The sequence below is a fragment of the Rossellomorea sp. NPDC071047 genome, assembly GCF_050270195.1.
GTDB lineage: Bacteria > Bacillota > Bacilli > Bacillales > Bacillaceae_B > Rossellomorea.
In genome coordinates, this window is record NZ_JBNNJT010000002.1 from 314,420 (window position 1) to 541,202 (window position 226,783).

Sequence of the window (226,783 nt, forward strand, 5' to 3'; positions counted from 1 at the left end):
CTAAGGATGGAGAGAGGCTGGAGGCGTTGATCGGGCATTTCATTGGCAGGAGGGAGAGAGGACTTATCTTGACGCCGATGGATTATGTGGCGATGGAGCGGATCAGCTTGAGCGAGCTGTCGACGGAGGAACTGATTGTTTTCATGGATGAGGAGTTTGACAGACAGCAGAGCATCAATCCGAAGCTGACGATCAACAGTCCGAGGTATTTGGAGAAGGCCCTTGAGGGGTACATTTCTCCTCGGGAATCCATGCAGCATATCGATGACCTGTTGGATGGGCTTGAGGAGATTGTGACGGAAACATGACGTTCGGGGAATTCAAGGAGCTTATAAAGATGATCCAGGGAGCTTATCCTCAGCGGCTGCTCACTCATGATCGGGCGAAGCTGTGGTTTCAGCACCTGGAGAGCTGTGATTATTACGTGGTGAAGAAGCGGATTGAAGCCCATATTAAAGGGAGTCCGCACATGCCGATGATCTCTGAGCTGTATGAACCGCCGGTGGAGGAAACGACAATACTAAAAACCATGGAAGTGTGGGAAAAAGAAGGAGCGATACGAATTGAGGATGAACGACGAAACGAGTGGACACGACCTGTACCACCATGGGCACGATGAACAGCTGCTTCGCGAGCTACATGAAGCTGAAAGCATGATCATTGGAGCGATTCTTATGGAACCAGGTGTCTTGGATGAATTGACCCTAGAGGAGAAGCATTTCAGTCTGGTGAAGAACCGGCTGATTTTTAAAGCGATGAAGGGGCTTCAGAAGAAGAGGCTCGAGATCAATCTGGTCATGGTGGTGGAGGAGCTCGGGGATGACATTGAGAATGTCGGAGGGGTCCAGTTTCTCCTGGCCCTTGCCAACTACTGCCCGACGACGGTGAACATCGAGCAGTATGAACAGATCGTCCTGAAGTATTACGAACTGAGCCTCATCAAGAACTCGGCCCATCACTTCCTGAATGCCTACACCCCGGAATCCGCACAGGGTCTCTACAAAGCACTCATTGATATGCATTCCAACACGAATACGGACGAAGAAACGAAGGACGAGATCATCATGGATCTCTATGAATCTCTTTACATGGAGAGGGACGGACTTCCCGGTGTTTCGACGGGATTCGAGAGCTTGAATGCGCTGACGGGAGGGTGGAAGGAAGGGGAGCTCATCATCCTGGCGGCGAGACCTTCCATGGGGAAGACGGCTTTTGCCATCCAGCTTGCGTGGGAATGCACCAGGGAGCAGGGGGTGAGCATGGTGTTCTCATTAGAGATGAGTTCGAGGCAGATCATGCAGCGCCTTCTTTCAAGCATCACGGATATCAACATGATGAAATGGCAGAATCCCTATAAGTATCTGACGAAGGATGAGATGCCGAGGATGCACGGGGCGATGAACGCCGTGTACAAAGCGAAGCTCGAACTCTCGCAGAATGGGATGATTACGTTGCCTGAGATCAGACAGCGGATCATGAATCTGAAACGGGAGTACCCGACGGAGCCGTTTCTCGTGGTGATTGATTACCTGCAGCTGATCAATGTGAAGGAGCGGTTTGATCGGCATGATCTTGCCATTGGGCATATTACGAAGCAGCTAAAGGGGATGGCGAAGGAGTTTGGGATTCCGATTATTCTGTTGTCCCAGTTATCGAGGGGAGTCGAGTCCAGGGATGATAAGCGTCCGAGGCTGTCGGATCTGCGTGACTCGGGGAATATTGAGCAGGATGCGGATGTGGTGCTGTTCCTGTACCGGGATGATTACTACTATCCGGATTCGAAGAACGGGCAGGAAGTCGAAGTGAAGATTGCTAAGAACCGGAATGGGCCGGTGGGGACGGTGAAGCTGGAGTTTGTGAGGGAGTTTGGGCGGTTTCGGGGTGGATGGACGCAAGGGGAGCAGGGGGACGGTTCTAATGCTTCGGTATGAGTGAGTTGGGGACAGCTCCGTTGGCTCTAGGGTAGGAGATGATAAATGGGGAGGGATTGGGATGTTGGTGACGGAGTATGCGAAGAACGTGTCAGAGTTTCAGATTGATAGTTTGAAGGTGTATGGGGTGGTGATGGGACTGTTGGATGGCGAACGGGTGAGGCGTGAGGATGGGTATACGTTTATTAGTTATAGGGAGATGTGGGAGGGGTGTCAGGAAGCTGGGGTTTTGTCGGGGTATGAAGTGCCGTTTGCGGTGATGATGGATATGATGGGTGTGGTGGAGGATGGGGGATTGATTGGGAGGGAGAGGGTTAGTGGGGGGAGTTGGGTGAGGGTTGATCGGTGTTTCTGATAGATGAAAAAAGGAAGCATGAGACAGGAAAGAGTGGAGACGGTCCGCACTCTACTTTTCTCTATTTTACAAAGAAAAAATCATGTCTGACTTAAGGGGGCTGTCCCTAAAGTAAGCAGTTGCTACTTTGGGGACAGCCCCTTTTCCATTAATAGTCCTCATTCTTTTTTTACTCAAAGTATGTGTCCATCACTCGTTTGGAAATGGTCTTATTGATATAGGGATCGTGTTTCTGGTGAGACCATGGAACGACGGTTGCGAAGGCGATTTCAGGCTGGTCAAACGGTGCGTATCCGATCAGAGAGGTGTTGTAGGTCGGTTGTGCCTTCTTCATATCCGGACCTTTGTAAAACGCCTCTGCCGTTCCTGACTTACCGGCTGCATTGTAGGAGGCATCTTTGAAGAGGTTTGCCGTACCCTCTCTCCCGTGAAAGACCCTATAGAAGCCTTTTTGTACTTGACGGATTTCGTCTCGTGAGGCGTCTATGCGGTTCAGCACCTCTGGCTCCTTCTTATACACGACACTCCCTAATGAAGGTGACTGGTTGGAAGGTTCGCGCACCCCTTTTAACAGGTGAGGCTGAATCCGCTCCCCGCCGTTTGCGATGGTTGAAACGTACTGAGCCAGCTGCATGGGGGTGTACGTGTCGTATTGCCCGATGGCAAAGTCGAGAAGCAGTCCCGGGTGTTCCGCTGTTCCCTGATAACCCGGTGATTCACCGGGCAGGTCGATCCCTGTCGGCACGCCCAGTCCCATTTGGGCAAAATGCTCCCTGAATGTCCGGAAGGCGTCTCCCTTCACTTGAATGGGTGCTTCCGGAACATACCTGCTCCCTGCAATCCGGAGTGCCACTTTCCACATATAGGAGTTAGAGGATTTCTCAAGTGCAAATAGATCAGAAATCGGGCGTGTACGCTGCCCCCATTCATTGAACCAGGAAGCCTTCTTCGGTGTTCCTTTAATATAAAGGGGTTCATCCACAATCCTTTCCCCCGGCTTGATTTGATTGGTCATATAACCGGTTAAGAGGGTGGCACCTTTCACAACGGATCCGGATTCATAGGAAGTCGTGTAGGTCCCCAAGGAATAATCCTGGAATTCGACTTCCCCATTCGGAAGGATTTCCTTCACTTTCTGGCCGACCATGGCTTCGATTTCCCCTGTGTACGGATCCATCATGACCACGAATGCCCGATCCAGATAAGGAGAACCCTTCGTACCGATATGTTTTGAAAGCTCTTCCTGTATGATCTTCTCGATCTCTTTTTGCAATTCGACATCAATGCTTAACACAAGGTCTTTCCCGCTGTGTCCCTTTTGGATGACCTTTGTCCCAATGACTTGCCCGTCTTTTATGATGTTTTTGACTTTCTTTTTTTGTCCATTTAAGAGGTCTTCATACTTTAATTCCAAGTAGCTGGTACCCACGCGGTCATTTCTGTCATAACCCTCCGCCAGATATTTTTGGAGGAGATCTTTAGGAATCCCTTCCCTGGTTGAAGACACATCTCCAAGCACAGAGCGGAGAGTGTGGTCAAGTGGATAAGACCTTGTCCAATCCGTTGTGACGTTCACACCCGGCAGTTCGTCGAGGTGGGCACTCACTTGTGCATATTCGGTGATGGAGACCCCCTTGTTTTTAACGATTTGAGGGGAGAGGGCATACCCTTTGGAAATGTTTTGATAGATGGCCAGCATCTCATATTCTTCTCTCGTAAAAGAGGCCCATTCCCTTTCGCTGATTCGATTCAGCTTTAATTGATAAATCTTCTGGTCGGCTTCTTTGGTAGAAAGACCCTTCTCGTTTTGGATGCGGTCCACTTCGGAAGCGGACACTTTCTTGTCGGCTTCCGAGGGATTCATCCAGATCCAGAAATCCTTTTTATCTCTTTCTGTAAGTGACTCGATGTTCACTTCGATCATATCGGCCAACTTCTTTGAAACCTTCCGTAATTCTTCTTGACTCGTATCTGATGTCCGGGTATAGGTGATGGCCCGCTGTGGCTTATTGCCGACAATCAACTTCCCGTTTCGGTCATATATTTCCCCTCGTGGCACGGGTGAATTCACTGTCAGACTTTCCTTTTTCTCTACTACTTTTTCATAAGACTGTCCATTCACAATCTGGACCATGCCCAGTTTTACAATCAACATGCTGAATAAGAAAAAAACCGTCACAAATAGAATCTTCATCCGCTTAGGATAGACTTTCCTGTTCATGCGTCGTTTTTTGAATCTCTTTCTCATTTTTATCACCATTGTATTTCTGACTTATTACAATTAAAACAAAGGAATAACAAGAACCCAAGGGATATGCTGAAACGTTCATGAAATTGTTTCATCTATTACAATCCCGTTTCTGGAGTGGGTAGAGTGAGGACTGAAACCACTCTACTTTTTTCTTTTGATAGAAAGCCACGAGGACAGGAACCACGGTTTTTTTATAATAAAAAGGTCGAAGTACCAAAACTTTCTGAATTTTGATAAAATAGAAGATACCTAGAACAGAAGGCGAATGGTGCCCGGATGAGTATAGTGAAAGATTTCCTGCTGCAATTTACATTAATGGTTATTCCGATCTTCAGTTACTTTACGTTTATTCTGGAGAAGGTGAAAGAGGACCGGTCGATCAAGATGTTCATGACCATTTTATGGGGAGTGTCCATCCTATTGTGCATGTCCTTTCCCGTGGAATACGCTGGGGGGGCACGCCTCGATATCCGGTTTATCCCTCTGCTATTCGGGACGTTATACCTCGGAGTTCGGTCTGGCGTGTTTCTGTCAGCCTTAATCATTCTATATCGCCTGTCTTTCGGGATCAGCATGGGGGTCGTGACGACAATCGTTGTGCTCATCATTATGCTCCCTGTCATTTTTTACGTTCAGCGATTATTTTTACGTGTGAATAGGGATCGAAGGATCATCATTGCAACGGGATTATCGTTCCTGTACTGTGTCTGCGGCATGTTGGTATTTGCGGGCATGAATGGATTCTCCATCCCTGTGTTGAAAGTTCAGGGTATTCATCTGCTTTTTACGATTGCCGTCACGTGGTTCTGTACTGTGCTGATCGAGAAAATTCGTGAGATCCATCAGCTCAGGCTGGAGGTCCAGGACTCGGAAAGGTTCAAGGCGATCAGTGAACTCACCGGTGTGTTTGCCCATGAAATCCGCAACCCTTTGCAGGTGAGCAGGGGATTTCTTCAACTCCTCGATGAACCCGATCTCCCTTTTCGCCAAAAAGAATACATCAAGTTGTCGATTGAAGAATTAGATAGGGCCAATGAAATCATCCACGACTTTCTCGCTTTAGGCAAACCCTCCAACAGTACATATGGAACCATCAATGTCAGTGAACAGCTAAAACGTACAGCATCGCTGATTCAAACCTTTAATGTGAACCAGCAGGTTGAATTTCAAACCGACATCCAGGATCACTGCTGGATGAGAGCAGATCCCCAGAAGCTGAACCAATCCCTGCTCAATATTTTGAAAAATGCAGTGGAGTCCATGCCGAATGGCGGTACCGTGTCGCTTTCGTGCCATCAGACCGCCGATGGACACATCAGGCTTACGGTCAAGGACCAGGGAATCGGTATGAATCCAAAACAGGTCCAGCGCCTGGGATCTCCTTATTATTCTCTGAAGGAAAAAGGGACAGGCCTTGGGATGATGGTCAGCTATCAAATCATCCATTCCTTTAAGGGGAAGATCAGTGTGGAAAGTGAGGAAGGGGTGGGGACGGAATTTGTTATCGAGTTTCCGGGTGTTCGGGCATAAAAACGGTGTTGACCTTTTGTTGGTCCACGCCGTTTTCTTTTTTGAAAGCAAAGTGGCGGTTCTGTTGCTTCGGTTTTAGGGAGCCGGGGGGACAGGTTCCTTGGTAACGGAGGGTTCTAATATTGTGGAGTATATGAAACGTCAATTAACATCTTCAGTTATTTTTCTATCGTTATAAAACTCTTTCATAGATTTTTTTAAATTGTTTTCCTGGTAAGGAGTTTTTTCTAATGCTTTATCAAATAGTGAGATAATCGATGATTTGTTATCTTGATAGTTTTCTGTACTCATGTAGATTCTCTCTTCTTCAAAAATTTCTATAACAATTGCACTTTTTCTTTTTTGATCTAATTTACTCCAATGCTTTACTGATAAATCATGATTAGAAATCTCTGCATCGGGTTGCCCACCTATACAGCCGAGTAGTAAAAAAGGGAGCGTACAACATAGTAAAATAGCAAGTGATCTTTTCAAGTGATCCCTCCAAATTTCATGTATGTATTTATGGTAACTGTGTTTATTGTAATGTGAAAAGCGAAGTTAGCCAAGGGGACAGGCCCTTTGGCTAAGGATAAGATGATGAAAAGAGGAGGGATTGGGATGTTGGTGACGGAGTATGCGAAGAACGTGTCGGAGTTTCAGATTGATAGTTTGAAGGTGTATGGGGTGTTGGCGGGGCTGTTGGGTGTCGAGCGGGAGAGGCGTGAGGATGGGTATGCGTTTATTAGTTATCGGGAGATGTGGGAGGGGTGTCAGGAGGCTGGGGTTTTGTCGGGGTATGAAGTGCCGTTTGCGGTGATGATGGATATGCTGGGTGTGGTGGAAGATGGGGGATTGATTGGGAGGGAGAGGGTTAGTGGGGGGAGTTGGGTGGGGAGTGTGGGGTGATGGGTGTTTCTGGTAGATGAGTAAAGGAAGCGTGAGAACCGTCACTGTGCTTCACATTGGATAGGTTTTTGCCGATACGAAAGGAGTTGCGGCAGGGATAAAAAAGAGCTTCATCCCATTATTTTGGAAGTGAAGCTCTTTTTATTTGTGGGCTAACATACGCTGATTTTTTTTTTTTTTTCGAGGTACCTGCCCCCCTGGATTATTCAAAAATATATATTCTAGACTTAACCGAAAGTTCAGCCGACTGTATAATGTAAACGAGTATTTAGTAAGAAGTAAAGCTCTATTCAACCCATAGATCTCTTTACCCGATCAAACCGTTCCTCTTCTTTAACCTGGCATTCTTCTTTTGGTTCTGCTATCGGACTCTTTTTAGGAGGCGCCGATTGCATGTTTTGATACCCTTCCAACATTAACTTAAAAGCCAAGACAGTCAATGTTAGTAAGAAAATCGGGGAGATCGCAATCCACCAATAGGTCGTAAATAAAAAGCGGAAATTATTACCGATAATCCCCGACCACTCATTGGAAAGGGAGACATAGACCAGATTTCTAAATAGGTCTTCTTTCATGGCTCCCCCTCCGAAGAAGATGCCAAGAATTCCTAAGTGAGCGAGAAGAATCAGCACCTGAATCATCTCCCGCAAAAAAATGATTACGAGCTGGGGTTTCAAAAAAGGTAAAATATGTTTCATGAGAACATGCCTGCGGTTCCCGCCGAGGATTCGCACACTTTCCATAAACTCTTTTCGAAGAATCTGATTGACCTCTTTGGAAATCGTCAGTGAGGTGATGGGAACGGCAGCTAATGTTAACACTATGACTTCAATGATCACCCTTGCTCCAAAACCATAGGTGAACTCACTGTCGACCCCGTTAAACTGACCGTCGGCAAACAGAACCCAATATAGCATTAAATAGGCGATGAGGGTGACCGGATAGTAGTAGAATGCTTCAAGAAACGGGCGGCTCCATTGATTCAGCTTAGGGGCATAAAGCTCAGAAATCGTTCCCCATACAAAAGACAACATGAAGCGCAACCCTGCTATCAGTAATGCGACGCCAAGGGTATATTTTGCTCCGATGAGGAGGATATGAAACATGCTTTGTGCCAGGTTGTTGGTCCCGAAAGGAGGATATTCCCAGGGGGAATAGGGTGGGCTCTTCACCCCATCTTCTGTAAAGCGAAGCTCTGCTACCGGGATATAATTATCGAAGAACCACCCATACATTAAGCTTCCCATGAGCGTGAGAAAGACAAATAGAAAGCCGGTCATAAATGACTTATTTCTCAAAACACGGATCATTCTATTCCCCTCCTACATACTTCGTTTTTAGCTTCTTAACCACTTCCTCCAGCAGAAAAAGCGGGATAAACATCAAGATGACGCTTATGGTGGCAATCTCATAGGCCGGATGATTGATAACGAACCAGGTGAGTCCGTATGTATTAAAGAGGATCTCGAGCATAATCAGATTGGAAAACATAAACGAAATAATCATCTTGGAATGATTAATCAAACTCACTAAGCTATTACGGAAAACATGCCTCATTAATACATGAAAACCCGTCAATCCCTTCCCTGTAGCGAGCTCCACATACGGCTTCATCAATTCATCTTCGAATATGAGTATCAACGTTCGGTAAAGGAAAATCGTCGGAAGGATACTATAGGTGAGAAGTGGAAGGGCGTAGGGTCGTTCTGATCCACCTACCACCTCGAAAACCAATATCCCGGTTTTTTTAAATAAGTACACGAAGAAGAGCTGCGCCAGGACAATGACAAAGACATCGGGGACCGATTCCAGAAGGGTAGAGCTTCTGATCAATAGCAGCCTCTTCTTCAAAGAAAGCTGAAACGTAATCAGAATCCAAAGAATTGCGAACCCTAGGGATAGGAGAAAGCCCAGAAACAATATCGTCAACGTATAAAAGTAAAAACCGAAGAAATCTGGAAAAACATCATACTTCGTTTCATGGGTGAACGACTCGGTCTGGAAGGTCATCGTGTCAGGGTGTGTGAGCGTATATACTAGATGTGTGAAGTTTTGCCAGAAAGATGAGAAGCTGAGATTGATTTTTCCCTGAAAGAGACTGATGAAAGCTCCGAGGCATAGAATACATATAATAATAGATAGTATACGTGCTAACGTTCTCATCCTCGATCACCCATCCTTTTACTAGCCACCGTGACTGCTTTCATCCACGGTATTGTTTGATTCAGTGCCAATGTTTTTATGTATTTCTATCCTATATCGGTTTAAAAAATCAGCAACTACTTTACATAGTAGGAAAATAACCACGGACTGTATTAGAACTACTACCCATAATATTACTTCTGGATAGTACCTTCCTTTTTCAATATTTTACAAATGAGATCTGGAAAGTATCCCCTTACACACGTCTTCCGTTGAAACCCCCATATTAACTCTAGTGATTTTTATCCTGTTTCCAGTAATCATGTATTCACCCCCCCTTTTATTTCCATTTTATTGTAACATAAGAAGAATAAAGATATAGTGCAAAAGTCCAAAAATGAGGGTAGAGTGGGGACGGTTCCCACTCTACTTTTCTTCTTATACAAGGGAAAAAAACTCCCCAATAAGAAGCTCCACTAAACGCCCCAGTTCACCAGAAAAGTAGAATAAGGATCATCCCCGGTTTATACGTCCCAGGGAAGGGACAAGCGGGTCATCTTCTCGCTTCCCCTGTCCGTGCGGAAGTTAGCGGCCGCTTAGCCTCAGCCCTGATTCTCATAGCTGAGTCCGATGCATTCAGGCCGGATGCCGAATGTTATGCAGAGAAATTAAAAGCAGCAGGGGTGAACGTTCAAGAGGCGATATTCAGGGGCTGTTCTCATGCGTTTACCCATCTGGGACCAAAAGAAAGAGCAGAAGAGGCCTGGCCATTGACCGAAGGCAAAATCAAAGCTGTGGCTGAAGCCCCTCCAAATTGAACCATGACCCAAACACATTCAAGTTTTTTCTTAGAGGCAGTTAGGGTATAAGATGAGTGTTGAAGATACAGACTTGATGTATTGGAAAAAGCACGCCAAACCGTGTCTAGTTCCATGATCCAGAGAGGGGTACAGAAAAGCTCGATATGGAACTGGCACAAGGACAGGCGGATGATGAATGGTTTTTTAAAAAAATACATACCCCAAACAAGATTTCCGAACAGGAGGAACAATAACCATTGAAAAATAAAACGGTACTGATCATTGGAGGCGGACTCGGCGGGGTGTCGGCTGCCATTACACTCGCACAGGCGGGATACGATGTCTCCTTATATGAAAAAAATAATCATATTGGAGGGAAGCTGAACCGGCTGGAACAAGACGGCTTTGGGTTTGATCTTGGCCCGTCCATTTTGACGATGCCGCAGATCTTTGAAAAATTGTTTGCGGCGAGTGGGAAATCGATGAAGGACTATGTGCAGATTGAAAGACTGGATCATCAGTGGCGTTCCTTCTTCCCCGATGGAAATGTCATCGACTTGTATGAAGATATGAACGACATGCGGGAGAAGAATGCCTCTCTCAGTGAAAAGGACATTCGTGAATATCAACGTCTGCTGGAGCATTCGAAGACTCATTACGATATGACGGATAAAACCTTATTTAAAGGTGCGGATACGGCAAAAGGAATCGTCAAGCAGGCGGGACTGTTCAGTGTCTTGAAGAACATTGACCTCATGTCCACAGTGCATAAATCCCTCGATAAGCGGATTAGTCATGAGCAGTTTCGCGATATGCTCTCTTATTTTATCAAATATGTGGGTTCGTCCCCTTACGATGCGCCGGCCGTGATGAATATGATGATCTATATGCAGCATGACCAGGGAGCATGGTACGTTCCCGGCGGTTTGCACAAGCTCGCGGACGCCCTTGTGAAGCTGGCGGAAGAAGTGGGGGTGACCTTCCATCTTGGACAGCGGATCGTCAAGCTTGAAAAGAAGGATGGCGACATCACAGGAGCCGTATTGGAAGACGGGACACGGGTGACAGCCGATCATTATGTCTCCAATATGGAAGTCATCCCGGTATACGAGCGATTACTGGAGGAAGACAGCGATTATATTGAAAAATTAAAAACGAAATTCGAACCGGCGAGTTCCGGTCTCGTCATGCATCTCGGTGTGAAGAAGAGTTATCCGCAGCTGCGTCATCATAATTTCTTTTTCGCAGAGAATATGAAGGAGCAAATGGAATCGATCTTCCACCGTCACGAACTGCCGGAGGATCCGGTCATTTATCTTGTCAATGTGAATAAGACCGATCCGACTCAGGCACCTCCAGGGCATGAAAATATCAAGGTGCTGCCTCATATTCCGTTTATCCGGGATGAGAATCCGTATACGCAAGAGGACTATGAACAATTCGCTGAGCGGGTCCTGATCAAGTTGGAGAAGATGGGTCTTGATGGCTTGCGTGAGAACATTGTCACGAGGGATATGTGGACACCGGAAGATATCAGGCGTACGTATGGCTCCGACCGCGGTGCGATTTATGGGACCGTATCAGACAGTAAGAAGAATAAAGGGTTGAAGCATCCGAAGCAGAGTGAACGCTACGACAACCTCTACTTTGTCGGGGGGACGGTGAACCCCGGCGGCGGAATGCCGATGGTTACCTTAAGCGGCCAGCTTGTGGGCGAGAAAATTATGGAGAGGGATTCTGGATAAAAAAGGGGGGATGTCATGATCGTCTCACTGCCTGACCATTGGATCATACTCATTGATGTGATTGCCTGGACGTTCTTTCATCTCGCCATCTCGGCCATTTGCTTGAAACTGCCTTTGACCTGGTTTCTGAGAGACCATTTCTGGTTTCGGACGTTCCCTTTTGAACAATCTGGAGCATTGTGGCAGCGTTTATTCCGGGTGAAAGCGTGGAAGGGTTTGATTCTGGACGGCACGATTTTCTTCAAAAAGGGATACAGCAAAAAGGGGCTGCATGGGACGAAGTCGAGGGACTTGATCATATTTGCGGCGGAAACGAAACGCGCGGAATTAACACATTGGCTCTCCATTTTCCCTGCTCCGCTGTTCTTCATATGGAATCCAGTATGGGCAGGATGGGTGATGGTCCTGTATGCCGTTGTCTTCAACCTGCCAATTATCGTGGTTCAACGGTACAATCGCGGGCGTATATCGGCTATTACGTCTGGCCATGGGAAGAAATGAAGAAGACTATTGTAAGTGCAGCTACATAAAGATTAAACGGGGATTGTCACGTTGGTGAGTTCTAGAGGAAGGGGGCAGGTTAAATGACAGCTTCAGAAGCGATCAATCTCATCCTGGGTTTTTGGGGGATTATCATTGGCATGATCATGTTTTGGTCCTTGCCGGTTCCAAGATTCACTTCGAGAAATACGGCGGGGTTGCCGTTTCTGTCCATCATTATCCCTGCCAGGAATGAAGAAGGCAGGATTTCCCCGTTATTGAAGTCATTACAGGAACAGCGATTCAAGGGATTTGAAGTCTTGTTGGTGGATGACGATTCTTCGGACCGGACCGTTGAGGTCGCAGAAAGCTACGGTGTCACGGTCCTGCAGAATAAAGGGGCAGGAAAATCGTCTGCCTGCTGGCGCGGTGCCAAGGAGGCGAAAGGGAGCTGGCTGCTGTTCCTGGATGCCGATACCCGATTCACCGGTGTGGATGGATTACGTAATCTTTTGCATTTCTACGAGAGGAAAGGAGCCAGGGGTATCCTCGCCTTGCAGCCCTATCACACAGTGGAGCGTGTGTATGAGCATCTTTCCATTGTCTTTAACATCATCGTCGTGGTGGGCATGAATCTATTTACCGTCTGGGGATCACGGTTCAAGGCAGCCGGCTCGTTCGGTCCATGTATTCTATGTAATCGAGACGATTACTTTTTATCTGGAGGGCATGAAAAAATCGAGGGTGCCATCATGGATGATCTGGCACTGGGAGAGGCCTTTCTTGATCAGAACCTTCCCGTTCGCTGCCTGGGCGGCAGAGGGATCATTTCGTTTCGCATGTATCCGGAAGGCATGGGGAGCCTTATCGAAGGCTGGTGCAAAAGTTTTGCCGTCGGTTCCAAGTCCACTCATCCCGTCGTTATGTTGATGGTCATTCTCTGGATTACGGGAAGTTTAACGAGCGCGTCTTCATTGATCTCTTCTATGATAGAGGGAAGTACTGTTGCTATGATCGTCTATGGGGTATTGTATATCCTCTATGCCGTTCAAACAGCATGGTTTGCCCGCAGGGTTGGGAATTTTAGGTGGGGGTATTTCCCTTTTTATCCGCTGCTTTTTTTATTCTTTGCAGTGATTTTCCTTTATTCTTTCATCCGGGTGAATATTTTTCATTCTGTGAAGTGGAAGGGGCGGAAGATAAAGGTGTGAAGGGCTAATAAAGGGGTCAGACCCCCGTCGTGCTAGAGCTTTAGCATGGTGGGGGTCTGACCCTTTTTTCTTCATTCAGAGAGCCTATATTTTCTTTAGTATCTAGTAATCTGCTGGAGCAATCTTTGGACGTAATAAATATTACATTGGAAAATTAGTAAAAAAAGAAATTTAAAGAAAATGAAATGATCCAAATTTCATTTTCTTTCGTTAGATTTAAAAGTAAAATCATGTGGTTTTTGAAACATTTTTCATCTCAAATGTCAGTCTGTTTACAACCATTTTAAACAGAAAAAAGCTCCGTTTATCTTCCTCCACACGTGGAATTTATAGGAGTGTAAGACGATAAAAACAAAAGGAGAGATGAAACATGTTAAAGAAAATCACAAGCACAGGATTGGCAATCGGACTAGCGTTTGGTGCAGGGGGCGCAGCATTTGCTTCAAGTGGAGAAGAAGTAAATGCAGATTTAACCACTACACTCAATGCACAGCTTGAAGACGGTGAATTGATGTCAAGCCAGGAATTTGAAGCAATGGCCACACAACATGATTGGCATGCGGAAGATCTCCAAATGTGGGCAGAATCCCAAGGCATGACAGAAGCGGAAATGCAGGAATGGGCAGAGCATTCTGGATGGAGTGAAGAAGATCGTGCTCAATTAAACCTGGATGTGAATGCGGATATAGAACTGGATAACCTTCTCGATTCCTCCGACGACGAGTATGATGAAGAGGAAGATGGAGTATTGGGTGATTTATTGAACGACTTATTGTAAATCTAAAGAATGCGAATTGACCGGAATGTAGATAATGAAAAGGCCGTCGAGAAAATATCGACGGCCTTTCTTGTGTCCAAGGCATGTCCGTAATAGGAAGAAGTAAGTATTACGATTCATGGAAGCGTGGGTGCGGTTCTGCTGCTTCGTCTTGACGAAAGGGAAGCAAGAGAACCGTCCCCGTGCTTCCCACAGAGCTGCAGGAAATTACCTATTCATAAACTTCTTCATCTCTGATTTCTTTGGATCAATCGTAAACCTGTAAATCGGTAATTCCTGGCCAACTTCAGAAGGGACATAGTTAAAGCTTACATAACTGTCGACTGATTCTGGCTCAAGTGATAAAGATAATAGATTTGTCTGAGGCTGTGCCGTCAAGAATACATAGCTGCCTTTCGGGAAAGTCACTTTCTCTTTTGATACCTTTGTTTCCACGTCAACAAGCTGTCTGTCTTCGTATTCTCCAATATTGTCCTTTTTCGTGACGGTAAAGGACTCGGCAGGCAGTTTTACATCCTTAGGCAACGTAAAGCCTTTTAATCCCTGGTTTTTGAGTTTTTCAGCTATTTCCTCCTGACCGGGCATAAGCACATAGGCAGTCGGTCTTTCTCTTACTAATGTTGGTTCTGCATCAGTCGCGCTGAAATAGTTGACCGGAATGTCCTGCACCGTACCTGAGGCGATGTCTACCATTTCAAGGGTTTGATCGGCAAGCTCTTTGTTTTCACTATCGATGATGATAGGATCATTGTCATTTGGAAGCAAACCTTTTTTTACTAGATTCAGTCTTTCGGATGCTACCAGGTGTTTGATTTGTCTTGCATGGTCGGCAGTTTGCGTAAGTATTTTCTCATGTGTAGCAATTTGTGCATTCACTCGTCGGGCAAAGTCTTCCCGGCCAATCCCGATCCCGCGGCTTTCTACCAGAAAGGAGAAAGATGGAGCAAGCCCAAATGAATTGCGTCCTATCCTTGGTTCGGTTGAGCCTTCGACGATTTCGATTTCACCCTGATCATCTAAACCGGCCGTATAATAGGTTTCTCCTGAAATTCCTTTAGATTCCAAGTCTGCTAGAACAGGTTCTTGAAATAGGCGATTCGACATGGTTCGAATTCTTTCAGGAATGTTCAAATTGCGTCCGGATTGGATGAGGATATCATGAAATTTTAAAGCTCCTTCCTCGCCTACTTGACGAAAGGCACTGCTGTACACTGAATACTCGTGGGCATCAATGACGACTTCTGGTGAGTACTTGTTGAATTCTTTATGAACCGCCTGTACCTCAGGTGTTTCGAGTTTAATATGATCGCGGTTTCCATCCAGCCCATTGGCAAGCTGTCTAATAAAGGCGTAGGAGCCGTCTGGATTAATTCTTGGAATGACGATCACATTGATGTCATCGAGGACTTCCTCCCCTAGTTCACCCGTCAGACGATTCGCTATAGCAAGGATGGCTTCACCGCTGGCAGGCTCGTTGCCATGAATCTGGCTTTGGACCCAAACAATCGGCTTTTTTGATAGAAGACCTGTATCGATTCGTTTATCTTTGGTGAAATAAAGGGCTGGGATGTCTCGTCCTTCCTGGGATGTTCCGATAGATTTGACGGTCAGATAAGGACTTTTGCCTTCAAGCTGTTGTATGTAGGAGAGCATTTCTTCCTGAGAAGTAAAAGCTTCGCCTTCTCTAGAAAAGGCAGGTGTGTTATCCGTTATTGGCAGTTCTGGATAGAGGTGCCTTACCTGATCAGGCTGACTGTATGTCTTCCCATAGTAAGGGGTTTCCGCCTGTACAGAAGGCGCAACTAAAAAAGTGGCGGCTATTAGAACCGGTAAAGAACGTTTCGTTAACAATCTTTTCATAGTGGTTTTCCTCCTTTTCTTCTCAATTAAATGATAGAGTAGAACGACAAAATAAGTCAAAAAATTCTGAATAGTAGTTTAGGAGTGGTTCATTTCTTTTTCTATCAAAGAGTCTGTAAGCTAGGTTGTACGATCTACTTTTCTTCGGTTTACGAAACATTTTCAATAGGATTGTAGAAGAATTTTCCTAAAATGTTAGAGATATGTTCTGGAAAAAACAGTTCTTTTGTTGGGGATGGGGAGAGCCATGGGGACAGGTCCCTTAGTTCAGGATTGAATGAAGAAAAAGGGGAGGAATTGGGATGTTGGTGACCGAGTATGCGAAGGTGAACAGTGCGGAGTTTCAGAGTGAGGGTTTGAAGGTATATGGGGGTTGCGACCGATCTAGGCGTAAGGAGGGAGAAACGTTATTTTCGGGGAAAAGAAGCAGGGCTTTTAACGGGGTATGAAGTGCCGTTTGCGGTGATAGTTGGTGTGGTGGATAGATTGTTAGGGAGTTGGATGAAACGGCGGGAACAGTTCCGGTGAAAAGGAAGCACGGGCACCTTCCCCGTGCTTCTATTAACAGTTAAGAGATTCCTGCCTTCATTAACATTCCGTCCAGTGGGCGTCCCATGATGTTTTCTAACCATTTGGATGTTTCCAGAAGTTTTTTGAGATCGGTGTTCGTTTCAATATTCATGCCATGAAACATATTGACCATATCTTCCGTACACACGTTGCCGACAGCTTTAGGTGCGAATGGGCAGCCTCCCATTCCGGCAATAGAAGAATCAAATCGTCGAACGCCGGCTTGATAGCCTGCAAGGGTATTAGCTAATCCGAGTCCCCGCGTATTATGAAAGTGAAGGCCTAAAGATAGATCTTTATCGAATCGATCTTTACATGCCTGAACGACAGTCTGTACCTGGTTTGGGTTTGCCATGCCTGTTGTATCTGCGAGGGTAAGCTCTGTACAACCGGCTCTTAAGAATTCTTCTGCTACAAATAGTACTTTGTCGAGAGACACTTTCCCTTCGAAAGGACAACCAAATACTGTCCCTAAGACACCGGCTGCTCTTTTATTAGAGTGAATACCTTCTTTGATGACGTCAGTTAATTCAGATACTGCCTGATTAACCGTTCGTTTCGCATTTCTCAGATTGAATGTGTCGCTTGTCGTGGTGACGACGTGTAAATAATCGATATCCGTTTGAAGAGCACGATTGAGTCCTGATCGACTCAGGACGAGGCCGCCATATCGAACACCCTTATCCTTGGGGAGCTGGAGAAGAACTTCTTCCGCGTCAGCCATTTGAGGAACGACTTTTGGATTCACAAATGAAACGGCTTCAATGTATGTTATTCCGGCTTCAATCAATCGATTAATCAGTTCTACTTTATCTTTTGTCGTAACCAGTTTACACTCATTTTGCAAACCATCCCGTGGACCGACCTCACAAATCTCAATCATTTCTCTTCCTCCTATTAATCAACTATTTTTAATATCTTCCAAATGCTTTAACACATGATCACGACCTTGATAAATATGCTCATGCATAGCGATTTTCGCCCGCTCTGGTTCCTTGTTCCTGATGGCTTGCAGAATCGTTTTGTGGACTTCCAATGATTGTTTAAGCTGGTAGTCGTTATACCAATAAAATGATCTGTACACAATGGGGACCACGACGACTTTCGATAAATGGAAATGGATATGAGCATTATTCGCTGCTTGGATGATCACTTCGTGGAATCGTTGATTGACGGCCACAATTTCTTTAATGCTATCCATATCTGACTGCACATGATCATCGATGACTTGTTCATAAACAATGTTCGCTGCTTCCATCTGCTCAATGTCTGCCTCGGTCCTGTAGATGGCTGCTTGACTTGCTGCATACCCCTCCAGAATGGTACGTAGATCGTAAATTTGCCGGATATCTTCCGTTGTGAAATTCCTTACTCCGACTCCCCGTTTCAACGGTACGACCAGACCATCTGCTTCCAGATGCTTAATGGCCTCCCGGATGGGGGTTCTACTCAAGTTCAGTTTCTTAGCGAGGAATTCTTCCCCTAATCTCATGCCAGGTTCGAATTTCCCGTCGATAATAGCCCCTTTGATGTACTCGTATGCATCCATAACAACACCTCACGTCAATTGTATACAAACTATAAACAAAATACAATATTTTTCCTTTGTAAGCGATTTATTTAAGGTTTTTTAAATATATTATTGACTTATTGTATACAAGAGTTTAAATTTGTATACAAGATTAAGAAAATTCAAACAGGAGGGATGGAATTGACAGAACATACGCTACCCTTAGAGGGTTTACGAGTCATAGAGCTTGGAACATTGCTGGCAGGACCTTTCAGTGGACGGCTGCTTGCTGACTTTGGCGCTGAAGTCATCAAAGTGGAACCACCAGGGAAAGCCGATCCGATGAGGAATTGGGGGAAATCGAAAGATGGAATCGGTCTCTGGTGGCCGATCCAGTCCAGGAATAAAAAATCGGTGACCCTGAATCTGCGAGAAGAAAAGGGTCAGAATCTGCTGAAGGAGCTTGTTAAACAGGCAGACATCGTCATTGAGAATTTCAGGCCGGGAACGATGGAAAAATGGAATCTTTCATATGAAATCTTATCTGAAATCAATCCTAAATTGATCATGGTCAGAACGTCCGGATTCGGACAGACCGGCCCTTACAAGGACCGGGCAGGGTTCGGAAGTGTCGGGGAAGCAATGGGAGGTTTGCGGAATGTAACAGGTTTCAAAGACCGACCGCCATCTAGAATCGGGGTCTCTGTCGGGGATACGCTTACGGCTCTGTTTGCCACCATCGGATGTCTCGTGGCGGTCCATGAAAGAACGAAATCAGGAAAGGGCCAGGTGGTCGATACGGCTCTCTATGAATCTGTCTTTTCCATAATGGAAAGCTTGATTCCTGATTACTTGCTGGCAGGTTATATCCGGGAGAGGATGGGGAATATTTTGCCGGGTGTTGCTCCGTCTAATATTTATTTCACCTTGGATAAGACCTATATCGTCATTGGAGCCAATGCCGATGGAGTGTTTAAACGTTTATGCGAGGCGATGGGTCAACCTGAATTGAGTGAGGATCCGAGGTTTGCAACGCATCATGCCCGAGGGGAGAACATGAAGCTCCTGGATTCATTCATCGAGGAATGGACCAAGTCCTTCAATGCAAAGGATGCCCTTCAGATCTTGGAAGAGAAAGGGGTGCCATCCGGCTTGATCTACACAGCCAAGGAAATATTGGAGGACCCTCACTATAAAGAAAGAGAAATGATCATCAATGTGGAGCACCCGGAGCTTGGTAAATTTCCGATGCCGGGCGTTGTGCCGAAATTGAGCCGTACTCCAGGGAAAGTGAAGGAAGCGGGTGCAGAACGGATGGGTAAGCATAATGAAGAGATTTATATTCAGTTATTAGGCCTAGAGGAAGAACAATTAAGAGAGTTAGAGAATGAGAATATTGTATAGGAGGGAGAAGGGTGGCAAAAACGTTATATGAAAAGATTTGGGAAAAGCATGTCGTTCGGGAAGAGCGGGGGTTGCCTTACCTTTTGTACATCGACTTCCATTTAGTGAATGAAGTGACTTCTCCCCAAGCCTTCGAAGGATTGAGGCTGAAGAACCGGTCTGTACGGAGACCGGATTTAACACTTGCAACGATGGACCATGCGATACCGACGAAGAATCGCTCCGCCCCTTTTCAAGACGAAATGGCGAAAAAACAGGTAGATGCTTTAGCTAATAATTGCAAGCAATTTGGGATTGAGCTTTTCGATTTACAAAGCAAATTCCAAGGGATTGTTCATATCATCGCTCCGGAGCTTGGGTTGACCCAGCCTGGTCAAACGATTGTATGTGGTGATAGTCATACGTCCACTCACGGAGCCTTTGGGGCGTTGGCATTTGGGATTGGAACAAGTGAGGTCGAACATGTACTGGCTACTCAGACGTTAAAGCAGTATAAATCAAAAACTCTCGAAATAAATGTAAGCGGTTCCCTGCCGGATGGAGCGACGGCCAAAGACCTTATTCTCACCATTATAGGGAAATTCGGTCACGATTTCGCCACTGGGTATGTGATTGAATACCGCGGAGAGGCGATCCGGAGTCTATCGATGGAAGAACGAATGACGGTTTGCAATATGTCCATTGAAATGGGAGGGAGAGCAGGACTCATCCAACCGGATCAAACAACATTTGATTATCTAAAAGGAAAGAAATATACCCCAATGGATGGTGAGTGGGAGGAAGCTCTTACAGAATGGAAGGATCTTTATACAGATCCCGATGCTGTTTTTGATTTATCAATCGAAGTGAACGCTTCTGAGGTCGTCCCCCAGGTGACATGGGGGACCACTCCCGGTCAGGTTATCGGAATCAATAGTCTCATTCCTACGCTGGACCAGCTGCCTGAAGAGCAGCGGAAATCTTCAGAGAGGGCCATGAAGTATATGGGGGTGACACCAGGGACACCTGTGAATAGGATTCCAATTGATAAAGTGTTTATCGGTTCGTGTACGAATAGTCGGATAGAAGACCTCCGAAGAGCTGCCCGCATTGTTAAGGGATATAAGGTAGCTGATTCTGTGACAGCTTTGGTCGTTCCAGGATCTCAACAGGTGAAACTCCAGGCTGAAATGGAGGGGCTTGATTCCATCTTTATTCAGGCCGGATTTCAATGGCGTGAATCAGGCTGCAGCATGTGTCTTGGAATGAACGACGATATTGTTCTGCCAGGTGAACGATGCGCCTCTACGTCTAACCGGAATTTTGAAGGAAGGCAGGGGAGGAATGCCAGGACTCATTTAGTGAGCCCGGAAATGGCCGCCGCTGCTGCCATCATGGGACACTTTACTGATGTGAGAAAGTGGGAACCACGGTCTAAAGAGGAGGTGAAGCCATGATGAAAGCCTTCACTGAATTGACAGGAAAGGTTGCCCCTTTGGATGCAATCAATGTGGATACAGATGCCATCATTCCAAAGCAGTTCCTCAAACGAATAGAGCGAACAGGATTTGGAGAATTTCTTTTTTATGATTGGCGGTTTGAAAACGGTAAAGAAGTTAAGGGGTTTGTTCTGAATCAGGAGATGTATCGGGATGCCCCAATTTTATTAACACGTAAGAATTTTGGCTGTGGATCTTCAAGGGAACATGCTCCTTGGGCCCTTGCCGATTTTGGCATACAAGTGATCATTGCTCCTTCCTTTGCAGACATCTTCTATAATAATGCGTTTAAAAATGGGTTATTGCCGATTGTATTGAATGAAAGGGAGGTCGATGATCTCTTTCGAAACGCGGAGAAAAGCCCCGGTTACAAGATGACCGTTGACTTGGTTAATCAAACCATTTCAGATGACATCGGCTTTGATGCTCATTTCCCTGTTGAATCATATCGCAAGGAATTACTTCGAAAGGGACTGGATGAGATCGATTCTACTTTGGCACATCGAGACATCATTGACTCCTTTGAAAGAAATCACATCATCCATTATCGACTGAAATCTTAGTATGGCAAAGTTGAAAAAGTGATAGGAGGAAAATCATGAAACAGAACCAAATCAAGGAACCGATCCGGAAGGTATGGATCTGGATCGGTTTAATATTGCTTGTTCTTGCGATTGTCCCTTGGTATTTTCCATCTAGTGCAGTTGAACCCTTTATTCTTGGATTTCCGTTATGGGCATTTATTTCTACTGTTTTTTCAATCGCACTATGCGGTTACCTGAGCTGGTTGTGTGTAAGTCAATGGAACATTGTTGAGGATGAAGAAGAGCAGATAAAAAGGGGAGAGTAGAATATGAATCTAACTTTTGCAGGGGTGGATGGTATTGTCATCCTGTCGGCATTTGCCATTATCATGCTGGCCATTGGGTATTTCTCTGGAAGAGGAGATAAAGACTTACATCAAAGTTTGTCCGGGTATTACTTAGCTGGGAGAAATTTAGGGTTTATTGCTTTATTCTTCACCCTATATGCCACTCAGTATAGCGGGAATACGATTGTAGGCTATGCTCCGTCTGCCTACCGAACAGGATTTTCCTGGCTTCAGTCCATTTCATTCATGACCATCATCATCGGTATTTACCTCTTATTCGCACCTAGGCTATATGTCATCGCTAAACGAAAGAACTTCGTCACACCGACAGATTGGATTCAGCACCGCTTTAATTCGAAGGCAGTAACTCTTCTCAGCATATTTCTAATGCTTTGGGGATTGGGTAACTATTTATTGGAGCAACTGGTAGCCATCGGGCAGGCTGTATCAGGAATGACAGGGGGAACGGTTCCTTATCAGATTGCGGTACTTGTATTTATATTCGTCATGCTTGCGTATGAGTGGATGGGAGGCATGAAAGCAGTTGCTTTCACGGATGTCATGCAAGGGTTGATCCTGATGGTGGGGATCATTGTGTTCCTGATTGGGGGATTATATCTAGTTGGAGGGAACTTTGGAGATGTGACTCGCTACATCAATGAGATGGAACCTGTCAAAACCGCGGTTCCTCCTATGGATGTGTCTATAAACTGGTTCAGTATGCTGATACTTGTCGGGTTAGGTGCCAGTATTTATCCCCATGCGGTTCAGAGGATTTATTCTGCTCAGAGTGAGAAGACGTTGAAGAAGTCCTTTTCACGTATGGCCTGGATGCCTCCTATCACGACCGGGTTAGTATTCGTCATCGGTATCATTGGAATCATGCTTTATCCAGGGCTTGATACAGGAGGTTCCGAACAGATCGTGGGACTTATGGCTAACGACATTGCGGCGATTAATCCGTTCTTCTATTGGGTGATGATCATTTTCTTCGGCGGGATTGTCGCAGCCATTGTTTCTACTGCCGATTCCGTATTACTAAGCTTCTCTTCCATGCTTTCAAATGATGTGTATGGAAAGTTCATCAATCCGGGTGCAACAGAGCATAAAAAAGTGATGGTTGGTAAAGTCGGAGGCATCATCGCTGTATTCCTTCTGCTATGGATCGCTTGGAATCCGCCAGGGACGTTATATGAAATCTTTGTCTTGAAATTTGAATTATTGGTTCAAGTATTTCCAGCGTTTGTCCTCGGACTTTACTGGAAACGTTTGGAGAAACGATCTGTATTCTGGGGGATGTTGATCGGAGCCATTCTTGCTGGACTTTTAACATTCACTGGACATAAAACAGTGTATGGTATCCATGGGGGCGTCATTGGACTATCTTTGAACTTCCTGATTTGTGTGGCGGGATCTCTTCTCGTTCCCGTTTCTAAAAAACGTATGGTTGTTGAGGATGAGCCCCTGTCATTAAATGTGAAAGCCTAAATGACCTATGAATACATCTCAGCAACAAATGAATAGGACCGTCTTACAGGAACCTTGGAAGATGCTTGCCTGTCTACTCCTTGCCCAATTATTGGTGGCTTTCATTGGGAGAAGTGTGGGGCCGTTGGGTGTCTTGATAGGAGAAGATTTAGAGTTAAGTAAATCTCAAATTGGCATGCTGCCTGCCGCCCTCTTTTTGGGACAGGCAATTGCTTCCATTCCAGTCGGATTTGTCGTCGATCAAACCGGATCGAAAACCTTACTACTACTTATTTCGTTATGCGTAGGCAGCAGCTTCATCCTCATGACATTTTCCCATCAATTTGGGTTTGTCCTCTTCCTTGTCGTCATCGGTGGACTGGGGTACGGGGCGATGCATCCTGTCACGAACAGGGGGATCATCCACTGGTTCCAACGGACTCAACGTGGATTTGCCATGGGGATTAAGCAAACTGGCATCACCACAGGCTCAGCTCTCGCAGGACTGGTCCTCCTCCCTTTGGCGGCCATGTACGGGTGGAGGCAAGTGGTCGCGGCTGCATGTCTTTTATTGATCATGGGCGGAGTCGTCTCCTATACTTTTTATCATGATTCGATTAAGGAAACCAATCAAGATAAGAAGAACCTAGCTTCTTTTTATGGATCCATGAAGCATATGGTGAGAAATAAACCATTGATGCTCGTCAGCATAAGTGCGATGGGATTGAGTGGCTCCCAGCTATGCTTGGTTACCTATATTGTCATCTATTGCTATGAATACTTAGACATTTCCCTCTTTTTGTCAGGTGTACTTCTAGTCATTTCAGAAATATGCGGATCGATAGGCAGAATCGTTTGGGGAATCATCAGTGACCGGTTATTTAAAGGGAAACGTGTCATCATCCTGATGATAATTTCGGGAATAGCCGGGGTAACAAGCATGATCCTGGCATTCTTGCCGCCATCTACTACATTTGGGGTGATGATACCGATCACGATGGTGTTTGGGTTTGCGATATCCGGTTTCAATGCGATCTGGATGAATGTGGCCAGTGAGGTTGTGGACACTACATTCTCCGGACTCTCCAGTGGGTTTAGTATCACTCTTGGCTCATTAGGCGTGATCACATTACCACCGCTCTTTGGTTTTATAGTCGATTTCTTCGGAAGTTTTACAGCTGGATGGATCATGATTGTAGGCGTAATGATTCTTGTGTTTATGCTATTACTCTTATTATTGTTAGAAATCAAAACAAGAGCGGCATATTAGTAGTAATAGTTGCATATGAAAGGAGAAGAGAATAGTGGAATTCAATCCTTCGGAGTTAGAGGAAAAACAAGTCTATAAATTACTAAGTGGCTCGGTCGTCCCGAGGCCTATTGCATGGGTATCTACCATATCAGAATCGAGTGAATTAAATCTCGCACCATTCAGCTTTTTTTCAGTGGCGTCCAGAAACCCGCCAATGCTCTCGATTTCCATCGGACCTGGTGTTGGTGAGAGAGAAGGAACTGAAAAAGATACGTTAGTCAATATCCGAGGACAAAAAGAGTTCGTCATCAATGTCGTACCTGCATTTCTTGGAAACGAAATGCAAAAAAGCGCAGAAAACCTTCCGAGCAGCGTCAACGAGTTTGCAGCAGCAGGCGTTACACCCATTGACAGCGTCATCGTCCAACCAAAACGAGTAAAAGAAGCGCCGATCCAAATGGAATGCAAGCTCGAACAAATCCTTGAACTTGGAAGTGATCACTTAGTTATTGGTAGAATGTTGCGCTATCATATAGATGAAGATTACTATTTAGGAAACTACAAAATCAATTTAGATCGACTTCAACCACTTGGAAGGCTTGCGGGGAATTATAGTGAGATGAGTTCGTTTTTTCATCTGCCAAGGTGAGGGGTTTGGGGATGGGTATCTATGTAAATGATCGGAATTTGACCCTCCATACGTATAATGAGGAAAAAACATTTGAACCGGTATTATGCCCTTCTTCAGCAGTGGGTTGAGCGGATGGGTGAAGAGTTGTGAAATAAGAAACGGTACCTGGCCAACTAGAAGGTCAGGTACCGTTTTGTAGTTTAATGGAAAGTCTAAAAAAGAAAAAGCGAAGATATGAAATGTGGATCATGTTGGGAGGGAATAGAAGAGTAGGTAAAAGGCAATCGTCATTCTATTTTTTATCGAGAAATGACGATTAACCTTCAGCTCGATTCTCAAGGGTGAAAACCCGTTTGTCAATATCTGTTAATCTTGTGTTCAGATAATCAAAGTCCGTTTCAGAACGTTGGTTGCCTACTTTTAACAAAGCAATGACATCTTCTGTTTGTGATGTTTCAATTCTATTGACCGTTTCCTTTATCTCTTTTAAATCACTTCCGAATTCCTTCAGGTTACGGTCGAATTCCTTCATATTCTGTTGAATATCGGATAACATGTTCACGATTTGCTTGTCCATTTATCTCACCTCCTTCCTACCATTATAGTTGAAATGAATCAATGATACTACCCTGAAATTATGTGGACTGGCAGCACGAGGGGACATAGACGGAAGCAGGAGAACCGTCCCCGCGCTTCCGCCCACGCTTCCAAACAAATGATATTCATCACTATTTCCACCTATTCCCGCATGCCACGATTTAAGCAGATTTTAGTTTATGAGAGTAGGTGCATGTATGAAGAATGGTTTAAAGGTTGGGTTTATGGTGGGGGCGATTTCCGGCGTGGCAGCGATCGTTGTGTATTACTTGCTATGCTTTGTGTTAGACGTTACATTTGAAAAGATAACACCCGGATCGATCCTCTTTATGACGATTGTCGTGAATTTGATCGGGGCTTTGATTTATACGAAATTAAAGGAACAAACGATGAGTCCTCGATGGATATATGCCTTCATCACGATTGGGGTGGCACTGGCCCTTTCCCTATTTGATTGGGCTTTTCCTGCAGAGCCTGGCATAGCAGGTGTAGCCAATACGTTACATGGATTTGTGGCTACTCTTTCCATAGCATGGCTTCCGGGCTGGATGGACAGGACGGTCAGAAGAACAAAATCTTGAGATTTGTAGAGGGAGGGTGATTACGGATGCCGACAATCGCAAAGTTTCCTTGGTCAAGGCTGCTCATCATTCCTTCTTTCTATATGCTGCTCCTGCCTTTTGGAGATAAGTGGTATGGGTATGTTCTTTTTCTATTGCTTGCCCTTGCCTTTTGGAGAAGCACCTCACACGTAAAATATCGTGAACTAGGCATAGTAATGCAGCATATGTGTGTGATGCTATTAATACTCTTGTTTAACCCGTGGAATATCTGGTTCGGTCTATACCCTGCTATTGTGACTGGGTTCCTTCCTTCGTTTACACGGATCACGGTCTATACTGGATCGATGGTCGCCTTTTATATCGCTTCCGTATGGGTTCATGTTGAATTTGAATTTGGAACACAGGATTTGTCCTGGATCCCAATCCTCATCCTTCTCATCGGTTTACCGTATTTCCTCCGTAACCAACAGATATCGAATCAAATGAAAACAGAGCTTCTGGGGGCAAATGAAGAAATTGCCCGACTGATCAAAATAGAGGAAAGAGAACGGATTGCCAGGGATCTTCACGATACGCTCGGTCATACATTGTCCCTTTTAACGTTGAAAGGTGAACTGGTGGAACAGCTTGTACGGCGAAATCCTGATGAAGCGATCCAGGAGGTACGCGAGCTTCAACACATTTCCAGAAATACGTTGATACAAGTCCGGAAATTGGTCAGTGATATGCAGTCTGTCAAACTAACAGAAGAAGTGGTTCAGGCATCGCAATTCCTTCAATCAGCAGGTATAGAGGTACATCTGAATTCGCTGGATTTGGAGAAAATACCCCTCGTGAATGGTAAGATACTCGGTTTGTGCCTTCGGGAATGTGTGACCAATATTGTGAAGCACAGTCAAGCTGCAAACTGCTGGATGACCATTTATGAAAATAGTGGTTCGTTCATCCTGGAGATTGAAGATGATGGAGTAGGCGTGGAGGGTGTGAATAGAACCCATGAGGGAAGCGGTTTGATGGGTATGAAAGAGCGCCTCCGTATGATTGAAGGCACGTTGCATTGGAGATCCAATGCCGGCCGGGGGATGAACATAACCATCACTGTGCCGAAAATCGAAAAACCATTTAGTGAATAGAGGTGTAACCATGAGAATCATAATTGCAGAAGATCAAGGTATGGTGAGAGGCGCTATCGGAAAGCTATTATCCTTAGAACCTGATATAGAACTGGTGGCTGAAGCTGAAAATGGGGAAGAAGCCTTGCAACTCATAAGAGAGAAGTCACCCGACATTGCCATCGTAGATATTGAAATGCCCATCGTGAGCGGTCTTGAAGCAGCGGAAACATTGAAAGAAGAAGGGCACCCTTGTCGCATTGTGATTGTGACCACCTTTGCACGAAGTGGTTACTTGCAACGAGCAATCCAGGCAGGGGTGTACGGCTACCTCCTGAAAGATTCCCCCGTTTCCCAATTGGCTGTGAATTTACGAACCATCCAAACTGGTCAAAAAGTATTCAGTCCCCAACTCTCCCATTCTATGTTCGAAGAAATGAATCCGCTTACGAAAAGGGAACAAGACATCCTACGCCATCTCGAGGAAGGATATTCCGTAGGCGAAATGAGTAAACTCTTATATCTTTCTCCTCCCACCATACGAAATTATATCTCTGAAATCATCCAAAAAGTCGAGGCGAAAAATCGTCTGGATGCCGTGATGATTGCGAGGATGAAGGGGTGGATTGGTTCTGGGTCGGGGAATAGGTAGCTTAATTAAAAATGACACCTTGTATATTGTTGCCTGGCTCCCCACAGCAGGGTAAAGCTTTATCGGGGACAGGCAACGTTTTTCATTCTTCCTGGGATGCTTTCTCATATTCCCGCCTCTCCATATCTTTCTGTCTTTTTACCCCACCCATTCTATGGTAAATTTAGTAGAATAGTAGTTTCACTTTTCAAACAATAGAATCCTATTCTGCATCAACCATGGAGGCACTATGTTTTTCTCACTTCGCAACCGATTATTTATGATTTTCACCTTGCTACTGACCTTTCCTTTTCTCGTGCTGTCGATTCTGATTCCCAACTGGTTTACGTCCATCATGGAGGAACGTACGACGAGTTCGACGATTGAAATGATGGAGCAGTATTCGCTGTATATTGATTCGATCACGTCACAGGCAGAGGATTTAGGAAAGCAGGTACTGGTGAACCCTACGACTCAGGAATGGATCAAGTCAGAGGAGGATGAAAGGGAGGCAACAGATGCTGAACGTCTTTTGATGAAGAACCAGTTAAAGGCGGAATTATCTTCGATGATGATCAACAATTCCAAGTCGATGTCCGTATCGGTTTACCTCAATGATGGGACTGGGACCGCCGGTAATCTTCCTCCTCTGGAGAAAACCATTTGGTTCGATGATTTCTATAAAGACGACCAGCGCTGGCTTCGGTCTCATAATGATCTAATAGCGGATCAGGTGAACAGTTACCTTCTGCCTCTCTTTGATATCAATACACTGGATTTATCCGGGGTGATCAAGGTGAACTTTCCATCTTCCCTTCTTGAGAATGCCTTAAGCAAGATAAAGCTGGGTGAGAACGGGAGAGTCTATCTCCTGGACAGCCTCGGAAGAAATGTTCTGACGGGCAGCATCGATACACCGGAGAATGTAGTAAAGGAAAGCTTAAAGACCATTAAGACGGAGCCTGAAAGCTCAGGATTGATAGAGGTCCCTTTCGAGAAAGAAGAGTATATGATTTTCTATCAGAAGGCAAAGGTAGGGGAATGGGTGCTTGTAAGTGAAATTACCAAGTCCGAACTGTTCTCTCAGATTAATGAGCTTCAGAGGAATCTCCTTTTGACGAGTGGATGGATATTCTTATTGACGATCATGGCGTCTTATCTCTTTTCTTCTACTATTGTAAAGCCTTTGGGGAAGTTGACCGGTGCCATGAAGCTTGTTGAAAAGGGAGAATTTAAGAAAGCGAAGCAATTGATTCCTTCCATTAAGACAGCAAATGATGAGATCGGCTATGTGGTGGATGTGTTCGGCCAGACGACCAACCGCCTCGACACCCTGATTGAAACGGAATATGAAGCCAATATCCGCAGACGGGATGCGGAATACAAGGCGCTGCTCCTGCAAATCAATCCCCATTTCTTCAATAATACACTGGAAACCATCGGCGGTCTCGCAGCTCAAGGGAAGAACAAAGAGGTGATCGATGTCACAATCCATTTAGGGAGGATCATGGGATATTCCCTCAATACAGAATCGGACATGGTGACCCTCGGGGAAGAAATGACCTATATACGGAGGTTTATGGAAATTCTGAAGCTGCGATATGAAGAGGCTCTCTCTATTTCCATTGAGGAAGATCCTGAAGCTTCTACGCTTCCAATCATTAAGTTTGTCATTCAGCCACTTGTGGAGAATTCTGTGAAATATAGCTTCATAGAGAAGACGGAGGCCGTTCTTCGAATTTCGACGAGGAAAGTGGATGACTGGGTGGAGATTGTGATTGAGGATAATGGAATCGGGATCCCTCAGTCTATTGTGGAAGAGTTGGAGCGTGACATGGGGCGTCATGAATCCAGCCAAGTACTCGAAAGCAAAGGGCGAAGCATCGGACTAAAAAATGTCCTGGGGCGTTTAAATCTGTATTACGGAGAAAATTTCACCTATCATATTTCATCAAAAGAGTATCAAGGTACAACCATTGTCTTACGCATAAAAAGTGGAGAGGGGGATCTTCATGCTGAAGGTGATTCTGGTCGATGATGAAATTCAAATCCGAAGAGGGTTGAAGTGGAAAGTGGACTGGGAAGAAGAAGGCTTTGTTATTGCCGGCGAAGCCTCCAATGGCAAGGAAGCGTTACAGGTCATTGAAGAGGTGATGCCTGATGTTGTCCTGACAGATGTCAGGATGCCGGTCTTGGATGGGATGCAGCTTGTGAAAGCGTTATCGGCTAAGCACCCGGAAATCAAGGTGATCGTCCTGTCGGGATACGCAGATTTCGAGTATGTACGTTCCTCTTTGGTCGAAGGAGTGAAGGATTATCTTCTTAAACCCGTCGATCCCGAGGAATTGACGGCTGCCCTCAGGAAAAGTAAGGGCGAGATTGAAACGGAGAAGCAGAGAAGGATGGAAACGGTCAGAATGAATCAATTCCACGCCGAGGAAATGAGGGAGCAGTACCTGCTTCATTTGGTGAAGGATGAATGGGCCGGGATGAATATTTCCGGGGAGAGACTGAGTCAGCTGAAGCTTGATGTGCTGGTAGGTGAGGACACGGCCGTCCAGTTCATCACCGTAGAGATTCGAAGTAGTGACCCCGAACAGGTGAGGGATTTGTTTCTGCCCTTCAAGATGTTGTGCCGGGAATTATCCTATGAGCATGAAGGAATCATGTCCTTCTACGACACGAGCTATCAGAATATGATTCATTTCTTATGTCTACAAAACTCGGGAGGGAATTCAATCCATACTTTTGTTCAGGAACTGCAACGGAATGTCAGCAGCTACCTGAATGTTGAAACGGTCATTGGGGTGGGGAAAGTAGTCATGGGTTTATCTCAATTAAAGAACGGATACATATCCTCCCTTCTCTCCTGGAGTCAAAGTTCCGCTGATGCCACGTCCCAATTCATTGACGGGACAACGAGTAAACAGACGGTGGAATTCGCTGACGATGTGGAATGGAAGTTGTCAAACAGTATGGAGCAGGGAGATTATGAGACATTCAAGAAACATCTACTGACTACCCTTGCTGAATGCGACCGGCAATCGGTGATGTCTTATTCCTTTGCAGCTAGCCGGGTGCTCTTTATGCTTGGATCCATGGCAAGGAAATATGATCTGTATACCGATGATTTAGAGAAGAAGATGTGGAATTGTCAATTGGGTATATGGGAACTGACTTCCCGGTACCGGGTTAAAGGAGAGCTGCTGGACCTGGCAAGAATGATTGCAGATAAGGTGAGTGAATCCCGCCAATCCTCTAATGGAATTGCCATCGTGGAAAATGTGAGGCGGTATATGGACAAGCATTACACCAATGAAATTTCACTCTCCTCCCTTGCTGATCAATTCCATATCAACTCGGCCTATTTATCGGAGATGTTCAAAGAACTGGTAGGACAGAATTTCAGTGATTATCTCGTCAACCTCCGAATGGACAAAGCCCGTACCCTGTTGATGGATGAACAGTTAAAGATCATCGAGATTGCCCATCTTGTCGGCTATTCCAATTCCGGGTATTTCAGCACTGTATTCAAGAAGCGATTTGGGTTAAAGCCACTTGATTACAGGAAATCCATGACAGTGGATAAGGGGGAGGCACGATGAAGTATAAGTTAACTGCCATCTATGTACTGGCGGCGCTACTCATGTTGACAGCAGGGATCTACAGCATCTTCGCTTTTACCTCATTCCAGGAAACTAGCAGAGATAAGGACAGAGAAATGCTGGATGAACAAGCCCAGATCCAACTGACATTCTGGAGAAACAAAGGGACGGACCTTGAGAATCAGGCGTATGAAGAGCTGGTGGCTGACTTTAATAAAGAGCATCCTACGATCGAAGTGAAGATGATTCCTATACCATATGGGGATTATGAGTTGAAGCTAAGAACCGAAATGGCAGCGGGTGACCCACCTGATATTTTGACGATCGATACGCCGACTCTTGCCCTTTATGCAAGTGCGGATGGTCTTCTGTCATTGGATGATTATATGAGACAAGATGGTCATATTGAGGATCTCGCAACCCCTACGTTGAAGGGGATCACATACGAGGATGAAATCTATTTATCACCGATTGCAGAATCAAGTGTGGCTCTCTTTTATAACATCCATTTGTTTGAAAAAGCAGGGGTTCCCCTCCCTTCCAAAAATCCACATGACCCGCTGACTTGGGATGAGGTTCTCGAGGCTGCTAAGAAAATCTCTGCTTTAGCACCTGACATCACGGGAATAGACCCTGCCCAGGGATTTCCGGACGGTGAGTCGCCATCCTACTTCAAGATGCCTATCCTTTGGCAATTTGGCGGAGATGTATTGGATCAGGACAATAAGACAGCGAGTGGATACTTAAACTCTCCTGCTTCCCTGAGAGCCCTGCAGTTTTATCAGGATCTCTATCAGAAACACCGGGTAGCCAAGGTCGAACTCCCCGAGGAAGCATTGGAGACCGATAAGCTCGGAATGACGGTCCTCGGTTCCTGGATGGTGGAGAGTCTCAGTATGATGAACCCTGATTTCCGGCTGGGTGAGGATTTCGGGATTACCGCCCTGCCGAAAGGGAGCGAACAGGCGGTTCCAAACGGAGGCTGGTCCCTCGGGATTTCGTCTGAAACGGACTATCCCGATGAGGCATGGGAGTTTATCCAGTATGTCACCAGCTTTGAAGGAGCAAAGAAATATGTGGAGATCACCGGGGATGTTCCGGCGCGTTATTCTGTTGCAGAAGCCTTTCCCGAGTTCAATGAGTATCCGAAGAATATTTTCGTGGAACAGGCACAGAAGTACTCAAGGAATCGACCGATCACCCCAGCCTATCCTGTCGTGAGCGAGGCAGTCAAAACGTTATTTGAAGACGTGGGTATCGGGGGAAAAGATGTCAAAACGTCGGCAGATGAAGCGGTAAGAACGATTAATGAAGAACTGAATGATTTGGAATAAAACCTTTGGCAGCTGCCAGAGGTTTTTTTATGTGCAGTAAACTTCCAAAAAATTTAAACTGTTTCATCCGAAAATAGTAAACGTTTTCATTCTGGGATTCTAGTAAAGTGAACTCAACAGACATCCTCACCTAAATGGGCAGGGTCATTGTTTCTGAACAAAGTGATTTATATAAAGGGGGTCAAAAGATTGCAAGAACTTGCCAAGGCAGATACACCAGTCATAACGGAAACAAAGAAAAATTCGAAACTCAAAACCAAGCTCCATTATATGAAGAAAAACTATATTCTCTATTTGTTTCTTGCACCTGCCATCATTCTTACGATCATTTTCAAGTATGTTCCCATGTATGGGGCATCCATTGCATTTAAGGATTTCAGTCCCATCAGGGGGATCAATGGAAGTGAATGGGTGGGGTTCAAGCACTTTACGGACTTTTTATCGTCTCCGAATTTCATGGATATCCTGGTCAATACTCTGAAATTAAGTTCCTTCGAGCTTCTGATCGGGTTTCCGATCCCTATCATACTTGCACTGATGCTGAATCAGCTTAGAAAAGCAGGGGTGAAGAAGAATATTCAACTCATCCTTTATGCACCACACTTTATCTCAGTCGTCGTCATCTCCGGGATGATCTTTCTCTTCCTATCACCTACGGGACCGATTAATGCGATGCTGTCGGTTTTTACGGATAAGCCGATTTCATTCATGTCTGATCCCGATGCCTTCAGAAGCATCTATATCTGGTCAGGAGTTTGGCAGGGCGCGGGGTGGGCATCGATCATTTATGTGGCGGCACTCGCCAATGTGGATCCCCAGCTTCACGATGCAGCAACCGTAGATGGGGCGTCCCTGCTGCAACGCATCCGGCATATCGATCTTCCGACGCTGAAGCCTGTCATGGCGGTCCTGTTCATCCTGGCTGCAGGAGGCATCATGGCGATTGGATTTGAGAAAGCCTATCTGTTACAGACGTCTATGAACCTTCCAACCTCGGAAATCATTTCTACCTATGTATACAAGCGAGGGCTGCAGGCAGGTGACTATTCATTCGCCACGGCAGTGGGATTGTTCAATGCCGTCATCAATGTCATCTTATTGGTTTTCGTAAACCGTGTGGTCAAGAAATTAAACGAAGGCGAAGGTCTTTTATAGAAAGGGGGAAACGAGATGTACCAATACACCAGGAGTGATAAACTCATTCTTTTCATTAACAAAATCCTGCTTGGGGGAATCGTTATAATCGTTCTGTTCCCTTTGATATACGTTCTACTATCGTCGGTTCTTGAGCCGAATGTTCTGGTGAAAAAAGGATTCCTCATCAGCGGTTCGGATTGGACTCTCGAGGGATATAAACGGATCTTCGAGGACGGTACGATCGTCAAAGGATTCATTAACTCGATTCTATATTCTGTCGGATTCACGCTCATCACCGTGAGTGTCTGCATCTTTGCCGGCTATTCCCTCTCGGCTGAAGGGCTTGTCGGACGAAAGTTCATCATGGTGTTCTTTCTCATCACGATGTTCTTCAACGGAGGGTTGATTCCGACGTATATGGTGGTGAAGGACCTAGGGATGCTGAACACGATTTGGGCGATCATCCTTCCCAATGCCATCAATGTTTGGTTCATTATCCTTGCAAGAACGTACTTCAAATCGATTCCGAATGAGTTGAAGGAAGCAGCAAGGATCGACGGGGCATCGGAGTTCAAAATCTTCTTGAACATCGTGTTTCCGTTGTCAAAGCCGATCATCTTTGTCATCGCACTCTATGCGTTCATCGCACAATGGAATTCATATTTCGATGCGATGATCTACCTTGAAGACCGGGATTTGTACCCGTTACAGCTCGTCCTGCGATCGATCCTCATCCAGAATGAGGTACAGCCGGGAATGATCGCGGATCAGCAGGCGGCTGCGGAACTCCAAAGAATTTCAGAGATGATCAAGTATTCATCCATCGTATTAGCAAGCTTGCCGCTGATCATTATGTATCCATTCTTCCAGAAATACTTTGAAAAAGGTGTTATGGTGGGATCTTTAAAATAATTTATATTTTTTAACAATGGGGGTTTAACAATGGGGAAAAAGACGAAGACAATGTCGGCATTTCTGATGTCAGGTATGCTGCTTGCAGCCGGGTGCAGCAACAACAGTGAAAGTGCTTCTTCTGAGAATTATGAACTGGAAAATGTGAAGTTTCCGTTAGAGGAACAGGTGACGCTTAAGATGATGACATCCAGCTCACCACTTGCTCCGGATGATCCAAATGAAAAGCTGATCTTCAAAAGGCTCCAGGAAGAAACGGGAGTGAAGATCGACTGGACCAATTATACAGCGGGTGAAACCTTCAATGAAAAGCGGAATCTGGCTGTCGCGAGCGGCGAGCTTCCAGACGCGATCATGAATGCGGGATACAGTGACTATGAGCTATTGAAGCTTGCGAAGGATGGAGCGATCGTTCCTGTAGAGGATCTGATTGATGAACATATGCCTAATCTGAAAAAGGTGTTGGAAGATGCGCCTGAATATCGCTCGATGATGACGGCACCGGATGGACATATTTATTCCTTCCCTTGGATTGAAGAGCTTGGTTCAGGGAAGGAAAGCATCCACTCCGTCGATGACTTCCCATGGATCAACGTCGAATGGCTGAATAAACTCGGGCTTAAGATGCCGAAAACAACCGATGAACTTAAAGAAGTCCTGAAAGCATTCAAGACGCAGGATCCGAACGGGAACGGTGAGGCAGATGAAATCCCGATGTCCTTCATCATCAACCATGGAGGGGAAGATGTGTCCTTCTTGTTCGGTTCATTCGGACTCGGTGAGAACTGGGATCACACGGTCGTCACAAATGACGGTGAAGTGAAGCTGACCGCAGCCGACGAAGGGTATAAGGATGCCATCAATTATTTGAATGACTTATATAAAGAAGATTTGATTGACGTAGAAGCTTTTGAACAGGATTGGAACACCTACCTGTCGAAAGGGAAAGAAGGACGTTACGGCATGTACTTCACATGGGATAAAGCCAATATTACGGGTATGAACGATCAATACGACCTCATGCCGGCCCTTGAAGGCCCTGATGGAACGAAGAATGTGACGAGAACGAACGGTATGGGATTTGACCGGAACAAAATGGTCATCACGAGTGCGAACGAGAACCTTGAACTGACGGCGAAGTGGATCGATCAATTCTATAACCCGCTTCAATCGGTTCAAAATAACTGGGGAACATATGGGGATGACAAACAGCAAAACATCTTCGAAATGGATAGTGCCAGCAATTCATTAAAGCACCTTCCATTAGAAGGAACGGCTCCTGTTGAGCTAAGGGAAAAGACATCCGTCGGCGGTCCACTGGCAATCTTGGACGAATACTACGGAACCGTGACGACGAAACCGGATGATGCTGCCTGGAGACTGGGGCTCATGAAGGATGTCATGGTACCGGATATGAAGGCGGAAAACATCTATCCAAAAGTATTCTTCTCTCTTGAGGAGTTAGATAAGCTTTCGAAGATCGAGACCGATTTGCTTGCTTATGTGAAGCGTAAAAAGGCGGAATGGATCACCAATGGGAAAGCCGATGAAGAATGGGCGGATTACTTGAAAGAACTCGATCGCCTCGGGTTACAGGAGTGGCTGAAAATAAAGCAGGATGGATATGACCGTAACCAATCATAATTACATTCAGGCTGTACCTTGCTCAGGCAATCGTGCAGCCTTTAAGAATGCAAAGGAGAATTCTTATGACAAATCATTTTCAAGAAAAAATGAGCCTTTATTCAGAAACCTATCGTCCGCAATTTCATTTTTCCCCGAAGGAAAAGTGGCTGAATGACCCGAATGGGATGATCTATTTCGAAGGGGAATATCATCTCTTCTTTCAATATCATCCACAAGGGACCACGTGGGGACCGATGCACTGGGGGCATGCGGTTAGCCGTGATTTGATCCATTGGGAGGAGCTGCCGATCGCTCTTTATCCTGACGAACACGGTGCTATTTTCTCTGGAAGCGCCGTGGTGGATTGGAAGAATACATCGGGTTTCTTTGACAAGGGGAAAGGCGGGCTGGTCGCCATTTATACAAGTGCGGACACCTATCCCGACTCCAATCGTCCAAGGCAAAGACAAAGCCTTGCCTATAGCCAAGATCATGGCAGGACGTGGGAGAAATACGAGGGAAATCCTGTCCTGGCAGATGAAAGCATTACCGATTACCGGGATCCCAAAGTATTTTGGCATGCGGAATCTGAACGTTGGGTCATGGTGCTTGCGACAGGTCAAACGATTACCATATATACGTCCCCTAACTTGATCGACTGGGAGTTTGCCAGTGAATTCGGTCAGGACGAAGGCTCCCATTCCGGAGTATGGGAATGCCCGGATCTGTTTCCACTCATGGTCGACGGAAATCCCGACCATGTGAAATGGGTGATGCTGGTAAGCATCGGTGACAATCCCGATTTCGAGGAAGGTTCAAGGACCCAGTACTTTGTTGGGGACTTTGACGGCAAGACGTTTATCAACCATCATAATGCAGACACCATCCTCTGGCTTGATCACGGAAGGGACAATTATGCCGGAGTGAGCTGGTCCGATATCCCTGAAAAGGATGGAAGACGAATCTATCTTGGATGGATGAACAACTGGAGATATGCAAACCAGGTTCCGACTGAAACGTGGAGAGGAGCCATGACGCTACCTCGAGAATTGACATTGATTTCTACTGCAGATGGTGTTCAGCTTTTACAGAAACCTGTATCCGAGTTGAATAGAATCAGAAAAGAATCAAAGGTCACTAAAGCGATAGAGTTAACGGAAGAGGCATACTTAATGGATGTGAATCATGAATTAGTGGAAGTGAATCTGGCTGTAACGTTGAAAGAGGCAGAGGGGTTCAGTCTGACTATCCATCATTCATCTGATGAGAAAACGAGTATTCGGTACAATCGAATCACCCACATGTTATCGATCGACAGGACTCAGTCAGGAGAACACGAGTTTTCGGATTCATTTCCGGGAATTTCCGAATGTCCTGTGTCATTAATGGACGATACGCTCAGCCTTCAGTTATTCCTGGACTCGTCTTCCTTAGAAGTATTCGCACAGGGGGGACGGGGAGCTTTAACCAACCTGATCTTCCCACAGGGAACGAATCACACCCTTTCCCTCACTGCCATTGGAAGGGGTGCCAAGGTTGAAGAGCTCTCGGTTACCGAGCTTTCCTCTATCTGGGGAAAGGAAGGATGAGAGCATGAATGACCCTTCGATTTTATGCATCGGTGAACTGCTCATCGATTTCTTTTGTACCGATATCAATACAGACCTGGCTCAAGGACAACGTTTTTCCAAGCAAGCAGGAGGCGCTCCTGCCAATGTGTGTGCCACCATTACCACACTTGGGGGGCGAGCCAGATTCCTGAGCAAAGTAGGAAATGACCCGTTCGGCCATTTCCTGAAACAGACCATGAAAGATCTTACCATCAATGATTCTTCCATCCTTCTTGATGAACATCATCCTACAACTCTGGCATTTGTATCATTGAAAGAAGATGGGGAAAGAGATTTCGTGTTTAATCGAGGGGCGGATGCCCATCTGAACAAGGAAGACCTGCATCAAAGCAGCTGGAGGGAATCTTCAATCATTCACTTCGGATCGGCTACCGCCCTACTGGATGATCCCTTTAAATCCGCGTACGTATCCTTCATCCAAACGGTCAAAGAAGCAGGGAAATTCGTCTCCTTTGACCCGAACTTCCGAAGCGATTTATGGAAAGGGAGAGAGAGAGACTTCATTGAGGTGGCAGAGCAGTGCATCAGTCAAGCAGACTTCGTCAAAGTAAGCGAAGAGGAATGTAAGATCATTTCTGGATTCGCGCATCTATCAGATGGAGTCGAACGTTTTCATAGACTGGGAGCCCATACGATAGCCGTCACCCTTGGGAAGGATGGAACATTGGTTTCAAATGGAGAAGAATCGTGTATCGTCCCAAGCATTCCCGTTAATTCCATTGATTCAACGGGTGCAGGCGATGCATTCGTTGGGGCGACACTGCATCAACTCAATCACTATCAAGACCCGAAAGCCCCCCTGAAGGATTTCAAAGAACTAAAGAACGTCATTTCAACCAGCAATCGCGTGGGGGCCACTGTTTGTACAAAAATAGGGGCGATCAGCGCGATTAGGGAATTAGAGGGAAATTAGAGGGACGGACCTCTAAATGGTGATAGTTATACATTAGCGTACTGATTGGTGTCTGATGACCAGCGTGGTAAAGCTTTAGCATGTTGGGTGTCAGGCACCGTTTTTTGTTGTTTTGTCTTGACTTAACAGGAAACATGAGAACCGTCCCTGTGCATCTCACTTTTTATTCGGTGTCGAACCTTAAAAAAAATTAATGTTCGGGATTTTTACGGAATTCTCGAATCCTGTATGGTAAGTTATTATTTGGTAATACAGAAGCTCTATTCTAGGAAGAAAGTATATTATCGATTTTTTTACTAATGACAACGATCCTTTATAGTACCAAATACATTACAGCAGCCATCGCAGGTGCCGATGGTGGTACATGGGGTGAGAAAGATTTTGTGCAATATTTATCCTATACACCAAGTATTTTTAATGTTTTCATTTTCTTTACAATGTTAATAGGTATTATTTATTTTGCATGGGGATTTTTGATAGTAAAAAAGAGATGAATTAACCTAGATGTGAAGAGCAGGTTATTTTTGCTCTTCTTTTTATTATCATCTTTAATGATAACTGAATAGTGCCTGCTCCCGATCACGGTAATTATTTGAAAGGATGATGATGATGAAACAAAAAGAGAAACTGTACTTCGTCGGATACTTTCTCGTATTCCCGCTCATATTCATCACTAGCTTCTTGTTATGGGTATTTGTAATAAAAGGAAATGAGCTATGGACTGTGATGACAGATGCGTTATCGATTATAGGAATCTATTATATCCTTACGAGTATTATCTTTGGTTTTGTTATGAGGAAATAATGAAGATAAAAAGGTCTTTGGCATGACATATGCAATGATCAATAGTTTCTCAAGCTAAATAAATTGTAAAAATTGGCGGTGAGCGTATGTTGGAAAATATGTATCTATTAAGTTTTATAGTTTTAACAATTATATATATCTATATTTTTTATTCTAAAAAAATTAAATTTAGAATGATACATGCTCTCCTATATCTAATTGTACTTGTAGTGTTTTTTCGGATATACATGAATTGATATAATATAAAAGTTTGACCAGTCAATTGGGTAGAGTAGGCACGGTTCCGCTCTACCCATATTTTTTGAAACAAGGGAGGAGATCTCTCCTCTCTTGTAAAACTTTAGCGAAATGGGGTCAGCCCCCGTTATCAAGAACCTCAAAATAAAAGAAGGAAATAAGGAATCTTTGAAGAATAGTACAAGCGGATACTGGTTTCTTACTGGAGGTTGATCCCATTCATTCTTTTCCGGCTATCATGTCCGCGTTGATTTGACGGATGTTATGTATTCCCTATTGCAATGGGGTGATCCTCGGGTATTTTACATCTTAGGGTAAATGTTGCTGACAGTGTCCTCCGTTTTTTTGCCGTGAAACGAAATACTGTTCTATGATGTGATTCGAATCAACATACTCTAATGTTCGGGAGGAAATGAAATGTCCAACAATACGTTGACTTCAAAGGTGGAGAATGATCGGGTACTTGTGCTTGAACGGGATTTTGATGCGCCGCGTGAGCTAGTGTTTACTATGTTTAAAGACTCTGAACATCTCAAACAGTGGTGGGGACCAAGGGGCTGGGAGCTTCCCGTTTGTAACGTGGATTTCCGGCCGGGAGGTGTGTGGCACTTCTGCATGAAGTGCACGGATCAGAATCAAGGAGAATTCTTCGGTATGGAATCTTGGGGAAAAGGGGTCTACAAGGAGATCATCGAGCCGGAGAAGATCATCTACGTCGATTCCTTCTCAGATCCTGAGGGCAATACAAATGAAGACATGCCATCGACGACTAATACATTGGAATTCATCGATTTGGGTGGGAGGACGAAGCTGATCAACCGTGCTGAATATGATTCGGCAGAGTCTCTCAAGACCGTTATGGACATGGGTGTGATAGAAGGCATCACCGAAACGTGGGACCGCCTGGAGGAAGCCCTTCAGAAGGTGAAATAATGAACTTAGGGACGGACCTCCTCTTTAGAGAGGTCCGTCCCTCTTTCAATTCCATCGGAGCGATTTCTTAAACTCACGAAACGCCTGCTGAGAGTACTCATCCCCAAACGTTCGAATGACTCCTTCTATGTTTTCTTTTTCCTGAATTAAGACGGGATGTATTTCCGTTGTATTGGCCACTTCATAGACGGCATGAAGAAAATCGACCATTTCCTTTATTAAAAACCCATTTCGCAATTTCACTAATTCCTGGATGACGACAGGTATGTACTGAAAAGCTTCCTCTGAAGTCATGCTAGTAGTGATCTCCTCAAAGAAATGGCCGAAATACCATTCATCCTGATCAAGTTTCTCCTGCCAGTTATGGAATACTTCATGTAGTGGTTTCACGGAATTCATCCCTTTCTTAGGGACGGACCTCCTCTTTGGAGAGGTCCGTCCCTCTTTCACTTATTCAAAAACTCTTTAGCAAGTACATGATCAGGGTTTAATGCCAGCATCCTTCTCGCCGTATCAGAGGCTTCCTCTTCACTGACGACTTTATGGGGGATTTGATGCAAGAATAATAGGTTGGATAAGTACTTGATATCTTGTCGGTCTGTTAATTCCACACATCGCCTTGCATGATAAAGGGCAGCGTAATAAGCACCGTCCAGGTAATTTAGTGGAACCACCATCAATCGAAACGCCGTCTCATGTAACTCAACGATTTCCTCTTCGACTAGTAAACTCATAATGAAGGCGTAATTCGTTATACTTGAATCCTTGAAGGCCGTTTCCATCAGTTTTTCATCGAGTTCTGAATAGGAAAGGTCATTCGCCATTTCTTTTGCTTCTTCAAAATGGCCTTTTATGATGAATTCATTTAGTTTGTTTGTCATGTTCATTACCCACCAATTGCTACTTTTTTAAAAAATGAGCCTTATATTTCAAGGCCATTAACTAGTTCATTGTACACGACTTCCTTAACCCCAACCTTAAAGCAACCTTAAATTAACCATAAATCTCAAAAATCGCTGACAATTTCATGGTAAAATAGGATGAAAATTTGATTTTACAAGACTGGGAGTAAGGGTATGGCAGAGTTGATTTATATAGCAGAAGATGATGTGGAAATTAACCAACTGATCAGCCTTCATTTGCGGAATGAAGGTTATCGGGTGGAGCAGAGTTATGATGGAGATGAAGTGATCCGTAAATGCAGGGAGAAGCGGCCGAGCCTTCTTATCCTGGACTTGATGATGCCGAAAGTGGACGGGTTTCAGGTGATCAAGGAAATTCGGAAAAACTGTAAGGTCCCGATCATGCTGCTGACAGCGAGGGCGGATGATGCAGATAAAGTGTTGGGATTCGGGCTGGGGGCAGATGACTATGTCGTAAAGCCCTTCAGTATGGTTGAGCTCGTATCGAGAGTGAATGCCCAGATTCGAAGGTATACAGATTATAGTGTGGTGGATGAGGAACCTGTCATTCGCAACGGATCCTTGGAGTATGATCCGATCAATCAGACGGTGACGAAGGATGGAGAGCGGCTCTTACTGACCCCGAAGGAGACGAAGCTGCTATCGATTTTCATGAAGAATGTGAACCGGTTGTATACGAAGGCCCAGTTGTATGAGCTTGTATGGAATACGGACTACATTGGGGACAGCAATACGATCATGGTCCATATCAGTCGGATCAGGGAACAAATTGAATCGGATCCTAAATCCCCGACGTACATCACGACGGTGAAAGGACTCGGCTATCGGATGGAGAATCATGAAGACTAATCCGATCCTCCTCAAAAAGCCCATCTCCATCACCAAGCAGTTTTTTATCAACTATGCTTTATTGTTCATCATTTTACTCGGAGTAGGGACGTTCACCCTGGTGGCAAACTTTGTGTATGTCGAGACCGTGTATGAGGATTTGGATCAGGACTTTCTGAAAGGGACGTATGAAGATGCGAAGAAATTGGGGATGAAAGCGGCATTCCAGAAGAATGAGCTGCCGGATCATGCCTATCTTGAAATCGTCAGTCCCGATTATACGGTGACTGATCAATTCAATAGTCCACACAAGATCGGGTATAACTATGGATTGAATGAATTTCTGAAGGAAACCGACACGTATGATACGGATTTATATATCCCGGAAAAGGGGGGAGAGTATCTATTACTCTATTTCCCCGCAGATGACTATTTCCAATTGGATGATGTGTTCTTCTTCACCATCATCTTTTTCATGGTGTGCTTGATCGTCATTCTGTATTGGTATGTGAAGAGAACATCCGTCCAGCTCATTCAGCCGATTCAGAAGCTTCTGAAGGGAATCGATTCGATTTCATCAGGAAACTATGGAGAGAAAATCGAGTTCGAGGCGAATCAGGAATTGAACCAGTTGAAGAATAACATTAACCAAATGGCCGAGACGATCGGCACAGAAATCGCATTGAAGGAAAGGTCCGAGAACTTGAGGAAACAGCTGATCCTGGATATTTCCCACGATTTGAAAACTCCATTAACGAATATACAGGGTTACGCTGAGACGTTGACCAGTTTGACGAATCTGAGTCGAATGGATCAGAAGAAATATACCGACATCATCGTGTCCAACAGCAAGAGAGCAAACCGGCTCATCCATGACCTGTTCGACCTGTCCCATCTGGATATAGACTGCGATTCGGTTTCCCTTAAGGAAAAGGATATGGCCGAATGGCTTCGTACCATGCTTTCTTCCTTTGTTGAAGAGTTCGAGGAAAAAGGGATGGAGTATCACCTGGATATAACTGAGGATACTCTGATGGTGAAGTTCGATCCTTCCAAGCTTGAGAGGGCGATTACGAATATTCTTCAGAATGGGATGGCGTACAGTGATGGATATCTGTCCATTTCACTCAAGCAGGAACAGAATGAGGCCGTGATGATCATAGAAGACAGGGGAATAGGGATCCCTGCCGTCTACCATGAAAAGATATTCGAGCCGTTTGTGCGGATGGACGAATCCCGGAATGGTGAAACCGGGGGAACCGGACTGGGGCTCTCGATTGCCAAGAAAATCATCGAGCAAAGTGGTGGGACCATTGAGTTGGATGCGGCTTATGATGACGGTTGCCGGTTTGTGGTGAGGTTTTGCGGATCATGAGGAAGGTTCTGCTGCTTCGTCCTGATCTAATAGGAAGCATGAGAACCGTCCCCACGCTTCCCCTTGACAAGGAATGATAATTTTATTATCGTAATAAAAAACCAAATACAATTCTCACATTCGTATAACTCCAATAATATGGTTTGGAGGTCTCTACCAGGAACCAATAAATCCTGATTACGAAGAAGATACATTTATGTGTATTTTCTTCGTAATCAGGATTTTTTTATTTGAAAAATTGAGGAGGTACAACAATGAATCATTCTACAATGCCTAAAATTGAACTGCACTGCCATTTGGATGGGAGTGTCCGACCTGAGACGATCATTGATATCGCAAAGAGAGAGGGAATCCATATCCCTTCCTTTGATATAGAAGAGATGAAAGAAGAGCTCATTGCCCCATTAGACTGCGAATCCTTGGATGAATACTTGGAGAAATTTTCGATCCCTAATGCCGTTATGCAGTCAAAGGAAAATCTAAAGAGAATCACCTTTGAGCTTTATGAGGATGCAGCCAAGGAAAACGTAAAATATATGGAGGTTCGGTTCGCTCCACTACTTCATACAGAGAAGGGATTATCGGTAGAAGAAATCATTGGTAGTGTGATCGAGGGAATGAAAGAAGCAGAAGAACAATTTGATATTAAAGGGAATATCATTTTGTCCTGTATGAGAACGATGTCGGCGGAACGTGCCTTTGAGGTCGTCGAACAGGGGAAGAGCTTCCTTGGAAAGGGAGTCGTCGCGATTGATTTATGTGCTTCCGAAGAGGAAGGATTCTGCGGGAAATTCATTGAACCCATCGCACTTGCCCGGGAATATGGCTACAGAGTCACGATCCACGCCGGTGAAACGGGAATCGGAAGAAATGTGCTCGAGGCGGTTGAATGGTTAGGGGCGGAAAGAATCGGACATGGTGTTTATATTACAGACTGTCCGGAAGCATATCAGATTGTAAAGGAAAAACAGATCGTTCTTGAAATCTGCCCAACGAGTAACGTTCAAACGAAAGCCGTAAACCAATTCCGTGATCACCCCCTATACGATTTTCATAGGGACGGAATCAAAATCACCATCAATACAGACAACAGAACGGTATCCGACACTACGATGACAAAGGAATGCGAGCTGGTCTGGGGTGAATTTGCGATGAGTGATGAGGATTATCGAGAGATCTATATGAACAGTGTGGAAGCTGCTTTTGCGAGTGATGAGGTGAAGGAAGGGTTGAAGAAGTATTTGTAATGAGCCATGGGGAGCCATAGGGACAGGTTCCTTGTCCCCGTTTTGTATGAGAGCCACGGTACCTGTCCCCGTGGTTCGCTTCGTAAGAATAAAGAAGGATCAAAGAACAATCTAACGTTCTTTGATCTTTTTTTTGAAAAAAACGTTCTATTACGCACGTCCATAGTGTATGATACATAGTATAAACTATATAGTGTACGACACACAGTATAATTCAATCAATGAGGTGAACATATGGATAAGTCACTGCTGACATCCTTGACGACGGAACTGCGGAGGGGGACATTGACCCTGGCGGTATTAAGTCAATTGCGGACACCGCAGTATGGATATTCACTTGTCCAATTACTGGAGAAAAGCGGAATTTCAATGGAGCAGAGTACACTCTATCCGCTGTTGCGCCGTCTGGAGAAGCAAGAACTGGTCACAAGCAGCTGGGACCGGTCGGAAAGCAGGCCGAGGAGATATTATGTGCTGAGCGAATACGGCACTGAGATCTTGGGACAGTTACAGACCGAATGGGAAAAGATGTCTGGGGAATTGGCCATTTTATTAAAAGGGGATGAGGAAGGATGAAGCTTGTTGAACTCTATATTCAAGAAGTGATGAGAAGGCTGCCGGAGAAGAATCGGGAAGATATTGCCCTTGAATTGAAATCCACGATTGAAGACATGCTGCCGGAGGAGTATACAGAGGATGATGTGAGAGAGGTGCTTACGTCACTGGGGAATCCGGCCGTGCTTGCTTCGAATTATCAAGACAGGCCGATGCACCTGATCGGACCAAGATATTATGATCTGTATATGACGCTCTTGAAGATCATTCTCCCGATTTCTGCAGCGATCACGTTCATCGTGTTAGCCGTATCATCTGTATTGAGCTACTCTGGGGAATCAAGTCCGATTGAGATATTCCTGTCCATCGCAGGAAATGGGATTGTCGAAGTCATCGGAACAGGAATGCAGGTCTTCTTTTGGCTGACCCTCACATTCGCCGTCATCGAGCGGACCGTTTCATCGGACAGTCAGCTTCCAATCACCATGAGAGGAACAGAGTGGACGCCGGATGACTTGAAAGACATCCCGTATGTCCCGAAAGAAAAACGAATTTCCAAGCTGGAGATTTTCGGAGGTCTGATTTGGACGGTCATCTGGTCAACCTGTTACTTTAAAGCGTCAAGTATCGTCGGCTTGTATGAAAAAGGTGACAACGAAAGAACGTTCACTCCCTTCTTTGATGGGGAAGTGCTCATCGGGTATTGGCCGTTGGTCGTGTTCCTGATTGGCTTGGAACTTTTCCTGCTTCTTAGAAAATGGAAAGCGGGGGTCTGGACCAGGAAGCTTGCTATCGTGAATGCAGTATTTCAGTTCATTCCTGTTCTGGCCTTTATGTTTATGTTCAGGAACATGGAGGTGCTGAATGCAGATTTCATAGTTAGGATACAGGAACTGTTCGACGGCTCTTTCAATTTTCAATGGCTTTACCTGACCGTATCGGTTGGATTATTGGTTACTGCAGTGATTAATAGCTATGATGGGTTTAAGAAGGCTTTAAAAATGAATGGGACGGATAGGGTTCTGTGAATGGAGAAAGGTTCTGATCTGGAGATCGGAGCCTTTTTTTCTTGGGTGATAAGGTATATGAGAGTGCTTTTAAAAAGAAGATAGTGAATGAAAATATGTAGTTCGTATTGCAGGGAGAAATGATGAATTAGCAACCCAGAATATCGAGATGTGTTAGAAATTGTAAAAAATAAATAGGTAATTTATGTTAAAATATCTTTAGAAACGTGGTGCTTTCCATTAACGGCAGGAGATTGAATAAGCAGAATAACGATAAAACAAAATGATTACATTCGTTGTCGTAAATACCGATATCAGAAGTACAAAAAAATGAGGGGAGAGGAAATTTTATGGGAAGTAATCATGGTTATATTACCTTTAATTCTAATAGGTTTTATTTATTTTATCCCAAGCTACATTGCTAGTAAAAAAAATAAGCATAACAAAATTCTCATTTATATTATTAATTTCTTTTTAGGGTGGAGTTTGTTTGGTTGGTTCGCCGCTTTATTTTTGGCACTTAAAAAAGATCATCGCGATCAATTGGCAATGAATAAAGGGCTTAGTAAATAAGGTGAAGCAAGGGGACGGTTCTGCTGCTTCGTCTTTACGAAAAGGAAGCACGAGAACCTTCCCAGTGCTTCTAGGTGCTTCGCCAAGCAAAGAGCAGTTTTTTTATATAGGAGTGTTTTTGTGTTCTGGGTAAAATTTAGTTTGATGGCGATAATAGTTTTCTGCCTTATCTCAATGGTTAAGTTTCTTTTAAGAAAGATTTTTAAAATAGAGAAAGTGAAAAGGAAATTCTTTTCCAATAATCATATCAATGAGTCCCATCGTAAAGTCGACAAGTGGGTGAGGATTCTTACTGCAATCACTTTAATGGTTTTAGCCATTATGATGATGAACAATGAAGACTTAACCTACTTATACATATTAGGGTTTACCACCTTATCTGCATTGGACTATGCTGTAAAGGCATTCTTTGAATGGAAATCCAGCGAATATCCAAAGCAAGCTATTTTGACGTTAGCTGAAATGTTCTTGGTGTTAATGAAGCAAGGGGACGGTTCTGCTGCTTCATTTACCAATATTATGTCATTTAGATGTCGGTATTAAAAAAATCTTTTTCATAAAGGGGGAGGAAAATGGGACTCTTCTTCTTAAAAATAATTCTCATCATTTCGATTTACCTTTTGTTGATGTACACATTCCACCAGGGGTTAAGCAGATGGCTCGGTGTGAGCAAACGGAAAATATTTGCCCATGATATCATCAATGAAAAACATGAAAAAGCGGATAGAATACACAGGAGAATCATGGTGGTCGTCTTGTTCTCGTGTGTAATCATAGATGTTATTTTTGATTTTGAGCACTGGTATCAAAATCCTTACTCTTATATTTTACTCCTTCTCATCAGCGGTTCATTCTTGAAAGCCTATATGGAATGGAAATATGTTAAGGATAAAAGTGAATTTACATATACAGTATTGGAAACCAGTTTGAATGTTGTACTATTAATCTTGTTATTGTCCGTAGGAATTGGTTTTTTAAACAACTCATTCTAAGAGCAAGGGGACGGTTCTGCTGCTACGTCTTTACGAAAAGGAAGCACGAGAACCGTCCCGGTGCTTCAATGATCGGGCAGGGTTGTTGAAGAGAGAGAATACTGCAAATAATGGGTAACTTCAGGAGAATGCAGATTTTTAGCCATATGAAAAAGCCTAATTCCTCAACTCAAGTAAAGAAATCAGGCTTTTTTCAATAATCCATTACCCTACCTTGCTTAAATGTGGGCTGACCGTCTCGATATTAAGGGGAAAATAGCTTCCATTGCCCCTCAGAAATAACCTCAACGTTCCCATCGGTCACTTTGATGGCGGTCTGATCGTCAATCGCGTACCCGGGCACTGAGACGCCGGAGGCCCACTTTTCTGCATTGACCAAGGTATTGTCGGGTAACATCTCGTGATCCAGGTGAGGAAACAACGCAAAATCCACCAGACCCAGCGCTTTATCTTCCCCAGTGGGAGGGCGCCAGCCTACGAATTCTTCGCCGATTTTCGGTGCCATCACCATGCTTCCAGCGCTCATTCCCACATAGACGGCATCCAGTGATGGTAAAAGGTCTGCAAGCCCCGATTGCCGCATCCAGTGGTACAGGTAGAGGGCGTCGCCTCCAGACACAAGAAGGACGTCCGTCTCCCGGACAAGGGGCACCCAGCGGTCTTCGTCGATGCTTGGCAGCGCTGTGAGCTCCAGAACGCCGACAGACTTCCAGCCCAGGTCGACCATGGGATTCTCGGAATTCCCGCTGATGAACTGCCAGGCTTTGTCGCCGGGACCGACCCAGGGGTGTCCGTACATCGCGGTGGGGATGCACAGCGCGTTGGAGTCGGCGATCGGCTTGTCGAGCATGTCCACCAGCGCGTTGTGGATCTTCGGGTTATTGACGCCCGCGGACGTTAGCAGAAGTTTCATTCCCGACGTTTTTGAATCCTCTAAATGATTTTGCGACATAAGTTTTTCCTCCTTATGGTCCGAACTTTTTCGTGTAATCCTTTAAGATTATTACGTATTTTTATCCTGATAGGTCGTGCATAGAAGTCACTTCTTCGATGATTAATTATCTCCTATTCATTTTATCATGTTCCCTTCAAATGTTTTTGTGTATTTACGATAAATAGCAATCTGCCTGATCTTTAATTTAAGTACTGTTCAATAAAAATGATCGATTATTCACGAAGGGCAGATTTGATTAAGAAGAAACACTGGGAAAATTTCATAAAAATTAGATACGCGATTATAGGGGGAGTATAAATGGATATAGAAATTCATAGTGATTTTGCTAATGCAAATATTGAAGAAATTAAGGATGTTTATGCTTCTGTTGGGTGGATGAAACATACAAACGAGATAATCAGGCAAGTCTTTGAAGCAAGTAATGTCGTAGCTTTAGTTAAGGTCAATGGAAGAATTATCGGGATTGGTAGAGGGATGACAGATGGCGTTTTTAATGCCGCTATTTATGATGTAGTGGTTCATCGAGATTTTCAAAGGCAAGGAATTGCCAGAAAAATTATGGAGTTTTTACTTGATAAGCTAAGTAATGTTTCTTGTGTCCATTTAATATCAACAACTGGTAATGAAGAATTTTATCGGAAGTTCAGATTAAAAAAGCTGAAAACTGGTATGGCAAGGTATTTAAATCCCAGTCTAAGTGATGAGTATTTAGAGTAAAAGCTCATGCTCCCTTAAATATATACAGACATACTCAAATAGGTGGAAAATATGAATAATAGGATAAATATACTTACTGAAATGAAAGTCGAATTAGAAAAGCCTTTTCCATATAAGGACATCAAAAAGATTCAAGATGACTTTCAAAGAGAATTTATAAGTCTATCAGATAATGAAAATAGTTTGACAGGTGATTTTAACAGTTACTGCATGAATATTGCTGGGACCCTAAGTTATGTTCTAGCAGGTAATACAAAGGAGATTCCCAAAGGTCAAATTGATCTTTTAAGAAAGTCGTTCTTTGATTTATTTACGCAATATCAGTTTTTGGAGCAAAACATACATGTCTATAAAGACTTTTATGCTGAATATAGTAAACATGAAGAAGCAAGGCAGATATTATTAATACTAGTTAAGTAATTCAGATTTTCTTCTTCTATTATCGGGGGCTTATCCAGAACAGGGTAAGCTCTTTTATTATGAATATTTCTCTTGAGTATGCTGATTGATTTTGAAATAATTGGTATTAAGTTAAAGGTCAATTGAAGAAGAAAATGAGGTGTAATAATAATGAAAAGCCTAATATTAAGTCTATCAATCCTTGTGTTCATAATGAGTGGTTGTTCGAATAGTGAACAAGTTATTGAAATTGAGAATAAAGAAAAAGCGAGTTCGCTATTTATTCAAAAAGTAGAAAACGATACTTCTTCTGAAGAATTGACAAAGGTAGTGAGTGATAAGCAACAAATAGAACAGGTTTTGACTATGGCAGAAGGTCTTGAAGTCAAAAAAATTAGCTTCGAAGAAACAATGAAAAAGATGAAAGCAACTAACACGTATATGTTTGTTTTTTCAGAAGGGAAGGAAATTCAATCAGGTGAAAAAGCACCGTTTGCTTTTTATGCCTTGGAAAATGGAACCTTCATTTTCCCGTACAATGATTTTAATTCTCCACAAAAACCTCTTATTACAGTTGAGAGACAAAAGGGATTATTGGATGAAATGAAGCAGTTGTTTGAGATTACATTTTAGATCAAACCAGTGCTATTTGCCGAATACGCAGCCGTTACTAGATTGTTCAAGTAAAGAAGGAGTTTTCGATATTAAAAAACTCAAAAGTTATGAAATAGGGGGAATTATGAAAAGGTTAGTTATTATGACAGTAGGTAAAACCCATAGTGGAAAAACTACATTTGCAAAAGCTTTAGAAAGCGAGTTAAATAATTCTTTTATAATGGACCAAGATAATAACGCTGAATTTTTAAATACATATTATAAGAATCTATTACCAAAACAAGGACCTAACATTCTAAAGCATTCTGTATCAAAGGTGATTGTTGATTATGCTAAAGAACACACGGATTTTCATATTATTGCTAGTAGTGCTAATCGTACTAGAAAAGGGAGAAAATATTTGCTGGAAGAAATATATGATAAAAATGCGTTTGTGAGTATCTTGGTTCATTTTGATATCCCTAATGAAGTTCTTTATGAAAGAGTAATTAAAAGTAAACGAAGTACTAATATACTTAGGGGAGCTTATTCTAACTTTGAGGAAGTACTTTTAAGTCAACAGAGTGGATCTATGAATAAAGATGTTGTGGACCCAGAAGAAGGGGAAGCAGATTATTTATTTGTGATTAGAGATAATAAGGAAGTTGAATCTGTTATTAAAGAAATCGTTCATATAGCTAAATGTTTATGATTCATTTCCATCCTAGTATTAAAATAACGGGGGCAATAGCTGAAGATCGGGCAAGAGTTATCTCTTTCTTTATAGAGGGAGGTTAACGGAACAAAGAAGTAAATGTTAAGGGGGAAAGAAAATGAGGAACTTTATATTTTTGAATGCAAATAGGTTACCATTCATAATTATTTCTATTTTGCTAATTGGTGAGGTTATAGCTGTAGTAAAGGAACAATCTATTTGGAATATTGTATATGTAATTATGCTAAGTATTTCGTGGTTGAGCTTTTTGCTACTTGTTTTAGTAAAACCTAAAAAAGTCGAAGAGTAATAATTGTTATTCAACTATAGGGGGCTTTAATGGAATAAGTTCCCCAAAAAATAGAAAAGCTCAGAGCAGTTATGAATTGCCCCACTTAAGGTAGACAGGTAATAAAACCTGTTTATCTTAGGAGCATTTCATAAACTCTGAGCTTTTTCCGTACTATTTACTATGAGAATTCAACTGTTATCTAACTTGTTACTATAAGATTTCCCCACAATAACTGAACCACTTACTGAACCACTTAACCCTCTTCTATAACGTCAATCACGCTAACCCCTCATGCTTCCGGTCCAATCGATGACTCAAGTAAGTCAACAGACTCGCACAAATCGCAACCACTCCACCGACAAGTGAGACATTCATCAATGGTCCTTGATGGTAGACAAGGCCACCGAGTGCCGATCCCATGGCGATACCGACATTGCTTGCAACGGGCATCAAGGAAGCGGCGAGTCCGGTTGCTTTAGGCTGATACACGCCGGCAAGGTCGATCAAGTAAAGCTGGGTTGAGGTGGTGAGCAGGATCGCCATCAAGGACATCAGGCCAATGTTGATTAGTCCGATGATAAAATGGCCGGTCGTAAAGTACAATCCGATCAGGACAAATGCCTGGATAAGGAAAACGAATCGGAGGCGTCCGATCGCATTATGACTGGCAATCTTTCCGGCCAGTATGTTGCTGAAGATCGAGATGAAACCGTAGGCGAACAGGATCAGGCTGATGGAGCTGCCTGGTGCACCCATCATGTCGAGAATCGGGACAAGATACGTGAAGACCGCATAGGTTGCGCCGAATCCGAGAGCCGGGATGAAGAAAGCCATCAAGATCCGCGGGTGGGTCAATAAAGAGAACTGATCACGCATGGAACTGCGGTATTGACTGAGCTTACTCGGCAAGTTCATGAATGATGCCAAAAAGGCAACCCCGCCAAGAATCGTCGTCAACATGAACGTGGCATGCCAGTTGTACCACTCCGCGATGACGGTACCGATGGGAACTCCGATCACGTTTGCCAGAGTGAACCCGCCGAAAACGAATGAAATGGCCACTCCGCGTTTTGTTACTGGAATCGCTTCGCTCGCGATGGTCATGGCGAGGGAAATCGAAACACCTGTGACGATGGCCGTCAGCATTCGGAGTATAAGGAGCATGATGTAACTTGTCGAGATCACGCACAACGCATTCAGAATGATGAATGCCCCTATTAAACACAACAGCCATTTGCGCTTTGGAAAATGGCTTGTTGCAGACATGACGATCGGGGTGGCGATGGCAAAGGTAATCGCAAACGCTGACACAAGCGTACCTGCCTTTGCGTTCGTTATATGAAGGCTCGAGGAAATCTCCGTTAAGATCCCGACAATGACAAATTCGCTTGTCCCGAGAACAAAAGTTAGTAAACTAAGTGTGAAGATAAGAAACCAATGTTGTTTGGATAATACAGTCTCTTGCATAAGTACCTCTTTTCTATGATGAATATACATAAGTATTTGTTTGGGCGAACAATTTAATCATCATACCATAAATTTTTTCAATAAAGCATCCCTCAAATAATAGTGTTGCCTGAACCACCAGGCCGGTAAAGCTTTATCGTACGGGGGGTCAGATTTTTTCAGATTGTTGAAAATATTTAAGGGGAAAATGGAATCTGCGTGTTAAAATATAGGAGGTTATACAGTCTGTTGTACATTCTCAACGAGGGTCGGTACCTTTTCTTGGTACATATTTCATCAAACAATAAGGAGGACACACACATGAAAAAAGTGTTGGTATTTGTGACGGATGGTTTTGCCGATTGGGAAGCAAGTTTCGTGACGCCACAGATCAATAAACCAGATACGGGGTACACCGTTCAGACCATTGCGATTGACAAGGATCCTAAGATTTCAATGGGGGGATTAACCGTTCTTCCGGATTATAGTTTACAAGACGCTCCTTTGGAATTCGAGATGCTCATTATCCCTGGAGGCACAGGGTGGAGAAAGGAAAAAAATCATCAGGCTAAGAAGCTTGTGGATGTTTGTTTTGAAAAGGACATTCCGGTAGCGGCGATTTGTGATGCGACGACTTTTCTAGGAATGCACGGGTATCTTGATCACCTGAAACATACAGGGAATTCACTGCCTTATTTAAAAGAGGGGGCACCTCATTATCGAGGCGATGAACACTATATCGAAGAACAGTCCTTTAGTGATGGCTGTCTGATCACAGCGAATGGAACAGGAGCACTGGAATTCACCAGAGATATCTTACGGAAACTGGGGATATTAGAAGAGGAACAATTAAGAGAATGGTATGGTTTATTTAAGAATGGGTCTGTAAATAAGGTCGTGGACTGAAATAACCCATCCTCATGATTAAAATAAGAGGTGTCCAATGTCATGAGCTGGAAATTGAAGAGCTTTAATGAACTGTCAACCCCTGAACTATACGGGATATTACAAGCAAGGACCCAGGTCTTTGTTGTGGAACAGGAATGTCCCTACATGGAAGTCGATGGGAAAGATCTGCGTGCCTACCATCTTTATAAAGAAGAAAACGGAGAGGTGGTTGCCTATGCCCGGCTCTTACCTGCAGGTGTTTCATACAAACAACCGTCCATCGGGAGGGTCCTCGTGAAGGAAGAATATCGTGGCAAAGGGTTCGCAAGCGAATTAGTGAAAAGAGGATTGTCTCTCATTCATGATGAGTGGGGGGAAAGAACGGTGAAGATTCAGGCTCAGGAATATTTGAGGGGGTTCTACGGGTCATTTGGATTCAGGGCGGTAACGGAAACCTATCTGGATGATGGGATCCCTCATATCGATATGATTTTGCAGGATCCTTCAGGTTTATAACAATGAAGTTGCCCGACAAACAGATCCGTTTGTCGGGCATTTTTTTCTCAACGTGCCTGATTCTGAACCGGGCACGTGATTTTATATTAGTCATTATGTCTTAAGGTCGTTCCAGCACAGCGGCGAGCATCCCATGCACAACCTCATGATCACGCACATCATGTAAACGATATTCCTCACCCGGCAGTGAATACCACTCTTCGGCGCCGACATACGTGATTTTAAGTGTCAGCACACCGTCATCATCGCAGGTGGTGATAAGTTCAAGCTCCCCACTGATCACACCGACTTCAGAGGTCATGACACCGTGGGTAGCGGTAAAAATAGTCGATTTCTTTTCCATGTAAATGCCTCCTTTTTCTGGTGGAATGATAGAGCTGCCCGTATGAAGTTGATCATACGGGCAGTCATCCTATCTGAATTAGTAAACGCAGCTGTTCAGCATGCCTTGAAGCGCGGTCTTCTCTGAAGATTGCAGGCTTAAACCCCATTTGTACTTCGTGCTGATCCACCACTTCGAGTACCCACAGTCTGCACCGGAACGCGGCGGCTGCCATGTAGATGGATCTTGGTCACCTTTGGAGCGGTTGGAGCTTGCGCTTACAGCGATCAGTTGCGGGCCGCTAAGGTCGTTGGCGAAGTCTTCGCGCTTTTGTGTCGACCAACTGCTGGCACCGGAACGCCACGCTTCAGCAAGGGGGACAACGTGATCGATGTCAAGGTCGGACGGATCGTAGAACGTGACGCCGTCGTAGTAGCTGTACCATTTACCTGACGTCACAGGACAGCTGCCGCTGTAATAGTCGGCATCACGCTGGAGCACAAGCTGGCGGGTGTCACAGCCACTGCCTTGACCGATCCAGTGCGGAAATTTGTCCCGGGAGTAGCCGGTCATGGAGCCTTCGGATTTCACAGTCAGTGAGTTCAGTTGTGATTGGGCCGTGGACTTGGACGGTGTTCCGGGTGGGAATGCAAAGGCTGACGGCAGGAATAAAGCGAACGAGAGAAGTAGTGCAACAACAAACAACAGCGATTTCTTTAGCATGGGAATGCCTCCTGTATGTATTTTTTTATATCAACATCTCATTCTGAGAGAATGGGATATTAATAGTAAGCCCGCAACCTAAACGACGTAGTACATAGAGAAAAGATCGATTTCATGTTGATGTGATTTTCATAGAAGATTGGCGCTGGGTTCGCCTCTACCTGAAATGATAGTGGATGGAATAACCTTCTAACAAGTTAAAATTTTGTAAATCATGGCACTTTACAAAGGTTGAATCCTTCTTCCTATTCCTTCTGGAGCATGTGATCATTGCGGTTCTGATAAGAGTGAGTCGTTACACCTATAAGGAGGGCGATCATCCTTTCTTTATGTACTTGAAAAGCAGGAGATAAAAAGGGTGGAATTATTGGAGTTGGTTTGAAATAATTGGTATTGAGTAGAATAGGATACTTGCAGAAGAGTACCGAAATTATTATAGAAGAATAGTTTAGAACTTAGAAATGCATATATTGGAGGTTCTTATGAAGTCACTTAATGAAAAATGTAACCAAATAACACAATACATAAATGAATTGCTTCATGATCAACAGGGAGTCGGAGTAAGCGTTGCCATAGTGAAAGACGCAGAGACGGTCTATTCTAAAGGTTTTGGAAACGCGCGGATCGGATCAGCAGAAAGACCGATTGATGGCGATACATGGATGAGCATTCAAAGTGTATCCAAGAACTTTATGGCGCTTTCCATTATGCAGCTTGTGGAGAAGAATGTGATTGCACTGGACGATGCGGTTGTTACCTATTTGCCGTACTTCAGAACGAAGAATAAGGAACAGAGTGACGCGATCACGATCCGGCATGTGATGTCCCATACGGCAGGTTTTCCTTCCGAAGTGGGGATCGCCAACATGATCGCTCCGAATGTAAAGGAAATATTCTCCGATACACCGACAGAATTCCAGGAAGCATTGGATCATTATCAGCTGACAGAAGAAGAGATTACTAGTATAAACACTCGCGAAGATATCACGAAATGGTTCAAAAAAGTAGAATTGGAATACCCACCAGGAGAGGGGTGGAACTATTGCACAGATGCGTATGTGATCCTTGCCGATCTGTTTGAAAAAGTGACAGGCAGCAAATGGGAAGCATCCCTTACCGGTGACATCCTCACACCCCTTGGTATGGAACGGACAACGAGTGACTCACACGTGGTGGAAAAGAATCAGAACAGTGCGAGGTATTATGTAGGCGAGGATAAAATGGAAACGCCTTTTCCCATCAACCCAATCTCGGCGCCAATCGGATATCTGTATTCAACCGCCAATGATTTAGCCAACTATTTAACAATCCATTTGAACAAAGACTCGGATGTCTTACGTTCAGACTTAATAGAAGAAATGCAAAAGCCCCTCCATCTTGTAAGCGAAGAATGGCGGGCGCCTGGATGTGATGTCAGAAGCTATGGACTTGCCTGGTTTACGGACACTTATCGGGGGTACAAAATCGTCGAACACGGGGGAGGTCAGATGGGGGTAAGATCCCTGATGACCATAGCACCTGAGCTTAATCTGGGAGTGGTTGTGTTATTGAATTTTGACGGAACCATTCATCATGATATTTGTGATAGGGTTATGGATGTATTTATTGATTCGTGAGGGACAGTGGGGACAGGTCCCTTGTCCCATAAGGAAACATGGGAACAGTTCTGATGCTTCTTCTTAAATGAAAAGGAGCAAGAGAACCGTCCCTGTGCACCACTGTGCACCAAAGGAAAGCGAGTCCTACTCCCAATCCTTAGCCATAATAATAAATTGGTACATATGGCCCCTTATTTCATTTTGAAATTCTCCTCTTTTCCTGAATCCTTCTTTCTCATACGTTCGGATGGCCCGTTCATTAAAATCCGCGACTGCTAATTCCAAGTGAGAGAACTTCAGCCGTTCCCGTCCTTGATCGATGATGGCTTTCACAAAGGTTGAACCGTATCCCTTTCCTGTCATGGAAGGCTTCATTTGCACCCCGAGTACCAGGATGTTTTTCCCGTCTTCTTCTACATCATAAAACTCACAATTTCCGATCAGATTCTCGTTCTCGTCAACGACTGAAAAGGTTCTTTCCAGATGAACACTCTCTTTCAATCCCTCGATTTTTTCTTTTTGACTATGATTATCGTAAAATGAATAGATTCCCTCATACGTCCACGTAATGAATTCATTGATATCTTCCTGGGTCCTTCTTCTAATGGTCAGTTCCACGATTGTCATCTCCCTTAGGATTCTTTGTCCTGTTTCTCGATCCATTTCTTCACTTTTTTCTCCATCTCTTTTTGCAAACCCCCTATGTTTCCGCTATCTCGCAGAGCGGATTTAACGTATTTCTCCGGGAACATTTTTTCTAAGGAGGACTGATACATGCTGCCGTCTTTAGGTTCTATGTATTCGATCACAGAATAGGACTCATCCCTTTGGCTTAACCGGATCACGGCAGGTAATGAATGCCCGGACTGGGGTTCTATCCCGGACGCTTTATTAAATCCCCCATAATACGACCACATATAAACACTCAGGACCCCATCCGTTTCGCTCGTTCCATAGACTTTATGGACTTCGAACTGCTTTTCTGTACCGTAGTAGGAGGTAGCGTAGTTCTGGATAATATATTGAGAAATCGTGTCATCGATTTGTTGGGTTACCTGTTTATCCCCATCGATCAGATTCAGTTCTTTCCCGTTACACCCGGTAAATATGACAGCTGCCATTAGTAAAAGGAATACTCGTACCTTTTTCAAAATGTCCATTACTCCTTGTATACATGTATTTTTGAAGTTTCTAAGAAATGGAGAATTTTATTCCATTTTACCATATGGTTCCTTTTATTTTCCTTTTTTTACAATTAAATCTATGGTATCTTCCAGTAGAGTACCTGGATAAGGGGGAGAGGGCGAATGAGCATCGTATCACTTAAAGAGATGCCGAAAGAGAACCTGGTTGAATTCTTCAATCGGCATTGGGGGAGTCCAAAGATGGTCATTTCCAGTGGGATCTATGACTGTGCTGCTTTAGACGGCTTTGCCTACCTGAATGAAGAAACTGTCATCACAGGCTTGATTACCTATGTGGTCAAAGAGGGAGAATGCGAGATTATTTCGCTTGATAGTTTGGAAGAAAAGAAGGGAATCGGCACCGCCCTGATGAAAGAAGTAGAAAAGGTGTCCGCCGAAAACCGGTGGAAGCGCATCACACTGATTACGACCAATGACAATCTGCCGGCACTGAAATTTTATCAAAAGAGGGGTTTCATGATTTCAACTATTCACCGGTTCGCTGTGGAGAAGGCGAGGAAGGTAAAGCCTGAAATCCCCTTGATCGGGAATGACGGGATTCCCATAAGGGATGAAATTGAACTGGAGAAGGATGTGACTTTGACGGATGGAAAATCGTAATTGGCCAAAATGGGCTGTGGAACTAGTCGAGATTGAACCTCCAAACCCGGACTGGACCGAGGCGGGAAAAGCTGAAGTGAAGGAGCTCTTACACTCTTTAAGTCCCTTCGGTGTAAAGGAAGTAGAGCATGTTGGAAGTACCTCGATCCGCGACCTTCCTGCCAAACCAATCATTGACGTGATGGCTTTGATCCCATCCTTTGACGATTTAGACGAGATTGCCGATAAGCTTGCGGAGGATCAATGGCATTATGTACCGGCAGAGCTGGACAACCGGCCGTGGAGAAGGTTCTTTATAAAAGAGGAAAACGAAAAACGTGTCGCACATCTACACCTCATGCTGACAGGTGAACCAAGGTGGGAACAGCAGCGGTCATTCCGTGATCGTTTAAACGTAAATCCTTCATTAAGAGAAGAATATGCAGAGCTGAAAAAGCATCTGGCCAATCAATTCACCGACGACCGGGAAGCTTATTCGGAAGGGAAAGCAGCATTTATTCAAAGAGTATTGAAAATGGGGGAGAGAAAATGAAGAAGCGACTGCTACTCATGATGATCGTAGTCACTGCATTCCTATTAATGGCCTGCAGTGGTGAAGCGAAGCAAACGGAAAGTACGAAACAGGAGGAGACTGGACAGGAAACCAATAAGGAAGATAGCGGGGAAGACGCATCAGAAGAAGCTGATACGGATGAACCGGTTGATTCGGTGGATTTGGAAGACGCAACGTCCCACGATCAATCGAGCAGCACAGAAGATCCCCTGTCTGCATACCCTTCAGAGAAAATCGAATACGCCCGTGTCTGGTTACAAGTGATCGGGAATAACGGCGTAGGGGAACTGAACGTCCGACATATTCCAGCCGGTGAGCAGCTGAATCCTTATGATGATAACAGCGTGGATTATCCAGAAGACGTCATTGTGTTAAGCGGGAAAATCATGGCAGATGGAATCGTCACCTATAGCGGCAATGGGGACGGCACGATCAATGTGTATGAGGTACCTTCCCATTGGCCGAGTAGTGAGCAGATAGAGGAAACTATGGAAGAGTATACGAAGGGGATCGTGGAGAATACAGAGCAGGTCTCAATTGGTGCGGGTGAGGATGATGAGGTTATAGGGCTGATTGGTAAAGTGAATATAGAGAGTTAAATTCACTCATGTGATTGTGAGGGATTGGGGAGTGAGTTAAATGAGAAAAGTGACAATCTTTTTGTTGGCAGGCTTATTCATATTTATGTTAGGAGTATATTTATCCACTTTATTAACCACTCATTGGGTTGTAGTTGGCACGTCACTTGCAATCATTGGAGGTTTCATGATGGGTGGCAGCTCATACTTCTTGCCGAAGATTAAAAAATAAGGGTAGAGTGGGGACGGTTCCCAGTCTACCCTTTTCAATTTTCTACAGCAATGATCCTAAAGTTGTAGGTTTAGAAATGTCCCCGGTTTACCGGTGGTGGCATAGGGGTGAATTTGGTAGAAGTTGGAGGTGTTTAGTTAAAGGGCCATTTTTAATAATTCGATAACAGGAACTATACTACTTGCTCTATCCATTCTTCAACAAACTTTAAAATTGGGTGTATGCTATTTTCTTCAAAAGGCGAATTAATGTTAGCTTGATCAATTAATTCTTTGAATGGTAGCTTGCCTCCATTACGACACATTTCCAGATAACCCTTCCATGCTTCCTTTGGGTTTTCTTTATGCATTTTCCAAAGTTGTACAGAACAAAGGTGTGCCAGATCATAGTCCATAAAATAGAATGGTGTGGTAAACAAATGACTGATTTGATAAAAACTCGTTCCGCTTTCTAGAAATTCATTGCCATCGTAATCACGTTCTGGAAGGTATTTATGTTCCAAATCTCTCCATTTAGATTTTCGTTCTTTAATAGAAAGTGATGGTTCTTCATATATACAATGCTCAAACTCATCTACAGCACTTGCTAAAGGCATATACATAAAAGCCGTTATTAAATGAGAATACTGATACTGTTTTGTATTCTCGCCAAAGAAAAGTTCCATCCATGGCCATGCAAGCCGTTCCATTCCAAAAGAAAATATTTCAGCTGAGTCATAGGGAATAATATATTCTGGAATATTCCAATGCCTGGACATATAAAATTGAAAGGCATGACCAGCTTCATGAGTGAATACACGAATATCATCGGCTATATCGTGAAAGTTGATGAACATGAAAGGCAGCTTACTTGAACCAATGTATGTAGCAAAGTTTCCGCCAATCTTATCAGGGCGTTGGTTGATATCAAACAAATCGTTACGCAAAATTTCTTCAAAAAAAGCTTTTGTCTCTGGTGACAGTTCTGTGAATAACGTTTTGAAAATGTCTAATCTATTTTGATGTGTACCTATTGGAGACGGAGAATTATCCGGAAAAAGGTATCCTTCATCGTAGTATTTAAGTTTCTGCACACTAATCCTACAGGTCTGAGAATTTCGTAGTCTAGATACGAAGGGAACTCCGAATTTTTCTACTTGAGACCTATATTTCTTTAAGTCGTTAGGCGTATGGCAGGTTCGGTTCATTCTTTGATAACCTAGTTCAACAAAGGACGGGTATCCTAACTTATTTGCTATTGTATTTCGTACACGAACAAGTTCGTCAAAAATTTCATCAAATCGTCTTTCATTTTTCTGGTAAAACTGAAATTTAGCCTCATGAGCATTCTTTCGCGTTTTTCGATCTGAGGAGTTAAGGTATGGAGTAAGTTCTAAGAGGTTAATTTTCTGTCCTAAGAAATTTGTTTCTGCTTTTCCAATGAGAGTTTGGTATTCCATTATGAGTTGGTTTTCTTTCTCCAATTCTAATTCTATCTTTGGGGAGAATGACCCTTGTTTTAATTCGGCGAGACGAAATACCTGTTTACCCCACCTATCTTCAAGATAATCTCTAAATGTGGCTCCGAGAATGGATTTGTAGTAATCTCCAACTAGTTTAAGATATCGAGATTCCATAACTGTAAAACCATGATATTCTTTCATAAGGCACTCATTATCCATAGCACGAAAATGTTGAAGTCTTGCATCATTAAATGCAGTTTCAAAGATAAAACGATGGTCATTAAGTTTTTGAAACAATTCACCCTGTTGTGCAGGGGATTTTGAATGCTCAAACTGCTGTAACAAGGCATTAAATGTGCTTTCATATTTGCCCATATTAATGGATACATCTTTTTCATGTATTCTTTTCATATATCCAACCCCCTATCTTGTGATTACTTTTCATTTTATATATATTACTTTAAAAAGTAAATAAAATTATATCAAAGAGTAATTTGTTTTCGACGTTACCATTCTTATAAGTTAGTTCTCAAATATCATTAGTAAAGCAATTGAATCACCTTTGTTAAAAAGTTTATTAACATCACCTTATCAAAATTTGGAAATAGTTCTTGTGTAAGTTTTTCGATTTTGAAATAATTGGTATGATGGGCATTAACTAATGATCAGCTACTTGATCAGGCTAGTGTCCTTCTTCAACTATTGGGCAGTTCTATTTAATAAGGAATTGTATAAAAAAAGTATTTGAAATAATTCACACCAATCAGTGATATGATTTGTTATATACCAATAATAGGAAGGTGAATGGAAGTGATTTTTTTAAGCCATCAACATAAAGATAAAGCTATTGTTGGGCCAATTGCACATGGATTAAAAGAAGTTTTTGGTGAAGAAAATATATTCTTTGATGACTGGTCAATACAACCGGGTCAAGGCATCATTGACGAAATGAATAAAGGATTAGAAAGATGTAAAGTTTTTTTCTTTTTTATTTCATCAAACAGTTTGGATAGTGACATGGTAAAGATGGAATGGCAAAATGCAATTATGAGAGAGAGTAAACACAATGTATTATTTGTCCCTATACGAATGACCAACATAGAGGTCCCAGCTTTATTAACTCAAAAATTATATCTAGATATGTATCATAACGGGATTGATATTACTTTGAAGCAAATGGTTGATTTGGTCAGAAACGGTAAGTTAACACCTGATGAATATAAACCTTACGAGAATATTGTTGCATATTCATATGTAGAGTCCGATTATGAGCAAAAAAGACGAAAAATTAACTTTTATATCTTTGCCCAGACATTTTACGAGCCAATTAGTCGATTTTTAGTTTGCGCAGATATTAGTCAGGAAGATGGCACGCTAAACATAACGGGTGGTGGAATGGTTGCTACAAATTATTACCCTAATGCAATTCCTAGCCATCCTAGTGGCAACTCCTTAAATGGATTTTACCTTGGCAGAGATAGTGGAATAACGCCCGGATTCCCTCTTCAACTTATCTTCACAGTTAAAAGTGATTTTAATACTCCTCACACGATTGATCTTATGAGAGAAGTGAAAGATAAGGAATTTAGAAGTATCCCAGTAACCCAGATAAATTCATTAAATGAACTTCCAAAATAAAATAGAAAAAGATATTAAAGTGCAGCTTTACTGAAAAATGGCGGTAAATAGCAAGCATTACATTTCAAATAAAGGTGGTTGTAATATGACTATGCCAAGACACTCACTGTCGGCGGGGGCGGTGGTTCTTAATGATGAAGGGAAAATCTTGCTTATTAAAGGTCCACGAAGAGGCTGGGAGTTTCCTGGCGGTGTAATAGAATTAGGTTAAACCATTGAGGATGGGATCATAAGAGAAGTGAAAGAAGAATCAGGAATTGACATTGAAATCATTAGATTTTGTGGTATTTATCAAAATATACAGGCCAATGTTTGTGCTACTTGTTGGCTTGCAAAAGCGACAGGTGGTAAACCGCAGACAAGTAGTGAAAATTTAGATGTTGGATTTTTTACTTTGGAAGAAGTATTAAATATGGTTACTTGGTCAAATTTCAGAGAAAGAATTGTTAAGATACTAAATGAAGAAGAACAGCCCTTTTATGTTCCATTTTAATAATTTTATTCAAAAAAGGGGGCATATGCTGAAATAGCAGCCACCCTTGTTCAAGTATAGAGGCTGGTTAATGGAACAAGAGGTGTGTTTCCTTAAGAAATCTTGATAACGGAGGGTTAGTATGGGCTTAGGTATTATTTACAGAAAGGCAAAACAAAGCGATAGAGAAGATTTATATGTGATGGCTAAAGAATTAGCAACGAGCTTTGATGTTAATAAACCTGACTTTTTAAATGTCTTTAAATTACTCCTAGGTGATGAAAATGTTGATTTGATTGTAGCTGATAAAGGAAATAAGCTAATTGGATATGTATTTATTTTTCACCATCCTGCTTTCTATGCGAATGGAATAATCTCCCTGGGTTGAGGAACTTTTTGTGTTAGAAGAATATAGAGGTAAGAAAATCGGGAAGCATTTAATGGCGGAGGCAGAGAATCTATCAAAAGAACGGGGTTCCAAGTTAGTAGCTCTTGCTACTAGAAGGGCAGATAGGTTTTATGAATCTATTGGATATGATGAATCTGCAAAGTATTTTAAAAAACATTTTAGTTAGTCTCAATAACTCCTGCTCTTTTGAATATTAAGGGACTTTTGCTGAAAAAGGAGACGTTCTTTGTTCAAGTAAAGGGCAGTTTAATTGAAGTCGACATTTTAAAAGATGGAGGAGTGTAATGATAAGAAAGCTTCCAATGGTGATTGCAATTGCTGGGGTTTCAGGCGGTGGGAAAACAACAATAGCTTCTTGCTTAAAAGAGAAGCTACCAAATAGTAAAACATTATATTTTGATAACTATGATTTTGATGGTCCCGACGACATTATTGAGTGGATTGAGAATGGTTGTAATCCGAATGATTGGGATTTATCACCACTTATTAGAGATATTAAAAAGTTACATACCGAACATCTGGATTACATTATACTAGATTTTCCATTTGCATATCTACATAGTAAAACAAGCAAACTCATTGATTTTGCAGTGTTTATTGAAACGCCATTAGATATTGCATTGGCTCGTAGAATAACAAGAGATTTTAAAGAGGGTTCTGCAAAGGATATATTACAGGAGTTAGATAACTACATTACTAGAGGAAGGCAGGGGTATCTTGCTATGTTAGATACCACAAAACCTAATTCTGATTTAGTTGTAGATGGTACACTTTCTATATCCGAGGTTGCAGCTATTATTGCTCAACGAATAGCTGTGTAAATTTTAGTGTGGGTCAACAACAGTACAGCAAGTTATATTCCATTAACAGTGAACAAGCAGCCGTCCTATATTCAAGTATACCAGCTAATATAAGTCAATATTTTTTAAGTAATCATACTAAATCAAAGATGGTATAATAAAATTGTGCATGACAAAGAAACTTCAAGATCTAAAATTGAAGTTTTTGTAAGTTGTGTAATTATTTGTATTGGTTTATGGATTATACATTTGCTTATGTTTTAATATGGCATAAATCCAATGCAATAGCTTGTTGGCGCAAGCTATGATGGCTACTTTGTGAGGCTTGCCCTCACTTCTTTTTTTATCATAATACTCTCGGATTTTCATGTTGCGATTATTGGTTAGTCCGCACTGTACAGCCGTATAGAGGGTCTGACGGAGTTTCGTAGAACCTCTTTTAGTAATCCGGTTAATCGAAGCCGTAAACTTACCAGATTGATATACCCTTGGATCAAGTCCTGCATAGGCAACTAGTTTCTTGGGATGACTAAACTGCGTGACATCGCCTATTTCTGAAATGAGATTCGCTGCTATTTTAGTACCTATTCCTGGGATTGATGTTAGAATTTCATATTCCTCAAACTCCGTCGCTAACTTATCAATCTCTTGTTCTAGTGCGTTTAGAAAGTCACGTTGTTGAAGAAGCATTTGAATATACATCTTTAATGTAATCAAGTGGCTGTCATACAACGTTTTCTTAAATGGATTTCGTTCTGCTGCTAGTTTTAACTTCAAAGCTTTTTCATAAAACCAACCATACGATCTTTTTCCTCCTAGACCACACATCTCCTTAGCTAATTCATCCGATGGAACCTTTAATACCTCATGAGAAGTAGGATAGAGGAGTAAAGTTTTTAAGGAAAGAGGTGCGTATAAATTGCTATAAACCCCTTTATATTCAGGGAATATCTGATCCAATATTGTTTGGAACTGTAGTTTCAGCTGTACATAGTTACGTGTTAAAGAATCGTGTTGCCTACATAGATTCCTCAAATTCATTGTTTGAACACTTTTCCTTTGATAGGCAACTAAGTCCTCTTTGTAGTACATCTCGCACAAATGTTTCGCATCGGCTGGATCGGACTTCACTTTTCGAAGACTACTTTTTTTCGTTTCGTAAGAAACAACGGGATTCACTAAGTAGTACACAATCCTTCTTTCCTCAAGATACTGTAAAATGGGTTCATGATAGTGCCCAGTGGACTCAAATACAATGACAGGATTTGAGTCAGCGTGTAGTTCCAGCTCTTTATAAAACATAAAAAAATCACGTAATCCTCTGGTATCATGCTTGAATTTAAAGGTCTTCCCGAAGGGGTGTTTTCTTGCCAGGAAAGCTTGAACTTGGCTTTCTCCTTTTGCGACATCCAGGCCAATCACTGGATCCATACGTTATCACATCTCCTTTTTGTAGATTTGTCGGTAGCCCCTGTCTATCTTGTAGTGTCATAGCTTCGCTTGTTATGCGGGGTCTATGCCCCAACCAGCCTCAAACATGTTTCTACAAGTAGGGGGTGGACAGTATAACGGCCGGGATCAAGTCCCACGGGCAGGTACGTCCTACCCCGACTACCTAAAGAATAACCTATAAAAAATAGGTCAACCAGAAAAATAATAAATCTGGTTGACCTTATAATACGAACGGGCAGGTTAGTTGAATATCATTCCATAAAATTAAGATTAGTTATATTACCATTTAAGAAAAGAATTTAATTGATAATTCAAATGAAAAAATAAAGGGAGTGTGATTAATTATTATCTGGTTATATATTTTAATTCCAATTGCTATTATTAGTTGTGTAGCAGTTTATTTGGAGAAAAAGTCAGGAATGGCTCCACCGGAAAAGACTCAGCAGGATATGAAAATAGAAGAAGCTAATAAGCAAACACATATAAATTCTTATGGTAGAGCAGATGATTAAGTATACTTTTGTTAAATTTATTAGCGTTAGGTTTCAAAGGGACTAATCCTACTAACGGGTAATGTCTCTTTTTTTCTCTATTCAATACAGGTATTGAAAATAAAAGGAACATAGGAGGCATGGGATATGAAGATCAATAGAATAGATCATGTGAGTATAAACGTAAATGATCTTTCAGAGGCTAAGGCGTTTTTTCTTGATCTAGGACTTGAAGTGCAAGCGGAATGGGAATTGGATGGAGAGCAGTTGGACAGAATAGTGGGGCTTAAAGGTGTGAAAACGTCATGTGTAGGATTGGGGATGCCAGATGGTCAGGCATGGATAGAGCTGGTCAAATTTCATACACCGTCTGATGAAAATGGAATTCAGCAACCTTTTGCCAATACGCTGGGTATCCGACATATTTGCTTTGCTGTTGAAGATATTGAAACGATTGTGGCCAATTTGAAAAAGAAGGGCACGGAAATCTTTAGTGAGATACAGCAGTACGAAGAAAGTTATAAGTTATGCTACGTTCGTGGTCCGGAGGGGATTATTTTAGAGTTGGCGGAGAAAATCAGTTAAATATTGAATGGGACTATCAATGATTTAGTTCTCCATCTTGAAAGATTTTTTCTTAAACTATCGGGTGCTTTAAACAAACAAGACGTTAAAAAGATGAAAACATCACGATACATAAAGTCTTAAAATCATGGCCCTTCCTCTATGTGCTGTATTCAGCATGCAGGGGGAAGACCCTTTTTCTTATATCTGTTTATTCTATGAAATATTGGGGATTCTTCTTAATAGTAACGAAAAAGGAGTGGACCTATGGAGTTAGATGGCAGAAAGTTAAAAGACAGGGCTATGGCCGCAATGAGTAAGTTCAAACACAATATGAAGGGGAAGTACTATTCTATCGCTGATATTCCCACAGCTTCCGTTCAGGAGCTGGGGGACTTCATTCAGATACACCCCGACACACATGAAATCAAGAAGCATCTTCTCGGCAATACCTATACCTTTTTTAGATTAAACGTGAACAACTACAGGTTCTACTTAGAGACCACCAATGGCCGCATTTTACAACTGGATGGTTCTTTAAATGGAAATGAATTGGTAACTTATCGATCCTATCGGGATTCTGATGATATAGATTCACCCGTTAAATTGAGTTAAAAATGGGCTTTCTTATAGAAGAGAGCCTGTTTTTTTTTATTGGCGGTCGGGCAACCTTTGAGTGGCTTCTGCCGTAATAAGGGCCTACAAAGTACAATTAGAGTTCTCAATACATAGATGAATATCGGTGCCTGACCCTCAGTACGAAAAATCGGGAGTCGTACTGATTCTTGCTCACGGTTTTTCAAAATGGGCCTGCTGCCATAAGGGATCCCTTTTGACCAATATTATTTATTTCGTGCTAAAATATCATTAGTGAAGAAAAGACATATATTAATTATTACGGAAGGAATGATGACGATGACGAAATTATCTTATAGTGGGCTAAAATATGGAGAAAATGATGTGGAAATAGCTTTATTGGTGGATGTACAAAATGATTGGATAGAGATCACACATACCAAAGAAGTGTCTCATGTTATGAATAAATCAACAGGTGAATATATAATAGTTAATCGAAACACTTTGAAATTCGAGGTTGTTTCCTAATACGACCTTATGAGAAACATTCCTTTTTTTGAACCGAGAATATAACGGTTCTTTTTTTATTGTCTTTAGCCTTCAAATTAACACCATAATAGCGTCAGTTTTAACACTATTACGATTGTCAGGTTGAAAAAAATGAAACGAACCAAGGAGTCAATCGTATAATTTGTATTGGCAAAAATAGTTTTAATCCAATACATTGGGGGACGGTTTAATGAGAAAAGATCCTCTTAAATTAACTCTAATAATCATCTCCACTACCATTCTTTTATATCATACTTTTCATTTGTTTTATCTTTGGTCAGAGATTCCGAATACAATCGCTATCCATTTTAGTAAAGGAGAACCCGATCATTGGGGTTCAAAATACTTCCTGTTCATCATGCCGATTGTAAGTATTTTAACCTGGTTCCTTATTGGATTATTAGTCAAAAAACCGGAGAAGTTGAACTATGTGAATTTAACAGAGGGGAAAAAGAAAATACAATATGTAAAGGCTGAAAAAGTCATGGTACTCATACAATACATGGGTGCTGTAACTTTCCTATTTGCTAATGAAGCATTTTTGAGAAACGCAGTTGGAATGGAGTCACGTTTGCCTTTTTCAATTGCACTCACTCTATTGTGTATTTGTTTTATCGCCCCTATTTATCATTTATTCTGGGCGGCAACGTTGAAAAATGAGAATGAAAAGAAAGGAACATAAAATGCATTTGAAAAAAGGATTGATTAGAGGAGTCACCCCATTTAGTTTCTTTATCATCATTTCACTGCTGTGGAATCAATTTCAAGGGTCATCAGCTATTTCAAACACATTCTTCTTTTATGGTCTGATTGCTTTTTTCTTGGGATTGGCAAGCGTCATATATGAAATTGAAAAATGGCGTTTCTTAAAACAAATTATGGTTCATTACTTGGCCATGCTGATGACTGTTTTTCCAACTTTACTTCTGAGCGGTTTTTATCCGCTTGATTCTTTCAGAGATGCAGTGAACGTATTTTTCCTTTTTAATAAGGTTGGAGTAATCTTGTTTTTGACTTCATATATTATTTTCACATGGCGTAAAAGGGCTTATATGAAAGCCCGGCACCAATAGTGCCTGACTGAATCTGTTGCTTTCAAAGGCATAGAAGCATAAGAACCGTCCCCGTGCTTCCCGTGCTTCCAAAATAATTAATGATAAGGGAATATTATGAATCCAATCTCACATGTTAAAAAGAGAAAATTAACACCAGACTTAGCACGAGGTTTTATGTTGTTGTTTATTGCATTGGCTCATGCGAATCAATTTATCTTTTTAAGTGACCTGGGAGTTACGTTAATCGATCAGTTCACTGTATTTTTCAGGCAGGTTTTCATTGATGGACGTGCCTTCCCTTTGTTTGCCATCCTTTTTGGATATGGGCTCAATCAAGTGTATAAAGGGCAAGAGAGAAAAGGGACCAATTGGAAAGATACGAAAAAAATTTTCAGGCGTAGAGGATTTTGGATGTTAGTGATAGGCTTTTTCCACGCCACTCTATTCTTTGCAGATATTATTGGGGTGTATGGATTTATCGCTCTCCTTTTTGCGAGTTTTTTCCTTCGATTATCCAATAGAAAAAGTATCATATTAACGATCTTTTTTCTTGTATTAGTGGGTCTATTTGCTCCGTCCATGCCAAGGGGCTTCGATGCATTAAATATGGAAGTCACGAATTCAGCCACGATTGAAGATCCCTTTGAGGCATTGATTACCCGAATGTTTGAATGGATGTTCTACACGCCTGTTCTGAGTTATCAAGTGATCCCAGGGGTGCTGATGGGTATTTTAGTTGCTCGTTTTCAGGTAATCGATCAACCTAAAAGACATAAAAAGGCACTACTCACGGTTGCCATATCGGGACTTTTCCTATCGACGGCCGGCGGTATCCCCATGGCGATGATGTCGTCATTGTTTTGGACGAGTTACAGTGATGGATTGGAAGTAATGGCAAAGTCACTTCATACTATCACTGGTTATGCGGGGGGAGTGGGATGGACCGCACTGATTGGACTCTTAGTCATTAAGGTCGAAGGGAAAAGCGGGCGCTTTACAAAGGCTATTGCGGCACTTGGACAACGTTCACTGAGTTTTTATCTATTTCAGTCCGTTATGTTTGTTTTGATCTTGGCCCCTTATGCTGGAGGTCTCGGTGGACACATCAATCAATTATGGAGTGATGTGGTTGCCGTATTGGTTTGGATTTTTACCGTAATGATTGCTCATTATATGGATCAAAGGTCAATAAGAGGACCTTTTGAGACTTTTTTAAGGAAAAAATCAGCCATTAAACAAACCATAAATATAGACAGTTAAATAAGTTGAAGGATGCGAAGAACCTCCGCCTAAGAAATGGGAGGAGGTTCTTTGCTACTTATCTACACAATGGATGTTGTTATGAATGATAAATTTTTTCACCTGATTGAACAGGCTTAGAGGAAATGTCCATCTAGGTCTTTTTGTATCCAAGAACCTATCACCCCAACCCCTTGATTTTTGTCGAATGTTCGTGGTCAATGGAAAGGATTTCCGGTTAAGATGTCGAAGAATTAAAGAAGATTCTTTTTCTTAAAGGAGACCTGATATGGTAGAGACTGTCCATCATTTAATTTTGCATGTGGTATTCATCCTATTTACGGTTCTTGCTTTTCAAATGGTTACGAATGGATCGGACAGCAATACAGAAGGGTTTCCCTTTAAGTTCTTTCTCATGAATTTTGCAATGTTACTGTTTACAATGATCTTCCCCGTTGTATACTCCAGCGGTTATGTGTACGATTTCAAAGTGATTCCATTCATCCTTGCCTTTCTCTATGGTGGTAAGAGAATGGGGTTCAGCACGTTCACCGCCATGCTGTTGATTGGTTTATTTACCAACCATGTAATGACTTTTTTGCTCGTGAATTATGCGATCTATGGTGTGTTGCTGATCCCTTTATCGAAATGGTATAAAAGGTTGACTTGGAAGAACAAGATGCTCCTCATTTCCGTCTTTTATTTCTTCATCCCGGTTACCAGGTCCCTTTATTTACTTCAGAACAATGAAGTAGAGCAGCTCACGCTTGTGGCAAGCTCTACCTTGATCATATGGATTACGCTCATCCTGACCTTGTATCTGATTGAAAACCGACTCGAACAAAACAGGATTAAAAAAGAGCTTATGAAGGCTGAAAAGTTTACTATCGTCAGCCAATTGGCTGCCTCCGTTGCCCATGAAATCCGAAACCCCATGACGACCGTAAGAGGATTCATGCAGCTTCTGCAGAGAGAAACGTTAACGACTGAACAGAAAAGTTTCATCGACATATCCATACAAGAATTAGATCACGCCCAAGACGTCATTAATCAATACCTCTCCCTTGCCAAGCCGCAGACGGAGGAATACGAGGTGTTCAGTCTGACTGACACCATGAATGAATCCGTTGACGTGATGTCGACGTATGCTGTGATGAGCAGCATAGAAATAAAGAAAAACATTGAAGCCGGACTGATGATCAAAGGAATAAAGATCGAAGTGAAGCAAGTGCTGCTCAACCTACTGAAAAATGCCATCGAGGCGGTAAAAGAAGATGGAGAAATCACGGCGAAAGCCACTTTACAAAACGACGGCCGGATTATGATCGTCATCCAAGATAATGGAGTCGGCATGCCACCTGACCAACTCAAAGTATTGGGCAGACCTTATTACTCGACCAAGGAAAAAGGGACGGGACTTGGTTTGACGGTTTGCTATCAACTTGTCAAACAGATGAAGGGGGAAGTACAGGTGGAAAGCGAGCGGGGAGTGGGGACGACGTTTCGGATATTCTTGCCTGGGAATGGATAGGGTGAGCTATGGGGACAGGTCCCATGGCACTACATAATCAAATATGGGTGTCTGCCCCCAGCACGGTAAAGCTTTAACGCCGGGGGCAGGCACCGTTTTTTTTTTTACGCGTTTAATAGGATCTTAAGAAAAATTTAAGAATTCTCCCATACTTCTTTTAAGAAATTTCATTTACACTATCACACTTGAAGGTTTTTTTATGTGTAATTAAACAATACTTAAAATCGATGATGAAATCCCTTTGGATATCTTCTCTCCAAAGGGTATGCTTATGAAAAAATAATAGAAAATAAATGAAAGCCCTAAATGATTCCATTAGCTGCCACGTAGATTACCAAAAACAACAAGCAATTTTAGGGGCAGCTAGTAAGAAAACGATGGAGATTTAGCGACTATCACTTTAGTAGGAGTGAAATAATGAAACCTTTATCAATATTAGTAGCGGATGATGAGGAGGAAATTGCTGATCTGATTGCTATCCATTTAGAAAAAGAAGGGTACCACGTGACGAAAGTATCAGATGGAGAAGAGGCTGTTCGTGTGGTCGAGAGTCAGGCCATTGATCTTCTGATTTTGGATATCATGATGCCGAAGCTGGATGGATATGAAGTCACCCGCCGCATTCGGGATCAGCATAATATGCCCATCATCTTTTTGAGTGCCAAGACATCCGATTTCGATAAAGTTCAGGGCCTGGTCATTGGGGCAGATGATTATATGACGAAACCATTCACACCGATCGAATTGGTTGCTCGCGTAAATGCTCAGCTGAGACGTTTCTTGAAGCTAAATCAACCTAAGGCGGCTACGGAAAGGAAAGATTCCGTGGAAAGTGGTGGATTGGTTATTTCCCCTGATCAACGTAAAGTGACTCTCTATGGAGAGAACATCGAACTAACGCCTAAAGAGTTTGATATTTTGTACTTACTGGCCAGTCACCCGGGAAAAGTATTTGGTGTGGAAAATATTTTTCAGCAGGTGTGGGGGGATGCCTACTTTGAAGGTGGAAATACCGTAATGGTCCATATTCGTACATTACGAAAAAAGCTTGAAGAGGATAAACGGAAGAATAAATTTATCAAAACCGTTTGGGGAGTGGGGTATACATTCAATGGGTAACATACTGCGAGGCTTCCGCTCAAAAATGATCTTACTGCTCGGACTAAGCATGTTGTTGTCTGCTGCAATTACATACCTATTCTTTAAAGGACTCCAATTGTATTATTATTCAAATGTGAATTATGGAGATTCATTAGGTTATTTTCGGATTATCATTCGTAATATTGGAGACTTCAACGTCTTTTTACTAGTATTCATCCTGCTTTCGATCTTCTTCTTCTTTTTACTTACAAAACCCTATTCTGCCTATTTTAATGAGATTTCAAAAGGAATTCATTCTCTCGCCCAGGGTGACTTCAAGCATCGGGTTCAAATCGAGTCGAATGATGAGTTCAGTGATCTTGCCGAAAGCATCAATCTCGCCAGTGAAAAATTGGAACAAGCCATTGAAAGGGGAGACTTCTCGGAAAGCAGTAAAGAGCAGTTAGTCGTCAATTTAGCTCATGATCTTCGTACACCCCTCACCTCGGTTTTAGGATATTTAGATTTGATTCTTAAGGATGAGAATTTGACGAAAGAACAAGTCAGACACTTTTTAACGATTGCCTTTACGAAATCTCAGCGTTTAGAAAGACTGATTGATGAATTATTCGAAATCACGAGAATGAACTATGGCATAATGCCCATTAAAAAAAATCATATAAATGTAAGTGATCTCCTTAATCAATTAAAGGAGGAATTGTACCCTGTCTTCGAGAAGAATGATTTGATCGCTAGAGTGAATGTGACTCCGCAATTACCTGTATTGGGTGATGGAGAGCTCTTGGCACGCGTGTTTGAAAATCTTCTTACCAATTCGAATCGCTATGGGAACGATGGCCAGTTTGTGGATATTAATGGCTTTATTGATTCCGGGAAAGTGGTGATTCAGATTGTGAATTATGGAGATCCCATTCCCCAGAATGAGCTGCCCCATCTCTTTGATATGTTTTATACCGGTGACAAAGCACGTACTCATCATGGAGGCGGCACCGGGATTGGCCTCTTCATTGCCAAGAATATCGTGGAGCAGCATGATGGTACCATTACGGCCGAAAGTAGTATCATACGCACCATTTTTGAAGTGCGCTTGCCGCAGGATGGTGAAAAACCGAATGAATGATTTAAGAAAAATTTAAAATTTACCCCACTCTTTATTTAAAAAGTTTTCCCTACACTTATAAGCAACTAGAAGTAAGGAGGAAACGCATAAATGAAGAAGTGGGGATTTTTATTATTATCCTGCCTGGGGTTAACTTCCGTCTATATGGGACCTTTGTCTGAACCGGAAGTGAATATTCAAAGCCATGTTCAATCTGAAAATGGTATCGCAGAGGGTGCAGATATCCAAGAAATCGAAATGACAGAGGATCAAATCTATAAAGGTGACCTGCTTTTGGTCAACAGTGAATATCCTGTTCACCAGGAAAGCATTCGATCGGATATCGTCAATTTATCGGCAAACAATGAGCTGGCACAAGGGTACGTATTGTTAGGCGGTGACATTTCATTATCAGAGGATATTGCCCATACATTCTCAGAGATGGTTACTGCTGCTAAAAAAGATGGTCTTAATCATTTCGCCATTACAAGCGGCTTTCGGGACTTTGATGAGCAAAGTGTGCTTTATCAAGATATGGGTTCTGACTATGCCTTGCCAGCAGGATATAGTGAACATAATCTGGGTTTATCCCTTGATGTAGGATCTACTCAAATGAAGATGGCGAATGCACCAGAAGGAAAGTGGATAGAAAAAAACGCTTGGAAATACGGATTCATCTTACGTTATCCAGAGAATAAAAAGGACATAACAGGAATTGAATATGAACCGTGGCACATCCGCTATGTTGGTTTCCCTCATAGTGCCATTATGAAATCAAAGAATTTCGTATTAGAAGAATATCTAGAATACCTGAAAGAAGAAAAAACGATTTCTGCCAGTGTAAATGGGGAAAAATTTGAGATTTCTTATTATCCTGTTACAAAACGTACGACCATTCATGTGCCTGCTGATCTTCGTTATGAGATTTCAGGTAATAACATCGATGGTGTGATTGTGACAGTGTTTCCTGATGCGGAATGAGACGAACGAAATGAATGAAAGGCATGATGGTACATGGCTAAAAAAATAGCACTCGTTTTGACGATTCTTCTTTTCCTTTCATTTTCATGGTGCCAATCTTTGGGTTAATGCGTGCTTTGGGAACAGTTTGCCTAGGTACATGAAGCATATGTTCTAAAAAAATTGAATTAGTAGTAACTTAATGAATATGCAGGATACATTCACAAAGAATAGAGGGATAACCTATGAATATTATTCGTGCGAGTGAATCAGAAAGTAATAGAAGAAATGAGATGAGTACAATCTTTGTAGACGGATTCTATCAATGGCTGAATTATTTTTCAAAAGATAAGGCTAAACTTTACAAGACATTTGCCCATATGTTTAATGAAGAGGTCTTTTATACGGCAGTAGTTGACGATCGTATTGCGGCTATAGCCGCTTGCACTACAAACAATATACCTTCTGTAAGACTGAAATATAGTGAATTTAGAAAGCACCTCGGCTTATTCATGGGGAGTATTGCTTATGTCATTCTCAAAAAAGAATTTGAGAAAAAGCAATATCCTTTTCAACTTTCTGAAAAGATGGGTGCAATCGAGTTTGTGGCAACGTCGGTAAAGTATAGAGGACAAGGTGTGGCAACTGAACTGCTAAAATCGATCATACATTCAACTTCATACGACGAATATGTCTTAGAAGTAGCAGATACCAACATAAGTGCTATCAAGCTTTATGAAAAACTGGGTTTTGCAGAGTTCATGCGTATTCCTCAAAAGCACAGTGAAAAAAGTGGTGTCAATGATCTTGTCTATATGAAGCATGTGAAGGTGAAAGATGTGGGGGACTAAAGAGCCTATGGAATGACTGATTTTTGGAAAAACAGGTTAGTACATTTAGCTCCAATACTCTAGAAGAAAAGAGATGGCATAACAGGTTCTGCTTAACATCATACTAGTAGCAAAACCTTTAAACGGAGGATCATGTCGTGGAGAAAAAAATGTTAAGCGTACTCATTTCCTTATGCCTGATTTGCTTCCCATTCTTATTCAGGAGTTCTAGGATGAAGCAGAACTTAATCGTTTTCTTTTCAAAGGGCGTTGTGTCCACTCTAGTTGATACATATGTTGTGTCGGAGAAACGTGTTGCCTATCCAATTCGCCCTTTTCCAGGAGTGTTTAAGACCAATATTGTTTTTGATATGTTGTTTTTTCCATTGTTGATGGTTAGACAAACTTATAATGACGGGTTATGGAAGGGAAGCACGGGGGGAAGCACGGGGACGGTTCTTATGCTTCCAAAGCAAGACCGTCCCTGTCCTTAATAGTGGCGCCTGACCCCAAACACGGTAAAAGTTTAACGTACCGGGGGCAGGCAACGTTTTGGATTATATATAAATATCCGGTCTCCCAAAGATGGGGACCGGATATTATTGAATGGTGCTTGTCTCAGGGAGGGAGAATCAATGCATCATCATTTCATCAGCGATTTCCTCGCCACTTAAGTCAGAAGGGTAGTAGGTTGGCCAGTTAATGACTTCCTCCAGCAACGCTTCCCGGTCATCTCCCCAATACAAGTGATAGTGATGTGAATCGGTTGGGGCAATGCTGTGATCACTAAACTGGATATAGTTTGGCATCTTTCCTTCCGCCTCGTCAGCAAGCTTGAAGATATAACGCACTCCACGGTTTCCCTTCTCATAGGTTAGAATTTCATACCTGTCATACGTATAGCTTCCAGACGATTTTTTTCCATCTTCATAGAAGGTGAACGTATCCCCATCAATCTTGATACGCTCGACGCCTGTTTTGTATCCGATTGTATAGTACTGTTTATACTCTTCGGCCGTCTTATCTCCGTCTTCTGCTTTGTGAGCAAATACTTCATCGAGGGTACCATCCAGTAAATAAGGGTAAACGGACTGCCAGTCACCTTCCCAGTCAGAAAGCTTACGATCTTTCACTTGATCATCTTCAAAGTACCCATCATAAATCTTCTGCGCTTCTTCATCTAATTCATGGCTATGTTCATGGTCGTGCTCTTCCGGTTCTATATCAGGTGCTCCTTCCAATGCTGTATGCAACTGTGTCAGGTTATTTCTCATCAGTGAAAAATAGTCTTCATCATTTTCAATATCTTCATCTGTCAGTACAGACAGGTTATGAAGTCTGAGTGTTTCTGCACCTATTTCATCCCTTACGACTCCAGCTATTTTCGTCGTAATGTTCTGTTCAAAAAAGACATGCTTTAATCCATATTCTTTAGCTGTCTCTACAATGGTCTGTAGTTCCTTCTGAGACGGTTCCTGTGTCGGGCTCAATCCGGAAACAGCAATCTGATGTACACCATACGCTTCTTCCCAATAGCCATAGGCGGCATGAGAGACGATAAAGTGATTGCCTGATGTTGCTTCCAGTTCTGTCTCAAACTCCTGATCAAGAGCTTCAAGGTCAGCCTTGAGAGTTTCATAGTTTTCATTAAACAGTGCCTCTTCTTCAGGCTTCAATTCTACTAATACATTCTTGATGTTCTCTGCTAATTCAATGGAGCGGATTGGATCCAGCCAAACGTGAGGATCGTGATCACCGTGGTCATGATCCTCTTCATGATCGTGGTCATGAGATCCTTCATTAAGCTCAATCCCTTCAGCTGCTTCAACAACTGTCACATCTTCAGCCTCTACAGCCTTAGCGATTTTTTCAGCATACGCCTCAAGCCCTGCGCCATTCATAATAAATGCATCTGCTTCAGCAATGGCCATGACATCTTTAGAAGTGGGCTCGTATGTATGTGAGTCCGATCCCGGTGGTAAAAGTGATTCAATCTCAGCTTCCTCGCCAGCAATCCGTTCTGCAAAAAACTGCAGGGGATATACAGTAGTGAAAATTTTCACCGGATCAGTTGAAGACGCTGCCTGTTCCTTACTACTTTTCTCCTTTTCTTCTCCACATGCAGCAAGGGAGAGGACCATTAATAAACAAAATAAAGCCATCCATTTTTTTCTCATATATATCCTCCTTATGATTTCTTGAAATAATATATCGTAATTATTACGATTTGTAAATAGTAATTATTACGATTTATAGATGGCAGTAGATGGTGCCAAAGGGACAGGTACCTTGGCTGCGCAGTGAACTAATGAAAGAGTAGAAAATAGGATGTTGATTATGGAATGTGTGAAGGGGATGAGTTGGAATGTCAGATTGAGAGTTTGCAAGTGTAAGGGTGGTGGATTGGGGAGGTGTATCGAATGGATTTTTACGAAAGATATGTCTAAGTCTTTTTCCTTTTGGTAATCCTAGCTAGTGATGACCCCAACCATAATGTAGCTCTGATTTGTTTTCAAATTAATCTACGGTTTTATGATGTAGGGGTTATTTTTGTTTAGGGTAGTGATGCCTGACCCCAACACGGTAAAGGTTTAACGTACCGGGGGTCAGACACCGTTTTTCTATTCGCTCGGTGCCAACAATTCATTGTAAGAAGAATCCTCCAATGTATCTTTGCTTTCCGTTAGTACCCATTCTTTTGGAGTCAACTCAGGATGAGAAGTTAAATACCCCTGCATGATTTCAAATCCGATTTTATAATTCGACCAGAGGGGAATGCCTTTCGACGGGTTTCCGGCAAAAAGATTTTGGTACTCCTGATAATCGTACGAATCCAGCTTACCACTCAACTCAGTGAAGACCTTCTCCTTCTGTGCGGCCGTCAGGGGTTCGGTCCAAGGCGATACTTTATCAGGATAAACAATCCTGGCAAAGGAATCTGCCTTACCTTCCATGATGATGGAGTCGAGTAAAGTGGGCCTTCCATTTTGGTGTTCCATATCCACAGAGTGAAAATATTCATGGGCAACCGTATTTTTAACCGCGCTCTTTGCATAGGATGGGTCGGTTAGTAGTATCATAAACTCATCTGTAAACGTGACACCTGATGATCCTTCCATCTTCTCTATCGGAAAAGTGAAGTCAGGATTGATCGGCATCAGGAACACCGCTTTATCCTTACCAGGCAATAGCTCAGCAGATTTCATAAATGCCTCTTCTACCAAGGTTTGAACTTCTTCCTGCTTCTGTAACAATTCTACAGTGTTTTTCTCCAATTGCTCGATATCCGTATCTCCAGTAAAATAGGCGAAATAATCGCTTCCGATGTCGATCCCTTTTTCCTCGGCCATCGCCTGGAAAGGCTGAACGACTTTTTCACGGTACAAATCTTCTTTTTCGTATTTCTTCTTACCCTTCGCTTCTGATGCGTAATCTAGTATTTTGTCATAAAGCAGAATAACCGTTAAGGTCTGCCCGTTATGCTTCACCTGAAATTCTTTTGCTTCCGGAATATCCTCTGAACAAGCCGTTAAAGCACCAACGAAAAGAATGGCAAATGCCAACAACCAAAATTTTTTCAATCACTTCACCCTTTATTTGGAATTTTCTTTATTTTACCATAATGAGAAGAGAAAGAATGATTAGATATACAAAAAAAGGAAAAATATAGAGTGGATTTTCTGCTTCCAAAAGGGACAGGTCCCTTGTCCTAGATGTAAACGAAGGATTGGCTCTTAATTAAAAGTCCAACTATTACAGTGTTCTTTATCTTTGTAAAACCTAATTATAAAATAATTTAAAAAACTTTCTAAAAACCATTGTAAAACGCTTTCAATTTTCTTATAATTGAAAACAATCAACAACTAAACCGATTTAGTAAATCGATTTACTCATTTGGATAATACAAATACAAAAAAAAAGAGTACAACCAAAATTTTTTCCTTTGTTACTAAACCGATTTAGTAATAAATGGTATGGAGAAGGATTTATGAAAAGAATAACGATTTCAGATGTGGCACAGCATGCCGAAGTATCAAAAAGCACTGTCTCTCAATATATGAATAAACGATTCGACTACATGGCGCCGAAAACGAAGGAGCGCATCCGGATGGCGATCGAGGAATTGGGCTATCAGCCGAATATCGTGGCCAGAAGTTTGAAGCAGAAGTCGACGTCCACCATTGGTGTGATCGTGGCGAATATTTTACACACCTTTTCAACACAGACGATCAGGGCAGTGGAGGACATTTGCAATGAGCAGGGGTTCCATATCATTGTTTGTAATGCAGATGACAATCCTGAAAAGGAACGTGAATACATCGAGATGCTGAGAGCGAAGCAAGTAGACGGACTCATCATCTTTCCGACAGGCGGGAACATTGAGTTGTATCAAAGGATGGTCAAGGAAAAGTATCCTCTCGTATTTGTCGACCGAATCGTTGAGGGTCTCGAAACGTCATCGATCATGCTTGATAATGAAAGCGCTATTAAAATGGCCGTCGATCATTTTGCTGAGAAGGGATACGATCGGATCGGCATTATGACCACTTCCTTGCATCGACATGTGACTCCCCGTGTGGAACGGATCAATGGATTCAGAAAAGCGCTACGAGAGAAGGGAATTCCTGTTCGCGAAGAATATATCAAGTCAATGGAAATTGAATTCATACAGGATGGTCTCCATGACATGCTTTCAGCCGATGAACCGCCTAGGGCATTGATTGCCGGGAACGACCTGACGTTGATTGAGATCTTAAGGTATATCAAGACAAATCATATCCGGGTGCCGGAGGAGTTGGCACTGATCGGGATAGACGATGTATCATTTGCAAGTTTGTTTACGCCGGAACTGACAACGATTGCTCAACCGACGTTCGAAATGGGAAAACAGGCTGCTGAATTATTATTGAACAAAATAAAAGATCCGGACTTTATCGAAGAAAAGCATATTTATCGATTCCGACCGGAGATGATGATTCGGCAATCTTGCTGAAAATGTGAAAGAAAGAGGGGGATGGCACCATGAAAGATGTAATCACCATTGGAGATGCCATGATTACGATGAATCCGACATCAAAAGGACCCATGAGATTCGTTCATTCATTTGAACGGAATGTAGGGGGAGCGGAATTGAATGTCGCCATCGGATGTGCGCGGCTGGGGTTGGATACCGGCTGGATCAGCCGATTGGGGAATGATGAATTCGGCCGTTATATCCAGCATTTTGTGAGGGGAGAAGGAATCGATACTTCCCAGGTGAAGCTGGTAGACGGGTATCCGACTTCCGTCAATTTCAAAGAGGTGCTGGAGGATGGGGCGGGCCGGACGTTTTATTACCGGTTGAATTCTCCTACACTGACCCTTACGCCTGATAGTTTGGAAGAATCCTATATTGCCAATGCGAGAATCTTACATATTACAGGAGTATTTCCAGCGATAGATGAAAAAAATGTTGCGATCATCAAGCATGCAGTCACAATCGCGAAACGGAATGACGTACTCGTTTCCTTCGATCCAAATATCCGATTGAAATTGTGGAGTAGAGAGAGAGCGAAGGAAGTGCTATCAGACATCCTTCCATTCGTGGATATCCTGCTGACGGGAATGGATGAGGCCGAGCTCCTCTTTGATACAAAGGATGAAAAGGAAATCATCGAAAAGTCGAAACTGCTCGGGATCTCCTATATCGCGTTGAAAAAAGGTGAGGAAGGTTCGGTGGGCTGCCACAATGATGAAATCATTCAATCAGCTCCTGTCACAGCCAGGAAAGTGGTCGACACAGTGGGTGCGGGAGACGGCTTCGATGCTGGCTTTTTATATGGAGTCCTGCAGCAATGGCCATTAAAGAAGATATTGATGTTTGCAAACACAATCGGTTCCATGGTGGTCAGTGTATCCGGGGATAATGAGGGGCTTCCTTATCTTGAAGATGTACTGGTACAGCTGGGGGAAAAAGAATTTATCGAACGTTGATTAACTTGTTTCCTAAAGCGGAGAGAAGAAAGGGGAGCTCACTTGATGATGAAGAGGATGATTGAAACGATTCTGCACGAGAATGCACTTGTGCTGGCGGGGATCGACAAGAAAGAAACCGATGAGCTGCTCAATAAGATCAAGGAAGCAACGCGCATCTTTCTATATGGTGAAGGACGTTCCGGGTTGATCGGTAAGGCATTTGCGATGAGGCTGATGCACTGTGGATACAACGTATATGTCATTGGCGAGACGATCACGCCGAGCATCGGCAAAGGTGATCTCTTGATGGGAATCAGTGCATCGGGCACTTCGCCTTCGCTTTTACATCATTTCTCGAAAGCGGAAGAAGTGGGTGCGGCTACCTTTGTAGTAACCGCTTCTAATGAACATGGACTGCTTGTGGGTGGAACACTTGTGATTCCGGCAGCGACGAAACGCCGGCGCAAGGACGAACCTGAAACGGTTCAGCCGCTTGGAAGCCAATTCGACCAAAGCGCACACCTTCTGCTAGATGCCATCATTCTTGCCCTTCTCGAAGGAAGAACCGAAAACGACGAACTGTTTAAAAGACATGCGAATATAGAGTAGCAATCCAAATTCAGTATGGTGGTGAGAACATTGGAAGTGAACGTATCACATAAGGAGTTACGGAAATTGGCTGCCGCTAAACTTGTCGGAGCAGGACTGGATTCACACCATGCGGGGGTTGTGGCAGATGTCTTGGTTCATGCCGACCTACGGGGAGTCAGTTCCCACGGAGTACTGAGAACCGAACACTACGTCAGAAGGCTGCATGAAGGGGGACTGAATAAGAACCCATCATTCTCGTTTGAACAGACCGGACCTTGCTCAGGAATTTTCAATGGGGATGACGGCCTGGGTCATGTAGTGGCAAAGAACGCGATGGAAGAAGCGATCAAACTTGCGAAGAACAATGGGATTGGAATGATCACCGTCACAAACAGCAGCCATTGCGGAGCATTATCCTATTTTGTCCAACAGGCAGCTGAAGAAGGACTGATCGGTGTCGCGATGACACATACCGATAAGATCGTCGTCCCGTTTGGAGGAGCAGAGCCCTTCCTGGGGACGAATCCGATCGCGTATGGATTTCCTGCAAAGAAACACAAGCCCATCATTTTGGATATGGCGACGAGCAATGTCGCCCTTGGGAAAATCCTTTACGCCAAGGAAGCAGGGAAGGACATCCCTGAAGGATGGGGAGTGGATGAACAAGGGGGTGTCACGACGGACCCCAATAAAGTAAGCGCATTAACTCCATTTGCAGGTCCAAAAGGATATGGACTCGGCATGGTGGTGGATATCTTTTCAGGATTATTAGCCGGTGCAACCTTTGGTCCCCATATTTCGAAAATGTATGGCGACTACAACCAGAATCGGAAACTGGGGCACTATGTCTGCGCGATCAATCCTACCTTTTTTACCAATAAAGAGGAATTCCTCGGCTCGATGGACAGGATGATCGATGAACTTCATGCAGTGAAGCCCGCTGAAGGTTTCGATCAGGTATTCGTACCAGGGGAGCCGGAACAGATAAAGGAAGAGAATCATCTGAGAGAAGGGGTCCCAATTACCGAAACAGTTTATCTGTATCTGCGATCGGGAAGGTGACGATTTACCTTGAAAGGGGTGATGAGGAGAGGGGTATTTTCTTCAAGAAGATCAAACTCTTTAACGCATGTTCAAGGCGGAAATGAAAAAACAAGGGGGAAATGAAAATGAAAAAATTCAAATGGGTTGCAATGATCACAGCCATCATGCTTCTTCTGTCAGCTTGTGGATCGGAATCATCTTCAGGCAGCGGAGGAGAAAAAATAAAATGGAAATTCGGACATCTGGCGGATGAGAATCATATTTGGCATAAAACAGCTTTGGAGTTCGCTGATTTAGTCAAAGAAAAGACGGATGGTCAAATTGAAATCACGATCTATCCAAGTAATCAGTTGGGTGGGGAAACCGATACGATCAACAGTATCAAAGCGGGAACGGCCGACCTGGTCATTTCTGGTGAAACGATGGCAAACTGGTCTCCGAAAGCTGCATTGATGGCTGTGCCATACGCATTCAGGGATGCAGACCACCTTCAAAAAGTAGTAGAGGGAGACATCGGTAAGGAGATTGAAGAAGAGATTAAAGATAAAGTCGGTCTGACGCCTCTTTATTATCATACACGTGCACCGCGTAATTTAACGTCAAAAGAACCGATCAGTTCACCTGACGATTTGAAAGGATTCAGCATGCGCGTTCCGAACGTCCCTTTATTCCTTGATGCATGGAAAGCGGCAGGAGCGAAACCTCAGGTCATGGACTTCAATGAAGTATTCACCGGCTTACAGCAAAATGTGATCGATGGTCAGGAAAATCCTGTTGACCTTATCCACAGCGGCGGATTATATGAAGTGCAAGACTATGTGAATGAAACAGAGCATGTGTATTCATGGATTTATATCCTTGTAGGAAACAAGCAATTTGAAAAGTTGAGCGATGAAAACAAGAAAGCGGTTCAAGAAGCGGCCAAGGAAGCTCAAGCATTCGGAAAAGACCTTTTTGATAAAGAAATCACAGAATATGAGAAGAAGTTGAAAGATGAAGGCATGAAATTCAATGAAGTCGATCAGGATGCTTTCCGGGAGGCGATGAAGCCGGCGATCAAAGAGAGTTTGACTGACGAGCAGTATAAATTATATGAAGACATCCTGGCAGAGAAATAAACCATGTAAGGCATATGTGAAGCATATGCCTTCTTTATAGAAAGGAGTGGGGGAGAATGAAGGGGACAAACATCCTTACACGGACACTGGAAGCGGCGACGATCTTATCGTTTCTCGGTGTCATCGTAGTGGTGCTGATACAAATCCTTTCCCGGTATTTGCCATACACAGCCGTCTGGACAGAAGAACTCACGAGATTTCTGTTTATCTATGCAATTTCCTTCGGAGCACCGCTTGCACTGAAGAATAAAGAATTCATCAGTGTGGATATCTTAACGGGGTTATTGCCTAAAAAAATTCAAGAGATATACGAAGCGTTCATTTATTTAGTCGTTGTCGTTCTTTCCTTTGTCATAGCCTATCATGGATATACGTTCATTTCTGTCGGAAAAGGGCAGACATCAGCGACAATGGCCGTGGATATGTCCGTTATCCATGCGAGTATTACGATATCCTTTGTGTTCATCGCCATCTATGCGATCATGCATGTCATGAACGCATTCATAAGTCCGAAAGAAAGGAGTGAAAGCTGATGTTAGCAGCCATTTTATTTATTTCATTTTTAATTCTTATCTTTATCAGTGTGCCCATTGCATTCAGCTTAGGAATCTCTTCCATTATTTATCTACTTATCGCCGATATCCCTCTTTCCATCGTCCCTCAAAAAATGTTTGCAGGGCTGAATTCCTTCGTACTATTGTGCATACCTGGATTCATTTTGGCAGGAAACTTGATGAATGCAGGCGGGATCACAGAGCGCATCATCGGCTTTACAAATAATTTCGTCGGTCATATCAGAGGGGGACTTGGCCTTGCGAATGTAGGTTCTTCCATGGGGTTTGCCGGTATTTCGGGTACCGCCCTAGCAGATACAGCGAGTATAGGGGCCGTGATGATCCCAGCGATGAAAAAAGAGGGGTACGATGCGGACTTCTCGGCAGCCGTCACCTCTTCATCATCGACTGTTGGTCCTATCATTCCGCCGTCATTGCCGATGATCATTGTTGGAACTCTCGCGAGCGTATCGATCGGGGATCTGTTCTTGGCTGGTGCCGTTCCTGGTGTCCTGCTGGGATTAAGTTTGATGCTCGTCACGTATATCATTTCAGTGAAACGCAAATATCCGAAGGGTGAACGACAGCCGATCGGCGTGATCGCTAAATCTTTTACAGGTGCGTTCTGGGCATTATTAATGACCTTTGTTATTTTATTTGGGATTCTGGGAGGCTACTTTACGCCAACAGAAGCTTCCATCGTAGCCGTCGTGTATGCGTTAGTGGTCGGGATGTTCGTCTATAAGGAACTGAAATTGAAAGATCTTCCTAAGATCCTACTGGATTCCATGGTCAGCACAGCCTCCATCATGTTCCTGGTCGGCTTTGCCAATTTGTTCGGATGGATTTTGGTGAGTGAGCAGATTCCGATTCTCGTAGCAGATGGAATCCTCGGTATATCGGACAACCCAATTGTGGTCATTCTCTTAATCAACTTGTTGCTGTTGTTTGTAGGAACATTCATGGAAACCATTGCAGCACTGGTCATATTATTTCCGGTCTTGTTACCGGTGGCATCGAGTGTAGGAATGGATCCGGTTCATTTCGGCGTAATGATGGTGCTGAACCTGGTCATCGGATTATCCACCCCGCCAGTCGGCGTGTGCTTATTCGTTGCCTCGAGTATCGGGAAGGTATCCATAGGGAAAACGTCAAAGGCATTGCTGCCCTTCTTGGGAGCGAGTCTAGTCGTGCTCTTACTGGTAGCCTTTATTCCTGAAATCACTCTATTCCTGCCTGGTTTATTCAAATAGATTACTAGAAAGAAAAGGGGTTGCTTATCCATGAAAGCCGTTCAAGTCACCGGACCACATCAGTTGAGCATTGTGGAAAGAGAGAAGCCTGTCATCACCCATGAACAGGACGTTTTGATCAAAGTGAAAATGGTAGGCATCTGCGGATCGGACATTCATATTTATCACGGGACCAATCCCCTTGCCACCTTACCGAGAGTCATCGGACATGAAGTCACAGGGGTCGTGGAGGCTGTCGGGGATGATGTAGACACGCTTTCTGTAGGGGATAAGATAGTCATTGAACCGATTGAGTCCTGCGGTCAATGTTATGCGTGCCGCTCAGGCCGGGGAAATGTGTGCAGTAACCTCGAAGTTTACGGGGTCCACCGTGACGGAGGCATGCAGGAATACATGGTCATTCCGCAAAAGCTGGTTCATAAAGTGAAAGAAGAACTGGATTATAAAGAATCGGTCCTGGTCGAACCGTTTACGATCGGGGCACAGGCGAATTGGCGAGGTGATGTCAGGGATGGGGACACAGTCTTCATCATGGGTGCCGGACCGATCGGGCTATGCTGTCTTAAAGTCGCGAAAGCAAAAGGCGCCACAGTGATCATCAGTGATTTAAATGAAAGCCGCCTCGCTTTTGCCAAAGAGTGGGGGGCGGATCATACGATCGATGCCTCCCGAGTACATGTCATAGAAGAAGTCATGGAGCTGACAAAACAGGAGGGAGCAAACGTAGTCATTGATGCCGTCTGTATCCCGCAAACCTTTGAACAATCCATCGAAGTAGCATCTGCAGCAGGACGGGTGGTGGTCCTCGGGTTCGATGAAAGGCCATCCCACATCACGCAGCTGCCGATCACGAAAAAGGAAGTGACGATCACAGGGTCCAGACTGCAGACGAATCAATTCCCTGTAGTCATCGAGATGTTCAATGACCGGACAATCGATACGAGGGGAATGGTGACGCAGGAATTCCCGCTGGAACGAATCGAAGAAGCGATCCGCTTAATCGAGACATCACCAGAAGACGTACGGAAGGTGGTCATTTCATTCGGGTGATGCGAAAAGACTCTAAAGTAGGAAGGAAAGATGCGCTATGATCAAAAAAATCGACATACTGAATCGAATGATGGAATCCGGAGTAGTGGCTGTGGTGCGTGCAGAAAATAAGAGAGACGCTGAACGGATATCGGATGCCTGCATCCAGGGCGGGATCAAAGCCATCGAAGTCACCTTCACCGTCCCGGGGGCTGAAGAGGTGATCCGCTCCTTGAAAAGCACATTCGGAACAGAAGAACTCATCCTGGGGGCTGGAAGTGTCCTGGATAGCGAGACAGCGAGAATCGCCCTATTGGCGGGTGCAGAGTATATTGTCAGTCCCTGCTTTGATAGAGATACGGCTAAGCTATGCAATCGATACGGGATTCCATACATGCCGGGCTGCATGACGATTACAGAAATGAAGACCGCTATGGAGTATGGTGCCGATGTCGTGAAGTTGTTCCCGGGGAATACGTTCGCACCTTCCATCATTTCATCCATAAGAGGGCCGATTCCTCAAATCTCTGTGATGCCTACAGGAGGGGTCAACCTCCAAAATGCGGCAGAGTGGATCAAAAGTGGGGCGGTTGCCATAGGAATCGGAAGTGACCTGACCAAGCCTGCGTCCCTTGGAAACTATGATGAAGTGACAAAACTGGCAACACAATATTGCGAGATAGTGAGAGAAGCAAGAGCTGCAAAAATGTATACATAAGAAGAGGAGGTTCAATCGATGAAGATGACATTCAGATGGTATGGAGAAGGAAATGATAGTATCTCCCTCCAGCAAATCAAACAGATTCCTGGTGTGGAAGGGTTCGTCTGGGCTCTCCATGATGTCCCTGCCGGGGAAGAGTGGCCATTGGACAAAATAGAGGAAGTCAAGAACCAGGCTGAACAATTCGGATTGAACATTGATGTCGTGGAAAGTGTAAATGTTCATGAAGATATAAAGCTTGGTTTGCCTTCCCGCGACAAATACATTGAAAACTATAAACGAACAATCGAGAAATTGGCCACTGCCGGTGTAAAAGTGATTTGCTATAATTTCATGCCGGTATTTGACTGGACAAGAACCGAGTTATTTAAGGAAATGGAAGATGGTTCAACGGCCCTATTCTTCGAAAAAGCAAAAGTGGAAGATATGGATCCATTCGAATTGGTCGATAAGATCTCCAGCAACTCCGCTTTCACCATGCCTGGATGGGAGCCGGAAAGATTGTCGAAACTGAAGGAATTATTCGAAGCCTATAAACAGGTCACAGAAGAAGACTTATTTCATCATCTCGAATATTTTCTAAAAGAAATCATACCGGTTGCCGAGAAAAACAATATCAAAATGGGAATCCACCCAGATGATCCGCCTTTCTCCATCTTTGGATTGCCGAGGATTATAACAAATAAGCAGAATATCAAGAGAGTTCTTTCCCTTGTGGACAGTCCTTCCAATGGAGTGACTCTATGCAGTGGATCCCTCGGTGCGAACCCTGATAATAATGTAGCGGAAATGGTCAGAGAATTCTCCGATCGAATTCCATTTGCTCATATCCGTAATGTAAAGGTATATGAAAATGGAGATTTCATAGAGACTTCCCACAGATCGAAGGATGGGTCTGTCGATATCCTTGAAATCATGACAGCCTACCATGAAAAAGGCTTTACAGGATATGCAAGACCCGACCATGGCAGACATATTTGGGGAGAAGAGTGCAGACCTGGATATGGCCTTTATGATCGAGGGCTTGGCATCATGTACCTATGGGGAATATGGGATTCCCTAGAGCGTGCTGGGAGGAATGCATAATGCTGCCTCAACATGAAAGCTTGAAAGGAAAAGTGGCTGTAGTTACGGGAGGCAGCGGGGTACTCTGCCGTTCGATGGCTCTAGAACTCGCCAGGCAGGGAGTGAAGGTCGCGATCCTTAATCGGACAGCAGAGAAAGGAGAAGCAGTGGCAAAGGAAATCAGAGAGTCAGGCGGTGAAGCCATTGCCATCTCTTGTAATGTACTTGATGCTGAAAGTGTGAAGAAAGCGGAAAAGGTTATCATCGAAAAATTAGGCATTTGTGATATCTTAATCAATGGAGCAGGCGGCAATGACCCTCGTGGTACCACTTCTAACGAAACATTAAAGGTGGAAGACTTGGACACAGAAGGGATCAAAACGTTCTTTGACCTTTCTCCAGAAGGATTTGGATTTGTATTTGACCTTAATATCCTCGGTACACTGATTCCGACCCAGGTATTCGCGAAACATATGGTGAATCGGAAAGGTGCGGTCATTATTAACATGTCCTCCATGAGCTCACCGTCTCCCATGACGAAAGTACCCGCCTATAGCGCAGCGAAAGCAGCGATCGATAACTTTACCAAATGGCTCGCGGTTCACATGGCGGACTCTGGCATTCGCATCAACGCCATCGCTCCCGGCTTCTTTTTGACTGAGCAAAACAAGGCATTATTAACCCATGAAGACGGCAGTTTAACAGAGAGATCAACTAAGATCATCTCTCAAACCCCGATGCGCAGATTCGGTAAACCCGAGGACTTACTGGGTACGTTATTATGGCTTGTAGACGAGGATACGGCTGGGTTTGTAACAGGTATTACGGTTCCCGTTGATGGTGGATTTATGTCTTATTCGGGGGTTTAGTGGTGTAGAAATCCATTCGTTATAAAAATGTTTATGAACATAAAAAGCAAGAGTGAACCGGAGTTTAATTCAATTCCGTTCACTCTTGTTTTTGGTTTAATAGAGGGATTTTGGTAAGGGTCATATTTTATCTGAATATTAAAAGTTATCTAAAAATAATATTGAACTGGGATACAGTATGTCATATAATGGAAATGCAAAGGAGAGATAACATGAAAAAAATATCAAATACTCTTATAAGAGAAAACGCTTTCGCTGAATTAAGAAGAATGATTCTCTCTCAAGAAATTAAGCCGGGTGAAAAGCTGAATGAAAAGGAGGTAGCAGAACAATTAGGTGTTAGTAGAACCCCTGTCAGAGAAGCATTTCATAAATTAGAATTGGAAGGTTTAGTGGAAATCTTCCCACGACGTTATTGCTTGGTTAAGGGTGTGACTCACGGTTGTATTCGTGAAATTCACCTTATTAGGTCCCAGTTAGAGCCTATTGCTGCTTACCACGCTGTTGACCATTTGTCGGATGAGGATATTGATCAGTTAAGTAGTTTAATAGAACAAACAAAAAAACTAATGGTTGAAGGCAATGCTCAAAAAATCATGGAACTGAATGATCAATTTCACCGGACCATAAATGAAGCATCGAACCTTTCTAGAATCGTATCAATTTTGAATAACATGCAAGATTACATTGTATCTTTCAGATATTCTTTCATTTCAAGACCGGAACTGGCACAAAGGTCAATAGATGAACACGAAGAAATACTGTTTGCATTGAGAAAGAGAGATAAGGAAATGGTGAAAAAGTTAGTAACGCAACATTTAGAGGGCATCTCGGAATACGAAGATGTGATCCTGGAAGATCTAAAGCCAGTCCCTAATTAATCAAGTGTAATCCACGAAAAAGGAGTGTGTTTCTATGATAAGAAAAAAATTGAAGTTAAGATGGATGGTTTCAATTCTGTTCACAATGGCTATTTTGTTGTCGGCATGTAGCAATGAAGCTGGAAAGGCGGGAGAAGATAAACCAATCACTTTAAGCTTTGCTTATGAATTACCAGAGGACCACCCTTGGGGACATGGTGCTACGAAATTCAAAGAGATTGTAGAGGAAAAAACGAATGGGGAAGTGAAAGTAGAGGTTCATGGAAATGGGTCTCTTGCAGCATCCGGTAGAGAGATACAAGAAGGTGTGAAAATAGGAACAATCGATATAGGTATTTCATCTACACCACTATCTCAAATGAATCCATATCTGGATCTGTTCTCATTGCCATACATTTTCAGTAGTCGAGAACAAGCATGGGAAGTATTAGATGGACCTGTTGGAGATGAGGTAGGGAAAAAGTTAAGCAAACACAATTTAACCTTCTTAGCTTATTGGGAAGATGGGTTTAGGCAGATAACCAATAATGTCCGACCAATATCAGAAATTGACGATTTCAAAGGATTGAAGATTAGGGTACCTGAAAGTGATGTCAGACTTGAAACATTTAAAGCGTTGGGGTCGAGTCCTTTACCGATGGCTTGGTCTGAAGTATTTACAGCTTTACAACAAGGATCCATCGATGGTCAAGAAAATCCTTTATCCGTTGTGAACAGCTCCTCTTTCTATGACGTTCAGAAATATTTAACGATTTCTAATCATGTTTATTCTCCGGCGACACTATTTATCAATTCTTCTAAATGGGATTCACTAACAAAAGATCAACAGGACATCATACTTGAAGCTGCTGGTGAAGGTAGAGATTTGAATCGTAAAATGAACCAAGAACAAGACGAGGAAATGGTAAAAGGGTTAGAAGAGAAAGGGATGGAAGTAACAGTGATTGAAGACGTCAAACCATTCCAGAAAGCTACCAAACCAGTATGGGACAAAGTATCAAAAGAGATTGGTGGAAATTCACAAGAACTAATAGATGATATTACTAAGACACAGTAAAGGGTTGGTGTTACATGAAGAAAGTACGCCACTATATACATCTTTCTGTTAAAAGCATAAACATTCTGGTCATGTTATTTATGTTTTTAATCTTGCTAATACAGGTCTTAACGAGAAAGTTTTTTAATTATCCTTTATCCTGGCCGGAAGAATTATCATTGATCACAATGATTTGGATTACTTTTTTTGGAGCGTATCAATGTACAATTGAGGGAAATCACTTGAAAATGGATTTCCTGGAAAGTAAAATCCCTGAAAAAATCAAGCCTTATCTTTTGATCATTTCTAAAGGATTCGTCATCTGGTTTCTATTCATTACTTGTTACTGGGGATGGACCTTTATTCAAAAGGCTGGAAATATAAAAATGCCGGTATCCGGTCTTCCTATGGGGCTACCTTATAGTATTATTTGGATAAGTTTTCTTCTCATGTTATGTGAGTTTGTGATTCAAATACTCTTCCATATTAAAGAAATTTCAAACCCATCAAGCGGTAAAGAGGAGGGTGAAGAATGCTCCCACTCTTAATGTTACTGTTAATTCTCCTTTTTCTTGCTATAGGGGTTCCTATTGCATTCACTCTTGGATTAACTGCTGTAATCTTCATTATGTATTACTCGGACATCACGTTAGAACTGATTATTCAACAACTTTATTTAGGTACAAATAGCTTCCCACTTTTGGCCATTCCCTTATTTATGTTGGCTGGAGCCTTAATGAATCACGGTGGAATATCGGTGAGGTTAATTAATTTTGCTCTCGCCATTATTGGAATGGTAAGAGGCGGTTTAGGAATGGTCAATGTTGTGGCGTCGGTCTTCTTCGGTGCAATAACGGGAACTGCAGCTGGAGCGAGTGCCGCAGTAGGACAAATCATGATCCCTGCAATGAAAGAAAAGGGATATTCACCAAGTTTCGCCGCAGCGGTAACCTCTGCAGGATCATCACTTGGCATTATTATTCCTCCTAGTGTACCAATGATTCTGTACGGCTCTATCTCTGGATTATCCGTTGCTAGCTTGTTTTTAACAGGCGTACCTATTGGCATTGCGATTGCAATAGGTTACATGATTGTCGTCTATATTATTTCAACCAAGAAGAAGTATGATTTTAAAGAAAATCCTTTTTCCTGGAGCCTGGTGTTTAAAACCTTTATCAGTGCCCTACCTGCATTACTCGTCCCAGTGGCCATAATGGGTGGTATCTTAACGGGATTCGCAACCCCCACTGAGTCGGCTGCTATCGCTGTACTATGTGGAATCATTGCAGGATTAATTTATAAACAATTAACATGGTCAAGCTTTATTAAAGCTTTAAATGAAAGTGTCGTCAATACCGCACTGGTGATGCTGATTGTAGCGACAGCCAAGATACTCGGATATTCGTTTTCATCTCTTGGAATCGGGAGAATGATGCTCGAACCGATTATGGGCTTCACAGATAACACAATCATGTTGATGCTAATTGCCAGTCTCATTTTATTCATTGGTGGATTCATATTTGATGGAACTGTCATGGTCCTTGTCATTGTGCCCCTGTTCTTACCTTTGGTTCAAGCAACATCCATTGATCCTATGCAATTTGCTATGGTGGTCATCATCGTTTGGGCAATCGGACAGCAAACACCGCCCGTTGCCAGCGGTCTTTATATAACAACCGCCATTGCAAAGGTCAGTATGCTTCAGGTAAGTAGGTACAATGTCTGGTTTATACTCGTTCTATTTATCGCTTTAATCGGAATGATTTTCTTCCCCGATGTAATGTTATATATTCCAAGATTAATGATTTAATCATTTCTAATAAAAAGGAGAATGCTAAATGAATTTTACAAATGTCGTTCAAGTGATTGATACCCACACATACGGAGAACCTACAAGGGTCATTAATGGGGGATTATTAAAGCTAAAAGGGAATACAGTGGCAGAGCAAAGGGATTATATGGTTGAGCACTACCAATGGTTCAGAAACTCACTGATTCAAGAGCCAAGGGGTCACCGTGATATGTTCGGGGCAGTATTACTGCCTCCATTACAAGAAGGAGTGGACTTTGGCGTTATTTACATGGATAACGCGAACTTCTTGAATATGTGTGGTCATGCAACAATCGGAGTGGCAACGGCGATTGTGGAAACAGGACTAGTGGAAGTGAAAGGTGATGAGACAGAGCTTGTCCTTGAAACCCCTGCCGGTCTGGTTTATCCGCGTGTGAAGGTCGAGAACAGTCGAGTCACTTCCGTAACATTTAAAAATGTTCCAGGCTTCCTTGAAAAGCAGGATGTTGTCATTAACGCAGGAGAACTTGGTGAGATCAAAGTAGATATCAGTTTCGGTGGCAACTATTTTGCCTGGGTAGATATTGACCAATTAGGTGAGACAATTCATGTGTCCAATGGATCGAAATTAAAAGCAATGGCAAAAATCATTAAGGAAGAAGTAAATAAAGTAGTAAAGGTCCAACATCCAACGAAACCATATATCAACCATATCGATATCGTAACGTTCTTTGGAAAACCTACCATTCCAGAAGCAACCTATAAAAATGTTCACGTCTTTAGTGAAAATCAAGCTGATCGTTCACCAGGTGGAACTGGGACAACAGCAATGGTTTCAAGAATGATTGGAAGAGGAGAACTGGAAGTGGGGCAGGAAATCGTCTGTGAAGGGTTTGTTGGCGGAAAATTTTACGGAAAAGCGATTGAAAAAGTAGCTCTTGGAGAAAAAGAAGCTTATTTAACGGAAGTGAAGGGATCAGCCTTCATAACAGGGTTTAATAATATCTTAATTGATTCTAATGATCCGTTTAAGCATGGCTTTATGGTGGATTGAGTTCAATAAAGGTTTGTGAATGATCCGGTGTACGTTTGCTCTTTAAACCATCGGGGGTTGGTCTTCAATTTAAGCATATTTGGATGTAATGATCTTTCAATAGAAAGCCGGTAATCACATCGATTACCGGCTTTGTTTTCGCATCATTGATAATTAATAATCGCAGGACTAGGCTCCATCTTCAACACATCTTCCGGCTCCAAGACCGGCACATCCTTATCATAAAAGATCTTGAATGCCCCATACTGATTCGGTTCATTCCGTATGTATTTCCCGTACAAAGCCTGCTTGTCCGCGGATGCTCCCCAGCCGTCAAAGTTTATGGCGACTTCGACGTTGTCTGTCGGTTGGATCGCCTCTTTGTTCGTCAGTACGGCACCGGTGAACTGGTGTACGAGGACGAATTTATCCGGAAGGTCATTCTTTTCTGTGAGCTTTGAGACATACTCGACAGCCTTCTGAATTTCCTTTCCATCCACTTGTCCGAGATCCTCTCCGGGTTTCTCCCCTTCGGCTACGTGGAATTCCGTATCGATCGCCAGGTGAACATGCGGGTGCTTCAACCACTTCTCGACCATTTTCACCTGCTCCATGACCGTGTCCGTCCCGAGCTGAATATCGAGAAGTACCAGTGCGTCATGCTTCTCCGCAAGCTCCACATACCTTTCAATATTCTCCTCTGATGTCATACGCACATAATCTCCATCAGGACCTGGCTCACTTTGGGCCATTGTCGTAATCAACTCGATCGTCGGGACTGCCGGACGGTCGGGGTCAGCGTCGGAATAGGCTTGCGTCTGTTCCTTCAGCTTCTTCATGTACTCCTCAGGCTCCAATTCGCCTAGAATCCCCATATTTTCAGAATCAGGTGTTCCGTAATAGGCAACTAACCGATGATCCTTCAATGGTCCGTCGGATGGGTCTTTCACTCCTTCGGCAAGCGTTTCACCGACAGGTACCGTACGCTGGGGGTTATCGCTCAGCGCGGCCTGCAATTCAGGGATGTTCTGCTGTTCCTTTTCTGATAGGCTTTTATCCAAGGAAACAGCATCTTCAGACGGTTCCAAAGGCTTGAAGGGCTGTTCGTCTTTCTTAGGTTCTTCGTTTTCCTTTTTTTCCTTTTTGGGTTCGTTTTGATCGGAAGACGGTGCTTTCTCCTTACTCTCCTCTGTGCTCGAAGGATCAGAGCACGCTCCCAGAATTAGAATCCCAGCTGCAAGTAGCAGCGATAACTTTTTCATTGCCTCACACATCCTTTTTATATAGAAGAATATGGAGGACTTTAACACATTTTCCTGTAGATGAAACCTTTGTTAAGAAATTGATAGGAATTTTTAATCCAAATGTTAATGGGACAGAGGGGACAGGTTGCTTGTCCCAGCGATTATGTTTAAAAGGGGAGGAAACGGGATGTTGATTTACGGAGTACGCCAAGGGGATAGATTTTATATTGACCAAAGGACCTGTACCCATGAATCCCATACATTTGTGTTACAATTTCTGTAAGATTGCTATTTAAGGAGGGTTCTTTTTGTTTAGGCGTTTTTCATCATTGTTTATGAGACACCCTGTAATAATATCTTTATCTTTTGTATTCATTATTGTTTTTTGTGTTTTTGGTTACATATTTCATTGGGCATTTTACAACATAGAAAGAATTGAACCAGGGGAGCTAATCTCTGAAAAGACTTCACCAAACGGGGCTTACACAGTAAAAACGTACTTGAATAACGGTGGAGCTACTGTGGATTATGCTGTTCTTGGTGTTCTATATTCCAATAAAAAAAATAAAAAATCTAAAAATATCTATTGGCAATATGAAGAGACCACCGGAATGATCAACTGGATAGATGAAGACACCGTTAAAATAAATGATCAAAAAATTAACGTTCCTGATGGGAAGTATGATTATCGTCATCCATAAAGAGGTTTGGGGATAGGTCCTATGGCTCGCTTTTGTAACGAAGCTTATCTACAGGGGAATAAACCAGATTAAATCTGGAAATCTATTTATTGTTTTTTATTCCATCCATTAATGGGAAGGGTTGCTGATTTTGTGTTTTCAACAAAGGGGGATTTAAATGAAAAAATGTTGGATTATATTCATCATTAGTTTACCGATATTTTTTGTCTCATATGTCTACTCTTTTTTTATCTCAAGTAAAATCGCATACCTACCACAATCAGAATGTAAGCCTGAATTCATTTTCAAACCACAAGATGTTCAATACTGCAGTGATATTTATCCAATTGATGTCTTTTTAATAGCCTTACAGACAAACCCGATCTCATATATATGTCTGTTATCAGGGGTTTATATCGTTAGTTTTTTAGCCTATATCATTTATACAAACTTAAAGAACAGGATATAAGGAAGGGGGTGGCCGTGTTCGAGGCACACTCCCTTAAATTAACTCAATACATACCCCATACAACGTTCCGCAAACTCCAATACCTCATCCGAAATCGGATATAGGCCAGTCTCCTCGACAGGCTGTTTTCGTACTTCCCAGAATTTATCCATCAACTCTTTATCTCCTTGGAACATGTCATTTGATAGTTCCAGTAACCTGGTACCAATTTGAAAGCCTTCTTCTGACTCCGCCAGGACATTATGTTTAATACACCATTCCATTCGACGGATTAATGAAATGTATTGCTGGGTTGTTTCGTCGTTGTTACTAAGGTTTGGAACAGACTTTTGTAAGAGGACCTGTTCCTCTTCTGAAAAATAGTCCATCCACTTCTTTGAGCTGTGTGGTGAACGGCGGACCAGTTCGGAGACTCGTTCCCAGGGTAAAGATTCTTCCAGATCCATCATATGAATTAATGAAGTCGTATGAGAGATGCTTGTTTGAAGTGCCGAGAGTTGTTCTTGCAGGTAATTGTAGTGTGAGACTAGAACTTGTTTGAAAGATAGTTTATCTATTATTTGGCGAATATCCTCCAAGGGGAGTGAAAGGGATTTTAGGATGATGATTTTCTCTAATGTAAATAAGTCCTCTTCTGAATAATAACGTTTTCCACTTGCATCTTTGAAGCTTGGTGTAAGGAGATCAATTTGATCGTAATAGCGAAGTGTGCGAATCGATATATTTCGCTCTCTGGCTACCTCCCCGGTGGTCCATCTTTTCATTTTCATTCCTCCTGAAAAAAATGCTTGCAGGTGACGTAACGTCATCTCCTATAGTTGGATTATACCATATATAGGAAGAGGGAAGAGGAATGGAAAAGAGTCAAATGAACTGGAAAGCACAGGACCCGTGGGGTTGGAAAGAATTCATATTATTGATGTTACTTGAATTTGGTTTGGTGATCGGATGCATTAAATTCGTGGTTAAGCCCCTATATTCTCACTGGCTTGACAATGAACTGTATGCCGGAACGTTGATGGGGTTCACCATAGCCATTATTCTCCTTGCAGGTGTCTATCTGATTGCACTCCGTTCAAATAAGCTTTCCTGGAGCGAAGTAGGGGTCAAGCCATTCGAAGTGAAAGATTGGAAAATCATTATCTTCTATTCTGTCATCTTACTGGTTGGTGCCGTGATCATTGTAGTATTGACCAGTTTCATAGGAAATTCATGGGAGAACAGCAAAACAGAGGCCATGCAGCAGAATGCAACGTTCTTTACGATATCGATCGCCTTTATCTCAGCGGCGATCATCTCACCGGTATACGAAGAGATTTTTTATCGGGGTTTCTTATATCGCTGGTTGCGTACACGTATAGGAATTACCGGAGCTCTCTTACTAAGCTCGCTCATCTTTACCATTATTCATATCCCGACATACAACGTCATGCCGGTAAATTTCTTTAGCGGGATCCTTTTTGCTCTAGCGTATGAACGTACCCATTCGATCTGGCCATCGGTTTTGATCCACGGGTTGACGAATGGGATAATGGTTTTGCTGGCAAGTTTGGGGTAACTATAAAGAAATGCCAACTTTTATAAATGGGGAGAGTGTCCACATGTTCAACGATTTTAATTTCGAAACGATTTATCGTGAACGGAGTGTTTCTACACCACTTGTCGTCATGATGTGTGGTGTGGCCGGTTCCGGGAAAACGACATTCTCTCAGGAACTTGAGAAGAATGGGTTTGTGCGTCTTTCGATTGATGAAGAAATATGGGCAACTCATGGTCGTTACGGGATTGATTTCCCTATGGAAAAGATGGAGGAATACAAGAAAGAGGCAGAAAGTAAATTACGCAATGACTTATTGAAGCTCATTCACGATAAACAACAGGTGGTCATCGACTTCAGTTTTTGGGACCGTGCAAGGAGGGAGCAATATAAACGACTCATCGAAAAGTCCGGTGGCAAATGGAAACTGATTTATATAAAGGTTTCTCCTGATGACTTGCGTGAACGCCTTAAAATAAGGAATAAGCGCTTTGATGCCAATGCGTTCCCGATTACGGAAGAATTGTTAACTTCCTACCTGAAGGGTTTTGAAATTCCTAATGGTGAGGGGGAAATGGTTGTTGAGAATTAGAGTTCCGTTCTGCATCTAAACTTGAAATGGGTACTGGAGAGGGACAAAGGTACCTGTCCCTGTGGTTCTGTGGTTCATCGTTCAAAGGCGAAAGGAGAGGAAGTGCTGATCACTTCCTCTCCTTTCGCCTCATCATCTAATCCCTCATATACTCATTCACCAACTCATAACATCTTTCCTTCGTCGACTCATATAAAGAGATGTACCACGCCACATTTTCAAACGTTCCACCTTCATACTTCAGTCTTTCTTTCTCGGCTTTCGCTTCTTTCTGTTCGATCCATTTTAATTGTTCCGCTTTTAACTCCTTCATGACCTCTGGAGATAGCTCTTTTTTCAAAAGGGAATAAATCTCATTTAATGCATCGTCATACTTTTCGTAAGACACTCCATAATAGTTTTTCATGGCGTTTGTGACGCCTTTATCTGAATCCTTCTTATCCGGCATGGCATCAAGTTCTTTTTGGATGTTGTCCAGTTTGTTCAGATATTCTGTTTTTCCGGCTACTTTAGTTTCGGGAGAACGTTCTGCCTCCTGACTACTGTCTACCTGAGAGTCGCGATCTTCCATTGATGATTGTTCCGATTGTTTCTCCTCGTTGTTATCGGATTCTACCGTGCTTTCTGTAGATGAATCATCTGTACTTGCTGGAATAGCATCTGATTCAGACTGATTAGAAGCCTCCTCTTCAGATGAATCGCTACATGCAGATAGGAAGACGAATAACATAGTTACTAAAACTGCCACGATAAACTTTTTCGATTTCTTCATATTTACAGCTCCAATTCCTTGATGAAAATGTGTTTATTGGTTTATTTTAACATATAAGGGAATTTCATTCTAACCTGTTTAACTCTCACTTTTGACGGTGAGCAAGTGACATTTCTCTGTGGATTTTCTATATCCTTACGAATCTTATACTGGTAAAATTAGGTGTATTCAATTAAGTGAACGACTCAGATGATTAAAAGGAAAAAACGCTTTAGCCTGTTTATAACTGAGCCAAGGGATTCACGGCTTACTGGGGGTGCCGAATGCTTGATATAAAAACAAATTACAGATTTAAAACAATAGAACCGATCAATAAGGGATGGTCGAGTGATAAGAAGTATTATATCGAAACGGAGACGGGTGAAAGACTGCTGCTTCGGACGGCTGACCGTTCCGAATATGAGATGAAGAAGAGTGAGTTTGAAGCGATGAATCGTTTGGCTGAAACGGGAATTCCCATGTCGAAGCCGTTGGAGTTCGGGATGTGTGAGAATGATAAAAGTGTTTATACGCTTTTTACTTGGTGTGAAGGAGAAGATGCAGCAGTGATGCTGCCTAAGTTGACCGATACGGAGCAATACGATTTGGGCTTGAAGTCGGGCCGTTATCTCCGGGAAATCCACAGTATTCCTGCGCCTGCTGATCTAGAGAAATGGGGAATGAAATTTAATCGCAAAGTGGACAGCAAAATCAAGCAGTACCATGACTGTCCGGTGAAAATCGAAGACGGCGATCGAATTATTGCGTACATAGAGTCAAACAGACATCTCCTGCTAGGACGTCCACAATCGTTTCATCACGGTGATTATCACGTGGGGAATATGGTTATATCCCGAGAAGCCGAACTTTCCATCATCGATTTCAACCGGCATGATTTTGGTGATCCGTGGGAGGAGTTCAACCGCATCGTGTGGAGTGCTTCTGCGAGTCCTCATTTTGCCACAGGACAGCTCAACGGCTATTTCAACAGGAGGCCGCCGGAGGAGTTCTTCAAGCTCATGCTCTTTTACATCAGCAGCAATATGCTGTCGTCCGTTCCATGGGCCATGGCGTTCGGGGAAGAGGAAGTGGCCGTCATGAAGAAGCAGGCGAAGGAAGTACTGGGCTGGTTTGACGGCATGAACAATCCAGTGCCGACGTGGTACGTGGAAGACTTTTATATTCAGTACATGGATCAAATCCCTTACAAATTAAAGGCTCCTTTCGACTTCTCTTTCATCGAGGGATATGGGGAGGTCTTCAAGGTGTATGACGATCAGGACTCCGGCAATATCTGTTTCGGGGTTGATAATGGTGACCAGAAAATGTTTATTAAATTCGCCGGGGCTCCTACAGTGCGATATGAGGGCAAACCGGAAGATGCGGTCGAAGAATTGAAGGCAAGCGTAAAGGTTTATGAAGATTTGGCACATCCCCATTTGGTCAAGTTGCTTCGTGCGGAAGAAGTCGGCGGTGGTTTTGCCGCCATATTTGAATGGACAGACGGGGAGTGCATGGGGAAGATGTATCCCCTATCCAGGGAGACATTCATGGAGATGCCGGACAGCACAAAGATGAATGTATTCCATGACATCCTCGGTTTTCACATTCATGTGATGGAAGAGGGGTATGTGGCCATCGATTTTTATGACGGCAGTATCCTGTATGATTTTTCAAAAGAAAAGACCCTGATCTGCGATATCGACCTCTATTCCAAACGCCCCTATATCAATTCAATGGGAAGAATGTGGGGATCCTCCCGATTCATGTCGCCGGAGGAATTCGAACAAGGCGCTGTGATCGATGAAATCACGAATGTGTATCTGATGGGTGCCACCGCCTTTGCGTTGTTTGGCGGGGAAAAAGACCGGTCCATCGACAAATGGCGACTAAGTGAGAAGTTATATAAAGTGGCCTTGAAAGCCGTGAGCGAGGATCGAGAGAAGCGTCAGCAGTCGCTTGAGGAGTTTAAGAGTGAGTGGGGCTGGGGGACAGGTACGTTGTCCCGGACTTCGGAATGATCTAGAATATGGAACACAATCATCTGAACATAAAAGGGAGCCAAGGTACCTGTCCCCATGGGTAAGCCATGGCTTACCCATGGCTTAAAAGATTATCAATATAATAGAAAGGTGGTAGATTTTTGTTAGAAACCAAACGTCTTATAATCAGAGAAATGGTGCAGTCCGATTATGAAGCATTGTGCGGAATATTGTGTGATGAGGAAGTAATGCGTGCTGCTTATGAAAGTGCATTCAACATAGAAGAAGCACAAAATTGGCTTAACAGACATCTTAAAAGATATGAAGAGTATGGTTTTGGACTTTGGGCTGTTGTATTAAAAGAAACAAACGAAATGATTGGTCAATGTGGATTGACAATGCAAGGCTGGAGAGAAAATGAAATTTTGGAAATAGGATTTTTGTTTCAAAAAGCGTATTGGCACAAAGGTTACGCAACAGAAGCGGCAATTGCTTGCAAGGAATACGCTTTCTCAGTTCTTAATGCAAATAAGGTTTATTCTATTATTAGGGACACAAATGTAGCCGCTCAAAAAGTTGCTGTTCGAAACGGTATGAATATTATTGATAGAGATACTAAGAAGTTTAGGAATATAGATATGGAATTTTTTCTGTATTGTGTAGAGCGAACAAAATGAGTAGGTGAAATTGAAAAAGGCTTCCATGACTGTTTGAAATGGAGCTAACTGGGAACGATAGCGCAATAAACCGCCTTTCAACAAAGGCGGTTTTTTTGTGCTTAAAATCAACATTAAAGATTAACATAGCCTATTTTTAAAAAAACTTCCTATCCTGTACACACATTGTTAATAGTTTCGTAATATTTTCCCTCTAAGATGAAATCATCAGCAAAGTTCAACCGAGCAAAATCAATAGAGGAGGAAATAACATGCTAGAACATAACAATCAAAATGAAGAAATGAAGCATATAGAATCGGAAAATTTGGAAGGCGTGAAGAAAGAAGAAATGCAACGAAGCCCGAAGCCGAAGAAGCCTTTTAAAGGACGGGGATTCCTGAACACTGTAGGTGCCGGGATCATCGGTTCGGTCCTGACGCTGACAGTTTTGCCTCAAACGGATTATTATCAGAACCTGGCTCAGCCGGGCATCGAACAGTCGGCAGGTGACAACGGGCAGGTGGAGTCTTCGGGTGATTCGGGGATCAATCCTACAACGGTATCAACGGGTAACGGCGATGTGGCGAACATTGTGGAAGATGCCTCTGAATCGATTGTCGGAATCGTCAATTATCAGCAGCAGAATGGCATGGGTGCATCTCAAGTTGCTCAGGCAGGGACAGGTTCAGGAGTTCTCTTCAAGAAAGAGGGGGACAGTGCTTATATCATCACCAACAATCATGTCATTGAAGGGGCTTCAAAGATTGAGGTGTCTCTCTATGATGGTGAAAAGACCGATGCGAAACTGATCGGAGCCGATCCACTGACGGATCTTGCCGTATTGAAGATCGATGGTAAGTATGCAGACAACCTGTTGGAGGTGGGGGATTCCAGTGCATTGCGCGCCGGTGAACAGGTGATCGCGATCGGGAACCCACTCGGACTCGATTTATCAAGGACGGTTACACAAGGAATTGTCAGTGCCGTCGATCGAACGATTCCAGTGCAGACTTCTGCAGGTGAATCTGAATTGAATGTCATCCAAACCGACGCGGCCATCAATCCTGGAAACAGCGGTGGTGCGCTGCTGAATTCAAAAGGTGAATTGATCGGGATCAACAGTGCGAAGATCTCGAACTCCGGTGTTGAAGGCCTTGGATTTGCTATTCCAAGTAAGGATTTCCTGCCGGTCGTCAGTGAAATCATCGAAACGGGGAAAGTGGAGCGGCCGTACATCGGGATCGGCATGACGAATCTTTCCGATGTTCCGCGCCATTACCTGCCGGAGCTGCCTAATGAAGTGGAGGCGGGTGTGGTTGTCGGGAGTGTTGATGAAACATCAGCGGCATCAAAAGCCGGTGTCAAAGAGGGCGATGTCATTACGGAGCTGAATGGAAAAGAAGTAGTGGATGTGGCCGACTTGAGAAGGCAGTTGTACGGTGACCTGAAAGTCGGGGATAAGATCGACCTGACCATCTTCCGCGATGGTAAAGAGATGACAGTCAGTCTGACTCTTACAAGTAATGCAATGATGAATGGATAAAGTGGGGGTCTGGATGGTGTCTGGTGCATGGTTAGTGGAATGTACCAGGTACAAACCGAGTAGAATGTACCAGGCACAATCAGATTGGAGTGTACCAGGTACAAACCGACCAAACTGTACCAGGAACAAACCATCCAAATTGTATCTGGCACCACAAAAACAACCGGATAAATACAAATAATTGAAGATAAAGGAGTACGGGTGAGTGGATAAAAAGAAACGTTCGATCACATTATGGAGTGTCGTAGGGGGCATTATCGTCGTCGGCACGATGCTTGTTATGTTCGGCTTTTCAAAGGATGAAGTGGTGGCGAAGGTGGGGGACAAGTCGATCAGTAAAGAGGACTTGTACACGACACTTGTGGATCAGTATGGGGATGCGGCCCTGGATACACTGATTGCCGAGAAGATAGTGGAGCTTGAGAGTGACAAGAAGGATCTTACAGTTAAGGACAGTGAGATCGAAGAGGAGCTGGAGTCAATCAAAGAGTCCTATGGGGGCGAAGAGGCTTTCAATGAGGCATTGACTTCAAGCGGAGCGAGCCTTGAGAGTGTCAAAAAGAATGTCGAATCGTTTTTGTTAACGGAAAAGCTACTGAAGGACAGAGTATCGATTTCGGATGATCAGATAAAAGAATATTTTGAAGCAAATAAAGATTCTTTTGCTCAAGAAGAACAGGTACAGGCAAGCCATATTCTTGTAGAAGATGAGGAGACGGCAAAGGAAGTGAAGAGCAAGCTAGATGACGGAGGGGATTTTGCGGAGCTTGCGAAAGAATACTCCACTGATACGTCCAATGCCGAGTCAGGTGGAGAGCTAGGGTTTTTTGCAAAAGGAGAGATGGTGACGGAATTTGATGATAAGGCGTTTGCCATGAAGAAAGGTGAAATCAGTGAGCCTGTGAAGACGGAATTTGGCTATCATATCATCAAGGTGACGGACAAAAAAGAAGCGAAAGAAGCGGTCCTTGACGATCATAAAGAGGAAATAAAGGATATCCTGTTTGATCAGGCACTGCAAACGGAGTATGGGACGTGGCTTGAGGAACAGAAAGAGGAGTACCAAATAGAAAATTTATTATAAAGTTCATGATCCGGCAATTGTTTGTTCATGATTTGGTCATAACTTGTGGAGAAAATGACAGGGCAGGGGATCGAATCCCGACTTCATCGTCAGCTATATAGATGGGTCCGATACCTGCAACACAAAAAAGGAGGAAATGAAAATGAATAAGAAAACACTGACGTATGTACTGACAGGTGTCTTATCTGTCGGGATCCTGGGAGCTCTTCCAGCCTTTGCTGCCGAGGAGGACACGGCAAAGAATAACGATTCGGCGGTAGTAAGCGGAAAGTCGGAGCCGGCATTTGGCGGGCATCGCGGTGGTGGCCACGGGAAGTTCCATCTGAATGAGGAACAGTTGAAGGAAAAAGCAGAAGAACTTGGGATCGACACCACCGATAAGGATTCACGGGAACTGGCAAAAGAGATCATGGATGCTGAACTCGAAAAAAGAGCGAAAGAATTGGGCATTGAAACAGAAGGAAAAGATCACCGTGCCGTCATGGATGAAATCCGTCAGGCGGAACTGAACAAAAAAGCGAAAGAACTGGGGATCGCAACTGAAGGAAAAGACCAGGAGGATCTCGCTCAAGAGGTAAGGGAAGCGCTAGTGAAACAAAAAGCAAAAGAACTTGGAGTGGAAACCGAGGGCAAGCAACTGGACGAGCTTGCAGATGAAGTAAGGGAAGCAGCACTTCTGAAGCAGGCAAAAGACCTTGGAATTGAGACAGAAGGAAAAGGTCATCATGAATTGAAACAAGAAATATTCGAAGCTTCTATTTTAAAAGCTGCCAACGAACTTGGCGTTGAAACAGAAGGAAAAACGTCGAAGGAACTGATGGAAGAAATCATGACCGATCATGCCGACGAAGCGAAGAAACTGGATTTCTTCCCATTCAATAAGGAAGAGGGCTTCTTTTTCCACAAGGGCGGTAAGGGCCATCATGGCGGTCCGGGTCATGGAAAAGGTGAGCCTGAGGCCGAACCGAGTGAAGAACCGGCAGCCGAATCTCCAAGTGATACATTATAGGACGACCCTGCCAGGGAATCCCCGCCAAGTGAGCGGGGATTTTCGTTGTGAGGAAAAAATTAGAACTGAGTAGTAAAAACGACTATAATTTAGATAGAAAGAAGTCGGGAAAGGAGCGATGTTGATGAACGTGCTGGTAGTAGAAGACAATAAGAGTGTCACGTCGATGCTTGAGATGTTTTTTATAAAAGAAGGAATTCAAGGAGAGTTTGTCCACGACGGGGCTGATGGATACCGGCGTTATAAGGAAGGGAATTGGGATCTTGTCATCCTGGACTGGATGCTGCCGGGGATGGACGGCGTCACCATTTGCAGGAAGATCAGGGAGGAAGGGTCCCAGGTGCCGGTCATCATGCTGACGGCGAAAGACAGTGAATCGGATCAGGTGCTCGGCCTCGAACTCGGTGCCGATGATTATGTGACTAAGCCCTTTTCACCCCTTGCTTTGATGGCAAGGATACGGGCTGTCACACGCCGGTATCAAGGAGAGAAAAACAGTGGGGCAGGAACCCAGGATGTCTCTACGACAGACTTTCAAATCAGTAAGGAAACCCGTGAAGTCCTTCTGAAAGGCGTTCCCCTTACGAATCTGACACCGAAAGAATTTGAATTGCTCTATTACTTATCCCGGCATCCGCGTCAAGTGTTCTCGAGGGAGCAGCTTCTCGAACGGGTATGGGGATATGATTTCTACGGGGATGAGCGGACAGTCGATGTGCATATCAAGAGGCTTCGCAACAAAATCGGCAGCAAGGAAAAGCCGTACCTGCATACGGTCTGGGGAGTAGGGTATAAATTCGATGAGACGGCGGCCGGGGATGAAAGTTAGATATCTTTATCAGCTGCTTCTCAGCCATACAACCGTACTCATCATCGCCTTCATGATCCTCGGCCTCCTGTTTTCCCAGTATGTCGAAAATCTTGTCTACGAAAATAAAGTCACGGAACTCAGGTCGTATGGGGATAAAATTTTATCTGACCTTGAAAGGCCAAGTCCGAGAAGACCTCTGTATCTTGAAGAATACAGCAACTTGCTTCATGCCCGGAACATCGATGTGATCACGTTCAATCGTCAAGGTGAGGTATCTTTCTCCAGAGGAGGGGTGTACCCGCGGATTGAGCTTTCGAAAGAAGAGTGGCAAAAAATCGAACGAGGTGAAACCGTACCACTGAAAAAAGATTTCGGCCGTTTTGACCAGGCTGTATCCCTCGTCATCATGCCAAGGATCATCAATGATCAACTGGCTGGCGGACTGATCTTGATTTCCCCGATCAGCGGCTCGAGGGAAATGCTGAGTGAGATCAATAAATATCTTCTATATATCGTGCTCCTTTCACTGGCGATTTCACTTTTGATCAGCTTGTTCTTATCAAAGCTTCATGTGAAACGGATTCAGCGGATCAGGGATGCCACTTCCCGTGTGTCATCCGGTCATTACGATGTTCGCGTCCCAAGCTCCAACTTCGATGAAATCGGTGATCTTGCCGAAGACTTTAATGAAATGGTCACGAAACTCCAGGCATCCAAAGAGGAAATCGACAGCCTGGAGAACCGGAGAAGACAGTTCATGGCGGATGTGTCACACGAACTGAGAACACCGTTGACCACAATTCGCGGTGTCATCGAAGGAATCCGGAACGACATGATCCCCGAAGAACAGAAAGAGAAGAGCTTCGGTCTCGTCAGCGAGGAAACGAGGCGCCTGATCAGACTGGTGAACGAAAACCTGGACTACGAAAAAATCCGTGCCAACCAGGTAGCGATCACGAAAGTCACCTTACCGTTACTGGATATCTTCGAAGTCATCAAGGAACAGCTCGACTTGCAGGCTGAAGAACAGGGGAACACCATCAGGATCCATGCAGATACTGATGCCAAGGTACATGCCGACTACGACCGGCTCATTCAAATATTGATCAACATCACGAAAAACAGCATTCAATTCACTTCTGGAGGAACGATCACGTTAAGCGGCTCGTCTTCAATTACAGAAACCGTCATCGAAATCGAAGACACCGGAATCGGCATGGACCCCGAAGAAATCAGCTCGATTTGGCGCAGGTTTTATAAAGCTGATCTGTCCCGGACGAATAATCCATACGGTGAATTCGGCATTGGACTATCGATTGTGAAGCAATTGGTGCTCATGCATGAAGGGACGATCGAGGTGTTCAGTGAGAAAGGCGAGGGGACGAAATTTGTGATTCGGCTGCCTCTGTGAAAGGGGGTCCAAGGGGACAGGTACCTTGTCCCGGACTTGGATTGGAGACGTGATACCTCTCCCCTTGACCTTAAAGAAAAAAACCGCATGGATGGTTGAATCCATGCGGTTTTCCTATTGATCAGTTCAACTCTTCAAGAAATGCTTTTTTAAACACATCCAATAGATATTCCAGTGTGATGGGATCACTATACGTGATCGCTTTCGTATCTAATTCTATAACTCTATTGTTTTGAACGGCAGGGATGTTCTTCCATGTCTGTGTTTCCAGGAATGAACCGTCACCGTCCTGGTTTTTACTAAGGACGATATAATCTCCCGCAAACTCTGGAAGTACTTCTGTGCTTAGTGCAAAGTAGCCCGGTTCTAATGCATTTTCTTTCACTTTTTCAGGCATTTCGAGTTTCATTGTTTGATATAATAATTCGGTGCCACGGGCCCAGTTGTTCCCAAATACATAAGCCGACTTCGTATCGTATTCAAAGACCGATACCGTGGCATCCTCACCGATTTTTTCTTTGATCTCTTTCCCGGCTTCTTCTGCACGGGTAGTGAAATCTTCCACCCAATCTTTCGCTTCCTTTTCTTTATTAAGAAGCTTACCAATTTCGATTTGCTGTTCCAAGTAATCCAATTTCCCCCACGTATAGGCAACCGTAGGAGCGATTTCACTCATCTTATCAATATTTTTCGAATGGGAGCCCACGATGATCAGGTCTGGCTCAAGCTCAACGATTTTCTCGATGTTTTCCTCTGATACTACTTCAATACCCTCCAGCTTCTCTTGAAACAGGGGATTCATATTCGTCCATTCATCGACTCCGACAATTTCACCTTCCAAGGCAAGCACATTTGGTGCGTTCGAAAGCGCCACAATGCGGGTAGGGTTTGCCGGAACCTCAACAGGGCCGGTTTCAGATTGATATGTAATGGTTTCGGATTCTGCTTTCTGATTAGTCTTTGCTTCCTTTTGTTCAGTCTTTGACGTCTCGGTGCTGCCACAAGCATGAAGAATGAAGATGGCCAAGAGCAGGAAGGGGATGAGTATTTTTTTCAATTTGCTTTCCTTCTTTCTAATTAATAGTGATAATCATTCTCAATATAGTTCTAAATATACAGAGAATGATTATCATTGTCAATAAAATTCTGCAGTGATTCAAAAGCTTGGATTGGGAAGATACTTTTAATGGGAGGGGGCTTTTTTAAAAGGATCATAAACGGTTTAGTTTAACGTGACGTTCCTTTGGAATCTTTATGATATCATTACAAAATATGGGTAATACCTCTATGTTAAGGCGGTGAAATAAATTGATTGATCAATTAAAAAAACTCGTAGAGCATTCAACAGATGACGAAGTGAGATCCCTTCTATTCCACATGCTGCTACGAATCTATATGGCGGAAGAAACAGAGCAAGCCCAGCTGTTAAGAGATTTGAAGAACACCTATCAGAATTTTGTGGAGTATAAAAGAAGTCAGGCTGTGACAGAAGAGACCTATGAATCCATCCATATCTTGTTTGGAGATTCTGCATCCGGCAGTTTGAAAATCGCGTTAGAAGAAAGGGATGTGGGAGACGTTAAGGTGCTCGCTTTTTCGGATGTGTTCTCCATCGGTCCCGTATGGAAGCTGCATGAAGAACGGGGGCTTCATCACCGGTATGAATGGCTCGAAAATCATATTCTTTTTGAAGGTGATGAACTAACGGAATTCCATGAAAGTTTCAATGAAACGATTTCAGAGATTGAGGCGATTCCTGACCATATCCCCATTACAATTTGGATCGGGGGAAATGCTCACGAACAAACGGCCATGCGATATGTTCTGTATCTATTAAAAGGAAAGCCAAACGATCTGTATATCATGGATACAAACCATTCTCATACCTTGCACACTGGAGAACTTTCCCCAGAAAAAGTAGGGCTGATGTATAAAAAAGAGTCTGCTCCATTGAATAATGATCAAAGAATAGCATACGAAGAGGAGTGGCAAGAGCTGTCTGCCACACAGGAAGTCTTGAGAATCTGGGAGAATGGTGAAATAAAAAGGGTCCGGGAAGATTATTATGATGAGTACATCATCCATACAGCGGAAAAACTGCATAAAGAGTTGGAGAATCAGGGGTTCATGAAATCAGCTCGACTGATAGGTGAAGTGCTTGGACATGTTGAACAATATATCGGTGACGGATATTTTGAGTATCGAGTAAGGCATTTAATCATGAATGGAGTATTTGAGATCAAAGGGGTCCCGAAAGCGATGAGGTTTTATAGTGTGAAACGTAAATGAAATGGGCGGTTTTTCACGCCCATTACTAATCCTGCTGCTTCTTATCCAGCTTGTCAGAAATGCTTTGCAGAATCCGGTTCTTCTCTTGCTGGATCTTTAGGAATTTCATCAAGAACCAGATGATGAATACAATGGGAGCAAGGTAAAACAAAAGGGTCAATAGTGGGAAAATGCTAAACAGGACATCATTGGACATGGAAGAGTCTCCTCTCGATTGTTGGATAATTATAACATATGTACGGGTGGATGATTCTTTAATTTAAACAAGGAGGAGAAAGATTGATTCAAGGACGCCTCCGGATTTATCTGAACAGGCTATGAAAATAGATGAAGTAAATAAAATCTCCAAAATGAACAATCACTACAGCGGTTCTTCAAGTTGAATATACAAATGAAAAATGGTCAGCACCTAAAAGCCCTGACCATTTTCCAACTAACCTTCTATACTTGATTGAGGTTTCGCTTCTCCACCAGCACCAGGTTTTAAGGCAGTGGCCGTTATCACCAACATGCTCCCCAACCCAATCCATACAAGCGTTGACACAGAAGAACTCCACGTCAACCCTTTTCCGAAGAAGAACAATTCACGTAAACCTTCTACCATAAATCGCATTGGCAGCCATGAATAAAACCAATCGCGATAAAACGAAGACATCATTTCAGGAGCCATGGCAAGCAGTGGTGCCCCGAAGAATAGCATCAAGACAAAGAGCGGCATGCCCTTAAGACCGATCAGTGAAAGAATGCTTGAGATCATGAGATAAAAGCTGAATGACTTCAGACTCAGGAACAAGGCGGTATCGGTCATATCCGGGATAGTGAATCCAATCAGCCCCTCAGCCATCCAGGTTAAGCCAAATCCGACGACAAGGGAAACCAACGCCCCGATCAGGATCTGGATGAACTTCGCTGCAAGCTTTTCCTTCCGGTTTGCTAAGGATAATTTGCTGACAGCGAGATAGATGATCGCCGCACTTGCCATGCTTGCCATCCAAAGTGGCTGGAATAGTGATACCGGAGCGTTCCCGTTTGCGGTATTCGTCCCGATTTCATTGACGTTGGTCACGTTTTTCGTAATCGGGGTTACCAGGCTTGAGACTTGTTTTGGCGTCAGAGTGAGCCCTTGTTTCTCGAATCCATCAATTAGTTGTCCTCGGACCGTGTTGTTCATATTATCCACGACGCCATTCAAGATCTGCCCGGCAGCCGTTGAAGCCATCGTATTCATCCCTTGATTAATGAAGATTTCGACTTCAGGGGAAGAGGGTTCCGGCGTTTGCAGGGAAGCCTGTTTCGCACTGAAATCTTCCGGAATGACGAGTGCTGCGTAATACTCTTGGCTATCTAATCCTTTTTGTACAGCTTCTGTGCTTTTTACTTCAATCCATTTGACGGCAGGGTCTTCATCGGTATTTGACTTTGACATCGTTTGGATCTTTTCAACCAGTGTTTCGCCCATATTCATCTTTGGTTGATCCGGAATCTGTACACCCTGATCTTCATTCACAATCGCAATCGGCAAATTCTTAGGTTGCGGTTGAACTGATGGGAACAGGGTCAGGGAGAAAATAAAGATAATGGCCAATGCAATGATGGGTGAGGCCAGCACCAGTTTGTTTTTGAAGATATTCATATGTTTGAACCTCCGTTTAGGAAAAATGAAAAAGAAGTGAGTAATCACTCACAAATAATATTACTCCCTTTTTTCCTAAAGTCAATAAAAAGTGAGTGATCACTTTTTGATTTTTTAAGTTGGGTGTCAGACCCTTTTCCTCATCCACCCGCCAATCGCCACACAATTAACATAAATCACCTAATCCACTACCCGGACCTTCCTGTTATAGTTATAGTACAATGGATGGAAGTAGAAACATGTCTATTAATCTAACGATGGTAGGGGAAATCAATCATGACACTGAAAAAGATAAAGAGCATCCTGTTTATGCTGCTTGGCTCGATATCCCTGGTGTTCGGGATTGCCGGCACTGTGCTTCCGGTTCTGCCGGGAGGTCCATTTTACTTATTTGCCGCGTTTTGCTTTGCCAAAAGCTCCAAGCGGATCGATCGTTGGTTTAAGAGCACAGTCATATATGATAAATACGTTCTCGCCCTCCTTCAAAAGAAGGGGATGACCCGGAAAGAGAAAATCAGGATTAACGTGACGGCTGATTTCTTTATCCTTCTTTCAGTCGTGTTCGTGGATATCCTGTTCGTCCGCATCATCTTAATCGGGCTCGCTTTATATAAGCATTATTATTTTATTAAAAAAATCGAAACGATATATCCGGAGTCGTATCAGGTGGAGAAGAGTCAGTAATCTATGGGGATTACGGGCTGGTAATGAACCAAGGAGTTACTGGAGACAATGCTAAAAAGATATCAATTAAAGAGTGATTTCAAAGGGTTCAAAAAGGGGGCCAACTTCTATTTGATTGCTGAATCTGAGTATATTGGCATCAAAGAATATGTTTTACGAACGAGAGACTTATCCACGAGAATGATTATTTCTGAAAGGGAAATGGAGAAATATTTTATTCCTTTGAAATGATATAGCCTTAAGACCTGTCGAGGAGACGGGTCTTTATTAGATACAAGATAAAGAACAGAACGATGGTGAAAAGGAGCCAAGGAACCTGACCCTTTGGTACCTATTCATTCACCTGCCTATCCAAAAATGCTCTAATTTCCTTATAAGCGATTATCTCATTCCGCTTCTTCGAAAACCCATGGCCCTCATCCTCAAAAAGAAGATACTTCACATCGAGCCCCTTTTCCTTCAATTGGCTCATGATACGCTCGGATTCCTCGATTTTCACTCGTGGATCGTTCTGGCCATGTATGATGAACATAGGGCTATTCATATGATCTACATAAGTAATAGGAGAGTCTCTTACAAGTTTGTCGTAATCTTTATCAGGGTTTCCCACCAACTGATTCATGAGTGGCTTCCAGCTATCCGGAACGTTCTGTAAAAAGGTGAGTAGATTGGATATGCCAAAGATGTCGACGATACCACAGAAATACTCCGGGTGTCTTCCTGCAAGGAGGAGGCTCATGTATCCGCCGTAGCTCCCACCCATGGCAAAGATCCTGCCCTTTTCCGCGATTCCTTCCTGCAGCAGCCAATCCATTCCTGCTACACAATCGAGCCTCGGGCCGTCTCCCCAATTCTGCTCCACCATCTTTTCGAAGGAGGCCCCGTATCCCTTGCTGCCCCTGAAGTTCGGTGCGAAGAGGGTGTATCCGCTTTGGACAAGGTACTGAAATAATGGTCGGTACTTCATTTGCTCTACCTTCTGGGGACCTCCGTGTGGGCATAAGATCGTATAGCCGTTCGGATATCGGGGTCTAAAGAGCAATGCTTCGATACTGAGTCCGTCATAGCTTTCATAGTGGACGATGTCCGGCTTGATCAAACTTCCTTCCTGTACGCCAAGCACTTTGGTATTGGTCACCTGGGTCCATTCACCGTCTGTGTCCCTCTTGAAAATCGTGTCAGTCCTGTCAGCTGACTGGCCTAAAACAAAAAGCGATCCTTGTCCCGTGATGATCATTTTATTGATGACATCACAGGGTGTGTCGATGGATACAAGCTTACCTTCCGAAACGTCATATTCGTATAATCGATCTTTCACACCCTCTTCCGTGGAAACCACTAAGCGGTCGGTACTGAGCTGGATGGAGGTGACTTCTTCCTGTTCCAAGGTGAAGACGGGCTGAAATTCATAGGTAGAAAGATTAAAAGAAGCGAGATAACAAAATTCTTTTTCATAGTTGGTCGTAAAATACACGATACCGTCAGCGAACAGAACATCACGGATCATATGGGGGATACTTGGATCCGGGACAAGTGGAATTCTCCCGTCAGTAGACTCATAGAACCCTGCTACATGGGTGTTGGAGTAGGTCTCCGTAAATACATAGGTCCCATTGGAAGAAACGGCTGCAACCACGACCGGAGCTTTTTCCCCTTTTTGGACGAGGGTGGTTTGATTGGTTTGTAAATCCGTTTTGTAGATATTCAATAACGGGTTTTCATGATTGGTAGAGTAGACCATTTCATTATTCGAAGTAAAGCAGGCATGAAAACAGGTCGAACTTGATTCCCTTTCATTGAAAGGAAGGGGAGTTCCTCCTGACAAGGGTAAATAATGCAGCTGATAGTTTTCATCACCTTCTTTCTCAAAGGTAGCGACGATGTAATCTGGACCGATATGAAGGAGGCTGCTTTTCTGGTTTATGGTCGTCAGCGGATAGGGAAATGTTTGGGGCAAATCCATGGCCCAGAGGTTATATTCCCCGTTCAGATTGGTACTGAAGACCAGCTTCTCCCCGTTTTCATTTACACTAAATGTGTTGATTTCAGTGGTTTGAAAGTATTGTTCAACTTCAGGCGATGGCATACGGATAGGACATTCCTCCAGATGGATAAGGTATAGGTATATTATTCCATTTATTTGCGGGGGATTCAATCATTAATGGGTATTGCCCAACATCACAATATTTGAAATAATTGACATTAAAGGAACATAAAGAGTAAGGAGGGGGAAACCAAATGATGTATTTTTTTATTTTCGTCGGAATTCTGGTCCTTTACTTTGCTATTAGGATTTGGATTGGTTCCCGGAAGATGGAGTTTTATGGAGACAGCATCAAGAATACGTCCCGAAGTCCAAAGGATGAAGCCTATGAAAAGTCCGCCCGACATTCCCAACAAGCCATGAATTCGAATCACCATTCAGGTGGCGGTCCCAATGGTTGAGGGGAATGGGAAGCTTCATTTAAAAAGAATCATGATTCTTATTGTAAGCTTGATCACAATCTTTTCCTTGTTAGGGTGTGCGGATGATGGAACGGGAGTCATTGAAAGTGAGAAAGCTGAAGCCATAGCCATGGAACAATTTGAAAAAGATGTAGAGGAGCATAATGAATCAAGCTTTAAAAAAATCAGTATGGATGACGTGGAACTCCTTTCAAAAGAAACCTATTTCAGCAGTGATTCCAAGGCTTGGGAAATTACGTATAATTATAAGGACGGACACAACAGAGAAGGCATAGTATCCTCTTCAATTGCTCATTATAGTGTAGATCCTGGGGGAGAAATCATTAAAAAGTCAACTTCATTCAAATGAAAGACGCAATGTCCACGCATCTTTTGCGTGGTTCTTGCGCTTTTCATTTTTTATGAAGCAGGCGGAGCTATTTATCCTGCCCAAAGAAGGAATCCCATCCCCAAAACAAGTATATATATGTCAAAGAACTAAAAAATCGCATAAACAGGATGTGAACGATGTTGAATAAATGGATCCTCCCCACCCTGATCGGAATCATGGCCCTCCTCTACATATTCATCATTCCGCCAGAACCATTCGTGTTGAAAATCATTTTTAAACTGATCCCGATGCTACTCATCATTCTCTACGCATTCCGTCAGCTGCCTAAAAGACCATCTCCGGCCATGCACCTCATCGTCATCGGCCTGTTTTTCTGCATGTTGGGCGACGGGTTTATCGCGATGTCATTTGTAGCGGGTCTTGGATCTTTCCTCATCGGACACGTCTTCTATTTGATAGGCTTTATCAAAATGTCCCGTATGAACATGACACGCCTCGCAGCTCTACTGCCGATTGGATTGTATTCCTTCTTCATCGGCCGACAACTGATTGCCGCGCTCCAAACCGAAGGAAATGATGGACTCGTGATCCCCGTCGTTGCCTACATGGTGATCATTTCCCTGATGGCCCTGACCGCCATCCTGACCGGCAACCTATGGGCCACTGCCGGCAGTATCCTGTTTGTCATCTCGGACTCCATCCTGTCATGGAATATGTTCGTGTCAGCCATCCCTTATTCGGATGTTTTGATCATGACATCCTACTACTCGGCGCAGTTCCTGATTGCCAATAGCCTTGCAAGCTTAGGGAATTCTGTCAGGCATGAAGAGGGAAAAAGGTTGAACATGTAATCAGCGTTTTCGCCTGGCGATAAACCTCGCCAGGCGTGTTTTTTTGACAAATGATAAAAAAATCCAAACTTTTTCTATAGTAATAACGTCTTATTTAGTGAAGATACATACAAAGCAGGTGAGTGTTTGAAATCCGGAACTATTTCTAAATCCGAGAAAGATCGACTACTAGAGAAAGCCATGACGGAATACGGAAATGATGTGTATTACATCGTCTATTCCTATGTGAAGGAACATAGCCTGGCGGAAGATCTGACCCAAGAGATCTTCATTAAGTTTTATCAAAAGATGGATACCTTTCGCGAGGATTCCACCCTTAAAACATGGATCATCAGCGTGGCCGTCAATCACTGCAAGGATTATTTAAGACGGTGGGATACGCGTATGGTCAGTATATCGAATAAAATCAATGACATGGTCAAAGGAAAGATGGGTGCACCGGAACAAACCGTGATCGAGAAGGAAAAGAATTCTGAGCTCATCCAGAGCGTATTGTCCCTTCCCATCAAGTATCGGGAGGTCATCTTTCTCTATTATTTTGAAGAAATGAAGCTATCTGAAATCGGGGCATGTATGGATTTGAACACCAATACCGTGAAGACCAGACTAACAAGAGGAAAAGCGCTGCTCGGTTCAACGATTAAACGGAACGAGGTGTATAAAAATGGATGAGCTTAAACGTTTGCGTGGTCTGATGAAAGAAGAAACCTTCAAAGGGCATGGTTTTACCAATAAAATGAGGGAGAACATTCTGAATGAGATTCATTCGAAACCTTCATCCAAATCCTTTTTATTCAATAAAAAACCGGTATTCGCTCCGTTGATGTCCTTTATATTCGTTGCCGCATGCCTTTCTTTATTCGTTTATTTCGGTGGAACCCAATTGGGACTGTTTGACGGAAATAACGCCAGTGCACCTTTTTATCAATACGAGGCTGAAGATCGTCCTGAATCCCTTGGCGCAGAATTCAAGTTCCTCACGAAGGCTCCATTTGAAGTAGAGAAGGTCACGACGGAAACAGGTGAGGATCCATTAGGAAAGAAAGAGGTAGTCACCTTGTTGGGAAAGGAAAAGCAAACGATCAAACTGACGTTTCAATCCATTGAAGCTGATTCCAATCTTACATTGTCCCAGGACGAAGTGAAAGTCGGACAATCCAAAGGTAGCTATTTCGAGTCTGAAGGTCCGGCAAAGGTCAGTCACCTGACATGGATTGAAGGGGGTACCATTAAATACGAAATGGAATACTTTCCAGGGGGATCTGAAGTCACCTTGTCCAAAAAAGACATGATCAAGATGGCGGAGTCGTTTCGTTAATCAAAGAAAAGGATGATGGATACAGATCCATCATCCTTTCCCCTTAATATGTTCCATACAAAACCTTAACGATGTTTCCGTACTTGTTATAGGTCACTTCTTTCCACTGATTTCCGCCGTTTGCACTTCGATACATGATGATGAAATAACTGCCTGAAACTCTCCTGTAACTCTCCATCCAGGTGACTCCCCCTTGACCGCCACCATCTTCTACAACCTTTGTACCATCATTCTCCGCTGCGAATGTCTGTGTCTCCCCTACGGCAGCACCAGCAGATAGAACCAGTGAAAATGCAACCACATACTTTACTGAACATTGAAGGAAACCTATCACTATTGCCACCCCCTTTTGTTAATAAATGTAATTGTATAGTCGATCATACTACAAATATCAATATTAGGATTAGGTCTAATTCTCTATTGATCGGGAGTAATGACCACTGAATAGGAAGATATCTCTATGATTCTTATTGGCGTATTAATATTTTTATATTTATTACATCCGTTAAAGTGAAAATATAATATTGTTTAATGTTGGAAAATTTGGAATAATTGGTATTAGGTTGAAAGATAGAGGTGTGAAAATAATGCCCCTCTTACGAATAGAGAGAATCGAGGTGGAGTTGTGTCTAGATCCTTATGTCTGACGCTCATTGCTGCAATTGGAACGATGGTATTGCTATATGTAATTGGCTTTGTAGGAAATATCGATTTCCTTATATTTCGCATTTCACTCTCAAACACTGAAATTGCCCTGCTGCCAATCGTTGTTGGAGTGATAGTGGCGATTGTTGGTGACCGGATTATGAAATCCAAGTCTCTGGAATAGGTGTTTATTTTAATATATGTATGGTGTTTAACATTTAGTGATTTTGATAAGGAGGAAGGATATGGGATCAGGCAAGTTAATGCTAACTGCGATCATGGCAGGGATCTATTCTGGTATCTTGGATGGTGTTGAGAGTCATTACGGACTAAACAAACTGGTAAGTGCATTTGTATTAATACTAGTTACGTTCATTACAGGATACGCTTTGTATAGGGGTAAACGTTTCACATGATTTTCTTGATAAGCAAATAGTATACGTGTGGAAACCTTTAATGAGTTAATAGAGAGGAATTATTTGATGAAAAGAAAGTTAAAAACGATAGGGTTAGTCTTGTTGTGTGTGCTTATTATCATACCCTTATCTGGATGGATTTACGAATTGGTCAGTTATCGAAATGCAGAAGCCAATTTTCCCCCAGATGGAGTAATGATTGATATTGGAGATAGAGAGATTCATGTAAATGTAAAAGGAGATAAAACCGATCTTCCACCTGTTGTAATTGAAACGGGAACGGGTAACTGGTCTTATGATTGGTCTCATGTTCAAGAAGAACTATCCCAGTATACCCAGGTTCTTACTTATGATCGTGCAGGGTACGGGTGGAGTGATCCGCCAAGTAATGGTTTTGCACTTGATACAACGATCACAGATCTAAACACTATATTAAAAGAAACCAAAATTGATACACCTTTCATATTAATAGGTCACTCAGTCGGTGGTGTTTATGCGCGTCATTTCACTGACCGATACCCGGAAAAGGTGGCGGGTTTGATTCTCATAGACTCACGGAACGAATTTTTTAAAGAGGCTGCCCCGGCATACAATGAAAAGTTCTTTAGTTCACAAGACCAAATGTATAATAGAATCCTTTCAAGACTTGGAGTTACTCGATTATTCGGGGAAAACACGTTGGCGGGAATGCCTGATTTTATATCTAAAGAAAAGTATGCCCATGTTCAATATGATGGACCATTTTTCAAGGCATTGGATGAAGAAATTCAACAAATCCCTGAGAATGTCGAATTACTTAATAAGATACAATCACTAAACGATAAACCTTTAACAATCATCACCCCCGAAGAAGTTGAGAGTCAAGCGGCAGCATTAGGATTTTCAGAACAACAAGAGAATGAAATCAATGAGAAATGGATAAATGCTCAGGAGCAACTAGCAGGACTTTCAACGAACAGTGACTACATTTCTGTGCCCAACACGAGCCATGCAGTCATGTATGACCAACCGAAAGTTATTGTAGAAGCTGTGTTGGATATTCAGAATGAGGTGGGAAGGTAATGGGATTGGAAGGAAAAAGGTATACAGAAAGGGAACTATTTGATATACCAAATAAAACAAAGGAGAGAAGCATATGAGTAAATCATTTATTGACCAAGTACATTATATTCGAATTCCTGTAAAAGATTTAGAGCTGTCTGCACAATGGTATAGAGATGTATTAGGGCTCCAGTTAGTAAACATTACGGAGGAACTTGCGATAATAAAAGTAAATGAAGGACCTTTCTTACTTATCTTAGTTCCTACCAAAGATGAAACATTTGCCCATTTTACAATTGATAATGAACAAGAATTTAGCATTGGCTTTACAAGTCCGGAATTAACTGAATTTCATCAACACTTAATGGATAATCAAGTTAAGGTCGAGGAAATAAAAGAAGATAATGGCCATGCCTTTTTTCACTTTTATGATCCAAATGGTAATAAACTCCAAGTGCACTGGTGAAATTATTATGGAAATTTCCAACTGATTAATATCTACTAAACTCAAATCTAAAAATAGTAGAGAAATCATGAAAATTTTCACCAATTTAGTAGAATTACCTCGAATGTGCACAGGACTTTTAACCTGAACTTTCTCAACCTCTGATTAAAAGGTATTAGGAAGAATCCCCCGAATTTGTTACGTATACCAAAAAAGGAGGGTTCTTTATGAACTTGAAAAAAATTGCTTCAACTACTTTAGCTTTATCCATTTGTATCGCACCTGCCATTGGACTTGCAAAGGTACAGCCAACAGGACTGGAACATCACGATCATGACCACGCAGCACCAGCCACTACTTACATCGATTCATTACCAAAAGCCAAGGAATTTGCACCTGATAAAGGTCCTGCTAAAATCGAGAAGTCTACTAAAGTAGTAGAGTTAGATCAAAAGGGTAATGTGAAAGATGTAAAAACGACTAAAAGTACATTCTCTTCAAAGAATGCACAACAAAATAAAGAGTTCAAAGCTCAAGCAACCAAAACAGTAACTGTATTAGCGGTAGCGGATGAAGAATATCGAGGTACATATAGTGACTGGCAAAGCAGAGTACAACAAATCGTCGAAAATGCAGATGATGCATTTATCAGAGACCACGGAATAGACTTCCAAGTACAGGCAGTAGGAAATTGGACATCACAAGGTGGAAACAGCTCACAAATCTTATCCGATTTAAGTCGGGATTGGTCGGGTTACAGTTACGACTTTGTAGTAGGTTTCTCAAAGGATGCTAACTTTGATGCTGGAGGAATAGCTTACGTTTATTCTTCAGATCCTGGAACAGCATTTAGCGTTAACTTAGATCAAGGTGTAACAAACACCTCTAAAGCAGCTCAGCATGAATTCTCACATAACTACGGGCTTGGACATGATGCACAAGGTAGCGGGATTCGATGCGTTATGAATTACGATTACTCTTATTCAGTAGATTACTGGCACCCAGCACATAATACACAGATTCAGAATAATAAGGTTTGGTATGGTCAGTAAACAATATAGAACCTCTCTCATTTTTGAGAGAGGTTTTCTTATGGACCTATATTTTTTACAGGATAATAGTAGATTAGTAGTTTTATTGTTCTATATATAATTTGAAGAAATATTCAAGGTTGCACCCAGGGTCAGTGACCAACATTTGGGAAAGTTAATGGAGGAATACTTTTTCAAAGATATTAACACCATGAATTCCGAAAAAAATTGAAACTTTTACCAACTTTGTACGTAAAGTTGATTACGGAGGAGGTTGGGACTATGAAAAAAATAATGGGCATAACCATGAACTTATTCGTCATAGCGTCTGTCATTATTTTGGCCGCAGGATGTAGCTCTCCAAAGGACAATGATGAGAATGTGAAAACCATCCAAACTTTTTTGGAGAAAGAATTCACCGGACCTACTGATGAACTAACACATGCTCTCGAACAAGAGGGTGCATTTCCGCCTAAATTAGAAGAGTATGTAAAAGAAAACTATAGTCCGCTGGTGATGAATTGGGAAGATATGATCAATACTAATCACATTTTGTTATTTCAAAGAGTTGCATATGAAAATGGGTATCAATTGAAACCAACAAATATTGATATACAAAAGGATCAAGACCATGCATACGATTATGAAGTTGAAGTGGATTACATGAAAGATGGTCAAACTAACACTGCTACGATCACAGCAAGAATGAACCTCAATGACGATGGCAAGATTGTTACCATTCGAAATATGAATGATGATGGTTTATTAGAGAAAATGGAACAGTAAAAATGAGAGAAATAATACTGGCGCGCAGGGACGTCTTAGGAAGCTTTGAAAACGTCCCGACGCTTTCTTGAGGTGAAAGAATGCCAATCAAAGGGCTCAATCATTTACTATTTTCAGTTTCTGATTTAGAAACGTCCATTGAGTTTTATCAAAAAGTTTTTGATGCGAAAATATTCGTAAAAGGTAGAAATACGGCTTACTTGGATGTACAGGGAATGTGGTTCGCCCTTAATGTAGAGAAAGACATCCCCCGCAATGAAATACACCAATCTTACACCCATATTGCCTTTTCCATCGAAGAAAAGGATTTTGACAGTATGTATGACAAGCTAAAGAGATTACATGTAAATGTCTTATCAGGTCGTCCGAGAGATGAAAGAGATAAAAAGTCCATCTATTTCACGGACCCGGATGGGCATAAACTTGAATTTCATACAGGTACATTGCAAGACAGATTGGATTATTATAGAGAAGAGAAGTCACATATGAAGTTTTTTGACTAAAAGAGTGGTCTATTAATCACCGTCATTGTACTATGGTTCTTCGAAAACTCTTAATTTTGATCTAGATTAATAAGTAGACAGATATTATTTGAGAAGGTGAAAATACTGTTAAATAAAATTCAAGCAATACCTGAGAAAGTGGCCTTTACAATAGGCCTAGCTTTAATATTATTTAGTCCCTTATTTATATTTTTCATGTCATTTTTAATCCCATTAGGTAATAGTACAAAGATGATTATAGGAAGCGTAGTTTATTTTTTTGCTATTTTATTGATACTAAGTGCGGCTGATAAAAGACATTCTAAAAGGCGGTGAATTTATTTGAGTAAATATAAAGCAATCCTATTCGATCTGGATGATACCTTGCTTAACAGGGATCAGGCAGTAGATCAAATGTTTTCGGTTGTTTTAGAAAAGTGTTATGAGGATGTTCAACATCCATCAAAAAATGAAATGTTGCATAGGTTCAAAGAATATGATAAAGGAAGCTATGGCGATAACAATAAAATAAACGTTTTGGAATCATTATTTGATGAGTTCCCACCGCATTATAGATTGCCTCGCCATGACATTCAAGATTTTTGGAATCATCATTTTCCTCGTTGTTTTTCTATCAGCGAACATACTATTACTATCGTAAATACTCTAACACAGCACGTTAGAGTAGGCATTATAACAAACGGATCCACTCAGAGACAAAAAGCGAAAATAATGAACACCGGGTTGAATCATTATTTTGACACAATCATTATTTCTGAAGAAGCGGGAATGAGTAAACCAGACAAACGTATATTTGAATTAGCATTAAGTAAGCTGAATGTGCAACCGGAAGATGCCTTATTAGTAGGTGATGACTTAGAAAAGGATATTGCAGGCTGTCAACATTCAAATATTAAGGGCATATGGTTCAACCCAAACAGGATCAAGAATGATACCGATATCCAACCATATGCCGAGATCGATTCTTTTGAGAGCTTAATAAGCTACATTACATAATGCCAACACGCCTGAGGTGATAAACGATGATTTTTGTATTCGATTTAGATGGAACGATTTGTTTTAAAGGAAAACCGTTGAGCCAGGAGATATGTGATGCATTAAACGTTTGTAAGCAACAGGGACACGAAGTCATTTTTGCTTCAGCCAGGCCGATTCGTGATTTATTACCCGTTATCCCTCAAGAATTCCGGCATTTTCGGATGGTTGGTGGGAATGGTGCCTTTACGTATGCAGATGGGGAGATTAAGACCCGGGCTTTCGCTGCAGAAACAGTAGATGAAATTAAACAAATTATAGAAACAAACCGTCTAACCTATTTGATAGACGGTGATTGGGATTACAGCTACACAGGCGATCGTCATCATCCTATATTCCGTAATCTTGATCCTGAAAAGCGTGCTGTCAATCAGCCATTGGCTCAATTATCAAAGATCACGAAAATCGTATTATTTACAAGAGATCAAGCCGTCAAACAACAACTGGAGAAGCTATCTGTACAAGTATACGAACACGGGAATGAAGAGTTAATGGATATAAGCCCGTCAGGAATACATAAAGTAGAGGGGCTGAGAAAATTAGGCATACTTCCAGGAGAGTTTATTGCATTCGGAAATGACCAAAATGATTTAGAACTCTTTCAAAACGCAAAGTACAGTGTTTGTGTAGGGCAACATCCAATAAAAGAATTTGCATCCACTTTCATTGGGATTGAGGATGTTCCTTTCAAAATAAAAGAAATCAGTGAATCATATCAACAAAGAGGACTGTTGCTGGAAAGTTGATCCACATTCTGCTAGTGCATCGTAATCGAACTTTAGTGGAGGTAAATACATGATGAGTACGTTTGTTTATATGGTGAGACACGGTGAGTCACCAAAGGAAGGAAATGAACGAACAAGAGGGTTGACTCCAAAAGGTCAATTGGATGCTAAGCGGGTAACTGAACTATTGAAAGATGAGAAGATTGACGCAGTTGTTTCAAGCCCCTATCTACGTTCCATCTTAACTGTCGAAAAGGCAGCTGAACAAATAGGACAGGAAGTTATCGTATATGAAGATTTAAAAGAGAGGATCTTTTCTTCTGAAGATAATCGAATTTCTGATAAGGAATTGGTTCCGCTGTTGGAGAAGTCGTTTGGGGAATCAAGTTACGCTTTAGAAGGAGCAGAATCAAATGCTGATTGTCTAATAAGGGCAATTAACGTTTTAAAAGAACTATTGGAAACATATAAAGATAAACGTATTGTAATAGGATCTCACGGGGCTGTTATGACCTTGATGATGGGATATTTCAATAGTAAGTATGACTTGGATTTTTTATATAGCACATCCAAGCCTGATATTTATAGGATGGAATTTAAAGAGAAAGAGTTAGTGAATGTTCAAAGGTTATGGTGTTTAGATTAAGGTGATAATCTTGTTATTGAAGTGGGGGATGAACGGAAGACCGGGAAGTTAATCCCCGGTGATATTAACTGTTCAGTTAAAAGACAGGTTAATTGAATGGAATTACATATGCTGCACTACTAAATTATTTGGAGGTTTTCCAATTTGAGATTATCACTTTTAGGCATCTCTATATCCCTATTTGGAATCGCACTTATTCTAACTTCGAGTGGAGGAGCAACGACATTTGGACTTGTTGTTTCATTTGTCGGTTTATTGGTTTCTCTCATGTCTTGTCTAATGAAGCCTGTTACAAAATCCAGTTGAGAATACGGCAGCAACTTTGTTCATCAAAAAGGGAAAGAATTAAGATTACATAATCAATAATAAGCGGCAAGAACCGAATATAGGGAGAGAAATATGACCATGAAAAAAGATAGATATTTTTTAGAGTTGGCTCTTGAAGAAGCAGAAAAAGCATTGAGTGAGAATACATATCCTGTTGGGGCTGTCATCGTGGATGAAAATCAGAACATCATTGCAAAAGGGCGTAATAGGGTTCATTCGCAACAAGATACGACTGCCCACGCTGAAATTGACGCTATTCGTAATGCCGGCAAATCAATATTTAAAGCGAAAGTCAACCGTGAGAAGTTTACAATATACACTTCATTGGAACCTTGTCCAATGTGCACGGGTGGAATACTTTTTGCCAATATAAAAAAAGTAGTTTGGTTACTAAACGATGATTTAGGCTTTGGCGGTTATAAAAAAATCAACGATACTAATATATTTGAAAAGAAATTTCATGAAATTGAAGCTATTGAAGAACCTTATGGTGACTTGAAACAGAAGCAAATGGAACTAATGAGTAAATGGTTAACCAATCCTAATCATGTTACTAACTTACGAAAAGCTAATATTGCAGAATAGGGGGCTTATCCGCAATAGGGTAAGCTTCTTTTTTATGGGAATTAGTTATTGAGTTTCTATCTTTGATTTGAAATAATTGGAATTAAGTAATAACGTCGCAACCACTATAGTTCCTGAGGGTGAGAACAGTGAAAAAGAATATAAAAGACACTGACTATTTTAGTTTGTACGCCTTATGTGACGGAGTCTATGCAGCTATCGCTAAGCCGGGCAAAGGCGCATGGAGTAATGCCGGTATCGTTGACTTGGGGGAGAATTTGCTGGTGTTCGATTCACTTGCCACTCCTTCCGCTGGGTATGAGTTGAGGCAGCAGGCCGAAGAGCTGACTGGGAAAAAAGTGAAGTACCTGATCAACAGTCATTATCACGGAGATCATGTATTTGGAAATCAAGCGTTTTCTGATACAGCGATTATTTCCACTTCTTTAACAAGGAAATGGTTTGAAGAGAAAAATATGATAGTAGATTTGAAGAAAGAAATAGAAGAAACGGAAGACTATTTGAATAAACTGGGAAAGCAAATTGTTTTAACTACAGATGGTGTCTTGAATTCAAGTCTCACCAATCAATATAAGGAGATGACAGCCATTCTAAAAGACTTACCTACTATGAAGCTCGTGCTCCCAACCTTTCTTTTTGAAGAAAAGATGGTGATTGAAGGCTCAAAAAGAAAGGTTGAACTGCATTGTTTTGGAGGTGGCCACACCCCCAGTGACACATTTCTGTACTTACCGCAAGAAAAGGTTGGGTTCATGGGTGATCTGGTAACCGTAGATTTGCATTTACCGATTGATGATCCGGAAGAATTTTATGCCATTCTAAAAAAGGTGAAGCTACTGGATATTGAGACTGTCGTGCCTGGCCATGGATATCCAGGGGGAAGTGAATTGGTTTGTACCCTGGAGAAGTATCTATGCTTTTTGATCGAAAATACGAAAGTAGCAGTGAGAAATGGCGTGCCATTCGAAGTGTTTGTTTCTAACTTAGAAATACCTAATGAATATGCTGAATGGAAAGGGGTTAATGGGATTAAAGGTAACTTATCTAAAGTGTATGCATTTTATGAGTGTTAAAGAGTGATGAAAGAAATCCTAAAATGAAAGGAATTATTTAAATGAGTGACTTGAAACTGCTTATTTCTTTCAAAAGTGACCTTAACAATTATTCTATAGAACAGCTAAGATATATTTCGGAAGAAGGGGTGTGGTCAATTGGACAGATGTATGACCATTTAATTGTAGTTGCCCATGAGTATCTTGATAGTATGGAAGAATGTGCTGCATTGAATGAGAACAACCCCTTGGGAAAACAAAATTTGGTGAGCAATTATTTGATAACCGAGGGTTTCCACCTATTAAAATAAGGTTACCAGATGATCTTAATTCTCCACCAAATAATTCAGACAGTAAGGAAGAGCTCATTAGCAGGATGGAACAATTAATTCAACGAATGACGCATTGGGAAACGAAAGTGGATGATATTAACCCAACTAAAAAGAGTGAACATGGAGGATTCGGCTGGCTGAATGCAAAGGAATGGTATGATTTGGTCGGAATGCATTTTCGTCATCATGTACGTCAAAAAGGTGAGTTGGAGAGTTACTTGGTATAGAGGGAATTACATAGCGCTTGGACGCATCCCGTGCTTCTTTTGCATCCATTTACTAAAAAAATAAGTGAAAGGAGTGAGAACCAGTGAATTTAGGAACTCCTCTTGCTATCGGAAATACAGCAAAAGTCTATCTTTATGAAAACAAGATTTTCAAAGTTTTTAATGACTCATTACCAGATCAAGAATCGACTAATGAAGCTTATAAGCAAAAGTTTGCTTATTCATGTGGACTTTCTGTGCCGGAAATAATTGATGTAACCAAAATAGATGGTAAACAGGTAATCGTCATGGAGCACATAAAAGGGAGAACTATAGGGGATCTTTTAACTGACAATATGGAAAAAGCGGAATATTATATGAACATTTCTGTTGATATACAAATGGAAATTCATAAAATCAAAGCGGATTCTATTGAACCGATGTCTGGAAAATTAAGGAGACAAATAGAAAATGCTCCAGGGTTGGATATTAAACTTAAATCTACCTTAACTAAAAAACTAGATTCAATGACCTTCGAAGAAAAACTCTGTCATGGGGATTTTCATTTTTTTAACTTAATACTGTCAGATCATAACGTCACCATTATCGACTGGGTTGATTCTAGTGCAGGGGATATACGTGCTGACATATATCGAACGTATCTTTTGTATTCTCAGTTTTCAGTGGAATTGGCTGAAATGTATATGCGTCTATATTGTGAGAAAAGTGGTTTGTCTAAAGATGAAATTTTTCAATGGGCGTCGATTATAGCTGCGGCAAGATTGTCTGAGTGTGTTTCATCAGAAATGCCAGGGCGTCTTTTGGAGATTGTTAATCGGTATTGTCCTGTTTGACAAACTTTGTATTATCTTTGAGAGCAAATTTAGACTCCCAAGGGAATCAATCAAAATATATATTCCTGTGCAAGGAGATCGCTGCATTTTGAAATAATGGGTATTAGGATCATTCTTATTAGGGGGATTGTTATATGTTTGTTGTAAATGTAGAAGGTGCTATTCACCGGGATGGTAAGTGGCTTCTAATCCTGAGAAGCGAGAAGGAGGAACATGCAGGAGGCTCTCTTTCACTCGTCGGCGGCAAGTGTGAATTTGAAGGAGTCTCATCCGATATATTAGAAAGGACTTTACAAAGAGAAATATTCGAAGAAGTGGGAAGCGAGGTTACAGGTATTGAATATGTGAACAGCTCTTCCTTTATTACTGACTCTGGCATCAATGTAGTTGATATCGTTTTTCTGTGTCATCATAAATCTGGTGAACCTTTCGCAAAAAGCACTGAAGAAGTTGACGGTGTATTTTGGATGACTACTTCAGAGATTCTTTCCCATCCGGAACTTCCTGATTATTTAAAGAGAAACATAAAATGCGCAGAGGAGAAGATACAAGATGGCTCTGGAAGTGGAAGAGTGAAGTAAGGGGTCATGATTGTCTGTTATCTTACTTATGTGTATGAAAGTTTAAGGAGGTGCAAGAACGATGAGTGATCAATGGTTAGAATGGGCAAAAAGGATCCAAGCATTATCTCAATCAGGACTGTCATTCTCAAAGGATGTTTACGATATTGAGAGATATGAAGAATTACGAACGATCAGTGCCGAAATCATGCAGCAATACACGGATTTAGAGATGATGAAAATAAGGGAGTTATTTACGAACGAAACAGGTTATCAGACACCGAAAGTAGATGTGCGCGGTGTCGTATTCAAGGATGACAAAATCCTGATGGTAAGAGAGAAAGTTGATGATAAGTGGTCTCTGCCAGGTGGATTTTGTGATGTGGGTCTGTCTCCAAGTGAAAACATCGTCAAAGAAATTAGAGAAGAATCTGGATATGATGTAACCCCTGTAAAATTACTCGCACTGCTCGATATGAACAAGCATCCCCATCCCTCGCAACCGTACCATTACTATAAAATATTTATTCAATGTGAGGTGACTGGTGGAGAAGCAAGAAGAGGGATCGAAACAAAAGGAGTCCATTTTTTTGAAGAAGAGAATTTACCGGAGCTGTCAATCGGGAGAAATACAGAGACTCAGATTCACATGCTGTTTGAATTTTTGAAAGATCCTTATAAAGAGAGTGTATATGATTAATGGGAGGTGGATTAGTTGAAAGATACACAAAAGGGAGTTGAAATAGGGGACACATTTTTAAAGACAATGCTCATAATATCATTATTTATATCAACAATCGAAATGTTTTTTGCCAATGTCATATCAGAAACAGTAGAAAATGTAATTTGGATATTATTGGCGTTAACCTTAACAATCTACCTCTTTGTAAACAAAAACTACATATATTTTAGTATCATTCTTGTCATTTGCGTTATTGGCTCTGTAATATTGTTTGCCTAAGCTGGTTTGTTTTACATGGAATAGATTATAGCGTGATTGCTAAAAGAGATTCACTAAATACCTATTGAAGTTGATGGGAGGATCACAAAAGTGAACAATTACGGGCAAGACCTATTTAAAGGCACTGCAGGATATTACTCGAAATACAGACCGATGTATCCTTCTTCTTTGATACGATTCCTGGTTGAAGCGTTCTCTTTAAATGGGGAGCAGAACCTCCTTGATTTAGGCTGCGGCACAGGGCAGCTTACCATAAGGTTTTCAGATTGGTGTCATAGAATAGTAGGTATAGACGTTGAACCGGAAATGATTGAAGAAGCTAAGCGTATCCACCGGGAAGTAAGGATGGGTCAGATTCAATGGTTCAATGGAGCTTTGGAGCAGTACAGACTTGAGAATCATGAGCCATTTCACCTCGTGACGATCGCCAAGGCTTTCCACTGGATGGACAGACCAAACGTATTAGAGGAATTATTTGATATGATTTCTCCTGGTGGAGGGGTAGCGATCATTGATAATTATGATCCCAATCAATCGTTGAAGCCTTGGCAAGTAAGGTTTAATGAAGTGATCGAAAAATGGTATGGCAAAGATCGAAAGGCTGGAAATTCAACCTATGCTCATCCCGTTACCAGTCATGAAGAGGTCATCTCCCATTCTCAATTTGACCTTGAAGTTCATACATTACCGACATACGAAATCACTTGGACGATTGAGTCATTATTAGGAAACCTTTACTCCACATCCTATGGATCTAGACGTTTTCTTGGAAGTGACGTCTTATTATTTGAACGTGATGTGAGAGAGGCCAGGCTTGATATGTGTGAATCCGCAGAATATAAAGAGGAATCAACGTTATCAGTGAAGATCGGGAGAAAAGGGTTATGAAAAATATGGGAATTTCTGCAGGGGAAACACATATGGAAAGAGAATGTTTACTATATCTAATTGCAGGAGGGAATTTAAATGAGCGAAAAATTATTAAGGGTTGGCACAACCTATATTCCAGTAACGAATGTGGATCTTTCATCAGAATGGTACATAAATAAATTGGATGCAGCATTAAGTTATAAAGATGAAGATAAAGCTATCCTGAATCTTGCAAACCAAAGCATTTTTCTTGTTAAATCAAAAGAAAATCAAAGTGCTAATTTCATAGATGTTTATGGTGAAGAACGCTTTTCTTTAACATTTGAAGTGAACGGTTTAGAAGTGTTGGAAACACTGCATAGGGATTTTATAACTAATGGGATACGGGTTGGCACGATTGAAAACAGAGGACACTCTGGAAGGAATTTTGTTTTTTATGATTTGGATGGAAATAAGTTTGATGTGTGGAGTGAGCTTAGTCCGGTTTTCCGGGAGAAGTATTTTATTTCGCAGTAATAATGGAAAAACACGATGCGAATAATTATTAAAACGCAAAAAGGGGCTAATGTAACCCCAACTAAATAACCAAGCGTAAAATATGCTGAGGTCCTTTAGGTCCCTCGTATATTTGGTTTTCATCTACGAAACCACATTTCATGTAGAGGTTGATGGCTGCCGTGTTCCTTTTGTTCACCCCAAGAACCACTTCATTGATATCAGGCAGAACGTTTTTCACAAACGAAGGAAGTAGTTTCAGTCCTTGTTTTGCCAGTCCTTTTCCTTGAAACTTTAAATCAATTGAGAATGATGTTAAGATTCTTGCCTTTGGATTATCACTATACTTATGAACCTTTTCCCCATCTTCCAATGCGAAATATCCCACTGGTTCATTATTACTCATGATTAATACATGAATAGAAGTTTTGGAGACTTTCGGATGATTGATTTTTTCTAAAGGAAGACTAGTAAATTCTAGTTGATCCTCAGGTAAGTGAAAGTTGGATAGTTGATCCGTGTATTGTTCATTATACTCAATTAGTTTAACTGCAGGGCTTATAGTATTTGACGTCATGATTACCTCCAACGAATGTAATATTTTCCATTATATGATATCGTGAAAGTGTAGACAATCCATTTTTGTTCCCTGGTTTCTCTTAGCTCGATATTGCTGATGTTAGTTTAGAAATTACAGAAAAATCCCTACGCTTACCGGAGAAATTATCGGAAAACTTCAACATTTTCTGTGCATAATTAGCAATATTTGTTATTATGATGTAGAGATGTAAAGAAAGGGGAATCTATAGTACACATGTGGAATACCTCGAAATGATTAGTTAATTGGATAGAGACAGCGGCGGTCCTAGGTTCTTAAGGATGCGTTTATTTGTCTATCTGAAATCATTCAAGGGATACATGGTGTGGACAATTACATTCCCATTGCCAAGCAGATACCTTTGTATATCTGCTTTTATTTATGGGCAAAAATACATCTCGATTGACACAATCACAGCGTCCCTAAATTGGGGGAATTTAAATGAAAAGTCAGAATGAAAACGAAGAAATGCTATCAGGGGGGAATGTCTCATACGTATATCGTTCGGGAGATACGGTCAGGCGGGAATTGAAGCCTGATAGTGTGAAAATCCATACGTTATTGCAGCATTTGGAACGTAAAGGTTTCGATTATGCACCGAAGTTTTTAGGAATTGATGAAAAAGATAGAGAGATATTATCATTTATAGCAGGTGAAGCCGGTAATTATCCTTTAAAACAATACATGTGGTCTGATGTTGCTTTAAAAGGAATAGCGAAGATGCTCCGGCATTACCATGATGCAGTGAGTGACTTCCCATTAACGGATGAATGGCAGCCAATGGACAATACCCCAGCTACCATGGAGGTTGTATGTCACAATGATTTTGCCATTTACAATATTATTTTTAACCAGGAGAAACCAGTAGGTATCATTGATTTTGATGTTGCCGGTCCGGGTCCGAGACTTTGGGACATCGCTTATACTCTGTACACCTGCGTTCCTTTAAGCAGGCATTATCATACCGAAGCGGGTGAAGCTGTTCACTACGACCCAACTCAGGATGCGGGCCGTATAAAACAAAGAGTCAGATTGTTCTTTGAATCCTACGGTATGGAGGGAATGGAAGAAGATTATGTGGAGATGGTATTGCTGCGCTTGGAAGGATTGTGTAAATACATGAAAAGAAAAGCCGGTGAGGGTGACCTTGCTTTTCAAAAGATGATCGATGAAGGGCACCATGAGCATTATCAAAAAGATATAAAGTTTATTCGTGAACATGGGGAAGAGTGGATTTAAGAGTCAGGTGAGAATTGGGCACGATCATTTGATATCTTGGTATGTAGTTTAAGCAGGATTCGACCGAAGTTGCACAGAATATATAGGTAAAAAGTGGAATATAGGTGAAAACATGAGTAAGATCATTCAGTATTACAATCAGTTCGATGAGTGGGGAAGACTTGAACGTGAACCAGTTGAATTCCAGGTGAATTGGCATTATATAAGAAAATATATGCCTCAAACTGGCTATGTCCTTGATAATGGTGCCGGACCGGGAAAATATTCAATGGAACTTGCCAAAGCTGGTTATAGGGTAACGCTGACCGATTTGACCCCAAGATTAGTTGAAATCGCAAAAGATAAAGCGAAAGAACTTGACTTAGACGACCAATTTGAAGGTTTTTATGGAGCAGATGCCAGAGACCTAAATCTATTTGAAGATGAACAGTTCGACTCTTCATTAATGCTCGGACCCATGTATCATTTGCAGGAAGAAAATGACCGTGTAATGGCAGTGCAAGAATTAAATAGAGTGACAAAAAAGGATGGGCTGGTCTTTGTTGCCTTTATGCCTAGAATTCGACATATCCTTACATCGCTCTTATCTCCTGATAATTGGAAGCCAAACAATGATATGGATACCATTTTACAATTTTCCCAATCAGGCTGCTTTAATCACGCTGATGAAGGACGTTTTACAGGAGCGTATTATTTTAATATAGAAGACATCAATCCTTTTATGGAAGCAAATGGATTTGAAACGATCAAGCTGATAGGATCCAATGCAGGAACGATTTTGAATAATGGCAACTGGGATTACTGGAGAGAAAAAGGTGACGAAGAAGTAAGGAAAATAATCGATTTAATTATAGAAAGTGCAACAGATCCTTATATTCTTGGTATTTCATCTCACTTGCTTTACATTGGCAGGAAAAAGTAAACTGCTTATTATTAAATGGCGTCCGATCTCGTGCTTCTTTTTGCATTACATTAGAAGCATTGAAACCGTCCCATCACATACAAAGAAAACCCATCCCTGTTTTAGGGATGGGTTTTCTTATTGAAACTTGAGGTCAATTTCAAGATGGTTAATATAGTATCACAGTCATTCCTTTAATACAAAGGATAATAGTAAAGTGAGGAGAATTTCTTAATAAAGGAATAGGGATTGTTAAAACATAAGTGGTTTGAAATAATTGGAATGTGTGCATTGATCGTATCACATGGAACTGAAATGACAATCGTGACGTTTTTTTAGGAGGAGTTAAAATGTTAATGAAGATCTTTTTTATGCTTGCAGCGATATCCATCCCTGTTTCTATCTTATTTGACCAGGAAGCAATTGGAATACTCTCGGCGATGTTATTAATGTTTATTGGGGCTTACTTTAGTAAACCAAGGTTGAGTAAATAAGGGACTTGACGAAACCCAATGGGAGGTATTGAATGTGAACCAACACCCATATATGATCATCCCGTATCATCCCAAGTATGCATCAGAGACCGTGAAAATGTGGAGAGAAAGCAAGGAGCAGGCTATCGGACAAAAAGAAATCCACAGCTTTGAAGATCATGTTGATTTCATCAATCATAGATCACCCGGGCAGTTCGGAATCGATATAGCGATACTCGATGAGAAAGTAGTCGGCATGATTGCCTATAATAAAACAGAAATCAGCCAACTGTATATTCATGTTGGATATCAGGGAATCGGAATCGGTGAAGCATTGCTTAATATAGCAAAAGAACATTCAAGTGGAAGACTGACCCTCTATACATTCGATATAAATCAAAAGGCGCAGCAATTTTATGAAAAGCATGGATTTATTATCATTGGCAGGGGAAATGATAATGAAGAAAATTTACCGGAAATTCAGTATGAATGGACAACAAAAAAAATAAACAACTTGGGTTCAAGTTGAAATACTGGCGTAGTGTCACTAAATGACTAGGGGTGTCTCAATTATATGCGTTGTTTTTGTGAGCAAAAAGAAACCTTTGACTTAAAAATGGAAGCGGATGTTGGAGCAGATCCTATCTGGTGTATGGAGTGCGGCTGTAATTTGGATTTAGAGGACATCCCGTTATCAAACGATTTAAAGAAAGAATTGATAGATTGGGCGAGTAAGTACGGGAAATGGATAGATTGGGATTCAGATAAAATCATTCCAAATGGAATCCAAATGGAAGAGGAACATAATAGGCAAGGGGAAATTTTAACGGAAAGTGCCGAGCAGGAGCTTGGTGGAAAATACGGAATTACATTTTCTCCTTCTACAATGGGAGGAAGTTATAAAACATTGTAAGTTTTATATAATGAGAGGATGAAATAGACATGGAAATTATAAATGGTAATAAAAGCTTTGATCTGGATGAATTTCTTACAAACCCTCTATTTGCGCACCTTTCTACATTATCCAAGGAAGGTCCGAGAGAGTCACCTGTTTGGTTTTACTGGGAAAATGAACATATCTATATCATCGGCACACCATCTTCAGACAGTTTCCCCGGGAGAATCAAAGAACACCCGGAGTGCGCCATTGGTATCGTAGATCTGGATCATACAACAGGAAAAGTATTACATGCAGGGTTCAGAGGGAAAGCTACGGTGGAGCCTTTTGATAAGACGATCGCCACACGGTTACTCCAGCGTTATCTTGGACCAGAAGAAGAGAAGTGGGATCCAAGATTTCAGGGGTTAGGAGATAGCAATATTTTAATAAAGTTTGTACCTGAAACAGTTGTTGTGAGGGATCAATCTTTTATACCCAGCATTTAAATTTTATATCTTGCTATTTTAAGAATGTCAGGCAAGGGTGGTGTACCGATGGTAGATTTATTTGAAAGAATGCAAATGGGAACAAAAAAACAACAAGACGCTTATACGGTATTCATGGAACTGGATATTATGAACGAATTGAGTACCTACACTCCTGTTCTATGCGGAACGTTTCCCATTGGCATAAACATATCGGGTTCAGACCTGGACATTATTATGGAAGTACAGGAATTAGAGCCATTTGAAGAATTGATCCAAACGTTATACAACAAACAAGATGACTTTACAATCAAAAGGAAAACGATTAATGGAAAAGAAGTCGTGAAGGCGAATTTTACCTTTAGAGATTTTGAGTTTGAGCTGTTTGGCCAAGACCAACCGGTACATATGCAACGTGCCTATCTCCATATGATGGTTGAACATGAACTGTTGCAAAAATATCCTGCTCTTAAACAGAGAGTGATACATCTCAAAAACCAAGGTTATAAGACAGAACCGGCATTTTGTGAGTTTTTTGATATTACGGGAGATCCTTATGAAGGTCTGATTCGGTTTGGGGTTGAAGAAGGGATTATCAAGGGGTAGGTTGTTGAAATCCATTGAAGAGGTGAGCTTAAATGAAGAAAAATCTATTAAATATACTAGAACTCATCAAACTTGGAGAAAAGTTAAAATCTGAGATGAGGCACAGCTGGCTGTCAAATGGAAGACAAGAAAGCGTCGCGGAGCATACGTGGAGAGTTTCCCTGATGGCGATGTTGATCGAACCTTACTTAACGCAGAAGGTGGATTCGGCCAAATTATTAAAAATGATCATCATACACGATCTGGTTGAGGCTGAAGCAGGGGATGTCCCGGCTTTCGATACGATGAACAATCGATTAGCTAAGGAACAAAAAGCAATCAATGAGAGAAAATCCATTGAAAGAATGAGAGATATGCTTGGGAATGCTTTAGGAGAAGAGCTATATAATCTTTGGTTCGAGTTTGAAGAAAAGGAGACCTATGAAGCTAAAGTAGCTAATGCATTGGATAAACTGGAAGCCCAGATTCAACATAATGAAGCTGACATCTCCACCTGGATAGAGATTGAACACGGGATGAGTTTCATGATGGATAAGCATGTTGAGTTTGACCCGACGCTTCAGGTATTTAAGAACATAATTGAGGACGAGGCGGATTTGAAGTTAAAGGAAGCCGGGATTGATACAAAGAAATTAAAAGTCTGATGAAAACTGATTGACTTTCCAATTACAATAGAAAATGGTGTACCAAAATAACAGGGGTATGAGCCTTAGCAAAATGGGACTGGCTGCGTTGTATATATCCATATCTGGTTTGATGACTTCATTCCTTTTGAATATGGTTATGGGGGAATGAAGAGAGTCAAGCCAAGGGCATAAGAACAGGTTTCATGGCATGATTTAGAAAAAGCCACGGTACCTGTCCCCATGGCTTCTTGGATCATTGTATAATGTTTTTTTCAATGACAAGTGATAGGCTTTCAGCTATTTGCTGATAAGTAGCATCATTTGGATGGAAGTTGTCACTTGAAAGATCGCGTTTGGCATCCGTTACCAAGTTAAAGGTATCCACAACTTGAACTTCGTATTTTAAGCCTAATGTGCGGGCAGCTTCATTCCATTTTTGGATGACAGAATCAAATGAATCCCCGTCCGGCAATTCCTTAAAGGGATTATATAGTCCCATATAGAGGATGACGGCATCCTTATTTATGTCACGAATGGTTTCAAACGTTTTTTCCAAGTTAGGAATTTCGGTTTCCAGAATGCCAAGGGCGGTAGCTTCTGAATAGTTGTTTAAAATCTCACCAGAATTAAAGAGATTGTTTCCCCCGATGGTGATGGTAATGATTTTAGCGTCCTTAAGAGATCTCTTGACATCCTTTTGTTCTAACTGTGCCAGTAAATCCTCAATCCTTGCACCCCGTATGCCTAAGTTTTGGTACCGTTCCACAGTATTGGTCTCTTTAAGCGGATTTCCGACCAGCGGGACAAAACCTTCTCCCTTTGATGACCCTACCCCCCTTGTCAATGAATCGCCAAGTGCAATATACGTTTCTCCAGGAGTGACAGGAGCTTCTTCTGATTCTGCTACGATCTTCTCTTGGGGAGGATTGGCGATATCCGAATAGGCTCTTGCAAATCCATATCCAAATAGGACGGTCAGTGCAAGTGAAAGGGTGATAAATAGTTGCCACATCCATTTTTTCATCTCTTAATCTCTCCTTCTATTATGATTGTACCAACTTTTACCCAAGCTGAGTATTTAAAAGAGCAATTGAGAAAAAAGTTCGTTAGAATAGATGTAGGGTGATGATATGAGCATAAAGCCAACAGTTCAATTGAAAAACGTAACGAAAGTAATAGGGAAAAAGACGATTATAGATAATATATCATTTGACATATATCCAGGAGAAGTATTTGGATTCCTTGGTCCCAATGGTGCTGGAAAAACGACTACTATCCGGATGCTCGTCGGTCTGATCAAGCCGACATCAGGGGTCATTAAAATCTGTGATTTTGATGTGAGAAAGCAATTTGTACAGGCGATGCAGCGCCTTGGTTCTATCGTTGAAAATCCAGAACTATATAAGTATCTGAGCGGTCGGGAAAATCTGCAAATGTTTGCACGGATGCTGCCTGAGGTGGATAGTGAACGAATACAAGAGGTAATTGATCTCGTTGATCTGACTGCACGAATCGATGACCAAGTACAGACCTATTCACTGGGGATGCGTCAGAGGCTCGGGATTGCACAAGCATTGTTAGGCCGGCCGGATGTGCTTATATTGGATGAACCTACGAATGGATTGGATCCAATGGGCATAAAGGACCTTCGTACATTTATCAGGAAACTGGTCGACGAAACGGGTCTTTCAGTTCTTGTATCCAGTCATATATTAAGTGAAATCGAGTTGCTTGCCAATCGAGTGGCAATTATGAGTCATGGGAGAATCGTGAAGGTAGGCACGGTAAGTGAATTAGTGGATGCATTGTCATCAGGTGTGGACTGGAGAGTCAATGATGCTTTTCGTGCGCTTGATATCTTTAAAGCATCTCCCTTTGTCCAAGCTGCAGAACTGTACGATGATCATACTGTCCATACTCTTATGGATGAAAGCAAAACTTCGATCCTGAATGAATCTTTACTACAGGAGGGAATCGAGGTATGGACAATCGAAAGGAAGGTCCAGACATTGGAGGACTTATTTATTAGTTTGACAGGGGGCGATCATATTGTCTAACCCAAATATGATTGGTCTGATTCACAATGAAGTAATGAAGATCGTTTCAAAAAAACGCTTTGCGGTTGTCATCGCCATATTAATCATTCTAGTCTCCATGTTTACATATGCACAATACAGGGAGATACAAGAGAAGATTGAAAAGCAGGGTACTTTGGACTGGCGAGTGGAGCTGCAGCAGGAGATCGTCGATCGGCAAAACCGGCTGGCATCCAGTGGAATCCAGGATGAGGTCAGACAATTTCTTGAATTTGATTTAAAGCAAAAGCAATATTACTTGGACAACGACATCAACCCGAACTATCCTGGAGCTCCTACATTCATTCGCATCTTTTTCTCACAGGGACTCACACTTGTCCTGCCTTTACTCATCATTATTATCATGGCTGATGTTGTGAGTGGGGAATACAATGATGGGACCATCAAGACATTATTATCCCGACCGGTAAAACGATGGAAGATCCTGATGGCCAAATGGCTGACGGTCTTGCTGTATACATCGATGCTGATAGCAGCTACGGTAGTTGTCTGCTATGGGATTTCAGGGATTGTCCTCGGATATGATGGCTGGACGGCACCCATTCTGACGGGCTTTCAAGCTTCTCCATCAGGTGAGTTTTCGACGACATATATCCATACCCTTCCGATGTGGGAATACTTGCTGATGTCAGCGGGCCTTTCATGGGTCGTTACAGCGACTGTTGGAACCATCAGCCTGATGATTTCAGTGCTTGTGAAAAATACGGCAACTGGTATCGGGGCCATGATGGCTGTGTTGATTGCAGGTACCCTCTTATCTTCTATCGGTTCAAGCTGGACGAGCTCAAAGTATTTGGTGAACTTGAATTTTGATCTGATCAATTACTTAGAAGGTCAAGCTCCTCCAATCGAAGGGATGTCACTGCCATTTTCATTAACAGTACTTGGAGTATGGACTGTCGCTTGCCTTGCCATTGCGTTTTGGAATTTTACTCAGAAGGATATGTATTAAGTGCATCATTTAGTAAGGATCCTATTCATGATAATCCTGATTCCTATCCGCATCAAAATAAGTAGCCACCCTCAATAAACATAGAGGGTGGCTAAATTCGTCCTATGCAACTTCTGTTTCTTCCTTCTCCCCAGTCCCCTTTGACTTAAAGCTGATAAAGAACAGGACGGAAAGAAGGACGATGATTGAGACGAATACAATCATATTCGATTCAATCAAGGTGACAAGGTTTCCGAGCACGATGCCGACCAATCCAAAGTCTGCATCTCCAAACGTTGTTCCCTGGAATCCTAAGTTTCCTAGTACCGGCAACAAGAGGGCCGGCAGGAAGCTGATCATCACACCGTTCGCCATGGAGCCGATGACAGCACCCCTGCGTCCGCCGGTTGCGTTGCCGAAAACTCCGGCAGCTGCTCCTGTGAAGAAGTGAGGGACGAGTCCCGGAACGATGACTTTCAATCCCAGTAGTGGCAAGAAAAGCATGCTGACGAGACCGGCAATGAAGCTGAATAAGAAACCGATGATGACGGCATTTCCTGCGAAAGGGAAGATGGCCGGGCAATCAAGAGCGGGTTTCGCATTCGGGACGATTTTGTCCGCGATCCCTTTGAAGGCCGGAACGATTTCCCCAAGGAGCATGCGTACCCCGGCTAAAATGATGTACACACCAACGGCAAATGTGATCCCCTGCATAAAGGCAAAGACCAGGAAGTTCTGTCCGCCGCTTAATTCTCCTTCAACGAATGCAGGACCTGCTGCACCTGCGACGATAAAGAACAGGATGACCATCGTCAGTGATACGGAGACGGATGTGTCCCGAAGAAAACCGAGTGACTTTGGAACTTTGATTTCTTCTGTCGATTTAGAACCTTTACCGACTGCTTTACCGACCGTAGCCGAAACCAAATACCCGATCGATCCGAAGTGGCCGACGGCAAAGTCGTCAGACCCGGTGACTTTGCGGGTGAATGGCTGAAGCATCGCAGGTGACAGGACCATCAATGCACCAAGGATGATCGAACCGAGAATGATCAACGGTACTCCGGTGAATCCTCCTGTGGTCAAGATGACAGCGATCAAGCAGGCCATGAACATGGTATGATGTCCGGTTAAGAAGATGTATTTAAAAGGACTGAATCGTGCAATCAGAATATTGACAACCATACCGAACAGCATGATCATCGCTGTCTCCGTACCGAAGCTTTCCTGTGCAAGGGCCACGACGGCTTCATTGTTCGGGATCACCCCGTCTACTTCAAAGGCATGATTGAACATGCTGCTGAATTGCCCCAGGGACTGGACGAGTACATTCGCACCCGCCCCAAGGATGACGAAGCCCATGACCGTTTTAAGGGTTCCGGACACGACATCCCCTGAATTCTTGCGCTGGATCAGGAGCCCGATTAAGGCAAATAGACCGACAAGGATCGCAGGTGTACCCAGTATATCCTTCATTATGATATCAACCATTTGTATCGCTCCTTCCTTTTAAAAGTGGACTAGATATTTGCTTCTAATGCTTCGCGGAGTTCGTTTTTATCCATCAAATTCTTTAACTTCACGACATTCTTGCGGCCATCTTCAAGGCTCTCGACGATATCTTCAGAACCTAGGAAAAGATCCGCTTGTTCCGTCTTGGCCGTTGTCAGATCCGTGTGGGACACTTCCGCTTCTTTCCCCATTTCCTTAAGTGCTGCTTTCACATTCATTTCTACGATCATGCTGCTTCCTAATCCATTTCCACATACGACTAATACTTTTTTCATTTTAATTTCCTCCTCTGATTTATACTTCAATTGTTTGGTTGATTAATTCAATTACGGTTTGACAATTACTTGCTGAGATTAATTGTTTCACGTTGTCTTCATTGGATAGCAATTCCGTGAGCTGTGCGAGTGCCTTCAAATGAGTTTGGTTATCGATTGCTGCCAGCACGATGACCAGCTGAGCGCGATGTTTTTCTTTTTCGGAAAAATGAACGGGTTCCTTGAGTCGCAGGAAACTCATCCCGAGCTGTTCGACACCCGTCTCAGGACGTGCATGGGGGATGGCGATGTTGGGTGCGATCACAATATAAGGACCCAACTCCTTTACGTTCGTTATCATGGCCTCTACATAATCCGGGCGAATCGATTGCAGGTCGACGAGCGGTTGACTGGCCACCTTGATGGCTTCCTCCCAACTGCTTACCCGGTCTTTGAGTTGTATCGTTTGTTCTGTCAATAATTCATTGAGCATAGGCTTTCTGATCTCCTTTATTCTGGGAGTGTTTTGTTCTAAAAGGTGGACCAATTCCTTTTTCAGGTCGTCTTCCTGATGGATCGTCGCATGACGTTTGATGACATCCATCAGGTGATCGGTCACATTCTTTTCCGGTGGCTTCGAATCGAAAAGCTCATTCATCCGTTGTATGACCCGTTCTTTTTCGAGATTCGTCAAGATGGCCGGAAGATGGATGACGGGAATGTCCTTCTCCTTGATATAGTTGGTGGAAAAGATGACGTCCGCCGCGTACTCGTTCGTTCGATATTCCCTCATCGAAATCGTGGTGATGACATTCAGGCCGGCAATCAAGTTCTCTAATTGGGTGCGGAGCATATTCGAAGTCCCAATCCCATTTTCACAAACGATGAGTGCTTTAAATTTCGTCTCGACCTTCTTTTTCTCTTTCGTCAACCAGCCTCCGAAGTGCAGGGTAATGTAGGCAGCTTCCTCATTTGGAACGGTCTTTCCTACATAGAGCTCCAAGTGCCTCATTACGCGCTTGGTCAGATGGAAGATGTCCGGGTAGGTCTTTTGAATGCTGTCAGCCAGATCATTTGCAATCGAGAGCCCGTACTTGAGCCGGTAATACGTAGGCTTAATATGGGAGATCAGATTCTCTTCCAGTCCATTTTTATCATCGAACACCACACAGGAGTAAAGCTGAAAATCATCAATCATCTGTTGCACGACTTCCTTCAGGCCAGATAATTCCCGTTCCGTATAACGGTTGAAGTTATCCTGCTGGACTTTGGATCCCAACAGATTCATCGTGATGAAGCAAACCTCATCATCCGGAAAAGAGACTTCCTTTGCGTTTCCAAGTTTATTCGTAATATGGAGAGCTGCCTTGTAAGCTTCTGTTTGCTGCAGGACCTGCTTTTCTGCTTCTGGAACAAGAATATATTCTTGCAGTTCTATACGCTTCATAATCATCAAGATTTGCAGGGAAAGGATCTCCACCATCTCATCTGTCAGCGTCAATCCCAATTCTTTCTCAGCTTCATAAAGAATCTCTCTCACCAGGCGCCTTTGATCCGTTTCATGGGACCACGTGGCAGCTTCCGGCTGGATCATCTTATGGACTTCATTCCGGACATTCTGCCAATCCGGGTGTGAGAAGATGGTTGCCAGTATATTCGAAAGCATCGTTCTTTTCGCATCCTCAGGACCACTTAACCGGTATCCTGAACCTTTCTTATAAAACAACCGCAAACCGGCTTCGCTGAACTCTTGCTTGATCTCTTTAATTTCCTTGGCGATCGTCCCCCGGCTCATGCTTGTCAGGTCCATAAACCGCTGCATCGATGCATCTTGTTCTTCTAATAATATTTTGGCTTTAATGAGGACTTCGCGTTCCTCTTTCGACAATTGATACTGCCAATCTTCGAAACTTTGGTCCTTTGAAACCATCAACTTCGATTTCGATGCAGGAGGCAAAAACAATCCCCTGCCATGCTGGCTTTCAATGGGATCTAACCCTTGAGTCTTTAGCCAACTATTAATCTGATCGAGGTCGTAATAGATGGTCCGTTGAGACAAATTCGTCCTGGCCACCAGATCTTTCGTCGGAATCGGTTCAGTCGAATGTTGAATGATGGATAATAAGTGTGCACGCCTTTTATCCAATACCATGAGGATCCCCCTCTGTTTTTGCATATTTATATTGTTAGTTAATTAGATGATCATCTTATGAATCTAGTATAGGGGCTATTTAGAGGTTTTGAAAGGGGTTTCAGTGTGCAGAGTTTGTACCGGTTAATTTTGCAAAAATGAACAGATGGGTGAAACGGGCATCAGAGTGGGAAGCTGGGATTGTCAAACGGGTGGGGGTTTGAAATAATTGGAATTGAGAGAATGCCAAATTAGAAGAGAAATTAGAAAGGGGAAAGTTTTATGAGCTATGAAAATAATTGTCCTTTCTGCAATGTTGATGAGGACAAAGACCAAAATATCGTATTTGAAAATGAATCCTGCTATTTCCTGCAGCATAACAAGCACCAGGATGTATTAGAAGGGTCCGGCGTCATTGTTCCGAAAAACCATCATGCGGACGCATTTGAATTAACGAAAAAAGAGTGGAACGATACATACGAACTATTACAAAAAGCGAAGAAGTACTTAAATGAAGAGTTTTCCCCGGATGGCTATACACTTGGGTGGAATGTCGGAGAGGTGTCTAATCAGTTCATCTTTCATTGTCATTTACACGTCATACCGAGATATAATGACGAACCGCTGGCTGGAAAAGGAGTCCGTTATTGGTTGAAGCAACCTGAGAATAAAAGAAAAAGACTGAAATAAATAAGTAGACGACAAGAGCCTTTCCTATCAATGCACCGCGAACTGTGGTTGTTGAAGCGCCGTCTCACACACAATACTTTTTGTTTTTCTTTCTTTTTATAAAACACTTTCTTTCTTCTTTCATAAACTTTAGAAAGGAGTGATTTTTCTCATGCAATGGTTAAATAATGAGCGATTTAGTAAAACCGTCAATATCCCTAACCCTTTGTATCAATCCTTAGAGGGAAGATATTTTGTTGGGCAGACGGAGCACGTTTGTTTCGGGAAAGGAAAAAATGCGTGGGGAGGCTTGATGAATCCGGGGAAATCCGATGTCAATTTATTTGTCAATGCCTTTACCATCACGAATCATTCCGACCAACCGTTTGAAGCTGAAATTTGGTTTAATCCCATTCCTCCCGGTAAGCCGATGATATCAAGAAATGTGACGCCAGCAAATACAGCTCTTTCGCCACTTCCAAAACCCGAAGTGAAAATCGCCTATGCTGATGATGTAGAAGGGCTTCCGAGAAAAGGGGTTATGGCCTTCAGGCGGATCGTCCCCCCGCAAAGTACGTTAGCCAGTGATGAAGATGGGAAGTTCATTTTTCCTCCGGGCGGGTCATTTGTCCTTTTCTTAGTAGCACCAGACCATGTGATCATTCAGGCGGAAGTGGCGTTCGGCTGGTTTGAAAAAGCTGAGATGGATATTTGTAGATGATACTGACTGATGATAGTGATGAAAAAAGGACGACCCTCCTGCTTTTCCTAAAGCAGGAGGGTCGTCCTCTCGTGATTTATGTGCAGTATGACTTAAAATTGTAGAAGGGACAGCCGACTGATTGCAATTACCAATTCTTTTTAAACGATTCCTTCATATCGCCGACTTTCTCTTGCATCTTTCCTTTATCCTTATCGCGTTCGCCTTCCGCAATTTTAGAATCGTTGTTTGTAAGCTTGCCTATTCCTTTCTTTAAATCTCCCTTTGTCTGCTTTCGCTTTCCTTCTATTTGATCATCATTTACTCGCATTTACATTACCTCATTTCTATGATTTATTGTCTTATTATTCATTATCCAGAAGGGAGTAAGATTAAACTAAAAGGTAGTCGAAAAGTAATAGCAATATATGCTAATTTAGTAGCAAGTAAGAAATATCCGGCTTACCTTTCAATACGAACGGTGGCTTATCGTGAATGGGGTAAGCTTCTTTTTTGCAAAAATAATCATTGAGTTAAAAGGGTTAATTTGAAATAATTGGTAGTGTGGAGTAGTTAAAAAATGGCGATTAGGGGGCAGGGACTCATGATTAACCTATTCCTGTCTGGTGGTGGAGATAAGGAACAGACAGATATAATCGATAAGGAATTTGTTAAGGCATTAGATCTTGATAAGCCATTGCTATATATTCCAATCGCGATGCAAGGCGAAATTCCTTATGAAGTCTGTTACAAATGGATACATAGTGTGTTTAACCCTTTAGGCATTAATGTAATAGAAATGTGGACTGATTTAGAGGCTAAGTCACTAGAGGATCTAAAAAAGTTCTCATCCATTTATATCGGCGGCGGGAATACTTTCAATTTGTTGAACACCTTACGTGAGACAGGGTTTGATAAGATTTTAAAAGAGTTTGTAGACAATAAGGGGATTGTATATGGAGGGAGTGCCGGGGCTATTATTTTTGGCAGAGATATTTTAACCTCCTCACATATGGACCCAAACCATACAAATTTGAAGACCTTTAAAGGTTTTAACTACATAGATAACTATTCAGTTTGGTGTCACTATGAAACTAGTAATGATAGCTTAATCAAAGAATACGTAAACAAATATGGAGTTTCTGTTCTTGCGTTACCAGAGGAAGCGGGCATTGTTATTAATGGGGGTACACTTAAAGTAATAGGTTCTTCTCCTGCTTATATTTTTAGGAATGGGGATAAATATGTTGTTTAAGAAAATGGGGAGAAATGGCGAGGGAATTAAGATGTCAATTGTTCAAATAACAGAAACGTTGCTGTCCCGATATCAAAAAGAGTTCTCAGAAAATCGTCGCTTCATTGTGGGTATCGATGGATTAGGAGGAGCAGGTAAGACCACCGTTGCAAAAGAGCTTCGACATGCATTGGAGCTTTCAAATCACGATGCTTTCATCGTTCATCTTGATGATCACATTGTTGAAACACATAAGCGATATGGGACCGGGAATGATGAATGGTTCGAATATTATTTTCTTCAGTGGGATATTGGGTTGCTCGAAACAGAGCTGTTCAAAAAGCTTCAAATTAACCAAGGCTCTATCACCCTCCCGTTCTATCATTCTTCAACGGATACGGTCAAAACGAAACCCATCCAACTTGCATCGTCTGCCATCATCCTGATTGAGGGTGTCTTCCTACAAAGGAAAGAATGGAAACGCTATATTGATTTTATGATCTATGTTGATTGTTCACAAGAATTAAGAGCTGAAAGAGTATTGGACCGTGACTCCTATCTCGGTGACCATCAAGCAAGGCTTGATAAGTACGAAAGAAGATACTGGTTGGCTGAAGATTATTACGTCGACGAGGTGGATCCGTTAGGGAGTGCGGATTATATATACAGAGGTAATTAAATGAAATGGGGATGCTATGATGCTGGATATTCTGAAACAAAATAAAAAAAGCTGGGATAAAGTCGCCCGTCACTTTAACGGAAAGGATGCATTGCCGAGTTACGGGCCGTTTACACAGACGGAAGAAGAATTGAGGTTGTTTGATGACATTACCAGCAAAAGGGTGCTTGATATCGGATGTGGCAGTGGCCACTCCTTGCTTTATATGAAGGAAATGGGTGCCGATGAATTATGGGGCGTTGACCTGTCAGGGAGTCAAATCGAGACGGCCAAAGAAACGTTAAAGGGCTTGAATGCCAACCTATCGTGTTCTCCTATGGAAGAAGACATCGGACTACCGAAGGATTATTTTGACATCGTATACTCTATCTATGCCATTGGCTGGACAACAGACCTGCCATCTACTTTAAGGTTGATTCACTCGTATTTGAAAACAGGCGGTTCAATGATCTTTAGTTGGGATCATCCCATATATCCACATATGAAAAGTGAAGATGGCCAAATCTATCTTGATGGGTCTTACCAGGAAGAGGGAATCACCACGTACGCGAACTTCAAAGGCGAAGACGCTCCTGTCGTCATCCCGAAACGAAAACTGAGTACCTATTTAAACGAAGTCATTAAAGCAGGTTTTACGATTGAATCGGTTATTGAAAGCGACGTATCAGCAGCTCTTGACTCAGTGGAAGAGGAAGTGTCTGATCGCTATTATTCATTATATAAGGCGAGGAAATTTCCTACTACGATGATCATCAAGGCAAGGAAAGGAGAACCATCATGTTCTATAGAAGAAAGTTCTATCTAGTTAAGAAAGAGTTCGTCGAAACGTTCAATGATCATTTTAATCACACCAATCTGCCGAACCAGCTTAAACACGGATCGCGATTGGTTGGCCGCTGGATGAAGGTTCGTGATGAAGAGACCGTTGAGATCTTTGCGATTTGGGAATACGACAGTCAGGACGATTATGTGAAGATTGAAACAAGCATCAGGAATGATGAAGCGCATCTGAAAAGGATCAGGGATTGGTACGAAGAGCATGGTGGGAGGGAACATGTGGCTAAGGAGTATATTATCGAAATGAGAAACGAGGAGCTCGAGTCGACGGTTCGATGAATGAGGTAGCGGTCTGCTGCTTCAAAGCAAACCGCTATATTATTCAAATGTTACCGTAGTAAGGGCCGGCACTCTCGTCCATTTTCATTGATTGTAACTGAGAAACGGTTACAAATTGATAACCTTCCTTTTCAAGTGTTGTTAGTAATGTCGGCAAAGCGTCAGCTGTTGTGGGATGAACATCATGTAACAGGATGATCGACCCCGGGGTGATTTCCTTCTGAACAACCCGGTTGATGCTATCGGCATTCTTGTTTTTCCAATCGAGTGAATCGACGGACCATAGGACGATGGGGGAGCCATAATCACCAGCCACCTCCACCACCTCATGATTGATCGCTCCATAAGGCGGTCGTAAACTAGAGGGGATTTGACCAGTCGCTTCCTCGATTTTTCGGCTGGAAATTTGGATCTCTTGTGCCACTTGATTCCTTCCGATTTTCGTCAAGTCTTGATGGTGGTCTGTATGATTGCCAATTTCATGGCCGGCTTCTGCAACTTGTTTCGCAAGGGAAGGGTATTTTTCAGCCTGACTTCCCAGCATGAAAAAAGTGGCCTGTACGTCATGGGCTTTGAGTATCTTGAGAATTCGTGGAGTTACCTCAACGTTGGGGCCATCATCAAACGTAAGAGCCACATATTTCCCTTCAGGTTCGATGGATACATTTACTGGTGTTCCTTCTGATGTACCTAGTGCATCAGCCGTTTTTTTATTTAGATAAGGGCGGATAAGTTTAATGGGAACCTCTACTTGGATTGGGCCAGCCCCTTTAGCAGCGATTTCCGACTCCTCAAAGTACAACGTGAGTGCTGTGGGGGAAAAGGACCAATTCCACGATGCAGGGTCACTTAATACCTTATCTATCTTGTCATCCACCAGATTGATAGATTCATTTTTTAGGAGTTGGTTTCGGATTACATGGATAGCCTTGCCACTGGTTTGCATGATATCAGATAGGTGTAAAATTCTCTTTTCAGAAGCATCAATAGTATAGATTTTCACCTGTTGTTGACCACGTATATCATTCACCAACTGATACGAGTTAAAGATTATACTATATGTATCATCTGTCGCTTTCTTTACATCGGCCTGGATGATTAAGTGAGCGCGGTAACCTTCTCCAAGCTCTTCCTTGTTTTCCTTTACTGCTGCTAAAAAGGCTTCTTTCTCTTGTTTGATCCATCCTTTTATGGGCTTATGAATACTTGAGTCCCCGATAACCGGAGTCTTAATGGACATGGTATATGTATCCGTCTTCTCAGTCACCGTCTCAAAGTCTATACTCGATAGGGATGCCTGCCCGGAATCCTGGTCGAATCCGATTCCTGCTACCAGCTGAGCCATCCCATAAACCAAAGAAAATCCTATTACAAACAACACAACCCATCCCGGCCAGCGTATCCGCCTAAAGGGTATCTTTTTCAGCATACGTTATCCTCTTTCCTGCTAAAGGTCATTTACCTCAAGTGCTATTATAGTAATCAATTAATTCCAATTATTTCAAATAAATGGAATTAATTCAATGGTTTCGTTCCAGATTTATGAAGTTCTATCATCTTGTATTTCACAGAAGAAATTGATTGGAGGGAAGAGTTGATGAACATGAAATATGACGATAAATATCATCTGCATTTAGGTTATTACGAAAATAACTGTGATTATGAGTCTATTGCTTATAAAAGGTTATCGGAGGATGTGTGGGATATCTTCTTTGACTTTGAACAATATGGACTTAAAAATACAATCGAAGAAAATGAGTTATCACTAGAGGGATTTGGAACTAGGATTTTTTCTATCAGCGGAAACGATCTAACCTATGAAACTGGTGTGAAGAGATTTGAAGAATGGTTGGCGATTCAGAAAATCATCTGACTTCGGCTAGGTTATTGGTTAAATGGGGATGATCCTGCGCATATTAAATGATTTTGTAGAGGATCTGCCTCCTTAGCAGGTTTTGATCTGGCAGTAGATATGAAGGCGGATTATATTGAAATCGATGTTCAACGAAGTAAAGATGGTGAATTGGTCGTCATCCATGATACAACGGTGGATCGTACAACAGATGGAACGGGAAAAGTGGGGGACTTAACCCTTGAACAGCTTCAAAGCTTTGACGCAGGAAGTTGGAAGGGAGAAGAATTTGCAGGGGAACCGATTCCGACCTTTGAAGAGATTCTGGATCGTTATCATGGGAAAGTGGGAATCTTAATCGAGTTAAAGGCTCCAGAGCTTTACCCTGGTATTGAGGAACAAGTGGCAGAAGCATTAAGTGAACGGAATCTTGACAAACCTCAAAATGAAAAGATCATTCTTCAATCGTTTAACTTTGACTCTATGAAAGAAATGGACAGGCTGCTTCCTCACGTTCCGGTCGGAGTATTAACTTCTAACCGTGCCCTTACAACAGAGGCAGCTTTAAAAGAAATCTCAACCTATGCAGAATGGTTCAACCCAAGCTATGGAATCGTGACAGAAGAGGTAGTGGATCAAGTTCATGCCCAAGGGATGCAGATCGGATCGTGGACGGTACGCAGCCAGGAAGCGGCAGACTTCCTTTTCGAAATGAACGTTGACGCGATCATAACGGATTATCCGGATTATGTAGATCCTAGAAACTAATAATCTTTTGAAAAAGGAGTGGCTTTTGCTGCTCTTTTTTTTCACGGTGAAAGGGCTGTCCCAAAAGGTAAGCAGTTACTACTTTTGGGACAGCCCTTTTTCACCTGAACAATTATTACTTTCCAAAGTATTTAGTCCCATAACGCCTCATCAAGTCATCTAATTCCTTTTGCCCGCGGAAAACCTTGATATAAAAACCGGTTCACTTTATGATGAATGGAGACTTTAGAAATAGAGTCGCGATCACAAGCATGCACTTTTAATAAAAAGCTGTGAATGAAATTTATGGTGGGGTTGTACAACATGAAGTGGATCTATATCACATTAATGGTCGTGCTGATATATTCGGTCTATTCCGTCATCAGCACGGTTTATATACGGAAAAGGAATGACCGCATTACGAGAAGGGTGAATGTTCCGGGTGCGATTGCATTGACGTTTGACGATGGACCGGATCCCATGTATACCGGTCAACTACTCGATGTCCTCAGTAAGCACGGGGTCAAGGCTGCTTTTTTCGTGGTCGGAAGCAAGGTGGAGAAGTATCCAGAGCTTTTGAAACGGATGAAAAGGGAGGGGCATACGATCGGGATTCATCATTATACCCATGTGTCCAGCTGGTTTTTAACTCCTTTTCATTTGAAAAAGCAGCTGGAGCAATCACGTGAGGTGATCGAGAAGGTCACCCATGAGAAACCGATCTATTATCGTCCACCGTGGGGTCATTTTAATCTATCCACCCTGTTTTTATCTAGGGACTATGAGGTTGTAATGTGGTCCCACATCTTCCAGGATTGGAAGGTGAAGAACGGCGGGGACTTACTTGAACGGATGAAAGAGGCGGATCATGACGGTTCCATATTCGTTCTTCATGACAGTGGGACGACGTTCGGGGCCGATGAGAAAGCTCCCCATTATATGATAGAGGCGTTGGATGCATTCCTTGAGGACGCGATAAAGCAACAAATCCGTTTCACTCTTCTAACAAACAAAGGATCGAAGGAGCAGGCAGTATATGGGCAGTGAAGAGATTATCCAGTACATTCAAAGCTACGGTTATTTCATCATTTTCCTGTTTCTATTCTTCGGGATCGTCGGCATACCGGCTCCTGAAGAGTCCCTTTTGTTCTTAGTGGGGCTCTTGGCAGCGAAAGGTCAGTTAATGCTTTCTTTGGCATTGGTCTGTTCATTCCTGGGTGTCTATTCAGGAATGATTACGGGGTTCTATGGGGGAAGATTCATTGGCCAGCCGCTGATCGACCGATACGGAAAGTGGATCGGGTTATCCAGGGAAAAGGTCCGGAAGTATGAAAAGCTCTTTACCATGCACTCAACCAAGACTTTACTGTTTGGTCTGTTTATGCCGGGGCTGAGGCAATTGAGCCCTTATCTCGCGGGTATATTCGGTACACGGTACATGCCCTTTTTCTTCCTAACCATGGCGGGATCGGCGATTTGGACGGTTTCGTATATTTTCCTTGGATACTGGCTTGGCAACACTCTACCCATTAATCCAGCCTATGTTCCATATGCAGGGATCGGATTACTACTGATTTTTATCCTGACAACTGTGTGGGGGTCCGTTAAAAAGAAAAAAGAGAGGTATTTGGAATGAAGATTGTGATTCTATCGATGTTCAGTGTTCCAACCGGACATACGAAAGTAGCCGAGGTTCTACAAGACAGTATAAGACATGACTATCCGGACGCTGAAATCAAGATCATTGATTTCTTGTCTTATTCAAATCCTCTTCTGGAAAAAATGATATCAGGTATTTATTTTAAATGGATCAGAACGTCACCGGAAAGCTATAAAGACTTCTATCAAAAGGTGATGATGAAAGATAAAGAACAGAGCTTTTTTTTAAGAAGCATTTCCCGATTTGCCACCTACTTTGAAAAGAAGGTGTTGAAGGTAGTGGAGGAGGAAAAACCTTCACTGGTGATTTGCACCCATTCCTTTCCATCGAGAATGATCGGAAGGCTGAAGTCAAGGGAGGGGGCCATTCCCTGTAAAACGATGAATGCCTATACCGATTTTTTTGTGAACGGTGTTTGGGAAACCGGCAAGATCGATTATCACCTTGTCCCGACTGCAGAGGTGAAGGAGACATTGATCATGCATCACAACGTTTCTTCGGATCGTGTCCATCAAACCGGAATCCCCGTTGCGGATGTGTTTAAGAGTAAGGGTTCATCCCGGAGTCCCCTCTCCAAGAAGGGAAAACATATCCTTGTTGCGGGAGGAAATAGCGGGTTATGCGTATGGAAAAATGGCATTAAGGGCTTTTCCCGATACCCGGATGTCCATTTCTCCGTGTTATGCGGTCATAATCACAGGCTGTATCGTTCGCTTCTCAATCAACCGAATATCACGCCCTACATGTACATTCAGGATCAGGAAGAACTGAATGCTCTATATGACTCAGTGGATGGTATCATTACCAAACCGGGTGGGGTCACGATCAGTGAGGTCCTTCATAAAAAAATCCCTGTGTTCATCCTTGATTATCTTCCCGGGCAGGAAGAGTTTAATTTACATTATCTTGTAGAACATGATCTCGTCTTCTACATTAGAGACACAGAGGATTTCTCTTCTTTGAAGGAAATTCTTTATGATCACAAGGAAATTCAACAAAGAGTAGAAAATATGGAAGACTATTTATCCTCCCTTACCGGCGGCTTCTCCGATATTTTGCGAAAGATTCAGGAGGAGACGCGCCAGACGATCAAAGTGAAATCAGTCAAGGGAAAAGCGGATGTCGGGGTCTTTCTTTCGAGCTGAAGGGAAGAGAGATTGATCAAAGGAAGTCCTGTTAATTCCGACGAAAGAGGACCTTCCCGGTGCATCTCTTGGTTAAAGTAATTGATTGTATAGTAATGGGATCTGATTTTCACACGTTCAAGTATCAACGTGTTGGGGATCAGGTCCTCTTTTTTTTGTGGTATAATTATCCAAATGGATTTTGATGTCAGTAAGTTAATCTAACAGGACATCATTATCTATAAAAATAAGTGAGGTACTAATAAATGACTTCTAATGAAATAAAAATCGTAATCGGAGCAGGAGAGTATGTGAATAATCCTGGCTGGATCCATACACAGGAAGAGGATTTAAATTTATTAGACGAAAGTACATGGGAAAACAAGTTCCATGAAAGTTCTGTAGATGCTCTTTTGGCTGAACACGTCTGGGAACACCTTACATACGAAGAAGGGCTAGAGGCTTCAAAATTATGTATGAAATACTTGAAGCCTTCCGGATATATTCGGTGCGCCGTGCCTGATGGTTACTTCCCCGATGAATCTTATCAACGGATTGTGCAGGTTGGAGGACCGGGTCCAAAAGATCATCCGGCAGCCAGTCATAAGATCGTTCACAATTACCATACGTTGACGAGAATGTTTGAAACGGTGGGATTTGAAGTGACATTATATGAGTATTTTGATGAAGAAGGAACGTTTCATCAAAATCATTGGGACGGATCTGACGGAGTGATTTTTCGTTCTAAGAAATTTGATCCTAGAAACCAGGGGGAGAGGCTGGCTTTTCCTTCTTTGATTATTGATGCTGTAAAGCTATAAAGCGAATGTCTGATACCGGATTAAGTAATCCGGGTATTTTTATCGAAACTTTACTCTGGAAATTTCGGTTACAGAAAAAGAAAATTCGACATGAAGTATTAATTATTTTAAATCAGGATTGATTAATTATAATAAGGATTAATAAGTCGGAAACAGGATTAATTATTCCAACTTCGGATTGAAAGTGGTTGTAAGAGGACTAATTACTGAAGTTTCCTGATTCAGTCACAAGAAGTCAAGGGATAATAAATGAGGATTTTCCTCGTACTGGCGATGATATGTTGGTTTTTATCGTACTTGGCTAGGTTATCGGGGAAAGCCCTATATTCAAACGAGAAGAGCTAAAAAAGGGTCGTCCCAGCATTCCCCCGGGACAACCTGTTTCTACCTTATTCTGAAAAAGCTTTCGAATATCGCACGACACCCTGTACATTCCTAAGAGAATGCTCCGTCAATTCCAAAGCCATAAATACTTCATCAGGCACTTCAAACGGAGGCTTGATATTCCATAAAGCAGCTTTCTTAAAACCAAACTTTGGATAATAATCTTTATGACCTAACACAATCACGGAATGATAACCGAGCTCTTCAGCCTTCTGCAGGGCTGCACGGATCAATTGGCTTCCAATTCCCTTATGTTGAAAGGGGGGTGCTACAGACACGGGAGCGAGTGCCAGAGAATCTGCCACTTTATCATGTTCGACAATGGTGATTTTAGATAGTAGGATGTGACCGGCCACATCATGGTTTTGATTAATGGCAACCAACGAAAGCTCAGGAATAAATGCATTTGATTTTCTGATGTTATGAACTAGCAGATGCTCTTTCTTATCGCTGTACTCTTCATGTGAAAATGCTTCTTTAATCATTTCTTCCGTCGAGTTATATTCTTCAGGGCGTTCTTGTCTAATAAAGATATCCATTTATAGACTCCTATTCTTTAATAAAAGTTGTTGGGTTCAAATATAAATGGTACTTTCTTAATGAAAAGAGTCATTAAGAAAGTTTTCACCCCAGTAATAAACAATTGTTTAGCAAACAAAAACCTCCAGATTAGTATGTACATATTTTATAAAGTAATGAACCCAGGGTCAACCTCAGTATAAGGATTGCTTGTCCAGAACCGGAAAGAACTATATAATAAAGAAGAATCTTAAACAATAAGGAGGGAAAATTCATGCATTCGTTCACTGTAGACATCAAAGCTGAGAAAAAATATCTTGTCTTCATGATGTCTATTTTTGGAATTTCAGCTGTCCTCGGGACAAGTCTGTCCTTTTTTAGCTGAATTTCAATAATGTGAACGTATGTATGATTTCCTGAAAATAGCGAAAGCCACGGGGAATGATTCCCTGTGGCTTTTTTGATCTAGCTGCGGCGGCTAGAGGCTCGAGGTCATAAGTTAAACATGCCAAAAAGGCAAAAAGCGCCTTTCCGGCATGTTCATCTTATGCTTGTCGCCTCTGAACGAGCCGCCTCCGCTTTTCTTGATCTAGCTGCGGCGGCTAGAGGCTCGAGGTCATAAGTTAAACATGCCAAAAAGGCAAAAAGCGCCTTTCCGGTATGTTCATCTTATGCTTGTCGCCTCTGAACGAGCCGCCTCCGCTTTTCTATTAACCTTATGTTTATGAGAGGACGAAAATTAATGATTAAGACAAGAAACAATATATATCTGCTTTATTTTTATCTCTTTTTTGCCCAGTTGTTCTTTGACCGGGCTTTGTGGGTCATCTACCTTGGCGATAAGGGGATGACCTTCGGTGAAATCGGCATATTGGAGGCGTTTCTCCATTTGGCCATCGTCCTGTTTGAGGTTCCGACAGGGATGATCGCAGATTTGTATGGGAGGAAGGTCAGCCTGGTGATCGGGAATGTGTTCAGTCTCCTTTATGCCTTGTTCATGCTGATGAGCGGGACGTTTTCGATGTTTACCCTGGCCTTTCTATCTATGGGTCTCATGGTGACCTTTCATTCCGGTGCCGAGCAGGCGTTTGCTTATGACACGTTGAAGAATGAAAAGCGTGAGAAGGATTATACGAGGGTAATCGGAAGCATGACGGCCATTTCCCTCCTATCCTTGAGCCTTGCCAAATTCCTCGGGGGATTCATGGCAGAGATCAGCTGGGAATGGGTATATGGTGCAACTATACTGACCCATATCCTTGCACTGATTCCACTGTTTTTCATGAAGGAACCGGAACGTGAAAAGACGGAGGACATCGGCGGACGGTGGTATAACCAGTGGGTTCATCAGTTTAAATTAGGGGTTGCCGTTTGGAGAAATAACACGGTCATTCATCAGCCTGTTGTGCTATTCATCTTAGCGAGTGCAGTCATGGTGATCATGGTGTTCTACGGACAGGAATACTTCATTCAATTAGGCTACTCTCCTGTCGTCGTGGGAGCGGTCTTTACGATTGAAGGGCTCCTTGGCGTCGTGATGGCGAAGATTGCTTACAGGGTGGAGGCGCGATTTAAGTTCTTCAATATTTTATATTATGGCTTAGGTCTATTCCTCTTCTTTTTCATCCTGTTCATCTTCGCTACGGACTGGGCGATCCTGATATCGTTTCTGATCCTTGCACAGCTCTTGAGTCTGTTCGAACCGATCTTCAGCTCATTCGTGCAAAACTTTCTGCAGAGCAATATCAGGTCAACTTTCCTTTCGCTGATCGGATTAATGGAAAGCTTCGTCATCATGATCAGCTTTCCGTTATTCGGATTTGCCATTGAACGAACTGGGTTTACCGACGGGTTCGCGGGCCTGCTTCTGATTTTCTTCGTGCTTGCAGGCGGATATTTAATTGGTCAGAGATTTATTCAACGGTTCAGGTAAAGAAGGAGCTTCTCACTTTTAGGTGAGGAGCTTTTTTTTATGATCGCACCAGGAAAATTATGTTAAAATATTGAGAGGAATAACTATACCAGGGGGTAAACATGAAATATCTTTTTGATTTTTTTCTGGCAGTATCTTTGAATGGTCTTTCTTATTACATCGCAAGCTTTGTTCTTAAAAATGGATTGCCTTTTTGGCAGGCATTGATCATCGGTTTTTCTGTTGTATCACTTGGGGCATTGACTGAAGCTCTTGGAAGCCCGATGTGGTTGATCGTATTGGTTCCATTCCCAGTTGGGATGTTCTTGCTTTACTCATTCCTTCAAGTATCGGTTCCTCAATGGTTTTTGACGTATTTGCTCACTCTTGCCATATACACCGTCATCCATATACCGATGAGTTATTTCTTTGATTTCCATTCGTTAATTCCTGCATGGAAACTATCTTAATGTAAAGGAGAGATTAATGTGAATGCTGAAAAAATGAAAAAAACGTTGCGAGTAATAGGGATAAAAGGGGAAGGATCTTTCACTGATTTTAGCACGGAGGTACCGAAGCTTGCCCTACAATTTCTAGAGAGGTTACATGAAATCGAAGCCAAGCCTGGTCCTGAAATCGCCCTTTATGAACCGAAGAGGGATAGGGACCATTTAGAAGGGATCTATTATGTCGGGATCGTGGTGGACGAATTCCCCACAGAAGTTCCGGTCGGGATGGAGTATATCGAACTGGACGAAGAGTATGTTACCGCGAAAGGAAACGTACAACAGATTGGCGATCTTCATAACGCCCTTTTAAAGTGGACGGATGACCAGGGTTATAAAAGAAAACCGGATTCCTATATTGTGGAGACCTATCATCCATTGGAAACTGGTGAGGAAGAAGTAGCGATTTACTTACCTATACTTATATAGGATTCTTCCTATTACATTGAGGCTGGTTGGTATAAGGAAATCCCTACATGAAATGGAAGGTTAGTAGAAAAATATGAAGAGGTGTTAAGTTGAAAGATTTTACGATTAGTTCAGAGACTGAAAGATTGATCATACGACCATTGAAGGTTGCTGATTATCCTAACTGGCTTGAGGAATTCGAAAGCAGATATGATTCCTCCAGCAGGCACGATTTGGGGAAGATGGATATGAGTGAATGCACGGAAGAATGGTTCGAGCAGTTGGTGACGAAGCATCAGGAACTGGCTGGTAATGATGTAGCCCACGTATTTGGTGTGTTTAGAAAAGCGGATCATAAGCACGTGGGAATGGTGGATTTCTCTACGTTATCAAGGAATGATTTTCAATGGGGAAGGATCGGTTACACCATACATAACCAGCATTGGAAGAACGGGTACGGAAAAGAGGCAGTGAAAGCGGCATTGAACATGGCTTTTCATGACTTGAAATTCCACCGGATCGAAGCTCATATCAACCTCGATAATACTCCTTCCATAAAGCTTGCTGAAAGTGTCGGTATGGAATTTGAATGCATCAGGAAAGGATTTATCCATGAGTTCGGTGAATGGACGGATAATATGATTTACTATTTGAATGCAGGATAAGGTATTTTCCACAATGCAAATTTGTATAGGGAGGCGAATATTCATGGGAGAAGGAAAGTTCGTAACTAAAAATCAGATGATCCATGACTTAGGTGAATTAGGTGTACGCCAAGGCATGACCATCATCGTCCATTCTTCCTTAAAATCTCTTGGAAGAGTCATCGGTGGCCCGGTTTCCGTTATCCTGGCACTGGAGGAAACCGTCGGAAGAGACGGAAACATTGTGATGCCTACACAGACCGAGCAGCTTTGTGACCCGGCGGAATATGGAAGCGGCTATACAGAAGAAGAGATGAAGATCATCAGAGAGAACATGCCGACTTATCACCCTGATTTAACCCCTACATGCTATATGGGTTTTATTCCTGAGACGTTCAGGAAGCAAAAGGGAGTGGTTCGAAGCTCACATCCCCACACATCCTTTGCAGCCTGGGGTAAACATGCTAATTACATTACAAAAGATCATGGCCATCATTTTTCTTTAAATGAAAACTCACCATTAGGAAAAATCTATGAATTAAATGGCTATATTTTATTACTTGGAGCACCGACAGATTCGAATACCTCTTTGCATCTGGCTGAATACAGACAAAAAAACACTTTTGTAAAAGAGAAAATCTGGGACGTGAAAGTGGAAGAGACTCATGAAGAAGTATGGACAACGTATCAAGATATTAATAATGACTCGGATGATTTTGATAAGATTTTTAATGATTTTCATAAAGAAACAGACTATGTAAAAGAAGGCATGGTCGGTGAAGCAAGAAGTTATTTAATCCCCATGAGAGAGATGGTTGAGTATGCTGTCGGGTGGATGAATGAAAACAGGGAGGAGACTTGAGATGCAATTATTTCATTATCACTGGTGGACGGACAAACCGGAAGAAATGGAAACGTTTTATCAGCAGTCAGGATTCGAAACCACGTTAAGAGTCGGTCGCCACAATGGGGAAATGCATACATTCAACCCTCCTTTGAATTGGGAGGAATTTAGAGATAAAGATATTCAATTTAGAATCATAGAGATGGTCAAAGGTCAAACCAATATTACATTTGGACACGGAAAAAAGGATATGTTCGACCATATTGGCTTCCTGGTCACGGATACTGAGTATTCAGAGGTGCTAGAGAGGGCTGAAGAGCTTCAGTGGAAGGTGAATGAAGGCGAGAGAAGAACGTTCATCTCCACTCCCTGGAAGTTTCGGATTGAACTTCAAAGGAGGCGGGAAGTCGTTACTGAAGAAAAACAACCATCTATCCAAGCGATGGAGATTCACATGCCCTTTCGAGAAAATCCTGCCTTAGTATGCAGCCTATTAGACTTTGAACTGACCGAACAAACTAGTGGAAAAGTGACAATAGAGAACGATGACTGCACCCTGATTTTTTGCAACAGTGAGGAAAAGGAAGCGAGTCTGTATTCCGTAATGTTCCTTGCTGATCATGTTTTCAGTAACGTCGACCCTGTTCAAACGAAATTAATTGGCAGAACATAATAGTGGAGTGGGAAATAGTGAAACAAAATCTTTTCATTATGGGGATTTTAATGTTCCTCCTTGCAGCTTGCAGCAACCAAGAAGAAATAACCGACCCTCACTTTATGTGGAGCGGTAACAAGTATATCACTACCTATGAACCAGTTGAGGAAGAGCGATTAGCAGAACGGGTTGGTGTGATAAAGACTGAGGTGGAAGGCCCAATTGATGAGAATGGGGAATCCATGGGTCTTCCGGAAGACACGGAACTTTATAGGATTGACGATCAAAAAGAAAGTCCTGCAGACATGCTGGCTTATCATATTGGGAATCGGTTTTATATCGCCAGAAAACTGGACGTCTATCAATAAGCAAGCGTGGAAACCAACAAGATTGCATCTGTGGTCTTTCTATAGAATAACTTAAATATTAAATGACCTATCTTATCATGTGATTAGAAAGGGGGAAGTTCGTGTTTTTATTTATCGCATTGGCGCTGCTCTTTCTTAATGTGGCGTTTCTAATATTAAAACTAGTGGCTCCTTACTCGGAAATGATGAACTCATTTAAAACTGTGAATGGATTTTGGAAAGCTCAAGTGGCTTGTTTGACTTTTGTCTTGCTCTTCGTATTTCTTCATTTTTCAGGGGAAGAGAGGGCAAAATGGCATACTAGCCCTGATTTTGTTTCAGGAGGTAATTTGTATTTGGGTGATGAGAAGGTGAGCATCGAATACAATTCATTTGTGGTGGAGGAAGAAAACTTTGAAACGAATCTGATACTTCCTGAAAAAGCAGTAGGTGCAGAGAAAGTGCGCCTCCTATTTACTCACGATGGACACGGAAAAAAAGCACCGATAGCGTTACCCCATTCCCGGGAGAAGGAACAACCAGTGACACTATGGTTTCCTGACAGTGGGAAATGGAGAATGGAAATTGAAATAAATGGTTCTGTCTATTCATCAGTTGTATTGCCGGTCAAAGAGAAATAACCTGTCCATGTGATACTTCGGAAACTAGTCATGCATCAATAAGTAGCATGCGTGGCATCCCTCTTATTGAAGAACAGCTTCCCAATAATATGAAAGGAATACTTTAGAAGTTTTTCAAATGAATCAGTACATGTAGTGAGGTCATTTTATTCGCATAAAGGAGGAGTCATGATGGATTACGGATTACTCATTATTGGGGTCGCTCTAATACTGATTTCGTTTCTCGTCGGTGTGAAGAAACAAACGTGGCTGCTGGCCGGCTTCAATGAAAAAATGATTAAAGATAAGTCGATGTTAGGTACAATAACAGGCCTTCTATTTTTTCTTCCGTTAGGGTTGCTTGGGGTCGTTAACAGTCTGTTCGATTATGCCTATGAAGGTCCCATTTTTGTAGTAGTCATGTTGGTTTTACTTACGGTTGTGAATTTATTTATTAATAGAAAGCTCCTGAAATGAAGGGTGTGTATTGATGAAAGGAAAGCATATCACGATCAATGGGAAAACGATCTATGTGTGTGTAAAAGGGGAAGGGGAGCCGATCATCTTTCTCCACGGCGGACCAGGCGGGAGTCATGAGTATTTTCTGCCCCATATGGAGCCTCTTGCTGAAGACTATCAGATCATCCTCTATGATCAAACAGGGTGCGGAAAGTCAGGAGGCGATTCCTATTCTATGGAAGAGGAAATCCACACTCTTGAAGGAATAAGAAAGGAGCTAAACCTGGAGAAAGTGAGCCTGTTCGGAGAATCGTGGGGGAGTATCCTGGCTTTGTCTTATGCAACAAGGTATCCATCCCATATCCACAAAATCATTCTAACAGCCGCCATCGGTTTATCCTCCAAAGACTATGTCACTTTCAAAAAACTTTTCCTTCAAAAGTTGGGTCCCTATAAAAAGGTGCTGCTCGTTTACTACTCGCTATTTTCCGTTTTTAGAGTGGATGCATCCTACAAACTTAATAAGCTGCTCGACCCTTATTATGTATTTTCAGTCGATACATTGAAAAAGAAAAAAGAGATATGCTACAACAATGAGGCCCTTAAGAGCATAGGCAGAGATATTGAACAGAACTACAACCTATTCCCGTTTCTGTCCCAAATAGACTCTTTACCTATTTTAATCGCTCAGGGATCGCATGATATTCTTGCCCCCGCCTATATTAAGGAAAATGTAATCCAACACTTAAGAAGAGCAGAACTCGTGGAAGTAAAAGAATGCGGGCATTGGACCATCTTGGAACAACCTGGACAGATTTTGAAATTAGCCCGAAAGTTTATTAGTGATGGGAAGAATCGATAAGGTACATCCACAGTCCAAACCAAGCACAGAATGACAGGAGCAATGTTGTCAGAAAGAGTATGATGTCATCAAGGGGGAATGAATATGTCTAACTTCGATGTACGTATCTTTCAAATCAGAGGCAGCTCTTTTCAAATTGGCTTGAAGACAGGTGAAAAGCTCCGCAATACTTCCATTCTAAAAATCTTTGAATCCATCACCAAGCAGGAGATTGATCTTCACAATATGAAGTCGATCTATTCTGCGTATGCTCCACATTTGCTGGAAGAGTTAGAGGGTCTCGCGCAGGGATTGGAAATTCCGCCGAACAGGGCAGCTACTTTATTTAGTGGGTATGATGTTCCGAAGACAGAGGCGATGGGCTGCTCGGCCCTTCTGACAAACGAATACTACGTGAGGAATTACGATTTTTCCCCTGCTCTATATGATGGGATATTCAGTTTGGTTCAAGCGGATCAAGCTTTTGCTACAGCGGGGTACAATCTTCAAATTCTGGGAAGGCACGATGGTGTGAACGAGAAAGGGCTGGTGGCAGGATTGCACTTCGTCAGTCATGACGGCTATGTAAAAGGGGTATCTCCCTGGGCTTCCATAAGGATGGTTCTCGATGGCTGCTCTTGTGTTGATGAGGCCGTTGCCATGCTGAAGGAAATCCCTCACTCCGCCTCTTATAATTTTTCGCTAGGGGATCGAAAAGGAAATATGGCAGAAGTCGAAGCAAGCTCAGAGAAAGTGATTGTCAGGTACGGAGAATCCACTTTAGCATGCGTGAATCATTTTCAGGATGAACAGCTTACTAGTAAAAATCGGGACTCCATCGAAGGATCAATTCAACGTAATAAGCATCTGCTGGGGTTAATGGATAAGAGACTTTCCCATCATGGCATGTTTCATCATTTTAAAAGCGTAGAATCACCCATCTTTTTCACAGATTACGAGAATTTATTCGGGACCCTTCACACCTTTTCATATTCCTATCAACATTCAAGGATCCTCACAACCATTGCCCGAAGCGAACAAGTCCTGGACATAAATTTCCGGGAATGGGTAAATGGAGAAGACATTTGTGAGGGGAGTTTAAGTGGTTTTATTCAAGAAGGTTAGCCTTTCAGCAAAGTGGCTATGGCAAATTATCTGCAGGATTAATCAGGAAAAAAACAATGCCCCTGCCGTCACCGGCAAGAGCATTGTTTTCTTATCCATTGAAACCAATCTGCTTATTTATATCCTATCAATCGTTTATACTGTTACATCCTTTTCCTCGTGATCTTTACGGATCTGAATCAATTCCTCAGTCAACCGCAGGAATTCTTCTTTGTTACGATCACGTAATGATTGGTCGATTTTCTGTTCGAGTTGCTCTTTCCGGAATGTTAGCAGGGCCTTGTCCAAAATCATTTCTGCAAAAAGAGAGTCTATGCCGGGTACCTCGGACTGTGGTGAATTTAGCAAATACTTCTTCATGAAAAATCAACTCCTTGACCTTTTTTCTATTATACTAACCATTATCTCAATATTCAAACATTTTAAACAAAAAAGTTAAATTTGTTTAAGAAATGAAAAAACACTGACATTCTTTTTCCATTTCTTTTAACATAATAGATAGAACGTGGAAGGGGGATTTTCAATTGAAGAAGCCAGAGATCATATTGAATATCTTTTCATCGATTGATGGGAAAATCACAACGGCTCCGAACCGTAATGTAATGGAATGGACAGCGGCAGGAGTGGACGGGGAGGCGAATGACGTCACGCATCAGCTGTATGATGAATTGGATTGCGATGGGTTGGTATCAGGAAGTGAAAGCCTGATCGTGTGGGGGAACGATTGGGTGGAGCTGGAGAAACCGATTTATGAGCCCCGGAAATCAAAGGCGTATATTGTGTTTGACGGGAAGGGACGTATTGACTGGTTCCAGACAGAAGGACTATTGGTCGTCACCAGGGAGGATGTTTCGGGTGACTATATTGAACAATTAGAGCGTAAGGGAATTACCTACCTGCAAGCGGGCAAAGGTGATTATATCGATCTACCCCTCGCATTACATAGACTCTATGAATCTGGCTTCAGGCGATTGGGGCTTAGTGGAGGCGGGGGGATCAATGGGGCGTTTTTAAGACAGGGACTGATTGATGAAGTGAGCCTCGTCATTGCCCCGTTAGCTATAGGTGGAACGGCTACACCATCCCTTTTCGACTCACCGGAGTTAACAGACTTGGGAGGCGCAACCCAGTTGGAATTGATAACGATGAAGCCTGTCGGTGAGGGTTCAGTGTGGTTGCATTATAAAGTGAAAAAGTAGATGGAATCTGCCTTCCCCTCATAGTGTAGAGGGGAAGGTTTCTTTTTTGATGCTGGCTAGAAGCCCCTCTGATAGAAAACAAGATATGAGGGTAGCCCCTTTTTCCTAATTCTGCTTATTGAAAAAAATCCGATTGACAGAAGTAAAAAAAAGTCATAGCATAATAAAGGTAAATCGTAATTGTTACGTTTTAATTATAACTTCATATATTTTTTTACATAATAAATCGTAATGGTTACGAATTAATGATTTGTCCTTTCAGTATCTCATTACCAAAAGAAGCAGAGGGATCGAAATGATGCAGGAGATCGAGTTTATTAAATTCAACCCGACGGAGAATATGACGGTACTTGTAAAGACCAAACACCTCAAGGAAGAATATCATCAGATTGCGTCAAAGCTTATGGCATATGACAGTTTATATGCTGAGCAGGTGGGGTTTATTGAAGAGTCAAAGAGTGCGGGTGCGGATTCCAGCCTGCAGATGGCCGGGGGAGAATTCTGTGGGAATGCCTGCATGTCATTGGCTGCCCTCATTACTTCGGGAAAGGCGCTGCCCCCCGGTTATTCGACAACCATACTGATGGAAGCCTCAGGCACGGACGAGTTGGTCCGGTGTGATGTGAAGAGTGAGATGGGCTTGTACCGTTGCAGCATGAAAATGCCTATTCCCGCAAGGATCAAGAAGCAAATGTGGGTGGTGGATGGAAAAGAACTTCCCGTTACGATGATCTATTATCAGGAGGCGGTTCACGCTGTATTGGAGGCGGGACAGTTGGACTCATCATTACGCCGATCGGCAGAAACTCTGGCACGATTGATCAACTCCTCCTATGAGGCCAATCTGGTTGGTGTTTTGCTCTATGATCCTGAAACCCACGAACTTGCTCCCCTCATCCATGTACCGGATGTGAACAGCATGATGTGGGAACGGGGATGCGGATCGGGGACCGGATCATTGGGGGCTTATCTCGCATGGAAGCAAAAGCGCTGCATCTCGCTGCAGGTTAAACAGCCTGGAGGGGAAATGCATGTAACCGCAGATTGGGATGCAGGGTCCATTAACTCGGTCAGGATTGAAGGCACTGTCGGGATTGTGGCCGAAGGTAAAGCATTTATACACAGGATAGAGGAGGTTATATGATGAAGGCGAGTAAGACCATTGAAGAGGATCTGAAGATCTATGTGGAACGATTTGATAGAGCCATTCAAGAGAGTAGCCTTATGGAAGAGGAGGCTGCGGCGTTAGAGGAATTAATCAACGAGTATTCACGCTTCATTCTTAAAGAAGAGTACATAAAGAGGTGGGATCAGGTAGCGGATACACACCTGGTAGATCAGTTAAGAATTCTATCCGCCCTATCCGTGGCCAAGATGGAGAAGCACCGTGCGAGGAAGCTACTGAGGGGTGAAGAAGAGATAGCAGACTACTTTCAAAACATTGAGTCCAGCATTGAAGAGGAGTTCGGGCAGTTTCAGGTGACAGGGGAATCGACTGTACTCCTTGTCGGCTCTGGTTCTTTTCCGATGACACCGCTCCTTATTGCGGGGCGCACTGGCGCAAAGGTGATCGGGATCGACATTGACGAAGAGGCGGTCACCCTGGGAAGGGAAGTTGTGAACCGGTTAGGCAGGGATTTAAATATTGCACTGGAACTTTCGTTTGTGGAACAGCTCAGAGATCTCAAGGAAGTGACCCATATCATCTTCAGTTCGACGGTTGAAGTGAAATATGACATCATGGATCAGTTATATGAGTTGACCAATGAAGAGGTCGTTGTGTCGATGAGGTACGGGGATGGTCTGAAATCCCTCTTCAATTTCCCTTCCCGTGAAGTAGATAAGAAGAAGTGGAGAATAGCAGAAAACAGTCTGCGTCCCCAGCAAATATTTGATATCTTACTCTATGAAAAAATTCGTCCCGCTAAAAGTCAGGAGGGTAATCGATGAAAAAGGGTAAACGGGTGTTGGTCAATGGCACGGGACCCGCTTCGCTGCAACTTTGTATGATTGTAAAGAACCACCTGGGATGCGAGGTGGGGCTCGCAGGGAGGAATTCCGTCCGGTCGGAATCATTTTTCCAATCGTTAGAGAAAAATGGAAATCACATTCGGGTGTCTGTTCAAAATCAGAAGAATGAGAGATTACAAGGTGAATGCCGGATTGATCATGTGTATCACGGTCTCGACACGATAAGGGGAGAGTGGGATGTCGTCGTATTAGCCGTCACTACAGACGCGTATCTGGACGTGCTCCACAATATCCCGAGGGAAGTATTCAAAGGCGTCCGGTCGATCGTATTGGTTTCACCGACTTTCGGATCCAATAGTCTTGTGAAGCATGATCTGGCTGACGTTCAACCCGAGGCGGAAATCATCAGCTTCTCTACTTATTTAGGAGATACGAGGTGGATGGAGAGGGATCCTTCTCACCATATCATTACGACTGCGGTGAAGAAGAAGCTCTATATCGGATCGACCCGTCGTCAATCGAAGACGGTTCAAAACCTGATTTCGTTAGGGCAGGAGCTCGGGGTAGAGTTAGTGCAGACTGAATCCCCATTAGAAGCAGAAACACGCAATATTTCCCTCTATGTCCATCCTCCGCTCTTTATGAATGATGTGACACTGCAGGAGATATTCAACGAGGGACCTTCGATGAAATATGTGTATAAGTTGTATCCCGAAGGACCGATCACCCAGCATCTGATCCGGGATATGATCGCCCAATGGCAGGAAATGATGGAAATACTGAAAAGAGTGAATATCAAGCCACTCAACCTACTTCGATTCATGACGGACGATAACTATCCAGTAAGATTGGAAAGCTTATCAAGGAGTGACATCGAAGGGTTTGAACAGCTGGATAGAATCCACCAGGAGTATTTACTTTACATACGCTATACCTCACTGTTGATCGATCCATTTTCGACTCCTGACGAGGCAGGAAGGTATTTCGATTTCTCGGCCGTTCCGATCAGGAAGATGTACAGGAACGTAGAGGGAGAGCTGGATATTCCGAGAATGCCTAAGGAAGATTATTACCGGATGAAGATCATTCAGGGGATTGCACGATTCCTGGATGTACCGAGCCCTTCCATTGACAAGATGATCGGGATCTATGAGGACAAGCTGACAGAAGTCGCAAAAGTCCATCATGATCAAAAGCTTTCCGAAGCCTTTTCCATTCGAAGCTTCGAAGAAGATCTAACGAGGATTACTAGTGAGATGGGAAAAGAATTGGTTACAAAAAATAAATCGTAATGATTTTGTTTTACAGAGAGAGTACAAAAGGAGAGAAAAATAGGATGAAGAAGAGATGGACATTAAGCGTAATGATTCTTTTGATGATGATCCTCACTGCCTGCGGAGCGAAAACAGAAGGTGAACAGGACGCAGATAAGAATGAACTGGTTTATGCGACGGCCAAGGATATCAATGATATGAACCCACATTTATACACAGGGTCTATGGCTGCCCAGGGGAAAGTGTATGAATCATTGGTTGAAAATACAGAGGATGGCATCAAGCCGCTGCTTGCTGAATCCTGGGAGATTTCAGATGACGGCAAGGTGTATACATTTCACCTCAGGCAAGATGTCACCTTCCATGATGGGGAGCCGTTCAATGCCGAAGCAGTGAAGAAGAACATTGAAGCGGTACAGCGGAATGCGGAGAAGCATGCGTGGATCAAGCTTTCCGCTAAAATCGATGAGGTTCGTGTCATTGATGAGCATACTGTGGACCTTGTCCTGTCTGAACCCTATTATCCTGCCTTGACAGAACTTTCGATGACAAGGCCTTATGTGTTCCTATCACCCAATGACTTCAAGGATGGGGAAACGAAGGATGGAGTGAATGGTTATCACGGCACCGGTCCCTATATCCTCGGGGAACATAAGGTAGACGAGTTCGCCCGGTTCGAATCAAACGAAGACTATTGGGGAGGGGAGCCTGCCATCAAAGAGATTACGGCAAAGGTGCTCCCTGCAGGAGAGACGACATTCCTGGCTTTACAAAAAGGGGAGGTCAACTTTGCCTTCACAGATGATCGCGGTGCAGACAGCCTGAATGTGGAAGCGATGAACCAGTTGGTCGAAACAGGAGATCACCAGGTCGAAAGAAGTGAGGCTATGAATACGAAGATGATCGTCGCCAATAGCAGCAAAACGGATAGTCCTGTTACGGAGACGGCGGTTCGTGAAGCGATTTGGTACGCCATTGATCGGAAGACGATCTCAGAAGATATTTTGGACGGGACGGAAACAGAAGCCCATACCTTATTTTCATCCAATGTCCTTTATGCAGATATTGACCTTGAGAAGAGAGACTTCGATGTCAATAAAGCTAAAAAGTTGTTAGACGAAAATGGCTGGATGTCCGGTGATGATGGGGTTCGTGAAAAGGATGGACGTCCTTTGGCCATGAAGCTCTATTATGACGTCAATTCACCTTCTCAAAAAACAGAGGCTGAATTCATCCAAAGCTCATTGAAAAAAATTGGCGCAAGTCTTGAAATCGTCGGTGAGGAATCCACATCCATCGCAAATAGACGAGCAACAGGTGAATATGAATTGTTATTTAATCAAACATGGGGGCTCGCGTATGATCCGGTCAGTACGATCGCGGCTTTCACTTCCGATGCTTCTTACCTTCATACAACCAAAGGCATCAGGCAGGCGGATGAACTTTATAGAAAAATAGAAGAAGTGATGGTGACGACGGACGAAGGTAAGAGGAAATCCCTCTATAAGGATATTTTGACGATCGTTCATGATGAAGCTGTATTTATTCCGATATCGAATGGGCGGATGACGGTCGTGGCTCCTAAAGATTTAAAGGGGCTGACATTCAAACAAACACAATTTGAGCTACCATTCGAACAGATGAGATTCCAATAATGAAAAGGGAAGTGGGTACCTTGGATTTCAGAGAGGAGGTTTGTCTTGATACGATACATCATTAAAAGACTATTGGTATCGATTCCGGTCCTATTGATTATTTCATTTATAACGTTCGTATTGATGAGTTTATCCCCCATGGATCCGGCTGAGGTCGTCCTCAAGTCCCAGGGGGTACCGGTCATTACGGATGAACTGATGGAAGAGACGAGGAAGGAGTTCGGATTTGACCGGCCCTTCCTTCTTCAGTACGGGGATTGGCTGATGGACAGTCTCCGGTTGGACTTTGGAACATCTTTTGTCACGGGCCAGCCGGTATGGTCGCTCCTTGGACCCGCTTTGATCAATACAGTGAAGTTGACGCTCATTTCCTCCGTTGCGGTCATGATTCTGTCGGTTCTTCTTGGAGTGATTTGTGCATTGCATCAGGACAAAGCGGTGGATCAGTTTGTCAGGGGTATCTCGTTCTTCTTGACGGCCATGCCTTCCTACTTACTGGCATCTTTATTGATCTGGTATTTTTCCGTGAAGCTCGATCTATTTCCGACGAATGGTATGGATTCCTATACAAGTTACATCCTCCCCGTCCTGGTCATTACCATCAGCTATGCGGGGATATACTTCCGGGTCGTTCGAAGCTCGATGCTCAGTCAATTAAGTGAGGATTATGTCCTTTATGCCAGGGCGTGCGGCTTGAAGGAATGGCGCGTCACCGTCCGTATCATACGCAACTCCCTGCAGGTCGCCATTTCGGTCTTCTGTATGGCGGTACCGATCATATTAGGGAGTACGGTTGTCGTGGAAAGTGTGTTTGCCTGGCCGGGAGTAGGAAGTTTGAGTATCAGATCCATTGTCAGCAGGGACTTTCCAGTCGTTCAGGCGTATGTACTGATCGTGGCGGTGGCATTCGTGATGTTCAATGCCATTTCTGACATCTTGAATGCCGCTGTGAATCCTAAAGTAAGGAATGATCATTAAATGAGACAATTAACGAATTTACGTCATGATAAGCTGGCGATGGTATCGTTGATCGTCATTTTCTTTACCCTACTGTGTGGTCTGTTTGCGCCATTCATTGCTCCACATGATCCTGCGGAAGTCGATATGGGCTTACGTTATGCACCCCCATCATGGGATTATCTGTTAGGGAATGATCATTTGGGACGCTGCATATTGTCGAGGATCCTTTTCGGTATCCGGCCAAGTGTCTTGTGGGTCTTGCTCGCACTGGTCATTTCCGTGATGATCGGGGCGATCGTCGGTTTCTTGTCGGGCTATTTCCGGGGAAGAGTGGATGCGTTTTTGATGAGAGTCTGTGATATCATGCTGTCATTTCCGGGATATGTCATGGCCCTTGCCATTATCGGTGTACTTGGGGTCGGGCTTGAAAATATACTGATTGCCTTTATTGTCACTAAGTGGGCGTGGTTTGCCCGTGTTATCCGGACTTCGGTCAGACAATTTGCCGAATCTGACTATGTGAGGTATTCAAAGGCCATCGGGGTGGGTCACGGCAGAATCATGCTCAAGCATATCCTGCCCGTGACGTTTGCCGATATCGCGGTCATTTCCAGCAGTTCGATTTCCTCGATGATTCTGCAGATTTCAGGCTTTTCCTTTCTCGGATTGGGGGTCCAGGCCCCTACTGCGGAGTGGGGGATGATGCTGAGCGAAGCCCGCTCGGTGATGTTTACAAGGCCGGAGCTATTATTGGCACCCGGTTTCGCCATCATCTTCATTGTGATGGCCTTCAATTTTCTCTCGGATTCCCTGCAGGTTGCTTTGGATCCAAGGAGCCGGGGTACAAGGGATCCCAGGAGGAAAAGCCTGTCACTTATCAACCCCGGATCAAGAAAAGAGGTGGCTGAAACAAAATGAATATTCTCGAGGTTAACGGCCTGTCCATCGTCGATGAAAAGACGGACGAATGGCTTGTGAAGGATAGCTCCTTCCACGTGAAGAAGGGGAGGACACTCGCCATAGTCGGGGAAAGCGGAAGTGGTAAATCCCTGACATGCCGGTCGCTGATGAGGTTGAACCAACCATGGCTGAAAGAAACCGGTACCGTCCTTTTTAAAGGGGAAGATCTCCTTACCCTTTCGAAAAAAGGGATGAGAAAGAAACGGGGAAAGCAGATGTATATGGTCATGCAGAATGGGATGACCGCATTTGATCCATCACGTGTCATAGGCGTTCATCTACGTCAGGCTGCAGCGGAACATTTCAACTGGTCTAAAAGGGAAACGGAACGAAAGCTGAAACTCGCCATTGAAAGCGTCATGATCAAAAATCCTGCCGAAGTGCTCAATAAATATCCTCATCAATTATCGGGAGGTATGCTCCAGAGGATCATGATTGCCCTTGCCCTTATCCTCGAACCTGATCTCATCATAGCCGATGAGCCGACGACAGCACTTGATACCATCACCCAGTATGAAGTGGTGAATCAGCTGATCGGGTTACGGGAAAGGATGGGATGCTCCATGATCTTCGTCTCCCATGATTTGGGAGTGGTCCGTTACATAGCCGATGATCTATTGGTGATGAAGGACGGCAGGATCATTGAACGGGGAAAGGCTCAAACGGTTTTCACAGAGCCAGAAAAAGAGTATACGAAATACCTGGTATCTACCCGGAAATCGTTGAGTCACCATTTTAACAGTCAGATGGGGAGTCCTTAATATGCTGAATGCTGATCAAATATACAAATCATATCAACGTGGAGGCCTCTTTTCAAAAGAGAGGAAGCAAGTGCTGACCGATGTCAGCTTTGAAGTGAAGGGAGGAGAGTGTCTGGGCATCATCGGGGAAAGCGGAAGCGGTAAATCGACACTGGGCCGGCTCCTGATCGGGATTGAAAAGCCGGACAGGGGAACCGTTACCCTTAATGAGGTCGATGTTTCGGAGAGGCACCGCCGAATCGGAAAGATCAGTGCGGTGTTCCAGGATTACAAATCCTCCATCAATCCATTTTTCACGGTAGAGCAGGCCATTCTTGAGCCACTCGAGCTGCAGAAGATATCAGTGGATCAGAAGGCCATAAAGGTCGACGGACTGCTGAGTGAAGTAGGATTGCCACATACATACAAGCATAAATATCCCCATGAATTGTCCGGTGGAGAGATTCAAAGGGTGTGCATCGCAAGAGCGATCTCCACAGAGCCCGACTGCATCCTCTTTGATGAGGCCATCAGTTCCCTTGATGTGTCGGTTCAACTACAGGTATTGAATCTCTTAAGGAAACTGAAAGAAACACACAGTATGACCTATGTGTTCATCACCCATGATATTCAGGCTGCCGCCTATATCTGCGACCGAATCCTCATCTTTCGCAACGGACAGGTGGAAGAAATGGTGGAAACGGAAAGCTTAAAGGATGTTCAATCCGATTATGCGAAACAGCTGTTGAGGGCACTAATCACGTTTTAGTCCCGGAAATCACCAAGATGTCAGGAGGCGATATACAGTGAATGGAGCATTATCTTGGCCATTCTTACGACTTTATCTGGTAGTCCTTTGTTATTTCAGTTCCAATGCCATCCTGAATGTGCTCATCCCCCTTCAAGGAAAAGAGTGGGGAGCAAGCAACACGACGATCGGCCTGGTGATGGGGGCGTATCTATTTACAACGATGTTCTTCCGGCCGTGGGCTGGTCAGATCATTCAAAAACATGGACCGACCCGGATCCTGCGCATCATCCTGATCCTGAACGGGCTTGCCCTCGCCCTGTATGCCATTTCAGGACTAGGAGGTTATCTCGTGGCCCGGATGCTGCAGGGGGTGGCGACTGCCTTCTTTTCCATGGCCATGCAGATCGGCATCATTGATGCACTGCCTGAGAAAGACCGATCGCAAGGGATTTCGCTTTATTCTTTATTTTCTTACATTCCAGGAATCCTTGGTCCGCTACTGGCCATCGGAATCTGGCAGGAAGGAATGGATTCATTCGGTTACGTCATGATTGGGCTTGCCGTTGTGACGGGCTTATTTGGGTACAGCGCCAAGTTGGAAACGAAAGAAGATGAACCGGTACCGGGAATAGAAGGGAAAGGGGGAAAGATGCTTGCTTCCTTCACTCAACTGGTAAAAAATCCTTTCCTGTTCCAGTGCAGCGTGCTGATGCTTGGTTCTTCCATCATATTCGGGGCCATCACCACCTTCATCCCTCTATATGCATTACAGATGGAGAGTGGCAGTGCCGGAGTATACCTCATGCTGCAGGCAGCAACCGTTGTGTTCGCACGTTTCACATTGAGAAAACATATTCCATCTGACGGCAAATGGCATGCCCCCTTTGTGATGGGGACCATGCTTCTTCTCGCACTGGCCACCCTTTGTATCAGCCTCTCCCAATCGTTCGGCAGAATCCCATTTTATGTAGGAGCTGTCGGGATTGGAATGGCACAGGCGTTGATTTATCCAACGCTCACCACGTATTTATCTTTTGTTCTTCCGAAAGTGGAACGGAATGTCCTCCTGGGGCTCTTCATTGCTACGGCCGATTTAGGAGTCTCCCTTGGTGGAGTGCTGATGGGACCACTCGCCGACCTCTCATCTTATTCGTTCATGTATGGGATGTGTGCCATTTTGGGAGTACTGATGATTTTCTTTTCATTCAATAGAGGCAAAAGAGTACCGGTAAGGCAGGAAACATTTTAATATGTTCAAGAGATGAAAGTTTAAGTCAATAGAAAAGAAACGATCAGGGATTTATAGCCCCTGATCGTTTTTTAGTGATTATATTAATGTCATATGTCTTGGTCAAAGTACCTCATCAATAATCCCTTCAAACACATCACTCACACGGCTTCTCTTAAGCAGGATCTCCTGGTTATCGAGGGTTACGCTTCCTCTGTGTTCATCCAGGTTGAACCTTTCTTTCAACACAGCCATCGATCCTTTGCTGCGTTTGTCGATTTCGAAATAGATGGTGGTTTCATGGTCGCCTTGAAGGATATAGACTTCGAGTTCGTCCAGCTTCCGGCTGTATTTGCCGAAGGATGGAGTGAATTCATATTGCTGCACGAAAGGACGATTTGTTTTCACCCATGCAGGGGTGTTCTGACTCTCCATCTGCTTGAATTTAAACCCGATGACCTTGATGGCATCAATAATATTTTCATGGACGGTTGTCGGGTCAACGGATACATAATCCCTGTCCTTAGGGTCAACGGCATTCTTGATATCGATGCCCGTATCAATCCAGACCGGTGGAACATTCTTCTGCGTTTCAGGGTGTACCATTGTGATTGGCGTATCCAGAGGGACCTTGAATGAGAATGGAATGTGCTTCTTCTCTCCCTTAGAAATAGTGAAGGGCTCATTGAGCTGGTGGACTTCCACAACGACAGGTGACAGTCGATCTCCGCCTTCATGACCGTACATCGTCATCAGCTTCAGAGCGATGGATTCGATTCTTTGATCCGTATTTCCACCTTTCACCTCCACGACTCCCTCGAGCATCTCACCCTGCTGGATATAAGCCCTCTTTACCTTTGTATCAACCGTTGCGGAACCGATCCCGATACTTGCAATCACTTTATTGAACATGGACATGTGCATTCAACCCCCTTCTTGATATCCCTATCGTAGCATAGATTGTCAGTTTGAGAGGAAGGGAAGTGTTCAATATGTATGAACACTTCGGAATAGAATCTATGATTGTCACGCCGCCTTAATCGCGTTACGCCAATCCAGATTCTTCTTTATAGCCTAATGTATGAAACGCGTTTCATAGCAAGGGGAAAATAATATAATGAGTCAATAGTTGGGCCTGTCATGTAAACCCCAATCCTCTCATATTCATAATATAGGCAGCTTAAGGGGGGGGGGGGGACCATTTTGAATAATGCAATGATACCTGCTTTCATCGTGCTAATTATCCTTATTTTTATTATCTGTTTCTACTTTATGACCAGGTACAAGAAACAGGCTGTTCAAGTCTTTACATTAGAGAGTTTCTTTCATTCGTCTAAACCGGGTGAAGACGAGGGGAAGGATAATAGCTTAATAGAAAAGGTGAATGATTATTTTGATGATGGAGATAGCGATGGGGATGGAGATGGTGGGGATGACGGGGCGTGAAACTCCCCGTCTGCCTTTTATTCAGTTAATAGAGATAATAATAGTAGGAAGATTTATATAAATGTAGAAGCATAAACAAAGAAGTTTGCTGGATATACCATTTTATAAAGTGACAGAAATAATTTTTTCGAACGAATCAAGCATGATATGGGGAATGATTCCGTGAAGACGTAAACAGAGGGGTATAAAGATGCTAAAAAGAAAATATGGAGACCGCCCTGATTGGGAACGAGTGATCAAGCGGAAATATTCACAGACGTATCTGGATAACGGGAAATATAAGGGCTATATCACTTTATTGAATGTGATAAAAGTAACGGAACCATTATTCGTTCGTTATGGGGAAAAAAGTGTATGTATAGTGGATGATGGTTATATGTGGCTGCAGCAATTTCCTATCGGTAAGAATCATTCAGTCACGACGATGTTTGATGCAGATGGTGAGATCGTTCAATGGTATATCGATATTTGCCTTTGCAATGGAATAGAAAATGATATTCCATGGATGGATGATCTAATCTTGGATATTGTCCTATTACCAACGGGGGAGGTCATTGAAAAGGATGCGAAAGAGCTTGAAGATGCATTATTGGAAGGAATCATTGAGAAGCCCCTTTACGATTTGGCGTGGAATGAAGCGAATACCCTTAAAGATTTCATAAGGAAGGGCAGTTTTGACTTGATAAAATGGTCACACAGCCATAAGGCAATCTTATCTAACCGTATCAAGTAGCTGTATGAAAGCATTCCTTCATCATAAGGAATGCTTTTTATATTGATCCAATACAATAATAAGATAATGTAAATGAATATTTTTTTATTGTAAAACAATAAATTATAGATTAAAATGAAATGGAATTTAAATAAGCGAGGTGCTTTTGATGAAACGAGAAACACTCTTTTTGAAAATAGCTGTTTTTCTTATAGGAACCCCGGTTTTTGCCCTTTGCGTATTCGGGTTGCCCTGGTTAGCGAAGGATGTAGCAGGTTCTGGGCTAGAATATTTAGTATATGGTATTTTGATCGTGATGTATATTTCGGCGATCCCGTTTTTCGTTGCCTTGTATCAAGCGATCTGTCTATTGAGTTATATTGACAAGAATAACGCATTTTCGGAATTATCGGTCAAGGCTTTAAAGAATATTAAATATTGTGCAACCACCATCACAATTTTGTATGTGGCCGGGATGCCGCTCTTCTATCTCATGGGAGAGATCGACGACGCCCCGGGGGTCATCGTGATCGGCATGATGTTTGTTTTCGCTCCGCTTGTAATTGCGGTCTTTGCGGCTGTACTCCAAAAGCTATTAAAAAATGCCATCGATATAAAATCTGAAAATGACTTAACGGTCTGAGGTGAAAATATGGCGATTATAATCAATATTGATGTGATGCTGGCAAAAAGGAAAATGAGTGTGACAGAGCTGTCGGAGAGGGTTGGAATCACGATGGCAAACCTTTCTATATTGAAAAATGGAAAGGCAAAGGCGGTTCGATTATCCACTTTAGAGGCGATTTGTAAGGCATTGGATTGTCAGCCCGGAGATCTTCTGGAATACAAAAGTGAAGAAGACATTCAATAATCACGGTTTGGAGGCGAAATCATGAGAGCATTGAATCAACTCGTTCGTTTTGGCTGGGAGCAGGCACTGTCCTGTCTGTTCCCTGTCGTCATCTTTGCCTCTTTGGCTTTGACACAAATCATCCCGCTCCCATTACTACCGCGGTATGACTGGCTGCTCATCATCTGCCTCCTGATGCAGTGGGGCATGCTGCGTTCCGGGCTTGAAACACGGGATGAACTCAAGGTGATCACTTTGTTTCACCTGATTGGGCTTGCCCTTGAACTTTTCAAAGTCTATATGGGCTCATGGTCTTATCCAGAAGAGGGATATTCCAAGGTGTTCGGGGTGCCTTTGTACAGCGGGTTCATGTACGCAAGTGTGGCGAGTTATCTTTGTCAGGCGTGGAGGAGGCTTAAGGTGGAACTGGTGAAGTGGCCACCGCTCATGGTCGTTTTTCCACTGGCTGCTGCCATTTATTTAAATTTTTTTACCCACCATTACTGGATCGACATTCGTTGGTGGTTATCGGGACTCGTTCTGATCGTCTTTTGGCGGACATGGGTCCTGTACGAAGTGGGGGGGACCCGTTACCGCATGCCATTAGCCCTTTCATTTGTACTCATCGGATTTTTCATATGGATAGCTGAAAATATCGCTACGTTCTTTGGTGCCTGGGAATATCCAAACCAAACCGATGCCTGGAGTCTCGTTCATCTGGGGAAGGTGAGTTCATGGCTCTTATTGGTGATTGTCAGCTTTCTGATCGTGGCGATGTTGAAGCGGGTGAAGGGAAAGGGTTCGGTTCAGATTGAGACGGGTCAACTTCCAACCGGACATTAAAGGAGGTCAGGAGGGATCGATTTGAAAAGACTGGCTATCGGTTTCATTTTGTTACATGTAATTATCTTTCTTTTGTGGATCATGAACTCGGGGTATTTATTTTCCCCCCTGGGCATCACCTGTTGGATGTTGTCCATTGTCTCGGGATTTATCGTTCAGATCAAGTTGGATGAAGTCTTGATGATCAGAAAGATAATGGCCATATCGAATGGCTGGATGGTATTTTTGATCATTATGACCGTGGGGATCCATTTTACTGTGACCTCCATGCCTTGAACTCCATGGGGCAGGTGCCTTGGCTCGGATTTATAAGTAGGGAAAAGAGATTAGGGCCCTGTCCTTTCTAACTGCGAGGGGTTCTTTTTCTTATAAAAAAGGGTTGACATACCTAACTGTAAATATTAATATTACAGTGTACCTTGAAACAACAGGTAATCTTTTTTATATAAACTGTTACTTTTTTTATTACATTTAAAAAGGAGTGTATAAACAAATGGTCAATCTATATCTGACATCAAGCTGCACATCCTGCCGTAAAGCAAGAGCATGGCTGGATGAACATTCAATTGAGTATGTGGAACGTAATATGCTGCTTGAACCGTTGACACCTGACGAGATCAAATCGATCCTGCGCCTGACAGAAAACGGGACAGAAGACATTATTTCCACTCAGTCAAAAGCATATCAGGAATTGGACGTAGACATTGATTCTTTGCCGCTCCAGGATTTATATACATTAATCAGGGAGAATCCGCAAATGCTGAAAAGACCGATCATCCTGGATGAAAAGAGATTGCAGGTCGGCTATAACGATGAAGAAATCCGCAGCTTCCTGCCGAGAAAAGTTCGTACCTTCTCATACAAAGAGCTGCAAAAATTGGCCAATTAACAGAGGGATCGGGATGGTTGACAGTATAAACTGTAAAAGATACCATTACAGTAACATCCGTAAAGGAGGCAGGCCATGAATAGCGACTTTACATTAGCCATTCACAGTTTAACGTATCTTGCCCTGAAGACCGATCGCATGTCCACAAGCGATGCGATCTCAGAAAGTGCCGGCGTTCATCCCGTCCGCATCCGAAAAGTCCTGAGTTTGTTGAAAAAGCAGGGATTCATCGCTTCAAAAGAAGGCACGGGCGGCGGATTCATTTTTGCAAGGGACTTGAGCGAGATCAATCTGTGGGACATCTATAAAATCACGTCAGAAGGCGCACTGCAGCCCAAATGCACGGCCTCTAACGAACAGTGTGTCGTAGGGGCGAATATGAAAAAGGTTCTCTTTCACATTTTTCTGGGAGCAGAAGAACAGCTGGGGGATTACTTAAAAGACTACACCATTAGAGATATCGTCGACTTAATCAATAAAGAGGAAGCATAGAAGCTTTCTTTTTCTATAAATGTAACAAATAATATTACAGTTAGGAAGGTGAAAAGGTATGTCTAATCAGCATTCCATATTAAAAACCGGGGATTGGATCAAAGGGAAATTACTTTCAGGTGAATTGGTCATCGGTTATATTGAAAACCTTGATATCCAAAGTCAAACACTAAAAGCAAAAGTCGTGACAAGTGATAATAAAACCATTGAAGGCAAAAGCCTACCCTTGTTAAACAGACAGGTGACAAAAATACCGTCCACTCCTGTGAAAAACAAGGAACAAATCCAGTTCCTGATTGACCTTGCTCTTGCAACGGGTGATGAAGATTGGTTCTTGGAACTGACTGCGAAGTTGAATTCCATGCGGGAGCTTGCAGAGGGGATAAAGTGAACATCATGAAAGGAGCTGAAGAGAATGAATCTTCAGCTTTTTTTTATTGTTGATTTACCATTCAGGGGATTAAGACTCTCCTCCTAAAGTCGTAGAATACATTTGACCATTTGGTGGAAGAGGATTACTAGAAAATGGAATAAAATGAAATGAGATAAAGAGAGACGTTAAGAGGAGGAGAATTTACGATGAACAAATATGTGTGTACAACGTGTGGAACCCAATACCCTAAGAGTCGGGAAGAACCTGAAAGATGTCCCATTTGTGAGGAGGAACGTCAGTATGTCAATCCGGATGGTCAAAGCTTTACGACATTGGATGAAATGATTAGGAGCGGAGTCTATCAGAATACCATTCTACAAGAAGAGCCTGGACTGTACAGTATTACCACCACGCCGAAGTTCGGCATCGGACAGACAGCCTATCTGATAACAAATGGCGGATACAATGTGTTATGGGACTGTGTCACGTATCTGGATGAAGCGACAATCCTGGCTATTCAGGAGTTGGGCGGCATCGATGCGATCGCGATTTCCCATCCGCATTATTACTCTGCCCAGCTGGAGTGGGCGGAACGGTTTGATGCGGACGTTTATCTCCATCGTGATGATCAGTGCTGGGTCATGGAACCTGGGGAGCGAATTCGCTTCTGGGACGGGGAAGAGTTGAACTTGAATAAAGGAATTTCACTGCATCGCCTTGGTGGACATTTCAAAGGGGGAGCGGTCCTTCACTGGAGTCAGAGCGGGATTCTCCTGACAGGAGATATCATACAGGTGGTGGCAGACACGAACTGGGTCAGCTTCATGTACAGTTATCCGAATCTCATTCCTCTGCCGGCTGAAAAGGTGAAGGAAATGGCCGAAAAGGTAAAGCCCTTATCTTTCCATAAGCTGTATAATGCCTTTCACCGGGTGGTAGAAAAAGATGCCGGTCAAGCGGTCGAACGATCTTCAGAACGATATATCATGGCTTTGGAAGGAGAGTTATTTTCGACGTGAGTGAGTAGTTTTATTAGTGCGGATCTTTTACTGTAATCAATGGTGAAAGAACCGTACTTTTTCATTTAAAGATCATTCTTTCACAACCCACTAATAGGAGGAAAATAGAAAGAAACCGACGAATAGGATAAAGAGAAACATAAAATCGGGGGGCTTGCTTGTGAACGGAAGGATCGTAGTTGAAGAATTGACCAAGACTTTTAAAAAAGGAAACGTACGTGCTGTGAAAAATGTCTCTTTTCAGGTAGAAGAGGGTGAGTTCTTCGCTTTTTTAGGACCTAATGGTGCAGGGAAATCCACTACGGTTCAAATCTTGACGACGTTGATCAATGCTACTTCAGGAAAGGTGGAAGTGGCAGGGCATGATGTGATCCGTCAACCTGAGCAAGTCCGTCAGTATATCGGGGTCGCTTTGCAGGAAACGGGGGTCGATCCGGACTTGACCGGTCGTGAGATGGTTGAACTGCAAGCGTACATATTCGGTTTCAATAAAGAAGAAGGCAAAAAACGCGCACAAACCCTGCTGGAAATCGTCAAGCTGACAGAAGCCGCTGAACGAAGGATCGGCAGTTATTCAGGCGGGATGAGGAGAAGGTTGGATCTTGCCCTCACCCTTGTCAACGAACCGAAGATCCTCTTTCTTGATGAACCGACTACAGGTCTTGATCCGTCGAGCCGGATGGCCATATGGGAGGAGCTACGCAGGCTGAATAAAGAGAACGGGACGACGATATTTCTGACCACACAGTATTTAGAAGAAGCGGATTCACTAGCTGATCGAATCGGCATCATCAATAAAGGGGAAATGGTGGCCATGGGTTCGCCAAAAGAGCTGAAGGCGCAAATCGGACACGACTTGATCACCATTACATTAAAGGAAATGTGCCGAGTAGAAGAAGCGGCCGGTGTACTGCGAAAACAAGTGGCCGATATCGATGTAATCAGTCGAAATGATCAAATCCTCGTTTATGTTGAGGAGGGAACGAAACAATTGCTCGAGGTCATCCGCATTTTTGACAATGAAGACATAGGAATCACAGATATCCAACTGTCTTCACCAACCCTTGATGATATCTTCCTGAAACTGACGAGTGAGCCGATGGAAGGGGTGAAAGCACATGGGGAATAATGTGTTCAAAGATACATGGCTGATGACCGTCAGGAACATTAAAACGACATTGAGGAACCCGTTTTCATTCATCCCCAACTTAATCATTTCAGCTTTCTTCCTTCTTGTGTATGAAGGTGGTTTGAGCGGGATTTCTCAGCTGCCAACCTTTGAAGGAGCTGATTACCTGGCCTTCATCCTGCCAGTTTCCATTGTTTCCGCTGCCATCGGAGGAGCTGGGGGAGCGGGACAAAGCATTGTGAAAGATATAGAAAATGGTTTTTTCTCTAGACTTTTACTGACACCCGCCTCAAGACTTGCCATTGTCCTTGGACCGATCATTGCCGGGATGCTGCAATTACTTGTCCAGACCCTTCTCATCATCGGTATGGCGTTTTTACTTGGACTTGAGGTGAAGACAGGGTTTGGTGGTGTTTTATTTGTGCTTCTGATTGCCATTGGCTGGGGACTTGCTTTTGCCGGATATTCCGTAGGGCTTGCACTTAGAACACGGAACGCACAAGCGGCCCAGGCTGGTACGTTTATCTTTTTCCCGCTAATTTTCTTAAGCACGACGTTCGTACCTTATGAACTGATCGAGGCACAGTGGATGAAGGTCGCAGCAACAATTAATCCGACTACCTACATCTTTGAGAGTATGCGTACCGTCCTGATTGACGGATGGGTCTTCTGGGATTTGATGCAGGGTGTGTTTGCCATCATCATTGTCAGTGCCATCACGATTACCTTTGCTGCCGTATCTGCAAAAGGAGCAGTCTCAAGGAAATAATCAAAGGTGCGTGAATACTTTAGAGCTGAAATGGACGGGAAGATGTTTAATTATGTGTCGAAAGGGAGTGAAAGGGCGGTTCTTTGGAACTGTCTTTTTTCATTATAAAAAAATACCATTGACCTGAAAAAGTATGAAAGTGAAATCTAGTAGATGAAAACCCGACTTCTGGTTAAAGCAGAAGTCGGGTTTTTGCATTAAATACACGAAAGGAACGCCTGAACTTCATCACACCTTAGTCTACAATAGGAGGATTTTTAAGATGTTTGTCGAATTATTAAACATCGCATAGTAAGAAATATCTATTTGTTGGAGGATCCTCATGAAACAGTATGAACTGCTGCCGAATACAACCCCGACCCTTAGTGAATACGTAACTTTATGTTCAAGTGTCGGATGGAAAGAATATATGAATTTCGACTTTGCCGAGACCTCGCTTGCCCATTCTGTTTACTGTGTCCTGGTGAAGGATCGGAAGGAAGTGGTCGGGATGGGAAGGATCGTAGGTGATGGTTCGATTTATTTCTACATTCAGGACGTAGTGGTCCGCCCCGACTATCAATGTAAGGGAATCGGAAAGGAAATCATGGATGACCTGATGCGCTACATCAAAGAACATGCGCCAAGTAAGGCCTTCGTGGGGCTGTTCGCTTCAGAAGGAAAGGACTCTTTCTATGAAAAATACGATTTCAAGGATTACTCACCGAACATGACAGGGATGTTTAAGGTGAATCCATAAAGAGGGACGGACCTCAGCATCATTCGACCAAAGACCTGAAATTATGGAGGCATACATGATGAACCATTCAGCGTTATTTAACGGATTACTGATCAACCTCCTTGTCATTCTGATCATTGTCTTATTAGTAAACTTCTATCATTTATCGAAGCAAAGCGTCATGAAAGCTCATATGGGACCCTTTCAAGTTTTTCTCACCAATATGGTCCTGATCATCCTGAGTGTCTTGCTGTCGCATCAATTACATAGCGGTTTCCTTTATGATTTGCGTTTCATTCCTTTTTTAATTGGCGGGATATACGGGGGAAGAAAGGTGCTGATAGGATTGGCCGTCACGATGATCGCCGTCCGGGTCCCGTTTATGGGGCATGGATTGATTGTCACAATTATCCTCACGATCCTATCAAGTGTAGCAATCTACTATCTATCTCCGAAACTATCGGATAAGCCTTGGAGGATCAGAGTATACTGGTTTACCCTGATTTCGTTCTGTTACTCGATTCTTGGCCTTCTGATTCCATCGTTGTTCTTTGATTTTAAGGATTACTTGGCGTTCGTGATTTATTCTGGTGTCCTGACCGTATCCACTTTCCTTGTTTTGTACCTTTGTGAGATGATCCGGCTCACCGTGATTCTTCAACTGGAATCCATTAAATATGAAAAGATGCAGGTCGTCAGCCATCTGGCAGCGAGCATCAGTCATGAGATACGAAACCCGTTGACGACGGTCAAAGGCTTTCTGCAATTAATCAATGAAGATCCGGCAAATCCATCGAGCAATACCGAATTATCGAAAGTGGCTGTCAGTGAAATCGACCGGGCGACGGAAGTGATCAATCATTATTTATCCTTTGCCAAGCCCCATCCTGAAGAAGAAGCGGAGCTGGATGTGACCAGGGAAATCATGCGATCAAAAGATATCATCATGCCCCTTGCCCTCAAAAAAGGAGTGACGATGGATGTTGAGTTATCCCATACCCATTCCATAATGGGGGACTCCAACAAGCTTCAGCAAGTCCTCATCAATGTTCTGAAAAATGGCATCGAAGCCATGGAATCAGGAGGAGCGCTGAATGTCATCAGCTATGAAGAAAAAAATCGGTTGTTGATTGCAATCAACGACACGGGGATCGGGATGACCCGGGAACAAGTCACTCGCCTTGGCGAACCGTACTTTTCCCTGAAAGGAACCAAAGGCACAGGTCTTGGCATGATGACGGTCTTTCAATTGGTTGATGCGATGGGTGGTAAGGTAAATGTTCAAAGTAAGATATATCAAGGCACGACGATCACTCTAACATTCCCCGTTGTAACGGGATGAGGGACGGACCTCTTAGAGGTCCGTCCCTCATTTTCCTTCATTCAAATATTCCTCATTGCTCCAGTCCGTGACGAACATATGACCAGGGGCATGGGTGATCATGAAGGGGATATTTGCATGGAGGGCGACGGCTTGAGGCGTCACACCGCAAGCCCAGAACATCGGTGTTTCTCCCTCCTTGATACCGACAAAATCACCATAGTCGGGCCGGGTGATGTCCCCGATGCCGATTTCAGTCGGGTCACCGATATGGACAGGAGCCCCGTGCATTTTAGGGAATAATGAGGTGATGTCGGCTGCTTTTTGTACCAGGTGATCTGGGACAGGTCTCATGGAAACGACCATTGGCCCTTGGAAAACTCCGGCTTTTTCCGTCTGGATATTCGTCTTATACATGGCAACATTCTTATTCTCCTCAATATGGCGCAAAGGGATCTCTCCCTTGATCAGCTGACTTTCAAATGTGAAGCTGCACCCGATGAGAAAGGTGACGAAATCATTTCTCCAGACATCGTCGATCCGCGTTTTCTTTTCCACCAATTGTCCATGTTCATAGACGTGATAGAGGGGGATATCCGTTCTGATATCGGAGTCCTTCCCATACTCTGATTCGAATTCACCCGCTTCCAGCACTTCGACAATCGGACAGGATTTGGGATTCCGGGTGGTAAATAGTAAAAAGTCAAAGGCGTATTCCTTAGGGAGGACGACTAGATTGGTCTGTACATAATCCTGGCACACACCGGACGTATGGGATCGGTGCTCCCCGGTTCGGATGCGGTTTCTTAGTTCTGACGGTAGCATGGTTTTCAGCTTCCTTTCTTTATTGATCGAATTTTTTCTATTTTAACACAGGACGTCCATCCATACTGAAGCCGAATCCTGAAAGGGCTAGTTCTCCCGCTTTCTCTTAATCAAATAGATCATCAAAAAGCCCAGTAATATCCCCACACTATAGGTAAGGATAAACGAAAAATCCTGCTTTCCGACCAGGATCAGTCCGAAAAAAACGATGATCCCGACCAGGAACGGAAAATACCAGTGTTTCATTGTGATCACCTCACTCACTGAGATTTCTTCCAAATGCATCCATTTATTGACTATACCCCGATGATGGAATGTTAATCTCTTGAACCTCGATTCGTTCAAATAGGTATGAGCACACTTCCCTGGAACTAACATAAGATATCTTGGTAAAAATCTGAAAGGAATGAGAAGCATGTACAATGTTCCGATGACATATCCATATCAGTCTTATGCGAATACAAACCCCATAGCAAGAACCGGGGAGGAAACGAATCAGCCGATTGCTGAAATCCTTTTCGACGGGATCAGGGGAAAAGCGGCAACAACCGATTTGTACAGCCGATTAGCCCATGCAGCCCCGAATCAATACCACCAGCATGAACTTCTTCAACTGATGGAAGATGAACATCGTCACTGGTGGCAATTGACAAATCTATATACTTCGCTTACGGGAAGTCAGCCGGTTTATCAGGTGGAGAGCGTTCCATTCCATTCTTACCTGGAAGGACTGCAGAGGGGATATGAAGCGGAATTGGCAGATTACGAACAATTCCGAATTGGATGCCTGCACGCCCAGCATCAACCTGTGTATGAGGTGTTGGCGAATGCGTGTAAGGATGAATGGGAGCATGCGAGACGTTTGAGTGCGCTCGGAGCGGATGAGGACAGTCGGATGCAATCCATGGATTATGGGCCGGCACCGTTTGTCGTGAATATCGACGACGCAACGGTTCAAAATGACACATTCCGCACCGCCATTTGGACGGGAGAGCATTTGCAGGTGACCTTAATGAGGATTAATCCGGGAGAAGATATCGGGTTGGAAATCCATCCGAATCTGGATCAATTCCTGCGCCTGGAGCAAGGGCAGGGAATCGTCCGGATGGGAGACCGGCAGGATAATTTAACCTTTGAGAGGGAAGTGAAGGAAGACTTTGCAATCGTGATCCCGGCCGGTACGTGGCATAATTTGATTAATACGGGTAATACGCCGATTAAGCTCTATTCCATTTATGCTCCACCTCAGCATCCCCGGGGGACGGTTCATGTGACGAAGGCGGATGCAGAAGCTGCAGAAGCAGGTCGTGGGTATTATTTTAGGTAATAGGGATTCATGTTTAGCCAAAATGGCCGTGTATTAATTGCCAATCAAAAGCTCGAAGACGGGGAATTTTACGGAAGAGTGGTCGTTAAGGGCACAAAAAAAGCATTGAACTCAAGTTGAGTTCAATGCTTTTTTTGATTGGCTAGATTTTTTCCCCATCCGGATAATCACAATACTCAATGATCGTGCCTTCTGTATCAGCAGGGTTCAAATAGATCAATCTTCTGCCATGCTTGTTAATGCGAAGGCTGTCCTCCAATATGCGGATCCCCTTTTGCTTCAGTTCCTCGAGAGCGGCATCGAGGTCATCCACGCGATACGCGATATGATGGACCCCTTTACCTTTTTGCCTGATGAACCTGGCGATCGGTGATGTATCATTATTCGTCGGCGCAAGTAATTCCGTTCTGGCACCGTCCACCTCCATGATGGCAATCTCACTTTCGACACCCTTGGCATCACTTCTGTAGCGGTCGATCAGCTTTGCCCCAAGGACATTCTCGTAGAAGCGGATGGTATCTTCAATGTTTCTGACAGCCACTCCGATATGGTCGATTGTTTTTTTCATGATCATTCTCCTAAAGTCTCATCAGTTTATGTGCTATCTTACCATATTCTTTTCATGACGTGAAAGAATCGGATTGTCCCTTTTTTTATTATTCGAAGTTTCGATTAGTAGTCATCTTTGATTTTTGGACAAAAGGATCAAAGAAGCTAACAACCTATACTACAGGCCATTAGCTTCTTTTAATAAAATTGATTTTTCATCGTTCAATCCTGTCCCTCGACCCGCTGCCCCGGTTCACCAAATAGTAAGCCGTGATCCAGGAAGTGACCGGAATCGCCAGGGCGACACCGATCCCCGCTGAACCGATGAAGATCATTTCGGAACTGAATACTTTGGAATTCACGATTTCCCCGATCGAATAGGATAGGTCCTTGAACCAGATCAGCAGTCCCATATAGCCTCCGAAGAAAGCAAAGAACAGCGTATTCGTGCTGGTTCCAAGGATATCCCTTCCAATGCTCAGCCCCGAGGAGAATAGATCTTTTCTGCTGATAGCAGGATTGTGATAGGCGATTTCACGCATGGGCGAGGAAATCGAGATGGATAGATCAATGATGGCTCCGATCGTACTCATGATGATCATGGAAGCCCCGATTTTCACAAAGTCCACTCCGACAAATAAGGAAAACGCCCCGATTTCCTCGGTTTCCTCTTCACTGAATCCCTGGATCATAGCCTGATCGGTCAACATCAGGATGAAGAAGAGCAGGAAGCCGGTGGTGATGATCGTCGAAAGAAAGGCTGTCACCGTCTTGATGTTGATCTCACTTATGAAAAATAGGGATATGCAGCTTATCAGGGTGCAGGCGATCAGCGTCAGGATGATCGGATTCAGATTCGGATCATTCATCAAGATAATGGTGAAAAGGAGCACGCCGAAGTTAAGAAATAAGGCTACAAAGGACCGGGCCCCTTTTTTTCCACCAATCGTGATCATTAAAATGAAAAGAATAGCTGCGAGATACAATTGTACAGTCATGCTCTAGCCTTCTTTCTGTTGACAAAAAAGATGGATGTAAAGATAGCGATCGGGATCGAGAGGACAATGCCGATTCCCCCGGTCAGTGCCCTCGCCATTTCCAGTGAAAGATTCATGGAAAGGGTGAATCCCAGTGGGGAAGCATTTTTGAAAAAAAGAATGAGCATGGGAATCGCCCCGCTGATATAGACGAAGAACAAAATATTCGTCATCGTTCCCATGATGTCCTGACCGATATCGAATCCCGACTTCCTCAACGCTTTGATGGAGATGTCCGGATTCTTCTCATATAGTCCGAAGATGGACGACGAGAGGGTGATGGCGACATCCATCACCGCTCCTAAGCACCCCACGAGTATTCCTGCCATGAACACCATTTCATACGGACGGGTCAGGAATTGCATCTCCTCGTATCGGAGACCGTTTCCGGCAGTGAATCCCACCACAACATAAGCAATCAATAGTGTCATGAACGTTCCGAGCAAGGTCGCGACAACCGCTGCGTACGTTTTTTCATTAAAGCCATTGACAAATAAAAGGGATATGCCGGTAAACAATATCACTCCGATGCTGCATACCACCAACAGGCTAATATCCTCTGAATTCAGGTGAATGTCCAGGGCGTAGGACAGGATGACGGCATTGACTCCGAGGGTGATCAGGGAGAACAGCCCCTGCTTCTTCCCGACTACCAATAAGAGAAGGATAAAAACCCATCCGATGATCATCATGTATGTATCCCGTTTGACGTCTTCTATGTTTCCGGTCAGCTCTGTTTTTCCTGAAGAAGATGAATCGATACTGACGAATAATTCATTCCCGGGGCGATATTCTTGATCAGTTGCGCCGGAGGAAGAATATTCATTCGTTAAAGTGATCGTCTCACCCCTTTGATTCCCGTTCTTCAGCTCAGCTGTGATCTGCTGGGAGTACAGCCGATCCTTATTCCCGTTCATATCCTCCATCTCCGTCGTTTCCACAACCTTCGTACTGATCACTTCGGCAATCGGTCGATCATACCATTCATGATTGTGGTAGACGAAATAGAGGGAAGCGGTGACACATAGTGCGAGGATGATGTAGATAAAAAGATGCTTTGAACTGCTATTCTTGCGTTCAGTGATTTGTGCAAACAACCATTCATACCTCCATGATCTATTTCAAAACTAGTATATGTATGAGATGAACTAAAAAAGTTCAACCATCCGGTCTTCCATTGGATACGTGCATTGATGGAACGAGCATTTATTCATTATTCCATAAAAGGTGCGGTTAATCAAAAGAAGGGACGGACCTTGTGCATCCATAAGAAAGCCTGAGGTCCGTCCCGGATAAAGGGAGGTGTTCCCTGCCAGCCTTATGTAATGAGCACGACTCAAAGATGCCCTTGCTTACCCTCTATTTGTGCAAAAAATATGCAAATGAAACGAAATTTCTTCCTTATGAAATATATTCAACTTATCCGTTTATTACAAAATGAACAGGTTATAGTAAACGTGTAGGAAATACACTATCTTAAAGGAGGAAGTTCACATTGTCACACGAAAAATATCAATCGGTCATCAACGCATTGCATGAATGTATGGTAGCTTGTAACCATTGTTACGATTCTTGTTTAAAGGAAGAAGATCTCAATATGATGAAAGAATGTATCCGGTACGATCGGGAATGTGCTGATATGTGTGCATACTTAGAACAATCCTTAGTAAGAGGGACACCATTTGCATCTGAACTCGCTGGAGTATGTGCTGCGATTTGTGAAGCTTGTGGGGAAGAGTGCAAGAAGCATGATCATGATCATTGTCAGGCATGTGCCGATGCTTGCTTCAAATGTGCAGAAGAATGTAAGAAAATCGCCTAATGGGGTGAACATAAGAAAAGATCAAAGGACAGGGTACCTTTGATCTTTTCTTATATTTTCCACTGGTAGCCGATGCCCCATATTGTCTTTAAATGCTGTTCAATGGGGAAACCTGTTTTCTTCAGCTTTTCCCTTAAATTCCTGATATGGGAATCCACGGTTCGGATATCTGTCGTGGAATGAATATCCCATACCATGAGAAGGAGCTGTTCACGGGTGTAAACCCGTTCTGTGTTCTTCATCAGAGAGTGCAGGATTTTATATTCTTTTAACGTCAAAGAACTGATTTCATTCTCGTATTTTAACGAGTAGGAGTCTCCATCCAACGTAAAAGCCCCTCTGATCAAGTGATGATCATCTACTTGGTCATACTGTTTGATCCTTCTGAATTGAGCATTCACACGAGCGACCAGTTCCCCTTCGTCAAAGGGCTTCGTGATATAGTCATCAGCTCCGGCGTTTAAGCCTTTAATGACGTCATCCTTATCACCCCTGGCCGTTAACATGATGATGGGGATATTTGAAAACTCCCTGATTTTTTCACAAGTCTTAAAGCCACTAAGCTCAGGCATCATGATATCTAATATGACCAGGTCTACGGCATGTTTCTTAACCGCCTGAATTGCGTCATAGCCGTTATTTTTCTTTTTGCATACATACCCGTGAGGCTTCAGATAAAGCTCCAGCAGGTTCAGCATCCTTCTTTCATCATCGATTAATAAAATGGTATTCACCAGACTGACCTCCAAGCTTCACAGAATAATATTGATCGATGTTCCTTTATTGCGTTCACTTTGGATCGAAATTTGACCGCCATGTGCTTCCACCAGTTCTTTCACAATGGATAGCCCGAGACCGGATCCACCAAATTCCCTTGAACGTGATTTCTCCACCCGATACATCCTGTTGAATACTTGTGGAAGTTCCTCCAGTGGGATGCCCATTCCCTGATCATTAATCACGAGGCGCATATCTCCTGATTCGGTTCCCTCAACCGTCACCTCGGTTGTTGAATGAGGAGGCGAATGTTTGAGTGCGTTATCCAACAGGTTCATAACGATTTGCTCGAGACGTATGGGGTCGGCATGGAACGTGAAATCCTCCTTCACAGTCAAAATGAGATCGATTCCCTTTCTCTTAAAAACAGGAGCAACCTTGTTGATGACTTTGTGAAAAAAAGCCCCCGAATCGATGGCTTCAGTTTGAATGGAGAAATTGTTTTCATCAATTTTTGCCAGCTCAAATAAATTTTCGATCAACGACAGGATGGTTTTTGATTCTTCCTGGATAATGTTCAGATATTCTTTCCGTTCAGATTCCAGGATGTCCTCTCGAAGAGCCACATTGGCATACCCTTGTACATAGGTCAGCGGGGTCCTGAGTTCGTGGGAAATATTAGCTAAGAATTCAGTGCGCTCCTGTTGAATGGTTTCTAAATCTGTCGCCAGCCTCTGAATGGAATCCGAGAGATCCCCAAGTTCATCCTGACCGAGTTCCGGAAGTTTCACCTCGAAATTCCCTTTGCTCAATTTTTCTGTCGCCTGCTTCATCTTTAACAGGGGACGCGTCAGGAGTTTCGAAAGGAGATAATGGATCCCGGTTAAGATGATGAGACTCAGTATTCCTGCGAGAAGGAAATGACTGTTCAATTGGCTGATCAGATTCCGTAACGGTGCGGCGCTCTTGAACATATAGACATATCCTTCGTTCCGTTCACTTTCGAAGGATGTGACGGTAGCTAAATAATTCATATCCTTCCAATTTGATTCGATGACCCTTCCTTCACGGGTCAACGTCTCAGGGGTGACCTGGATCAGTTCACGCATTCCATCTGTTAATTCCCTTGAGCCAATGATGACGTTATGATTTTGATCAGTGATCACGACTTCCGTTTCCGTTTTCGATTCCATGAGGGCGATGTGATGGAGTGTCGTTTCTGAGTAACGATCTTCTAGCACATCACGATGACTGTTTCCCCGGGATAGAATCGATTCAAACTCCTCACCGACCCGTGTATCGATGATATTGTCATGTAGATAGAGCATCAACAATCCTTCCATCACGAGAACCGCGATTGTAAAGCAGAGGGCTAACTTGGTTGAAATTTTATTCATGGTATAACCTCATTTTGTCATTTCCTTTATTCTACCGAAAAAATATGAAAAAACTATGCACAATGTCTGAAAGCCGGATAGCACTTGTCATAAATTCTTCATGATTCTACTTCCGTTCTCCATATAAATTGCAATTTTGCGGGGTAAACTTGGTTGAGAAGATAAAAAGGAGGATGACCATGACTACAAATAGTAAAAAAACGATCCTGTTACTCGTTATAGCACTGTTTCTCCTATTGGGAGCCTGCTCCAACAATGAAGAGGATACGGGACATGAAGGCGGAAGTGACCAGGAGATGAAGGAAGAAATGGACGGGATGGGTCATGATGACATGAACCACTCCAGTACCAGTACAGGAGAGGTACCGGAGGGCTTGAAGGAAGCTGCCAATCCGACATATCCAGTAGGAAGCAAAGCCATCATCCAAGATGACCATATGAAAGGGATGAAGGGAGCAGAAGCTTTGATCTCAGGTGCTTATGAGACCGTCGTCTACACTGTTACCTATACACCGACCACTGGCGGAGAAAAAGTGAAAGACCATAAATGGGTCATCCATGAAGAAGTTGCCGATTACGGGGAGGAACCTTATGCATCCGGCGATGAGGTCGTCTTGGACGCCGACCATATGGAAGGGATGAAAGATGCGACTGCCACAGTGGAATCTGCTGAAGAGACTACGGTGTATATGGTGGATTTCACACCCGTGACAGGTGGAGAAGAAGTCAAGAATCATAAATGGGTAACAGAGAGCGAGTTGTCGCCGGCTGAATAAAGGCTAGGTTAGGAAACCATTGAGCAAGAGCTTATTCTATAAAGGATAGGCTCTTTTTATATATGAAAAATGAAAAGGGAGCCATCCTGAGACACCGGTGCACCCGATCGTACGGTAAACTTGAAGAATGTACATATAGGGGGGGTGACTATTTGTAGAGAAATCAAGAATTATTTTGGTAATTTATGCTATTGTAGAAGGTGTAAATTATGAATTCTTGACTCCGGTTTGAGTAGTTCGGTGATAAGGAGGGTGGAAAAGTGGAGCCTTATGAATTGAATAAACCGCTAAAGATTGCCATCAATGTCTTCCTGCTTTCCTTTATTATAGCGGCATGGATCATGATGTTTGATGACCAGCCTCAAAATGACTCCATCGGCTGGATGTCTCTAGTGTCTTTTTGGGTATTTAAGAGCATTTATGACGCAGTGATGAATCTGAAGAATGGAAGGAAGAAGTCGGCTTTACTAGACTTGCTTTTAGCCATTGTTGCGCTGGGGGTTTTAATATGGGGAGGTATGAGATATTTCAATTGAAGCTGTGGGAAAAAAGGGATTCACAATAGTATGAGCCTCATTAAAGAATGAAGTTCCATCGTCCTTCGATGACTAAATGTCCAGACGATGGAACCCTATTTAATGCGCTCAGATCCCAAAATACCCCTCAATCTCTTTCGTCACTTCAAACGGTCCCGATTCTCTATTGGACGGAATCGCCAGTTTCAAGTCAAGTTTAGGATAATAAGAGGCACGAAAACTGACTCCGGGATCATACCCCATCACATGAAACTTGTAAATTTCATCATTCCTTTGGTTCATCCAAATTCCATACCCGTAGTGCACTTCTCCATTGACATGGACATGAGGGGTCAGCAGTTTTCCGACCGTTTCTTCATTTAGTAGTTTATAAGAAAATAATGCTTCCCAAAGGCCCATCATATCTGATGCTGTAATAAACGCCCCGCCGTCAGCCCCGCCTTTTACAGGAATTGAATAGAGGTTGGTTCTCCATGTATTCTCTTTCTCTATATATCCCACTGCCGTATTGGGAGGAAGGCAGTCCAAAGAAAAATAGCCTGAATCGTCCATGCCTGCTTTATTGAAAATCTCAGATTCTATGTATTCTGTAAAAGACTGCCCGGTATGCTGTTCAATGATCAATCCCAATAGGATGAAACCTGCATTATTGTAATGAAATCGATCGCCGGGAGTGAATTTCATTTGATTGGATTGAAAGAATGGTAGAAAGTCCTGTAGCGATCTCATATGATATACCGGTGTTTCTTTCCACAGCTCTTCAAAATCAGACATCACTTCCTCATCGAAATAATCCGGAATGCCAGAAGTATGTGTCAAAAGATGATGGATGGTCACACGTTCATCATAATGAGGAAAGTCAATATCCAAACAATCCTTTAGACGAGTGTCAAAAGAGAGTAGCCCTTTTTCAACCAATTGACCTATCCCTATGCTCGTAAATAACTTACTCCCAGAGGCAATCCCGAAATGTGTACCCGGGGTGTTAGGAATTTGGTCCGATCGATTCGCAAAGCCATATGCGCTTTCTGATAAAACTTCTGTCCCTTGTTTGACGAGGGAGACACCTGAGAAGTCGAGTTCTATGCAGCTTTCATGTATTAGGGTATTCAGCTCTGTATGTTTGTTCATTGAATTTTCCTCCAATAGTCTATGACTCTACTGAATATTTTAACATAAATTTCCTGTTTGGTGTGTAATCTATGGGACCATCACAGATGACTTAGGAAATCCCCTTCCCTCTGATATTTTCTGTTATACTACATATAATTACATTTTTTACCTATAAGAAAAATACCTACTAAATGGAGGAATCAATCATGGACAGCATCATCTTTGACCTGGACGGCACACTTTGGGACCCAATAGAATCCGTACTGGAAGCATGGAATAGCGTCATCAACGAACATAACCAGTTAAAAGAAGGCATAACAAGGAAGCATCTTGAGGGAACCATGGGACTTCAAATGAAGGAAATCGGTAAGAAATTGTTCCCTGAATTGAACGAAGAGGAGCGGGAGCAGCTTCTTAAGGATTTGTCCCGTCACGAGATCCCGCACTTAAGTAAGCATGGAGGCAGTCTCTATAACCATGTGGAAGAGGTGATAGTAGAGCTGTCAAAGAAGTACAAGCTGTTTATCGTGAGCAATTGTCAGGACGGATATATCGAGGCGTTTTATGATTATCATGGACTGGATAAGCATTTCATCGATTATGAGAACCCTGGCAGAACAGGACTTTCAAAAGGCGAAAATATAAAACTCATCATCGAGCGCAACCATTTAAATGCCCCGGTATACGTTGGAGATACAGAAGGGGACCAAAAAGCGGCAAAGGAAGCGGGCATTCCATTTATCTATGCACGTTATGGGTTTGGGGAAGCGGATGAATATACACAAGCCGTTGATTCTTTTGATGAGCTGTTGAATATATTCTAATCATATAGAGTAGGGACGGACCTTGAGAAGGTCCGTCCCTACTATTTTCATTATTGACTATTCCCGATTTTTGTAAGATAGTTACTATGTCCTGTCATAGAATGACAGAAATAGAGTTTTCTAGTGGGAGCATTTCAATGAAGGAATTTCATGGTCGATTACATAAAAAATATTATTATATGATTGTTTCATTCATCATCGTCCTGATGATGGCAGGTCTACTGGTGGATAATGCTGTGAATTCAAGATTCGCGGTGCATGGGGTGATGATCGTGATCATCTCCATCTGTCTATTGGTTTATCCGTGGTATGAGAATGCGTGGATGAGGTATATGACGGTCATTTCGTCTACCGGTTATTTTTACGCGTTGTTTTTCTTGTATCCTGAAACCTGGTCGGGATTTGTTTTACTTTGTTTTATTCCTGCTTTTTCGATTCTCTTTTTTGACAAGAGGCTTTTTTATTTTTCGCTTGTAATCAATTCTGTGTTCATTGCGTTTACATTCGGTTATATCGGATTCGTAGATAAGGGACAGGACTATCCTTTCATCTACAGAGATTTAGTAGGGAATGTTGTGAACTTCTTGGCCAGTCAGATCCTCCTGTATTTTATCTTTCATTTAACGAATCTGCGGATTCAGAAGCAGAGGGTTTACTATGAACAGGTGCAGCAGGCGGAGCGGATGAGGACGACGGGTCAGCTGGCGGCGGCTGTCGCCCATGAAATCAGGAATCCCCTGACCGTCGTGAATGGATTTCTTCAATATTATGTGGAGGACCCTGCATTCAGCCAAAGCCAGAAGCAGAATTTTGCCTTGATGATAAATGAACTCGATACGGCGGAGCATGTTATCTCCCAGTTCCTGTCTGTTTCAAAGCCGGACAATGTGGAGAAGGTAGACAACGTCGATGTTGAAATGGTTCTCAAAGATGTAACGGAACTCCTCAACATGTACGGTCTGTTGAATGATAACGGCATTGATCTCAACGTGGAAATGGATTGTCATGTGGCGGCCAATTCCATTGAATTAAAGCAACTATTCATCAATCTCATTAAAAATGCCATCGAAGCCTCTCTGCATAGCGGTTCTGTCAAGGTAACGGCTGTCAAAGTAAAAGGCCAAGTCTGCATTCAAATTATAGACAACGGACGTGGGATGAGTCAGGAGGAAGTGAAGAACCTCGGCACTCCTTTCTACTCCTTAAAAAGTAAAGGAACCGGCCTGGGCCTCATGATTTGCTTCAACATTGTGGAGAAATACAACGGGAACATACAGTTTAAAAGCAATCCGGGAGATGGCACAACAGTCACACTGAAATTTCCCCTTGTTCCGAATTAAAAGAAGGTCCGTCCCTCAACGCACTAAAGCATTGAGGGACGGACCTTTCTTGATAAGCATGAAGAAACAGCAAATAAACATATTTGCTGTTTTGTGCCTAGTATTTAAGAATGACTTTGAACCAACTTTTCGATAGCTGTGACTAATTCGTCTGTATCACCTTGGAACATATGAAAATTAAGCGAGGATTGAAGTTTTGTACTTTGAACACTAATATCATCCTGCTGATTGAATTCTGCAGACCAGTGGATTGCTGGTATCGATACGATAAATCGATTATCAGGAGTCTTATGGAGATAAACTTCAGCAAGTTTGTTTCCTGACAGATTTATTTTCTCATATGAGGTTAACATGAAATCACTCATTTCAGGTTTAAGGTAGATAATGTAAGTATAACAGGATTAACCTGTGAAGGCTAAGCATTGCATGCTGGTGTAATGGTAAAGGAATAATTGAAGTTGAAATTGACTTAATAAGCATGAATAGAAAAAATGTAGAAATAGCAGGCGGGGTCATGTTGATAGGTAGATGGATGGGGTATGGAAGATTGATGGGTTCTTGATCGCTTCCGCTACGTTACGAAGACCATTAACGTTCAACCCGACTTTCAAGATTGAATACCCGCTTATCGATTTCTGTTAGTCTTTTATTTAAATAAAGGAATTCAGATTCTGCATTCGGTTTGGTTACGTTTAATAAAGCAACGACATCATCTGTTTGTGACGCCTCAATTCTTTTTACCGTTTCTTTGATGTCTTTGACGTCGGACTGAGTCTCTTTTAAATCGTTACTGATAATTTTGACGTCGGACTGAGTCTCTTTTAAATCGTTACTGATAATTTTGACGTCGGACTGAGTCTCTTTTAAATCATTACTGATATTTTTGACATCAGACTGAGTCTCTCTTAAATCATTCCCGATGTTTCTAACATCCTCTTTAGTCTCTTGCAGCTCACCTCGAAACTCTTTAAAATCTTTTTGTAGATCTAATAAAATTTCTACCATTTGCTTTTCCATTGATATCACCTCCCTGGTTCCATTATAAAACATGTAAAACGCTCATACTACCATTATATATTTCTTCTTTATTATGAAAGATAATACCCTACCGCGCTCATCAAAGCTTAACTTATATTTGCCGAATTTGTTAAGGGCCAGAGGGTGGCTGAATCGGTTCACTAATCCGGTGAAGACTCGCAAGTATAGAAGAAGCATATCTGTTCATCAGGTAAGCTACTTTTTCATTGAGGTCATACTATAAAACATGTCCTTATAGTGGTAAGCTAAGGTTTTAGTGATAGGAAAAATTTCAGGAGGTCGACACATGAACCTAAATAATAACGATCTATTAATTCGATTACGATACGCACTGGATCTTAAAAATACAGAAATGGTTGAGATCTTTGAGCTCGGAGGAATTGAGCTCTCAAAGGAAGAAGTGCTGAAGGTTCTAACAAAAACACAGTACAGTGATGATTTCGAGGACGATATCCTTGAGGATGAAGACCATATCCCATGTGATGATGAAATGTTCGAGTCATTCTTGAACGGCTTCATTACGTTTAAAAGAGGGCCCAAACCGGGACAGACGGAACGACCGGAATTGACGTATGAACATGTGAATAATCTTCTCTTAAAAAAGGTAAAGATCGCCCTCTCATTAACAAGTGAGGATATGATCGAAATCTTGGATCTGGCTGGAGTGGCCATTACAAAAGGCGAATTGGGAGCGATTATGCGAAGAGAAGGCAATAACAATTACAGAGTGTGCGGTGACCGGTATGCACGGAATTTCTTAAAAGGGCTGGCCATCCGATACAGGGGATAAAAAATGATCCATACTTATTCTGGTGAGACCATACAGTTTGAGATTAAATATAAGAACCGGACATCCATCGGCATCTACTTGGACAGCTTCGGAAACATTGAAGTGCATGCACCTAAAGGGACCATGGATGAATCGGTGATCCGGCTGCTGGAGGATAAATGGGATGTGATCCTGGAGAAATTGAAGGAGATGAAGGATCGTCTGAATGGACCACAGGAGAAGACCTATCAACATGGGGAACCCTTTTTGTTTCTTGGGAACTCATTTCCTATACAGGTTCATCACGATTCATCGATTACACAGGATCATGTCACATTTGACGGCAAGACGCTTCACATCCAAGTAAAAGAGCTTGAAGATGAACGGATCCAACAGGCGTTAAAACGTTTTTACTACAAGCAGTGCAAAGCGATGGTAGAGAAAAGCATTGCGGTCCATCAACGTCACTTTAAAACCAAGCCCCGTTCCATCCGCATCACAGACAGTCAAACGACCTGGGGAACCTGTGATGGGAGAAGACAGCTGACGTTCAACTGGAAACTTGCCATGGCCCCTCAGGATGTCATCGACTACGTAGTCGTCCATGAAATGTGCCACATGGTCCACCTCAATCACGACCGATCCTTCTGGCGGCTTGTCGGGAAGATCGTGCCGGATTATAAAGAGAAAGAGCGGTGGCTGGCGTTGTCCAGTTGGAAGATGACGGTGTAAATGGGCCAGTTCTATACAAAAAAAGAAAGAAGTGAGGATCTTGATTAAATATTCGTGTCTCCATCACGTAAGTCTTACGGTGACTGATCTGGAAAAAGCGAAAAATTTCTATGGGAAAACATTATGTTTAAACGAAATCACACGTCCTGACTTTGGTTTTCCAGGTGCCTGGTATGAAATTGAGGGCCAGCAGCTCCACTTGATCGTCGATCCTTCGTCCCAGACCATTCGTCAGGATAAACGCCTATCCAGCAGGGAAGGTCATTTTGCCCTCAGAGTGGAAAACTACCATGATACTTTAACATGGTTAAAAAAGAACGAGGTTGAAATCCTTGAAAAACCTAACTCAAAAAGCGGATTCGCACAAATTTTCTGCGCCGATCCAGATGGTAATCTGATTGAACTTAATGTTGAACAAAAAAATCTATAAAACCAACAGGAGTGATGGATTCATGAAAGAGTCACGCTCCTGTTGGTTTTATTTTTGAGTAAAACGTATTTTATCATATTCCGTGGAAAAAATAATGAAGTAATCTGTTTACAATAATTCTTATTAATTGATAATAATTATAAATAAGGATATAATACAATTATAACAAAGACAAAAGGAGAGAACATACATGAATCAACAATTAGTCGTGGCACTCAACAAACAACTTGCAAACTGGAACGTCCTTTATACAAAACTGCACAATTATCATTGGTATGTAACGGGTCCGGAATTCTTCACACTGCATGAGAAATTTGAAGAGTACTACAATGAAGCAGGAAATTATATTGATGAAGTGGCAGAAAGAATTCTGACGATTAAAGGGAAGCCGATCGCTACATTAAGAGAATACCTTGAAACGGCTACCATTGAAGAATCCAATGGAAAAGAATCGTCCACTGAAATGGTCGACGCCTTAGTGAACGATTTTGAACAAATCGTAAAGGATTCCAAGAAAATCATTGAAGCCGCAGAGGATTCTCAAGATCAGCCTACAGCTGATTTATTTATCGGGATTAAAACATCCCTGGAACAGCATATTTGGATGTTGAATGCCTTTAATACACGATAAGACACGAAAGCATTGACCTGTATTGGCCAATGCTTTTTTTTACATCACCGATATTCATTCGCCCATTCGCTCCTTTTCCTATAAAATGAAAGTATCACGGTTGAAATGAAAGGATGATGAAAATGAATGATTCACTCACGATTAAAGAAAGAGCAGTCTCATTTCTGGAACTTGTGGCATCAGGAAACATTCGGGAAGCATACGAGCGTCACGTTGGAGCTGACTTTCGCCACCACAATCCGTATTTTCCCGGGGATGCAGATTCGCTTATGTCTGCCATGGAAGAGAATGCAGCCGGGAACCCTGACAAGATACTCGAAGTCAAGCGTGTTATCCAGGAGGGTGACACGGTTGCGGTTCATTCATATGTGAGACAGAATCCAGAGGACCTGGGAGGGGCTGTCGTTCATATCTTCCGTTTCGAGGATGAGTGGATCGTTGAGTTGTGGGATGTCGGGCAAGCCATCCCGGAGGATTCGCCTAATGAGAATGGGGTTTTTTAATTTTTTTAAGTCGATTCCTAAGGAGTCTTTTTAATGGTAGACCAGGAAAAACTTCGAGAGGCTTCATATTTGCTGCCACCCTTGTACACTATATAAATACAACAAAAAGGGTGGTGAAAGAATGTCGAAACAAAAGAATAATGACCTTAAGAATAATAAAGCAATGCCGAAGTCAGATGTGGAATTTGCACAAAATGGACTTGAAAAGGTGGCCATTAAGGCGCAGGAAAGAAAGAATAAGTAAATAGTAATAAAAAATGAGAAGTTACACAACTTCTCATTTTTGGTCTTACTGAATCATTTCGGTAAAAACATTATTGAATGCTAATATCATTGATTTCCAAATAACCGGCAGGACTGATCGAAAAATCTTTTACATTGTTTCGAATCGCGGCCATGTTTTCAATCACCCGAACCGGGATGTAGACCGCGTCTTCCATTTCAAGCTCCTGAGATTTCGCATAAATCTCCAATCGTTTCTCTTGATCCATTTCAGAACGTGCCTGTTCGATCAATTGATCTACCTCATCGTTACTATAGAAAAATGTATTTCCGGCAGGTCCATGGGAATTACTATGGAAGAGATTGTATTGATTATAATCCGCATCGCCTGTGGCATTTCTCCAACTGATGATGAACATTTCCGAATTTCCACTTGTGGCTTGCTCTACAAAGGATCCATACTCCTGAATCTTTATTTCTAAGTCGATTCCAATTCCTTTGAGCTGGAATTGCATGACTTCAGCCAAACTGATTCTTTCTTTACTGTCCATTGTAAGCAATGTAGTTTTGAATCCATCAGGGTACCCAGCCTCGGCCAGTAACCTCTTGGCTTCGTTTAAATTATATTCATATGATTTCATATCCGGATGATAGCCAAACACTTTAGATCCTAATAAGGAGTTTGCTTTCTTTCCTATATTGTTAAATACACCTTTCATGATGGAATCCATTTCAACCGCATGGGAAATGGCTTTGCGGACACGGACATCATTGAAGGGCTCCTTCTGTACGTTAAACCCTACATATTCAGTACCAAAGCCTTCACTTCGGTATACTTCCACGTTATTCGATGCCTTAACAGAATCCATCATCGTGACAGATAGAGGTTCTGCAATATGGGCTTCACCCGTTTCAAGCATGGAAATTCTAGTGGTTTCTTCAGGTACGACTTTGAATACGACTTCGCTTATAGTTGGTTGATCTCCCCAATGCTTGTCGTTTCTATGAAACACGATCTCTTTTCCTGTTTCCCAGGACTTGAACACAAACGGACCTGTGCCGACCGGTTCTTGGATAATGTCTTTCCCGTATTTTTCAATGGTCTTGGGACTGATGATTCCGCCTTCATGACTCGCCAGGATAGATAATAAGGGTGAAAAAGGCTCTGATAATAGAAATTGAACGGTATGATCATCGACTACTTTTACTTCCTTGACCATTTTGAATACAACCGCACGAGGCGAAGCCACTTTTGGGTCTGTTAATCGATCGAATGTTTTCTTCACAGCCTCGGCATTAAATGGTGTCCCATCATGAAACGAGACATCATCTCTTAGCTTGAATTCCCACGTTGTTTCATCCAACTGCTCCCATTCCTTTGCAAGTAATGGCTTGATTTTGGCATTTTTGTCTCTGCCGAAAAGCCCCTCGTAAATTTTACCGTGTGTGACGCTTGCCGCATTGATGGTGGACATAAAATGATGATCAAGATTCTCCACATCGGATAGACGGGCAATGACCAACTTATCTTCTTTCTTGGAAGCCTGTCCGTCAGCCTGGTCACCCGAATTTGCCCCCATATTGGTGGAGCAACCACTAATCACTACCATCAGTACCATTATTGCTATCATGACAACCCTGCTCCTGAAACTATTTACCTTCGTCTTCATCTATTCATCCTCCCCTCCGTATTTATTTAATTATAAGAATTTTCAGACATATAAAATTAAGATATCTTTACTGCTTTTTTTGTTTTGTTGACCTTTTTATGAGACAGGGTGAGTTTTTTCTAAGGTTCATAGCAAATCAAATATAGTCCCAAGTATCCGGCCCACTTTTCTTACAGGTGTCGATAGGTGACTAAAAGTGAATGGGTAAATTGATTAAATAATTTTCTTCCGAACAAACTTGACGATTAGGTGTGAAATATTAAATAAATATTTGAAATACTTGTTTTAAAAGGATTTTTATTCATAGCAACGAATAGGGAATATATCAGGATAAATAGGAGTGGGTTATTATGAATGGATTATTCCATAATAAGGAAGAGGCAACGGATTTTCTTACGGCTAACAGAGAGAAATTCCAGCAAATGCTCTTATCTGAAGCTGTAAATGTTGGGAGCAAAATCAATGATATTCTAGAAAAAGGAAACATCGATCTATTAAAGAATGCAGAAATGTTAGCTCACTATATCGTTGAAAACAGAGAAGAAGAGCTGGTTAAATTTGCAAAAGTAGAGGGTATTGCATGGGCGCAACATTCTCTCACGCTTGCATTCAAACTGGAATGGGTACATGCCATTAGAAGAACTCTATGGCATTTCCTTTATCAATATGATAATCAGAATGAGGGTGATGAATCTCCGCGAAAGAAATTCTTTGATTTGGAAAAAAGAATCAATGACAGTGTTGATCAGTTCCTGAATAATTTCTTTATCAGTTATTCTGACTACAAAGATGAACAGCTGTTGTCACAGAAAAAGCTGGTGGAGAATCTATCGGTACCTATCATCCCGATAGACAGCTCTATTGCGGTACTGCCTTTAATTGGAATGATAGATACCTATCGTATCCATACACTTGAAGAGAAAGTGTTGATGGGAATCAGTTCTATGAAAATTCAAACCCTGATTATAGATTTATCGGGTGCAGCGGAAATGGAATTGGATGTCATTTTTCAATTTGAGAAGATCTTAAATGGAATTAATATGATGGGATGCAAGGCAATCCTTACAGGGCTGCGGGTAGAGCTTGTCAGAAAAATAGTTGATACAGGAGTGTCATTCGACAGTCAAGTAGAGACAAAAGGTACATTACAGCAAACACTTAAAGAACATCTGGTGTTGGAATCAGGAGTGCAATTTTAATTTAATAATTTTATTTATAGGGGAAAAAGCTGTAGACCAACCATCTGATCTCCAGCTTTTTCATTGTTCAATCATCATGCAGGGTTACTTTCTAACGCGACTATCCGACATTATATCCAGATCCAGTGGCAAAAAAGCATAATCCCCGTCTTTCAAAATCTCACGTCTTAATACGGGAACAGGTTGTTTGAAAATTGGTCCATCCACTACTGTGGTATGGAACTCTCCACCTTCTCCGCATGGATCGATCCCTCGGGCTTCGAGTTCCTTTATGTATTCATGGGTTAACGTTCGTCCTAAATCTTCAGGGCGCATGCCCAGGGATAAATTAACCGTTACAACGATGGATACAAATCCCAGATTGATGAACTCTTCGACAGCTTCACGGTGGTTCATTTCCCATAAAGGCATCCCAAGCTTTAAGCCAGCGTTCTTCGCCACTTTTTCATGCCAGCAGCCGTGTTCAGGCATATCCAGGTCTCCCGTTACTAACACTTCTGCCCCTTGTTCCTTTGCTTTTTCTAAAAGGGTCATGAAGGCACCTTCATAATCTGTCCAACTGGCGGCTGCTGTGAATACGGGCAAGCCGATCGATTCTGCTTGTGCACGGATAAGCTCTGGAGGCATCCCGTGAGATCTGGAACGTTTTCCTTCTTCCTCCAGCATCACGATCAGGCCGATTGCATCTCCATCCTTCGATGCTTTGTATAGAGCTAAGACACTATCTTTCCCTCCGCTAAACGAAGTGATGAATGAATGCCCGCGAGCACCATGTTTCCAATCCTTTAATTCTGTCATTCTTTTCTTTCCTCCTTAATGGTTTTTATATTTTTCTAACTGGTTTCATTCTATCACGATGGGGCTTATAGATAACATTATACCAGCCGGTGATAAGTGGGTGCCTTAGTCCATAAAGACAAAGAGTCACCTATTTGACGACTCCTTTACTAAAATCATTACTGGTTTGATTTCATGTTCTATGAATCCGAATCTCATTAACTACCAGCGATATCACCACTAACCCACTCGACACGAAAAAGCTGATCCAGGTCGATTGAATTGAATTATAGCTTAGTAGAGACAGCAACCCTGTCCCTAAACCTAGCAATGAGCAATAAGGAAGGAGCATCGGGATCATTCTTTTATAAAAGATGACCACCAGCATGGTCGGGATGATGGATGCATACACCTGGGCAAAAAAGAAGATGAGCTCCATCAGGCTCGGTGAAAGGATCGAGCTGATGAGAAACAGTGAAAGGGAAAGCACACCGGAGACCAAATAGGTCTTTTTCAATTGCTGGTCTTCATTCCAATCGAACTTGTGATTCAACATATTCCGGATGACCATGATCGATGTGGCGTGGAGCTCGGCCCCCACGGTTGACGCAATGGCACTGAAGCAGCAGCCGATAAATAATAGAAGCAGGAACAATGAGTCGATTTTCTCCACCAGCTGACTCAATATGGAGTAAATGTTTTCAAACCCCTGCCCATATACCGCAATCAATACAATCGCGGTGAAGGCAAGGGGAATGGTCGCCCATATGATCCCGGCCATCATAAAGGATGTTCGGACCTTGGATTTCTCAATGATATAGATCCGCTGCCAGCTCGACCGGTCGATCAATACTTGTCCGAATCCGATCAGTAATGCGGTAAGAATGAACAAGGTGATTTCATTATGTTTCAGAAATAATAAGTAGGGATGATATAGCAGCAATCCATCGTAAACGGGAAAAATACCTTTTTGGATAAAAAAATAAACGGGAATCAGGATGATGGCTGCGAAAATAAACGAAATATGAATCCCTTCAAAGCGATGGATTTGCTTCATGCCTCCTATGGACAAAAGAAAGCAGTACAAAAAGAATACGAGTAACCCAACATAGATCGGTGTTTTTAATAGAAAATGAAATAACACACCTGCCCCCAGTGCTTGTATGAGCAGGGAGTCCAGGCTTGTCAGGAGCAATACCCACATGACGAACCAGTATGACCTGCCATGGAGCCTTTCTTTCAATACATCACCCAGAGTCATGGAGTGTGGGAATCGTTCCCTGATATAAGGGGTGATCCACCCGAATAGAAAGAGAGCGGTGGCACCCATCACGGCGTAGCCGATTCCACCAAGCAGTCCATATTTCACTAGTGTTTCAGGAGAAGACAAAATCGTATTGCCGGTCACCCATCTCGCCAGGAGCGAAACGACTCCATACGCCACACCAAACGTGATGGTTCCTTGTATATACTCACGATACGTTCGTGCCTTCATTGCTTCATACCTTCTCTCTTATCCGATATTCCCTTGGCGTGTATCCTGTTTGCTTCTTGAATAATGAACTGAAATAGTGCTGGCTGCTGAACCCGCACGCTTCAGAAATAGAAGAGATGGACTTTTCGGTATCCTGCCGCAGTAATCGCTGTGCGGCCTGGACTCTGAAATCATTCAAGTATTCAGAGAAGCTGATCCCCATTTCTTCATGGAATTTTCTGCTCAGGTACGTACCGTTGATATGGATCTGGCTCGCCAATGAAGAAAGGGAGAGCTTCTCGCTGTATTGTTCATGGATGATCGTCAACGCTTCCTGCACGATATGGGATTGGACGGATGCGTATTTATAGTGATCGAGAACTTGGAATAATTCTTCTTCAATAATCGGTTTTGTCAGATAATCCTTCGCTCCGAGCCGCAGGGAGGCCTGTGCATAATCGAATGATTGGTACGCCGTGACCATAATGATGTCGATATGGTCATATTTCTTCATTTCAATTCCGAGTTCGATCCCTGATTTACCAGGCAGTTGAATGTCTAGGAGCGTAAGACGAATCGGATGTTCCGTCAGGATCTTTAACGCCTGTGACGCATCCGCGGCTGTATGGATCGTCCAGTAAGGATATTTTTCGTGAATCATGTAGTTGAGCTGCTCCAGTTCCAGGGGCTCATCATCAACGAGCAAAATATGCATGACGATTCCTCCTTCATCAAGTAATGGTGTCTTCTCTGGTCATATGGGGCCAGAAGATCTGCACACTCGTTCCTCTGGCTTCTTCATTCAGCTGAATGAGGATTTCTTCCTTCGGAAAGAGCATCTGCAATCGCTTCTGGATATTGTGTAATCCAATTCCACGGTCTTCCTTTTGAGTGTCATGGCCGTCCAAAGCAGTTGACGAGCTGTTCCACACTTCTAAGTAAACTTTGTTTCTTTGCTCATTCAGGATGATTATCAGCTTGCCCTGCCCGGGATGCTTTTCAAGGCCGTGCTTAAAGGCATTTTCAACAAGGGTCTGCAGGAGGTAAGGCGGGACTAGGGAAGATTTGCAGCTCTCTCCCACGCTCCACACTACATCGAGCCGATCTCTGAACCTCAACCTTTGAATGTCGAGATAATATCGGGTGTATTGGATCTCCTCCTCCAAGGTGATCAATGGGTCAGTCTGTTTGTATTTGAACTTGAAGTATTTGGAAAGTACCTCGATGGCAGAAATCAGTTCTTCCTTGCGATTCAGACGTGCCAGGCTCAGGATGACATTAAGTGTATTGAAAAAGAAGTGGGGCTGGATCTGTTGGTTCAGTTGGTTGTATTTAGCTTCCTGGAGTTCCTGTTTCAGAAGCAGTTCGTTCTTTTCTTTCTCCAGTTGATCGAATCGTTTTTCAAACAGAAAGAGAAATAATAAGCTAAAAGCCCCAATGATTGGGGCTAATACGGACAGCATGATATAAAATGAAAAGGATTCTTGTGTAATCATGTGAAGAACTCCTAAAGTAGTGAGTCATACTTTCTATTTTATAAGAAAACTAAGATTCTGAAAATATGTTTAGACATAATGGCACCTTGTGAAATGCTCCCCATGACCGGTCATAGGAGGCAGTTCGGCTTTACACAAATCCGTTGCCAGAGGGCAGCGGGTGTGAAACTTACATCCGGACGGCGGATTCAATGGGGAAGGGACATCCCCTTTTAAAAGGATTCTTTCTCTTTTCTTAGAAAAATCAGGTACGGGGATGGCTGAAAGCAATGCTTTGGTATAAGGGTGAGTAGGGTTGTCAAACAGCTCATGCTTTGTCCCGATCTCGACAACCTTCCCCAGATACATCACAATCACCCGATCTGATATATGACGTACAACACTTAAATCATGGGAAATAAAGAGGTACGTCAATTTCAATTCCTTCTGAAGTTTCTTTAACAGGTTCAAGATTTGTGCCTGAATGGATACATCCAGTGCCGATAATGCTTCATCACAGATGATCACTTTCGGATTGACCGCCAATGCCCGTGCGATTCCGATCCTTTGTCGCTGACCGCCGCTGAATTCGTGGGGGAGACGGTCGAGTGATGTAATCGGAAGGCCCACATAGTCCAATAATTCCTTCATACGAGTTTCATGCTTGGAAGGGGGCAGTACTTTTTGTATGGTCATGGCTTCCTTCAGGATCTTTCTGACGGTTTGTCTCGGATTCAAGGAGGCAAACGGATCCTGGAAAATGACCTGGATATCGCCCCTCATATTTCTTAATCCCTTTTTGGATAGACTGTTCAATTCGATTCCTTTGTATTGGATGCTGCCTTCCGTCGGCTTATCCAGCTGTAAGATCGCACGGCCGGTTGTCGATTTACCGCAGCCGGACTCACCTACGATACTGAGGGTTTCCCCTTCATACAGCGTGAAGGTGATATCGTCTACGGCTTTCACCACTTGTTTCGGCTGGAACAACGACTCCCTTTTGATAGGGAAGTACTGTTTCAGGCCCTTCACTTCTAAGATAGGTTTTTTCTCCGTCATTCCAGCGGTCATGTCATCTGCACCTCTTTCTCGGCATTATATAGAAAACATCTAATTTGACTGCCATCCTTCGAGGAATTGAGCTGTGGCTCTTCCTTGTGACATCGTGCGGTCGCCAATGAGCAACGGGGAGAAAAACGGCAGCCTTTTGGCATGTCATAAGGGGAAGGGACGCTTCCCGGCATCGTTTCCAGCTCTGCCTGGTCTTCATGCAATTTCGGTAATGAAGACAGCAGACCATTTGTGTATGGATGCTTCGGATTGGAGAATAATTGTTCAGTCGAACTATATTCCACCACCTGTCCGGCATACATAACCGCTACTTTGTCACATAGCTCGGCTACCACTCCTAAATCGTGTGTGATGAAGATGATTCCCATATTCAGCTTTTTCTGAAGGTCCTTCATCAGCTCAAGGATTTGTGCCTGGATCGTCACATCCAGTGCCGTAGTCGGCTCATCCGCAATCAGGACTTCTGGATTGCAGGCAAGGGCCATCGCAATCATGACACGTTGCCTCATTCCGCCGCTCAGCTGGAAAGGCTCCTGTTTCGCCCTTTGCTCAGGAGAAGGGATGCCTACTAATTCGAGCATTTCCACCGCTTTCTTCCATGCTTCCTTTTTCCCGAGCTTTTGGTGGATGCGAACAGCTTCTGCAATCTGCTCCCCTACCGGTATGACGGGATTCAACGACGTCATTGGTTCTTGAAAGATCATAGAAATTTGGTTCCCGCGCACTTTTCTAAGCTCGGATTCGGACATTTTAAGGATGTCCTTTCCTTTCAATTCAATGGTCCCGTCCACTATTTTTCCGGGAGGGGAGGGGACAAGGCGAAGAATTGAAAGGGAGGTCATGCTTTTTCCACAGCCCGATTCTCCGACGATTCCGAGCGTCCCGCCTTCGTGAAGGACAAAATCGATTCCATCAACGGCTTTCGTCACTCCTTTTTTCGAAGTGAAATGGGTTTTTAAGTTTTTTACTTCCAATACCACATTTTTACTCATTACAACCACTCCTAGTTAAGTTCAATTCGTTTGTTAAAGAATCGGTATAAAACGTCTACGAATAGATTGACGATCACAAAGACCAGGGATGCAACCAGTACTCCGCCTTGAACCATCGGTAGGTCACGTGTACGGATCGAGTCAACGATCATCCGGCCGAGACCATTGATGGCAAAGACGGATTCAATTAATACCGTCCCTCCGAGCAGTGCCCCAAACTGAAGGCCGACTACGGTGATGACGGGAATCAATGCATTGCGCAGGGCATGCTTATAGATAATGGCAAAGCTTTTCAAACCCTTTGCCTGAGCAGTACGGATATAGTCCTGCCTCACGACTTCAAGCATGCTGGATCGGGTCATTCTGGCTACGATGGCAGCTCCTCCGACCCCGAGCGTAAAGGCCGGTAAAATGATGTGCAGCATGCTGTCCCATCCTGCAACAGGTAAAAGCTGAAGTTTTACAGAGAATAAATAGATGGATAGAAGACCAAGAAAGAAGCTTGGTAGGGAAATCCCTAGTAAAGCGACGATCATCACAGAAATGTCCGTAGCAGAGTATGGTCTGACTGCCGATATGATCCCAGCGGTCATTCCAAGGACAATCGTAATGAGAATACTGTAAAAGGCAAGTTCAATCGTGATCGGTAAGCGGGTCATGATTTCCTGGATGACAGGCTGTTGACTCTTCAAAGATTGTCCAAGGTCACCCTGGAAGACATTCATGATGTATTCTCCATATTGAACATACAAAGGCCGGTTCAAGCCGAGCTCTGTCCGTAGTTGGTTGATCGCTTCTTTCGATGCCCCTTCCCCTGCAAGTATGATAGCCGGGTCTCCGGGAACCATCTGCATGATGAGAAAGACGACCAGGGTCACACCGAATATGACGGGGATGATTTCTATTAATCTTCTGAAAATGTACAATATCATTTCATATTCCTCCTTATTATGATTTCAGTCTCGGATCAAGCGCGTCCCGAAGCCCGTCCCCGAACAGGTTAAAGCCGAGTACGAGAATGGATATCGCCAACCCCGGGAAGAGGGCGATATAGGGAGCCGTGAATAAAAAGTCCCTTCCACTGGACAACATCGTACCCCATTCAGGTGAAGGAGGCTGTGCGCCCAAACCAAGGAAAGACAATCCCGCTGCTGAAAGGATGGCGGTGGCAAGCCGCAAGGATCCTTGAATGATGATGGGAGATAAAATGTTCGGCAGGATATGCCTGAAGATGATGATGAAATCATTGGCTCCAAGTGACCGGATGGCATCGATATATTCAAGCTTCTTCGTTTCGAGCGTCGATCCCCGAACAACCCTTGCAAATAAAGGGATGGAGAACACCCCGACGGCAATCATGACATTCACAAGGCTTGGTCCCAGGGCAGAGATGATCGCAAGAGCCAATAGGATCCCAGGGAAAGCAAGCATGACATCCAGGATTCTGCTGATGAAGGTATCGATCCATCCACCGTAAAACCCTGAAATCAACCCCATGATGATGCCAAAGAAAGCACCGAAGCCGACTGCGGCAAAACCGACCCCCATTGAAAGGCGGGAGCCATAAAGGATCCTTGCAAGGATATCCCGTCCTTTATCATCTGTTCCCATCCAATGTTCTGTGCTCGGGGGCTGGAGTTTATTGTCCAGTTGAATGTCATAAGGATCATAAATAGCAAGTAAAGGAGCCAATGTGGCAATGAGAATATAGAAGAGAATGATTCCTCCACCAACCACTGCTGCCTTGTTTTTCGAAAAGGTGTCCCAGAAGGGTTTGATCCTTTTTTCAAAAACGCTCGGTTTTGAATCGAGTATGGGTGATTGAATTTCTTGAACTTTAAGTTCTGTCGACATGACTTTTCCTCCTCATTGAAATGATTTGTGTAATTCAAAGATAGAGGAAGAGGGGTGGAAAGGGAAGATGATAAGTTTGAATTGTCAAAATAATTAAAAAGTTGGTAAAGATATTGAAAATCATTCACTGTTTTCTTTTTTATAATGCAGATAGGCACCATCAATACGGAAAAGGGAGAGTGGAGGAATTGAAAGAAAAGAAGAAGTATTTCAGGGGGATCGCAGGATTATTGATCGTGATGGTCATGCTCATCACCCAGGCGTGTTCAACAAGTAATGTAGAAAGTGAAACCGCAAGCAAACAAGGCGGTGAATCAGAAGGCGGGATACTGAAGGTCGTCCGATTATCCGATGCAACCAATTTGGACCCCCACTTCATCACAGATATTCCGTCCGCCAATGTACTTTATCAAAAGGTGTACGAGAGCCTTGTGACGTTTGATAAAGAAATGAACATTGTTCCGTCACTGGCGAAAAGCTGGGAGCAGCCGGACGATACGACGTGGGAATTCACATTAAATGAAGGAATCATGTTCCACGACGGTTCTGAATTTAACGCAGAGGCAGTCAAAGTAACGTTCGACCGCTTACTGGATCCCAACACTGGGTCTCCTCAAAAGGATAAACTCGGGATGATCAAAGAAATCAACGTATTGGATGAATATAAAGTGCAGTTCAAGCTGGATGCTCCTTATGCACCTCTCTTATCGATCCTTGCAAGTAACGAAGGAAGCATCATGAGCCCGAAAGCCGTGAAAGACAATCCTGAAAGTCTTGCTAAACACCCGATCGGAACCGGACCATTTGCCTTCAAATCCTGGAAATCAGGTCAGTCCATCACCCTTGAAAAAAATGAAGAGTATTGGGGAGAACAGCCGAATATTGATGGAATCGAGTTTCAGGTTGTACCAGAGGACGCTACCCGATTAGCGATGATTGAAACGGGTGAAGCTCATATCAGTGATCAAGTGCCTGTGACTGAAATCGAGCGCATCGAAAGCTCCGACACATTGAATCTGTACCGAACAGAAGGGTTAGCCGTGGAATATGTCGGATTCAATACACAAAAAGAGCCCTTCGATAATGTAAAGGTAAGACAGGCCATTTCCATGGCCATTGAAAGAGAAGCCATCATAAAAGGTGTCTATAACGGAGTGGGTACGTTAGCGAATGCTGCCATGAGTCCGCAAGTATTCGGTCATAGTGAAAACGTGAAACCATATGAGTATGACCCGAATTCTGCCAAGGAGCTTTTGAAAGAAGCAGGATTCGAAAAAGGTCTGGAGCTTACACTGATAACAAGTGACCGTAAAGAACGGATCAATATGGCAGAAGTCATTCAGTCCCAATTGAAGGGAATCGGGATTAAAGTGAATATTCAAGTGCTTGAATATGGTGCGTATATTGAAGCCGTAGACAAAGGAGAACAAGATATGTTCATCGGCGGTTGGGGGAATGCAACAGGAGATGGAGACTACAACCAGTACAACTTGTTCCACTCTGCTTCTCATGGTTCACCAGGGAACCATTTTTATTACACAAATGAAAAAGTCGATGATCTCATCGAACAGGCAAGAAAAGAAGTGGACCCTGAAGTCAGAAAGACATTATATGAAGAAGCGATGACCATTGAAATGGAAGAAGCGGTATACATTCCAATTCGAAACTACGAGCATTTAGCGGTGTACAACAATGAAGTGAAGGATTTCTGGTTGAGTGCCGCCAACTACCTAATGGTGAATGACGCAACGATCGAATAGGGGATGGCACCATCTGAAATCCCTGTAAATAAAAAGTGGAGGATGATTTGATGAAAACAGTATGGATGAAAAATGTGAGAATGGAAACGGGATTTGAGAAAGAGAATGAAGTCGTGACAGGAACCCTAACGGAATATGCCCATGTCAAAATAGAAGGGGGAAAGATTACGGCCATCACGAAAGACGATTCAGAGATTGAAGGAGTGGCCGTGCTGGATGCAAAAGGGAAGCTGATCCTGCCTTCCTTACGTGAAATGCACATCCATATCGATAAAACCTATTACAGTGGTCCATGGAAGGCGTGCCGTCCGATCACAAAAGGTATTTTCACGAGAATAGAAGAAGAGCAGGAGCTGCTGCCTAAGCAATTGCCTTACGCCCAGGAGAGAGCTGAAAAAATGATTGAGCTGCTGCTTCAAAATGGCCACACTCACATCCGGACGCATTGCAACATCGAACCTACTTCCGGTTTAAAGCACCTTGAAGTCACCGTTAAAGCATTAGAGAAATATAAACATCAACTCACATATGACATTGTGGCGTTTCCTCAGCATGGACTCCTGCGCAGCCATTCAGTGGAACTGATGCGGGAAGCCATGAAAAATGGTGCCACCCTTGTTGGCGGAGTCGATCCGGCGACAGTGGACCGCCAAATCGATCAATCGCTCTATACGACGTTTGACATTGCCACTGAGCATAATGCAGGTGTCGACATTCACCTTCATGACCCGGACACACTTGGGGCTTTCACCTTTGAACGTCTTGCAGATTTTACTAAGGAGGCGAACTTGAAGGGACGTGTCACAATCAGTCATGCCATTGCACTTGGAGATCTTAAGGGGCAATCTCTTACAGACATGATGTCCATTCTGAAAGATCAAGAGATTGATATTACCACCACGATTCCGATTAACCGTCCAACCATTCCGGTTCCGACTCTGGATCAATACGGTTTACAGGTATCCGTCGGTCATGACAGCTTAACCGATCACTGGTCACCTTTTGGAACCGGGGATACGATCGAGAAGCTGAATATCCTTGCTGAACGATTCCGACTGATCGATGAGTATTCCATCAACCGTACATGGAAATATGCTTCGGGTGGGATCACGCCATTGGATGACGCAGGAAAACAGGTGTGGCCTCAAGTGGGGCACGCAGCAGACTTCCTCCTGGTGGAAGCGAGCTGTTCAGCTGAAGCAGTGGCAAGGAGAGCCAAAATCGATTCTGTTTATAAGAACGGGGAAAAGGTGACGCTGCCTCAATCTGAATCTGTACTGATCAATAAATAATAGAAGGGAGACGGTTCGATGATCTGGCTGAAAAATGTAAAGCTTGAAGTAGGGAACATTGAAAATGAAGGAATGACCGAAACGAAAACAGAGCAATTTCATCTCGGGATCAAGGAAGGGAAAATCGTCCAACAGCTGCCTCATACACAATCCATACACGAGAATGCTGATGTAGTCTATGATGTGAAAGGTCACCTGGCCATTCCCACCTTTAAAGAAATGCATAACCATTTGGATAAAACGTATCTATCCCTTGGATGGAAAGCGACGAAGCCCGTTAAAAATCTGAAAGAAAGACTGCAGTTTGAAGCAGAGGAGCTGACAGAACTCGCACCAACGACCAAACAAAGAGCAAAACGGATGATCGAGGAAATCCTTTCAAATGGTTCAACGCATATCCGCACTCACGTAAACATTGATCCATACATTGGATTGAAGAACCTTGAAGGTGTAATCGAGGCATTGGACGAATATAAACATGCAGTCACCGCAGATATCATTGCCTTCCCGCAGCATGGATTACTAAGAGATTCCGTGCCGACATTGATGAGAGAAGCGATGCGGAATGGAGCCACCATGGTAGGGGGCCTCGATCCTGCAGGAATCGATCGCTCGATTGAAAAGTCACTCTATGAAACCATGAATATCGCAACGGAATTCAATGCGGATGTAGACATCCACCTACACGATAGCGGGCATGTAGGAACGTACACGATTGATAAGTGGATCGATATGGTGGAAGAGACGAACTGGCAAAACCGCACAGCCATCAGCCATGCCTTCTGTATCGGAGAGGTACCGGAAGTGAAGCAAATGGAACTGGCAGAGAGATTGAGGGAAAGCGGGGTGGAGATCATGTCCACCATTCCTTTGACAAAGTCCATTCCGCCAATCCAACTCCTGGATGATCATGGTGTGAAGGTCCATCTTGGGTGTGATGGATTCTATGACTCCTGGAGTCCACTGGGTCACGGGGACGTGTTAGAGAAAGTGTATAAATACGGACAGGTGACAAGAAGAAGCGATGAAGCATCCTTACGGGACAGTCTGAAATGGATTACTGGAGGCACGACGGCATTGACGAAAAAGGGTGAATACAAGTGGCCGAAAGTGGAAGATGATGCAAGCTTTATATTTGTTGACGCCGCTTCATCAGCTGAAGTTGTTGCCCGAAGACCGAAACGACTTGCCGTGATGAACAAAGGGAAAGTGGTATATGGGTCTCTCTGGAGTACTCATGAGCTGGTGAAATGAAAGAAAAGATAAATGGAAAGCCCGTGTATCTCTACATGGGCCTCCTTTTTTGTGTGGTCTGCTGGGGAAGTAATTTTATTTTCGGTGCGATATTAGTGCAATATTTCAAGCCGATGGAAATCGCTTTTTTACGGCTTATTTTTATTACTCTGTTCCTGCTAATAGTGTTCTTCAAACCAATTAGACAATTTCGTTCATTGAAATCCATGATCGTTCCATTGCTCTTTATCGGTTTCATTGGCGTGACCTTAAATCACTGGAGTTTCTACGCCAGCTTGACCACGGCATCCCCCGTAACGGCTGCCTTGATCCTGGCTACGGCACCCATTTGTACATCCCTTATCAATTCTGCTGTATTTAAGGAACGCAAAAGCCCGTTTTTCTGGATGTGGAGCCTGCTCAGCTTCTTCGGCGTGCTCATGGTCATTATGAAGAAAGGGGCCCTCGTGATCGGTATGGGGGAAGGATATATCTTTCTCACAATGCTTACATTTTCCGTGTTCATGGTCCTTGTGGAACGATATGCTAAGCAGCTTTCTTCAATTCTATTGACCTTTTATTCGACGATGGTGGGGTTGATCTTGATGACCGTGTTTATGCCATTCTCCGACGTTACTTTTCTGAGATCCGTACCCTTCAGCATTTGGATGCTGCTTTTCTTTACAGCAATCATCATGCATGGGATATGCCCGCTTATTTGGAACCATTGCATATCAGAAGTCGGCTCTACGAACACATCCCTGCTCTTGAATATAGAACCCTTTGTGGCAATGGTTGCCGGATATATTGTGTTGAAGGAATCGGTAAGCGGAATGCAATTGGTAGGGGCTATGATAATCTTATTAAGTGTGACGATGGCTCTGCATTCTAATAGGAGAATCCAGTTGTTTAACATGAGAGAAGAGCCTCCTTTTTGATCATGATAACAGGGGTGATTTGGTGTCAATTTATCTTTGCCGTCACGAATCATTCAGTTAAACCTTTAAAAGCAGGAATCTACGCCAGGAAATGAAATCATTCAAACGAAGTAGCATTTAGCTTTTTTTCAGCCGGATCATGAGGCTCATTGATTGTGTGTTGGAGGAAGAGGTGTTGATTCAACTAGAGGGTAACCTGTCAAAAGGGATAGTATACACAATGATGGTGGCAATGGCTGTGACAAACCATTGCCCATTGATATAATCAAGAGGGCACTCTGATCTTCTTTCTCATCCAAATCCATTTACTATTAAAAGACGATCGTAGACGGGGATCTTCCTCAAAGCCCACTCCTTTATAGCATTGAATAGCACGTGCATTTTGGGGCTCTATTCTCATATACACCCATTCATACGGATACTCCTTACACTTCTCAAGAAGTTCTTTTATCAATTGTTTCCCTACTCCTTTATTTCTTAAAGAAGGATGAACAACCAAATGCGCTAGTTCCAAATCTTCTTCTTCTTGATCCACCCAGATCTCGCCATAGGCAACGCTTTTTGAGTCTTCCTCTAATATATATCCGAATTGATCGTGTGCTTCGCACCAGCTATGGAACATATCTGATGAATAGGGTTGCCTACCTGTGACAAGCATACAGTCCACTGGATTGTTTAACCATTCTTTAATTACAGGTTCGTATTCTGGTGTTACCTTTCGAATGTTCATCCGTATCCACTCCTGATTGTCTGAATAATCTATTAAGTGCTCTAACTCTTATTATATATCTACAAAGGTTACAGGTACAACGGCACTTATCCTGACAAACTCATATACAATATGAGCATTCTTATGGGATCAGGGGGACCATCGCCTTGTCCTCCAAATTTCTACAACTATTTCCCCGGAAATTGATAAAAAATCATAGATTTCTACAAACAGTGTCATACTGATCCTACGATTTTTTTACCTTCTAGAAATAGTTAACATTAAACTTCTAAAGGCTCCAAAACTTCTGTAAAATGATACGTAAATCGAGGGGGAGATAATGATGGAACATACCTACGGCTTAAAACCTGCTTTACTTTCCGATCTAAAAGCAATGAAAGAGACCTTCTGGTCAAACTCATCACTAAAATCCTGCGTCAATTCTGAAAAAAACAATGTAGACGGAACTGATATCTATGAAGCTGAAAAGAGGTTTCTGCGATTTGCCCCATACATAAAACAAGCTTTTCCAGAAACAGAAGAGAAGAACGGAATCATTGAATCACCTATCCAAAGGCTCCCGTATATGCAACAAGAACTGGAAAAGTATTATCAAATCACTATACCTGGAAAGTTACTCTTGAAATGTGACAATGAGCTGCCCATTGCCGGTTCCATTAAAGCAAGGGGAGGCATCTATGAAGTACTGAAACTTGCAGAAACACTTTTACTTAAACACGATATGATTCAATTGTCGGATGACTATTCAGTGTTTGCCGATCGCTCATATAAGGAGTTCTTTTCACAATATTCCATTGCGGTAGGCTCGACGGGTAACTTAGCCTTAAGTATTGGGACCATCGGTGCAGCTCTTGGTTTCAATGTGACGGTTCATATGTCACGTGAAGCGAAAGAGTGGAAAAAGGAGCTTCTCAGAGAAAAAGGTGTAACTGTGATCGAGCATCAAAATGATTTCTCCCATGCCGTTGAAGAGGGGCGAAAGCAATGTGTGAAGGACTCGAATTGTTTTTTCATAGATGATGAAAATTCGAAGGATCTTTTCATGGGCTATGCAGTCGCAGCGCTGCGGTTGAAAAACCAGTTTGAAGAAGAGGGAGTTACCGTCGACAGGGATCATCCATTGATCGTATATTTGCCATGCGGCGTTGGAGGCGGGCCTGGAGGAGTGACGTACGGTTTGAAGCATGTATTTGGCGATCATGTTCATTGTTACTTTGCCGAACCAACCAATTCTCCATGTATGCTTCTTGGTCTATCGACTGGAAAGCACGAAAATATTTCTGTCCGGGATATAGGGTTAAGCAATCGGACAGAAGCTGATGGACTTGCAGTCGGGCGCCCTTCGGCATTGGCAGGAAGGATGGTGCGGGAAATTGTGAACGGTGTGTACACAGTGAGCGATGAGAACTTATTTAAAATGCTTGCTCTTTTACATGAATCAGAGTCCATTTCATTAGAACCTTCCGCGCTTGCAGGGATGTTAGGTCCAACCTTGCCGCAAATACGTAAGCATCTTGAATCACTTTCGTTAACCAGTAATCAATTAAATCATGCTACTCATCTAGTGTGGGCTACCGGTGGAAACTTGGTGCCTTCATCAATTATGGAAGGTTATGTTTCTAAGGGGAATGGTTTACTATAACGCAGAGGGACGGACCTTTACTTTCAAATGAAGGCATGAGGTCCGTCCCTCTTTTTCTCACACAAAAAAAGACTGCCAAACGAAAATTAAACGTCCGACAGTCTTCATATTTATATTGATTTGAATGGGTATTTGTGATAAATTAGAACAGAAACGCTTAAATTGAGTAAATTAAAACATATTACCTCAATAATAATTATACAACATAATTTACTCATTCGTCAACCCTCAATTTTTTAGGAAAAGGAGTGCTTGGATGAAGCTTGAAATTCGGCAGGAGCAGAAACGTGTGGACCGTGTCATTGAGACGATTGTGGAGCAAATCGGACGTCTGGAGGATGAAACCGGACGGCGCCAACAGGAAGTGGTGAAGATCCGCAAGCACTTCTGGGATGAGGTCAAGGTAAATACGGATACGTTCGATGATTTTCTGGAAACCGTCCTTAGTTTGAGGCAGCAGGCACAAGTGTTGACCGTCAGTCAAAGCACTCACAGACAGGCTGTAAAAAAGTTATCGGCCCTACAGCGAATGAAGGGAAAGCCTTATTTCGGACGCATTGATTTTACCGAAGAGGGGGAAATAGCGTCTGAAAAGGTTTATATCGGTATTGCCACCCTAACGGATCAAAGCGGCGAAGGTTTCCTGGTCTATGATTGGCGTGCCCCGATTTCGAGTGTTTACTATGATTATCCGCCAGGTCCCGCAGAATACACCACACCGGGTGGCGTAATAAAAGGAACCCTGGAGAAAAAATGGCAGTATCTCATCCGGGACGGCGTCATCGACTCCATGTTCGATACCAGCCTGACAATTGGGGATGAAATTTTGCAGGAGGTGCTTGGGAAGCGGACCGATACCCATATGAACAGCATCGTGGCGACCATCCAGCAGAAGCAGAATCAGATCATCAGGCACGATCATGGACGGCTTCTCATTGTTCAAGGTGCAGCGGGCAGCGGGAAAACATCGGCCGCCCTTCAGCGGATTGCGTATTTACTTTATAAATATCGGGGCAGTCTTAAGGCAGATCAAATCATTCTGTTCTCCCCGAACGCCATGTTCAACAGCTACGTATCGAACGTATTGCCTGAGCTTGGCGAAGAGAATATGGAGCAGGTGACCTTTCAGGAATATTTGGACCATCGTTTGAGTGAGGAGTTCGAATTGGAGGGACCATATAGTCAATTGGAATATGTCCTGACTGAAACGGATGCCCCATCGTACCGGAACAGGGCGGCAAGCATCTCCTTCAAGGCATCGTCGGATTTCTTTGACATCATTAAATTATACAGAGCGTCACTGGAGGAATCCGGGATGCGATTCAAAGGAATTAAGTTTCGTGGAAAGCCAATCATTACAGCAAAACATATCAAGGAACGATTTTATACCAGTGACACGTCACTGCGTTTTCATAACAGGCTGGAGAAATTGACCGATTGGATCAATCTACAGATCGATGAAGCAGAGAAGGTTGAACGGAGCAAGCCTTGGGTCGAAGAAGAAATCGAACTGATGAGCAATGATGACTATCATAAAGCGCATCAGCATCTGCAGAAGAAAAATCCTTCGAATGATTATGAAATCGAATATGATGCGCTTGCCCGATGGATCGTTCGTAGGAGATTCAAGGGACTGAGAAAAGCGATCGGGAGATTTCAATATGTGGACGTGAAGGGAATGTATCAACAGCTTTTTTCCGAGCCGGCGAACATCTCCACATTATGGGATGAGGAGATCCCTGAAAAGTGGGAGGATATTTGCTATTCGACAGTGAACATGCTCGAGGAAGGGGAACTGTCCTACGAGGATGCGACTCCTTTTTTATTGTTAAAAGAGCTGATTCTCGGCTTTCAGACCAATACGTCGATTAAGCATGTGCTCATCGACGAAGCTCAGGATTACTCGCCTTTTCAATTCGAGTTCATCAAGCGTCTGTTTCCTTCAGCCAAAATGACCGTTCTCGGGGACTTTAATCAGGCGATCTTTGCCCATGCCCGTACGCACGTGGATTTCAGCACACTCTCAGAACTCTATGGAGAGGATGAAACCAACGTGATCAACCTGAATCAGAGCTACCGGTCCACCAAGCCGATCATCGAGTTCACTCGCCGGCTTGTGCCTGGCGGCGACCGGATATCCCCATTTGACCGGGACGGGGATAAACCGGTGCTCACCAAGGTTGCCGATCACGATGAACTTCACAGGCAGATTGCAACAAAAATAGAGGAGTGGAAGGGCCAGGACTATCATTCCATAGCTGTCATATGTAAATCTGCGAGAGAAAGTGAAGCCGCATATGCCTCCTTAAGTGGCGTGGAAGACATCAAGCTCTTGAAAAGCGCCTCCCTTGAATATGAGCAGGGTGTGATCGTCATCCCGGCTTACTTAGCGAAAGGAATCGAATTTGACACCGTCATCCTTTATGACGCGTCCGCACGCTCGTATGGTGATGAAAGCCTCAGTCGCTTATTCTACACAGCCTGCACAAGAGCCATGCACGAGCTGCAGCTATTCAGCGTAGGCGAACCGAGTCCATTCTTTGAACATGTAGAAGCGGAACTCTATAATAGAGAACCGTCTTAAATTGTTGACACAAAGGGACGGACCTTGTACTTCAAATCAGAAGTACAAGGTCCGTCCCTCCTTCTTGATCAACACGACAAACAAACTGGCCAGCACACAGAATACTCCGGCGAGGAAAAATGCCCAAGTATAGGAGTTGAATAGATTGAATATGATCCCGCCGCCAAACGCCGCAACGGCTGCTCCGGCCTGATGTGCGGCAAAGATCCACCCATAAATGATCCCGCTTTTGGCGACTCCGAAGATTTGCCTCGAGATGTTGATGGTAGGAGGTACGGTCGCGATCCAGTCCAGTCCATAGAACACGGAGAAGATGATGAGCAAAGTAACAGACCCTTCAGATAATGCAAAGGGAAGTAAGACCAAAGAACCTCCTCTTAAGGCATAATACCAAAACAGCAGCCAGCGATTATCGAAGCGGTCAGAAAGCCAGCCGGATAATGTGGTGCCGACAAGGTCGAATATCCCCATGAAAGATAGTAAGGATGCAGCCGTCACCAATGGAATCCCATAGCTTAAACAATAGGAGACAAAATGGGTCCCAATCAAGCCGCTGGTGGACAGTCCGCATATAAAGAAGCTTCCCGCAAGTAACCAGAATTCTTTTACTTTAACCGCGAGGAATAATCCATTGAACGCAATCACAATCGCATTATTCCTGGGCTTTTCCTCATCGACTTGAATACGGTCAACCTTTCCATAGGGCTCGATACCGATATCTTTAGGGGAGCTTTTCATAAAGAAGGCGATGATGAGTAACATGATGATGCATAGAATGATGATGAGGCTGATGGCCCCTCTCCATGAATATCGGTCAATGATGATGGCTAAAACCGGAAGGAGGATCAACTGACCCGTTGCGGTACTTGCTGTTAATATTCCCACTGCAAGTCCTCTCCGTTTCACGAACCATCGATTGGCCACATAAGGACTGAGCACTGTTAGAAAAAGAGAGGAGCCCAATCCGATGATGATGCCCCAGATGAGGATAAGCTGCCATGGTTGATTCATGACTAACGTGAGAAGAGTTCCCACCAATAAAGTAGCCATCGATCCGATCATCATTTTCTTTAATCCGAGCACTTCAATGAGGGCCGCCATAAAAGGACCGGATATTCCATACAAAAACAGACCAACAGCGAACGCAAGGGAAATGATGGATCTGTCCCATCCAAATTCGCTCTCAAACGGTTCAATAAACACTCCGGATGAAGAACGGACAATGCCGGCCACTATAATTGAAAAGAAAGAAATGGCTAAAATTATCCAACTGTAATGTAGACGTTTCATATTAATCACCTAATCTTATTATATATAGTTCTGAGAAAATAAGTTGAACTATTATTAAGTGATTGAGTTAAGGGAATAAATTTGAAATGATTAGATGCTTCTGGATGAAAGAATAAACTAGGGATGTGATGACAGAAGGGAATGTGATAATGCAGGGAGATTGAAACGAAATTTGAATTTGTGTGAATTCAATTGAATATAGGGGCTGGCCGAAAGTTCGCATTTACTATTATTCGGCCAACCCTTTATATATGAATTTTCAACAATTCCATTTTGACCACAGGAACCTTAAAAATTCTTATCCTTCTTTGATTTTCTCTTGAAAAAGAGGATCGTAGCTACAATCAGGACCAGGATAATGGCCATGGGTATGATGACAAATAACGCAACTCCAGAATCTCCAAAGATGGGATTTCCTCCTCTCAGATGATTGATCATAGCTTCTCTTTTCCCTTTTATTATATTGGTAAAACTTTATGGAACACACTGGCATGCACCTGAGGGACGTACCTTTGCATGTAACAAAAATATTCGACATAACTATTCAAATAAAACTTCTAATGGATTGCCGGAAATTTAATCTTCACCGTAAATTCTTCATCCCGATATACAAAGTCCAGTAATCCTTGGTGATCGACGACCGTGTCCTGAATGACACGGGTACCGAGCCCTTCATGTTTCTCTCCCTTTGTCGTGTGACCATAACTCTGATAAAGCTTATCCAGAATGTGGATCGGAAGCGGAAGGCTCGGATTTTGACAGATCAGCACGTACAGCCCGCTTCGTTTGTAGAACTGCAGGGTGACGGTGGCGGATTTACGGTAGTGACTCTGCCATTCAATGGATGCATCGATGCTATTGGATAACAGGTTTCCAAGTAGTGTCACCAACTTTTTATCCGGAATGGGCAGGGTGGATAGTGGCATGTCAATATCGTAGATCATCGTCATCCCTAAAGCCTTTCCCTGGCTGTACATTTGATGAAGAATGCCTGCGATACTTCCTCGTTCACCTTTTATGGAAAGATTCGTTTCCTCATATCCATCGACCAAATCATCAAGGTAGGCTGTGGCCTCTTCATGGTGCCGGTTTTCAAGCATATAGTGGATTGAGGAAACATGCTTGAGAAAATCATGTCTTTCACTGCGAACGATCCGGAAGGTTTCCGTGAGCTGTGCACGCTCTTCTTCAAATTGACCGTTTTCTTTATAAAGCTGTGCCATTCGATTTGACACTTCCCACCTTATACATTCCAGGCAAATAAATATCACCAGAAATACTCCGTAAAAC

At 42.9% G+C, this 226,783-nt stretch carries 257 protein-coding genes, 4 pseudogenes and 1 riboswitch (2 of these 262 cut by a window edge); of the genes and pseudogenes, 200 read left to right on the forward strand and 61 right to left on the reverse strand.

The features are described from left to right. From ACQKFO_RS09360 to ACQKFO_RS09375, 4 genes are all read left to right on the forward strand, one after another. Window positions 1-308: the final stretch of a hypothetical protein gene (locus tag ACQKFO_RS09360; RefSeq protein WP_427598226.1), read on the forward strand. Its footprint begins 538 nt before the window's first position; the window shows 308 of its 846 coding nt (coding positions 539-846); its start codon lies beyond the left edge, outside the window; the stop codon is at window positions 306-308. Window positions 309-337: 29 nt separating this feature from the next. Then, window positions 338-619 (forward strand): hypothetical protein, encoded by a 282-nt coding sequence (locus ACQKFO_RS09365; protein WP_427598228.1) that lies wholly within the window; start codon window positions 338-340, stop codon window positions 617-619. After that, entirely contained in the window at window positions 570-1,931 is a 1,362-nt protein-coding gene (locus ACQKFO_RS09370) for a replicative DNA helicase (protein WP_427598886.1), read from the forward strand. Before ACQKFO_RS09365 ends, ACQKFO_RS09370 begins: the two co-directional genes overlap by 50 nt. A gap of 61 nt (window positions 1,932-1,992) precedes the next feature. After that, window positions 1,993-2,286, forward strand: coding sequence for a hypothetical protein (locus ACQKFO_RS09375; RefSeq protein WP_427598230.1), 294 nt, complete (start codon window positions 1,993-1,995; stop codon window positions 2,284-2,286). A 169-nt stretch (window positions 2,287-2,455) separates the two neighbouring features. Here ACQKFO_RS09375 and ACQKFO_RS09380 read toward each other — a convergent pair whose 3' ends face one another. Then, window positions 2,456-4,534 (reverse strand): peptidoglycan D,D-transpeptidase FtsI family protein, encoded by a 2,079-nt coding sequence (locus ACQKFO_RS09380; protein WP_427598232.1) that lies wholly within the window; start codon window positions 4,532-4,534, stop codon window positions 2,456-2,458. Between the two features lie 279 nt (window positions 4,535-4,813). Between ACQKFO_RS09380 and ACQKFO_RS09385 the strand changes: the two genes are divergently transcribed. Then, on the forward strand, window positions 4,814-6,067 hold the full coding sequence (locus ACQKFO_RS09385; RefSeq protein ID WP_427598234.1) for an ATP-binding protein: 1,254 nt from the start codon (window positions 4,814-4,816) through the stop codon (window positions 6,065-6,067). A 141-nt stretch (window positions 6,068-6,208) separates the two neighbouring features. Here ACQKFO_RS09385 and ACQKFO_RS09390 read toward each other — a convergent pair whose 3' ends face one another. Beyond that, window positions 6,209-6,541 carry a hypothetical protein gene (locus tag ACQKFO_RS09390; RefSeq protein ID WP_427598236.1) on the reverse strand — a complete coding sequence of 111 codons (333 nt, stop codon included), beginning with the start codon at window positions 6,539-6,541 and terminating at the stop codon, window positions 6,209-6,211. Window positions 6,542-6,628: 87 nt separating this feature from the next. Here ACQKFO_RS09390 and ACQKFO_RS09395 point away from each other — a divergent pair, with 87 nt between their 5' ends. Next, window positions 6,629-6,955: a hypothetical protein gene (locus tag ACQKFO_RS09395; protein ID WP_427598238.1), complete on the forward strand. Its 327-nt coding sequence runs from the start codon at window positions 6,629-6,631 to the stop codon at window positions 6,953-6,955. A 290-nt stretch (window positions 6,956-7,245) separates the two neighbouring features. Here the strand turns inward: ACQKFO_RS09395 and ACQKFO_RS09400 are convergent, their stop codons facing one another. After that, the gene (locus tag ACQKFO_RS09400; RefSeq protein WP_427598240.1) at window positions 7,246-8,265 is read right to left on the reverse strand and encodes an ABC transporter permease subunit; all 1,020 of its coding nucleotides are present in this window, start codon (window positions 8,263-8,265) and stop codon (window positions 7,246-7,248) included. Window position 8,266: 1 nt separating this feature from the next. Beyond that, entirely contained in the window at window positions 8,267-9,118 is an 852-nt protein-coding gene (locus ACQKFO_RS09405) for an ABC transporter permease subunit (RefSeq protein ID WP_427598242.1), read from the reverse strand. 473 nt (window positions 9,119-9,591) lie between these two features. Here ACQKFO_RS09405 and ACQKFO_RS09410 point away from each other — a divergent pair. The 5 genes and pseudogenes from ACQKFO_RS09410 to ACQKFO_RS09430 all read left to right on the forward strand — a co-directional run. Further along, window positions 9,592-9,915: pseudogene (locus ACQKFO_RS09410) on the forward strand (alpha/beta hydrolase fold domain-containing protein); the annotation flags it as partial. 239 nt (window positions 9,916-10,154) lie between these two features. Next, window positions 10,155-11,642, forward strand: a complete 1,488-nt coding sequence (locus ACQKFO_RS09415) for a phytoene desaturase family protein (RefSeq protein ID WP_427598244.1) — start codon at window positions 10,155-10,157, stop codon at window positions 11,640-11,642. A gap of 15 nt (window positions 11,643-11,657) precedes the next feature. Then, window positions 11,658-12,143 (forward strand): glycosyl-4,4'-diaponeurosporenoate acyltransferase, encoded by a 486-nt coding sequence (locus tag ACQKFO_RS09420; protein WP_427598246.1) that lies wholly within the window; start codon window positions 11,658-11,660, stop codon window positions 12,141-12,143. Window positions 12,144-12,226: 83 nt separating this feature from the next. Further along, window positions 12,227-13,333 carry a glycosyltransferase gene (locus ACQKFO_RS09425; protein WP_427598248.1) on the forward strand — a complete coding sequence of 369 codons (1,107 nt, stop codon included), beginning with the start codon at window positions 12,227-12,229 and terminating at the stop codon, window positions 13,331-13,333. Window positions 13,334-13,703: 370 nt separating this feature from the next. Continuing rightward, entirely contained in the window at window positions 13,704-14,111 is a 408-nt protein-coding gene (locus ACQKFO_RS09430; RefSeq protein WP_427598250.1) for a hypothetical protein, read from the forward strand. A 207-nt stretch (window positions 14,112-14,318) separates the two neighbouring features. On the opposite strand, the gene ACQKFO_RS09435 is transcribed toward ACQKFO_RS09430, so the two are convergent. The 3 genes from ACQKFO_RS09435 to ACQKFO_RS09445 form a co-directional block, all read right to left on the reverse strand. Further along, window positions 14,319-15,971, reverse strand: coding sequence for a M14 family metallopeptidase (locus ACQKFO_RS09435; protein ID WP_427598252.1), 1,653 nt, complete (start codon window positions 15,969-15,971; stop codon window positions 14,319-14,321). 568 nt (window positions 15,972-16,539) lie between these two features. Further along, window positions 16,540-17,424: a hydroxymethylglutaryl-CoA lyase gene (locus ACQKFO_RS09440; RefSeq protein WP_427598254.1), complete on the reverse strand. Its 885-nt coding sequence runs from the start codon at window positions 17,422-17,424 to the stop codon at window positions 16,540-16,542. An 18-nt stretch (window positions 17,425-17,442) separates the two neighbouring features. Then, window positions 17,443-18,090, reverse strand: coding sequence for a GntR family transcriptional regulator (locus ACQKFO_RS09445; RefSeq protein ID WP_427598256.1), 648 nt, complete (start codon window positions 18,088-18,090; stop codon window positions 17,443-17,445). Window positions 18,091-18,252: 162 nt separating this feature from the next. Between ACQKFO_RS09445 and ACQKFO_RS09450 the strand changes: the two genes are divergently transcribed. The 7 genes from ACQKFO_RS09450 (at window position 18,253) to ACQKFO_RS09480 (ending at window position 25,172) form a co-directional block, all read left to right on the forward strand. Next, window positions 18,253-19,455, forward strand: a complete 1,203-nt coding sequence (locus tag ACQKFO_RS09450; protein ID WP_427598258.1) for a CaiB/BaiF CoA transferase family protein — start codon at window positions 18,253-18,255, stop codon at window positions 19,453-19,455. 11 nt (window positions 19,456-19,466) lie between these two features. After that, window positions 19,467-20,891, forward strand: a complete 1,425-nt coding sequence (gene leuC / locus ACQKFO_RS09455) for a 3-isopropylmalate dehydratase large subunit (RefSeq protein ID WP_427598260.1) — start codon at window positions 19,467-19,469, stop codon at window positions 20,889-20,891. Beyond that, window positions 20,891-21,496, forward strand: a complete 606-nt coding sequence (gene leuD, locus ACQKFO_RS09460) for a 3-isopropylmalate dehydratase small subunit (RefSeq protein WP_427598887.1) — start codon at window positions 20,891-20,893, stop codon at window positions 21,494-21,496. The genes leuC and leuD overlap by 1 nt, the downstream gene beginning before the upstream one ends. A gap of 35 nt (window positions 21,497-21,531) precedes the next feature. Further along, window positions 21,532-21,783: a hypothetical protein gene (locus ACQKFO_RS09465; RefSeq protein ID WP_427598262.1), complete on the forward strand. Its 252-nt coding sequence runs from the start codon at window positions 21,532-21,534 to the stop codon at window positions 21,781-21,783. Between the two features lie 3 nt (window positions 21,784-21,786). Continuing rightward, a complete protein-coding gene (locus ACQKFO_RS09470) occupies window positions 21,787-23,292 on the forward strand; it encodes a sodium:solute symporter family protein (RefSeq protein WP_427598264.1) in 1,506 nt (501 codons plus the stop codon). A gap of 61 nt (window positions 23,293-23,353) precedes the next feature. Beyond that, window positions 23,354-24,541 carry an MFS transporter gene (locus ACQKFO_RS09475; protein WP_427598266.1) on the forward strand — a complete coding sequence of 396 codons (1,188 nt, stop codon included), beginning with the start codon at window positions 23,354-23,356 and terminating at the stop codon, window positions 24,539-24,541. A gap of 34 nt (window positions 24,542-24,575) precedes the next feature. Further along, entirely contained in the window at window positions 24,576-25,172 is a 597-nt protein-coding gene (locus ACQKFO_RS09480; protein ID WP_427598268.1) for a flavin reductase family protein, read from the forward strand. Between the two features lie 298 nt (window positions 25,173-25,470). Here the strand turns inward: ACQKFO_RS09480 and ACQKFO_RS09485 are convergent, their stop codons facing one another. Next, window positions 25,471-25,731, reverse strand: a complete 261-nt coding sequence (locus tag ACQKFO_RS09485; protein WP_427598270.1) for a hypothetical protein — start codon at window positions 25,729-25,731, stop codon at window positions 25,471-25,473. Window positions 25,732-25,948: 217 nt separating this feature from the next. Between ACQKFO_RS09485 and ACQKFO_RS09490 the strand changes: the two genes are divergently transcribed. The 13 genes from ACQKFO_RS09490 to ACQKFO_RS09550 all read left to right on the forward strand — a co-directional run bounded on the left by ACQKFO_RS09490 (window position 25,949) and on the right by ACQKFO_RS09550 (window position 41,189). Continuing rightward, window positions 25,949-26,332: a hypothetical protein gene (locus ACQKFO_RS09490; protein WP_427598272.1), complete on the forward strand. Its 384-nt coding sequence runs from the start codon at window positions 25,949-25,951 to the stop codon at window positions 26,330-26,332. Between the two features lie 26 nt (window positions 26,333-26,358). Beyond that, window positions 26,359-27,447: a sensor histidine kinase gene (locus tag ACQKFO_RS09495; protein WP_427598274.1), complete on the forward strand. Its 1,089-nt coding sequence runs from the start codon at window positions 26,359-26,361 to the stop codon at window positions 27,445-27,447. A 10-nt stretch (window positions 27,448-27,457) separates the two neighbouring features. Next, on the forward strand, window positions 27,458-28,078 hold the full coding sequence (locus tag ACQKFO_RS09500; protein ID WP_427598276.1) for a response regulator transcription factor: 621 nt from the start codon (window positions 27,458-27,460) through the stop codon (window positions 28,076-28,078). A gap of 229 nt (window positions 28,079-28,307) precedes the next feature. Beyond that, window positions 28,308-30,095, forward strand: coding sequence for a sensor histidine kinase (locus tag ACQKFO_RS09505; RefSeq protein WP_427598278.1), 1,788 nt, complete (start codon window positions 28,308-28,310; stop codon window positions 30,093-30,095). Further along, window positions 30,070-31,662, forward strand: coding sequence for a response regulator transcription factor (locus tag ACQKFO_RS09510; RefSeq protein WP_427598280.1), 1,593 nt, complete (start codon window positions 30,070-30,072; stop codon window positions 31,660-31,662). The genes ACQKFO_RS09505 and ACQKFO_RS09510 overlap by 26 nt, the downstream gene beginning before the upstream one ends. Then, window positions 31,659-32,996, forward strand: coding sequence for an ABC transporter substrate-binding protein (locus tag ACQKFO_RS09515; protein WP_427598282.1), 1,338 nt, complete (start codon window positions 31,659-31,661; stop codon window positions 32,994-32,996). Before ACQKFO_RS09510 ends, ACQKFO_RS09515 begins: the two co-directional genes overlap by 4 nt. 189 nt (window positions 32,997-33,185) lie before the next feature. Next, complete coding sequence (locus ACQKFO_RS09520) at window positions 33,186-34,151, forward strand: ABC transporter permease (protein ID WP_397540980.1); 966 nt, start codon at window positions 33,186-33,188, stop codon at window positions 34,149-34,151. Between the two features lie 15 nt (window positions 34,152-34,166). Continuing rightward, window positions 34,167-35,045, forward strand: a complete 879-nt coding sequence (locus tag ACQKFO_RS09525) for a carbohydrate ABC transporter permease (RefSeq protein ID WP_148967672.1) — start codon at window positions 34,167-34,169, stop codon at window positions 35,043-35,045. A 30-nt stretch (window positions 35,046-35,075) separates the two neighbouring features. Next, entirely contained in the window at window positions 35,076-36,689 is a 1,614-nt protein-coding gene (locus ACQKFO_RS09530) for an ABC transporter substrate-binding protein (protein WP_427598285.1), read from the forward strand. A gap of 65 nt (window positions 36,690-36,754) precedes the next feature. Continuing rightward, window positions 36,755-38,260: a glycoside hydrolase family 32 protein gene (locus ACQKFO_RS09535; protein WP_427598287.1), complete on the forward strand. Its 1,506-nt coding sequence runs from the start codon at window positions 36,755-36,757 to the stop codon at window positions 38,258-38,260. A 4-nt stretch (window positions 38,261-38,264) separates the two neighbouring features. Then, complete coding sequence (locus ACQKFO_RS09540; RefSeq protein WP_427598289.1) at window positions 38,265-39,215, forward strand: carbohydrate kinase family protein; 951 nt, start codon at window positions 38,265-38,267, stop codon at window positions 39,213-39,215. Between the two features lie 609 nt (window positions 39,216-39,824). Beyond that, entirely contained in the window at window positions 39,825-40,019 is a 195-nt protein-coding gene (locus ACQKFO_RS09545) for a hypothetical protein (protein WP_427598291.1), read from the forward strand. A 654-nt stretch (window positions 40,020-40,673) separates the two neighbouring features. Beyond that, complete coding sequence (locus ACQKFO_RS09550; protein ID WP_427598293.1) at window positions 40,674-41,189, forward strand: SRPBCC domain-containing protein; 516 nt, start codon at window positions 40,674-40,676, stop codon at window positions 41,187-41,189. A gap of 45 nt (window positions 41,190-41,234) precedes the next feature. On the opposite strand, the gene ACQKFO_RS09555 is transcribed toward ACQKFO_RS09550, so the two are convergent. Together ACQKFO_RS09555 and ACQKFO_RS09560 are read right to left on the reverse strand one after the other, a co-directional pair. Next, window positions 41,235-41,579, reverse strand: a complete 345-nt coding sequence (locus ACQKFO_RS09555; protein WP_427598295.1) for an ABC transporter — start codon at window positions 41,577-41,579, stop codon at window positions 41,235-41,237. Between the two features lie 56 nt (window positions 41,580-41,635). Beyond that, window positions 41,636-42,070, reverse strand: coding sequence for a hypothetical protein (locus ACQKFO_RS09560; protein WP_427598297.1), 435 nt, complete (start codon window positions 42,068-42,070; stop codon window positions 41,636-41,638). 195 nt (window positions 42,071-42,265) lie between these two features. On the opposite strand from ACQKFO_RS09560, the gene ACQKFO_RS09565 reads away from it, so the two are divergent. The 8 genes from ACQKFO_RS09565 to ACQKFO_RS09600 all read left to right on the forward strand — a co-directional run bounded on the left by ACQKFO_RS09565 (window position 42,266) and on the right by ACQKFO_RS09600 (window position 48,689). Beyond that, complete coding sequence (locus tag ACQKFO_RS09565; protein WP_427598299.1) at window positions 42,266-42,961, forward strand: response regulator transcription factor; 696 nt, start codon at window positions 42,266-42,268, stop codon at window positions 42,959-42,961. Then, on the forward strand, window positions 42,951-44,315 hold the full coding sequence (locus ACQKFO_RS09570; protein WP_427598301.1) for a HAMP domain-containing sensor histidine kinase: 1,365 nt from the start codon (window positions 42,951-42,953) through the stop codon (window positions 44,313-44,315). The genes ACQKFO_RS09565 and ACQKFO_RS09570 overlap by 11 nt, the downstream gene beginning before the upstream one ends. Before the next feature lie 100 nt (window positions 44,316-44,415). Continuing rightward, window positions 44,416-44,515: riboswitch (purine riboswitch) on the forward strand. 54 nt (window positions 44,516-44,569) lie between these two features. Further along, window positions 44,570-45,562 carry an adenosine deaminase gene (gene add / locus ACQKFO_RS09575; RefSeq protein WP_427598303.1) on the forward strand — a complete coding sequence of 331 codons (993 nt, stop codon included), beginning with the start codon at window positions 44,570-44,572 and terminating at the stop codon, window positions 45,560-45,562. Between the two features lie 234 nt (window positions 45,563-45,796). Further along, on the forward strand, window positions 45,797-46,138 hold the full coding sequence (locus ACQKFO_RS09580; RefSeq protein WP_427598305.1) for a PadR family transcriptional regulator: 342 nt from the start codon (window positions 45,797-45,799) through the stop codon (window positions 46,136-46,138). Next, window positions 46,135-47,145, forward strand: a complete 1,011-nt coding sequence (locus tag ACQKFO_RS09585; RefSeq protein WP_427598307.1) for an HAAS signaling domain-containing protein — start codon at window positions 46,135-46,137, stop codon at window positions 47,143-47,145. Before ACQKFO_RS09580 ends, ACQKFO_RS09585 begins: the two co-directional genes overlap by 4 nt. 309 nt (window positions 47,146-47,454) lie before the next feature. Next, a complete protein-coding gene (locus ACQKFO_RS09590; protein WP_427598309.1) occupies window positions 47,455-47,697 on the forward strand; it encodes a superinfection immunity protein in 243 nt (80 codons plus the stop codon). A gap of 120 nt (window positions 47,698-47,817) precedes the next feature. After that, the gene (locus tag ACQKFO_RS09595) at window positions 47,818-48,240 is read left to right on the forward strand and encodes a DUF4181 domain-containing protein (protein WP_427598311.1); all 423 of its coding nucleotides are present in this window, start codon (window positions 47,818-47,820) and stop codon (window positions 48,238-48,240) included. Between the two features lie 29 nt (window positions 48,241-48,269). Beyond that, window positions 48,270-48,689: a DUF4181 domain-containing protein gene (locus ACQKFO_RS09600; protein WP_427598313.1), complete on the forward strand. Its 420-nt coding sequence runs from the start codon at window positions 48,270-48,272 to the stop codon at window positions 48,687-48,689. 244 nt (window positions 48,690-48,933) lie between these two features. Here the strand turns inward: ACQKFO_RS09600 and ACQKFO_RS09605 are convergent, their stop codons facing one another. After that, a complete protein-coding gene (locus ACQKFO_RS09605) occupies window positions 48,934-49,602 on the reverse strand; it encodes a Type 1 glutamine amidotransferase-like domain-containing protein (RefSeq protein WP_427598888.1) in 669 nt (222 codons plus the stop codon). A 339-nt stretch (window positions 49,603-49,941) separates the two neighbouring features. On the opposite strand from ACQKFO_RS09605, the gene ACQKFO_RS09610 reads away from it, so the two are divergent. The 4 genes from ACQKFO_RS09610 to ACQKFO_RS09625 all read left to right on the forward strand — a co-directional run bounded on the left by ACQKFO_RS09610 (window position 49,942) and on the right by ACQKFO_RS09625 (window position 52,066). Further along, window positions 49,942-50,361 (forward strand): GNAT family N-acetyltransferase, encoded by a 420-nt coding sequence (locus ACQKFO_RS09610; protein WP_427598315.1) that lies wholly within the window; start codon window positions 49,942-49,944, stop codon window positions 50,359-50,361. A gap of 51 nt (window positions 50,362-50,412) precedes the next feature. Next, window positions 50,413-50,781 carry a YxiJ family protein gene (locus tag ACQKFO_RS09615; RefSeq protein WP_427598317.1) on the forward strand — a complete coding sequence of 123 codons (369 nt, stop codon included), beginning with the start codon at window positions 50,413-50,415 and terminating at the stop codon, window positions 50,779-50,781. A gap of 150 nt (window positions 50,782-50,931) precedes the next feature. Then, window positions 50,932-51,393 (forward strand): hypothetical protein, encoded by a 462-nt coding sequence (locus ACQKFO_RS09620; protein ID WP_427598319.1) that lies wholly within the window; start codon window positions 50,932-50,934, stop codon window positions 51,391-51,393. A gap of 106 nt (window positions 51,394-51,499) precedes the next feature. Beyond that, on the forward strand, window positions 51,500-52,066 hold the full coding sequence (locus ACQKFO_RS09625) for an ATP-binding protein (protein ID WP_427598321.1): 567 nt from the start codon (window positions 51,500-51,502) through the stop codon (window positions 52,064-52,066). Between the two features lie 571 nt (window positions 52,067-52,637). On the opposite strand, the gene ACQKFO_RS09630 is transcribed toward ACQKFO_RS09625, so the two are convergent. After that, window positions 52,638-53,828, reverse strand: coding sequence for an MFS transporter (locus ACQKFO_RS09630; RefSeq protein WP_427598323.1), 1,191 nt, complete (start codon window positions 53,826-53,828; stop codon window positions 52,638-52,640). A gap of 300 nt (window positions 53,829-54,128) precedes the next feature. Here ACQKFO_RS09630 and ACQKFO_RS09635 point away from each other — a divergent pair, with 300 nt between their 5' ends. Together ACQKFO_RS09635 and ACQKFO_RS09640 are read left to right on the forward strand one after the other, a co-directional pair. Then, window positions 54,129-54,713 (forward strand): type 1 glutamine amidotransferase family protein, encoded by a 585-nt coding sequence (locus tag ACQKFO_RS09635; protein ID WP_427598325.1) that lies wholly within the window; start codon window positions 54,129-54,131, stop codon window positions 54,711-54,713. Between the two features lie 42 nt (window positions 54,714-54,755). Then, complete coding sequence (locus ACQKFO_RS09640) at window positions 54,756-55,211, forward strand: GNAT family N-acetyltransferase (RefSeq protein ID WP_427598327.1); 456 nt, start codon at window positions 54,756-54,758, stop codon at window positions 55,209-55,211. A 100-nt stretch (window positions 55,212-55,311) separates the two neighbouring features. Here ACQKFO_RS09640 and ACQKFO_RS09645 read toward each other — a convergent pair whose 3' ends face one another. Then, window positions 55,312-55,554 carry a hypothetical protein gene (locus ACQKFO_RS09645; protein WP_427598329.1) on the reverse strand — a complete coding sequence of 81 codons (243 nt, stop codon included), beginning with the start codon at window positions 55,552-55,554 and terminating at the stop codon, window positions 55,312-55,314. A 78-nt stretch (window positions 55,555-55,632) separates the two neighbouring features. Beyond that, the gene (locus tag ACQKFO_RS09650; RefSeq protein ID WP_427598331.1) at window positions 55,633-56,256 is read right to left on the reverse strand and encodes an HNH endonuclease family protein; all 624 of its coding nucleotides are present in this window, start codon (window positions 56,254-56,256) and stop codon (window positions 55,633-55,635) included. A 482-nt stretch (window positions 56,257-56,738) separates the two neighbouring features. Between ACQKFO_RS09650 and ACQKFO_RS09655 the strand changes: the two genes are divergently transcribed. Further along, complete coding sequence (locus ACQKFO_RS09655) at window positions 56,739-57,872, forward strand: serine hydrolase domain-containing protein (RefSeq protein WP_427598333.1); 1,134 nt, start codon at window positions 56,739-56,741, stop codon at window positions 57,870-57,872. A gap of 126 nt (window positions 57,873-57,998) precedes the next feature. On the opposite strand, the gene ACQKFO_RS09660 is transcribed toward ACQKFO_RS09655, so the two are convergent. Then, window positions 57,999-58,472: a GNAT family N-acetyltransferase gene (locus ACQKFO_RS09660; RefSeq protein ID WP_427598335.1), complete on the reverse strand. Its 474-nt coding sequence runs from the start codon at window positions 58,470-58,472 to the stop codon at window positions 57,999-58,001. A gap of 14 nt (window positions 58,473-58,486) precedes the next feature. After that, a complete protein-coding gene (locus ACQKFO_RS09665; RefSeq protein ID WP_427598337.1) occupies window positions 58,487-59,005 on the reverse strand; it encodes a hypothetical protein in 519 nt (172 codons plus the stop codon). Between the two features lie 156 nt (window positions 59,006-59,161). Here ACQKFO_RS09665 and ACQKFO_RS09670 point away from each other — a divergent pair, with 156 nt between their 5' ends. Genes ACQKFO_RS09670 through ACQKFO_RS09685 form a run of 4 tightly spaced genes read left to right on the forward strand, consistent with a single transcriptional unit; the run spans window position 59,162 to window position 61,022 of the window. Beyond that, window positions 59,162-59,659, forward strand: coding sequence for a GNAT family N-acetyltransferase (locus tag ACQKFO_RS09670; protein ID WP_427598339.1), 498 nt, complete (start codon window positions 59,162-59,164; stop codon window positions 59,657-59,659). Continuing rightward, window positions 59,646-60,191, forward strand: a complete 546-nt coding sequence (locus tag ACQKFO_RS09675) for a GrpB family protein (RefSeq protein ID WP_427598341.1) — start codon at window positions 59,646-59,648, stop codon at window positions 60,189-60,191. The genes ACQKFO_RS09670 and ACQKFO_RS09675 overlap by 14 nt, the downstream gene beginning before the upstream one ends. Further along, entirely contained in the window at window positions 60,188-60,811 is a 624-nt protein-coding gene (locus tag ACQKFO_RS09680) for a hypothetical protein (protein ID WP_427598343.1), read from the forward strand. Before ACQKFO_RS09675 ends, ACQKFO_RS09680 begins: the two co-directional genes overlap by 4 nt. Before the next feature lie 40 nt (window positions 60,812-60,851). Then, window positions 60,852-61,022 (forward strand): hypothetical protein, encoded by a 171-nt coding sequence (locus ACQKFO_RS09685; RefSeq protein ID WP_427598345.1) that lies wholly within the window; start codon window positions 60,852-60,854, stop codon window positions 61,020-61,022. Window positions 61,023-61,194: 172 nt separating this feature from the next. On the opposite strand, the gene ACQKFO_RS09690 is transcribed toward ACQKFO_RS09685, so the two are convergent. Next, window positions 61,195-62,874 (reverse strand): M3 family oligoendopeptidase, encoded by a 1,680-nt coding sequence (locus ACQKFO_RS09690; protein ID WP_427598347.1) that lies wholly within the window; start codon window positions 62,872-62,874, stop codon window positions 61,195-61,197. Between the two features lie 393 nt (window positions 62,875-63,267). Here ACQKFO_RS09690 and ACQKFO_RS09695 point away from each other — a divergent pair, with 393 nt between their 5' ends. The 5 genes and pseudogenes from ACQKFO_RS09695 to ACQKFO_RS09715 all read left to right on the forward strand — a co-directional run bounded on the left by ACQKFO_RS09695 (window position 63,268) and on the right by ACQKFO_RS09715 (window position 65,803). Next, entirely contained in the window at window positions 63,268-64,101 is an 834-nt protein-coding gene (locus ACQKFO_RS09695; protein ID WP_427598349.1) for a toll/interleukin-1 receptor domain-containing protein, read from the forward strand. 85 nt (window positions 64,102-64,186) lie between these two features. Then, window positions 64,187-64,594, forward strand: a pseudogene (locus ACQKFO_RS09700) (NUDIX hydrolase). A 121-nt stretch (window positions 64,595-64,715) separates the two neighbouring features. Continuing rightward, window positions 64,716-64,961, forward strand: a complete 246-nt coding sequence (locus ACQKFO_RS09705; RefSeq protein WP_427598351.1) for a hypothetical protein — start codon at window positions 64,716-64,718, stop codon at window positions 64,959-64,961. A gap of 10 nt (window positions 64,962-64,971) precedes the next feature. Next, window positions 64,972-65,148, forward strand: a complete 177-nt coding sequence (locus ACQKFO_RS09710) for a GNAT family N-acetyltransferase (RefSeq protein ID WP_427598353.1) — start codon at window positions 64,972-64,974, stop codon at window positions 65,146-65,148. A 118-nt stretch (window positions 65,149-65,266) separates the two neighbouring features. Beyond that, complete coding sequence (locus ACQKFO_RS09715; protein ID WP_427598355.1) at window positions 65,267-65,803, forward strand: hypothetical protein; 537 nt, start codon at window positions 65,267-65,269, stop codon at window positions 65,801-65,803. 213 nt (window positions 65,804-66,016) lie between these two features. Here the strand turns inward: ACQKFO_RS09715 and ACQKFO_RS09720 are convergent, their stop codons facing one another. Continuing rightward, window positions 66,017-67,213, reverse strand: coding sequence for an IS110 family transposase (locus ACQKFO_RS09720; protein ID WP_427598357.1), 1,197 nt, complete (start codon window positions 67,211-67,213; stop codon window positions 66,017-66,019). 659 nt (window positions 67,214-67,872) lie between these two features. On the opposite strand from ACQKFO_RS09720, the gene ACQKFO_RS09725 reads away from it, so the two are divergent. The 12 genes from ACQKFO_RS09725 (at window position 67,873) to ACQKFO_RS09780 (ending at window position 77,723) form a co-directional block, all read left to right on the forward strand. Continuing rightward, entirely contained in the window at window positions 67,873-68,310 is a 438-nt protein-coding gene (locus ACQKFO_RS09725; protein WP_427598359.1) for a VOC family protein, read from the forward strand. A gap of 246 nt (window positions 68,311-68,556) precedes the next feature. Continuing rightward, entirely contained in the window at window positions 68,557-68,904 is a 348-nt protein-coding gene (locus ACQKFO_RS09730; RefSeq protein WP_427598361.1) for a hypothetical protein, read from the forward strand. Between the two features lie 300 nt (window positions 68,905-69,204). Then, window positions 69,205-69,393: a hypothetical protein gene (locus ACQKFO_RS09735; RefSeq protein WP_427598363.1), complete on the forward strand. Its 189-nt coding sequence runs from the start codon at window positions 69,205-69,207 to the stop codon at window positions 69,391-69,393. Window positions 69,394-69,604: 211 nt separating this feature from the next. Then, window positions 69,605-70,096: a DUF1648 domain-containing protein gene (locus tag ACQKFO_RS09740; RefSeq protein ID WP_427598365.1), complete on the forward strand. Its 492-nt coding sequence runs from the start codon at window positions 69,605-69,607 to the stop codon at window positions 70,094-70,096. A 1-nt stretch (window position 70,097) separates the two neighbouring features. After that, complete coding sequence (locus ACQKFO_RS09745) at window positions 70,098-70,487, forward strand: DUF3021 family protein (protein ID WP_427598367.1); 390 nt, start codon at window positions 70,098-70,100, stop codon at window positions 70,485-70,487. Between the two features lie 96 nt (window positions 70,488-70,583). Next, a complete protein-coding gene (locus ACQKFO_RS09750) occupies window positions 70,584-71,729 on the forward strand; it encodes a DUF418 domain-containing protein (RefSeq protein WP_427598369.1) in 1,146 nt (381 codons plus the stop codon). Window positions 71,730-71,997: 268 nt separating this feature from the next. Next, the gene (locus tag ACQKFO_RS09755) at window positions 71,998-73,239 is read left to right on the forward strand and encodes an ATP-binding protein (RefSeq protein WP_427598371.1); all 1,242 of its coding nucleotides are present in this window, start codon (window positions 71,998-72,000) and stop codon (window positions 73,237-73,239) included. Window positions 73,240-73,656: 417 nt separating this feature from the next. Continuing rightward, window positions 73,657-74,358, forward strand: coding sequence for a vancomycin resistance response regulator transcription factor, VanR-F/VanR-M family (gene vanR / locus ACQKFO_RS09760; RefSeq protein WP_427598373.1), 702 nt, complete (start codon window positions 73,657-73,659; stop codon window positions 74,356-74,358). Next, entirely contained in the window at window positions 74,351-75,460 is a 1,110-nt protein-coding gene (locus ACQKFO_RS09765) for a HAMP domain-containing sensor histidine kinase (protein ID WP_427598376.1), read from the forward strand. Before vanR ends, ACQKFO_RS09765 begins: the two co-directional genes overlap by 8 nt. Window positions 75,461-75,550: 90 nt before the next feature. Then, a complete protein-coding gene (gene vanY, locus ACQKFO_RS09770) occupies window positions 75,551-76,420 on the forward strand; it encodes a VanY-A/VanY-F/VanY-M family D-Ala-D-Ala carboxypeptidase (protein ID WP_427598378.1) in 870 nt (289 codons plus the stop codon). 224 nt (window positions 76,421-76,644) lie between these two features. Beyond that, window positions 76,645-77,250 (forward strand): GNAT family N-acetyltransferase, encoded by a 606-nt coding sequence (locus tag ACQKFO_RS09775; protein WP_427598380.1) that lies wholly within the window; start codon window positions 76,645-76,647, stop codon window positions 77,248-77,250. A gap of 212 nt (window positions 77,251-77,462) precedes the next feature. After that, window positions 77,463-77,723, forward strand: a complete 261-nt coding sequence (locus ACQKFO_RS09780; RefSeq protein WP_427598382.1) for a CBO0543 family protein — start codon at window positions 77,463-77,465, stop codon at window positions 77,721-77,723. Between the two features lie 138 nt (window positions 77,724-77,861). Here the strand turns inward: ACQKFO_RS09780 and ACQKFO_RS09785 are convergent, their stop codons facing one another. Further along, window positions 77,862-79,406, reverse strand: a complete 1,545-nt coding sequence (locus ACQKFO_RS09785; RefSeq protein WP_427598384.1) for a metal ABC transporter solute-binding protein, Zn/Mn family — start codon at window positions 79,404-79,406, stop codon at window positions 77,862-77,864. A gap of 444 nt (window positions 79,407-79,850) precedes the next feature. Then, window positions 79,851-80,810, reverse strand: coding sequence for a DUF2268 domain-containing protein (locus tag ACQKFO_RS09790; RefSeq protein WP_427598386.1), 960 nt, complete (start codon window positions 80,808-80,810; stop codon window positions 79,851-79,853). 407 nt (window positions 80,811-81,217) lie between these two features. On the opposite strand from ACQKFO_RS09790, the gene ACQKFO_RS09795 reads away from it, so the two are divergent. The 16 genes from ACQKFO_RS09795 (at window position 81,218) to ACQKFO_RS09870 (ending at window position 96,191) form a co-directional block, all read left to right on the forward strand. Beyond that, the gene (locus ACQKFO_RS09795; protein ID WP_427598388.1) at window positions 81,218-82,222 is read left to right on the forward strand and encodes a LacI family DNA-binding transcriptional regulator; all 1,005 of its coding nucleotides are present in this window, start codon (window positions 81,218-81,220) and stop codon (window positions 82,220-82,222) included. A gap of 29 nt (window positions 82,223-82,251) precedes the next feature. Further along, entirely contained in the window at window positions 82,252-83,202 is a 951-nt protein-coding gene (locus tag ACQKFO_RS09800) for a sugar kinase (RefSeq protein WP_427598390.1), read from the forward strand. A 45-nt stretch (window positions 83,203-83,247) separates the two neighbouring features. Beyond that, on the forward strand, window positions 83,248-83,793 hold the full coding sequence (hxlB, locus tag ACQKFO_RS09805; RefSeq protein WP_427598392.1) for a 6-phospho-3-hexuloisomerase: 546 nt from the start codon (window positions 83,248-83,250) through the stop codon (window positions 83,791-83,793). Window positions 83,794-83,808: 15 nt separating this feature from the next. After that, window positions 83,809-84,837, forward strand: a complete 1,029-nt coding sequence (gene allD / locus ACQKFO_RS09810; protein ID WP_427598394.1) for an ureidoglycolate dehydrogenase — start codon at window positions 83,809-83,811, stop codon at window positions 84,835-84,837. Between the two features lie 107 nt (window positions 84,838-84,944). Then, on the forward strand, window positions 84,945-85,937 hold the full coding sequence (locus tag ACQKFO_RS09815; protein WP_427598396.1) for a TRAP transporter substrate-binding protein: 993 nt from the start codon (window positions 84,945-84,947) through the stop codon (window positions 85,935-85,937). A 56-nt stretch (window positions 85,938-85,993) separates the two neighbouring features. Continuing rightward, window positions 85,994-86,470 (forward strand): TRAP transporter small permease, encoded by a 477-nt coding sequence (locus ACQKFO_RS09820; RefSeq protein WP_427598398.1) that lies wholly within the window; start codon window positions 85,994-85,996, stop codon window positions 86,468-86,470. After that, window positions 86,470-87,744 (forward strand): TRAP transporter large permease, encoded by a 1,275-nt coding sequence (locus ACQKFO_RS09825; RefSeq protein WP_427598400.1) that lies wholly within the window; start codon window positions 86,470-86,472, stop codon window positions 87,742-87,744. The genes ACQKFO_RS09820 and ACQKFO_RS09825 overlap by 1 nt, the downstream gene beginning before the upstream one ends. Before the next feature lie 30 nt (window positions 87,745-87,774). Next, window positions 87,775-88,794, forward strand: coding sequence for a zinc-binding alcohol dehydrogenase family protein (locus ACQKFO_RS09830; RefSeq protein WP_427598402.1), 1,020 nt, complete (start codon window positions 87,775-87,777; stop codon window positions 88,792-88,794). A 37-nt stretch (window positions 88,795-88,831) separates the two neighbouring features. Beyond that, the gene (locus ACQKFO_RS09835) at window positions 88,832-89,491 is read left to right on the forward strand and encodes a bifunctional 4-hydroxy-2-oxoglutarate aldolase/2-dehydro-3-deoxy-phosphogluconate aldolase (protein WP_427598404.1); all 660 of its coding nucleotides are present in this window, start codon (window positions 88,832-88,834) and stop codon (window positions 89,489-89,491) included. An 18-nt stretch (window positions 89,492-89,509) separates the two neighbouring features. Continuing rightward, window positions 89,510-90,580 (forward strand): mannonate dehydratase, encoded by a 1,071-nt coding sequence (uxuA, locus tag ACQKFO_RS09840; RefSeq protein ID WP_427598406.1) that lies wholly within the window; start codon window positions 89,510-89,512, stop codon window positions 90,578-90,580. Then, a complete protein-coding gene (locus tag ACQKFO_RS09845) occupies window positions 90,580-91,428 on the forward strand; it encodes an SDR family oxidoreductase (RefSeq protein ID WP_427598408.1) in 849 nt (282 codons plus the stop codon). The genes uxuA and ACQKFO_RS09845 overlap by 1 nt, the downstream gene beginning before the upstream one ends. Before the next feature lie 212 nt (window positions 91,429-91,640). Next, window positions 91,641-92,309, forward strand: coding sequence for a GntR family transcriptional regulator (locus tag ACQKFO_RS09850; protein WP_427598410.1), 669 nt, complete (start codon window positions 91,641-91,643; stop codon window positions 92,307-92,309). Between the two features lie 34 nt (window positions 92,310-92,343). After that, window positions 92,344-93,366 (forward strand): TRAP transporter substrate-binding protein, encoded by a 1,023-nt coding sequence (locus ACQKFO_RS09855; RefSeq protein WP_427598412.1) that lies wholly within the window; start codon window positions 92,344-92,346, stop codon window positions 93,364-93,366. Between the two features lie 14 nt (window positions 93,367-93,380). Next, window positions 93,381-93,893 carry a TRAP transporter small permease gene (locus ACQKFO_RS09860; RefSeq protein ID WP_427598414.1) on the forward strand — a complete coding sequence of 171 codons (513 nt, stop codon included), beginning with the start codon at window positions 93,381-93,383 and terminating at the stop codon, window positions 93,891-93,893. Further along, complete coding sequence (locus ACQKFO_RS09865) at window positions 93,878-95,155, forward strand: TRAP transporter large permease (protein WP_427598416.1); 1,278 nt, start codon at window positions 93,878-93,880, stop codon at window positions 95,153-95,155. The genes ACQKFO_RS09860 and ACQKFO_RS09865 overlap by 16 nt, the downstream gene beginning before the upstream one ends. A gap of 28 nt (window positions 95,156-95,183) precedes the next feature. Next, window positions 95,184-96,191 (forward strand): proline racemase family protein, encoded by a 1,008-nt coding sequence (locus ACQKFO_RS09870; protein WP_427598418.1) that lies wholly within the window; start codon window positions 95,184-95,186, stop codon window positions 96,189-96,191. A gap of 143 nt (window positions 96,192-96,334) precedes the next feature. On the opposite strand, the gene ACQKFO_RS09875 is transcribed toward ACQKFO_RS09870, so the two are convergent. Continuing rightward, window positions 96,335-97,432 carry a hypothetical protein gene (locus ACQKFO_RS09875; RefSeq protein ID WP_427598420.1) on the reverse strand — a complete coding sequence of 366 codons (1,098 nt, stop codon included), beginning with the start codon at window positions 97,430-97,432 and terminating at the stop codon, window positions 96,335-96,337. A gap of 290 nt (window positions 97,433-97,722) precedes the next feature. On the opposite strand from ACQKFO_RS09875, the gene ACQKFO_RS09880 reads away from it, so the two are divergent. Together ACQKFO_RS09880 and ACQKFO_RS09885 are read left to right on the forward strand one after the other, a co-directional pair. Next, window positions 97,723-98,115: a DUF5412 family protein gene (locus tag ACQKFO_RS09880; RefSeq protein ID WP_427598422.1), complete on the forward strand. Its 393-nt coding sequence runs from the start codon at window positions 97,723-97,725 to the stop codon at window positions 98,113-98,115. Between the two features lie 157 nt (window positions 98,116-98,272). Beyond that, on the forward strand, window positions 98,273-98,563 hold the full coding sequence (locus ACQKFO_RS09885) for a DUF4306 domain-containing protein (protein WP_427598424.1): 291 nt from the start codon (window positions 98,273-98,275) through the stop codon (window positions 98,561-98,563). A gap of 38 nt (window positions 98,564-98,601) precedes the next feature. Here the strand turns inward: ACQKFO_RS09885 and ACQKFO_RS09890 are convergent, their stop codons facing one another. Then, entirely contained in the window at window positions 98,602-99,327 is a 726-nt protein-coding gene (locus ACQKFO_RS09890) for a MerR family transcriptional regulator (protein ID WP_427598426.1), read from the reverse strand. Between the two features lie 89 nt (window positions 99,328-99,416). On the opposite strand from ACQKFO_RS09890, the gene ACQKFO_RS09895 reads away from it, so the two are divergent. Together ACQKFO_RS09895 and ACQKFO_RS09900 are read left to right on the forward strand one after the other, a co-directional pair. Further along, the gene (locus ACQKFO_RS09895; RefSeq protein WP_427598428.1) at window positions 99,417-100,121 is read left to right on the forward strand and encodes a CPBP family intramembrane glutamic endopeptidase; all 705 of its coding nucleotides are present in this window, start codon (window positions 99,417-99,419) and stop codon (window positions 100,119-100,121) included. A 43-nt stretch (window positions 100,122-100,164) separates the two neighbouring features. Continuing rightward, the gene (locus ACQKFO_RS09900; RefSeq protein ID WP_427598430.1) at window positions 100,165-100,692 is read left to right on the forward strand and encodes an AAA family ATPase; all 528 of its coding nucleotides are present in this window, start codon (window positions 100,165-100,167) and stop codon (window positions 100,690-100,692) included. Between the two features lie 136 nt (window positions 100,693-100,828). Here the strand turns inward: ACQKFO_RS09900 and ACQKFO_RS09905 are convergent, their stop codons facing one another. Then, window positions 100,829-101,464 (reverse strand): lysozyme inhibitor LprI family protein, encoded by a 636-nt coding sequence (locus ACQKFO_RS09905; protein ID WP_427598432.1) that lies wholly within the window; start codon window positions 101,462-101,464, stop codon window positions 100,829-100,831. A gap of 263 nt (window positions 101,465-101,727) precedes the next feature. On the opposite strand from ACQKFO_RS09905, the pseudogene ACQKFO_RS09910 reads away from it, so the two are divergent. The 8 genes and pseudogenes from ACQKFO_RS09910 to ACQKFO_RS09945 all read left to right on the forward strand — a co-directional run. Next, a pseudogene (locus ACQKFO_RS09910) lies at window positions 101,728-102,435 on the forward strand (phosphotransferase family protein); the annotation flags it as partial. A gap of 198 nt (window positions 102,436-102,633) precedes the next feature. Next, window positions 102,634-103,464, forward strand: coding sequence for a serine/threonine protein kinase (locus ACQKFO_RS09915; protein ID WP_427598889.1), 831 nt, complete (start codon window positions 102,634-102,636; stop codon window positions 103,462-103,464). Window positions 103,465-103,586: 122 nt separating this feature from the next. Then, window positions 103,587-104,102 (forward strand): GNAT family N-acetyltransferase, encoded by a 516-nt coding sequence (locus ACQKFO_RS09920; protein ID WP_427598434.1) that lies wholly within the window; start codon window positions 103,587-103,589, stop codon window positions 104,100-104,102. Between the two features lie 251 nt (window positions 104,103-104,353). Beyond that, on the forward strand, window positions 104,354-105,625 hold the full coding sequence (locus ACQKFO_RS09925; protein WP_427598436.1) for a S1C family serine protease: 1,272 nt from the start codon (window positions 104,354-104,356) through the stop codon (window positions 105,623-105,625). A gap of 205 nt (window positions 105,626-105,830) precedes the next feature. Further along, the gene (locus tag ACQKFO_RS09930; RefSeq protein ID WP_427598438.1) at window positions 105,831-106,709 is read left to right on the forward strand and encodes a peptidylprolyl isomerase; all 879 of its coding nucleotides are present in this window, start codon (window positions 105,831-105,833) and stop codon (window positions 106,707-106,709) included. Between the two features lie 142 nt (window positions 106,710-106,851). Continuing rightward, window positions 106,852-107,718: a hypothetical protein gene (locus ACQKFO_RS09935; protein WP_427598440.1), complete on the forward strand. Its 867-nt coding sequence runs from the start codon at window positions 106,852-106,854 to the stop codon at window positions 107,716-107,718. Between the two features lie 124 nt (window positions 107,719-107,842). After that, on the forward strand, window positions 107,843-108,547 hold the full coding sequence (locus ACQKFO_RS09940; protein WP_427598442.1) for a winged helix-turn-helix domain-containing protein: 705 nt from the start codon (window positions 107,843-107,845) through the stop codon (window positions 108,545-108,547). After that, window positions 108,537-109,940 (forward strand): sensor histidine kinase, encoded by a 1,404-nt coding sequence (locus ACQKFO_RS09945; protein ID WP_427598444.1) that lies wholly within the window; start codon window positions 108,537-108,539, stop codon window positions 109,938-109,940. The genes ACQKFO_RS09940 and ACQKFO_RS09945 overlap by 11 nt, the downstream gene beginning before the upstream one ends. Window positions 109,941-110,061: 121 nt before the next feature. Here ACQKFO_RS09945 and ACQKFO_RS09950 read toward each other — a convergent pair whose 3' ends face one another. Further along, a complete protein-coding gene (locus tag ACQKFO_RS09950; RefSeq protein WP_427598446.1) occupies window positions 110,062-110,997 on the reverse strand; it encodes an iron-hydroxamate ABC transporter substrate-binding protein in 936 nt (311 codons plus the stop codon). Window positions 110,998-111,248: 251 nt separating this feature from the next. Here ACQKFO_RS09950 and ACQKFO_RS09955 point away from each other — a divergent pair, with 251 nt between their 5' ends. After that, window positions 111,249-112,229: a DUF1835 domain-containing protein gene (locus ACQKFO_RS09955; RefSeq protein ID WP_427598448.1), complete on the forward strand. Its 981-nt coding sequence runs from the start codon at window positions 111,249-111,251 to the stop codon at window positions 112,227-112,229. Window positions 112,230-112,254: 25 nt separating this feature from the next. On the opposite strand, the gene ACQKFO_RS09960 is transcribed toward ACQKFO_RS09955, so the two are convergent. Together ACQKFO_RS09960 and ACQKFO_RS09965 are read right to left on the reverse strand one after the other, a co-directional pair. Next, window positions 112,255-112,425, reverse strand: coding sequence for a hypothetical protein (locus ACQKFO_RS09960; protein WP_427598450.1), 171 nt, complete (start codon window positions 112,423-112,425; stop codon window positions 112,255-112,257). A 237-nt stretch (window positions 112,426-112,662) separates the two neighbouring features. Then, window positions 112,663-113,856 carry a YhgE/Pip domain-containing protein gene (locus ACQKFO_RS09965; RefSeq protein WP_427598891.1) on the reverse strand — a complete coding sequence of 398 codons (1,194 nt, stop codon included), beginning with the start codon at window positions 113,854-113,856 and terminating at the stop codon, window positions 112,663-112,665. 282 nt (window positions 113,857-114,138) lie between these two features. On the opposite strand from ACQKFO_RS09965, the gene ACQKFO_RS09970 reads away from it, so the two are divergent. Both ACQKFO_RS09970 and ACQKFO_RS09975 read left to right on the forward strand, forming a co-directional pair. Further along, window positions 114,139-114,546, forward strand: coding sequence for a YbaN family protein (locus ACQKFO_RS09970; protein WP_262371814.1), 408 nt, complete (start codon window positions 114,139-114,141; stop codon window positions 114,544-114,546). Window positions 114,547-114,594: 48 nt separating this feature from the next. Next, entirely contained in the window at window positions 114,595-114,777 is a 183-nt protein-coding gene (locus ACQKFO_RS09975) for a hypothetical protein (RefSeq protein WP_427598452.1), read from the forward strand. 100 nt (window positions 114,778-114,877) lie between these two features. On the opposite strand, the gene ACQKFO_RS09980 is transcribed toward ACQKFO_RS09975, so the two are convergent. After that, the gene (locus ACQKFO_RS09980) at window positions 114,878-116,632 is read right to left on the reverse strand and encodes a S9 family peptidase (protein WP_427598454.1); all 1,755 of its coding nucleotides are present in this window, start codon (window positions 116,630-116,632) and stop codon (window positions 114,878-114,880) included. 152 nt (window positions 116,633-116,784) lie between these two features. Between ACQKFO_RS09980 and ACQKFO_RS09985 the strand changes: the two genes are divergently transcribed. From ACQKFO_RS09985 to ACQKFO_RS10005, 5 genes are all read left to right on the forward strand, one after another. Next, on the forward strand, window positions 116,785-116,991 hold the full coding sequence (locus ACQKFO_RS09985) for a hypothetical protein (protein WP_427598456.1): 207 nt from the start codon (window positions 116,785-116,787) through the stop codon (window positions 116,989-116,991). Further along, window positions 116,984-117,361 carry a hypothetical protein gene (locus ACQKFO_RS09990; protein WP_427598458.1) on the forward strand — a complete coding sequence of 126 codons (378 nt, stop codon included), beginning with the start codon at window positions 116,984-116,986 and terminating at the stop codon, window positions 117,359-117,361. Before ACQKFO_RS09985 ends, ACQKFO_RS09990 begins: the two co-directional genes overlap by 8 nt. A gap of 158 nt (window positions 117,362-117,519) precedes the next feature. Continuing rightward, window positions 117,520-118,194: a lysoplasmalogenase gene (locus ACQKFO_RS09995; protein ID WP_427598460.1), complete on the forward strand. Its 675-nt coding sequence runs from the start codon at window positions 117,520-117,522 to the stop codon at window positions 118,192-118,194. Between the two features lie 126 nt (window positions 118,195-118,320). Beyond that, entirely contained in the window at window positions 118,321-118,866 is a 546-nt protein-coding gene (locus ACQKFO_RS10000) for a sigma-70 family RNA polymerase sigma factor (RefSeq protein WP_427598462.1), read from the forward strand. Continuing rightward, a complete protein-coding gene (locus ACQKFO_RS10005) occupies window positions 118,859-119,512 on the forward strand; it encodes a hypothetical protein (protein WP_427598464.1) in 654 nt (217 codons plus the stop codon). Before ACQKFO_RS10000 ends, ACQKFO_RS10005 begins: the two co-directional genes overlap by 8 nt. Before the next feature lie 43 nt (window positions 119,513-119,555). Here the strand turns inward: ACQKFO_RS10005 and ACQKFO_RS10010 are convergent, their stop codons facing one another. Then, window positions 119,556-119,846, reverse strand: a complete 291-nt coding sequence (locus tag ACQKFO_RS10010; protein WP_427598466.1) for a hypothetical protein — start codon at window positions 119,844-119,846, stop codon at window positions 119,556-119,558. A 291-nt stretch (window positions 119,847-120,137) separates the two neighbouring features. On the opposite strand from ACQKFO_RS10010, the gene ACQKFO_RS10015 reads away from it, so the two are divergent. The 21 genes from ACQKFO_RS10015 (at window position 120,138) to ACQKFO_RS10115 (ending at window position 133,048) form a co-directional block, all read left to right on the forward strand. Next, entirely contained in the window at window positions 120,138-120,341 is a 204-nt protein-coding gene (locus ACQKFO_RS10015; protein WP_427598468.1) for an ATPase, read from the forward strand. Window positions 120,342-120,402: 61 nt separating this feature from the next. Continuing rightward, a complete protein-coding gene (locus tag ACQKFO_RS10020) occupies window positions 120,403-120,573 on the forward strand; it encodes a hypothetical protein (RefSeq protein WP_427598470.1) in 171 nt (56 codons plus the stop codon). 66 nt (window positions 120,574-120,639) lie between these two features. After that, window positions 120,640-121,635: an alpha/beta fold hydrolase gene (locus tag ACQKFO_RS10025; RefSeq protein ID WP_427598471.1), complete on the forward strand. Its 996-nt coding sequence runs from the start codon at window positions 120,640-120,642 to the stop codon at window positions 121,633-121,635. A 73-nt stretch (window positions 121,636-121,708) separates the two neighbouring features. Then, complete coding sequence (locus tag ACQKFO_RS10030) at window positions 121,709-122,080, forward strand: VOC family protein (protein ID WP_427598472.1); 372 nt, start codon at window positions 121,709-121,711, stop codon at window positions 122,078-122,080. A gap of 206 nt (window positions 122,081-122,286) precedes the next feature. Next, complete coding sequence (locus tag ACQKFO_RS10035; protein WP_427598474.1) at window positions 122,287-123,111, forward strand: zinc-dependent metalloprotease; 825 nt, start codon at window positions 122,287-122,289, stop codon at window positions 123,109-123,111. A 261-nt stretch (window positions 123,112-123,372) separates the two neighbouring features. Beyond that, window positions 123,373-123,876: a hypothetical protein gene (locus ACQKFO_RS10040; RefSeq protein ID WP_427598475.1), complete on the forward strand. Its 504-nt coding sequence runs from the start codon at window positions 123,373-123,375 to the stop codon at window positions 123,874-123,876. Window positions 123,877-123,956: 80 nt separating this feature from the next. Further along, window positions 123,957-124,379 (forward strand): FosM family fosfomycin resistance protein, encoded by a 423-nt coding sequence (fosM, locus tag ACQKFO_RS10045; protein WP_427598476.1) that lies wholly within the window; start codon window positions 123,957-123,959, stop codon window positions 124,377-124,379. Window positions 124,380-124,718: 339 nt separating this feature from the next. Continuing rightward, a complete protein-coding gene (locus ACQKFO_RS10050; protein ID WP_427598892.1) occupies window positions 124,719-125,375 on the forward strand; it encodes an HAD family hydrolase in 657 nt (218 codons plus the stop codon). A gap of 26 nt (window positions 125,376-125,401) precedes the next feature. After that, entirely contained in the window at window positions 125,402-126,160 is a 759-nt protein-coding gene (locus ACQKFO_RS10055) for an HAD-IIB family hydrolase (protein WP_427598477.1), read from the forward strand. Window positions 126,161-126,212: 52 nt separating this feature from the next. Then, on the forward strand, window positions 126,213-126,785 hold the full coding sequence (locus ACQKFO_RS10060) for a histidine phosphatase family protein (protein ID WP_427598893.1): 573 nt from the start codon (window positions 126,213-126,215) through the stop codon (window positions 126,783-126,785). A 144-nt stretch (window positions 126,786-126,929) separates the two neighbouring features. Further along, complete coding sequence (locus ACQKFO_RS10065) at window positions 126,930-127,091, forward strand: hypothetical protein (RefSeq protein WP_427598478.1); 162 nt, start codon at window positions 126,930-126,932, stop codon at window positions 127,089-127,091. A 93-nt stretch (window positions 127,092-127,184) separates the two neighbouring features. Beyond that, on the forward strand, window positions 127,185-127,697 hold the full coding sequence (locus ACQKFO_RS10070) for a nucleoside deaminase (RefSeq protein WP_427598479.1): 513 nt from the start codon (window positions 127,185-127,187) through the stop codon (window positions 127,695-127,697). 128 nt (window positions 127,698-127,825) lie between these two features. Further along, the gene (locus ACQKFO_RS10075) at window positions 127,826-128,770 is read left to right on the forward strand and encodes an MBL fold metallo-hydrolase (protein WP_427598480.1); all 945 of its coding nucleotides are present in this window, start codon (window positions 127,826-127,828) and stop codon (window positions 128,768-128,770) included. A gap of 41 nt (window positions 128,771-128,811) precedes the next feature. Then, on the forward strand, window positions 128,812-129,060 hold the full coding sequence (locus tag ACQKFO_RS10080) for a DinB family protein (protein ID WP_427598481.1): 249 nt from the start codon (window positions 128,812-128,814) through the stop codon (window positions 129,058-129,060). A gap of 65 nt (window positions 129,061-129,125) precedes the next feature. Further along, on the forward strand, window positions 129,126-129,308 hold the full coding sequence (locus ACQKFO_RS10085) for a hypothetical protein (protein ID WP_427598482.1): 183 nt from the start codon (window positions 129,126-129,128) through the stop codon (window positions 129,306-129,308). 83 nt (window positions 129,309-129,391) lie between these two features. After that, a complete protein-coding gene (locus tag ACQKFO_RS10090; protein ID WP_427598483.1) occupies window positions 129,392-130,141 on the forward strand; it encodes a phosphotransferase family protein in 750 nt (249 codons plus the stop codon). Between the two features lie 134 nt (window positions 130,142-130,275). Beyond that, window positions 130,276-130,722 carry an NUDIX hydrolase gene (locus ACQKFO_RS10095; RefSeq protein WP_427598484.1) on the forward strand — a complete coding sequence of 149 codons (447 nt, stop codon included), beginning with the start codon at window positions 130,276-130,278 and terminating at the stop codon, window positions 130,720-130,722. 61 nt (window positions 130,723-130,783) lie between these two features. Then, complete coding sequence (locus tag ACQKFO_RS10100) at window positions 130,784-131,401, forward strand: NUDIX hydrolase (RefSeq protein WP_427598485.1); 618 nt, start codon at window positions 130,784-130,786, stop codon at window positions 131,399-131,401. Between the two features lie 15 nt (window positions 131,402-131,416). Beyond that, on the forward strand, window positions 131,417-131,662 hold the full coding sequence (locus ACQKFO_RS10105) for a hypothetical protein (protein WP_427598486.1): 246 nt from the start codon (window positions 131,417-131,419) through the stop codon (window positions 131,660-131,662). Between the two features lie 90 nt (window positions 131,663-131,752). Beyond that, window positions 131,753-132,550 (forward strand): class I SAM-dependent methyltransferase, encoded by a 798-nt coding sequence (locus tag ACQKFO_RS10110; RefSeq protein WP_427598487.1) that lies wholly within the window; start codon window positions 131,753-131,755, stop codon window positions 132,548-132,550. Between the two features lie 78 nt (window positions 132,551-132,628). Then, window positions 132,629-133,048 (forward strand): VOC family protein, encoded by a 420-nt coding sequence (locus tag ACQKFO_RS10115; RefSeq protein WP_427598488.1) that lies wholly within the window; start codon window positions 132,629-132,631, stop codon window positions 133,046-133,048. A 61-nt stretch (window positions 133,049-133,109) separates the two neighbouring features. Here ACQKFO_RS10115 and ACQKFO_RS10120 read toward each other — a convergent pair whose 3' ends face one another. Continuing rightward, window positions 133,110-133,604: a GNAT family N-acetyltransferase gene (locus ACQKFO_RS10120; RefSeq protein ID WP_427598490.1), complete on the reverse strand. Its 495-nt coding sequence runs from the start codon at window positions 133,602-133,604 to the stop codon at window positions 133,110-133,112. 462 nt (window positions 133,605-134,066) lie between these two features. On the opposite strand from ACQKFO_RS10120, the gene ACQKFO_RS10125 reads away from it, so the two are divergent. The 8 genes from ACQKFO_RS10125 to ACQKFO_RS10160 all read left to right on the forward strand — a co-directional run bounded on the left by ACQKFO_RS10125 (window position 134,067) and on the right by ACQKFO_RS10160 (window position 138,853). Continuing rightward, complete coding sequence (locus ACQKFO_RS10125; RefSeq protein ID WP_427598491.1) at window positions 134,067-134,864, forward strand: phosphotransferase; 798 nt, start codon at window positions 134,067-134,069, stop codon at window positions 134,862-134,864. Window positions 134,865-134,976: 112 nt separating this feature from the next. Beyond that, entirely contained in the window at window positions 134,977-135,786 is an 810-nt protein-coding gene (locus ACQKFO_RS10130) for a class I SAM-dependent methyltransferase (RefSeq protein ID WP_427598492.1), read from the forward strand. 329 nt (window positions 135,787-136,115) lie between these two features. Further along, window positions 136,116-136,259 (forward strand): hypothetical protein, encoded by a 144-nt coding sequence (locus tag ACQKFO_RS10135; RefSeq protein WP_427598493.1) that lies wholly within the window; start codon window positions 136,116-136,118, stop codon window positions 136,257-136,259. Between the two features lie 34 nt (window positions 136,260-136,293). Next, entirely contained in the window at window positions 136,294-136,767 is a 474-nt protein-coding gene (locus ACQKFO_RS10140; protein ID WP_427598494.1) for a GNAT family N-acetyltransferase, read from the forward strand. Window positions 136,768-136,812: 45 nt separating this feature from the next. Then, complete coding sequence (locus ACQKFO_RS10145) at window positions 136,813-137,151, forward strand: hypothetical protein (RefSeq protein ID WP_427598495.1); 339 nt, start codon at window positions 136,813-136,815, stop codon at window positions 137,149-137,151. Between the two features lie 29 nt (window positions 137,152-137,180). Beyond that, on the forward strand, window positions 137,181-137,624 hold the full coding sequence (locus tag ACQKFO_RS10150; RefSeq protein WP_427598496.1) for a pyridoxamine 5'-phosphate oxidase family protein: 444 nt from the start codon (window positions 137,181-137,183) through the stop codon (window positions 137,622-137,624). Between the two features lie 48 nt (window positions 137,625-137,672). Further along, window positions 137,673-138,209 carry a DUF4269 domain-containing protein gene (locus ACQKFO_RS10155; protein ID WP_427598497.1) on the forward strand — a complete coding sequence of 179 codons (537 nt, stop codon included), beginning with the start codon at window positions 137,673-137,675 and terminating at the stop codon, window positions 138,207-138,209. 32 nt (window positions 138,210-138,241) lie between these two features. Next, the gene (locus tag ACQKFO_RS10160; protein ID WP_427598498.1) at window positions 138,242-138,853 is read left to right on the forward strand and encodes an HD domain-containing protein; all 612 of its coding nucleotides are present in this window, start codon (window positions 138,242-138,244) and stop codon (window positions 138,851-138,853) included. A 235-nt stretch (window positions 138,854-139,088) separates the two neighbouring features. Here the strand turns inward: ACQKFO_RS10160 and ACQKFO_RS10165 are convergent, their stop codons facing one another. Next, complete coding sequence (locus ACQKFO_RS10165; RefSeq protein ID WP_427598499.1) at window positions 139,089-139,859, reverse strand: SGNH/GDSL hydrolase family protein; 771 nt, start codon at window positions 139,857-139,859, stop codon at window positions 139,089-139,091. A 106-nt stretch (window positions 139,860-139,965) separates the two neighbouring features. On the opposite strand from ACQKFO_RS10165, the gene ACQKFO_RS10170 reads away from it, so the two are divergent. Both ACQKFO_RS10170 and ACQKFO_RS10175 read left to right on the forward strand, forming a co-directional pair. Next, window positions 139,966-140,892 carry an ABC transporter ATP-binding protein gene (locus tag ACQKFO_RS10170; RefSeq protein ID WP_427598500.1) on the forward strand — a complete coding sequence of 309 codons (927 nt, stop codon included), beginning with the start codon at window positions 139,966-139,968 and terminating at the stop codon, window positions 140,890-140,892. After that, window positions 140,885-141,883: an ABC transporter permease gene (locus tag ACQKFO_RS10175; protein ID WP_427598501.1), complete on the forward strand. Its 999-nt coding sequence runs from the start codon at window positions 140,885-140,887 to the stop codon at window positions 141,881-141,883. Before ACQKFO_RS10170 ends, ACQKFO_RS10175 begins: the two co-directional genes overlap by 8 nt. A 102-nt stretch (window positions 141,884-141,985) precedes the next feature. On the opposite strand, the gene ACQKFO_RS10180 is transcribed toward ACQKFO_RS10175, so the two are convergent. The 3 genes from ACQKFO_RS10180 to ACQKFO_RS10190 are packed head-to-tail and all read right to left on the reverse strand — an operon-like array spanning window position 141,986 to window position 145,780. Beyond that, window positions 141,986-143,353, reverse strand: coding sequence for a PTS ascorbate transporter subunit IIC (locus ACQKFO_RS10180; RefSeq protein ID WP_427598502.1), 1,368 nt, complete (start codon window positions 143,351-143,353; stop codon window positions 141,986-141,988). Window positions 143,354-143,382: 29 nt separating this feature from the next. Then, window positions 143,383-143,649 carry a PTS sugar transporter subunit IIB gene (locus tag ACQKFO_RS10185; RefSeq protein ID WP_427598503.1) on the reverse strand — a complete coding sequence of 89 codons (267 nt, stop codon included), beginning with the start codon at window positions 143,647-143,649 and terminating at the stop codon, window positions 143,383-143,385. 19 nt (window positions 143,650-143,668) lie between these two features. Beyond that, entirely contained in the window at window positions 143,669-145,780 is a 2,112-nt protein-coding gene (locus tag ACQKFO_RS10190) for a BglG family transcription antiterminator (protein ID WP_427598504.1), read from the reverse strand. A 261-nt stretch (window positions 145,781-146,041) separates the two neighbouring features. On the opposite strand from ACQKFO_RS10190, the gene ACQKFO_RS10195 reads away from it, so the two are divergent. Further along, window positions 146,042-146,449 (forward strand): HIT family protein, encoded by a 408-nt coding sequence (locus ACQKFO_RS10195; protein WP_427598505.1) that lies wholly within the window; start codon window positions 146,042-146,044, stop codon window positions 146,447-146,449. A gap of 151 nt (window positions 146,450-146,600) precedes the next feature. After that, a complete protein-coding gene (locus tag ACQKFO_RS10200) occupies window positions 146,601-147,149 on the forward strand; it encodes a DUF6143 family protein (RefSeq protein ID WP_427598506.1) in 549 nt (182 codons plus the stop codon). A 127-nt stretch (window positions 147,150-147,276) separates the two neighbouring features. On the opposite strand, the gene ACQKFO_RS10205 is transcribed toward ACQKFO_RS10200, so the two are convergent. Further along, entirely contained in the window at window positions 147,277-147,459 is a 183-nt protein-coding gene (locus ACQKFO_RS10205) for a CsbD family protein (protein WP_427598508.1), read from the reverse strand. A 273-nt stretch (window positions 147,460-147,732) separates the two neighbouring features. On the opposite strand from ACQKFO_RS10205, the gene ACQKFO_RS10210 reads away from it, so the two are divergent. The 4 genes from ACQKFO_RS10210 to ACQKFO_RS10225 are packed head-to-tail and all read left to right on the forward strand — an operon-like array spanning window position 147,733 to window position 150,157. Then, entirely contained in the window at window positions 147,733-148,383 is a 651-nt protein-coding gene (locus ACQKFO_RS10210) for a Type 1 glutamine amidotransferase-like domain-containing protein (protein ID WP_427598509.1), read from the forward strand. Between the two features lie 31 nt (window positions 148,384-148,414). After that, window positions 148,415-149,041 (forward strand): kinase, encoded by a 627-nt coding sequence (locus tag ACQKFO_RS10215; protein WP_427598510.1) that lies wholly within the window; start codon window positions 148,415-148,417, stop codon window positions 149,039-149,041. A 16-nt stretch (window positions 149,042-149,057) separates the two neighbouring features. Continuing rightward, window positions 149,058-149,846, forward strand: coding sequence for a class I SAM-dependent methyltransferase (locus tag ACQKFO_RS10220; protein WP_427598511.1), 789 nt, complete (start codon window positions 149,058-149,060; stop codon window positions 149,844-149,846). Next, entirely contained in the window at window positions 149,819-150,157 is a 339-nt protein-coding gene (locus tag ACQKFO_RS10225) for an NIPSNAP family protein (RefSeq protein WP_427598512.1), read from the forward strand. Before ACQKFO_RS10220 ends, ACQKFO_RS10225 begins: the two co-directional genes overlap by 28 nt. Before the next feature lie 43 nt (window positions 150,158-150,200). Here ACQKFO_RS10225 and ACQKFO_RS10230 read toward each other — a convergent pair whose 3' ends face one another. Continuing rightward, entirely contained in the window at window positions 150,201-151,586 is a 1,386-nt protein-coding gene (locus tag ACQKFO_RS10230) for a polysaccharide deacetylase family protein (RefSeq protein WP_427598513.1), read from the reverse strand. Between the two features lie 168 nt (window positions 151,587-151,754). On the opposite strand from ACQKFO_RS10230, the gene ACQKFO_RS10235 reads away from it, so the two are divergent. The 6 genes and pseudogenes from ACQKFO_RS10235 (at window position 151,755) to ACQKFO_RS10260 (ending at window position 156,361) form a co-directional block, all read left to right on the forward strand. Next, the gene (locus ACQKFO_RS10235) at window positions 151,755-152,030 is read left to right on the forward strand and encodes a DUF3986 family protein (protein ID WP_427598514.1); all 276 of its coding nucleotides are present in this window, start codon (window positions 151,755-151,757) and stop codon (window positions 152,028-152,030) included. A gap of 69 nt (window positions 152,031-152,099) precedes the next feature. Continuing rightward, window positions 152,100-152,777, forward strand: a pseudogene (locus tag ACQKFO_RS10240) (glycerophosphodiester phosphodiesterase); the annotation flags it as partial. A gap of 303 nt (window positions 152,778-153,080) precedes the next feature. Then, on the forward strand, window positions 153,081-153,803 hold the full coding sequence (locus tag ACQKFO_RS10245) for a polysaccharide deacetylase family protein (protein WP_427598515.1): 723 nt from the start codon (window positions 153,081-153,083) through the stop codon (window positions 153,801-153,803). After that, complete coding sequence (locus ACQKFO_RS10250) at window positions 153,793-154,392, forward strand: DedA family protein (protein WP_427598516.1); 600 nt, start codon at window positions 153,793-153,795, stop codon at window positions 154,390-154,392. Before ACQKFO_RS10245 ends, ACQKFO_RS10250 begins: the two co-directional genes overlap by 11 nt. After that, window positions 154,389-155,561, forward strand: coding sequence for an MGDG synthase family glycosyltransferase (locus ACQKFO_RS10255; RefSeq protein ID WP_427598517.1), 1,173 nt, complete (start codon window positions 154,389-154,391; stop codon window positions 155,559-155,561). Before ACQKFO_RS10250 ends, ACQKFO_RS10255 begins: the two co-directional genes overlap by 4 nt. A 245-nt stretch (window positions 155,562-155,806) precedes the next feature. Next, complete coding sequence (locus ACQKFO_RS10260; protein ID WP_427598518.1) at window positions 155,807-156,361, forward strand: class I SAM-dependent methyltransferase; 555 nt, start codon at window positions 155,807-155,809, stop codon at window positions 156,359-156,361. A 389-nt stretch (window positions 156,362-156,750) separates the two neighbouring features. Here ACQKFO_RS10260 and ACQKFO_RS10265 read toward each other — a convergent pair whose 3' ends face one another. Beyond that, complete coding sequence (locus ACQKFO_RS10265; protein ID WP_427598519.1) at window positions 156,751-157,284, reverse strand: GNAT family N-acetyltransferase; 534 nt, start codon at window positions 157,282-157,284, stop codon at window positions 156,751-156,753. A gap of 722 nt (window positions 157,285-158,006) precedes the next feature. On the opposite strand from ACQKFO_RS10265, the gene ACQKFO_RS10270 reads away from it, so the two are divergent. From ACQKFO_RS10270 to ACQKFO_RS10320, 11 genes are all read left to right on the forward strand, one after another. After that, the gene (locus ACQKFO_RS10270; RefSeq protein ID WP_427598520.1) at window positions 158,007-159,197 is read left to right on the forward strand and encodes an MFS transporter; all 1,191 of its coding nucleotides are present in this window, start codon (window positions 158,007-158,009) and stop codon (window positions 159,195-159,197) included. A gap of 101 nt (window positions 159,198-159,298) precedes the next feature. Next, window positions 159,299-159,646: a hypothetical protein gene (locus tag ACQKFO_RS10275; protein WP_427598521.1), complete on the forward strand. Its 348-nt coding sequence runs from the start codon at window positions 159,299-159,301 to the stop codon at window positions 159,644-159,646. An 18-nt stretch (window positions 159,647-159,664) separates the two neighbouring features. Beyond that, the gene (locus tag ACQKFO_RS10280) at window positions 159,665-160,111 is read left to right on the forward strand and encodes an effector binding domain-containing protein (RefSeq protein ID WP_427598523.1); all 447 of its coding nucleotides are present in this window, start codon (window positions 159,665-159,667) and stop codon (window positions 160,109-160,111) included. 89 nt (window positions 160,112-160,200) lie between these two features. Further along, a complete protein-coding gene (locus tag ACQKFO_RS10285) occupies window positions 160,201-160,755 on the forward strand; it encodes a GNAT family N-acetyltransferase (RefSeq protein WP_427598524.1) in 555 nt (184 codons plus the stop codon). A gap of 43 nt (window positions 160,756-160,798) precedes the next feature. Beyond that, window positions 160,799-161,596 (forward strand): aminoglycoside N(3)-acetyltransferase, encoded by a 798-nt coding sequence (locus ACQKFO_RS10290; RefSeq protein ID WP_427598526.1) that lies wholly within the window; start codon window positions 160,799-160,801, stop codon window positions 161,594-161,596. 1 nt (window position 161,597) lies between these two features. Beyond that, window positions 161,598-162,251, forward strand: a complete 654-nt coding sequence (locus ACQKFO_RS10295; RefSeq protein WP_427598527.1) for a hypothetical protein — start codon at window positions 161,598-161,600, stop codon at window positions 162,249-162,251. A gap of 17 nt (window positions 162,252-162,268) precedes the next feature. Continuing rightward, a complete protein-coding gene (locus tag ACQKFO_RS10300) occupies window positions 162,269-162,601 on the forward strand; it encodes a hypothetical protein (RefSeq protein WP_427598528.1) in 333 nt (110 codons plus the stop codon). A 101-nt stretch (window positions 162,602-162,702) separates the two neighbouring features. Beyond that, window positions 162,703-163,221: a hypothetical protein gene (locus tag ACQKFO_RS10305; protein WP_427598529.1), complete on the forward strand. Its 519-nt coding sequence runs from the start codon at window positions 162,703-162,705 to the stop codon at window positions 163,219-163,221. 171 nt (window positions 163,222-163,392) lie between these two features. Then, window positions 163,393-163,677 carry a DUF3784 domain-containing protein gene (locus ACQKFO_RS10310; protein ID WP_427598530.1) on the forward strand — a complete coding sequence of 95 codons (285 nt, stop codon included), beginning with the start codon at window positions 163,393-163,395 and terminating at the stop codon, window positions 163,675-163,677. 13 nt (window positions 163,678-163,690) lie between these two features. Further along, a complete protein-coding gene (locus ACQKFO_RS10315) occupies window positions 163,691-164,521 on the forward strand; it encodes an alpha/beta fold hydrolase (RefSeq protein WP_427598531.1) in 831 nt (276 codons plus the stop codon). 84 nt (window positions 164,522-164,605) lie between these two features. Beyond that, window positions 164,606-165,625 carry a C45 family autoproteolytic acyltransferase/hydolase gene (locus ACQKFO_RS10320; protein ID WP_427598532.1) on the forward strand — a complete coding sequence of 340 codons (1,020 nt, stop codon included), beginning with the start codon at window positions 164,606-164,608 and terminating at the stop codon, window positions 165,623-165,625. A 135-nt stretch (window positions 165,626-165,760) separates the two neighbouring features. On the opposite strand, the gene ACQKFO_RS10325 is transcribed toward ACQKFO_RS10320, so the two are convergent. Continuing rightward, entirely contained in the window at window positions 165,761-165,985 is a 225-nt protein-coding gene (locus tag ACQKFO_RS10325; protein ID WP_427598534.1) for an IDEAL domain-containing protein, read from the reverse strand. A gap of 164 nt (window positions 165,986-166,149) precedes the next feature. Here ACQKFO_RS10325 and ACQKFO_RS10330 point away from each other — a divergent pair, with 164 nt between their 5' ends. The 10 genes from ACQKFO_RS10330 (at window position 166,150) to cntE (ending at window position 176,384) form a co-directional block, all read left to right on the forward strand. Beyond that, a complete protein-coding gene (locus tag ACQKFO_RS10330) occupies window positions 166,150-166,824 on the forward strand; it encodes a RibD family protein (RefSeq protein WP_427598535.1) in 675 nt (224 codons plus the stop codon). 295 nt (window positions 166,825-167,119) lie between these two features. Next, entirely contained in the window at window positions 167,120-167,968 is an 849-nt protein-coding gene (locus ACQKFO_RS10335; RefSeq protein WP_427598537.1) for a diaminopimelate epimerase, read from the forward strand. Continuing rightward, window positions 167,968-168,774, forward strand: a complete 807-nt coding sequence (locus ACQKFO_RS10340) for an SAM-dependent methyltransferase (RefSeq protein ID WP_427598539.1) — start codon at window positions 167,968-167,970, stop codon at window positions 168,772-168,774. Before ACQKFO_RS10335 ends, ACQKFO_RS10340 begins: the two co-directional genes overlap by 1 nt. Then, window positions 168,771-170,087: an opine metallophore biosynthesis dehydrogenase gene (locus tag ACQKFO_RS10345; protein WP_427598541.1), complete on the forward strand. Its 1,317-nt coding sequence runs from the start codon at window positions 168,771-168,773 to the stop codon at window positions 170,085-170,087. The genes ACQKFO_RS10340 and ACQKFO_RS10345 overlap by 4 nt, the downstream gene beginning before the upstream one ends. A 44-nt stretch (window positions 170,088-170,131) precedes the next feature. Next, the gene (gene cntA / locus ACQKFO_RS10350) at window positions 170,132-171,724 is read left to right on the forward strand and encodes a staphylopine-dependent metal ABC transporter substrate-binding lipoprotein (RefSeq protein WP_427598543.1); all 1,593 of its coding nucleotides are present in this window, start codon (window positions 170,132-170,134) and stop codon (window positions 171,722-171,724) included. Between the two features lie 45 nt (window positions 171,725-171,769). Next, window positions 171,770-172,702: a nickel/cobalt ABC transporter permease gene (gene opp1B / locus ACQKFO_RS10355; RefSeq protein WP_427598544.1), complete on the forward strand. Its 933-nt coding sequence runs from the start codon at window positions 171,770-171,772 to the stop codon at window positions 172,700-172,702. After that, complete coding sequence (gene cntC / locus ACQKFO_RS10360; protein ID WP_427598545.1) at window positions 172,703-173,602, forward strand: staphylopine uptake ABC transporter permease subunit CntC; 900 nt, start codon at window positions 172,703-172,705, stop codon at window positions 173,600-173,602. Further along, window positions 173,599-174,405 carry a staphylopine uptake ABC transporter ATP-binding protein CntD gene (gene cntD, locus ACQKFO_RS10365; protein ID WP_427598546.1) on the forward strand — a complete coding sequence of 269 codons (807 nt, stop codon included), beginning with the start codon at window positions 173,599-173,601 and terminating at the stop codon, window positions 174,403-174,405. The genes cntC and cntD overlap by 4 nt, the downstream gene beginning before the upstream one ends. A gap of 1 nt (window position 174,406) precedes the next feature. Continuing rightward, on the forward strand, window positions 174,407-175,153 hold the full coding sequence (locus tag ACQKFO_RS10370) for an ABC transporter ATP-binding protein (protein WP_427598547.1): 747 nt from the start codon (window positions 174,407-174,409) through the stop codon (window positions 175,151-175,153). Between the two features lie 37 nt (window positions 175,154-175,190). Continuing rightward, window positions 175,191-176,384, forward strand: coding sequence for a staphylopine family metallophore export MFS transporter CntE (gene cntE, locus ACQKFO_RS10375; RefSeq protein WP_427598548.1), 1,194 nt, complete (start codon window positions 175,191-175,193; stop codon window positions 176,382-176,384). Window positions 176,385-176,486: 102 nt separating this feature from the next. Here the strand turns inward: cntE and ACQKFO_RS10380 are convergent, their stop codons facing one another. Then, a complete protein-coding gene (locus ACQKFO_RS10380) occupies window positions 176,487-177,281 on the reverse strand; it encodes a sporulation protein (protein WP_427598549.1) in 795 nt (264 codons plus the stop codon). A gap of 285 nt (window positions 177,282-177,566) precedes the next feature. Between ACQKFO_RS10380 and ACQKFO_RS10385 the strand changes: the two genes are divergently transcribed. The 14 genes from ACQKFO_RS10385 to ACQKFO_RS10450 all read left to right on the forward strand — a co-directional run bounded on the left by ACQKFO_RS10385 (window position 177,567) and on the right by ACQKFO_RS10450 (window position 186,945). Beyond that, a complete protein-coding gene (locus ACQKFO_RS10385; protein ID WP_427598550.1) occupies window positions 177,567-177,809 on the forward strand; it encodes a hypothetical protein in 243 nt (80 codons plus the stop codon). A 190-nt stretch (window positions 177,810-177,999) separates the two neighbouring features. Next, a complete protein-coding gene (locus ACQKFO_RS10390) occupies window positions 178,000-178,542 on the forward strand; it encodes a DUF402 domain-containing protein (RefSeq protein WP_427598551.1) in 543 nt (180 codons plus the stop codon). A gap of 148 nt (window positions 178,543-178,690) precedes the next feature. Beyond that, window positions 178,691-179,164 (forward strand): DUF2975 domain-containing protein, encoded by a 474-nt coding sequence (locus ACQKFO_RS10395; protein ID WP_427598552.1) that lies wholly within the window; start codon window positions 178,691-178,693, stop codon window positions 179,162-179,164. A gap of 9 nt (window positions 179,165-179,173) precedes the next feature. Further along, window positions 179,174-179,392 carry a helix-turn-helix domain-containing protein gene (locus ACQKFO_RS10400; RefSeq protein WP_427598553.1) on the forward strand — a complete coding sequence of 73 codons (219 nt, stop codon included), beginning with the start codon at window positions 179,174-179,176 and terminating at the stop codon, window positions 179,390-179,392. Window positions 179,393-179,413: 21 nt separating this feature from the next. After that, window positions 179,414-180,214, forward strand: a complete 801-nt coding sequence (locus ACQKFO_RS10405; protein ID WP_427598554.1) for a DUF817 domain-containing protein — start codon at window positions 179,414-179,416, stop codon at window positions 180,212-180,214. Window positions 180,215-180,235: 21 nt separating this feature from the next. Further along, window positions 180,236-180,490: a hypothetical protein gene (locus tag ACQKFO_RS10410; protein WP_427598555.1), complete on the forward strand. Its 255-nt coding sequence runs from the start codon at window positions 180,236-180,238 to the stop codon at window positions 180,488-180,490. 217 nt (window positions 180,491-180,707) lie between these two features. Further along, window positions 180,708-181,103: a transcriptional regulator SpxA gene (gene spxA, locus ACQKFO_RS10415; RefSeq protein WP_427598556.1), complete on the forward strand. Its 396-nt coding sequence runs from the start codon at window positions 180,708-180,710 to the stop codon at window positions 181,101-181,103. A 75-nt stretch (window positions 181,104-181,178) separates the two neighbouring features. Then, a complete protein-coding gene (locus ACQKFO_RS10420; RefSeq protein WP_113970281.1) occupies window positions 181,179-181,595 on the forward strand; it encodes an RrF2 family transcriptional regulator in 417 nt (138 codons plus the stop codon). A gap of 58 nt (window positions 181,596-181,653) precedes the next feature. Then, complete coding sequence (locus ACQKFO_RS10425) at window positions 181,654-181,986, forward strand: IDEAL domain-containing protein (RefSeq protein ID WP_427598557.1); 333 nt, start codon at window positions 181,654-181,656, stop codon at window positions 181,984-181,986. A gap of 188 nt (window positions 181,987-182,174) precedes the next feature. Then, complete coding sequence (locus tag ACQKFO_RS10430; RefSeq protein WP_427598558.1) at window positions 182,175-182,987, forward strand: MBL fold metallo-hydrolase; 813 nt, start codon at window positions 182,175-182,177, stop codon at window positions 182,985-182,987. A 160-nt stretch (window positions 182,988-183,147) separates the two neighbouring features. Beyond that, window positions 183,148-184,116, forward strand: a complete 969-nt coding sequence (locus tag ACQKFO_RS10435) for an ATP-binding cassette domain-containing protein (protein ID WP_427598559.1) — start codon at window positions 183,148-183,150, stop codon at window positions 184,114-184,116. Then, window positions 184,106-184,885, forward strand: a complete 780-nt coding sequence (locus ACQKFO_RS10440) for an ABC transporter permease (protein ID WP_427598560.1) — start codon at window positions 184,106-184,108, stop codon at window positions 184,883-184,885. The genes ACQKFO_RS10435 and ACQKFO_RS10440 overlap by 11 nt, the downstream gene beginning before the upstream one ends. A gap of 322 nt (window positions 184,886-185,207) precedes the next feature. Continuing rightward, on the forward strand, window positions 185,208-185,624 hold the full coding sequence (locus ACQKFO_RS10445) for a GNAT family N-acetyltransferase (RefSeq protein ID WP_427598561.1): 417 nt from the start codon (window positions 185,208-185,210) through the stop codon (window positions 185,622-185,624). A 55-nt stretch (window positions 185,625-185,679) separates the two neighbouring features. Further along, entirely contained in the window at window positions 185,680-186,945 is a 1,266-nt protein-coding gene (locus tag ACQKFO_RS10450; protein ID WP_427598562.1) for an ATP-binding protein, read from the forward strand. 27 nt (window positions 186,946-186,972) lie between these two features. Here ACQKFO_RS10450 and ACQKFO_RS10455 read toward each other — a convergent pair whose 3' ends face one another. Together ACQKFO_RS10455 and ACQKFO_RS10460 are read right to left on the reverse strand one after the other, a co-directional pair. Beyond that, a complete protein-coding gene (locus tag ACQKFO_RS10455; protein WP_427598895.1) occupies window positions 186,973-187,758 on the reverse strand; it encodes a putative hydro-lyase in 786 nt (261 codons plus the stop codon). Window positions 187,759-187,836: 78 nt separating this feature from the next. Beyond that, window positions 187,837-187,995, reverse strand: a complete 159-nt coding sequence (locus tag ACQKFO_RS10460; protein WP_427598563.1) for a hypothetical protein — start codon at window positions 187,993-187,995, stop codon at window positions 187,837-187,839. A gap of 169 nt (window positions 187,996-188,164) precedes the next feature. Between ACQKFO_RS10460 and ACQKFO_RS10465 the strand changes: the two genes are divergently transcribed. After that, the gene (locus ACQKFO_RS10465; RefSeq protein WP_427598564.1) at window positions 188,165-189,076 is read left to right on the forward strand and encodes a cupin domain-containing protein; all 912 of its coding nucleotides are present in this window, start codon (window positions 188,165-188,167) and stop codon (window positions 189,074-189,076) included. A gap of 142 nt (window positions 189,077-189,218) precedes the next feature. On the opposite strand, the gene mce is transcribed toward ACQKFO_RS10465, so the two are convergent. From mce to ACQKFO_RS10480, 3 genes are all read right to left on the reverse strand, one after another. Continuing rightward, window positions 189,219-189,644 carry a methylmalonyl-CoA epimerase gene (gene mce, locus ACQKFO_RS10470; protein WP_427598565.1) on the reverse strand — a complete coding sequence of 142 codons (426 nt, stop codon included), beginning with the start codon at window positions 189,642-189,644 and terminating at the stop codon, window positions 189,219-189,221. 196 nt (window positions 189,645-189,840) lie between these two features. Beyond that, window positions 189,841-190,623: a YibE/F family protein gene (locus tag ACQKFO_RS10475; RefSeq protein WP_427598566.1), complete on the reverse strand. Its 783-nt coding sequence runs from the start codon at window positions 190,621-190,623 to the stop codon at window positions 189,841-189,843. Further along, window positions 190,620-191,759 (reverse strand): YibE/F family protein, encoded by a 1,140-nt coding sequence (locus ACQKFO_RS10480; protein ID WP_427598567.1) that lies wholly within the window; start codon window positions 191,757-191,759, stop codon window positions 190,620-190,622. The genes ACQKFO_RS10475 and ACQKFO_RS10480 overlap by 4 nt, the downstream gene beginning before the upstream one ends. 398 nt (window positions 191,760-192,157) lie before the next feature. On the opposite strand from ACQKFO_RS10480, the gene ACQKFO_RS10485 reads away from it, so the two are divergent. Continuing rightward, on the forward strand, window positions 192,158-192,484 hold the full coding sequence (locus tag ACQKFO_RS10485) for a four-helix bundle copper-binding protein (protein ID WP_427598568.1): 327 nt from the start codon (window positions 192,158-192,160) through the stop codon (window positions 192,482-192,484). A gap of 50 nt (window positions 192,485-192,534) precedes the next feature. On the opposite strand, the gene ACQKFO_RS10490 is transcribed toward ACQKFO_RS10485, so the two are convergent. Together ACQKFO_RS10490 and ACQKFO_RS10495 are read right to left on the reverse strand one after the other, a co-directional pair. Further along, window positions 192,535-193,218, reverse strand: coding sequence for a response regulator transcription factor (locus ACQKFO_RS10490; protein WP_427598569.1), 684 nt, complete (start codon window positions 193,216-193,218; stop codon window positions 192,535-192,537). An 18-nt stretch (window positions 193,219-193,236) separates the two neighbouring features. Beyond that, window positions 193,237-194,598, reverse strand: coding sequence for a sensor histidine kinase (locus ACQKFO_RS10495; protein ID WP_427598570.1), 1,362 nt, complete (start codon window positions 194,596-194,598; stop codon window positions 193,237-193,239). A 179-nt stretch (window positions 194,599-194,777) separates the two neighbouring features. On the opposite strand from ACQKFO_RS10495, the gene ACQKFO_RS10500 reads away from it, so the two are divergent. Both ACQKFO_RS10500 and ACQKFO_RS10505 read left to right on the forward strand, forming a co-directional pair. After that, window positions 194,778-195,374 (forward strand): YdhK family protein, encoded by a 597-nt coding sequence (locus ACQKFO_RS10500; RefSeq protein WP_427598571.1) that lies wholly within the window; start codon window positions 194,778-194,780, stop codon window positions 195,372-195,374. A gap of 260 nt (window positions 195,375-195,634) precedes the next feature. After that, entirely contained in the window at window positions 195,635-195,910 is a 276-nt protein-coding gene (locus ACQKFO_RS10505; RefSeq protein WP_427598572.1) for a hypothetical protein, read from the forward strand. 108 nt (window positions 195,911-196,018) lie between these two features. On the opposite strand, the gene ACQKFO_RS10510 is transcribed toward ACQKFO_RS10505, so the two are convergent. Continuing rightward, the gene (locus ACQKFO_RS10510; protein WP_427598573.1) at window positions 196,019-197,041 is read right to left on the reverse strand and encodes a serine hydrolase domain-containing protein; all 1,023 of its coding nucleotides are present in this window, start codon (window positions 197,039-197,041) and stop codon (window positions 196,019-196,021) included. A 188-nt stretch (window positions 197,042-197,229) separates the two neighbouring features. Here ACQKFO_RS10510 and ACQKFO_RS10515 point away from each other — a divergent pair, with 188 nt between their 5' ends. Continuing rightward, on the forward strand, window positions 197,230-197,847 hold the full coding sequence (locus ACQKFO_RS10515) for an HAD family hydrolase (protein ID WP_427598574.1): 618 nt from the start codon (window positions 197,230-197,232) through the stop codon (window positions 197,845-197,847). Window positions 197,848-197,984: 137 nt separating this feature from the next. Continuing rightward, window positions 197,985-199,187 (forward strand): ATP-binding protein, encoded by a 1,203-nt coding sequence (locus ACQKFO_RS10520; RefSeq protein ID WP_427598575.1) that lies wholly within the window; start codon window positions 197,985-197,987, stop codon window positions 199,185-199,187. A gap of 104 nt (window positions 199,188-199,291) precedes the next feature. Here ACQKFO_RS10520 and ACQKFO_RS10525 read toward each other — a convergent pair whose 3' ends face one another. Together ACQKFO_RS10525 and ACQKFO_RS10530 are read right to left on the reverse strand one after the other, a co-directional pair. Next, window positions 199,292-199,540: a YueH family protein gene (locus tag ACQKFO_RS10525; protein WP_427598576.1), complete on the reverse strand. Its 249-nt coding sequence runs from the start codon at window positions 199,538-199,540 to the stop codon at window positions 199,292-199,294. A 235-nt stretch (window positions 199,541-199,775) separates the two neighbouring features. Continuing rightward, window positions 199,776-200,204 carry a hypothetical protein gene (locus ACQKFO_RS10530; RefSeq protein WP_427598577.1) on the reverse strand — a complete coding sequence of 143 codons (429 nt, stop codon included), beginning with the start codon at window positions 200,202-200,204 and terminating at the stop codon, window positions 199,776-199,778. Window positions 200,205-200,511: 307 nt separating this feature from the next. Here ACQKFO_RS10530 and ACQKFO_RS10535 point away from each other — a divergent pair, with 307 nt between their 5' ends. From ACQKFO_RS10535 to ACQKFO_RS10560, 6 genes are all read left to right on the forward strand, one after another. Next, window positions 200,512-201,015, forward strand: coding sequence for a DUF1456 family protein (locus ACQKFO_RS10535; protein ID WP_427598578.1), 504 nt, complete (start codon window positions 200,512-200,514; stop codon window positions 201,013-201,015). A 3-nt stretch (window positions 201,016-201,018) separates the two neighbouring features. Beyond that, the gene (locus tag ACQKFO_RS10540) at window positions 201,019-201,726 is read left to right on the forward strand and encodes a M48 family metallopeptidase (protein ID WP_427598579.1); all 708 of its coding nucleotides are present in this window, start codon (window positions 201,019-201,021) and stop codon (window positions 201,724-201,726) included. A gap of 40 nt (window positions 201,727-201,766) precedes the next feature. Continuing rightward, complete coding sequence (locus tag ACQKFO_RS10545; protein ID WP_427598580.1) at window positions 201,767-202,156, forward strand: VOC family protein; 390 nt, start codon at window positions 201,767-201,769, stop codon at window positions 202,154-202,156. Window positions 202,157-202,346: 190 nt separating this feature from the next. Continuing rightward, window positions 202,347-202,787 (forward strand): Dps family protein, encoded by a 441-nt coding sequence (locus ACQKFO_RS10550; protein ID WP_427598581.1) that lies wholly within the window; start codon window positions 202,347-202,349, stop codon window positions 202,785-202,787. A 122-nt stretch (window positions 202,788-202,909) separates the two neighbouring features. Next, window positions 202,910-203,290: a nuclear transport factor 2 family protein gene (locus ACQKFO_RS10555; RefSeq protein WP_427598582.1), complete on the forward strand. Its 381-nt coding sequence runs from the start codon at window positions 202,910-202,912 to the stop codon at window positions 203,288-203,290. 121 nt (window positions 203,291-203,411) lie between these two features. Beyond that, complete coding sequence (locus ACQKFO_RS10560; RefSeq protein WP_427598583.1) at window positions 203,412-203,534, forward strand: hypothetical protein; 123 nt, start codon at window positions 203,412-203,414, stop codon at window positions 203,532-203,534. A 70-nt stretch (window positions 203,535-203,604) separates the two neighbouring features. On the opposite strand, the gene ACQKFO_RS10565 is transcribed toward ACQKFO_RS10560, so the two are convergent. Next, a complete protein-coding gene (locus ACQKFO_RS10565; protein WP_427598584.1) occupies window positions 203,605-205,182 on the reverse strand; it encodes a glutathione ABC transporter substrate-binding protein in 1,578 nt (525 codons plus the stop codon). 350 nt (window positions 205,183-205,532) lie between these two features. Between ACQKFO_RS10565 and ACQKFO_RS10570 the strand changes: the two genes are divergently transcribed. Beyond that, window positions 205,533-206,381 (forward strand): STAS domain-containing protein, encoded by an 849-nt coding sequence (locus ACQKFO_RS10570; protein WP_427598585.1) that lies wholly within the window; start codon window positions 205,533-205,535, stop codon window positions 206,379-206,381. Between the two features lie 84 nt (window positions 206,382-206,465). Here ACQKFO_RS10570 and ACQKFO_RS10575 read toward each other — a convergent pair whose 3' ends face one another. The 8 genes from ACQKFO_RS10575 to ACQKFO_RS10610 form a co-directional block, all read right to left on the reverse strand. Beyond that, complete coding sequence (locus tag ACQKFO_RS10575; RefSeq protein ID WP_427598586.1) at window positions 206,466-207,179, reverse strand: diphthine--ammonia ligase; 714 nt, start codon at window positions 207,177-207,179, stop codon at window positions 206,466-206,468. 172 nt (window positions 207,180-207,351) lie between these two features. After that, entirely contained in the window at window positions 207,352-208,653 is a 1,302-nt protein-coding gene (locus ACQKFO_RS10580; RefSeq protein ID WP_427598587.1) for a hypothetical protein, read from the reverse strand. A 4-nt stretch (window positions 208,654-208,657) separates the two neighbouring features. Beyond that, window positions 208,658-209,347 carry a response regulator transcription factor gene (locus tag ACQKFO_RS10585; RefSeq protein WP_427598588.1) on the reverse strand — a complete coding sequence of 230 codons (690 nt, stop codon included), beginning with the start codon at window positions 209,345-209,347 and terminating at the stop codon, window positions 208,658-208,660. 16 nt (window positions 209,348-209,363) lie between these two features. Beyond that, window positions 209,364-210,128, reverse strand: a complete 765-nt coding sequence (locus tag ACQKFO_RS10590; RefSeq protein ID WP_427598589.1) for a sensor histidine kinase — start codon at window positions 210,126-210,128, stop codon at window positions 209,364-209,366. A gap of 69 nt (window positions 210,129-210,197) precedes the next feature. Continuing rightward, window positions 210,198-211,178 carry an ABC transporter ATP-binding protein gene (locus ACQKFO_RS10595; protein WP_427598590.1) on the reverse strand — a complete coding sequence of 327 codons (981 nt, stop codon included), beginning with the start codon at window positions 211,176-211,178 and terminating at the stop codon, window positions 210,198-210,200. Continuing rightward, window positions 211,175-212,170 (reverse strand): ABC transporter ATP-binding protein, encoded by a 996-nt coding sequence (locus ACQKFO_RS10600; protein ID WP_427598591.1) that lies wholly within the window; start codon window positions 212,168-212,170, stop codon window positions 211,175-211,177. The genes ACQKFO_RS10595 and ACQKFO_RS10600 overlap by 4 nt, the downstream gene beginning before the upstream one ends. Window positions 212,171-212,181: 11 nt before the next feature. Further along, entirely contained in the window at window positions 212,182-213,102 is a 921-nt protein-coding gene (locus ACQKFO_RS10605; protein WP_113970311.1) for an ABC transporter permease, read from the reverse strand. 16 nt (window positions 213,103-213,118) lie between these two features. Continuing rightward, window positions 213,119-214,024 (reverse strand): ABC transporter permease, encoded by a 906-nt coding sequence (locus ACQKFO_RS10610; RefSeq protein ID WP_427598592.1) that lies wholly within the window; start codon window positions 214,022-214,024, stop codon window positions 213,119-213,121. A gap of 239 nt (window positions 214,025-214,263) precedes the next feature. Between ACQKFO_RS10610 and ACQKFO_RS10615 the strand changes: the two genes are divergently transcribed. Genes ACQKFO_RS10615 through ACQKFO_RS10630 form a run of 4 tightly spaced genes read left to right on the forward strand, consistent with a single transcriptional unit; the run spans window position 214,264 to window position 219,247 of the window. Further along, complete coding sequence (locus tag ACQKFO_RS10615) at window positions 214,264-215,784, forward strand: glutathione ABC transporter substrate-binding protein (RefSeq protein ID WP_427598897.1); 1,521 nt, start codon at window positions 214,264-214,266, stop codon at window positions 215,782-215,784. 50 nt (window positions 215,785-215,834) lie between these two features. Next, a complete protein-coding gene (locus tag ACQKFO_RS10620) occupies window positions 215,835-217,076 on the forward strand; it encodes an amidohydrolase family protein (RefSeq protein ID WP_427598593.1) in 1,242 nt (413 codons plus the stop codon). 18 nt (window positions 217,077-217,094) lie between these two features. After that, window positions 217,095-218,330 (forward strand): amidohydrolase, encoded by a 1,236-nt coding sequence (locus ACQKFO_RS10625; protein WP_427598594.1) that lies wholly within the window; start codon window positions 217,095-217,097, stop codon window positions 218,328-218,330. Beyond that, window positions 218,327-219,247: a DMT family transporter gene (locus tag ACQKFO_RS10630; protein ID WP_427598595.1), complete on the forward strand. Its 921-nt coding sequence runs from the start codon at window positions 218,327-218,329 to the stop codon at window positions 219,245-219,247. The genes ACQKFO_RS10625 and ACQKFO_RS10630 overlap by 4 nt, the downstream gene beginning before the upstream one ends. A gap of 265 nt (window positions 219,248-219,512) precedes the next feature. On the opposite strand, the gene ACQKFO_RS10635 is transcribed toward ACQKFO_RS10630, so the two are convergent. Next, window positions 219,513-219,977, reverse strand: a complete 465-nt coding sequence (locus tag ACQKFO_RS10635) for a GNAT family N-acetyltransferase (protein ID WP_427598596.1) — start codon at window positions 219,975-219,977, stop codon at window positions 219,513-219,515. Between the two features lie 319 nt (window positions 219,978-220,296). Between ACQKFO_RS10635 and ACQKFO_RS10640 the strand changes: the two genes are divergently transcribed. Continuing rightward, on the forward strand, window positions 220,297-221,619 hold the full coding sequence (locus tag ACQKFO_RS10640; RefSeq protein WP_427598598.1) for a D-serine ammonia-lyase: 1,323 nt from the start codon (window positions 220,297-220,299) through the stop codon (window positions 221,617-221,619). A gap of 256 nt (window positions 221,620-221,875) precedes the next feature. Beyond that, window positions 221,876-224,203 (forward strand): RNA polymerase recycling motor HelD, encoded by a 2,328-nt coding sequence (gene helD / locus ACQKFO_RS10645; protein WP_427598599.1) that lies wholly within the window; start codon window positions 221,876-221,878, stop codon window positions 224,201-224,203. A gap of 36 nt (window positions 224,204-224,239) precedes the next feature. Here the strand turns inward: helD and ACQKFO_RS10650 are convergent, their stop codons facing one another. From ACQKFO_RS10650 to ACQKFO_RS10660, 3 genes are all read right to left on the reverse strand, one after another. Continuing rightward, window positions 224,240-225,493, reverse strand: a complete 1,254-nt coding sequence (locus ACQKFO_RS10650) for an MFS transporter (RefSeq protein ID WP_427598600.1) — start codon at window positions 225,491-225,493, stop codon at window positions 224,240-224,242. Between the two features lie 288 nt (window positions 225,494-225,781). Beyond that, window positions 225,782-225,931, reverse strand: coding sequence for a hypothetical protein (locus ACQKFO_RS10655; protein ID WP_427598601.1), 150 nt, complete (start codon window positions 225,929-225,931; stop codon window positions 225,782-225,784). Window positions 225,932-226,050: 119 nt separating this feature from the next. After that, window positions 226,051-226,783 carry the 3' portion of a sensor histidine kinase gene (locus ACQKFO_RS10660; protein ID WP_427598898.1) on the reverse strand. Its footprint extends 239 nt past the window's final position, so the window shows 733 of its 972 coding nt (coding positions 240-972); its start codon lies off the right edge, out of view — the gene reads right to left on this strand; it ends in the stop codon at window positions 226,051-226,053.

Bases quoted from the DNA above. Each gene is read 5' to 3' on its own strand.
- ACQKFO_RS10255 (WP_427598517.1), top strand. From the start codon at position 154,389: ATGAAGATTGTGATTCTATCGATGTTCAGTGTTCCAACCGGACATACG.
- ACQKFO_RS10405 (WP_427598554.1), top strand. From the start codon at position 179,414: ATGAGAGCATTGAATCAACTCGTTCGTTTTGGCTGGGAGCAGGCACTG.
- ACQKFO_RS09755 (WP_427598371.1), top strand. From the start codon at position 71,998: ATGGTAGAGACTGTCCATCATTTAATTTTGCATGTGGTATTCATCCTA.
- ACQKFO_RS10530 (WP_427598577.1), bottom strand. From the start codon at position 200,204: ATGGAAAAGCAAATGGTAGAAATTTTATTAGATCTACAAAAAGATTTT.
- ACQKFO_RS09550 (WP_427598293.1), top strand. From the start codon at position 40,674: ATGTCCAACAATACGTTGACTTCAAAGGTGGAGAATGATCGGGTACTT.
- ACQKFO_RS10155 (WP_427598497.1), top strand. From the start codon at position 137,673: ATGGTAGATTTATTTGAAAGAATGCAAATGGGAACAAAAAAACAACAA.
- ACQKFO_RS10390 (WP_427598551.1), top strand. From the start codon at position 178,000: ATGCTAAAAAGAAAATATGGAGACCGCCCTGATTGGGAACGAGTGATC.
- ACQKFO_RS10295 (WP_427598527.1), top strand. From the start codon at position 161,598: ATGCAATTATTTCATTATCACTGGTGGACGGACAAACCGGAAGAAATG.
- ACQKFO_RS09830 (WP_427598402.1), top strand. From the start codon at position 87,775: ATGAAAGCCGTTCAAGTCACCGGACCACATCAGTTGAGCATTGTGGAA.
- ACQKFO_RS10205 (WP_427598508.1), bottom strand. From the start codon at position 147,459: ATGCGAGTAAATGATGATCAAATAGAAGGAAAGCGAAAGCAGACAAAG.
- ACQKFO_RS10115 (WP_427598488.1), top strand. From the start codon at position 132,629: ATGAGCGAAAAATTATTAAGGGTTGGCACAACCTATATTCCAGTAACG.
- ACQKFO_RS09425 (WP_427598248.1), top strand. From the start codon at position 12,227: ATGACAGCTTCAGAAGCGATCAATCTCATCCTGGGTTTTTGGGGGATT.
- ACQKFO_RS10270 (WP_427598520.1), top strand. From the start codon at position 158,007: ATGATTAAGACAAGAAACAATATATATCTGCTTTATTTTTATCTCTTT.
- ACQKFO_RS09945 (WP_427598444.1), top strand. From the start codon at position 108,537: ATGAAAGTTAGATATCTTTATCAGCTGCTTCTCAGCCATACAACCGTA.
- cntD (WP_427598546.1), top strand. From the start codon at position 173,599: ATGAATATTCTCGAGGTTAACGGCCTGTCCATCGTCGATGAAAAGACG.
- ACQKFO_RS09585 (WP_427598307.1), top strand. From the start codon at position 46,135: ATGAAGCTTGTTGAACTCTATATTCAAGAAGTGATGAGAAGGCTGCCG.
- ACQKFO_RS09795 (WP_427598388.1), top strand. From the start codon at position 81,218: ATGAAAAGAATAACGATTTCAGATGTGGCACAGCATGCCGAAGTATCA.
- ACQKFO_RS09730 (WP_427598361.1), top strand. From the start codon at position 68,557: ATGGAGTTAGATGGCAGAAAGTTAAAAGACAGGGCTATGGCCGCAATG.
- ACQKFO_RS10475 (WP_427598566.1), bottom strand. From the start codon at position 190,623: ATGACTGTACAATTGTATCTCGCAGCTATTCTTTTCATTTTAATGATC.
- ACQKFO_RS10185 (WP_427598503.1), bottom strand. From the start codon at position 143,649: ATGAAAAAAGTATTAGTCGTATGTGGAAATGGATTAGGAAGCAGCATG.
- ACQKFO_RS09855 (WP_427598412.1), top strand. From the start codon at position 92,344: ATGATAAGAAAAAAATTGAAGTTAAGATGGATGGTTTCAATTCTGTTC.
- ACQKFO_RS09545 (WP_427598291.1), top strand. From the start codon at position 39,825: ATGAAACAAAAAGAGAAACTGTACTTCGTCGGATACTTTCTCGTATTC.
- ACQKFO_RS10180 (WP_427598502.1), bottom strand. From the start codon at position 143,353: ATGGTTGATATCATAATGAAGGATATACTGGGTACACCTGCGATCCTT.
- ACQKFO_RS09785 (WP_427598384.1), bottom strand. From the start codon at position 79,406: ATGAGAAAAAAATGGATGGCTTTATTTTGTTTATTAATGGTCCTCTCC.
- ACQKFO_RS10460 (WP_427598563.1), bottom strand. From the start codon at position 187,995: ATGAAACACTGGTATTTTCCGTTCCTGGTCGGGATCATCGTTTTTTTC.
- ACQKFO_RS09870 (WP_427598418.1), top strand. From the start codon at position 95,184: ATGAATTTTACAAATGTCGTTCAAGTGATTGATACCCACACATACGGA.
- ACQKFO_RS09535 (WP_427598287.1), top strand. From the start codon at position 36,755: ATGACAAATCATTTTCAAGAAAAAATGAGCCTTTATTCAGAAACCTAT.
- ACQKFO_RS10060 (WP_427598893.1), top strand. From the start codon at position 126,213: ATGAGTACGTTTGTTTATATGGTGAGACACGGTGAGTCACCAAAGGAA.
- ACQKFO_RS10025 (WP_427598471.1), top strand. From the start codon at position 120,640: ATGAAAAGAAAGTTAAAAACGATAGGGTTAGTCTTGTTGTGTGTGCTT.
- ACQKFO_RS09510 (WP_427598280.1), top strand. From the start codon at position 30,070: ATGCTGAAGGTGATTCTGGTCGATGATGAAATTCAAATCCGAAGAGGG.
- ACQKFO_RS09925 (WP_427598436.1), top strand. From the start codon at position 104,354: ATGCTAGAACATAACAATCAAAATGAAGAAATGAAGCATATAGAATCG.
- ACQKFO_RS10605 (WP_113970311.1), bottom strand. From the start codon at position 213,102: ATGATATTGTACATTTTCAGAAGATTAATAGAAATCATCCCCGTCATA.
- ACQKFO_RS10170 (WP_427598500.1), top strand. From the start codon at position 139,966: ATGAGCATAAAGCCAACAGTTCAATTGAAAAACGTAACGAAAGTAATA.
- ACQKFO_RS10655 (WP_427598601.1), bottom strand. From the start codon at position 225,931: ATGATCAATCATCTGAGAGGAGGAAATCCCATCTTTGGAGATTCTGGA.
- ACQKFO_RS09740 (WP_427598365.1), top strand. From the start codon at position 69,605: ATGAGAAAAGATCCTCTTAAATTAACTCTAATAATCATCTCCACTACC.
- cntA (WP_427598543.1), top strand. From the start codon at position 170,132: ATGAAGAAGAGATGGACATTAAGCGTAATGATTCTTTTGATGATGATC.
- ACQKFO_RS09865 (WP_427598416.1), top strand. From the start codon at position 93,878: ATGCTCCCACTCTTAATGTTACTGTTAATTCTCCTTTTTCTTGCTATA.
- ACQKFO_RS10380 (WP_427598549.1), bottom strand. From the start codon at position 177,281: ATGTCCATGTTCAATAAAGTGATTGCAAGTATCGGGATCGGTTCCGCA.
- ACQKFO_RS10035 (WP_427598474.1), top strand. From the start codon at position 122,287: ATGAACTTGAAAAAAATTGCTTCAACTACTTTAGCTTTATCCATTTGT.
- ACQKFO_RS10080 (WP_427598481.1), top strand. From the start codon at position 128,812: ATGAGTGACTTGAAACTGCTTATTTCTTTCAAAAGTGACCTTAACAAT.
- ACQKFO_RS09485 (WP_427598270.1), bottom strand. From the start codon at position 25,731: ATGGACAAGCAAATCGTGAACATGTTATCCGATATTCAACAGAATATG.
- ACQKFO_RS10510 (WP_427598573.1), bottom strand. From the start codon at position 197,041: ATGAACAAACATACAGAGCTGAATACCCTAATACATGAAAGCTGCATA.
- fosM (WP_427598476.1), top strand. From the start codon at position 123,957: ATGCCAATCAAAGGGCTCAATCATTTACTATTTTCAGTTTCTGATTTA.
- ACQKFO_RS10220 (WP_427598511.1), top strand. From the start codon at position 149,058: ATGATGCTGGATATTCTGAAACAAAATAAAAAAAGCTGGGATAAAGTC.
- ACQKFO_RS09375 (WP_427598230.1), top strand. From the start codon at position 1,993: ATGTTGGTGACGGAGTATGCGAAGAACGTGTCAGAGTTTCAGATTGAT.
- ACQKFO_RS09570 (WP_427598301.1), top strand. From the start codon at position 42,951: ATGAAGACTAATCCGATCCTCCTCAAAAAGCCCATCTCCATCACCAAG.
- ACQKFO_RS09875 (WP_427598420.1), bottom strand. From the start codon at position 97,432: ATGAAAAAGTTATCGCTGCTACTTGCAGCTGGGATTCTAATTCTGGGA.
- ACQKFO_RS10630 (WP_427598595.1), top strand. From the start codon at position 218,327: ATGAAAGAAAAGATAAATGGAAAGCCCGTGTATCTCTACATGGGCCTC.
- ACQKFO_RS10335 (WP_427598537.1), top strand. From the start codon at position 167,120: ATGATGCAGGAGATCGAGTTTATTAAATTCAACCCGACGGAGAATATG.
- ACQKFO_RS10235 (WP_427598514.1), top strand. From the start codon at position 151,755: ATGAACATGAAATATGACGATAAATATCATCTGCATTTAGGTTATTAC.
- ACQKFO_RS10215 (WP_427598510.1), top strand. From the start codon at position 148,415: ATGTCAATTGTTCAAATAACAGAAACGTTGCTGTCCCGATATCAAAAA.
- ACQKFO_RS10615 (WP_427598897.1), top strand. From the start codon at position 214,264: ATGGTCATGCTCATCACCCAGGCGTGTTCAACAAGTAATGTAGAAAGT.
- ACQKFO_RS10095 (WP_427598484.1), top strand. From the start codon at position 130,276: ATGTTTGTTGTAAATGTAGAAGGTGCTATTCACCGGGATGGTAAGTGG.
- ACQKFO_RS09845 (WP_427598408.1), top strand. From the start codon at position 90,580: ATGCTGCCTCAACATGAAAGCTTGAAAGGAAAAGTGGCTGTAGTTACG.
- ACQKFO_RS10625 (WP_427598594.1), top strand. From the start codon at position 217,095: ATGATCTGGCTGAAAAATGTAAAGCTTGAAGTAGGGAACATTGAAAAT.
- ACQKFO_RS09695 (WP_427598349.1), top strand. From the start codon at position 63,268: ATGGAAGTGATTTTTTTAAGCCATCAACATAAAGATAAAGCTATTGTT.
- ACQKFO_RS09505 (WP_427598278.1), top strand. From the start codon at position 28,308: ATGTTTTTCTCACTTCGCAACCGATTATTTATGATTTTCACCTTGCTA.
- ACQKFO_RS10265 (WP_427598519.1), bottom strand. From the start codon at position 157,284: ATGGATATCTTTATTAGACAAGAACGCCCTGAAGAATATAACTCGACG.
- ACQKFO_RS09525 (WP_148967672.1), top strand. From the start codon at position 34,167: ATGTACCAATACACCAGGAGTGATAAACTCATTCTTTTCATTAACAAA.
- ACQKFO_RS10595 (WP_427598590.1), bottom strand. From the start codon at position 211,178: ATGACCGCTGGAATGACGGAGAAAAAACCTATCTTAGAAGTGAAGGGC.
- ACQKFO_RS10575 (WP_427598586.1), bottom strand. From the start codon at position 207,179: ATGACAGAATTAAAGGATTGGAAACATGGTGCTCGCGGGCATTCATTC.
- ACQKFO_RS10535 (WP_427598578.1), top strand. From the start codon at position 200,512: ATGAACCTAAATAATAACGATCTATTAATTCGATTACGATACGCACTG.
- ACQKFO_RS09715 (WP_427598355.1), top strand. From the start codon at position 65,267: ATGATAAGAAAGCTTCCAATGGTGATTGCAATTGCTGGGGTTTCAGGC.
- ACQKFO_RS09890 (WP_427598426.1), bottom strand. From the start codon at position 99,327: ATGAAAAGATGGACCACCGGGGAGGTAGCCAGAGAGCGAAATATATCG.
- ACQKFO_RS09470 (WP_427598264.1), top strand. From the start codon at position 21,787: ATGAATCTAACTTTTGCAGGGGTGGATGGTATTGTCATCCTGTCGGCA.
- ACQKFO_RS10100 (WP_427598485.1), top strand. From the start codon at position 130,784: ATGAGTGATCAATGGTTAGAATGGGCAAAAAGGATCCAAGCATTATCT.
- ACQKFO_RS10195 (WP_427598505.1), top strand. From the start codon at position 146,042: ATGAGCTATGAAAATAATTGTCCTTTCTGCAATGTTGATGAGGACAAA.
- ACQKFO_RS09500 (WP_427598276.1), top strand. From the start codon at position 27,458: ATGAGAATCATAATTGCAGAAGATCAAGGTATGGTGAGAGGCGCTATC.
- ACQKFO_RS10150 (WP_427598496.1), top strand. From the start codon at position 137,181: ATGGAAATTATAAATGGTAATAAAAGCTTTGATCTGGATGAATTTCTT.
- ACQKFO_RS09820 (WP_427598398.1), top strand. From the start codon at position 85,994: ATGAAGGGGACAAACATCCTTACACGGACACTGGAAGCGGCGACGATC.
- ACQKFO_RS10245 (WP_427598515.1), top strand. From the start codon at position 153,081: ATGAAGTGGATCTATATCACATTAATGGTCGTGCTGATATATTCGGTC.
- ACQKFO_RS09605 (WP_427598888.1), bottom strand. From the start codon at position 49,602: ATGAAACTTCTGCTAACGTCCGCGGGCGTCAATAACCCGAAGATCCAC.
- ACQKFO_RS09800 (WP_427598390.1), top strand. From the start codon at position 82,252: ATGAAAGATGTAATCACCATTGGAGATGCCATGATTACGATGAATCCG.
- ACQKFO_RS10550 (WP_427598581.1), top strand. From the start codon at position 202,347: ATGAATCAACAATTAGTCGTGGCACTCAACAAACAACTTGCAAACTGG.
- ACQKFO_RS09515 (WP_427598282.1), top strand. From the start codon at position 31,659: ATGAAGTATAAGTTAACTGCCATCTATGTACTGGCGGCGCTACTCATG.
- ACQKFO_RS10440 (WP_427598560.1), top strand. From the start codon at position 184,106: ATGGGGAATAATGTGTTCAAAGATACATGGCTGATGACCGTCAGGAAC.
- ACQKFO_RS10580 (WP_427598587.1), bottom strand. From the start codon at position 208,653: ATGAAGGCACGAACGTATCGTGAGTATATACAAGGAACCATCACGTTT.
- ACQKFO_RS10325 (WP_427598534.1), bottom strand. From the start codon at position 165,985: ATGAAGAAGTATTTGCTAAATTCACCACAGTCCGAGGTACCCGGCATA.
- ACQKFO_RS09735 (WP_427598363.1), top strand. From the start codon at position 69,205: ATGACGAAATTATCTTATAGTGGGCTAAAATATGGAGAAAATGATGTG.
- ACQKFO_RS10310 (WP_427598530.1), top strand. From the start codon at position 163,393: ATGGATTACGGATTACTCATTATTGGGGTCGCTCTAATACTGATTTCG.
- ACQKFO_RS09985 (WP_427598456.1), top strand. From the start codon at position 116,785: ATGATGTATTTTTTTATTTTCGTCGGAATTCTGGTCCTTTACTTTGCT.
- ACQKFO_RS09565 (WP_427598299.1), top strand. From the start codon at position 42,266: ATGGCAGAGTTGATTTATATAGCAGAAGATGATGTGGAAATTAACCAA.
- spxA (WP_427598556.1), top strand. From the start codon at position 180,708: ATGGTCAATCTATATCTGACATCAAGCTGCACATCCTGCCGTAAAGCA.
- ACQKFO_RS09400 (WP_427598240.1), bottom strand. From the start codon at position 8,265: ATGATCCGTGTTTTGAGAAATAAGTCATTTATGACCGGCTTTCTATTT.
- ACQKFO_RS10225 (WP_427598512.1), top strand. From the start codon at position 149,819: ATGTTCTATAGAAGAAAGTTCTATCTAGTTAAGAAAGAGTTCGTCGAA.
- ACQKFO_RS10290 (WP_427598526.1), top strand. From the start codon at position 160,799: ATGGGAGAAGGAAAGTTCGTAACTAAAAATCAGATGATCCATGACTTA.
- ACQKFO_RS09850 (WP_427598410.1), top strand. From the start codon at position 91,641: ATGAAAAAAATATCAAATACTCTTATAAGAGAAAACGCTTTCGCTGAA.
- ACQKFO_RS09690 (WP_427598347.1), bottom strand. From the start codon at position 62,874: ATGAAAAGAATACATGAAAAAGATGTATCCATTAATATGGGCAAATAT.
- ACQKFO_RS09935 (WP_427598440.1), top strand. From the start codon at position 106,852: ATGAATAAGAAAACACTGACGTATGTACTGACAGGTGTCTTATCTGTC.
- ACQKFO_RS10230 (WP_427598513.1), bottom strand. From the start codon at position 151,586: ATGCTGAAAAAGATACCCTTTAGGCGGATACGCTGGCCGGGATGGGTT.
- ACQKFO_RS10030 (WP_427598472.1), top strand. From the start codon at position 121,709: ATGAGTAAATCATTTATTGACCAAGTACATTATATTCGAATTCCTGTA.
- ACQKFO_RS10590 (WP_427598589.1), bottom strand. From the start codon at position 210,128: ATGATTACACAAGAATCCTTTTCATTTTATATCATGCTGTCCGTATTA.
- ACQKFO_RS10570 (WP_427598585.1), top strand. From the start codon at position 205,533: ATGAATGGATTATTCCATAATAAGGAAGAGGCAACGGATTTTCTTACG.
- ACQKFO_RS09975 (WP_427598452.1), top strand. From the start codon at position 114,595: ATGCTAAAAAGATATCAATTAAAGAGTGATTTCAAAGGGTTCAAAAAG.
- ACQKFO_RS09435 (WP_427598252.1), bottom strand. From the start codon at position 15,971: ATGAAAAGATTGTTAACGAAACGTTCTTTACCGGTTCTAATAGCCGCC.
- ACQKFO_RS10515 (WP_427598574.1), top strand. From the start codon at position 197,230: ATGGACAGCATCATCTTTGACCTGGACGGCACACTTTGGGACCCAATA.
- cntC (WP_427598545.1), top strand. From the start codon at position 172,703: ATGAGACAATTAACGAATTTACGTCATGATAAGCTGGCGATGGTATCG.
- ACQKFO_RS10430 (WP_427598558.1), top strand. From the start codon at position 182,175: ATGAACAAATATGTGTGTACAACGTGTGGAACCCAATACCCTAAGAGT.
- ACQKFO_RS09440 (WP_427598254.1), bottom strand. From the start codon at position 17,424: ATGATTGAGATTTGTGAGGTCGGTCCACGGGATGGTTTGCAAAATGAG.
- ACQKFO_RS09420 (WP_427598246.1), top strand. From the start codon at position 11,658: ATGATCGTCTCACTGCCTGACCATTGGATCATACTCATTGATGTGATT.
- ACQKFO_RS10250 (WP_427598516.1), top strand. From the start codon at position 153,793: ATGGGCAGTGAAGAGATTATCCAGTACATTCAAAGCTACGGTTATTTC.
- ACQKFO_RS10635 (WP_427598596.1), bottom strand. From the start codon at position 219,977: ATGAACATTCGAAAGGTAACACCAGAATACGAACCTGTAATTAAAGAA.
- ACQKFO_RS10160 (WP_427598498.1), top strand. From the start codon at position 138,242: ATGAAGAAAAATCTATTAAATATACTAGAACTCATCAAACTTGGAGAA.
- ACQKFO_RS09465 (WP_427598262.1), top strand. From the start codon at position 21,532: ATGAAACAGAACCAAATCAAGGAACCGATCCGGAAGGTATGGATCTGG.
- add (WP_427598303.1), top strand. From the start codon at position 44,570: ATGAATCATTCTACAATGCCTAAAATTGAACTGCACTGCCATTTGGAT.
- ACQKFO_RS10495 (WP_427598570.1), bottom strand. From the start codon at position 194,598: ATGAATAAAATTTCAACCAAGTTAGCCCTCTGCTTTACAATCGCGGTT.
- ACQKFO_RS10125 (WP_427598491.1), top strand. From the start codon at position 134,067: ATGAAAAGTCAGAATGAAAACGAAGAAATGCTATCAGGGGGGAATGTC.
- ACQKFO_RS09960 (WP_427598450.1), bottom strand. From the start codon at position 112,425: ATGTCCAATGATGTCCTGTTTAGCATTTTCCCACTATTGACCCTTTTG.
- ACQKFO_RS10610 (WP_427598592.1), bottom strand. From the start codon at position 214,024: ATGTCGACAGAACTTAAAGTTCAAGAAATTCAATCACCCATACTCGAT.
- ACQKFO_RS09580 (WP_427598305.1), top strand. From the start codon at position 45,797: ATGGATAAGTCACTGCTGACATCCTTGACGACGGAACTGCGGAGGGGG.
- ACQKFO_RS10135 (WP_427598493.1), top strand. From the start codon at position 136,116: ATGTTAATGAAGATCTTTTTTATGCTTGCAGCGATATCCATCCCTGTT.
- ACQKFO_RS10565 (WP_427598584.1), bottom strand. From the start codon at position 205,182: ATGAAGACGAAGGTAAATAGTTTCAGGAGCAGGGTTGTCATGATAGCA.
- ACQKFO_RS09860 (WP_427598414.1), top strand. From the start codon at position 93,381: ATGAAGAAAGTACGCCACTATATACATCTTTCTGTTAAAAGCATAAAC.
- ACQKFO_RS09475 (WP_427598266.1), top strand. From the start codon at position 23,354: ATGCTTGCCTGTCTACTCCTTGCCCAATTATTGGTGGCTTTCATTGGG.
- ACQKFO_RS09900 (WP_427598430.1), top strand. From the start codon at position 100,165: ATGTTCAACGATTTTAATTTCGAAACGATTTATCGTGAACGGAGTGTT.
- ACQKFO_RS10275 (WP_427598521.1), top strand. From the start codon at position 159,299: ATGAAATATCTTTTTGATTTTTTTCTGGCAGTATCTTTGAATGGTCTT.
- ACQKFO_RS09655 (WP_427598333.1), top strand. From the start codon at position 56,739: ATGAAGTCACTTAATGAAAAATGTAACCAAATAACACAATACATAAAT.
- ACQKFO_RS10055 (WP_427598477.1), top strand. From the start codon at position 125,402: ATGATTTTTGTATTCGATTTAGATGGAACGATTTGTTTTAAAGGAAAA.
- ACQKFO_RS10525 (WP_427598576.1), bottom strand. From the start codon at position 199,540: ATGTTAACCTCATATGAGAAAATAAATCTGTCAGGAAACAAACTTGCT.
- ACQKFO_RS10020 (WP_427598470.1), top strand. From the start codon at position 120,403: ATGGGATCAGGCAAGTTAATGCTAACTGCGATCATGGCAGGGATCTAT.
- ACQKFO_RS10190 (WP_427598504.1), bottom strand. From the start codon at position 145,780: ATGGTATTGGATAAAAGGCGTGCACACTTATTATCCATCATTCAACAT.
- ACQKFO_RS10445 (WP_427598561.1), top strand. From the start codon at position 185,208: ATGAAACAGTATGAACTGCTGCCGAATACAACCCCGACCCTTAGTGAA.
- ACQKFO_RS09615 (WP_427598317.1), top strand. From the start codon at position 50,413: ATGAATAATAGGATAAATATACTTACTGAAATGAAAGTCGAATTAGAA.
- ACQKFO_RS09670 (WP_427598339.1), top strand. From the start codon at position 59,162: ATGAGCATCGTATCACTTAAAGAGATGCCGAAAGAGAACCTGGTTGAA.
- ACQKFO_RS09645 (WP_427598329.1), bottom strand. From the start codon at position 55,554: ATGGAAAAGAAATCGACTATTTTTACCGCTACCCACGGTGTCATGACC.
- ACQKFO_RS09430 (WP_427598250.1), top strand. From the start codon at position 13,704: ATGTTAAAGAAAATCACAAGCACAGGATTGGCAATCGGACTAGCGTTT.
- ACQKFO_RS10315 (WP_427598531.1), top strand. From the start codon at position 163,691: ATGAAAGGAAAGCATATCACGATCAATGGGAAAACGATCTATGTGTGT.
- ACQKFO_RS09685 (WP_427598345.1), top strand. From the start codon at position 60,852: ATGAGAAAAGTGACAATCTTTTTGTTGGCAGGCTTATTCATATTTATG.
- mce (WP_427598565.1), bottom strand. From the start codon at position 189,644: ATGAAAAAAACAATCGACCATATCGGAGTGGCTGTCAGAAACATTGAA.
- ACQKFO_RS09675 (WP_427598341.1), top strand. From the start codon at position 59,646: ATGGAAAATCGTAATTGGCCAAAATGGGCTGTGGAACTAGTCGAGATT.
- ACQKFO_RS10145 (WP_427598495.1), top strand. From the start codon at position 136,813: ATGCGTTGTTTTTGTGAGCAAAAAGAAACCTTTGACTTAAAAATGGAA.
- ACQKFO_RS09495 (WP_427598274.1), top strand. From the start codon at position 26,359: ATGCCGACAATCGCAAAGTTTCCTTGGTCAAGGCTGCTCATCATTCCT.
- ACQKFO_RS10005 (WP_427598464.1), top strand. From the start codon at position 118,859: ATGGATGAGCTTAAACGTTTGCGTGGTCTGATGAAAGAAGAAACCTTC.
- ACQKFO_RS10120 (WP_427598490.1), bottom strand. From the start codon at position 133,604: ATGACGTCAAATACTATAAGCCCTGCAGTTAAACTAATTGAGTATAAT.
- ACQKFO_RS09680 (WP_427598343.1), top strand. From the start codon at position 60,188: ATGAAGAAGCGACTGCTACTCATGATGATCGTAGTCACTGCATTCCTA.
- ACQKFO_RS09560 (WP_427598297.1), bottom strand. From the start codon at position 42,070: ATGACAAACAAACTAAATGAATTCATCATAAAAGGCCATTTTGAAGAA.
- ACQKFO_RS09590 (WP_427598309.1), top strand. From the start codon at position 47,455: ATGAGGGGAGAGGAAATTTTATGGGAAGTAATCATGGTTATATTACCT.
- ACQKFO_RS09630 (WP_427598323.1), bottom strand. From the start codon at position 53,828: ATGCAAGAGACTGTATTATCCAAACAACATTGGTTTCTTATCTTCACA.
- ACQKFO_RS09530 (WP_427598285.1), top strand. From the start codon at position 35,076: ATGGGGAAAAAGACGAAGACAATGTCGGCATTTCTGATGTCAGGTATG.
- ACQKFO_RS09370 (WP_427598886.1), top strand. From the start codon at position 570: ATGAACGACGAAACGAGTGGACACGACCTGTACCACCATGGGCACGAT.
- ACQKFO_RS09980 (WP_427598454.1), bottom strand. From the start codon at position 116,632: ATGCCATCGCCTGAAGTTGAACAATACTTTCAAACCACTGAAATCAAC.
- ACQKFO_RS09815 (WP_427598396.1), top strand. From the start codon at position 84,945: ATGAAAAAATTCAAATGGGTTGCAATGATCACAGCCATCATGCTTCTT.
- ACQKFO_RS10200 (WP_427598506.1), top strand. From the start codon at position 146,601: ATGCAATGGTTAAATAATGAGCGATTTAGTAAAACCGTCAATATCCCT.
- ACQKFO_RS09905 (WP_427598432.1), bottom strand. From the start codon at position 101,464: ATGAAGAAATCGAAAAAGTTTATCGTGGCAGTTTTAGTAACTATGTTA.
- ACQKFO_RS09835 (WP_427598404.1), top strand. From the start codon at position 88,832: ATGATCAAAAAAATCGACATACTGAATCGAATGATGGAATCCGGAGTA.
- ACQKFO_RS09825 (WP_427598400.1), top strand. From the start codon at position 86,470: ATGTTAGCAGCCATTTTATTTATTTCATTTTTAATTCTTATCTTTATC.
- ACQKFO_RS09750 (WP_427598369.1), top strand. From the start codon at position 70,584: ATGAATCCAATCTCACATGTTAAAAAGAGAAAATTAACACCAGACTTA.
- ACQKFO_RS10425 (WP_427598557.1), top strand. From the start codon at position 181,654: ATGTCTAATCAGCATTCCATATTAAAAACCGGGGATTGGATCAAAGGG.
- ACQKFO_RS09625 (WP_427598321.1), top strand. From the start codon at position 51,500: ATGAAAAGGTTAGTTATTATGACAGTAGGTAAAACCCATAGTGGAAAA.
- ACQKFO_RS10585 (WP_427598588.1), bottom strand. From the start codon at position 209,347: ATGCATATTTTGCTCGTTGATGATGAGCCCCTGGAACTGGAGCAGCTC.
- ACQKFO_RS09720 (WP_427598357.1), bottom strand. From the start codon at position 67,213: ATGGATCCAGTGATTGGCCTGGATGTCGCAAAAGGAGAAAGCCAAGTT.
- ACQKFO_RS09365 (WP_427598228.1), top strand. From the start codon at position 338: ATGATCCAGGGAGCTTATCCTCAGCGGCTGCTCACTCATGATCGGGCG.
- ACQKFO_RS09915 (WP_427598889.1), top strand. From the start codon at position 102,634: ATGGATCAAATCCCTTACAAATTAAAGGCTCCTTTCGACTTCTCTTTC.
- ACQKFO_RS10420 (WP_113970281.1), top strand. From the start codon at position 181,179: ATGAATAGCGACTTTACATTAGCCATTCACAGTTTAACGTATCTTGCC.
- ACQKFO_RS09610 (WP_427598315.1), top strand. From the start codon at position 49,942: ATGGATATAGAAATTCATAGTGATTTTGCTAATGCAAATATTGAAGAA.
- ACQKFO_RS10320 (WP_427598532.1), top strand. From the start codon at position 164,606: ATGTCTAACTTCGATGTACGTATCTTTCAAATCAGAGGCAGCTCTTTT.
- ACQKFO_RS10465 (WP_427598564.1), top strand. From the start codon at position 188,165: ATGTACAATGTTCCGATGACATATCCATATCAGTCTTATGCGAATACA.
- ACQKFO_RS09640 (WP_427598327.1), top strand. From the start codon at position 54,756: ATGAGCTGGAAATTGAAGAGCTTTAATGAACTGTCAACCCCTGAACTA.
- ACQKFO_RS10620 (WP_427598593.1), top strand. From the start codon at position 215,835: ATGAAAACAGTATGGATGAAAAATGTGAGAATGGAAACGGGATTTGAG.
- ACQKFO_RS10395 (WP_427598552.1), top strand. From the start codon at position 178,691: ATGAAACGAGAAACACTCTTTTTGAAAATAGCTGTTTTTCTTATAGGA.
- ACQKFO_RS10040 (WP_427598475.1), top strand. From the start codon at position 123,373: ATGAAAAAAATAATGGGCATAACCATGAACTTATTCGTCATAGCGTCT.
- ACQKFO_RS09940 (WP_427598442.1), top strand. From the start codon at position 107,843: ATGAACGTGCTGGTAGTAGAAGACAATAAGAGTGTCACGTCGATGCTT.
- ACQKFO_RS10560 (WP_427598583.1), top strand. From the start codon at position 203,412: ATGTCGAAACAAAAGAATAATGACCTTAAGAATAATAAAGCAATGCCG.
- ACQKFO_RS09600 (WP_427598313.1), top strand. From the start codon at position 48,270: ATGGGACTCTTCTTCTTAAAAATAATTCTCATCATTTCGATTTACCTT.
- ACQKFO_RS09385 (WP_427598234.1), top strand. From the start codon at position 4,814: ATGAGTATAGTGAAAGATTTCCTGCTGCAATTTACATTAATGGTTATT.
- allD (WP_427598394.1), top strand. From the start codon at position 83,809: ATGGTGGTGAGAACATTGGAAGTGAACGTATCACATAAGGAGTTACGG.
- ACQKFO_RS09765 (WP_427598376.1), top strand. From the start codon at position 74,351: ATGGGTAACATACTGCGAGGCTTCCGCTCAAAAATGATCTTACTGCTC.
- ACQKFO_RS10640 (WP_427598598.1), top strand. From the start codon at position 220,297: ATGATGGAACATACCTACGGCTTAAAACCTGCTTTACTTTCCGATCTA.
- ACQKFO_RS09650 (WP_427598331.1), bottom strand. From the start codon at position 56,256: ATGCTAAAGAAATCGCTGTTGTTTGTTGTTGCACTACTTCTCTCGTTC.
- ACQKFO_RS09490 (WP_427598272.1), top strand. From the start codon at position 25,949: ATGAAGAATGGTTTAAAGGTTGGGTTTATGGTGGGGGCGATTTCCGGC.
- ACQKFO_RS10165 (WP_427598499.1), bottom strand. From the start codon at position 139,859: ATGAAAAAATGGATGTGGCAACTATTTATCACCCTTTCACTTGCACTG.
- ACQKFO_RS09990 (WP_427598458.1), top strand. From the start codon at position 116,984: ATGGTTGAGGGGAATGGGAAGCTTCATTTAAAAAGAATCATGATTCTT.
- vanR (WP_427598373.1), top strand. From the start codon at position 73,657: ATGAAACCTTTATCAATATTAGTAGCGGATGATGAGGAGGAAATTGCT.
- ACQKFO_RS10540 (WP_427598579.1), top strand. From the start codon at position 201,019: ATGATCCATACTTATTCTGGTGAGACCATACAGTTTGAGATTAAATAT.
- ACQKFO_RS09380 (WP_427598232.1), bottom strand. From the start codon at position 4,534: ATGAGAAAGAGATTCAAAAAACGACGCATGAACAGGAAAGTCTATCCT.
- ACQKFO_RS09405 (WP_427598242.1), bottom strand. From the start codon at position 9,118: ATGAGAACGTTAGCACGTATACTATCTATTATTATATGTATTCTATGC.
- helD (WP_427598599.1), top strand. From the start codon at position 221,876: ATGAAGCTTGAAATTCGGCAGGAGCAGAAACGTGTGGACCGTGTCATT.
- ACQKFO_RS10600 (WP_427598591.1), bottom strand. From the start codon at position 212,170: ATGAGTAAAAATGTGGTATTGGAAGTAAAAAACTTAAAAACCCATTTC.
- ACQKFO_RS10370 (WP_427598547.1), top strand. From the start codon at position 174,407: ATGCTGAATGCTGATCAAATATACAAATCATATCAACGTGGAGGCCTC.
- ACQKFO_RS10070 (WP_427598479.1), top strand. From the start codon at position 127,185: ATGACCATGAAAAAAGATAGATATTTTTTAGAGTTGGCTCTTGAAGAA.
- uxuA (WP_427598406.1), top strand. From the start codon at position 89,510: ATGAAGATGACATTCAGATGGTATGGAGAAGGAAATGATAGTATCTCC.
- ACQKFO_RS09725 (WP_427598359.1), top strand. From the start codon at position 67,873: ATGAAGATCAATAGAATAGATCATGTGAGTATAAACGTAAATGATCTT.
- ACQKFO_RS09895 (WP_427598428.1), top strand. From the start codon at position 99,417: ATGGAAAAGAGTCAAATGAACTGGAAAGCACAGGACCCGTGGGGTTGG.
- ACQKFO_RS10260 (WP_427598518.1), top strand. From the start codon at position 155,807: ATGACTTCTAATGAAATAAAAATCGTAATCGGAGCAGGAGAGTATGTG.
- ACQKFO_RS10555 (WP_427598582.1), top strand. From the start codon at position 202,910: ATGAATGATTCACTCACGATTAAAGAAAGAGCAGTCTCATTTCTGGAA.
- vanY (WP_427598378.1), top strand. From the start codon at position 75,551: ATGAAGAAGTGGGGATTTTTATTATTATCCTGCCTGGGGTTAACTTCC.
- ACQKFO_RS09620 (WP_427598319.1), top strand. From the start codon at position 50,932: ATGAAAAGCCTAATATTAAGTCTATCAATCCTTGTGTTCATAATGAGT.
- leuD (WP_427598887.1), top strand. From the start codon at position 20,891: ATGAAAGCCTTCACTGAATTGACAGGAAAGGTTGCCCCTTTGGATGCA.
- ACQKFO_RS09780 (WP_427598382.1), top strand. From the start codon at position 77,463: ATGAAGCAGAACTTAATCGTTTTCTTTTCAAAGGGCGTTGTGTCCACT.
- ACQKFO_RS10500 (WP_427598571.1), top strand. From the start codon at position 194,778: ATGACTACAAATAGTAAAAAAACGATCCTGTTACTCGTTATAGCACTG.
- ACQKFO_RS10345 (WP_427598541.1), top strand. From the start codon at position 168,771: ATGAAAAAGGGTAAACGGGTGTTGGTCAATGGCACGGGACCCGCTTCG.
- ACQKFO_RS10520 (WP_427598575.1), top strand. From the start codon at position 197,985: ATGAAGGAATTTCATGGTCGATTACATAAAAAATATTATTATATGATT.
- hxlB (WP_427598392.1), top strand. From the start codon at position 83,248: ATGATGAAGAGGATGATTGAAACGATTCTGCACGAGAATGCACTTGTG.
- ACQKFO_RS09705 (WP_427598351.1), top strand. From the start codon at position 64,716: ATGGGCTTAGGTATTATTTACAGAAAGGCAAAACAAAGCGATAGAGAA.
- ACQKFO_RS09885 (WP_427598424.1), top strand. From the start codon at position 98,273: ATGAAAAAATGTTGGATTATATTCATCATTAGTTTACCGATATTTTTT.
- ACQKFO_RS10400 (WP_427598553.1), top strand. From the start codon at position 179,174: ATGGCGATTATAATCAATATTGATGTGATGCTGGCAAAAAGGAAAATG.
- ACQKFO_RS10085 (WP_427598482.1), top strand. From the start codon at position 129,126: ATGGAACAATTAATTCAACGAATGACGCATTGGGAAACGAAAGTGGAT.
- ACQKFO_RS10130 (WP_427598492.1), top strand. From the start codon at position 134,977: ATGAGTAAGATCATTCAGTATTACAATCAGTTCGATGAGTGGGGAAGA.
- ACQKFO_RS10450 (WP_427598562.1), top strand. From the start codon at position 185,680: ATGATGAACCATTCAGCGTTATTTAACGGATTACTGATCAACCTCCTT.
- ACQKFO_RS09970 (WP_262371814.1), top strand. From the start codon at position 114,139: ATGACACTGAAAAAGATAAAGAGCATCCTGTTTATGCTGCTTGGCTCG.
- ACQKFO_RS10650 (WP_427598600.1), bottom strand. From the start codon at position 225,493: ATGAAACGTCTACATTACAGTTGGATAATTTTAGCCATTTCTTTCTTT.
- ACQKFO_RS09995 (WP_427598460.1), top strand. From the start codon at position 117,520: ATGTTGAATAAATGGATCCTCCCCACCCTGATCGGAATCATGGCCCTC.
- ACQKFO_RS09445 (WP_427598256.1), bottom strand. From the start codon at position 18,090: ATGGATGCATACGAGTACATCAAAGGGGCTATTATCGACGGGAAATTC.
- ACQKFO_RS09635 (WP_427598325.1), top strand. From the start codon at position 54,129: ATGAAAAAAGTGTTGGTATTTGTGACGGATGGTTTTGCCGATTGGGAA.
- ACQKFO_RS10210 (WP_427598509.1), top strand. From the start codon at position 147,733: ATGATTAACCTATTCCTGTCTGGTGGTGGAGATAAGGAACAGACAGAT.
- ACQKFO_RS09745 (WP_427598367.1), top strand. From the start codon at position 70,098: ATGCATTTGAAAAAAGGATTGATTAGAGGAGTCACCCCATTTAGTTTC.
- ACQKFO_RS09540 (WP_427598289.1), top strand. From the start codon at position 38,265: ATGAATGACCCTTCGATTTTATGCATCGGTGAACTGCTCATCGATTTC.
- ACQKFO_RS09775 (WP_427598380.1), top strand. From the start codon at position 76,645: ATGAATATTATTCGTGCGAGTGAATCAGAAAGTAATAGAAGAAATGAG.
- ACQKFO_RS10340 (WP_427598539.1), top strand. From the start codon at position 167,968: ATGAAGGCGAGTAAGACCATTGAAGAGGATCTGAAGATCTATGTGGAA.